General features: G+C 70.5%; 159 protein-coding genes and 8 pseudogenes (1 of these 167 only partly in view). 97 read left to right on the top strand and 70 right to left on the bottom strand.

Going from position 1 to position 199,671, the window contains the following annotated elements; all coding sequences use genetic code 11:
• Positions 1-290: 290 nt before the first annotated feature.
• From IG08_RS0124245 to IG08_RS0124230, 4 genes and pseudogenes are all read right to left on the bottom strand, one after another.
• The gene (locus IG08_RS0124245) at positions 291-1,220 is read right to left on the bottom strand and encodes a DUF2637 domain-containing protein (RefSeq protein ID WP_043455014.1); all 930 of its coding nucleotides are present in this window, start codon (positions 1,218-1,220) and stop codon (positions 291-293) included.
• A gap of 315 nt (positions 1,221-1,535) precedes the next feature.
• Positions 1,536-2,174, bottom strand: a complete 639-nt coding sequence (locus IG08_RS0124240) for a hypothetical protein (RefSeq protein WP_052424856.1) — start codon at positions 2,172-2,174, stop codon at positions 1,536-1,538.
• Between the two features lie 179 nt (positions 2,175-2,353).
• Positions 2,354-3,039 (bottom strand): annotated as a pseudogene (locus IG08_RS54420) (zinc finger domain-containing protein).
• A gap of 23 nt (positions 3,040-3,062) precedes the next feature.
• Complete coding sequence (locus tag IG08_RS0124230) at positions 3,063-3,890, bottom strand: hypothetical protein (protein WP_030606061.1); 828 nt, start codon at positions 3,888-3,890, stop codon at positions 3,063-3,065.
• A gap of 542 nt (positions 3,891-4,432) precedes the next feature.
• Here IG08_RS0124230 and IG08_RS61510 point away from each other — a divergent pair.
• The 5 genes and pseudogenes from IG08_RS61510 to IG08_RS0124210 form a co-directional block, all read left to right on the top strand.
• Positions 4,433-4,673: pseudogene (locus tag IG08_RS61510) on the top strand (helix-turn-helix domain-containing protein); the annotation flags it as partial.
• 551 nt (positions 4,674-5,224) lie between these two features.
• Positions 5,225-5,431 carry a helix-turn-helix domain-containing protein gene (locus tag IG08_RS0124225; RefSeq protein ID WP_030606059.1) on the top strand — a complete coding sequence of 69 codons (207 nt, stop codon included), beginning with the start codon at positions 5,225-5,227 and terminating at the stop codon, positions 5,429-5,431.
• Between the two features lie 166 nt (positions 5,432-5,597).
• Positions 5,598-6,584 (top strand): tyrosine-type recombinase/integrase, encoded by a 987-nt coding sequence (locus tag IG08_RS0124220; RefSeq protein WP_234342962.1) that lies wholly within the window; start codon positions 5,598-5,600, stop codon positions 6,582-6,584.
• Between the two features lie 356 nt (positions 6,585-6,940).
• The gene (locus IG08_RS0124215) at positions 6,941-8,773 is read left to right on the top strand and encodes a TerD family protein (RefSeq protein WP_030606056.1); all 1,833 of its coding nucleotides are present in this window, start codon (positions 6,941-6,943) and stop codon (positions 8,771-8,773) included.
• A 462-nt stretch (positions 8,774-9,235) separates the two neighbouring features.
• Entirely contained in the window at positions 9,236-10,225 is a 990-nt protein-coding gene (locus tag IG08_RS0124210; RefSeq protein ID WP_234342961.1) for a hypothetical protein, read from the top strand.
• 346 nt (positions 10,226-10,571) lie between these two features.
• On the opposite strand, the gene IG08_RS0124205 is transcribed toward IG08_RS0124210, so the two are convergent.
• The 7 genes from IG08_RS0124205 to IG08_RS63385 form a co-directional block, all read right to left on the bottom strand.
• Complete coding sequence (locus tag IG08_RS0124205) at positions 10,572-11,333, bottom strand: SDR family NAD(P)-dependent oxidoreductase (RefSeq protein WP_030606052.1); 762 nt, start codon at positions 11,331-11,333, stop codon at positions 10,572-10,574.
• Entirely contained in the window at positions 11,330-12,130 is an 801-nt protein-coding gene (locus IG08_RS0124200) for an SDR family NAD(P)-dependent oxidoreductase (RefSeq protein WP_052424855.1), read from the bottom strand. Before IG08_RS0124200 ends, IG08_RS0124205 begins: the two co-directional genes overlap by 4 nt.
• Before the next feature lie 35 nt (positions 12,131-12,165).
• Positions 12,166-13,665, bottom strand: coding sequence for a gamma-aminobutyraldehyde dehydrogenase (locus tag IG08_RS0124195; RefSeq protein ID WP_030606049.1), 1,500 nt, complete (start codon positions 13,663-13,665; stop codon positions 12,166-12,168).
• Entirely contained in the window at positions 13,665-14,738 is a 1,074-nt protein-coding gene (locus IG08_RS0124190; protein WP_030606047.1) for a proline racemase family protein, read from the bottom strand. The genes IG08_RS0124195 and IG08_RS0124190 overlap by 1 nt, the downstream gene beginning before the upstream one ends.
• Positions 14,738-15,655, bottom strand: coding sequence for a dihydrodipicolinate synthase family protein (locus IG08_RS0124185; RefSeq protein ID WP_030606046.1), 918 nt, complete (start codon positions 15,653-15,655; stop codon positions 14,738-14,740). Before IG08_RS0124185 ends, IG08_RS0124190 begins: the two co-directional genes overlap by 1 nt.
• Positions 15,656-15,717: 62 nt before the next feature.
• Positions 15,718-16,962: an NAD(P)/FAD-dependent oxidoreductase gene (locus IG08_RS0124180; RefSeq protein WP_030606044.1), complete on the bottom strand. Its 1,245-nt coding sequence runs from the start codon at positions 16,960-16,962 to the stop codon at positions 15,718-15,720.
• A 16-nt stretch (positions 16,963-16,978) separates the two neighbouring features.
• Positions 16,979-17,485, bottom strand: a complete 507-nt coding sequence (locus IG08_RS63385; protein ID WP_030606042.1) for a proline racemase family protein — start codon at positions 17,483-17,485, stop codon at positions 16,979-16,981.
• Between the two features lie 533 nt (positions 17,486-18,018).
• Between IG08_RS63385 and IG08_RS55935 the strand changes: the two genes are divergently transcribed.
• From IG08_RS55935 to IG08_RS0124150, 5 genes are all read left to right on the top strand, one after another.
• Entirely contained in the window at positions 18,019-18,891 is an 873-nt protein-coding gene (locus IG08_RS55935) for a transporter substrate-binding domain-containing protein (RefSeq protein WP_030606040.1), read from the top strand.
• A gap of 34 nt (positions 18,892-18,925) precedes the next feature.
• A complete protein-coding gene (locus tag IG08_RS0124165; RefSeq protein WP_078655713.1) occupies positions 18,926-19,741 on the top strand; it encodes an amino acid ABC transporter permease in 816 nt (271 codons plus the stop codon).
• A gap of 5 nt (positions 19,742-19,746) precedes the next feature.
• Complete coding sequence (locus IG08_RS0124160) at positions 19,747-20,553, top strand: amino acid ABC transporter ATP-binding protein (RefSeq protein WP_052424853.1); 807 nt, start codon at positions 19,747-19,749, stop codon at positions 20,551-20,553.
• 190 nt (positions 20,554-20,743) lie between these two features.
• Positions 20,744-21,133: a PPOX class F420-dependent oxidoreductase gene (locus tag IG08_RS0124155; RefSeq protein WP_030606036.1), complete on the top strand. Its 390-nt coding sequence runs from the start codon at positions 20,744-20,746 to the stop codon at positions 21,131-21,133.
• 48 nt (positions 21,134-21,181) lie between these two features.
• Positions 21,182-21,895 carry a GntR family transcriptional regulator gene (locus tag IG08_RS0124150; RefSeq protein ID WP_052424852.1) on the top strand — a complete coding sequence of 238 codons (714 nt, stop codon included), beginning with the start codon at positions 21,182-21,184 and terminating at the stop codon, positions 21,893-21,895.
• Between the two features lie 81 nt (positions 21,896-21,976).
• Here the strand turns inward: IG08_RS0124150 and IG08_RS63065 are convergent.
• A pseudogene (locus IG08_RS63065) lies at positions 21,977-22,081 on the bottom strand (LysR family transcriptional regulator); the annotation flags it as partial.
• A 409-nt stretch (positions 22,082-22,490) separates the two neighbouring features.
• On the opposite strand from IG08_RS63065, the gene IG08_RS0124145 reads away from it, so the two are divergent.
• On the top strand, positions 22,491-23,012 hold the full coding sequence (locus IG08_RS0124145; RefSeq protein WP_030606032.1) for a cupin domain-containing protein: 522 nt from the start codon (positions 22,491-22,493) through the stop codon (positions 23,010-23,012).
• Between the two features lie 51 nt (positions 23,013-23,063).
• On the opposite strand, the gene IG08_RS0124140 is transcribed toward IG08_RS0124145, so the two are convergent.
• Both IG08_RS0124140 and IG08_RS0124135 read right to left on the bottom strand, forming a co-directional pair.
• Positions 23,064-24,536, bottom strand: coding sequence for an APC family permease (locus IG08_RS0124140; RefSeq protein ID WP_030606031.1), 1,473 nt, complete (start codon positions 24,534-24,536; stop codon positions 23,064-23,066).
• 60 nt (positions 24,537-24,596) lie between these two features.
• The gene (locus IG08_RS0124135) at positions 24,597-25,331 is read right to left on the bottom strand and encodes a FadR/GntR family transcriptional regulator (protein ID WP_030606028.1); all 735 of its coding nucleotides are present in this window, start codon (positions 25,329-25,331) and stop codon (positions 24,597-24,599) included.
• A gap of 334 nt (positions 25,332-25,665) precedes the next feature.
• Here IG08_RS0124135 and IG08_RS0124130 point away from each other — a divergent pair, with 334 nt between their 5' ends.
• The gene (locus IG08_RS0124130; RefSeq protein WP_043455003.1) at positions 25,666-27,105 is read left to right on the top strand and encodes an amino acid permease; all 1,440 of its coding nucleotides are present in this window, start codon (positions 25,666-25,668) and stop codon (positions 27,103-27,105) included.
• Positions 27,106-27,504: 399 nt separating this feature from the next.
• On the opposite strand, the gene IG08_RS0124125 is transcribed toward IG08_RS0124130, so the two are convergent.
• Genes IG08_RS0124125 through IG08_RS0124115 form a run of 3 tightly spaced genes read right to left on the bottom strand, consistent with a single transcriptional unit; the run spans position 27,505 to position 29,529 of the window.
• On the bottom strand, positions 27,505-27,834 hold the full coding sequence (locus IG08_RS0124125; protein ID WP_030606024.1) for a TfoX/Sxy family protein: 330 nt from the start codon (positions 27,832-27,834) through the stop codon (positions 27,505-27,507).
• A 7-nt stretch (positions 27,835-27,841) separates the two neighbouring features.
• Positions 27,842-28,186, bottom strand: a complete 345-nt coding sequence (locus IG08_RS0124120; protein ID WP_030606022.1) for an SRPBCC family protein — start codon at positions 28,184-28,186, stop codon at positions 27,842-27,844.
• Between the two features lie 29 nt (positions 28,187-28,215).
• Positions 28,216-29,529, bottom strand: a complete 1,314-nt coding sequence (locus tag IG08_RS0124115; RefSeq protein WP_030606020.1) for a hypothetical protein — start codon at positions 29,527-29,529, stop codon at positions 28,216-28,218.
• Between the two features lie 65 nt (positions 29,530-29,594).
• On the opposite strand from IG08_RS0124115, the gene IG08_RS0124110 reads away from it, so the two are divergent.
• The gene (locus IG08_RS0124110; RefSeq protein ID WP_078655712.1) at positions 29,595-30,866 is read left to right on the top strand and encodes a molybdopterin-dependent oxidoreductase; all 1,272 of its coding nucleotides are present in this window, start codon (positions 29,595-29,597) and stop codon (positions 30,864-30,866) included.
• Between the two features lie 313 nt (positions 30,867-31,179).
• On the opposite strand, the gene IG08_RS0124105 is transcribed toward IG08_RS0124110, so the two are convergent.
• The 3 genes from IG08_RS0124105 to IG08_RS0124095 are packed head-to-tail and all read right to left on the bottom strand — an operon-like array spanning position 31,180 to position 33,199.
• Complete coding sequence (locus IG08_RS0124105; protein WP_030606016.1) at positions 31,180-31,920, bottom strand: class I SAM-dependent methyltransferase; 741 nt, start codon at positions 31,918-31,920, stop codon at positions 31,180-31,182.
• Positions 31,917-32,534, bottom strand: coding sequence for a TIGR04282 family arsenosugar biosynthesis glycosyltransferase (locus IG08_RS0124100; RefSeq protein WP_030606014.1), 618 nt, complete (start codon positions 32,532-32,534; stop codon positions 31,917-31,919). The genes IG08_RS0124105 and IG08_RS0124100 overlap by 4 nt, the downstream gene beginning before the upstream one ends.
• Positions 32,531-33,199, bottom strand: coding sequence for a glycosyltransferase family 2 protein (locus IG08_RS0124095; RefSeq protein WP_106981015.1), 669 nt, complete (start codon positions 33,197-33,199; stop codon positions 32,531-32,533). Before IG08_RS0124095 ends, IG08_RS0124100 begins: the two co-directional genes overlap by 4 nt.
• 124 nt (positions 33,200-33,323) lie before the next feature.
• Here IG08_RS0124095 and IG08_RS0124090 point away from each other — a divergent pair, with 124 nt between their 5' ends.
• Positions 33,324-34,046, top strand: a complete 723-nt coding sequence (locus IG08_RS0124090; RefSeq protein WP_030606010.1) for a response regulator transcription factor — start codon at positions 33,324-33,326, stop codon at positions 34,044-34,046.
• 2 nt (positions 34,047-34,048) lie between these two features.
• Complete coding sequence (locus IG08_RS0124085; protein ID WP_043454999.1) at positions 34,049-35,161, top strand: sensor histidine kinase; 1,113 nt, start codon at positions 34,049-34,051, stop codon at positions 35,159-35,161.
• A gap of 37 nt (positions 35,162-35,198) precedes the next feature.
• Here the strand turns inward: IG08_RS0124085 and IG08_RS0124080 are convergent, their stop codons facing one another.
• Entirely contained in the window at positions 35,199-36,200 is a 1,002-nt protein-coding gene (locus IG08_RS0124080) for an NAD-dependent epimerase/dehydratase family protein (RefSeq protein WP_030606006.1), read from the bottom strand.
• A 76-nt stretch (positions 36,201-36,276) separates the two neighbouring features.
• Here IG08_RS0124080 and IG08_RS0124075 point away from each other — a divergent pair, with 76 nt between their 5' ends.
• Positions 36,277-36,585 (top strand): hypothetical protein, encoded by a 309-nt coding sequence (locus IG08_RS0124075; RefSeq protein WP_052424851.1) that lies wholly within the window; start codon positions 36,277-36,279, stop codon positions 36,583-36,585.
• Positions 36,586-36,613: 28 nt separating this feature from the next.
• Here IG08_RS0124075 and IG08_RS54410 read toward each other — a convergent pair.
• Positions 36,614-37,115: pseudogene (locus tag IG08_RS54410) on the bottom strand (CBS domain-containing protein).
• 177 nt (positions 37,116-37,292) lie between these two features.
• Here IG08_RS54410 and IG08_RS0124065 point away from each other — a divergent pair.
• Complete coding sequence (locus IG08_RS0124065; RefSeq protein ID WP_234342960.1) at positions 37,293-37,850, top strand: Rv1733c family protein; 558 nt, start codon at positions 37,293-37,295, stop codon at positions 37,848-37,850.
• A 93-nt stretch (positions 37,851-37,943) separates the two neighbouring features.
• Here IG08_RS0124065 and IG08_RS61495 read toward each other — a convergent pair.
• Positions 37,944-38,081 (bottom strand): annotated as a pseudogene (locus IG08_RS61495) (cation:proton antiporter regulatory subunit); the annotation flags it as partial.
• Between the two features lie 214 nt (positions 38,082-38,295).
• Complete coding sequence (locus IG08_RS0124055) at positions 38,296-39,804, bottom strand: SulP family inorganic anion transporter (protein WP_030606001.1); 1,509 nt, start codon at positions 39,802-39,804, stop codon at positions 38,296-38,298.
• Between the two features lie 420 nt (positions 39,805-40,224).
• Here IG08_RS0124055 and IG08_RS0124050 point away from each other — a divergent pair, with 420 nt between their 5' ends.
• From IG08_RS0124050 to IG08_RS0124030, 5 genes are all read left to right on the top strand, one after another.
• Positions 40,225-40,629, top strand: a complete 405-nt coding sequence (locus IG08_RS0124050; protein WP_030605999.1) for a MerR family transcriptional regulator — start codon at positions 40,225-40,227, stop codon at positions 40,627-40,629.
• 261 nt (positions 40,630-40,890) lie between these two features.
• Complete coding sequence (locus IG08_RS0124045) at positions 40,891-42,033, top strand: hypothetical protein (protein ID WP_030605997.1); 1,143 nt, start codon at positions 40,891-40,893, stop codon at positions 42,031-42,033.
• Between the two features lie 244 nt (positions 42,034-42,277).
• Entirely contained in the window at positions 42,278-47,788 is a 5,511-nt protein-coding gene (locus IG08_RS0124040; protein ID WP_030605995.1) for a glutamate synthase-related protein, read from the top strand.
• Positions 47,785-49,497 carry a diflavin oxidoreductase gene (locus IG08_RS0124035; RefSeq protein WP_030605993.1) on the top strand — a complete coding sequence of 571 codons (1,713 nt, stop codon included), beginning with the start codon at positions 47,785-47,787 and terminating at the stop codon, positions 49,495-49,497. The genes IG08_RS0124040 and IG08_RS0124035 overlap by 4 nt, the downstream gene beginning before the upstream one ends.
• Positions 49,498-49,556: 59 nt before the next feature.
• Positions 49,557-50,393, top strand: coding sequence for a ChuX/HutX family heme-like substrate-binding protein (locus IG08_RS0124030; protein ID WP_030605991.1), 837 nt, complete (start codon positions 49,557-49,559; stop codon positions 50,391-50,393).
• 46 nt (positions 50,394-50,439) lie between these two features.
• On the opposite strand, the gene IG08_RS0124025 is transcribed toward IG08_RS0124030, so the two are convergent.
• The 3 genes from IG08_RS0124025 to IG08_RS0124015 all read right to left on the bottom strand — a co-directional run bounded on the left by IG08_RS0124025 (position 50,440) and on the right by IG08_RS0124015 (position 53,892).
• A complete protein-coding gene (locus tag IG08_RS0124025) occupies positions 50,440-50,997 on the bottom strand; it encodes a GtrA family protein (protein ID WP_234342959.1) in 558 nt (185 codons plus the stop codon).
• A 210-nt stretch (positions 50,998-51,207) separates the two neighbouring features.
• Complete coding sequence (gene katG, locus IG08_RS0124020; protein ID WP_030605987.1) at positions 51,208-53,424, bottom strand: catalase/peroxidase HPI; 2,217 nt, start codon at positions 53,422-53,424, stop codon at positions 51,208-51,210.
• Between the two features lie 21 nt (positions 53,425-53,445).
• The gene (locus tag IG08_RS0124015) at positions 53,446-53,892 is read right to left on the bottom strand and encodes a Fur family transcriptional regulator (RefSeq protein ID WP_030605985.1); all 447 of its coding nucleotides are present in this window, start codon (positions 53,890-53,892) and stop codon (positions 53,446-53,448) included.
• 287 nt (positions 53,893-54,179) lie between these two features.
• On the opposite strand from IG08_RS0124015, the gene IG08_RS0124010 reads away from it, so the two are divergent.
• From IG08_RS0124010 to IG08_RS0123990, 5 genes are all read left to right on the top strand, one after another.
• Entirely contained in the window at positions 54,180-58,250 is a 4,071-nt protein-coding gene (locus IG08_RS0124010; protein ID WP_234342965.1) for a bifunctional nitrate reductase/sulfite reductase flavoprotein subunit alpha, read from the top strand.
• A gap of 48 nt (positions 58,251-58,298) precedes the next feature.
• On the top strand, positions 58,299-58,892 hold the full coding sequence (locus tag IG08_RS0124005) for a hypothetical protein (protein WP_030605981.1): 594 nt from the start codon (positions 58,299-58,301) through the stop codon (positions 58,890-58,892).
• 38 nt (positions 58,893-58,930) lie between these two features.
• Positions 58,931-59,641 carry a YcnI family copper-binding membrane protein gene (locus tag IG08_RS0124000; protein WP_030605979.1) on the top strand — a complete coding sequence of 237 codons (711 nt, stop codon included), beginning with the start codon at positions 58,931-58,933 and terminating at the stop codon, positions 59,639-59,641.
• Positions 59,642-59,731: 90 nt separating this feature from the next.
• Positions 59,732-60,361, top strand: a complete 630-nt coding sequence (locus IG08_RS0123995; RefSeq protein ID WP_030605977.1) for a hypothetical protein — start codon at positions 59,732-59,734, stop codon at positions 60,359-60,361.
• A 152-nt stretch (positions 60,362-60,513) separates the two neighbouring features.
• Entirely contained in the window at positions 60,514-61,161 is a 648-nt protein-coding gene (locus tag IG08_RS0123990; protein WP_030605975.1) for a sigma-70 family RNA polymerase sigma factor, read from the top strand.
• A gap of 201 nt (positions 61,162-61,362) precedes the next feature.
• Here IG08_RS0123990 and IG08_RS0123985 read toward each other — a convergent pair whose 3' ends face one another.
• Positions 61,363-61,842, bottom strand: a complete 480-nt coding sequence (locus IG08_RS0123985; RefSeq protein WP_030605966.1) for a MarR family winged helix-turn-helix transcriptional regulator — start codon at positions 61,840-61,842, stop codon at positions 61,363-61,365.
• Between the two features lie 88 nt (positions 61,843-61,930).
• On the opposite strand from IG08_RS0123985, the gene IG08_RS0123980 reads away from it, so the two are divergent.
• Entirely contained in the window at positions 61,931-62,446 is a 516-nt protein-coding gene (locus tag IG08_RS0123980) for a YceI family protein (protein ID WP_030605963.1), read from the top strand.
• On the opposite strand, the gene IG08_RS0123975 is transcribed toward IG08_RS0123980, so the two are convergent.
• On the bottom strand, positions 62,409-64,097 hold the full coding sequence (locus tag IG08_RS0123975; RefSeq protein WP_199820897.1) for a hypothetical protein: 1,689 nt from the start codon (positions 64,095-64,097) through the stop codon (positions 62,409-62,411). The genes IG08_RS0123980 and IG08_RS0123975 overlap by 38 nt on opposite strands.
• A gap of 269 nt (positions 64,098-64,366) precedes the next feature.
• Here IG08_RS0123975 and IG08_RS0123970 point away from each other — a divergent pair, with 269 nt between their 5' ends.
• The 4 genes from IG08_RS0123970 to IG08_RS0123955 all read left to right on the top strand — a co-directional run bounded on the left by IG08_RS0123970 (position 64,367) and on the right by IG08_RS0123955 (position 67,129).
• Positions 64,367-64,756, top strand: coding sequence for a cell division protein SepF (locus tag IG08_RS0123970; protein ID WP_030605958.1), 390 nt, complete (start codon positions 64,367-64,369; stop codon positions 64,754-64,756).
• A 77-nt stretch (positions 64,757-64,833) separates the two neighbouring features.
• Positions 64,834-66,144: an AAA family ATPase gene (locus IG08_RS0123965; protein WP_234342958.1), complete on the top strand. Its 1,311-nt coding sequence runs from the start codon at positions 64,834-64,836 to the stop codon at positions 66,142-66,144.
• Positions 66,141-66,467 carry a nucleotide pyrophosphohydrolase gene (locus IG08_RS0123960; RefSeq protein ID WP_030605955.1) on the top strand — a complete coding sequence of 109 codons (327 nt, stop codon included), beginning with the start codon at positions 66,141-66,143 and terminating at the stop codon, positions 66,465-66,467. Before IG08_RS0123965 ends, IG08_RS0123960 begins: the two co-directional genes overlap by 4 nt.
• Before the next feature lie 191 nt (positions 66,468-66,658).
• On the top strand, positions 66,659-67,129 hold the full coding sequence (locus IG08_RS0123955; RefSeq protein ID WP_030605954.1) for a DUF6099 family protein: 471 nt from the start codon (positions 66,659-66,661) through the stop codon (positions 67,127-67,129).
• 66 nt (positions 67,130-67,195) lie between these two features.
• Here IG08_RS0123955 and IG08_RS62530 read toward each other — a convergent pair whose 3' ends face one another.
• The 6 genes from IG08_RS62530 to IG08_RS0123930 form a co-directional block, all read right to left on the bottom strand.
• A complete protein-coding gene (locus IG08_RS62530; RefSeq protein ID WP_030605953.1) occupies positions 67,196-67,450 on the bottom strand; it encodes a low temperature requirement protein A in 255 nt (84 codons plus the stop codon).
• Positions 67,422-67,589 (bottom strand): hypothetical protein, encoded by a 168-nt coding sequence (locus tag IG08_RS63060; RefSeq protein WP_420823290.1) that lies wholly within the window; start codon positions 67,587-67,589, stop codon positions 67,422-67,424. The genes IG08_RS62530 and IG08_RS63060 overlap by 29 nt, the downstream gene beginning before the upstream one ends.
• 74 nt (positions 67,590-67,663) lie before the next feature.
• A complete protein-coding gene (locus IG08_RS0123945) occupies positions 67,664-68,473 on the bottom strand; it encodes an SDR family oxidoreductase (protein ID WP_030605952.1) in 810 nt (269 codons plus the stop codon).
• A 176-nt stretch (positions 68,474-68,649) separates the two neighbouring features.
• Positions 68,650-69,720 carry an NAD(P)-dependent alcohol dehydrogenase gene (locus tag IG08_RS0123940; protein ID WP_030605951.1) on the bottom strand — a complete coding sequence of 357 codons (1,071 nt, stop codon included), beginning with the start codon at positions 69,718-69,720 and terminating at the stop codon, positions 68,650-68,652.
• 29 nt (positions 69,721-69,749) lie between these two features.
• Positions 69,750-70,634 carry an aldo/keto reductase gene (locus IG08_RS0123935; RefSeq protein WP_030605950.1) on the bottom strand — a complete coding sequence of 295 codons (885 nt, stop codon included), beginning with the start codon at positions 70,632-70,634 and terminating at the stop codon, positions 69,750-69,752.
• Entirely contained in the window at positions 70,634-72,112 is a 1,479-nt protein-coding gene (locus IG08_RS0123930; protein ID WP_106981008.1) for an MFS transporter, read from the bottom strand. Before IG08_RS0123930 ends, IG08_RS0123935 begins: the two co-directional genes overlap by 1 nt.
• A gap of 242 nt (positions 72,113-72,354) precedes the next feature.
• Between IG08_RS0123930 and IG08_RS0123925 the strand changes: the two genes are divergently transcribed.
• Both IG08_RS0123925 and IG08_RS0123920 read left to right on the top strand, forming a co-directional pair.
• A complete protein-coding gene (locus tag IG08_RS0123925; RefSeq protein ID WP_030605946.1) occupies positions 72,355-73,251 on the top strand; it encodes a helix-turn-helix transcriptional regulator in 897 nt (298 codons plus the stop codon).
• A gap of 23 nt (positions 73,252-73,274) precedes the next feature.
• Positions 73,275-74,294 carry an aldo/keto reductase gene (locus IG08_RS0123920; protein ID WP_030605944.1) on the top strand — a complete coding sequence of 340 codons (1,020 nt, stop codon included), beginning with the start codon at positions 73,275-73,277 and terminating at the stop codon, positions 74,292-74,294.
• A 162-nt stretch (positions 74,295-74,456) separates the two neighbouring features.
• On the opposite strand, the gene IG08_RS0123915 is transcribed toward IG08_RS0123920, so the two are convergent.
• Positions 74,457-75,326, bottom strand: coding sequence for a helix-turn-helix domain-containing protein (locus tag IG08_RS0123915; RefSeq protein WP_030605943.1), 870 nt, complete (start codon positions 75,324-75,326; stop codon positions 74,457-74,459).
• A 167-nt stretch (positions 75,327-75,493) separates the two neighbouring features.
• Between IG08_RS0123915 and IG08_RS0123910 the strand changes: the two genes are divergently transcribed.
• The 5 genes and pseudogenes from IG08_RS0123910 to IG08_RS61485 form a co-directional block, all read left to right on the top strand.
• A complete protein-coding gene (locus tag IG08_RS0123910) occupies positions 75,494-75,832 on the top strand; it encodes a carboxymuconolactone decarboxylase family protein (protein ID WP_030605941.1) in 339 nt (112 codons plus the stop codon).
• 38 nt (positions 75,833-75,870) lie between these two features.
• Entirely contained in the window at positions 75,871-76,713 is an 843-nt protein-coding gene (locus IG08_RS0123905; protein ID WP_030605939.1) for an SDR family oxidoreductase, read from the top strand.
• 44 nt (positions 76,714-76,757) lie between these two features.
• On the top strand, positions 76,758-77,180 hold the full coding sequence (locus IG08_RS0123900) for a (R)-mandelonitrile lyase (protein WP_030605937.1): 423 nt from the start codon (positions 76,758-76,760) through the stop codon (positions 77,178-77,180).
• 30 nt (positions 77,181-77,210) lie between these two features.
• Complete coding sequence (locus IG08_RS61490; protein WP_234342957.1) at positions 77,211-77,813, top strand: quinone oxidoreductase family protein; 603 nt, start codon at positions 77,211-77,213, stop codon at positions 77,811-77,813.
• Positions 77,814-77,831: 18 nt separating this feature from the next.
• A pseudogene (locus IG08_RS61485) lies at positions 77,832-78,197 on the top strand (zinc-binding dehydrogenase); the annotation flags it as partial.
• Positions 78,198-78,428: 231 nt separating this feature from the next.
• Here the strand turns inward: IG08_RS61485 and IG08_RS60730 are convergent.
• A complete protein-coding gene (locus IG08_RS60730) occupies positions 78,429-78,605 on the bottom strand; it encodes a hypothetical protein (protein ID WP_199820896.1) in 177 nt (58 codons plus the stop codon).
• 258 nt (positions 78,606-78,863) lie between these two features.
• Between IG08_RS60730 and IG08_RS0123885 the strand changes: the two genes are divergently transcribed.
• Positions 78,864-79,787 (top strand): LLM class F420-dependent oxidoreductase, encoded by a 924-nt coding sequence (locus tag IG08_RS0123885; RefSeq protein ID WP_030605936.1) that lies wholly within the window; start codon positions 78,864-78,866, stop codon positions 79,785-79,787.
• Positions 79,788-79,827: 40 nt separating this feature from the next.
• On the opposite strand, the gene IG08_RS0123880 is transcribed toward IG08_RS0123885, so the two are convergent.
• Positions 79,828-80,934, bottom strand: a complete 1,107-nt coding sequence (locus IG08_RS0123880) for an acyltransferase family protein (RefSeq protein ID WP_030605934.1) — start codon at positions 80,932-80,934, stop codon at positions 79,828-79,830.
• A gap of 198 nt (positions 80,935-81,132) precedes the next feature.
• On the opposite strand from IG08_RS0123880, the gene IG08_RS60725 reads away from it, so the two are divergent.
• Complete coding sequence (locus IG08_RS60725) at positions 81,133-81,480, top strand: hypothetical protein (protein ID WP_030605932.1); 348 nt, start codon at positions 81,133-81,135, stop codon at positions 81,478-81,480.
• On the opposite strand, the gene IG08_RS0123870 is transcribed toward IG08_RS60725, so the two are convergent.
• Positions 81,470-82,423 (bottom strand): hypothetical protein, encoded by a 954-nt coding sequence (locus IG08_RS0123870; RefSeq protein WP_030605930.1) that lies wholly within the window; start codon positions 82,421-82,423, stop codon positions 81,470-81,472. The genes IG08_RS60725 and IG08_RS0123870 overlap by 11 nt on opposite strands.
• Before the next feature lie 208 nt (positions 82,424-82,631).
• Here IG08_RS0123870 and IG08_RS0123865 point away from each other — a divergent pair, with 208 nt between their 5' ends.
• Both IG08_RS0123865 and IG08_RS0123860 read left to right on the top strand, forming a co-directional pair.
• On the top strand, positions 82,632-84,104 hold the full coding sequence (locus IG08_RS0123865; protein ID WP_030605928.1) for a 3' terminal RNA ribose 2'-O-methyltransferase Hen1: 1,473 nt from the start codon (positions 82,632-82,634) through the stop codon (positions 84,102-84,104).
• On the top strand, positions 84,101-86,647 hold the full coding sequence (locus tag IG08_RS0123860) for a polynucleotide kinase-phosphatase (protein ID WP_030605926.1): 2,547 nt from the start codon (positions 84,101-84,103) through the stop codon (positions 86,645-86,647). Before IG08_RS0123865 ends, IG08_RS0123860 begins: the two co-directional genes overlap by 4 nt.
• Before the next feature lie 37 nt (positions 86,648-86,684).
• Here IG08_RS0123860 and IG08_RS0123855 read toward each other — a convergent pair whose 3' ends face one another.
• Together IG08_RS0123855 and IG08_RS0123850 are read right to left on the bottom strand one after the other, a co-directional pair.
• Positions 86,685-87,578 carry an NAD(+)/NADH kinase gene (locus IG08_RS0123855; protein WP_030605924.1) on the bottom strand — a complete coding sequence of 298 codons (894 nt, stop codon included), beginning with the start codon at positions 87,576-87,578 and terminating at the stop codon, positions 86,685-86,687.
• Positions 87,575-88,573 (bottom strand): SPFH domain-containing protein, encoded by a 999-nt coding sequence (locus IG08_RS0123850; RefSeq protein WP_030605923.1) that lies wholly within the window; start codon positions 88,571-88,573, stop codon positions 87,575-87,577. The genes IG08_RS0123855 and IG08_RS0123850 overlap by 4 nt, the downstream gene beginning before the upstream one ends.
• Positions 88,574-88,703: 130 nt before the next feature.
• Here IG08_RS0123850 and IG08_RS0123845 point away from each other — a divergent pair, with 130 nt between their 5' ends.
• The 3 genes from IG08_RS0123845 to IG08_RS0123835 all read left to right on the top strand — a co-directional run bounded on the left by IG08_RS0123845 (position 88,704) and on the right by IG08_RS0123835 (position 92,540).
• Positions 88,704-89,927: an arginine deiminase gene (locus IG08_RS0123845; protein ID WP_030605921.1), complete on the top strand. Its 1,224-nt coding sequence runs from the start codon at positions 88,704-88,706 to the stop codon at positions 89,925-89,927.
• A 76-nt stretch (positions 89,928-90,003) separates the two neighbouring features.
• Positions 90,004-91,011 carry an ornithine carbamoyltransferase gene (gene argF, locus IG08_RS0123840; RefSeq protein WP_030605919.1) on the top strand — a complete coding sequence of 336 codons (1,008 nt, stop codon included), beginning with the start codon at positions 90,004-90,006 and terminating at the stop codon, positions 91,009-91,011.
• 95 nt (positions 91,012-91,106) lie between these two features.
• Positions 91,107-92,540, top strand: coding sequence for an amino acid permease (locus IG08_RS0123835; RefSeq protein WP_030605917.1), 1,434 nt, complete (start codon positions 91,107-91,109; stop codon positions 92,538-92,540).
• Here IG08_RS0123835 and IG08_RS0123830 read toward each other — a convergent pair.
• Positions 92,500-92,952 (bottom strand): ATP-binding protein, encoded by a 453-nt coding sequence (locus tag IG08_RS0123830; protein WP_030605916.1) that lies wholly within the window; start codon positions 92,950-92,952, stop codon positions 92,500-92,502. The two genes, IG08_RS0123835 and IG08_RS0123830, sit on opposite strands and share 41 nt — an antisense overlap.
• Positions 92,953-93,272: 320 nt before the next feature.
• Between IG08_RS0123830 and IG08_RS0123825 the strand changes: the two genes are divergently transcribed.
• The gene (locus IG08_RS0123825; RefSeq protein ID WP_030605914.1) at positions 93,273-94,100 is read left to right on the top strand and encodes an enoyl-CoA hydratase family protein; all 828 of its coding nucleotides are present in this window, start codon (positions 93,273-93,275) and stop codon (positions 94,098-94,100) included.
• 2 nt (positions 94,101-94,102) lie between these two features.
• Positions 94,103-96,469: a bifunctional salicylyl-CoA 5-hydroxylase/oxidoreductase gene (locus IG08_RS0123820; RefSeq protein WP_030605912.1), complete on the top strand. Its 2,367-nt coding sequence runs from the start codon at positions 94,103-94,105 to the stop codon at positions 96,467-96,469.
• 27 nt (positions 96,470-96,496) lie between these two features.
• On the opposite strand, the gene IG08_RS0123815 is transcribed toward IG08_RS0123820, so the two are convergent.
• The 5 genes and pseudogenes from IG08_RS0123815 to IG08_RS0123795 form a co-directional block, all read right to left on the bottom strand.
• Positions 96,497-97,726 carry a sulfate adenylyltransferase subunit 1 gene (locus tag IG08_RS0123815; RefSeq protein ID WP_030605910.1) on the bottom strand — a complete coding sequence of 410 codons (1,230 nt, stop codon included), beginning with the start codon at positions 97,724-97,726 and terminating at the stop codon, positions 96,497-96,499.
• Between the two features lie 2 nt (positions 97,727-97,728).
• Positions 97,729-98,584 (bottom strand): annotated as a pseudogene (cysD, locus tag IG08_RS54400) (sulfate adenylyltransferase subunit CysD).
• Positions 98,581-99,171 (bottom strand): annotated as a pseudogene (gene cysC / locus IG08_RS0123805) (adenylyl-sulfate kinase); the annotation flags it as partial. The pseudogenes cysC and cysD, both read right to left, overlap by 4 nt.
• A 75-nt stretch (positions 99,172-99,246) precedes the next feature.
• Positions 99,247-100,059, bottom strand: a complete 813-nt coding sequence (locus IG08_RS0123800) for a PaaX family transcriptional regulator (protein ID WP_030605906.1) — start codon at positions 100,057-100,059, stop codon at positions 99,247-99,249.
• A 15-nt stretch (positions 100,060-100,074) separates the two neighbouring features.
• The gene (locus IG08_RS0123795) at positions 100,075-101,667 is read right to left on the bottom strand and encodes an AMP-binding protein (RefSeq protein WP_030605904.1); all 1,593 of its coding nucleotides are present in this window, start codon (positions 101,665-101,667) and stop codon (positions 100,075-100,077) included.
• 125 nt (positions 101,668-101,792) lie between these two features.
• On the opposite strand from IG08_RS0123795, the gene IG08_RS0123790 reads away from it, so the two are divergent.
• The 3 genes from IG08_RS0123790 to IG08_RS54395 all read left to right on the top strand — a co-directional run bounded on the left by IG08_RS0123790 (position 101,793) and on the right by IG08_RS54395 (position 104,190).
• A complete protein-coding gene (locus IG08_RS0123790) occupies positions 101,793-102,923 on the top strand; it encodes an acyl-CoA dehydrogenase family protein (protein ID WP_030605903.1) in 1,131 nt (376 codons plus the stop codon).
• Positions 102,920-103,318 carry a RidA family protein gene (locus IG08_RS0123785; RefSeq protein WP_030605901.1) on the top strand — a complete coding sequence of 133 codons (399 nt, stop codon included), beginning with the start codon at positions 102,920-102,922 and terminating at the stop codon, positions 103,316-103,318. The genes IG08_RS0123790 and IG08_RS0123785 overlap by 4 nt, the downstream gene beginning before the upstream one ends.
• Positions 103,319-103,482: 164 nt before the next feature.
• Positions 103,483-104,190 carry an alpha/beta fold hydrolase gene (locus IG08_RS54395; RefSeq protein WP_390898512.1) on the top strand — a complete coding sequence of 236 codons (708 nt, stop codon included), beginning with the start codon at positions 103,483-103,485 and terminating at the stop codon, positions 104,188-104,190.
• Here IG08_RS54395 and IG08_RS0123775 read toward each other — a convergent pair whose 3' ends face one another.
• Positions 104,191-104,385: a DUF5999 family protein gene (locus IG08_RS0123775; RefSeq protein ID WP_030605900.1), complete on the bottom strand. Its 195-nt coding sequence runs from the start codon at positions 104,383-104,385 to the stop codon at positions 104,191-104,193. It abuts the gene before it with no gap.
• A gap of 235 nt (positions 104,386-104,620) precedes the next feature.
• Between IG08_RS0123775 and IG08_RS0123770 the strand changes: the two genes are divergently transcribed.
• From IG08_RS0123770 to IG08_RS0123700, 15 genes are all read left to right on the top strand, one after another.
• Positions 104,621-105,049 (top strand): DUF6299 family protein, encoded by a 429-nt coding sequence (locus IG08_RS0123770; RefSeq protein WP_030605898.1) that lies wholly within the window; start codon positions 104,621-104,623, stop codon positions 105,047-105,049.
• A gap of 140 nt (positions 105,050-105,189) precedes the next feature.
• Positions 105,190-105,468, top strand: a complete 279-nt coding sequence (locus IG08_RS0123765) for a hypothetical protein (RefSeq protein WP_030605896.1) — start codon at positions 105,190-105,192, stop codon at positions 105,466-105,468.
• Between the two features lie 128 nt (positions 105,469-105,596).
• Complete coding sequence (locus tag IG08_RS0123760) at positions 105,597-106,139, top strand: hypothetical protein (RefSeq protein WP_030605894.1); 543 nt, start codon at positions 105,597-105,599, stop codon at positions 106,137-106,139.
• A gap of 95 nt (positions 106,140-106,234) precedes the next feature.
• Complete coding sequence (locus IG08_RS0123755) at positions 106,235-109,624, top strand: CHAT domain-containing protein (RefSeq protein WP_106981007.1); 3,390 nt, start codon at positions 106,235-106,237, stop codon at positions 109,622-109,624.
• Positions 109,621-110,286 carry a hypothetical protein gene (locus IG08_RS0123750; protein ID WP_030605890.1) on the top strand — a complete coding sequence of 222 codons (666 nt, stop codon included), beginning with the start codon at positions 109,621-109,623 and terminating at the stop codon, positions 110,284-110,286. Before IG08_RS0123755 ends, IG08_RS0123750 begins: the two co-directional genes overlap by 4 nt.
• Positions 110,286-110,963 carry an RES family NAD+ phosphorylase gene (locus tag IG08_RS0123745; protein WP_030605888.1) on the top strand — a complete coding sequence of 226 codons (678 nt, stop codon included), beginning with the start codon at positions 110,286-110,288 and terminating at the stop codon, positions 110,961-110,963. Before IG08_RS0123750 ends, IG08_RS0123745 begins: the two co-directional genes overlap by 1 nt.
• A 58-nt stretch (positions 110,964-111,021) precedes the next feature.
• The gene (locus IG08_RS0123740; protein ID WP_043454980.1) at positions 111,022-112,101 is read left to right on the top strand and encodes a macro domain-containing protein; all 1,080 of its coding nucleotides are present in this window, start codon (positions 111,022-111,024) and stop codon (positions 112,099-112,101) included.
• A gap of 959 nt (positions 112,102-113,060) precedes the next feature.
• Positions 113,061-114,437 (top strand): hypothetical protein, encoded by a 1,377-nt coding sequence (locus IG08_RS0123735; RefSeq protein ID WP_234342956.1) that lies wholly within the window; start codon positions 113,061-113,063, stop codon positions 114,435-114,437.
• Positions 114,438-114,486: 49 nt separating this feature from the next.
• Complete coding sequence (locus tag IG08_RS0123730; RefSeq protein WP_030605883.1) at positions 114,487-115,686, top strand: hypothetical protein; 1,200 nt, start codon at positions 114,487-114,489, stop codon at positions 115,684-115,686.
• Complete coding sequence (locus tag IG08_RS0123725; RefSeq protein WP_030605881.1) at positions 115,683-118,181, top strand: hypothetical protein; 2,499 nt, start codon at positions 115,683-115,685, stop codon at positions 118,179-118,181. Before IG08_RS0123730 ends, IG08_RS0123725 begins: the two co-directional genes overlap by 4 nt.
• Complete coding sequence (locus tag IG08_RS0123720; RefSeq protein ID WP_052424849.1) at positions 118,178-119,596, top strand: hypothetical protein; 1,419 nt, start codon at positions 118,178-118,180, stop codon at positions 119,594-119,596. The genes IG08_RS0123725 and IG08_RS0123720 overlap by 4 nt, the downstream gene beginning before the upstream one ends.
• Positions 119,593-121,179 (top strand): vWA domain-containing protein, encoded by a 1,587-nt coding sequence (locus tag IG08_RS0123715; RefSeq protein ID WP_052424848.1) that lies wholly within the window; start codon positions 119,593-119,595, stop codon positions 121,177-121,179. Before IG08_RS0123720 ends, IG08_RS0123715 begins: the two co-directional genes overlap by 4 nt.
• The gene (locus IG08_RS0123710; RefSeq protein WP_030605876.1) at positions 121,179-121,853 is read left to right on the top strand and encodes a 4Fe-4S single cluster domain-containing protein; all 675 of its coding nucleotides are present in this window, start codon (positions 121,179-121,181) and stop codon (positions 121,851-121,853) included. Before IG08_RS0123715 ends, IG08_RS0123710 begins: the two co-directional genes overlap by 1 nt.
• Before the next feature lie 44 nt (positions 121,854-121,897).
• Positions 121,898-123,196, top strand: a complete 1,299-nt coding sequence (locus IG08_RS0123705; RefSeq protein ID WP_052424847.1) for a coiled-coil domain-containing protein — start codon at positions 121,898-121,900, stop codon at positions 123,194-123,196.
• Positions 123,193-125,781, top strand: coding sequence for an AAA family ATPase (locus IG08_RS0123700; protein ID WP_030605872.1), 2,589 nt, complete (start codon positions 123,193-123,195; stop codon positions 125,779-125,781). Before IG08_RS0123705 ends, IG08_RS0123700 begins: the two co-directional genes overlap by 4 nt.
• Here IG08_RS0123700 and IG08_RS60220 read toward each other — a convergent pair.
• A complete protein-coding gene (locus IG08_RS60220) occupies positions 125,772-126,758 on the bottom strand; it encodes a hypothetical protein (RefSeq protein WP_030605870.1) in 987 nt (328 codons plus the stop codon). The genes IG08_RS0123700 and IG08_RS60220 overlap by 10 nt on opposite strands.
• Positions 126,759-126,974: 216 nt before the next feature.
• Between IG08_RS60220 and IG08_RS0123690 the strand changes: the two genes are divergently transcribed.
• Entirely contained in the window at positions 126,975-130,730 is a 3,756-nt protein-coding gene (locus tag IG08_RS0123690; protein ID WP_043454977.1) for a CHAT domain-containing protein, read from the top strand.
• A gap of 107 nt (positions 130,731-130,837) precedes the next feature.
• On the opposite strand, the gene IG08_RS0123685 is transcribed toward IG08_RS0123690, so the two are convergent.
• On the bottom strand, positions 130,838-132,367 hold the full coding sequence (locus tag IG08_RS0123685) for a helix-turn-helix domain-containing protein (RefSeq protein ID WP_030605866.1): 1,530 nt from the start codon (positions 132,365-132,367) through the stop codon (positions 130,838-130,840).
• An 84-nt stretch (positions 132,368-132,451) separates the two neighbouring features.
• Positions 132,452-132,649: a DUF4236 domain-containing protein gene (locus IG08_RS57340; RefSeq protein ID WP_078655709.1), complete on the bottom strand. Its 198-nt coding sequence runs from the start codon at positions 132,647-132,649 to the stop codon at positions 132,452-132,454.
• Positions 132,650-133,020: 371 nt separating this feature from the next.
• On the opposite strand from IG08_RS57340, the gene acnA reads away from it, so the two are divergent.
• The 7 genes from acnA to IG08_RS0123645 all read left to right on the top strand — a co-directional run bounded on the left by acnA (position 133,021) and on the right by IG08_RS0123645 (position 144,089).
• On the top strand, positions 133,021-135,735 hold the full coding sequence (gene acnA, locus IG08_RS0123675) for an aconitate hydratase AcnA (RefSeq protein ID WP_030605864.1): 2,715 nt from the start codon (positions 133,021-133,023) through the stop codon (positions 135,733-135,735).
• A 193-nt stretch (positions 135,736-135,928) separates the two neighbouring features.
• Complete coding sequence (locus tag IG08_RS0123670) at positions 135,929-136,654, top strand: response regulator transcription factor (RefSeq protein ID WP_030605862.1); 726 nt, start codon at positions 135,929-135,931, stop codon at positions 136,652-136,654.
• Positions 136,651-138,168 carry a sensor histidine kinase gene (locus IG08_RS0123665; protein ID WP_030605860.1) on the top strand — a complete coding sequence of 506 codons (1,518 nt, stop codon included), beginning with the start codon at positions 136,651-136,653 and terminating at the stop codon, positions 138,166-138,168. Before IG08_RS0123670 ends, IG08_RS0123665 begins: the two co-directional genes overlap by 4 nt.
• A 25-nt stretch (positions 138,169-138,193) precedes the next feature.
• Complete coding sequence (locus IG08_RS0123660; protein WP_052424846.1) at positions 138,194-138,796, top strand: HD domain-containing protein; 603 nt, start codon at positions 138,194-138,196, stop codon at positions 138,794-138,796.
• A gap of 125 nt (positions 138,797-138,921) precedes the next feature.
• Positions 138,922-139,200: a DUF3500 domain-containing protein gene (locus IG08_RS60215; RefSeq protein WP_158812272.1), complete on the top strand. Its 279-nt coding sequence runs from the start codon at positions 138,922-138,924 to the stop codon at positions 139,198-139,200.
• A 190-nt stretch (positions 139,201-139,390) separates the two neighbouring features.
• Positions 139,391-140,479 carry a lytic polysaccharide monooxygenase auxiliary activity family 9 protein gene (locus IG08_RS0123650; RefSeq protein WP_030605856.1) on the top strand — a complete coding sequence of 363 codons (1,089 nt, stop codon included), beginning with the start codon at positions 139,391-139,393 and terminating at the stop codon, positions 140,477-140,479.
• A gap of 343 nt (positions 140,480-140,822) precedes the next feature.
• On the top strand, positions 140,823-144,089 hold the full coding sequence (locus IG08_RS0123645) for a GH92 family glycosyl hydrolase (protein WP_030605855.1): 3,267 nt from the start codon (positions 140,823-140,825) through the stop codon (positions 144,087-144,089).
• Here the strand turns inward: IG08_RS0123645 and IG08_RS0123640 are convergent.
• On the bottom strand, positions 144,070-145,068 hold the full coding sequence (locus tag IG08_RS0123640) for an acetylxylan esterase (protein ID WP_030605853.1): 999 nt from the start codon (positions 145,066-145,068) through the stop codon (positions 144,070-144,072). The genes IG08_RS0123645 and IG08_RS0123640 overlap by 20 nt on opposite strands.
• Before the next feature lie 227 nt (positions 145,069-145,295).
• On the opposite strand from IG08_RS0123640, the gene IG08_RS0123635 reads away from it, so the two are divergent.
• The 6 genes from IG08_RS0123635 to IG08_RS0123610 are packed head-to-tail and all read left to right on the top strand — an operon-like array spanning position 145,296 to position 153,032.
• On the top strand, positions 145,296-146,288 hold the full coding sequence (locus tag IG08_RS0123635) for an ABC transporter permease (protein ID WP_030605851.1): 993 nt from the start codon (positions 145,296-145,298) through the stop codon (positions 146,286-146,288).
• On the top strand, positions 146,282-147,154 hold the full coding sequence (locus tag IG08_RS0123630; RefSeq protein ID WP_030605849.1) for a carbohydrate ABC transporter permease: 873 nt from the start codon (positions 146,282-146,284) through the stop codon (positions 147,152-147,154). The genes IG08_RS0123635 and IG08_RS0123630 overlap by 7 nt, the downstream gene beginning before the upstream one ends.
• Positions 147,155-147,191: 37 nt before the next feature.
• Positions 147,192-148,847, top strand: a complete 1,656-nt coding sequence (locus IG08_RS0123625) for an ABC transporter substrate-binding protein (RefSeq protein WP_030605847.1) — start codon at positions 147,192-147,194, stop codon at positions 148,845-148,847.
• Positions 148,844-150,355 carry a GH39 family glycosyl hydrolase gene (locus IG08_RS0123620; RefSeq protein ID WP_030605846.1) on the top strand — a complete coding sequence of 504 codons (1,512 nt, stop codon included), beginning with the start codon at positions 148,844-148,846 and terminating at the stop codon, positions 150,353-150,355. Before IG08_RS0123625 ends, IG08_RS0123620 begins: the two co-directional genes overlap by 4 nt.
• Positions 150,352-151,029 (top strand): YesL family protein, encoded by a 678-nt coding sequence (locus IG08_RS0123615; RefSeq protein WP_030605843.1) that lies wholly within the window; start codon positions 150,352-150,354, stop codon positions 151,027-151,029. The genes IG08_RS0123620 and IG08_RS0123615 overlap by 4 nt, the downstream gene beginning before the upstream one ends.
• Complete coding sequence (locus tag IG08_RS0123610) at positions 151,026-153,032, top strand: beta-galactosidase (protein ID WP_030605841.1); 2,007 nt, start codon at positions 151,026-151,028, stop codon at positions 153,030-153,032. The genes IG08_RS0123615 and IG08_RS0123610 overlap by 4 nt, the downstream gene beginning before the upstream one ends.
• Here the strand turns inward: IG08_RS0123610 and IG08_RS0123605 are convergent.
• Entirely contained in the window at positions 153,026-154,978 is a 1,953-nt protein-coding gene (locus IG08_RS0123605) for an alpha-glucuronidase (protein WP_030605840.1), read from the bottom strand. The genes IG08_RS0123610 and IG08_RS0123605 overlap by 7 nt on opposite strands.
• A 20-nt stretch (positions 154,979-154,998) precedes the next feature.
• The gene (locus IG08_RS0123600; protein WP_030605838.1) at positions 154,999-158,742 is read right to left on the bottom strand and encodes a GH92 family glycosyl hydrolase; all 3,744 of its coding nucleotides are present in this window, start codon (positions 158,740-158,742) and stop codon (positions 154,999-155,001) included.
• Between the two features lie 463 nt (positions 158,743-159,205).
• Here IG08_RS0123600 and ngcE point away from each other — a divergent pair, with 463 nt between their 5' ends.
• The 9 genes from ngcE (at position 159,206) to IG08_RS0123555 (ending at position 171,371) form a co-directional block, all read left to right on the top strand.
• The gene (ngcE, locus tag IG08_RS0123595) at positions 159,206-160,657 is read left to right on the top strand and encodes an N-acetylglucosamine/diacetylchitobiose ABC transporter substrate-binding protein (RefSeq protein WP_030605836.1); all 1,452 of its coding nucleotides are present in this window, start codon (positions 159,206-159,208) and stop codon (positions 160,655-160,657) included.
• Positions 160,658-160,702: 45 nt separating this feature from the next.
• On the top strand, positions 160,703-161,626 hold the full coding sequence (locus IG08_RS0123590) for a carbohydrate ABC transporter permease (protein ID WP_030605835.1): 924 nt from the start codon (positions 160,703-160,705) through the stop codon (positions 161,624-161,626).
• Between the two features lie 14 nt (positions 161,627-161,640).
• Positions 161,641-162,594 carry a carbohydrate ABC transporter permease gene (locus IG08_RS0123585; RefSeq protein ID WP_234342954.1) on the top strand — a complete coding sequence of 318 codons (954 nt, stop codon included), beginning with the start codon at positions 161,641-161,643 and terminating at the stop codon, positions 162,592-162,594.
• Positions 162,595-162,771: 177 nt separating this feature from the next.
• Positions 162,772-163,971, top strand: coding sequence for an ROK family transcriptional regulator (locus IG08_RS0123580; RefSeq protein WP_030605830.1), 1,200 nt, complete (start codon positions 162,772-162,774; stop codon positions 163,969-163,971).
• Positions 163,972-164,104: 133 nt separating this feature from the next.
• Complete coding sequence (locus tag IG08_RS0123575) at positions 164,105-165,190, top strand: sugar ABC transporter substrate-binding protein (protein WP_030605828.1); 1,086 nt, start codon at positions 164,105-164,107, stop codon at positions 165,188-165,190.
• 215 nt (positions 165,191-165,405) lie between these two features.
• Positions 165,406-166,197, top strand: a complete 792-nt coding sequence (locus IG08_RS0123570) for an ATP-binding cassette domain-containing protein (RefSeq protein ID WP_030605826.1) — start codon at positions 165,406-165,408, stop codon at positions 166,195-166,197.
• Entirely contained in the window at positions 166,194-167,513 is a 1,320-nt protein-coding gene (locus tag IG08_RS0123565) for a sugar ABC transporter permease (protein ID WP_030605824.1), read from the top strand. The genes IG08_RS0123570 and IG08_RS0123565 overlap by 4 nt, the downstream gene beginning before the upstream one ends.
• Before the next feature lie 256 nt (positions 167,514-167,769).
• Positions 167,770-169,689 carry a 1-deoxy-D-xylulose-5-phosphate synthase gene (gene dxs, locus IG08_RS0123560; RefSeq protein WP_030605816.1) on the top strand — a complete coding sequence of 640 codons (1,920 nt, stop codon included), beginning with the start codon at positions 167,770-167,772 and terminating at the stop codon, positions 169,687-169,689.
• A gap of 158 nt (positions 169,690-169,847) precedes the next feature.
• Positions 169,848-171,371, top strand: coding sequence for an amino acid permease (locus IG08_RS0123555; RefSeq protein ID WP_030605814.1), 1,524 nt, complete (start codon positions 169,848-169,850; stop codon positions 171,369-171,371).
• Positions 171,372-171,540: 169 nt separating this feature from the next.
• Here the strand turns inward: IG08_RS0123555 and IG08_RS0123550 are convergent, their stop codons facing one another.
• Positions 171,541-171,915 (bottom strand): hypothetical protein, encoded by a 375-nt coding sequence (locus IG08_RS0123550; RefSeq protein ID WP_030605812.1) that lies wholly within the window; start codon positions 171,913-171,915, stop codon positions 171,541-171,543.
• Positions 171,916-172,002: 87 nt separating this feature from the next.
• Between IG08_RS0123550 and IG08_RS0123545 the strand changes: the two genes are divergently transcribed.
• On the top strand, positions 172,003-173,019 hold the full coding sequence (locus IG08_RS0123545) for a PLL family lectin (protein WP_030605811.1): 1,017 nt from the start codon (positions 172,003-172,005) through the stop codon (positions 173,017-173,019).
• Positions 173,020-173,032: 13 nt separating this feature from the next.
• Here IG08_RS0123545 and IG08_RS0123540 read toward each other — a convergent pair whose 3' ends face one another.
• The 5 genes from IG08_RS0123540 to IG08_RS0123520 form a co-directional block, all read right to left on the bottom strand.
• Positions 173,033-174,076, bottom strand: a complete 1,044-nt coding sequence (locus tag IG08_RS0123540) for an LCP family protein (protein WP_390898513.1) — start codon at positions 174,074-174,076, stop codon at positions 173,033-173,035.
• Positions 174,077-174,187: 111 nt separating this feature from the next.
• The gene (locus IG08_RS0123535; RefSeq protein WP_030605807.1) at positions 174,188-176,314 is read right to left on the bottom strand and encodes a 3-hydroxyacyl-CoA dehydrogenase NAD-binding domain-containing protein; all 2,127 of its coding nucleotides are present in this window, start codon (positions 176,312-176,314) and stop codon (positions 174,188-174,190) included.
• Positions 176,311-177,537 (bottom strand): thiolase family protein, encoded by a 1,227-nt coding sequence (locus IG08_RS0123530; protein WP_030605805.1) that lies wholly within the window; start codon positions 177,535-177,537, stop codon positions 176,311-176,313. Before IG08_RS0123530 ends, IG08_RS0123535 begins: the two co-directional genes overlap by 4 nt.
• 213 nt (positions 177,538-177,750) lie before the next feature.
• Complete coding sequence (locus tag IG08_RS0123525) at positions 177,751-178,779, bottom strand: LacI family DNA-binding transcriptional regulator (protein ID WP_030605803.1); 1,029 nt, start codon at positions 178,777-178,779, stop codon at positions 177,751-177,753.
• The gene (locus IG08_RS0123520) at positions 178,776-181,145 is read right to left on the bottom strand and encodes a glycoside hydrolase family 2 protein (RefSeq protein WP_030605800.1); all 2,370 of its coding nucleotides are present in this window, start codon (positions 181,143-181,145) and stop codon (positions 178,776-178,778) included. The genes IG08_RS0123525 and IG08_RS0123520 overlap by 4 nt, the downstream gene beginning before the upstream one ends.
• A 151-nt stretch (positions 181,146-181,296) precedes the next feature.
• On the opposite strand from IG08_RS0123520, the gene IG08_RS0123515 reads away from it, so the two are divergent.
• Genes IG08_RS0123515 through IG08_RS0123505 form a run of 3 tightly spaced genes read left to right on the top strand, consistent with a single transcriptional unit; the run spans position 181,297 to position 184,387 of the window.
• Positions 181,297-182,610 (top strand): ABC transporter substrate-binding protein, encoded by a 1,314-nt coding sequence (locus tag IG08_RS0123515; protein WP_030605798.1) that lies wholly within the window; start codon positions 181,297-181,299, stop codon positions 182,608-182,610.
• Entirely contained in the window at positions 182,610-183,560 is a 951-nt protein-coding gene (locus tag IG08_RS0123510) for a carbohydrate ABC transporter permease (protein ID WP_030605797.1), read from the top strand. The genes IG08_RS0123515 and IG08_RS0123510 overlap by 1 nt, the downstream gene beginning before the upstream one ends.
• Complete coding sequence (locus tag IG08_RS0123505) at positions 183,557-184,387, top strand: carbohydrate ABC transporter permease (RefSeq protein WP_030605796.1); 831 nt, start codon at positions 183,557-183,559, stop codon at positions 184,385-184,387. The genes IG08_RS0123510 and IG08_RS0123505 overlap by 4 nt, the downstream gene beginning before the upstream one ends.
• A 19-nt stretch (positions 184,388-184,406) precedes the next feature.
• Here IG08_RS0123505 and IG08_RS0123500 read toward each other — a convergent pair whose 3' ends face one another.
• The 3 genes from IG08_RS0123500 to IG08_RS0123490 form a co-directional block, all read right to left on the bottom strand.
• Positions 184,407-185,687, bottom strand: a complete 1,281-nt coding sequence (locus IG08_RS0123500) for a ribonuclease D (protein ID WP_030605795.1) — start codon at positions 185,685-185,687, stop codon at positions 184,407-184,409.
• Positions 185,688-185,842: 155 nt separating this feature from the next.
• The gene (locus IG08_RS0123495; RefSeq protein ID WP_030605794.1) at positions 185,843-186,505 is read right to left on the bottom strand and encodes a response regulator transcription factor; all 663 of its coding nucleotides are present in this window, start codon (positions 186,503-186,505) and stop codon (positions 185,843-185,845) included.
• Positions 186,506-186,747: 242 nt separating this feature from the next.
• A complete protein-coding gene (locus IG08_RS0123490) occupies positions 186,748-187,416 on the bottom strand; it encodes a DUF3000 domain-containing protein (RefSeq protein ID WP_078655707.1) in 669 nt (222 codons plus the stop codon).
• Between the two features lie 99 nt (positions 187,417-187,515).
• On the opposite strand from IG08_RS0123490, the gene hemE reads away from it, so the two are divergent.
• Entirely contained in the window at positions 187,516-188,583 is a 1,068-nt protein-coding gene (hemE, locus tag IG08_RS0123485) for a uroporphyrinogen decarboxylase (protein ID WP_030605789.1), read from the top strand.
• A 7-nt stretch (positions 188,584-188,590) separates the two neighbouring features.
• Here the strand turns inward: hemE and IG08_RS0123480 are convergent, their stop codons facing one another.
• Positions 188,591-189,418, bottom strand: a complete 828-nt coding sequence (locus tag IG08_RS0123480) for a rhomboid family intramembrane serine protease (protein ID WP_030605787.1) — start codon at positions 189,416-189,418, stop codon at positions 188,591-188,593.
• Positions 189,419-189,543: 125 nt separating this feature from the next.
• Here IG08_RS0123480 and IG08_RS61480 point away from each other — a divergent pair, with 125 nt between their 5' ends.
• Complete coding sequence (locus IG08_RS61480; RefSeq protein WP_030605785.1) at positions 189,544-189,867, top strand: hypothetical protein; 324 nt, start codon at positions 189,544-189,546, stop codon at positions 189,865-189,867.
• Between the two features lie 54 nt (positions 189,868-189,921).
• On the opposite strand, the gene IG08_RS0123470 is transcribed toward IG08_RS61480, so the two are convergent.
• Complete coding sequence (locus IG08_RS0123470) at positions 189,922-191,328, bottom strand: FAD-dependent oxidoreductase (protein WP_030605783.1); 1,407 nt, start codon at positions 191,326-191,328, stop codon at positions 189,922-189,924.
• Positions 191,329-191,405: 77 nt separating this feature from the next.
• Positions 191,406-192,392, bottom strand: coding sequence for a DUF4349 domain-containing protein (locus tag IG08_RS0123465; protein WP_030605781.1), 987 nt, complete (start codon positions 192,390-192,392; stop codon positions 191,406-191,408).
• Positions 192,393-192,551: 159 nt separating this feature from the next.
• Between IG08_RS0123465 and hemG the strand changes: the two genes are divergently transcribed.
• Positions 192,552-194,012: a protoporphyrinogen oxidase gene (gene hemG / locus IG08_RS0123460; RefSeq protein WP_030605779.1), complete on the top strand. Its 1,461-nt coding sequence runs from the start codon at positions 192,552-192,554 to the stop codon at positions 194,010-194,012.
• A 5-nt stretch (positions 194,013-194,017) separates the two neighbouring features.
• A complete protein-coding gene (hemQ, locus tag IG08_RS0123455; RefSeq protein ID WP_030605776.1) occupies positions 194,018-194,749 on the top strand; it encodes a hydrogen peroxide-dependent heme synthase in 732 nt (243 codons plus the stop codon).
• A gap of 106 nt (positions 194,750-194,855) precedes the next feature.
• Here hemQ and IG08_RS0123450 read toward each other — a convergent pair whose 3' ends face one another.
• The 4 genes from IG08_RS0123450 to IG08_RS0123435 form a co-directional block, all read right to left on the bottom strand.
• Positions 194,856-196,439, bottom strand: a complete 1,584-nt coding sequence (locus IG08_RS0123450; protein WP_030605774.1) for an alpha/beta hydrolase — start codon at positions 196,437-196,439, stop codon at positions 194,856-194,858.
• 113 nt (positions 196,440-196,552) lie between these two features.
• On the bottom strand, positions 196,553-197,359 hold the full coding sequence (locus IG08_RS0123445; RefSeq protein ID WP_043454974.1) for a TIGR04222 domain-containing membrane protein: 807 nt from the start codon (positions 197,357-197,359) through the stop codon (positions 196,553-196,555).
• A 94-nt stretch (positions 197,360-197,453) separates the two neighbouring features.
• Complete coding sequence (locus IG08_RS0123440; protein ID WP_030605769.1) at positions 197,454-198,248, bottom strand: DUF4142 domain-containing protein; 795 nt, start codon at positions 198,246-198,248, stop codon at positions 197,454-197,456.
• Positions 198,249-198,549: 301 nt separating this feature from the next.
• Positions 198,550-199,671: the 3' portion of an MbnB/TglH/ChrH family RiPP precursor modification enzyme gene (locus IG08_RS0123435; protein WP_030605768.1), read on the bottom strand. The gene runs 198 nt beyond the window's last position; 1,122 of the gene's 1,320 nt are visible here — the last part of the coding sequence; its start codon lies off the right edge, out of view; its stop codon occupies positions 198,550-198,552.

Raw genomic sequence — 199,671 nt, 5'->3', positions numbered from 1 at the left:
CAGTGAAGCCCTGGCGGCTTGCTTGAGCCGGATGCGTTGAAAGGCGCACGTCCGGTTCTGAGGGGGCCGGGGCCCAGAGATGGGCCCCGGCTACCCGACGTGCCGTTCAGGCCGGTGATCATCTCCTGCTGGGGGGTGGGGAGTTCGTGGCGACGTGGGTCGTGCATGGGTGGTTCTCCGTGGGGTGCTGGTTTCGGGTGCTTCGCTGTGCGGGGCCCCATGTCCCGGGCTTGTCTGCCCGGGGCACGGGGTGAGCAGGAAGGGTGGGGCGATCGGCGGGTTTGCGGGGGTCAGGCGGTGCCGACGGGGGCTGTGTCGAGTTCCCTCTGCCCCTGGGAGGCGGCTTCGTCGAGTCCGCCTTGAGGCTCGGCCTCGAAGCCGTCGTACGCGACGGGCTCGGCCTGGCCGGTGCGTTCGGCCTGCAGCTGGTCGCGCAGGGCGCGGGCGCGGCTCTGGCCGATCCGTAGTTCGCTGCGCAGGCGCTCGGCGGTCAGCCGGTCGTCGCTCCAGTCAGCGGTCAGGAGTCGGGCCTCGTCGAGGACTTCGGCGTCGGTGCGGGTGCGGTCGGCGGTCGACTTGGCGGTGGCGGGGACCCGACTGGTCGCCCGACGCGGGGCGGCTTTGGTCGAATCCACTGCGGCGGCCGACCGGGGTGGTCGGGTAGAGGGGGCCGACTCGGCGGCCTCGGTCGGCCTCGTCACGGGCGTCTCGGCGGCCTTCATGGGGGCTGACGCGGTCGGCTGCTCGGGGGCCGATTGGGCCTGGTCAGAGTTCGACCATGCGGCATGCTCGTCGGCTTGCCGATCAACTGCTTCGGCAGAGTCAGCCGACTCGGGGTTGTAGTGCAGGACCTTCGCCACGAGGTCCGACCCGAAGTAGATCGACCCGACCGGGAGCGAGGTCGCCAGCAGCACAAGGGCCCAGTTCGCCGGGTCCCAGTCGGTCAGTCGGCCCCATCGGGTCGGCATAGTGTGCAGGGCTGGGGTGAGGCCGTGCACGTAGTTCAGCAGGAGGCTGGCGATCGTGTAGGTCGCCAGGACCCGCAGCGCGAACTTCCGGTCGGTATCGGGCAACACGAGTGTGGCGATCAGCGCGAGGGCCATCAGCCCGTCGACAACGATCGGGTAGAACAGGGCGGCGGTGGTGTCGGCGCCGATGGCGCGGGCCACGTCGGACAAGGCGTTCCACGAGACCCGGAAGGCCATGAGGACCACAGCCATCAGGCCGACGACGAGGGTGAAGCGTGCACTGCGGTTCGCGCGATGGCTCCCAGCGTGTACGGCTGCGCTGCGGCCGAGGCGAGCGCGGAGCCGGGTGATGCGGAAGCGGAAGCTGCGGTCGCCGGCGACGGCGGCCGGGGCTATCGGGGTGGGGGAGGGCAAGTCAGATATCTCCAAGGTGGGGAGTACGAACCGAGAGCAGCGAGGTTGGGCTGGTCGAAATGGCCTGAGCGGCAGCCAGTTCTCCGGCGCAATGAGCGGCTGCGCGTGTGCTCACCACGTCGTGTGCACGGTGTGGGCGCCGGTGCGGATGCCTCACTCAGGCCGATGGATGCCAGCTGGTGGGCCCGAGGGGGTGGACAACGGCGCGGTGGTGGGCTCCTGGCTCGTCTTCGGGCTCTGTTCGACGATGCCGAGGCGAGCCAGGAGCAGTGCGCGGATGTCGCGTCCCGCGGCGTCGGGGCTGTGGCGAGGCTGGTCGAGGCCCAGGGCCTGGCGCCACAACGCCGCGGCCATCACCGGGCCGAAGAAGGCGCCCACGGTGCCGCCGACGGGGCCGTACTCGGCGTAGGCAGAAATGCTCAGCACGGCTGCGAACACCCAGACCAGGACACCGGCCGCACCGGCCTCCCGTCGTGGTCCGCGCAGGTTCTGGCGGGCGATCAGCGCGGAGGCGATCAGGGCGAGCTCGCCGGTGGCGAAGAACACGGTGCGCTCGACCGTGTCGTGCATCCCGAGGTAGTCGCCGCCGAACCGCCAACTGGTGACCGCGCTGCACGCGGTGCACGCCACGGCCGCAATCACCGACACGACCATCGTCATCGAGGTGCGCCGGGGGCGCTCAGACGATCCGAGTCGGCTGCGCCAGAACAGCATCACCACGATCGCGACCTCGACAGCCGCCAGAGCGGTGACCGCCAGGAAGCCGGCGTCCATGTGCGGGAACGTGGGCATCAACGGGAGCCTCTGAGCATCAGGGCAGGGGACATCAGGGCGTAGGTGGGCATGGGAAAGGTCTCCAAGGAAGCCGTCCGGACATGGCGTTGGCGCTGCCGACGGGCGGTGAAGGTGGGCATTGGGGGATGGTGGAGGGGCCGCTGGTCAGGCGTCGGCGCCGATACGAAGGCCGCGGGTCACGCGGCTTGTTGCCGGGCTAGCTCCGCCACAGCGAGCTCCACGCGCGTGGGGTGCGGGGTCGTGCGGGTGCGTTGCCCCGGGCGCGGCCGTCGAGCCCTAGGCGCCTGCTGCGGCAGGGCTCACCCTCTCCGGCGTGGCACCACCGGCACGGGACGCTGAGAGCGTCGGGCTGACCGGTGGCTACGGCAGCTTCGCGGGCGGCGCGCGCGGGTCGGTAGGGGGCGAGTGCCGCGCGGACGGCCGGTGGGATGGATGATCCGATGGCGGCGAGGCGGGCCTCGACGTCCGGGTGCGGGCCGCCGGTGAGCTGTCGGTGCGTGGAGGGTGCGGCTGTGCCGGTGGCGACGGCGTGCCGTGTGCCGAGCAGTTCGGTGCGCCAGGCGGCAGGGTTGTCCGGGTCAGCGATCGGAGTGGGATCGGTGTGCCGGGCCAGGCGGTCGCGTCGGTAGGCGCGCCACTTGCGGGCGACGTCCACCGGGAGGATCGGGTACGGGGATTCCAGGACGTGGGTCCGTATCGTCTCGCGGACGTCCCAGCCGTGGGCGGTGGTGAAGGGCACGTCGTGAAGCAGCTCGTGCCACTGAGCGATCTGGTCACGGGCCTCGCCCGTGCCGGGGCGGGCGGTGCGTGGATCGAGGCGGCCGATGTAGGCCAGGACGGCGGCGATTTCGTTTCGTTCCAGGGTGGTTGCTCCGTTTCGGTCGGTCAGTCGAGGGCGGCGAGGAGAGCGGCCATGTGCGCCTCGGCACGGGTCATGCCGGATGCGGGGGCCGGGGTGCCGCCAGGCAAGGCGTACAGGTTCGGGCGGCCAGGGGTGGGGGTGTGCTCCCGGGCGATCCACGCGCGCCAGTCGGCCGCCCAGGCGGTGGCGGGGCGCGGCGGTGACATCGCTCGGTACGAGCGCCACTTCTCGTCGGCGGCGTGCAGGGCGTTCTCGCCGAGTCGGTCGAGGTGGCCGTGCTGCTGCAGCCAGGCCCGGGTGGCGTCGTCGATCCCCCACTCGGTCGCGGAGATGAGGGGGACAGAGCTGCTGCTGCTCTTACCGTTCACCTTCGGTTCCCTACTGTTCTGGGGGTCGGAATCCGAGCCTCCTGAGTGCCGGATTCCGGTACCCCCCAGGGTCGGATTCCGTTCCCCGGGGTCGGAATTCTGTCCCCCTTCCAAGGGGTCGAGAGGGCCGGATTCCGGCCCCCGAAGGGTCGGAATCTGATCCCCGAGAGGGGCCGGATTCCGGTCCCCTTCGGCGGCCCGTTCGGCGAGGAATCGGGCGGCGGCCGGGAGGCGGTAGTACGTCTCTCCGCGCGGTCCCTTGCGGCCGACAAGCTGCTCCAGCTCGCTGCTGGTGATCAGCTTGCCGAGGGCGTCGCGCACGGCGGTGCGGGAGGCGTTCGCGCGCTTCATGAGGGTGGGCAGGGACGCGTACGCGATGCATTGACGGTCGGGGCACCGGTCGGCGATCAGCGAGAGGACCATGCGGGCGGTGCCCTTGCTGTGGCTGTGGTTCCACACCCATTCGCGGGCGTCGTGGCTCATTGGGTGGCGGCTCCTGGGGCAGGTCGAGGGTGCGGAGAGCCCTCGTCGGGCAGTGTGCGGGGGAGGGAGCGCAGTCCCCGGCGCTCGAACGTGTCGAGGGGGGCGCGCAGGTGGATTCCTTGGCTTCGGCATTGACATGCCGGGGTTTCCCAAGCACCGCAGGGGCAGCGTCCCGAGGTGCGTAGCCAAGACAGCCACATCAATGCCGCACAAGTCCAGCATTCTGCCGGGAAATCAGACAGCTGACGGCGAACGCACATTGCGCGGCATACGTAAAACAGTAAACCCGGATTGGCCGTTGCCGAAATCGGCTGCCTGCCGGACCGAGCCAGAAGGATCACATCGGGAAGCTGTTGACCGCTGCTGCGGCCCAAGCTACAACACAACACCCCACGTCAGAGCGCATCTACGGTCTGGTGCAGCCAACACATGACGGGTGTCCGGAACCTTTCCCGGCGGCAATTCCCGGTCACGCGCCGGGCGCAACATAGACGACGATCGCCGGTTAACCAAACCGGCGAATGGGAGCTACAACTGAAGTCATGGCAGCACGACCCCCGGGAATCGGTCCGACCGGAATACGGACCGCCCACACCATCGAAAATCTCCGTACCGAACGCGGCCTCGTCCGGCGTCAGTTGGCCGATCGCGTGCCCCTTCAGCCACCCGATGTCCAACACGAAGCTCTCCCACATCGAACGCGCCCAGCGCCGCTGCGACGTCGACGACCTCGTCGCCCTCGCCCAGGCACTCCGCGTCTTTCCCCTTGCCCTGCTCCGGGGGGGGCGACCCCCTTCGCGAGGTCGAGAAGCGGGGGCGTCGCGGGTCCGTTCCCGCAGTGCCGCCGCTCTTGAGCGGATCCCGCTGGGGCTTGTAGCACCCATTCCCCGGTTACCGAAACCGGTGATTCTCCAGATGGTTGAGGTGTCCATCGGGGCCTGCCCCTCTGCCCCACACACCCATCCGCACCTCAGCCAAAGGAAGAACGGGAAGTGCCTGCTGTCCATCACCCGCCCCATCGCAAGACCGACCGCCGACAGGTTCGGCTCCGCCTTCGGCTTCCTCGGATCGCCCGTTCTGGTTCGTCCTGAATCCTCCGAGCGGTGAGCTCAGTCCGGGGCTCCGCTTGAAGCACGGAGTGGGCTGCCACCCGCTAGCTCCGTGCAACACCGGCCTTCGTGCCGACGATGCAGTCACTCCGTCGCGTTGTGACGCCTCACTTCTCTGACAAGGCCCGTCGGCTTTCCCCTCGACCGGCCGACAGCCCGCCTGCCCACACACGGCGCTGCTTCCGGGCGCTTATCCCTCCTCAATTGCACCGTCAAGGACTCCCCATGCCTGCCCGCCTGCTGTCCATTCCCGCCGTCGCCTCCGCCCTGGACGTCGACCGCCGAACCGTCTACCGCTTCATCGCCGCCGGCGACTTGCCGGTCGTCGATCTCCGTACCGGCCCCGGACGTTCCCGCGTACGTGTCCCCGCCGCCGGACTCGAAGAGTTCATCAGCAGCAGGACCGTCACCCCGCCCATGGCCCGCCGCTGACCCCGCGCCCGTTTCCGCATCCCTCGGCAGCTGAACAAGGAGTAGATCCACGTACCTCCGGAAACTGGCATCCGGCAACTGGCAGGCGACCGTACGCAACCGGGCGGGAGACCGGTTCAGCGAGTCGTTCCCCCTCAAGGCGCAGGCCCGCGCCTGGGGCGCCGATATGGAGACCCAGTTCGCTCGCGGCGCCCTGCGCGACCCGCGAGCGGGCGAGATCTCCTTCAGCGACTGGCACGACCGGTGGTGGAACGCCCGCGTCGTCGAGCCCCACACCCTGCGAGGCGACGCCTCCTCCATCAAGAACCATGTCCTGCCCTACTGGGACGGCTGGGAGATGCGGGCCATCACCCGCATGGACATCCAAAGCTGGATCCGCGCCCTGGTGGAGAAGGGCGCGGGAGCCTCCGCGATCAAGAGGGCGTACAACCTGACGTCCTCGATGATGCGCGCGGCCGTCGACGACGACATCCTCGCGGTGAGCCCCTGCCGCAACATCGATCTGCCGGCCATCGCGGTCAAACCGCCGCAGTGGTTCACCCTCGACCAGGCCCAGAGCATCCTGGACGAACTGCCCACCGCATGGCGGACGATGTGCCTGCTCGGCTTCTACACCGGACTGCGCTGGGGCGAACTCTCCGGCCTGCACCGCCACCGCATCGATCAGCGGCGCTCGCGGCTGTTCGTCGTGGAGGTCAACACCCAGAGCGGTATCAAGGAGTACCCCAAGAGCTCCAGGAGCCGCCGGGAGGTCCCGCTCCCGCCCCACGTCCTGGAGGCCCTCGAACGCCACATCCACCGGCTCGACCGTGACGCCGTGGTCTTCACCACCATCACCAAGGGCCGCTCCGGGCGCCTCCTCGCCGACAGTAACTGGCGCACGCAGACTTGGTGGCCCGCCGTCGAAGCCGCCCACTACTTCGACACCGACGGCGAGCAGCACCTCGTCCCGCACTACCCGCCGCACTCCATGCGCCACACCTGCGCCTCGTGGCTGGTCCAGAAGGGAGTCTCGCTCTACGAGGTCCAACACCTCTTGGGCCACGAGAGCTTCCAGACCACCCAGCGCTACGCCCACCTGCAGCCGGACGCCCACAAGGCCGTCCTCGGTGCTTGGGAACGTCTGGACGCTCCGCTGACCATTGCTGCATAAACGTTCCTTCGCCCCGTCCTCCATGGACGGGGCGAAGGAACGTCCATAGGCGGGGACGCGGCCGGGCCTACGGGCACCGGCGGTCGTCGGCGCGTGGGTAGCGGCAACGGTCCCAGTCAAAGTCTGTTTCCTGAGTGAACAGTGCGAGTGTTCACTGGGTGGACACGGCTTCCGTTCACTCAGGAAACGGCCGGCACCGAGGCCAACTCCACAGAGCACCGGCTGTCCGCCTTTGGGATGGCTCTCCGTTACAGATCCACCACGAACGGCGCCCGGTGCGTGCGAAAATCCCACTGGTCGATCATCACCGTGGAGAGGGTGTGCTGCCCGCCGCACCCGGGGGAGGGGAGCCTCGTATGGTCCTGCTGTCGTCGAGCGCGAAGTGGCCCACCCTGCCTGACTACTTCCACGACTGGGCGCTGGTGGACGTGGAGACCTCCGGGCTGAGACCCGGCCGGGACCGTGTCCTGTCGCTTGCGATCCTCACGCTGGATGCACACGGCAACCAGACAGGGGAGTTCTCCACCCTCCTCGACCCGGGCTGTGACCCCGGGCCGGTGCACATCCATGGCCTCACCCGCGACCGTCTCGCCGGTGCTCCCACCTTCGAGGAGATCGCGCCGCAGGTGGGGGCACTGCTCAGCAGCCGTGTCCTGGTCGCGCACAACGCGCAGTTCGACTACGACTTCCTGGCCCATGAGTTCGCCCATGGCCGTTCCTGGGTGCCGGTGAGCAGGCGGTTGTGCACGCTGGCTCTCAACCGCCTGGTCGGGCCCGCGACCCCCGATCTCAAGCTGGGCACGCTCGCCGCGCACTACGGCGTGCGTCAGGAGAGGGCCCATGACGCGCAGGACGACGTACGGGTGCTCTCCGGCATCCTGCGCGGCTCGCTGGACGCGGCCGAGCAGTTGGGCCTGTCCCTGCCGCTCCTCGACTGCCCGCCCCCCCAGGACTACAAGCCGTACGTCCCCAAGACGCCCTGCGCGTACCGCAATCCGGGCCGCCTCACGTCGGGTGGGCCGCTGGTGCAGGGCATGAAGGTCGCCATCACCGGGGACACCCGGGTCTCCCGTGAGGAACTGGTTGCCCGCTCGGTTGCGGCCGGGCTGAACATGATGACCTCGGTCAGCGGCCAGACCAGCGTCGTTGTCACCAACGACCCCGGCGCGGCATCCGGGAAACTGCGTCGCGCCGCGACCGAGGACGTCCCGCTCGTGGACGAGTCGACATATCTGCGACTGCTGGAGAGTGTGCAACCGGGCCAGGCCAAGGGGATCGCTCGGCAGCGTCGTGCGGCGGAGACACCTACGGGCGCACCCGCTGCACCGCCTGCACCGACGATGAGTGTCCCGGCACAGCGGGCTGCTGCACCGACCGTGTCCACTGTTACGGCGGACCAGTCGCTCGCCGGGCGCAGAGTCCTGGTCCTGGGCGGCACCCACGACGAGGCCGCCGAGGCACGTGCTCGTGCCGTCGCCCTTGGTGCCTCCGCGGCGGTCAACCTTTCGGCCAGCGTGTCCGACGTCGTGGTGCTGCCCGGCGGCGAGACCGACCGGCGCATGACTCGCATTGCCACCCTCGCGCTCTGTGTCCACGACGCCGACTGGCTCCTCGTGCCCGCCCTCGTGCCAGCGCGGAGCGCGGCCGGGGACCAGCGGGACACGGCAGAGGTGCTGGTCCGAGGCGCCGTCATCGACCTGTCCGAGACCGTCACGGCCTGGACGGTGGCCGCTGCATGGCGTCAGCAGACCGTCTGCGACGTGGACGTCGTCGCCTTCGCGGTCGACGCACAGGAACAGGTAGCAGGAGACGAGGACTTCGTCTTCTACAGCGCCCCTGAGCACCCCGACGGCACCGTGCGCCTCGCCACGGACGGCCCAACTGAACAGGCCGTTACCGTCGACCTGGAGCGATTGCCCCTGGAGATCCAGAGGGTCGTCATCGCCGCCGCGATCGACGGTGCCGCGACCTTCTCCGACGTCGGAGCCATCGAGATCACCGCCACCTGCGGAATCGGCGCGGCCCCGACCGCCCGGGCCACCCTCGACGCCGCCACCACCGAGCGCACCATGATCCTCGCCGAGCTCTACCGCCGAGGAGAGGGCTGGCGACTGCGTGCCGTCGGGCAGGGCTACGACCACGGCCTGGCCGACCTCGCTCGCGGCTACGGCGTCGACGCCGTCGAATGACCGACGGGTTTCCTTGAGCAGGGCCGGGCCCTCAAGGAGCTTTCACCCGTACGTGTCATTGCAAGGGGCCATGGAGCGGTGTGGGCTGCTCCCATGCATCGCTGGTCCCCCTTGAACGAACGGCAGTGCGCACTACTTGGCCGAATAGCCGACGGCGAGGATCCCGGAGGCTGGGCACCGGGTGAGTGGCGGTCGGCCTACGCGTTGCGTGACCGGGGGCTGTTGACGGTCAGGCGCGGCGAAGACGGAACGCGTATACAGGTCACCGAGGCAGGGACGTTCTATCTCCGGAACGGCCATCACCCGGACCATCCCGCGCGAGTCAGCAGTCCGACAGAGGACGCGCCAGGTGGAAAGCCATCGACTGCTCCGACGCCGTACAGCGAGCGCCCTGTCGCGCGTGCGCGACGTGCGAAGGCGACCGAACTCGTCGAACGACTCGTGGCCGAAGGGCGCGTCATCGTGAGCGATCCCGATGAGGACGAGGTCACGGAGTGGCGTCGCGTCATCAACTATGCGAAGCGGCACGGTCTGGAGCCCCAGGGCAAGCGCATCGAGAAGACGAGCTTCGGCCGGAGCGGACTGGAGATGTACTTGGCGACGGGCCCGCACGTCAACTCGCGGGGGCAGGCGCCGAACAACGCGCCGCAGGTCCGGGTCCCGGCGCAACTACGCTCGCCGCACCCGGTGGTCATGGCACTCCGGGACAACGAGCGGCTCACGATGCCGTCCGCACTTCGCCGGCGCACGCTCCTTCTCCTCCAGGGCCTGGTCGGCGAGGCCGTGCGACGTGGATACAAGGTGAAGGACAGTCCGGCCCGCTCATGGCGAGCGGGCGAAGTGGATGTGGTCGTCGACGGCTTCACCTGCACGGTCACGATTCAGCAGGAGTTCCCCCAGTCCGAAAATCCGGAACGCTGCGGAAAGCTCGTGATCGAGCTCCCCTACAACCGGTCAGGTCGCCAGCGCCGCTGGGGCGATCGAAATCGGTGGGTCGTGGAGGACGCGCTGGGTGCGGTCCTCAAGGAGATCGAGGCCCGGGCTGTGGAGGATGCACAACGCAAGGTGGACGAGGAGCGGGCCAAGGCGGACCGTGAGGTTCGGTGGAAAGCGGCCATGGTGGAGGCAAGGGAGCAGGCCGTACAGGCTCAGTTCGCCGAAGTGCTCCGTGAGCAGGCCGGGGACTGGCACGAGGCGACGCTGCTGCGCGCGTACTGCGACGCACTGGAGCGCCGACTCGTGAACGTCGAAGACGCGGACCGGTCCGACACGGGCGCGTCGAGGCTGTGGCTGGACTGGGCTCGACAGTACGTTCAGGCCCTTGACCCGCTCAGCCGGCTACCGGTCATGCCGAACCTCCGCGAGCCGACACCGGACGATCTCAAGCCGTACCTGAAGGGCTGGAGCCCTTACGGCGCTGAGCCGCGCCGCTTCGGCTGGGATTCTCGGTGAGAGCGCCCGTTCGGCCGGCCGCTGCTCTGGCTGGTCGTGACGCTCGTTTGACGCTCCAGGCACCCCAGGGGCCTTCGAATCGCGCCAGAAACTGCCCCTGACCTGCTGTGATGCCCGGCCCCACGCCTGCTGACATGATTCCGATGACGCATCACATGGAGTGTGTGGCGATTCTGGAGCCTGCTGCAAAGGGCTCTTGACCTGTGATTTCGTCGATGGCTGGGCGGTTGGACCCGAACGAGCATCACGACGGCGCTGCGCCGGACCCCGAACAGCTGGCAGACCGATCCCCGGCGCAGTCGTACGGTGGGTCCCTCCACTCCACGCCGCTACCACAGGCCACGTCTCAGCGGATGTAGTCCGCGCCGGTGATGTCGATCGTGGCGCCCGTCGTATGGCGCGAACGGCCGGACGCCAGGAACACGATCATCTCGGCCACGTCCTGCGGCGGGGTGACCTCGCCCAGTGGCACGCTCGCAGCGTCTGCTGCACCTGCCTCGGCGAGGTCCGTCGCTACCCACCCGGGTGCCACGGAATAGGCGAGGACACCGTCGGCCGCGAAGCCCCGGGCGATGCCCTTCGTCAGGGCCAGCAAGCCTGCCTTGGCGGCGCCGTAGGCCAGGTGTTCCGCGTCGTCCCCGCGGTGTGCGGAACGGCTGGACACGCTGATGACGATGCCTCCGCCGCGCTCACGGAAGTGCAGCACCGCGTTGCGGCTGAGGTCTGCCGGGCCGGTGAGGTTGAGGGCCAGGTTGTCGGCCCATCCCTGGCGCCACCCGGTCGGGTCTTCGAGCGGCGATCCGAGCCAGGCTCCCGCGTTGTTGACCAGGACGTCGATGCGGCCGCGCCAGGCCAGGGCCTCCTGCCACAGGGTCTCCGTCTCGCCCGGGTCCCGAAGATCGGCGCGGACCAGGGATCCGCGGTCTCCCAGGCGGCGTTGGAGGTCGTGGGCGGCCTGGTCACTGCTGGCCCAGTGCGCTACGACGTAGGCGCCTTCGCGATGAGCGGCGAGTGCGGTCGCCCGGCCGATGCCGCGCGACGCACCGGTGACGAGGACCGTCTTTCCGGCAAGGAGGAGGCCGGCGGGGGAAGTTGTTCCGCTGCTCATGCGACCGCCTGCGCTCCGGTGATCTCGACGACGGATCCGCACATGTACGGCGCCTCGTCCGAGGCGAGGAACGCGACCAGCGCCGCGACCTCCTCCGGTGTCCCGACGCGGCCGAACGGCACCAGGGAGTCGAGGTCGGCGACGGTGCGTCCGGTCCGGGCGAGATGCGCCTCCACCATCGGTGTCAGGATCTCTCCCGGGCACACGGCGTTGACCCGGACGCCCTGGTGGGCGTGGTCCCGGGCGAGGCTGCGGGTGAAGGCGACGACGGCGGCCTTGGTCACGTTGTACGCGATGTGTCCCGGCGCCGGCTGAAGGCTCCACTGCGAGGCGGTGTTGACGATGGCACCACCGCCACGGGAGGCCATGTGCGGCAGCGCCGCCCGGCACAGGTGGAACAGCGGGTGCACGTTGATGGCGAAGCTCGTCTCCCAGTCCTCGGCGGAGAGGGCGAGGAGATCGCCGCGCCGGTTGACGCCGGCGTTGTTCACCAGCACGTCGAGGTGTCCGTGCCGGGCGACCACGTCGTCGACGGCCTGGTGGCATGCGCTCGCGTCGGCGAGGTCGAACTGTGCGACCTCGGCCGTCCCGCCCTCTCCCGTGATCTCCGAGGCGACTGTGTCCGCCGTGGCGCCGTCGACGTCGCAGACCACGACGGTGGCCCCCTCGCGCGCCAGACGCCGGGCGATCGCGGATCCGATACCACCGCCCGCGCCGGTGACGACACAGACCTTCTCCCGGAAGCGGGAAGCCGTCGAAGCCGTCGAAGTGGCCGCAGCAGTCGGCGAGTCGGTCATGACACTCCCCTTCGGGGGTTCAGTCCTTCGGGGGTTCAGTGGCTGGTGAAGATCGTGTCGTGCCAGCCCTTGTGCGAGGCACCGGTGATGTCCGAGATGACGTGCTTGACGTTGGTGTACTCGTCGAAGGAGTAGGCGGACATGTCCTTGCCGAAGCCGGAGGTCTTGTAGCCACCGTGCGGCATCTCGCTGATGATCGGGATGTGGTCGTTGATCCAGACGCAGCCCGCCTGGATCTCCCGGCTCGCGCGCCCGGCGCGGTAGACGTTGGTCGTCCAGGCGGACGCGGCAAGCCCGTACGGCGTGTCGTTGGCGAGGCGGAGCGCCTCGTCGTCGCCGTCGAAGGGCAGACAGACGAGGACCGGGCCGAAGATCTCCTGCTGCACGATGGCGGAGTCCTGTGCGGCGTCGGTGATGAGGGTGGGCTCGTAGTAGGCGGCCCGGCCGAACGGCCCGTCGGGGATCTTCCCGCCGCGTACGACAGTGGCACCGGAACGCCGGGCGTCCTCCACCATGCCCGCGACCTTGTCGCGCTGCCGGAGGGAGATCAGGGAGCCCATGTCGGTGGCCGGGTCGTCGACCGGGCCCAGGCGTACGGCGTCCATCAGTTCCGCGACGCGGGCCACGAACCCCTCGTACAGCGGCCGTTGGACATACGCGCGCGTGGCCGCCGTACAGTCCTGGCCGGCGTTGATGAGCGCCCCCGCCACCGCACCGCGGGCCGCGGCCTCCAGGTCGGCGTCGTCGAAGACGACGAAGGGGGCCTTGCCGCCGAGTTCGAGGTGGACGCGCTTGACCAACCCGGCTGCCTGCGCGGCGACTTGACGGCCGACCGCGGTGGAGCCGGTGAAGGAGACCATGGCGACGTCGGGGTGTGTGATCAGCGCCTGCCCGGCGACGGGGCCGGTGCCGGTGACGATGTTGATGACACCGTCGGGGATGCCCGCCTCCTGGGCCGCCTCAGCGAACATCACCGAGGTGAGCGGGGTGAGTTCGGACGGCTTCAGCACGATCGTGTTGCCCGCGGCGACGGCGGGCAGCACCTTCCACGCCGCCATCTGCAACGGGTAGTTCCAGGGTGCGATCGAGCCGACGACGCCGATGGGTTCGCGGCGGATCGTGGAGGTGTGGTCGCCGGAGTACTCGCCGGAGGCGCGGCCCTCCAGGTTGCGGGCCGCACCGGCGAAGAACCGGACGTTGTCGATGGTGCCGGGGATGTCGAAGCCGGTGGTCAGCCTGATCGGCTTGCCGCCGATACGGCTCTCGACCGCGGCGAACTCCTCGGCGCGCTCCTGGAGTTGATCCGCCCAGCGCAGGAGCGCCTCGGAGCGTTCGGCGGGCGTGGTGCGCGACCAGTCCGCGAAGGCCTCGCGGGCGGCGGCGACCGCCTCTTCCACGTCCTCGACGCCGGCCAGGGTGTCGGTCGCCAGGACCTCCCCGGTGGCCGGGTTGGTCACCGAGAACTCCTCGCCGGACGTGCCGGGGCGGCGCTTGCCCGCGATGTACTGCGTTCCGGTGGTGTCGGGGGTCTCCATCAACGCTCCTGTTCGGCGGCGCCCCACAGGTCGCCAAGGGTGTAGCCGTGCGGGAAGGGGTCGGTGTCGTCCAGGACGTACTGGTTGAATCCGGTGATCCAGCCGCGTCCGCTGATCGTCGGCAACACCGCCTCGTACGGCCCGACTTGGGTGGTGTCGAGCAGCGTGCCCGTGAAGGTGGTGCCGATGATCGACTCGTGGACGAAGGGGGTGTCCAGGGCGAGTTCGCCCCGTGCGTGCAGGGCGGCCATGCGGGCGCAGGTGCCGGTGCCGCAGGGGGAGCGGTCCAGGGAGCCGGTCCAGGTGGCCGGGTCGGCCAGGTCCACCTCGCCGTTGGGCAGGACGACGGTGTTGCGGCCGGAGACGCCGGGTGTGGGCGAGGGGCCGTGGATCATCGTCAGGGCGATCTGGGCGATGCCGGGGTTGAGCGGATGACTGACCGGGAACTGCTGCTGGGCCGCCGTACGCAACACCGCTCCGGCGCGGGTGAGTTGCTGGGCCGAGGACCGTTCCAGGGTGACGCCGAGGTCGGCGGCGCGGGCCTGCACGAAGAACTGGCCGCCGAAGACGATGTCGACCGGGACACGGCCGTACTCGGGCAGGTCCAGTTCGTGGTCGAGGGCCACCACGAAGGCGGGCACGTTGGCGAAGGTGACCCGGGTGGCCTTGCCGCCGGACACCTCGGCGCGGACCCGGACCAGCCCGACCGCGGTGTCCACGGTGAGTTCCGTGACCGGCTCGCTCACCGGCACCGCGCCCGTCTCCACCAGCGCGGTGACCGCGCAGATGAGGTTGGAGCCGGACATGGGGCGGAAGCCGCCCTGCTCCAGCACCACCAGGCCGAAGTCGGCGGCCGGGTCGGCCGGGGGCAGCACCAGGGCGCCGCACAGGGCCGGGTAGCCGCGCGGCTCCTGGAGCAGCAGCCGGCGCAGGTCGTCGAGGTGCTTCTCGCAGTAGTGCAGCCGCTCGGCCATCGTGGCGCCCTTGACGCGCAGATGGCTGCCGATCAGCACGCGGCCGGGCTCGCCCTCGGCGTGGACGTCGATGGCGTGGACACGGCCGTACGAAGGCATCAGGCGGCCACCCTTTCGTTCGCCACGGCGACTCCGGCGGCGATCAGCAGGTCGCGGAACTCCTCGACGTACTGCGGGGCCAGCGGCAGCACCGGCCGGCGGGTCGGGCCCGCGCTCGCGCCGACCAGGTCGAGGCCCGTCTTGATGCCGCAGGCGTAGTTGTGGGACTCCAGGAACTGGCAGATCGGGAAGATCTTCGCCCACAGTTCGCGCCCGGCGACGAGGTCTCCGCGGACGGCGAGGGCGTCGTACAGGTCGGCGCACAGCCGGGGGATCACACTGGCGGTGCCCCATACGCCCGCCTTGGCCCCGCTCGCGAGCGCGGCGAAGGTGAGGGTGTCCCAGCCGTTGAGGGCGGTGATGTCCTGTGCGTGCTGCTGCTGGACGGCGGTGAACCAGGTGAAGTCGCCGCCGGTGTCCTTGTAGGAGGTCACCGCGGTCTCCCGGGCCAGCTTCGCCAGCTCCTCGGGCGTGAGGCTGACGCCGGTGGCCGACGGGATGTTGTAGTACATGATCGGGATGTCGATGGCGTCGGACACCGTGCCGAAGAAGCCCAGCATCTCGTCGAAGGTGGGGGCGTCGTAGAACGGCGGCACGATCATCACGGCGGACGCGCCCGCCTTCTCCGCGTGCACGCTCAGCTCCACGGTGTCCGCCGTGCTGAGCGCGCCCGTCCCGGCCACGACCGGGACACGTCCGGCGGCGGCCTCGACGTACACCTCGGTGACCCGCTTGCGCTCGTCGAGGCTCAGCGTGGTGAACTCGCCGGTGCTGCCGCCGGGCACGAGGCCGTGGATGCCGCCGCCGATGATGTGCTCGGCCTGGCGCCGGATGCCCTCGGCGTCGACGGCGGAACCGTCCGCGGTCAGCGGGGTGACGACGGCGGCGAGGATGCCGGTGAACTGGGGGGCGCTCATGAAGGGACTCCTGAGATCAGTATGGGGGAATCAGTCGGAAGGCAGCCGGAGACAGCGGCCGGTCACCGGCGGGCGAAGCGGCGCGGTGAGACGGCGTCGGCGACGGACGGCAGGCGGCCCGTGGTGATGGCCTCGGTGATGATCTCGGCGGTGGCCGGAGCGAGGGTGAGCCCGAGCATGCCGTGGCCCGAGGCGACGTAGACGTTGGGCAGGGGATCGAGGCGGCCGATGATCGGCAGGCCGTCCGGGGTCATCGGGCGCAGTCCGGCCCACGGACTCGCTTCTCCCGGCGGGTTGCCCCAACCGGTGAGCGAGTCGGCGGCCGCCTGCTTGATCGCGGCGATGCGCCGGGGGTTGATGTTCTCCTCCAGGCCGCCGAACTCCATGGTGCCCGCGAGCCGCAGGAAGCCGTTCAGCGGCGTCACCGCGACCCGGGCGTCCTCCAGCGTGAGGGGCGTGCGCAGCGGCACCGGGGAGGGGGAGTAGTCGACGCTGTAGCCCTTGCCCGGCCGGATCGGCAGCGGGACACCGAGCTGGGCGGCCATCTTGGCGGTCCACACGCCGCCGGCCAGCAGCAGGGTGTCGCCCGTGTACTCGCCCTTGTCGGTGAGCACGCCGGTGACGGTGTCGCCCTGGCGCAGGAAGCGGCGTACGGGGGTGTGTTCGTGGATCTCGACGCCGAGTTCGCTGCACCGCTTGAGCAGGCCCTGGGTGAGGGAGTCGGGCTCGACCTGGCGGTCGTCCGGGAAGAACAGACCGTGCTTGATACGGCTGTTCAGCACCGGTTCCCTGGCCTGTACGGCGTCCCCGTGCAGGTGCTCGGCGACCATGCCGAAGCTCTCGAAGACGTCGAGGGAGGCGAGCTGCTCCTCGTAGCGTTCCCGCGTCTCGAAGGCCAGCAGGACGCCCGCCTTGTGCATCTCGAAGGCGATGCCGTCCCGGGTCCAGTCGTCGAGGAGGTCCATGGTGCCCTCGGCGAGGCGCAGGGTCGTCTGCAGACCCTGGCGGAAGTCGCGCGCGGTGCAGTGCCGGGCCATGGTCAGCATGAACTTCACGAAGGCGGGGTTGAGCGAGGGCTTGACGTAGAGCGGGCTGTCCGGCTTCAGCATCCACTTCAGGGACTGCAGGATCACGCCCGGCGCCGGCACCGGGCCGCTCTCCGCCAGGGCGATCTTGGCCGCGTTGCCGTGCGAGGCGGCGGAGCCCGCGCTCCGGGCGTCGAGAACGGTCACCTCGCAGCCGCTCCTGGCCAGCCGGTAGGCGGCGGCCAGGCCGACGGCGCCGGCTCCCACAACGATGGTCCGCATGGGGTCGTGTACCTCCTTACAAGGCTTCGAATGATCCGGGGCACGGGTTTCGCCCCGACGCGGTCAGACCTCGGGCTCCCAGGGACGTCCCACCACGAAGCCGTTCCGGAACGGATCTGTCGGATCGAGGACCAGCTGGTCGAAGGAGGTGATCCAGGCGCGCCCGGAGACGCCTGGTACGACGGCGTCGTACGGCCCGACCACGGACGGTGAGGCGGGCGGAGGTGCCCGTGCCGCACGGGGAGCGGTCGATCCGGCCGGCGAACACCGTGTTCGTGATGCCGGGGATCAGCGGGTTCTCCGGGTGGCTCACCCGGCCGAGACCGGGAACGTCCAGGTCCGCGGACTCGTGGTGGACGAAGGAGGGCTGGTGGACCAGCTTCACCCGCCGCACCTTGCCGTCGGCGCACTCGCACCCGAAGACGCTCTCCCCGGGGACCGGCCCGACCCCACCCACGACTACCTTGCCGGACTCGCCCTCGGCCCGCGCGTCCACGACGTTCACGGCACGGCTGAACCTCATGGGCCTTCCTTTCGAGATCGCAGATTGTCAAACAATCGGCGGCTGGGCTGACGCTAGACCGGGCCACCCGGCGCGGTCAATGCCCGGAAGTGAATGAATCGACCGGCCCGGCGCGGTCGTAGACCCATTTCGTGGTCCGTTCGTGCGGGCCGAGTGTCGTGGCGCCCGACGTCGGCAGCGGCTTCGGAATCACGCTTTACGGCCAGGTCAAGGCCCTGTTCGTGTCATGGGCGCCTGCTGTCGCGGGCCGCGGTGCCGATTGATCGCCGCATCGGAACATCACGATTTCGGCTATTGACACGGCGCAGCGGCGTTCCTAACCTTCCGGCACATCTTGCTGCGTGTCTGACAATCTACGGCGCGACTTCCTACCGGGAGCGCTCCGTCTCAAGGGGCATCGCCTGCGGCGGCGCCTTCCTCGTCACCTGAGCCGTCGGCTCACCCACCGCCGAGCACAACGCCGCGCGCCCCGGACCGACGGAATCCCCTGCCGCACCCTGCACCACTCAGCCTCTAGCACTGGAGCACGAGCCATGGCCCTCACCAAGCAGAGCAGGTACACGTTCTACGTGGTCGGAGTACTCATCCTGGCCTGGCTGGCCGGCTACTTCGGCGGGAAGGCCGGCTCGGACGGCGGCTCGACCGAGACCGTCGCCAGTTCGGGTGACTCCGCCAAGGCCGCCTGGGTCGACAAGATCAAGAAGGCGGGCGTGCTGCGGGTCGGCTGCGCCGACGCCCCGCCGACCATCGTCGTCAAGACGGACGGCACGTGCACCGGACCCGACCTGATCCCCCTGCAGAACTTCGCGGACGGCATCGGTGTGAAGGTCAAGACGGTGGCGACCACCTGGCAGAACATCGTCGCCGGACTCCAGGCGGACAAGTACGACGTCGCCGCCGACCTCGACCAGACCGTCGAGCGCAGCCTCGCGATCCGGTTCACCCACGGCTCATGGTCCTACCCGGGCGTGTTCCTGGCGCAGCGTGACAGCGACTACGGCACCAGCAAGCAGATCCTCGACGCGAACAAGCCCATCGCCACCACGCAGGGCTCCGCGCTGGACGCGGCGCTGCAGCAGGCGGGCGCCAAGGAACTGCGGGTGGACACCTACCAGAACGCGGCCGCCGGTGTGAAGGCGGGCAAGGCCATCGCCATCTTCGCCGACCTCGGCACCGCCGTCGACATGGCCACCAAGGACAAGTCCCTCGGCATCGTCGTCCCCAACCCGGCGATCTTCGTGCACCACGTGGCCTACGGCGTCCCCGCCGGCATCGACGCCCGCTCCATGGACATCCTCAACGTCGCGATCGACAACTCGGTGGCCAGCGGCGAGATCGACCGCGCCTTCGCCGAGGCCGGCTACCGCGACATCGACGCCCTCGGTGACCTCGAGATCAAGTCCTGACCGGGTCTCGCCGACCTCCCGGAGGTAGTCCGCGATGAATTCAGTGAATCTCGCCTACGAATTCGACCTGAGCGTCATCGGTCCCTCGCTGCCCACCCTGCTGGACGGGCTGTGGCTGACTCTGAAGATCTCGACGGTCGTGATCCTCGCGAGTGCCGTCCTCGGGTTCCCCCTCGCCGTGGCCCGCATGTCGAAGATCGAGGTCATCCGCTGGCCGGCGCAGCTGTACATCGAGGTGTTCCGATGTACGCCGCTGCTGATCCAGCTGCTCTGGGTGTTCTACGCCCTTCCCGCACTCCTCGACATCAACCTGCCCGGCGAGCTCTCGATCATCATCGCGCTCACCGCACACCTGACCGCGTTCATGTCCGAGACCTACCGCGCGGGCATGCAGTCGGTGCCCGTCGAGCAGATCGAGGCGGCGCACATGCTGCGCCTGAACCGGGTGCAGATCCTGCGGCACATCATCGTGCCGCAGGCCTTCCGCCAGCAGATTCCCACGATCCTGTCCCTGAACGTGAGCATGTTCAAGGACACCTCGCTGGTCTCCGCGCTGGGCCTGGCCGACCTGACCTTCCAGGGCAACATCCTCTCCAGTCAGACCTACCGGCCCATGGAGATCTTCACCATGGTCGCCGTCATCTACTTCGTGATCGCCTTCCCCGCGACCCTGTTCACCAGCTACATCGAGCGGCGCCTGCTCACCAGCGGTTCGCGTGGTGCCCAGCCGCCCACGTCGGGGCTGCGCGGCACGCTCGCACGGCTGCGCCCCGGACAGCGGCCACCCGCCGTGCCCGACCTGGCCCTCAAGTCCGTATCCAAGTCCGCACTCAAGCCGGAAGGTGTCTGATCACGATGACAGAGACCAACCCGACCCTCGACAAGACACCGGACACCGGTGCGGACGCGGAGCTCGACGGCGCGTTCGTGCGTACCCGCGGTGTGAGCAAGTCCTTCCACGGCCGCCCCGTCCTCAAGGAGGCCGACTTCCGGATCGGCAGCGGTGAGATCGCCGTCCTCATCGGCAAGAGCGGTTCCGGCAAGAGCACCCTGCTGCGGGTGATCGCCGGTCTCGAGGAGCCGGACGCCGGGGACATCGACCTCGCCGGCCAGGCCGTCGTACGCGACGGCGAGTACACGGAGGAGTGGAAGGAACTCCGGGGCCAGATCGGAATGATCTTCCAGAGCTACACCCTGTGGCCCCACATGAACGTCCTCGACAACCTCACCATCGCGCCCCGCCTCGCTCTCGGCGAGTCCAAGGCCCAGCTGCTGGAGCGGGCCGAACGGGCCCTGACCGAGGTGGGCATGGCACAGCACCTGCGCAGCCGCTGCACCCAGCTGTCCGGTGGCGAGCGTCAACGGGTGGCCATCGCGCGGGCGTTGATGATGCGGCCCCGTCTGCTGCTGTGCGACGAGATCACCTCCGCGCTCGACCCGCCGGTGGCGGCCGAGGTCCTCGGCGTACTCACCAAGCTGAAGGAGGAAGAAGGCATCGCCTGCGGGATCGTCACCCACGACATGGCCTTCGCGGCCCACGCCGCCGACCGTATCTGCTTCTTCGAGGACGGTCTGATCAAGGAGGACGTGCCACCGGACCGGGCCTTCAACGATCCGCAGACACCCGGACTCCAGGCATTCATCGACGCCGTCCGCTTCTGAGCGTCCCCGGCGGCTGATCCGGATCGGCGGCTCCGCCCACCGCACCGGGCCGGTCCGGACTCCGCTGCGCCGGCCCGGGCGGGGCCGTGCGCGGTGGCAGGCCCCCGTACACCCCTCCCCCCGGGGCCTGCCACCACCCCTCCCGGAAACTCTCCCGGACACTTCGTCTCCTACCGAAAAGGTCACCGACATGCCCCAACTCACCGAGCTGGCACGGAAACTGGCCGCCACGCCCAACTTCGCGACACTCGCCACGATCGGCAAGGACGGTCTGCCCCAGCAGACCACGGTCTGGGTGAAGGCCACCGGCGACGGGATCGCCTTCTCCACCGTCGAGGGCCGTGTGAAACACCTCAACCTGCTGCGCGACCCCCGCGCCAGCATCCTGATCACCGACCGCGACAACCCCTACACCTACGCCGTGATCCGCGGAGCGGTCACCATCACCCGGGACGGCGGGCCGGAACTGATCGACGAGCTCTCCCACAAGTACGAGGGCAAGCCCTGGCAGGAGACCGCGACAACGCCCAGAGTGGTCGTCACCGTCAGCGCCGAGCGCGTCACCGAGTACGGCGGCTGATCACCCGCCCGGCGGCTACTATGTGGTCTGACAATCTGCGGAGGACCCATGAGCGACCACGCCCCCCAACCGGCCACCGGGCCCCGGCCGGTCAGCAACCAGACCCGCCGCGATGCCGTGGTGAACGAGTTGCGGAGGGCCATCCTGGCCGGAGAGCTGGGACCGGGGCAACGGCTCCGGGAGGTCCAGATCTCCCAGCAGATGGGAGTCAGCCGTCCCACCCTGCGTGAGGCCGTCTACCAGCTGACCCACGAAGGACTTCTCGAACAGCAGCCCTACCGCGGAGTCGTCGTCACCGACATCGACGAGAAGTTCATCACCGACGTGGCCGCGGTCCGGGTCGCCCTGGAAAAACTGGCCGCCAGGGCCCTGGCCGACGATCCCGACGGCTCCCGGAAGGCGACGCTCCGGCGCAGCTGGGAGGAGTACCAGGCGGCCCACGCCGCCCAGGACCCGGACCGCCTCCACCAGGCCCACGTCAACCTGCACTGGACGGTGTGGACCGCCTCCGAGAACACCATGCTCGAACGCCTGTGGCCCACCGTGGAAGCCCAGATCAACATCGCCATCATGGTCGACGAGAGCACCCGTTCGGATCCCGACCGCGCCCTGCACGTCCATGAGCGGCTCATCGAGGCGATCCTCGACGGCGACCCGGACACCATCGATGCCGAGGTGGAACGCCACACCATGGCGAGCGCCGGCGAACTCATCGAGATGCTCGCCGAACGGAAGAAGCACACCCACGGCCCTGTCGCCTGAGAGGCAACCGGGCTCGGCGCAGCACACCTCCCGATACGCACCGCCTCCCGCGGGCTTCCGGGCCATCCATGACACATGACGCGTGTGTCGTGTCACCGCATTTACACGCAGGTCGTATTCCAGACCGGAGACCGCCGTGAACACCGCGGACGGGGTGGTGTGCAGCCGCTCGGCGGCCGCGGTCATGGAGCGGCCTCCGCGAGGACGACGCGACGCCCGGCGGACCGGCACAGCGACTGCGGGCCCCGGACGAGTTCACCCTCGCCGTTGACTCCGCATCCGTCGTCCATGGTGTGGAGAACCCCGGCATTCCAGCAACTCGGGTGGGCAGGTCGGAGTTTCGCTGAGACTCGACTTGGATGTGTCTTTCAGCGTAGTGCGGGTTCGTGCCGCGTCATGCGGTCGATCCTCGTCCCGTCCTAACCTTCCCTCATGCCCGCTGCTTCGGACAGCTGGCACCGGGAGGAGGACTCGGCAGGGGAACGCGAAGCGGAGATGCACGCGGGCGTTTCCTGCGCGCGGTCTGCCGGTGTCGCGCACAACCTCGTCAGCAGGCCAACAGGACGTGATTCCTCCGACCCCAAGGATGATCCCGATGACCTCGCAACCCTCGTCGCCGACTTCGCCCGACGGCTTCCACCCGGACCTGACCGGTGCTTCGAGCGGCCCGCTGCCCGAGGCGCGCACGCGGGTGCACCACGTCCGTGCCGACGACCTGGACGGCGGCACCGCGCAGACCGACGGCATGCGTCGCTTCGCCGCGATCAGCGGCGCCTGGGTCGGCTCGGAGCGGATGTGGATGGGGCAGACCACGGTGGCGCCCGCGACCACCTCGGCCGACCACCACCACGGCGATTCCGAGACGGGCATCTACGTCGTCAGCGGCCACCCCGAGTTCGTCTTCCTCGCCGATCCCACCGAGCGTGGGGCGGAGCCCGAGGAAGTGCGGTTGCGCACCGGGCCGGGCGACTACATCTTCGTGCCGCCTTTCGTGCCGCACCGCGAGGAGAACCCGGACCCGGACGAAGAGGCCGTCGTCGTGATCGCCCGCAGTACCCAGGAGGCCGTGGTCGTCAACCTGCCGAGCCTGTATGTGCTCCGGTCCGGGCAGGAGTAGCACCCCGTCCGCCGCCAAGTCCCGTTACATGCCAGGGTCGGTGCCCGCGGCTCACTCCGCGTCGGCGACGACCGAACCCACCCGCTCGGCCAGGCCGGGGTCACGGCGGACCAGGAGGGTCGCGTAGCCCACGGCCGCGACCAGGGTGGCCAGGGCCGCGTAGGGGAACCAGCTGTACGGGGCGGGCTGGCCGGGCTTGGCGAGGTAGTAGAGCGGAACCAGGATGGCGAGGGCGCCGATCGCGGGCAGCACGAGGTGCCGGACGGTGCGGAACTCCTGCGGGCGGTATCTGCGGTAGTACAGCGGCAGGGCGACGTTCGACGCGAGATAGACCAGCAGGATCAGGATGGCGCCCAGGCTCGAGGACTCCGTGAAGAAGACCACGGGGTTCATCGAACCGCCGTCGGACCCGAGCAGATGGCCCAGGCCCCAGCCTCCGATGATCAGCAGCGCGGTGGCGGTGAAGGTGATGATCGCGTTGTTCGGCGTACGACGGGTGGGGTGGACGTAGCCGAAGAAGGACGGCAGCAGTCCCTCGCGTCCGGCGTTGAACACCAGGCGGGCCTGGGAGTTGATGCCCGCGATCAGTACGCCCAGGGTGGAGGTCAGGCCGCCGATGTAGGCGAGGAGCGCCAGCGCGCCGAGCGTGTGGTGGGCGACGTCGATGAAGGGGATCCGGGAGGCGCCGAGCCGCTCCACGTCGTAGCCGAAGCCGGTCACCGTGGCGTAGGAGAAGAGGATGTAGCTGACCGTCATGATCGCGACGGAGGAGAAGACGGCGCGGCCGACGTTGCGCCGTGGGTTCTCCGTCTCCTCCGCGAGGGCCGCCGAGTTCTCCCAGCCGATGAACAGGTACACCGCCAGCGGGAAGCCGGCCGCCAGCCCCTTGAGTCCGTGGGTGAGGTGGTCAGGCAGGAATGGCGCGGCGGAGAGGTCGCCGCGGTGCTCGACGATCGTCGCGACCGACACCACGACGAGCACCAGCATCTCCACACCGAAGAAGTAGCCGGCCCACTTGGTGGAGACCACGATCCCGCGCAGCATCAGCACCACGGACAGTCCGGTCAGCAGCAGCGTCCAGATGATCCACGGCAGGTCCACGCCCGTGTAGTGGTACAGGGTGATCTGCACGAAGCCGCCCGAGATCGCGATCACCGAGGCCATCGCGATGATGTAGCCGAGTCCGGCCAGCAGGGCCGTGGTCACCGCGCTGACCGGCCCGAAGGTCTTGCCGACGAAGGTGATGAAGCTGCCTGCGGAGGGGTGTGCCCGGGAGAACTCGGCGAGCGTGTTGCCGAGCAGCGCGACCGCCACCCCCGCCGTCACGATGGTCAGCGGAGACGCGACCCCGGCGGTGGTGGCCAGGAAGGCGAAGCCGAAGAAGAAGCTCATCGCCGGGCCGACGTTGGCCATCGTGGCGGCGGCGATGTCCGCCATGCCGAGGACGCCGCCGCGCAGCCGCTGGGGCGCGCCGGCGACGGGGCCCGACGTCGACGACGGGCCGACAACTCCGGGGTCCGGCATGGCGACAGCTCCTTCTGCGGGGTGGCGACACAGGGAAGGGAGAGGGAGGGAGAGAAGGGATCAGTTCAGGCCGGCGCGCCGGTGCGCCTTCACCGCGTGTACCGCCGGGTCCATCGCGCCGCGGGTGAGTTCGTCGAGCAGGTCGGCGTGGCAACGGTTGCGAGCCCGTACGACCGCGGGGTCCGGAGCGGGCCCCAGCAGGCACTGCCGACCGAGCAGGTCGGCGGCGAACTCGCGGATCCCGGCGCCGCCGAGAGCCTCCGCGAGGTCGAGGTGGAAGCGGGTCTCCAGTTCCAGGAGCCGGGCCGGGTCCTCGACCAGGTCCAACTCCTCGACCAGTGCCCGCAGTCCGTCGAGCCGCCCGTCCGGGACCTCGCCCGTGCTGTGCGCCACGAGACCGCATTCGAGCAGCAGATGGAAGGAGTCCAGCGCGGCCGCCTCGTCGGCGTCGTGCAGCACGGCGACGACCGCGTCCCAGTCGGCGGCGACGAAGGTCCCGCCCGCCCGGCCCCGACGGCGGTCGAGCAGGCCGTCCTGGCACATGGCCTCCAGCGCGCGGCGCACGGTGATCTCACTGATCCCCAGTTCCTCGGCGAGGACGCCCGCGTCCGGCAGCCGGTCTCCCGGCGCCACGGACCTCAGACGCACCCGCAGGGCGATCCTGGACTTGACGAGCTCCGCTCCCGTGGGGCCCCGGCCGGCCAGGACGCGGGTGTCCCATGCCCCGCCGACCGGCACGGACCGCGCGGGCACCGGCTGGTTGTAGGGACCGAACTTGCCCGCTGCATTCACCACGACGCCACCCTAACGGCCTGTCGAGCGCGGGCAGGGCCCACGGCGACGGCATCCGCACGGAGGGTTCTCGCGACCATGCCGCGGTGTGGTGCATGGGGGCTCCCCAGGGGACCGGAACACGGGGACGACACGGGGACGACACGGGGACGACACACGGGGGCGACACGGAGACGACACGGTGGCAGCCACAGGGGCGGCAACGGGGGACGGAAGACGCCGTACGCGCTGCACGAAAAATAGAGCAAGGTGAACAGTTAAACAAGTCTTGTTCTTTTAGATCGTACTGAACTAATTTCCAGGGGCCCTGGTCCGCACTCCCTCCATGGATGTCGAGATGACCACAACCGTCCCCAAAAGCCCTCCCACGGAGCCCGATTCCGGCCTCCAGGCCGGACTCAAGAACCGCCACCTGTCGATGATCGCGATCGGCGGTGTCATCGGCGCCGGCCTGTTCGTCGGCTCCGGCTCCGGCATCGCCGCCGCCGGCCCCGGCATCCTGATCTCGTACGCTCTCGTCGGCGTCCTGGTCGTCCTCGTGATGCGCATGCTCGGCGAGATGGCCGCGGCCAACCCCACCTCCGGCTCGTTCTCCGCCTACGCCGACCGCGCGATGGGCCGGTGGGCCGGCTTCACCATCGGCTGGCTGTACTGGTTCTTCTGGGTCGTGGTGCTCGCCGTCGAGGCGACCGCCGGGGCCAAGATCCTGGCCGGCTGGATACCGGCGGTCCCGCAGTGGGGCTGGGCCCTGATCGTCATGGTCGTCCTCACCGCCACCAACCTGGTCTCGGTCAGCTCCTACGGCGAGTTCGAGTTCTGGTTCGCCGGCATCAAGGTCGTCGCGATCACCGGGTTCATCGTGGTCGGCGGCCTCGCCATCTTCGGCCTGCTGCCCGGCTCGGACCATCCGGCGAGCGGCTTCTCCAACCTCACCGCGCACGGCGGCTTCCTGCCGAACGGACCCGGAGCGATCCTCACCGGCGTCCTGATGGTCGTCTTCTCCTTCATGGGCAGCGAGATCGTCACGCTGGCGGCGGGCGAGACCGCGAACCCGCGGGCCGCCGTCACCAAGGCCACCAACAGCGTGATCTGGCGGATCGCGGTGTTCTACCTGGGCTCGATCCTGATCGTGGTCTCGCTGGTGGGCTGGGACGACCCGGCCATCCTCAAGGACGGCTCGTACGTCGCCGCCCTGAGCTCCGTCGGCATCCCGCACGCCGGCGAGATCATGAACGCCATCGTGCTGACCTCGGTACTGTCCTGCCTCAACTCCGGCCTGTACACGGCCTCCCGCATGGCCTTCTCCCTCGGCCGCCGCAGTGACGCCCCGGCCGCGTTCGGCCGGACGACGGACCGTGGCGTCCCGCGCTCGGCCATCCTCGCCTCGGTGGTCTTCGGCTTCGTCGCGGTCGCCTTCAACTACCTGTGGCCGGACACCGTCTTCCAGTTCCTGCTCAACTCCTCCGGTGCGATCGCCCTGTTCGTCTGGCTGGTGATCTGCTTCTCCCAGCTGCGGATGCGCAAGATCATCGAGCGGGAGTCGCCGGAGAAGCTGGTCGTCCGGATGTGGCTCTACCCGTACCTGACCTGGGCCACCATCGCCCTCATCACCTTCGTCCTGGGCTACATGCTCACCGACACGGCCGACGGCGGCGGCCGCGACCAGGTCGTCCTGTCCACCCTGGTGGCCCTGGCCGTGGTGGTCTTCGCCGTGGTCCGCCAGCGCAGGGCAGTCCGGAACGGGACGCACACGCCGGACCGCGTCACGGTGTCGTAGGGGGTCGCTTCCGTCCCTCCCGCGGTGGTGGCATGGGCCTCTCCGGCCATGCCACCACCGCGGCGTCGCTTCTTGCGACTCGCCGGCGTCGCCGTGCCGGGTCCGGAGTCCTTCGTAGGCTCCTAGCAGGCCGGGGGGGCTGCTGGTGGGGAGGGATCTGCTGTCCTGGTGGCGCGGCGGAGGGCGGTGCTGGCTGATCGGGCCGAGCTGCTGCGCAAGGAACTCGCCGGGATCGGCAGCGGGCAAGCCACCGCAGGCGGTGGCCGTGACGCTCATTTGACGCTCTGGGCACCTGAAGGTCCGTTCAGCGGGCCGAAAAAACGCTCCGGAACTGCAGGTTCTCTCACCCTCGCTGAAGAGTTGCCGGCTCGAAGGGTGCTGCCCCGGGAGACGCCCTTCTCACTTGGGCGGCAGGCTCGCGGCGAAGTCTCGTCCCTCGGCGACCCAGTCGCCGAGCGCTTCGTCCTGCGCGACCGCGGCGCCGTCGACCACGACCCAGCCGCGCATCGGGCGGCCGGTCATGTCGAAGATCCGGGTCCCCGGCCGGGCGAGCGCCGCGTCCGTGGCCTCCGGGCCGACCCGCACCATGAGGTCGTCGCCGGTGACGCCCACGGCCGTGTTGCCGTGCAGCAGGAACGCGGTCCCGCCGAACATCCGCTTCTCCGTGATCTCCGGATCCGCGCCCAGCCGTTCGCGGATCCGCTCCGCCAGCCGCTCGTCGTACGCCATCGTCATCTCACCCTTGTTCCACGAGCCGTGCTTCCAGGTCCCGCAGGTCCTTGACGAGGTCGGCCCGTACCTGGCGGGCGAGCAGCGGTCCCGCCACCGAGACCATGTCCAGCAGCCGGGGCGGCTCGTACCCGGCGACGCGCAGCACATAGTCGATGCGGCGGCCCAGGAAGTACGCCGTACGGGTGACTTCGGCGCCGACGCCGAAGCCCCCTCCGTCCGCCTCCCGGGTCAGTTCCGCCCTGCGGACGCCCTGGGTCCACTCGGCGTCGTGCCGCCGGTCCATGGCGTAGGCGGCCACCCGCTCAGGCGACAGCGGGACGACCCGCTCGGCCGTGACGTCGATCGGCATGACCCCAGCTTCCGCGCCCCGCCTCGGTGTCACCACCCGGTGCGCAGCAGATGGTTGAGGAGCAGCGCGAGTACCGCCTGGGCGGCGAGCCAGGCGCGGGGGTGGGTCAGGAAGGCGCAGGACGGGAGCAGCCACATCGCGAACGGGAGCCAGATGCGTTCCGTTTCGGCCTTGCTCATGCCGGACAGGTCGGCGGTCAGCAGGGCGAGAAGTGCGGCGGCCACGAGGACGGCGAGGCCGACGGCGTCGCCGTGTCTGCGGATGAGTGCTACGGCGGTCCGGCGCAGGCCCGCCGCCGTCGCCAACCCTGTGATCAGCACGGCGCACGCCAGATTGGCCCACACCCAGTAGCCGTACGGCCTTACGCCGCCCGCGCCCTGGCGGTAACGCGTGACCAGCAGCCGGTACGCCTCCCACCAGTCGAACCCGACGAGTGTGAACACGGTCGGCACCACGGCCAGCCCGGCGAGGAACGCCAGGAGGAGGGCCGGCCGTTCCCGGACGCGGCGCCGCCCCAGCCACAGCACCGCCGCGCCGATCAGGGCGAAGAGCGTGAGGCCGTAGGAGAGATAGCAGGTCAGTCCGAAGAGGAGTCCGGAGCCCGCGGCCCACCACACCGACCGCCCCGTGACGGCCAGTGCCAGCAGCGCCACCGCCCATGCCGCCACTGCCGCGAAGTACGCGTCGGCCGACGTCCCCATCCACACCGCGGCCGGGGCCAGGACCAGGAACGGCGCCGCCCGCCTCGCGAGCCCCTCCCCGGCCAGCGCTCGCGCCGTCACCAGCACGGCCACGCACGCCGTTGCGCCGACCGTGATGCACCAGATCCCGGCCCAGCCGCCGCCCCGCAGCCCGGCCCGGTCGAGCAGGACGAAGGTGAGCGTGGCGGCCGGCGGGTGGCCGGCGACATGGGCGGGCCAGTTGTCGGGGGAGTCGAGAAGGATGTGCTGGGTGAAGTCCCGCAGGGTGGCCGGGATGTCGTGGAAGCGGTCGATGACCTGGAGGTACTCGTGGCGGGTGGTGAGCCGGTTCGCGATGCCCCGCTGCCATCCGTCGATCAGGGCGAGGGAGAGCATCCAGGCCGTCGACGTGCCCCAGGCCGTCGCCAGCAGGGCCCGCCAGGACAGGCGGGCGGCCAGGACGGGGCCGTACGCCACCACGGCCGCCGCCACCAGCAGTGCGGCCGGGGTGCCGGGGCCGATGTGAGGGCCCCAGGCGGCCAGCAGCGGGGGCCAGTGCACCAGCAGCGTGTCCTGGAGGGGGCGGCCGACCAGCACGGCAACGACGACGAGCAGGACGGCGGCCACCACGGCGCACAGATCACGGAGCAGATCGCGGGTCACACCGGCACGCTAGGCCGGGTGGCCGCGCCCGACCCGTCACCCCGGCCGGACGTCAGCGTTTCGTCATGGGTCGTGGACCCGTCCACGGGGTGGTCCGGACCTACGGTCGAGCCATGACCTGGTCTCCCTTCTCGCCCGGCTTCTGGCGCAGCCCGCTGCGCGGCCCCCGGTTCACCTCGGCGCTCGGCCTCGTCCTGCTCGTCGGCATCACCGTGCTGTTCCTGACCGGCCTGGTCTCCTACGCCGCCTACAACCCGGACCTGTCGCCGGTGAACGACAAGACCCCGGACAAGGGGATCCTCGGCTTCTACCTCTTCGCCTGGCCGACCGACCCGCACTGGCTGTACCGCCTCAACCAGGGCGTCCACGTGACGTTGGGGATCACTCTGATCCCGGTGCTGCTGGCCAAGCTCTGGTCGGTCGTACCGAGGCTGTTCACACTGCCGCCGGCCCGCTCCCTCGCTCACGCCCTGGAGCGGATCTCGCTGCTGTTGCTGGTCGGCGGCGCGCTGTTCGAGTTCGTGACCGGTGTCCTCAACGTCCAGCTCGACTACGTCTTCCCGGGCTCCTTCTACCCGCTCCACTTCTACGGCGCCTGGGTGTTCTTCGCCGCGTTCGTCGCCCACGCCGCTCTGAAAACCCCGGCGGCCGTGCGGAACCTGCGCCGGCTGCGGCAGGAGGAGTCCTCCGACCTGGTCGCCCCGCGGCCGGATCCTCCGACCGTCTCCCGGCGCGGTGCCCTGTGGTTCGTCGGGGGCGGCTCACTGCTGCTGTTCGCCACGACGGCGGGGCAGAACTTCGACGGACCACTGCGGCGCACCGCCCTCCTCGCCCCGCACGGCGGCGCAGAGCCCGGCAGCGGCCCGAACGGCTTCCAGATCAACAAGACGGCCGGGTACGCCGGGATCGTCGCGGCGGAGACGGGCGAGGACGCCTGGCGTCTCGTCGTGACTGGACGTACCGGTACCCTCCGGCTCAGCCGCGCCCAGCTGGCCCGACTGCCCCTGCACAGTGCGGCGTTGCCCATCGCCTGCGTCGAGGGCTGGTCGACGTCCGACCAGTGGTGGCGCGGCGTGCGGCTGAGCGACCTGGCCGCGCTCGTGGGCCACGACGACCCGGCGGACGTCTTCGTCGAGTCCCTCCAACGGCGCGGCGCCTTCCGCCGCGCAGCCCTGCGCGGCAACCAGGTCGCCGACCCGCGCTCCCTGCTCGCCCTGTACGTCAACGGCGAGGATCTGTCCTTCGACCACGGTCACCCGGCACGCGTCATCGTGCCCGCCGCGCCCGGTGTGCTGAACACCAAGTGGGTGGCCCGTCTGACCTTCGGAGAGCTGTGATGCGACCGCGGATCCCTGTCGGCAGCCCCTTCCAACTCCTCCTGCTCGCCGCCTCGTTCGCGCTTGCCGCCTATGCGGGTGTGCGTCTCCTCGCCGACGACTGGTTCGGCGTGGCGCTGTGGTTCGTGGGGGCCGCGCTGCTGCACGACCTCGTCCTGCTGCCCCTGTACGCGGTGGCGGACCGGGCCGTCGTACGGGGGCTGGGTGCGGCCGGGCACCGCGAGTGGGTGCTGTACGTCCGCGTCCCGGCCGCCCTCTCCGGTCTGCTCCTGCTGGTGTGGTTCCCGCTGATCAGCGGGACGGTGGACCGGCGCTACCGGTCGGCGACGGGGCTGTCGCCGGACGGCTTCCTCGCCCGCTGGCTGCTGATCACCGCCGTGTTGTCCGGCGCCTCGGCACTGCTGCTGGCGCTGCGGCTGCGCAGGGCGAGGAAGCGGCGGCCGCCGGTCGCCCACTGATCGACGGCACGCCACCTCGTCCGGTCCGCGTACCGCAGCAGGGCCGGGGTGCCGAGCCGCGCCCAGGGGAAGGCGCCGCTCGGCGTGAGGGTGATGTCGACGACCTGCACCTCGGCACGCTCATCGACGTCCACCGGCGAGGTCTCGGCAATCAACAGGCCGCCGGGGGCGAGGACTTGTGCCGCGCGGTCCAGCAGGGCGCACGGATCGCCGCCGATGCCGACGTTGCCGTCCATGAGCAGGACCGTGCCCCAGCGGCCCTCGCCGGGCAGCGGCTCGAAGACCGAGCGCCGCAGTGCCGGGCCGCCGAGCCGCACGGTGCGGTCGACGGCGGTCGCGCTGACGTCGATGCCCAGGACGGTCCGGCTCCGGGCGGCGAGTTCCGCGACCAGCCGCCCCGGTCCGCAGCCGACGTCCAGTACGGCGCCCTCGCAGCGGTCCAGTACGTCCAGGTCGACCCGGTCGGCCCGGGCGCACCAGCGTTCCACCTCCAGCGGCAGCAGCCAGCCGTCGGCGCGGCGCAGGAACAGCGGGCCGCGGCCGGCGCGCAAGGCGGTGGTGTAGGGGTCGGCGGTGGCCCACGTGGCCGTGCTCATCGGTGCGTCGCCGCCGTGCACCGGGCGAGCTGCGCGGCGAATCGCCCGTGGGGGGCCAGTGCGGCGACGGCATGGGCGTCGGCAGCGATGTCGACGTCCCGCAGCCGGGGCAGGTCCCGCACCCGCAGCCCCGCGCCGACGAGCCGCTCCCGCTGCACGGCCCCGGTGACCGGCGTCGACATGGGAACGCCCCGCAGCAGGGCGGGGTCCGGATCGGCCAGCCCGAGGGCCCAGAAGCCGCCGTCCTCGGCGGGCCCGAAGTACGCGTCGCAGTCGGCGAAGTCCACGGTGAGCAGCTGAGGCGTCACCTGCGGGGTGTCCATGCCGATCAGCAGGGCCGGCCCGACGCACGCGGCGAAGGCGTCCGCGAGCCGTGCGTCGAGACCGCCCGCGCACTGTCGTACGACGTCGAAGCCGGGCGGGAGCCAGGGGCCGGGGGTGCCGTCCAGCACGAGGACGCGGCGGGTCGCGGGGGTGGCCGCCACGGCGAGCAGGCTGTCCGTGAGGGCGGCCTCCGCCAGCGCCGCGGCTTCCCGCGGGGTGAACGGTGGGGTGAGCCGCGTCTTGACCCGGCCCGGCAGCGGTTCCTTGGCAATGACGAGCAGCGTGGTCACCGTACGGTCCCCCCGTCGGCCAGTACGCGGCTCATGTCCCGCACCGCCTGCCAGGTACCGCGCCAGGTGCCCGTCACCTTGGAAGCGCCCGCCCGGGGCAGGTAGGGGACGTCGCGCTCGGTGATCCGCCAGCCCGCGTCGGCGGCGCGGACCACCATCTGCAGGGGGTAGCCGCTGCGCCGGTCGGTGAGGCCGAGGGCGAGCAAGGGCTCGCGGCGGGCGGCACGCAGGGGGCCGAGGTCGTGCAGGCGCAGGCCGGTGCGGCGGCGCAGCAGCCGGGCGAGCGCGAGGTTGCCGGCGCGGGCATGCGCGGGCCACGTACCGCGACCGCTCGGCCGCCTTCGCCCGAGTACGAGGTCGGCGGCGCCCTCTCGCACTTCCCGTACGAAGGGCACGAGCAGGGCCGGGTCGAGGGAGGCGTCGCAGTCGCAGAAGCAGACGACGTCGGCGGTGGCCGCGGTGAGCCCGGCGTGGCAGGCGGCGCCGAAACCCCGGCGGGGCTCGTGCACGACCGTCGCGCCGAGTGTGCGGGCGATGTCCGCGGAGCCGTCGATGGAGCCGTTGTCGACGACGAGGGCACGCCAGCCGGCCGGGATGCGGGCCAGGACCCAGGGGAGGGCCTCGGCCTCGTCGAGGCAGGGGAGCACGACATCCACTGTGTTCATGTCGGTGGTCACGACTGTCACCCTACGAACGCGAACGGGATATACCGGACTCCAGCTCCTTACGAAACAGGGACGTCGAGGGCCGTGGGGGCCACCGCGGGCAGCGCGGTGCGACGCTGGACGCATGCAGCAGCCGTACGAGTCCTCCGAGTCCTCGCAGGCCGGAGCCGCCCGGGTCCTGGTCGTCGACGACGACCCCACGGTCGCGGAGGTCGTCGCCGGATACCTGGACCGGGCCGGATACACCGTCGACCGGGCCGACGACGGCCCCACGGCCCTGACCAGGGCCGCCGTGCACTGGCCGGACCTGGTGGTGCTGGACCTGATGCTGCCCGGCATGGACGGCCTGGAGGTGTGCCGCCGGATGCGCGACCACGGACCGGTCCCGGTCATCATGCTCACCGCGCGCGGCGACGAGGACGACCGCATCCTCGGCCTGGAGGTCGGGGCCGACGACTACGTCACCAAGCCCTTCAGCCCGCGCGAACTCGTCCTGCGGGTGGAGTCGGTGCTGCGCCGCACCGGGCCCGCCACCGGCACCCGCCTGCTGAGCGCGGCCGGTCTGGCCGTGGATCCCGTTGCCCGCCGTGCCACCAAGAACGGCACGGAACTCGCCCTCACCCTCCGCGAGTTCGACCTGCTCGCCTTCTTCCTGCGGAACCCGGGACGGGTGTACGGCCGCGAGGACCTGATGCACCAGGTGTGGGGCTGGGACTTCGGCGACCTGTCCACCGTCACCGTCCACGTGCGCCGGCTGCGCGGCAAGGTCGAGGACGATCCGGCCCGGCCGCGCCTGATCCAGACGGTGTGGGGCGTGGGCTACCGCTTCGGTCCGGGAGGGGAGTGAAGGTGCGCGACACCCTGCTCATCGCCCTGTTCGCCTTCCTCGGCGCGGTCGCGGCCGGACTCCTCGGGGCCGCCGCACTGTGGCTGCTGCGCCGCCGCTCGCTCACCGTGTCCCTGACCGTGGTGGCCGCGGTCGCTGTCACCGCGATGCTCGCCGGCACGCTGGCCGTGGCGCAGGCGATGTTCCTGTCCGGACACGACCTGAGTGTCGTGACGACGGTCGTCGCGATGGCCGCCGTGGTCTCCCTGGCCATCGCACTGCTGCTGGGCCGCTGGGTCGTCGCCCGCAGCCGCGAACTCGCCGTCGCCGCCCGCTCGTTCGGCGACGGAGGCGCTTTCACGGCCCCCGACGGCCCGGCCACCGCCGAACTGCAGGCGCTCAGCGACGAGTTGGCGGCCACCAGCGCGAAGCTCGCCGAATCCCGCGACCGCGAACGCGCGTTGGAGACCTCCCGTCGCGAACTCGTCGCCTGGATCTCCCACGACCTGCGCACCCCGCTCGCCGGTCTGCGCGCCATGTCCGAGGCGCTGGAGGACGGCGTCGCCACCGACCCCGACCGCTACCTCAGGCAGATCCGCACCGAGGTCGAGCGCCTCAACGACATGGTCGGAGACCTCTTCGAGCTCTCCCGCATCCACGCGGGAACCCTGCCCCTGAGCTGCACCCGGATCTCGCTGTACGACCTGATCGGCGACGCGCTCGCGGGCGTCGACCCGCTCGCCCGCGAGTACGGTGTGCGGCTGGTCGGCGACCGGGTGGCGGCGGTCCCGGTCGAGGTCGACGGCAAGGAGATGAGCCGGGTCCTCGGAAACCTGCTGGTCAACGCGATCCGCCGGACCCCCGCCGACGGCACGGTCGCGGTCGCCGCCGAGCGCTCGCCGGAGGGCGTGGTGGTGTCGGTGACGGACGGCTGCGGCGGCATTCCCGAAGAGGACCTGCCGCGCGTCTTCGACACCGGCTGGCGCGGCACCCACGCCCGGACACCACCGGCAGGCGCGGGGCTGGGCCTCGCCATCGTGCGGGGGATCGTGGAGGCCCACCACGGGCGGGCCACCGTACGCAACATCCCCGGCGGTTGCCGCTTCGAGGTGGTGCTGCCCGCCGCCGCTTCCTGAAGGCGGGCAACACCACCGGTCCGGTCCCCCCGGGGCCCTATGCGCCCTGGATTCCGGCCCGCGCGAATTCCGCCATGCCCTCCTCGAAACCGACCTGCGGCTTCCAGCCCAGCTCGGCCCGCAGCCGTGCGGAGTCCGCGGTGATGTGCCGGACGTCGCCCAGCCGGTACTCGCCGGTGACGAGGGGCTCGGGCCCGCCGTGCGCGGCGGCCAGCGCGCGGGCCATCTCGCCGACGGTGTGCGGTTCACCGCTGCCGGTGTTGTAGGCCGTCAGCGCACCACCACGTGTCCCGGCCTCCAGCGCGGTCACGTTGGCGGCGGCCACGTCCCGTACGTGGACGAAGTCCCGCCGCTGCCGCCCGTCCTCGAAGACCCGCGGGGCCTCGCCCCGGGCCAGCGCGGAGCGGAAGAAGGAGGCGACGCCGGCGTACGGGGTGTCGCGGGGCATCCGGGGTCCGTACACGTTGTGGTAGCGCAGCGACACGGCCTGCCCGTCCGTCACCCTGGCCCAGGCGGCCGCCAGGTGCTCCTGCGCGAGCTTGGTCGTGGCGTACACGTTGCGGGGATCGGCGGGAGCGTCCTCGCCGACCAGCCCGGGGGAGAGCTCCGTCCCGCACACCGGGCAGGCCGGTTCGAACCGGCCCGCGTCCAGATCCGCGACGTCCCGGGGCCCCGGCCGCACCACCCCGTGCCGCGGACACTCGTACCGGCCCTCCCCGTACACGACCATCGACCCGGCCAGGACGAGCCGCCGTACGCCCGCTTCGGCCATGGCGGCCAGCAGAACGGCGGTGCCGAGGTCGTTGCGGGAGACGTACTCCGCCGCGTCGGCGACCCCGTCGCCGAGCCCGACCATCGCCGCCTGGTGACAGACGGCGTCGACGCCGGCCAGCGCTCGGGCGACGGCCACGGGGTCGCGCACGTCGGCGGCCGGGTTCTCCCGTACGTCGTACACGACGGGTTCGTGCCCGTGAGCCTGCAACGCGTCGACGACATGGGACCCGATGAACCCGGCACCGCCGGTGACCAGTACACGCATACCGCCACGCTAGGTCCGCGACCGTGCCGGACCCCGTGACCCGCCCGGCACGTCATCACTCCGTAAGACGTCGAGGGTGAGCGCGGCCGACGGCGGGCTCGACGCTCGCGGGCTGCTGACCCAACGCGGGGTGCGGACCGACCGTCTGGTTGCCGTGCGGATGGCCGAGGGGGCCGCGCAGCGGCTGGTGCTGAGCGACACGTCCGGCGGCCGGGTGGAGCTGGACCCGCGGGTCCTGGCCGCCGATCCCCTGCTGTGGCACCGTCTCGAACAGGGGGCCCGGCGGTCCTGCGGTACGGCATGCCGGTACTGGAGAGCCTGGGCCGACGGATCGACAGCGAGTCGTGCCGCGCGCGGGATCCTTCGGGCTTCCGGCCCGGGGTAGCCCCTGCACGCGCGGCGCCGGCAGCCGGTCAGGCCGGATTCGACGGCCCCGTGGCACCGAGCAGCTCATGCAGCTGGTGCGAGGTGGTGATCACGCCGAGCAGGTGTGTGCGCCCTTTCTCCCGCCCTCCCGGCCCGGACTTGTCCTTCTGCGCCGGCGCCACCAGCGGGCTGCGGACCCGGGCCATCAGCGCGGCCACCTCCAGCGCGGTGTCGTCGGGGTCGGCGATCGGCGGGGGCTCGGCCTTGCCGGGCAGGCAGTCCCCCACGCTGCGGCCCGCCGGCGCCTCGCACAGCCGGTCGGCGTGCTTCTCGTCGACGACCGCGGCAAGCGTCGGGTCCTCGACGAGGTACGCGGGCACCAGCACCTTGACCATCTGGGAAGCGGGCAGGATCGCCTTCGGCTTACCCCGTTTCGTCCGGCACGAGCCAGCCCGGCGACCGGTGCTCGGCCATCAGCCGGGCCGCGTCCAGCGCATCGCTGTCGACGCTCACCGTCTCGTATCCGACCGCCAGGTCACGGGCGCGCACGGCGGGCTCCTCGGCTGCGGGAAACGTACCTGTGGCCGGCGTCGTACCCGCGAGGGCCGAGGCCCAGAACGTCGACGCGAACCATACGCGGCGCGTTCCGCCGGGAGCACACTGGAAGGTGTGCTCCCGGTGCTCACTAGGGGGTGTCGGCCGATGGCGGCGTCACAGTGTCGGAGGGTGCGCCTGTGGCGGTGGCGGAGCAATCCGCTGCGGCGGCGCAGCGACCTCGTCGAGGCGTGGATCGTCCTCGCCGGGTGGGTGTTCGCTCTGGTCGGCGGCCTGCTCGTGGGCCTGGCGACGGCGGACGCGGTCGAGGCGGCGGCCGAGCGGCAGCGGGCGCAGGTGCATGAGGTCTCGGCTGTGCGCGTCGAGGACGACAAGGACCGCGTGCCCGCGCGTGCGACGACCGATTACCGGATGTGGGCCACGGTGCGCTGGACTGAGCCGGACGGTTCGACGTACACGGACGAAGCCAGGGTGCCGTCCGGGACCCGGGCCGGGAGCACGGTCACCGTGTGGGCGGACGCGAACGGCCACATCACGGCGGAGCCCCTGACCGACGGGGAGACCCGGCTGCACGCGGTCGCAGGTGGCGTGCTGGCGGCGGTGGGTGCGGGTGGGGCGGTGCTGGGCGCCGGCTGGGTCGTACGGCTGAGGCTGGAACAGCGGCGTCTGGCGCAGTGGGCTGCGGAGTGGGAGCGGATCGACACCCGGCGGGGGTGGAGGACGGGCTGAGTCAGCGGGTGGACTCGAGGCCGTCGGCCCAACTGCTCCCGCCCCGCGCCTCGTCGAGGCGCCGGGCCTGCATGGCCTGGCGGCAGAACCACTCGCCGAGTTCGGAGCCGCACGAGAGCACGCGTCCGGGCCGTCCTTGCGGTAGGCGCTGATCGTCCGCTGGCCGTCGCGATGGGCGACCACGGACAGGCGGCGGTTCTCCCGCGTCGTCAGGTCGTGGCGGACCCCGATTCCCGGCGTCCGTCGAGATCACCGGCCTGAACCGCCTGGCGGCCGCATTCGCCGACTTGCTGCGTCGGGCGTAGAGCGACGGCGAACTCTCTGCGGTTCCGGCGGTAGCACATGGAGCTTGCGCTCCACGGGGTCCGGCGGGATCCGGTGCGGGAAGGGGAGAGGGCCGCGGGGAGTGGTGTCTCCGCGGCCCTAGGTCGTGCGTGTACGCCGGTCAGTGGCCGCCGGCGAGTTCGCCGCTGAGCGTCTCGTGGATCCGGGCGCTGGGCTGGTTCAGGCCGATGATCTCGACGGTCCTGCCGCGCTGGGCGTACTTGGTCTCGATGGCGTCCAGAGCGGCGACCGAGGAGGCGTCCCAGATATGGGCGGCGGACAGGTCGATGACGACCTTGTCGGGGTCGGTGGCGTAGCTGAACTGGCCGACGAGGTCGTTGGAGGAGGCGAAGAACAGCTCGCCCGTGACCCGGTAGACGACCGTGGTGCCGTCGGGGTCGGTGACGGCGGTGACCTCGGCGAGGTGGGCGACGCGCTTGGCGAAGATGACCATCGCGGTGATCGAGCCGACGACGACTCCGATGGCGAGGTTGTGGGTGGCGACCACACACGCGACGGTGATCACCATGACGGTGATCTCCCCGGCCGGCATCCGCTTCAGCGTCTTCGGGGCGATGGAATGCCAGTCGAAGGTCGCGAACGACACCATGACCATCACCGCGACCAGGGCGGCCATGGGGATGTCGGAGACGACCGGCCCGAAGACGATGCACAGCACCATCAGGAGCGCGCCCGCCAGGAACGTCGACAGGCGGGTGCGGGCCCCGGAGACCCGTACGTTGATCATCGTCTGGCCGATCATGGCGCAGCCGCCCATGCCGCCGAAGAAGCCGGTGACGATGTTGGCGACGCCCTGGCCGACGGATTCGCGGGTCTTGGAGGAGTGGGTGTCGGTGATCTCGTCGACCAGCTTGGCCGTCATCAGCGACTCCATCAGACCGACCAGGGCCATGGCGAGCGCGTACGGGGCGATGGTGGTGAGGGTGTCCAGGGTGAACGGTACGTCCGGCAGGCCCGGCACGGGCAGCGCGGACGGCAGGTCACCCTTGTCGCCCACGGTCGGGACCGCGATGCCGGCCGCGAGGGTGATGACGGTGAGGATGACGATGGACACCAGCGGCGCCGGGATCACCTTGGTGACCCTCGGGAAGAACACCATCAGTGCCAGACCTGCGGCGATCATCGGATACACCGGCCAGGGCACGTCCGTCATCTCCGGTACCTGCGCCATGAAGATGAGGATGGCGAGGGAGTTGACGAAGCCGACCATCACGCTGCGCGGCACGAACCGCATCAGCTTGGCCACCCCGAGCGCGCCGAGGACGATCTGGAACACGCCGGCCAGGATCACGGCCGCGACCAGGTAGCCGAAGCCGTGCTCGCGATTCAGCGGGGCGATGACCAGGGCGACGGCACCGGTGGCCGCGGAGATCATGGCCGGGCGGCCGCCGACGATCGCGATGGTGACGGCCATCGTGAACGAGGCGAACAGGCCGATGGCCGGGTCGACGCCGGCGATGATCGAGAACGAGATCGCCTCAGGGATCAGGGCGAGGGCGACCACGAGGCCGGCCAGCACCTCGGTGCGCAGCACCTTCGGGTCGGACAGCCAGGACGGGCGTCGGGAGCCGCGCAGCCAGGCGGCCGGGGACAGTGCGGAGGAGGACAAGGCGAGAGGAACCTGTCGTGCTCGGGCCCACCCGGCATCACGGCGGGCGCGCAGGAAGGAACAGAGGGCCGGGGCGGCCATCCATGAGGTCCGCGACCGGCGCGGACCGAAGTCAGGGGGCGGCAGCCGGGCGACCCGCGAGGGAATCGGACGCTGCTCGGGGGCGAAGGGTCACGGCGGACAGGCAGCGGCGCCGGGCATCACGGACATGCGCACGCTCTCTCCTGCGGACCACGGTCTTCGCCGGGGGCTTCGTCGGCCCCGACACGGCTGTCGGTCACGGGACGGCATCCCGCACCATGGGAACGGGCGCGACAGGGCAGCCTGTCCAACACCGACGTAACTCTACCCTAACGTTAGAGTAGAGATCGGCACGCCGGCCGCCCGCGGCCGCAGCGAGAGATGAGGAAGGCACCCCGCGTGAGCAGCGAGCACATGCAGATCGGCGAGGTCGCCGCACGGACCGAGCTGTCGCTGCGCACCATCCGGCACTACGAGGACACCGGCCTCGTCATCCCCTCCGCCCGCTCGCAGGGCGGTTTCCGCCTCTACACCGAGTCCGACGTCGCCCGCCTGATGGTCATCCGCCGTATGAAGCCGCTCGGCTTCACCCTCGACGAGATGCGCGCCCTGCTCGACACCACCGACCGGCTCGACTCCGGTGAGGAACTGCCGCCCGACGAACGCGAGGAACTGCTGGAGCGGATCCGCGGCTTCGAACAGGCCGTCCAGCAGCGGGTCGAGGATCTGCGTACCCAGCTGGCCCGGGCCGAGGAGTTCGCGGCCACGCTGGCGGAGCGCCTGATCAGGACTCCCACCCCCTGACCCGGCAGCACGCGCCCGACGCGCTGGTCACAGACCTCCGCCCGGCCCGGCGTTCCGGCCCGGAGGTCGCGATCGCCACCGCCCCCACACCGCAACCGGCGGCAGGCCACCCGTCACCAGGTCGACCAACGTCCCTGAGCAGTGCACCCGGCAGCAGCCGACCTCGCGCTCCGGGCCCTTGAAGGTCCACAGGTCAAACCCTCTTTACGGACACGTCCGTTCTGTGGCGCGGGGTGGGTCCTTCCTGTCAGGCTCGGACGCGTGACGTACGTAGTGACTGTGGACACCTGCATCCCGGAGGGCACTCCGGAGATGGACCCGCTTCAGCGCGCCGGGGCCGTGGCGCTCATCGAGGACGGATTCGACTCCGTCCGGGCCGTCGAGGGACCCGACGGTGTGGAAGTCGGTCTTCTGGACACCATCGTGGCCGTCCACCCGGGCGGAGCGCTTCTGAAGGTCATCGTGGACGCTCCGGCACTGGAGTTCGCCGAGGACTCGGTACGGGCGCTCGTGGACGAACTGCTGGAGCGATCCGAGCTGCTGGCCGACTGGACGATCGAGCGGTGCGAGGTCGAGCTGCACCAGGATCTGGCCAAGAGGAGCCTCGACGCGGCCGAAGGCCCGGATGTCCCGCCCGATGATCCTGCTGCCCGGAAGGCCAGGCACGCCGAGAGCCCAGCGCCGGAAGACACCGAAGAGGGTTACGGCGCCGAGGCGAAAGCCGCGGCTGTGCGCCGTCAGATGCTGGGGTTGGCGGCTGAACTGCGCTCTTTCCCCCTGGCCAAGTTCGGCGTGCTCGGCGACGGGGACGACGAGAGGGGAGACGGCGACGACGAGTTCGCCGTCTCGCCGGAAAGCGCCAGACTCGCCGCCGGCGCCTTGGTCTACGCGACCGACATCCTGGTGGACGAGCTCTTCGAAGACGTGCAGGTTCTGACCCAGGAGGACGCCAGCGTCGCGGAATGCGAGGGTCCCCTGTGGCACTTGGAGCGCCTTCCCGACCGGTACGCACTCCGGTACGACGCCCACTTCGCCCGCCGCTTCCTGGTGACGGTGATCGCCATGACCACCCGCTTCACCGACGGGAGCTTCCAGCAGCTCAGCTGCGTCGCCGAAGAACTCGCCCTGAGGTTCCTCCTGAGCCAGGCGACCATGACCCTGGAGCTGTACGAGCTTCTCGACGACGAGGTGTCGGCCGCCCTCGACGCGTTCGCCGACAGCGTCTATGAGGACATGGACCACGAGTGGCTCTACGACGACTCGACGGACGGGATCGACGAAGCCTCCGCGGGTGCCGCGCTCGGGGTCGCACCCATCGCCTTCAGTTCGTGGTTCACCCCGTTCAACGAGGGCAGATACGTCCACCCGTCCGCGGCGGACGAACCCGAAGCGGCAGCGCAGTGAAGCGTTCCGCAGTAGACGCCCGAGGACGCTTCTCCAACTGTGGCGGGGCGCATACGTGCAGGCCACATACTTGCGGGGAAGTTAGGTAACCCTTACCGTGCATACTTGAACCACTCAGGGCCTCGGCCGTCACACCGGTCCGCCCGCGGCGAGCGCTTCACCGACGCAGCCTGGCCGTTCCTCCCCCAGTGCCTCAAGGGCCTGGGAGGTACCCCCAGCCGGAACCCGCTCACAGGACCCGCACTTGAATCAGAGCACCAACGGTCTGTACGACCCTGCCCGCGACCACAGTGACTGCGGCGTCGGCTTCATCACCCGCCTCGACGGGGCACCGAGCCACGACGTCATCCGCAAGGGCGACGAAGCGCTCCGCACCATCCCGCACCGAGGCGGCAAGTCCGCCGAGGGTGTCGGCGACGGCGCCGGCGTGAGCGTCGACCTGTCGGTGGAGTTCTTCGCCGCGATCACCGGCGAGGAGCTGCGCGCCGGGCACTTCGGCGTCGCCAACTGCTTCGTGCCGACCGACGCCGGGCGCCGCGACGGCGCTGTGGACCTCGTCGGCCGTAGCATCGCCGAGCAGGGCTTCGACGCCGTGCTGGTCCGTGACGTTCCCGTGGACCACTCCGTCGCCCGGCCCGCTGCCCAGCCGTATCAACTGCCCATCGTGCAGTGGGTGTTCCGGGCCCCGGAGGGGTGGGAGCGCCACGAGGTCGACTCGGCCGCCAACCGGGCGCTCCTCGCGATCGAAGCCGTCGCCTACGCCGACGACGACGCGTACGCCGGGCTGTACCCGCTGTCGCTGAGCGCGCGGACGCAGGTGCTCAAGGGGCGGCTCAACTCCGGGGAGGTCATCGGGTACTTCCGTGATCTCTGCGATCCCCGGCACTCCGTGCGGTCGCTCTACTTCCACACCCGGTTCTCCACGAACACCGAGCCGCACCCGACCATGGCGCAGCCGTTCCGCCTCATGGCCCACAACGGCGAGCTGAACACGGACCGCAAGAACCGGCTGAGCGACGAGGCGCTCGCGCGGGCCCGGACCCGGAGCATCGTGCGCCCGCCCGGGCAGTCCGACTCCAGCCGGCTCGACCAGACGCTGCAGAGCCGGGTGTTCGACGACGGCCTGGACATCGTCGAGTCGGTCGTGTCGCTCATGCCGCCCGCCTGGGAGAACGACCGCACCCTGCCCGTCGCCGTCCGCGACATGCTGGAGTACTTCTCGCTGTACGAGGAGAAGAACGACGGTCCGGCGGCCGTCGTCTTCAGCGACGGGGACGTCATCGGCGCCCGGCTCGACCGGCTCGGGCTGCGCCCGCTGCGCACCGTCGAGACCGCCGAGTACCTCATGGTGGCGTCGGAGGCCGGCCAGGTCGCGTTCCCCGATGAGGACGTCGTGCACCGGGGCCGTATCGAGGTCGGCGGCATGCTCGTCGTCGACCACCGCACCGGACGCCGGATGCGGACACGTGAGGTGCTCGACTCCCTCGCCGCGCGTCGGCCGTACAGCGAACTGCTCGTCGCGGCCCGCGTGAACCTCGACGACCTGCCCGCCCCGGACTACTACCGCGGCACGACGACGCTCGGGTACGACGGCGACCTGACCCTCGCCGGGCGGTACGTGGCGTACGCGCTGAACCAGGAGAGCTTCCGGTTCATGCTCGACCCGATGCTCGCCGACGGGTCGGAGCGGATCTCGGCGATGGGCTACGGCAACGCCATCAACGCGCTCAGCGACACCGAGGGCGGCATGGCGAAGTACTTCTCGCAGCGCTTCGCCCAGGTGACGAACCCGCCGCTGGACAGCATCCGCGAGGCCGACGGCATGAGCATGCGGGTCGCCCTCGGCCCGAAGCCCGACGGGACCGGGAGCACGGGCGGCCGGCAGCTGGTCGTGTCCTCGCCCGTGCTCGGGCACCTGGACATGGTCCGGCTGCGCGACCAGCGGATCGTGCCGCTGGAGCGGTTCGCCATGCTCTACGAGCCGGTGGTCGGGGACGAGACCGCCAATGCCGACGCGCTCCGGTCCGCGCTCGCGCGGCTCTGCGACGACGTCGAGCGGTTCGCCGCCGAGGGGGGCGGCATCGCGGTCCTCACCGACCGGGCGATCTCCTCGACACGCGCGCCGCTGCCGGTGATCCTCGCCGTCGCGGCGGTGAACCAGCGCCTCATCGAGACCGGGCTGCGCCTGCGCGTCTCGATCGTCGCGGAGAGCGGTCAGTTGGCTTCCTCGCACCACGTCGCGACCGCCCTCGGCTTCGGCGCCGCCGCCGTCTACAGCCTCAGCGCGCGCCTGCGGGCCGAGGAGAGGTACCCGAGCGCACCGGCCCCCGCGGGCCACATCACCGAGACCGACCGGGCGCTGGCGAAGTTCCGCAAGGCGGCCGAGAAGTCCCTTGCGAAGACCATGGGCCGCGTCGGGCTGTGCACCGCCGAGAGCTACATCGGCGGCGAGTTCTTCGAACCGAACTACCTCGACACCCGCGACGACGTGTTCGCGCGGACCTTCCCGCACATGGAAGCCCCGGTCGGCGGCGTCGGGTTCGCCCGCATCGCGCAGGCCACGACGGACTGGCACGAGCGGGCCCGTACGGTGGAGAGCGAGCAACAGATCCCGCTGCTCGGCCTGTTCAAGGAGCGGTCGGACGGTGCTGGGCACTCGTTCGGTGTCACGGCCGTGCGCGGCTTCGGTGACATGGTGGAGGAGCGGCCGGAGTTCGGCCGGTCCAGCGACCCGGACGCGCTCCGGTTGCTCACCCTCGGCCAGCTCGACGACGCCTTCGGCATCACCGACGCCGCGTACCGGAACACGGGGTACGACGCGCTCAGCGACGCCGAGATCGACGCGTTCCGGATCACGCCCGGGTACCGCGCCTTTCTGCGGACGACGCACGAGGAGCGGTCGCGCCGCCCGGCCGCGCTGCGTGACGTGCTCGCGCTGCCCGCGGATGTGACGGGGCTGCGTACGGCGGAGGACTTCGCGCGGGAGCTGGGACGGTTCTCGACGACCGGCAACGCGAGTGTCACGGTCCGCGGGGTCGTCGCCTCCGCCACTGAGCAGGGCACCGTCCACCTGCGTCTCACCGCACCCGGACCCGACGCCGCCGAGCGCCACGCCGCCCTCGCCGAAGGGCTCGCGCACCTGGGCGAGTCCAAGACCCTCGCCGTGCGCGCCGACGGCGTCGAAGTCACCGCCAACGGCACCGCCGCCCACCTCCTCAACCTCCTCGACAACGCCCCCGACAGCGTCCCCCTCGACGACGTCCAGCCCGCCCATGAGATCACCCGTGCCCTCGCCTCCGGCGCGATGAGCCACGGCGCGCTCGTGGCGACCGCGCACGAGGCCGTCGCGCACGGCACGAACATGGTCGGCGGCATGTCGAACAGCGGGGAGGGCGGCGAGCACCACACCCGCTACGGCACCATCCGCGGCTCCCGGATCAAGCAGTTCGCGTCCGGCCGGTTCGGCATCTGGGCGGGCTACCTCGCCGACCCGATGCTCCAGGAGCTGGAGATCAAGATCGGCCAGGGCGCGAAGCCCGGTGAGGGCGGTCAGCTGCCCGCGCCGAAGGTCACCGTCGACATCGCGGCCGCGCGCGGCGGGACCCCGGGCATCGAGCTCATCTCACCGCCGCCGCACCACGACACGTACTCCATCGAGGACCTCGCGCAGCTCATCCACGACTGCAAGGCGGCGCGGGTCCGGGTGATCGTGAAGCTGGTGTCCTCGGAGGGCATCGGCACCATCGCGGTCGGTGTCGCCAAGGCCGGCGCGGACGTCATCAACGTCGCCGGGAACACCGGCGGCACGGGCGCCGCGGCCGTCACGAGCCTCAAGTACGCCGGGCGGTCGGCGGAGATCGGTGTCGCCGAGGTGCATCAGGCGCTCGTCGCGAACGGGCTCCGGCAGAAGGTCGTCCTGCGTTGTTCCGGCGCGCACCAGACCGGCGGCGACGTCGTCACCTCGGCACTGCTCGGGGGCGACAGCTTCGAGTTCGGTACGACCGCGCTCATGATGCTCGGCTGCGTCATGGCGAAGAACTGCAACGTGAAGTGCCCCGCCGGGCTCACCACCAACCCCGAGGCCTTCGAGGGCGACCCGCGCGCGTTGGCGCAGTATCTGCTCAACATCGCGCACGACGTCCGGCAGATCCTCGCCCGCCTCGGCCTGCGGTCGCTGCGCGAGGCCCGGGGCCGCACGGACCTGCTGCAACTCCTCGACCACCCGGCGAGCGTCGGCCGCCTCGACGTCCGGCGCCTCCTCGCGCGCGTGCCCGAGAAGGCCGTAGAAGACCCGGAGTACCTGGAGAAGGACTTCACCACCGACGACGCCCTCATCGAACGCGTCCGTGCCGCGCTCGTCGACCGGCGCGAGCCGTCCCTGCTCGTCGAGGGCATCCACCTCGGCAACAGCGACAAGTCGGTGGGCGGGCAGCTCTCGATCGACGTCGAGCGGTTGCTCAACCACCAACTCGCCGTCGATGCCCCCGCGATCACCACCGACGACCGCGGCCGTCGCCGCCTCGTCGACGGCGCCGTCCGCATCCGTACCACCGGCTCCGCCGGACAGTCGTACGGCGTCTTCTGCAACGACGGCATCGCCCTCGAACACACCGGCACCGCGAACGACGGCGTCGGCAAGAGCCAGAGCGGCGGCCGGATCGTGGTCCGCGCCCCGGGCGGCGGCAGTGCCGAACGCGGTGGCAACGTGCTCGTCGGGAACTTCGCGCTGTTCGGCGCGACCGGCGGCCGGACGTTCGTGCAGGGCGAGGCCGGTGACCGGTTCGCCGTGCGGAACTCCGGTGCGACCGCGGTCGTCGAGGGCCTCGGCGACTTCGGCTGCGAATACATGACCGGCGGTACGGTCCTCAACCTCGGCGGCTTCGGCAAGGGTCTCGGGAACGGCATGAGCGGCGGGTTCCTGTATCAGTACGACCCGTCGGGCGAGCTGGCCGGCCGGGTGAGCGCCGACTCGCTGCTCGTGTTCCCGGTGACGGACACCGGGCACGGCGCCTTCCACGAGGAGGCCGTACGGCTGCTGCTGGCATGGCACTTGGAGGCCACCGGCTCCGAGCTGGCCGCCCGGCTGCTCCACGACTGGGACACCGAGCGGCAGCACGTGTACTGCGGAATGCCCCGCGCGCTGCTGCTCTACCAGGACGCCGGCGAGATCCTCGGCGCCGCGACCCGGAGCGAGCTGCTGGACGAGCTGGCGACCTCGATCGCGACGGACAAGCTCCGCGCGTTCAAGGTCGACTACCGCGACCGGCGGACCGTGCTCGGCGGCCGTGCCCCGGCCTTCGGCGACCAGGGCAGTGACGACATGTTCTCGCTGCTGTCGTCGTACACGGTGCTCGGCGTCGCACAGGACCTGGCGCTGAAGCGGGTGCCGGGCGCGACCGGCCCGGACGACCCTCGGGTCGCCGAGGCCGTCCGCAACCTCGTGCTCACCGAGGACTTCTTCGTCAAGCAGCGGGTCGTGAAGTATCTGCGCGGCACGCTGGAGCGGTTCGACGACGACGAACTCGCCACACTCATCGCGATCAAGCGCCTCGACGACTACAAGCGCGCGCTGAAGCAGCGCAACAACCTCAGCGTGGACGCCCCCGGCACCTACGGCTGGATCATCCACCAGACCACCAAGAACGCCGGCCGCGTCCGCGCCGCCCGGTTCGACGAGCTGCTTGCGAACGCTGCGCTGGAGGACATCGCCTCCCGCCGTGCCCCGCAGGCCCCGACCGAGACGGTGACCGCATGACCGTCATGCCCCCGACCGGGTCCCTCATCCCGGCCGACGCGCCCTTCTCCGCCCAACAGGAGTCCTGGCTTGCCGGGTTCATCGCCGGTATCGCGGCCGCAGGACGCCGGGACAGTGCCGGCGCCGACGCGCCCGCGGCGACGATCGACGTGCTGATCGGCACCCAGACCGGCAACGCCGAACTCGTGGCCGACGACGTCGTCGCCGGTGCCCGCGCCCGCGGCCTCGGCGGCCGGGCCACCGCCCTCGACGACGTCACCCCCGAGGCACTCGCCGCGATGTCCCACGTCATCGTCGTCACCTCGACGTACGGCGAGGGCGAGATGCCCGACAACGCCGGGCTGTTCTGGGAGGCGTTGCAGTCCGACACCGCACCCCGGCTGGAGGGCCTGCAGTACGCGGTCCTCGGGCTCGGCGACCGTGGCTACGACGACTTCTGCCAGGCCGCGAAGCTCATCGACACCCGCCTGGAACAGCTCGGGGCGACCCGGTTGCACGAACGCGTCGACTGCGACGTCGACTTCGAGGAGCCTGCGGGGGAGTGGACGGCGGCGGTGCTGGAGCGTCTCGCCGCCGAGACCGGTGCGAAGGGGACGGGTGCCGCGGAGGCACCGAAGAAGCCCCGCTCCCAGTGGAACAAGCGCACCCCCTACCCGTCCCGGCTCGCCACCAACCGGCTCCTGTCCGCCCCGCACAGCGCGAAGGAGATCCGCCACTACGAGTTCGACCTCGGCGACAGCGGCATCACGTACGAGGCGGGCGACGCGCTGGCCGTCGTACCGGTGAACGACGACGGTCTGGTCGGAGCGCTGCTGGAGCACCTGGGTTCGAGCGGCGACCAGGAGACCGCCGAACTCCTGCGCACGGAACGGGAGATCCGCACGCCGTCGAAGGAGCTGATCGCCGACCTCGTCGAGCGGGCGCCCGCAAGCGAGTTGGCCGCGGTCGTCGCGCACGGCGACCGCGGCGACCTCGACTCCTGGCTCTGGGGCCGGGACCTGCTCGACCTGCTCCGGGACGCCGGGTCCAGGGCACCGTCGACGGCCGAACTCCTGCCGTTTCTCCGGCCGTTGCAGGCACGCCAGTACTCGATCTCGTCGAGCCCGCTGGCCCACCCGGGCAGCATCCACCTCACCGTCGCGTCCGTGCGGTACGACAGGTACGAGGGCGTGGCATCGACGTACCTGGCGGATCGGGTCGGTGCGGACTCGACCGTGGGCATCTACCTCCAGCCGAACGCTTCCTTCAGCGTCCCGGCCGACGACGCCCCCATGGTCATGATCGGCCCCGGCACGGGCATCGCCCCCTTCCGCGGCTTCCTGCACGAGCGGGCCGCGCGGGGTGCCTCCGGGCGCAACTGGCTGTTCTTCGGCGACCAGCACCGCGAGACGGACTTCGTGTACGAGGACGAGCTGACCGCGCTGCGGGAGCGGGGCGTGCTCACCGAACTCGACCTGGCGTTCTCGCGGGACCAGGCCGAGAAGGTCTACGTGCAGACCCGGATGCGGGAGCGGTCGCGCGAGCTGTACGCGTGGCTGGAGGACGGGGCGCACGTGTACGTCTGCGGGGACGCCTCCCGCATGGCGAAGGACGTCGAGGCGGCCCTGCTGGGCGTCATCGCCGAGCAGCGCGGACGCGGGGAGGACGACGCGGCGGAGTACCTCGCGGATCTGCGGCGGGCGAAGCGCTACGTACGGGACGTGTACTGAGCATGACGGACCATCACGGTTGCGGGTTCGAGGGGTGCTGCCCCAGGCGGAACGGCAGCGTGCGGCTGATCGACCCACGCATGCCGGAGCTGGCGCGGTGCCTGACGCTCTTCCAGTACGTCCAGGCGGTCACCGGGGGGTCGGTCGCGCGGATCGACCAGGCCGGCAGTTACGCGGTGCCGAGCCTGCGCGGCGACGCGTTCGCCGTCCACCCGGGATCGATCGCGCTCCGCCTCGACGCCGAGGGGATCGAGGCGGCCGTGGTCGCGCGGGACGAGAGCACGGTCTCCGTGCGCCTTCTCGACGCGGAGGGCCGGACCGTCCACCAGGGACGGCTGCTCTCCGAGGGGGACCGGCTGCTGGCCGGGCTCGCCGGCACGGTCGAGGCCGGGGCGCGGGCCGACGGACCGTCCACGCCCCCCGAGGTGCCCGCGTGGGAGAACGGCGACCAGCTCGCGCAGCTCGACGCGGTCCTCGCGGACGGCGGGGCCGCCCGGCGCCGGGCGTTCGACCGGTACCGCGGCGAGCACCGGGAGATCGAGGCCGGCGTCGTGTCCGCTGTCCTCGACCACGTCTGCTCCGTCGGGCTGCCGATCGGCGTCGCGGTGTTCGCCCCGGCGGCCATGCAGGCGTGCGGCGGCCCCGTGCATGTCACCGACCGGACCGTCGGCGGGCGGGTGTTCGCGGCGATCGCGGAGAGCTCGGTGGAGATCGACCTCGCGGGCGTCCGGGCGTGCCACCTGGTCCGGTCCACGGCGGCGCACGGCCCGACCTCGGCGATCGAGCTCGACGACGAGGACGGGCGCTGCGTCGCGGTCATCACGCAGTTCGGGATGGTCGGGGAGGACGTGCACGCGGCGTGGGAGCACCTCGCGGCGTCGCTGCCCGACGCCTAGCCGGCGGCCAGGAGCTCCCGACGCTTCTCGAGCCCGGCGGAGTCGGTCAGGCGGTCGAGGCGAGCAGGAAGTCGGTGCTGCGGACCTGGGGCCGGGTGATCGCCTGGACCGGGGTGGGGAGGGTCCAGGTGACCGTGCCGCTGTTCCGCCGGACCTGGGCCGGGGTCTTCGTGGAGCGGTTGCCGGCGAAGACGAACACGCGCAGTACCAGGAAGCGGCCTATGCCCGCGAGCCCGGAGGCGCCGAGGTAGACGATCTGCTCGGTCAGCGTCCCGGGGGAGGACTGCACCGCGTGCAGGAGGAACATCGCGAGGCAGGTCACCACGTACGCGGCGGTGGCCGAGCCCGCGGACTGCCAGTGCTGTCGCCATCCGGCGCGCTGCCCGGTCCCGAAGGTGAAGCGGGAGTGGAGCTCGGTGCACAGGAGGGTGGAGGCGACGGTGATCACGGCGTTCGCCACGGCCCAGGGCATCAGCCCGGCCAGCGGCGAGATCGCGAAGCTGGACAGGACCCCGATGCCGCCGCCGCACAGCACGAAGCGGGCGAAGGAGGCGAGGGGGCCGGGGGCCGCGGTGGTGGCGGTGATGCGGGGTGCGGCGTCCATAGCGATATCCGTCCTGCGCGCCGTGAAGTTGCTTGACTAACTCAACTATAGCGTATTGCTTGAGTTACGCAAGTTAATTTCGCGCGGGGTGCTGACGGACGGAAACGCGGGTGCCGGCGGCACAGAAACGCGGGTGCTCACGGCACACAAAAACGTCCAGGCCGGCCCCTGCGGGCCGGCCTGGACGTCAGTGATCTGACGAGGTCGGGATCAGACCAGGTCGAACCGGTCCAGGTTCGAGACCTTGACCCACGCGTCGACGAAGTCCTTCACGAACTTCTCCTTCGCGTCGTCGCTCGCGTAGACCTCCGCGAGGGCGCGCAGCTCGGAGTTCGAGCCGAAGACGAGGTCGGCACGGGTGCCGGTCCACTTCAGCTCGCCCGTGGCGGCGTCGCGGCCCTCGAAGGTGGCCTGGTCCGAGGAGGTCGACTTCCATGCCGTGCCCAGGTCGAGCAGGTTGACGAAGAAGTCGTTGGTCAGCGTGCCCGGGGTGTCGGTGAACACGCCGTGCGACGAGCCGCCCTGGTTGGCGCCGAGGACGCGCAGGCCGCCGACGAGGACGGTCAGCTCGGGGGCGCTCAGGGTGAGCAGGTTGGCGCGGTCGAGCAGCAGGTACTCGGCCGGCAGGCGGTTGCCCTTGCCGAGGTAGTTGCGGAAGCCGTCCGAGGTGGGCTCCAGCGCAGCGAAGGACTCCGCGTCGGTGTGCTCCTCGGTCGCGTCCACGCGGCCCGGCGTGAAGGGGACCTCCACGTCGTAGCCGGCGTCCTTGGCGGCCTTCTGGACCGCCGCGGCACCGCCGAGGACGATCAGGTCGGCCAGGGAGACCTTCTTGGCACCGGAGTTGAACTCCGACTGGACGCCCTCCAGGACACGCAGGACCTGGGCGAGCTCGTCCGGGTTGTTGACCTCCCAGCCGCGCTGCGGCTCCAGGCGGATACGGGCGCCGTTGGCACCGCCGCGCTTGTCGCTGCCACGGAACGTCGAGGCCGACGCCCACGCGGTGGAGACGAGCTGCGAGACCGTCAGGCCCGAGTCGAGGAGCTTGGCCTTCAGGGCCGCGACGTCGGCGCCGTCGATGGCCTCGCCCTCCGCCTGCGGCAGCGGGTCCTGCCACAGCAGGGTCTCCGCCGGGATCTCCGGGCCGAGGTACAGGGACTTCGGGCCCAGGTCACGGTGGGTCAGCTTGTACCAGGCGCGGGCGAAGGCGTCCGCGAACTCGGCCGGGTTCTCGTGGAAGCGGCGCGAGATCGGACCGTAGATCGGGTCGAAGCGCAGCGAGAGGTCGGTGGTGAGCATCGTGGGCAGACGCTTCTTCGACGAGTCGTGGGCGTCGGGGATGATCGCCTCGGCGTCCTTGGCCACCCACTGGTTGGCGCCGGCGGGGGACTGGGTCAGCTCCCACTCGTAGCCGAAGAGGATGTCGAAGAAGTCGTTGCTCCACTGGGTGGGCTTGGAGGTCCAGGTGACCTCGAGACCGGAGGTGATGGCGTCGCCGCCCTTGCCGGTGCCGTAGGTGGACTTCCAGCCCAGGCCCTGCTCCTCCATGGTGGCGGCCTCGGGGTCGTTGCCGACGCTCTCCGCCGGGCCCGCGCCGTGGGTCTTGCCGAAGGTGTGACCACCGGCGATGAGGGCGACGGTCTCCTCGTCGTTCATCGCCATACGGCGGAAGGTCTCGCGGATGTCGCGGGCCGCCGCCAGCGGGTCCGGGTTGCCGTTGGGGCCCTCCGGGTTGACGTAGATCAGGCCCATCTGGACGGCGCCGAGCGGGTTCTCCAGCTCACGGTCGCCGGTGTAGCGCTGGTCGTCGAGCCAGGTGGTCTCGGGGCCCCAGTACACGTCCTCGTCGGCCTCCCAGACGTCGGCGCGGCCGCCGCCGAAGCCGAAGGTCTCGAAGCCCATCTGCTCCAGGGCGACGTTGCCGGTGAGGATCATGAGGTCGGCCCAGGAGATGGACTGGCCGTACTTCTTCTTGACGGGCCACAGCAGACGGCGGGCCTTGTCGAGGTTGCCGTTGTCCGGCCAGCTGTTCAGCGGCGCGAAGCGCTGCTGGCCGCGGCCGCCACCGCCGCGGCCGTCGCTGATGCGGTAGGTGCCCGCGCTGTGCCAGGCCATACGGATCATCAGCGGGCCGTAGTTGCCGAAGTCGGCGGGCCACCAGTCCTGCGAGGTGGTCAGTACCTCGGCGATGTCCTGTTTCACGGCCGCCAGGTCGAGGGCCTGGAACGCCTCGGCGTAGTCGAAGTCCCCGCCGAGCGGGTTCGCGACCACAGGGTCCTTGGCGAGGATCTTCAGGTTGAGCCGCTCCGGCCACCACTGGCGGTTGCCGCCGCCCTGGGTCGGGTGCGCGGCGCGCGTGTGCGCGACCGGGCAGCCGCCGGTGCCCTCAGTCTTGGCGTCGGTGACGATTGCGTCGGGGTTCTCAGACATGGGAGTCCTTCCGAGGGTGGATCACGGTGCTGAAGTAGTGGCTTGGGGGGAACAGTCGGGACACAGGCCCCAGTAGATGACCTCGGCCTCGTCGATCGCGAAGCCGCGGTCGTCGGCCGCGGTGAGGCAGGGGGCGTGGCCGACCGCGCAGTCGACGTCGACGACGACACCGCACGAGCGGCACACGAGATGGTGGTGGTTGTCCCCGACGCGTCCCTCGAACCGGGCCGGGCTGCCCGGCGGCTCGAGGCGACGGACGAGTCCCGCCGTGCTGAGGGCGTGGAGTGCCTCGTACACGGCTTGAAGCGATATGTGGCCCACGCGATCACGCACACCGGAGGCGATCGCTTCGACGCCGAGGTGATCACCGTCCCGGACGGTCTCGAGCAGTGCGACGCGGGCGGCCGTCACCCGCAGGCCGGCACCGCGCAGCTCATCGGCGGTGTTCGGGGTCTGGGGCTCGGTCATGGCGACCAACCTAGCGCCCTAAACACGAATGATTCAAGTAAACGAATGTCCCAAGTTTTGTATGCCTGGTATGTTCATCTTTAGCCCATTTGGACCGCTCACATCGTCGGCCCCGCCGGTGTGCGCCCGGCGTAACCCCTGACGACCGGCCCGGGAGACATCCGTGTAATGGGCATTTCGTACCGTCACGGGAGATCGAAGTAGCCAAGTCTCAGGAGGAGTGCGTGGCCGTGCCCGACTCGCCGAAGGTGCGGACCGTCTGCTCGTACTGCGGTGTGGGCTGCGGCATGCTCCTCGACATCGGAGTCGGACCGGACGGACGGCGTACGGTCCTGAAGGCCTCCGGCGACAAGGAGCACCCCGCGAACTTCGGCCGCCTGTGCACCAAGGGCGCCACCACCGCCGACATGCTCGCCGCCCCCGGACGGCTCGCGAACGCACTCGTGCGGCCCGAGCGCGGCGAGGAGCCCGCCCCGGCCCCCGCCGCCGAGGCGATCAGCCGGACCGCGCGCCGGCTGCGGGCCGTCATCGACGAGCACGGACCGGACGCGGTCGCCCTCTACGTGTCCGGGCAGATGAGCCTGGAAGCCCAGTACCTGGCGAACAAGCTGGCCAAGGGGTTCGTCCGCACCAACCAGATCGAGTCCAACTCCCGGCTGTGCATGGCCAGCGCGGGCACCGGCTACAAGCTGTCGCTCGGCGCCGACGGCCCGCCCGGCTCGTACCAGGACCTCGACAAGGCCGACGTCTTCTTCGTCATCGGCTCCAACATGGCCGACTGCCACCCGATCCTGTTCCTGCGCATGATGGAGCGGGTCAAGGCGGGCGCGAAGCTGATCGTCGTGGACCCGCGCCGCAGCGCCACCGCCGCCAAGGCCGACCTGTTCCTCCAGATCAAGCCCGGCACGGACCTCGCGCTGCTGAACGGCCTGCTGCACCTCCTGCACGAGAACGGCCACACCGACCCCGACTTCGTCGCCGCGCACACCGAGGGCTGGGAGGCGATACCGGAGTTCCTCGCCGACTACCCGCCGGACGTGGTCGCCGAGATCACGGGCCTCGCCGAGGACGACATCCGGGAGGCCGCGTGGCTGATTGGCTCAGCCGGTGAGTGGATGAGCCTGTGGACCATGGGCCTCAACCAGTCCACACACGGCACCTGGAACACCAACGCCCTGGTCAACCTCCACCTCGCCACGGGCGCCATCTGCCGCCCCGGCAGCGGCCCCTTCTCCCTCACCGGCCAGCCCAACGCCATGGGCGGCCGCGAGATGGGCTACATGGGTCCGGGCCTGCCCGGCCAGCGGTCCGTGCTCGTCGACGACGAGCGGGCCTTCGTAGAGGAGTTGTGGGAGCTGCCGTCCGGCACCCTCCGCGCCGACGGCGTCGGCAAGGGCACGATCGAGATGTTCCAGAAGATGGCCGACGGCGAGATCAAGGCCTGCTGGATCATCTGCACCAACCCGGTCGCCTCCGTCGCCAACCGGCGCACGGTCATCGAGGGCCTGGAGGCCGCCGAGTTCGTCGTCACACAGGACGTCTTCGCCGACACCGAGACCAACGCGTACGCCGACGTCGTGCTGCCCGCCGCCCTGTGGACCGAGACCGAGGGCGTCCTCATCAACAGCGAGCGCAACCTCACGCTCGCGCAGCCCGCCGCCGACCCGCCCGGCGAGGCGATGGCCGACTGGCGGATCATCGCGGCCGTGGCCTGCGAGATGGGGTACGAGGAGGGGTTCTCGTACGACAGTGCCGAGGAGGTCTTCGAGGAGATCAAGCGGGCCTGGAACCCGAAGACCGGCTGGGACCTGCGCGGGGCGACCTACGAGCGGCTGCGCGAGACGCCCGTGCAGTGGCCGGCCGCGAGCACGGACGGGCCCGACCGCAACCCCATCCGGTACGTCGGTGAGGACGGCGCGCTCGCCTTCCCCACCGCGAGCGGCCGTGCCGTCTTCTTCGCCCGCCCGCACATCCCGGCGGCCGAGATGCCGGACGACGACTACCCGTTCGTCCTGAACACCGGACGGCTCCAGCACCAGTGGCACACGCTGACCAAGACGGCGAAGGTGCCCAAGCTGAACAAGCTCGACCCCGGGCCGTTCGTGGAGCTGCATCCGCAGGACGCCGTGGCTCTCGGTGTGGTTGACGGCGACTCCGTGGAAGTGGCCTCGCGACGCGGGCGGGCCGTGCTGCCCGCCGTCGTCACCGACCGGGTGCGGCAGGGGTGTTGCTTCGCGCCGTTCCACTGGAACGACCTGTTCGGGGAGTACCTGAGCGTCAACGCCGTGACCAGCGACGCCGTGGACCCGCTGTCCTTCCAGCCCGAGTTCAAGGTGTGCGCGGTGTCGTTGACGAAGGCGCCGACGCCGGTGACGGTGCGGACGCCGGAGATGGTGCGGGCGCCGGAGGTGGCGACAGCAACTCCGGCTCTTGTGGCGGACGTTGCTCCCGTCACCCCCTCCGCCGCGAGTGTCTTCGGGCTCGAACCCACCCCGCCGCCCGTCCTCACCGACCACGAACGCCAGTACCTGGTCGGCTTCCTCGCCGGCATCCCCGCCGGCGCGCCCGGCGTGCCGGTCCTCCCGCCCGACGCGCCCTTCAGCCCCGCGCACGCCCTGTGGGTGAACGGCACGCTCGCCGGGATGTACTCCAGGACTACCGCCGCACAGCCCTCAACCACCGTGCTGCGCCGCGAGGTTGTCATCCTGTGGGCCTCGCAGACCGGCAACGCCGAGGACTTCGCAGTCGCCACCGCCGACCGGCTCGCCACGAGCGGACACGCGACGTCCCTGGTCGGCATGGACGAGGCCGATCTGGCGGCCCTGCCGTCCGGCGCCGACCTGCTGCTGATCACCAGCACCTTCGGCGACGGCGACGCCCCCGACAACGGCAGCGGCTTCTGGGAGACCCTGGCCGCGCCCGACACCCCTCGCCTGGAGGGCCGCCGCTACGCCGTCCTCGCGTTCGGCGACTCGTCGTACGACGACTTCTGCGGCCACGGCCGCCGCCTCGACCAGCGCCTGGACGAGCTCGGCGCGCTGCGGCTGGCCCCGCGCATGGACTGCGAACCGGACTACGAGGACGTGGCCCACGGCTGGCTGGACCAGGTCCTCACGGCACTGTCCGGCACACCGGGAACGGCACTGTCCGGCACGTCGGAAGCAGCCCCCGCGGCGGCTCTCACCACGCCGGCTCTCCCCGCGCCGGCCCTCCCCGCCGCGCCCCCGCGTCCGAAGAAGCCCGCCCCCGTCATCGCCCGTCTCACCGGCAACCGCCTGCTCAGCCTGCCCGGCGCGGGCAAGGAGGTCCGCCGCTTCACCTTCGACACCCGGGACAGCGACACCCCGCTCGTGTACGAGGCCGGCGACGCCCTCGGTATCCGCCCGCTCAACTCCACGGACCTCGTCGAGGAGTGGCTGACGGTCAGCGCCCTCGACGCCGAGGCCGCGGTGGACGTGAACGGCGTAGGGGAAGTGGCCCTCGGCGAGGCCCTGCTCCGGCACCTGGACATCACCCGGATCAGCTCCGGCCTGCTCCGGTTCGTCGCCGAACGCACCCGCGACCCACGGGAGTTGAAGAAGCTCCTGCGTCCGGACAACAAGGACGAGCTGGCCAAGTGGACCTGGGGCCGGCAGGCCGTGGACGTCATCACGGAGTACGGCGTGAAGGCCGACCCGCAGGAGTGGGTGGAGACCCTGGGGCGCCTGCAGCCGCGCCTGTACTCCATATCGTCCAGCCCCCTGACCGACCCCGACCTCGTCTCGCTGACGGTCTCCGTCGTGCGCTACGAGAACCTGCACGGCAGGCCGCGCCACGGCGTCTGCTCGCCCTTCCTCGCCGACGCCGCCGCGGGTACCCCCGTCCCGGTCCATGTGCAGCGCTCCCCGCACTTCCGCCCGCCCGCCGACTCGGCCACGCCCATGGTCATGGTCGGTCCCGGTACCGGAGTCGCCCCCTTCGTCGGCTTCCTTCAGGAGCGCCGGGCCCGCGGCGACCGCGGCCCGAACTGGCTGTTCTTCGGCGAACAGCACCGGGCCACCGACTTCTACTACGAGGACGAGCTGACCGGCCTCCTCGCCGACGGCACCCTCGCCCGTCTGGACACGGCCTTCTCCCGGGACCAGCGCGCCAAGGTCTACGTCCAGGACCGTATGCGCGAACACGGCCCCCTGCTGTGGTCCTGGCTCCAGGACGGCGCCCACTTCTACGTCTGCGGCGACGCCTCCCGCATGGCCAAGGACGTGGACGAGGCGCTGCGGGACATCGCGGTCGTCCACGGCGGTCTGGACGCGGCCGGGGCGGCGGCGTACGTGAAGCAACTCGCCACCGACAAGCGCTATGTGCGCGACATCTACTGACCGGATCCCGGGGCGGGCCCCCGGCCTCGCGTGGGAGTATCGGTCGCCATGAGGGCGTCCCCTGCGGTACGGAGCCTGCGCGCGGCGGTGTTCGCCGCGCTGTGCGTGCTGCTCGCCGCCGGGGGACACGCGCTGGCGACCGGCATGGCGCCGCCGGTGTGGACACAGGTGGCCGGCTTCGCGCCGGTCTTCACGGCCGGCTGGCTGCTCGGCGGCCGGGAGCGGTCCCTGGCGTCCATCGGCGGCGCGACGCTCACGGCCCAGGGCGGGCTGCACGTCGCGTTCGGGGCAGTACGGCCGCACACTATGACGGTCATGCACGGCATGCGCATGATGCATGCGGCGGCGCACCCGCACGCCCTGACCCCCCACGCCACCACGGCCCACATCTCGGCCGCCGTCCTGCTGACCTGGTGGCTGCGGCGCGGCGAGGCCGCGCTGTGGTCGCTGCTGCGCCGGGCCGCCACGCTCGTACCGGGGCTCGCCGCCTGGTGGCAGGTACTGAGGGGAGCGCGGGCCGTTCCGGCCGCGCCCGGGTTCGTACGACCGTCCGCGGACGGCCCGCGAGCACTCCGCGGCCTCCTGCTGCGGCACGCGGTCCAGCGGCGCGGTCCGCCCACGGGGATTCCGTACGCGATCTGACCCCGACCCCCCTCTTCAGTACGGAGATCCACCCACCCATGTCTTCCGCACGCACCACCCTGTGCCGCGCCGGTGTCGTCACCGCACTGGCCGCCATCGGCGTCCTGACCGCCGCGGGCGTCGCTTCCTCGCACGTCACCGTCCACCCCGAGAGCTACGCCAAGGGCGCCACCGACGGCGCCCTGACCTTCCGCGTCCCCAGCGAGAGCGACACCGCGAGCACCACGAAGGTGCAGCTCTTCCTGCCCACCGACCACCCCCTCCTCGGCGTGCTCGTCTCCCCGCACGACGGCTGGACCGCCAAGGTGACGGACACGAAGCTCAAGACGCCGGTCAAGACGGACGACGGCACGATCACCGACGCCGTCTCCGAGATCACCTGGACCGGCGGCAAGGTCGGCCCGGGCCAGTACGAGGACTTCGACGTCGCCTTCGGCCAGCTCCCCGACGACACCGCGCAGCTCACCTTCAAGACCCTGCAGACCTACTCCGACGGCAAGGTCGTCCGCTGGATCGAGGAGGCCGCGCAGGGCGACGAGGAGCCGGAGAACCCGGCACCGGTCCTCAAGCTGACGGCGAGCGGCAGCTCGGCGGCCGCCGCGTCCACGACCTCCAAGGGCTCCGCGGAGTCGGCGGACTCCGCGAGCGACTCGACCGCGCGCGGCCTCGGCATCGGCGGGCTGGTCGTGGGGGCGCTGGGCCTCGCGGCGGCGGCCTTCGCCGTCGTACGCAGCCGCACCTCGCGGTGAGCGGAGACGGAGACGGGGACAGGGGCGGGGACATGAGAATTTTCCTCATCGACACGTGATCGCCGATGCCGGATGGGAGGATGTGGCGCCATGACAGCAGGGTGGTGTTCCCGCACGCTACGGGCCGCGGTGTTCGCCGCCGTCTGTGTGCTGCTCGCCGCCCTGGGCCACGTCCTGATGTCCGGCCGTCACGTCCCCGGCTGGACACTGGCCGCGGGCCTGGTCGTGACCGGGTCCGCGGGCTGGTGTCTGGCCGGCCGTGAGCGCGGACTTCCGCTGATCGTCGCCGTCGTGGTCACCGTCCAGACGCTGCTCCACTCGGCGTTCTCCCTCGCGCAACCCGCGCCCGCAGCCCCTGACATGGGCGCGATGCACATGGAGTCCATGCACAGGAGTGGCATGGGCTCCATGGACATGTCCCACATGGGGACCTCGGCGGGGGACGGCACCTCCTCGTCCGGCATGCTCGCCGCCCACCTGCTGGCCGCACTGCTGTGCGGCCTGTGGCTGGCGCACGGCGAGCGGGCGGCGTTCCGCATCCTGCGGGCCGTCGCCGGATGGCTGGCGGCGCCGCTACGGCTGCTGCTCGCGCTGCCCGCCATCCCGCACCGCCCGCGCCTCCGCGCGCGTCGACGTCGCTCGGACCGGGCGCCGCGCCTTCTCCTTCTCGTCCACGCGATCACCCTTCGCGGTCCGCCCCTGGGGACGGCTGTCGCCTGACGACAGCCCGTATCCCGGGGCTGCCCCTGCGCGCTCCGGGCCTCGGCCGTACGCCCACACCGTCGTCGTACGGCCGTATCGCCTCACCGGACCGCCGCGCCTTCGTGCGCCGGAGCGGCCCGGATCCCGGATGACCCGAGAAGGACACCAAGGTGATCACTTCCGCCCTGCCCGCCTCGACCGACTCCCGGACGAAACGGGAGTCCGCCGATGCCTCCGCCACCGCCTGGGCGCTCGCCGCCCGCACCGGCGACCCGGCCGCCGTGGACCACTTCGTGCGCGCGCTCCACCGCGACGTGCTGCGTTACGTCTCCCATCTGTGCGCCGATCCGCAGGCCGTGGACGACCTGGCACAGGACACGTTCCTGCGGGCGCTCGGCAGCCTCCACCTCTTCGAGGGCCGCTGCTCGGCCCGTGTCTGGCTGCTGTCCATCGCCCGCCGCGCGGTGATCGACGCCTTCCGGCACGCCGCGGCCCGGCCCCGTCTGTACGACGCCCCGGACTGGCAGCTCGTCGTCGAGCGGGCCCAGCCGCAGGACCTGCCCGGCTTCGACGACGGCGTCGCCCTGCTCGACCTGCTGGCCGCACTGCCCGCCGAGCGCCGTGAGGCCTTCGTCCTCACCCAGCTCCTGGGCCTGCCCTACGAGGAGGCGGCCGCGGTGAGCGACTGCCCGGTGGGGACGGTGCGTTCGAGGGTGGCCCGGGCTCGCGCGACCCTCATAGCGCTGGTGACCGATGGGGGCACCTCTCACGCCCTTGAGGCAGTGGGGGAGGACCGGCCGGCCGCTCTGGCGGCCTGAGCCGGCAGCCCGATTTGTTCCGGACCGGCCTGGCCGCCGCACCGAGCGCGGCGGGCCGGTAAGGCCGGTCCCGGCCCGAGCGCCTCGGGTGGGCGGGCCCGGCGCGCGCGGTGACGCCGTACGCGCGGCCAGGAGTGTCGGGCGGCGCTGAGGCCGACATTCGGCGCAGGCGCCGCCCGGGTACCCGCAAGCGACGGGGAGCTACTCCGCTGTGGACCCCTCGACGAGGTCCGGCAGCAGCCCCCGCACCGCCGCGCACTGCTCCGGCCCCACGACGTGTGCCAGCGCCTCCTTGACCGTCTCGGCGAGGGCCGCGGAGGCCTCCTTCAGCAGGCGGCGGGCCTTGTCGGTGAGGGCGACCTCGACGCCGCGCTTGTCGCCGCAGACCGACTTGCGGGTGACGAGCCCGGCGTGCTGGAGGCAGGCGATCTGGTAGGTGAGGCGGGTCTTGGGGCGGCCCAGGAGCTCCGCGATCTGCGTCATGCGCAGGCCTGCCCCGGGCTGCCCGGCCAGCAGGCACAGGACGAGGAACTCGTCGTGCGAGACGTCCAGCCGCTCCTTGACGACGGAGCGCAGCTGCTGCTCGACGGCGCCCGTCGCGGCGAGCAGCAGCATCCAGGCGTGCAACTCGGGCGGCAGGAGTTCGCCGGACATGGAGGGACATTCGGGCAGGTCGGCCATGGATTCGAGTCTATCTGTTGTCCAATTTTGGATTATTGGCTAGCGTACCCTCCGTCATCCAAATTTGGACTAACTGGAGTGAGAGATCATGACCGTCGCCGTCGAAACCGGAACCTGGCAGCTCGACACCACCGCCACCACCGTCGCCCTGGCCCACAAGACGATGTGGGGCCTGGTCACCGTGAAGGGCACCTTCGCGGGCGTCGGCGGACAGGGAGAGGTGCGTCCCGACGGGTCCGCCGTCGGCACCCTGACCCTCGACGCCGCCTCCCTGGACACCAAGAACGCCAAGCGCGACATCCACCTCAAGGGCGCCGACTTCTTCGACGCCGACAACCACCCCGAGATCACCTTCGCGGTGCGCAGCGCCGAACTCCGCGACGGCGACGCGGTGCATGTCGTCGGTCAGCTGACCGTGCGCGGCATCAGCCGCCCCCAGTCCTTCACCGCGAAGCTCTCCGACGCGAGCGCCGAGGCGCTCACCCTGAACGCCGAATTCTCCGTGGACCGCGCCGAGTTCGGCCTGGGCTGGAACCAGATGGGCATGATCCGCGGCCTGACCACGGTCACCGCCGCACTCCGCTTCGTGCGCTCGGCAGCGTGACATAGGCGCTCGACAGCGTCTGCGGCGAGGCCGTGAACACGCGCAGCCGGATCCGCTGGCCCTGGTGCGGCAGGGCGTACGTCCCCTCGGGAGGCCGGAGTTCGTACGTCGCCGTCGCCTGGGCGGCCAGTGTGGCCGGGCCCCGCAGCACCGACCAGTACGGGTACATGCCCTGGCCCCGGGTGAGCGTGAAGTGCGGGGTGAGCGCGTCGTCGTCCGTGTTGGTGACCCGGAGCGTCAGCCGCGAGAGGGTGTGGGCCCCGGCCCGCACCGAGATGACCCGCATCCGCAGGGGCGGTGAGCCGGTGGCCGCCAGCGCCGCGCTCGCCAGGGCAGGGGCCAGCAGCAGGACGGCCGCGGCGATCCGTACCGGACGACGGTGCGGACCGGACAGCAGGCGGGGGCGCGGCTGCCAGGCCCCGGCGAACTCGGACAGGGGCGCGGTGACCGCCGCCGCCAGCCACAGCGGCGTCATCATCAGGTAGTAGCCGTCCTGGGACCGGGTCGCCAGATAGAAGGCGAGCCACGGCAGGACGGTCGCCGCCGGTCCCAGCCGCCGTACGAACAGCACGAACACCGCCAGCAGTCCGCCGAGCAGCAGCAGGCTCGCGTGGGAGTACCAGTCGAGCCGGTCGCTGCCGTTCGTGAGATACAGCGACACGTCCACCAGGCCCTGCCCGTGCAGCACCGCACCCTGGGTGATCGGCAGCGCGACGCCTTCGATCCAGGCACCCGGCTCGCTCACGATGAAGTACGTGTTGATGAGCAGCCATACGGTGGCGGCGGCCCCGCAGATCCGCAGCACCACCAGCGCCGCCGCCCGCGCGCCCAGCTCCCCGCGCCGTACGGCATAGATGCCGGCCAGCAGGAACGGCGTGAGGAACCACGGCAGTTGCTGCGCCGCGCACGCCGCACCCAGACACGCGGCCTGCGCCACCCCGGCCGGTCCGAGCCGCCCGCCCCGTCCGATCCGCGGCCAGCGCACCACCACCGGAACCAGCAGCGCCAGCGCCAGGATCGCCGGGTAGCCGAGGCGGCCGTACATGGGAAGCATCGCGAAACCCAGGCACGCCATGGTCGCCGCCGACCGCCACGGCACGGGCAGCAGCCGCCACAGCACGACCGTGCCGACGACGAGCGCGCCCGTGCTCACCGCGGTCGCCGGGGTGCCGCCGTGTCCCAGCCACAGCAGGGGCGCGGTGAGCAGCGGGGCGAGGGGCGGATAGCCGTACGTGAAGTCGTAGCCGCCCGTGACGGTCGGGGTGAGGGCGATGCCGCTCCGGCCGAACAGCCAGGGCCACGGGTTGCCGTAGACGGCGTGCCCGGCGGCCAGTTCGCGGGCGGCCTGGGCGGTGAGGACCGCCTCGTCGGAGCCGCGGTGGTACAGGACCCACGCGCACAGCACGAGCGTCACCCCGGTCACCAGCACGCACAGGTCCACACGCGCCAGCGACCGCTCCCGGCGCACCACCAGGGCCAGCACCCCGCACAGCAGGATCGAGGCGTAGCACCCGGAGATGACGGCGGCGACGCCCAGCCGGTGCGTGGCCGCCTGCGTCCACACCTCGCGCGTGCCGATGAAGAGGCTGACGTCGGCGAGCAGGGTCAGGACGCGATGCCACTGCGCGGGGGGTTCGGGGGTGGCGGACACCGCCGGCTGTGTCCGCCGGCCGCGTGCCGACAGCTGTGAATCTGCCAAGAGCACGGCACCGGACGGTAATCGGGGCCGGTGAGCGGGGTGCCGTTGGAGGTGAAGAGTCCGGTGTGAGGGCGGTAAGACCCCATTTCGCCGGGGTGAAGAGTGGCGGGAAGCGGCCGCCGGGCCGGTCGCGGACCGTGTCGCTGTTGGGCCGAACGGGTGACTTGGCGTAAGAATTGGCTGGTGCAGGCAATGAAGGCGAGTCGGATCGGGGGGAGCCGGTGAACAGGTACGACGTCACCGATGAACAGTGGGAGGGGCTCGCCCAGGTCGTTCCGTTGCGCGGCCGGGACGCCTGGCCGTCCGCGGTCGACCACCGGACCGTCCCGGAGGCCGAGACCGAGGCGCGGCGTCGCTTCGTCGTCCTGCGGATCAGCATCTTCGCGGACGCCCGCGAGGTCGCCGAGACGCTGATGGCGGGCATCCCCGTGCTGCTCGACCTGACCAGCGCGGAGACCGAGGTCGCCAAGCGGGTCCTGGACTTCAGCACGGGCGTGGTCTTCGGCCTGGCGAGCGGCATGCACCGCGTGGACCGCAACGTGTTCCTGCTGACACCGGCGGGGACCGAGGTCACCGGGCTGATGGAGGGGGTGGGGGTGCGCGGAGAGTGAGGGCGCCGTTCGCCCGATCGTAGGAAGGTCGCCGGGGCGGAACGGTTCGCCTGGTGGCGGAGTCCTACGGTCCGGATATGACCGTGTCCCCCACGTCTCCCATGTCCCGTACGACCGTGTCCAGCGCGTCCGTGTCCGGTACGTCCGTGTCCGGTGCGTCCGTCTCGGGTGCGTCCGTCTCCGGTACGTCCGTCTCCGGTACGTCGCCCCGCGTGCCGTCCGCGCGGTCCGCGCCGGCATCGGTGTTACCCGGGGGCGGTGCGGGCGAGGACCGTTCCGGCCGGCCGCGCCTCACCGAACTGCGGCTGTCCGCCTTCGCCGCACACCGCAGCGCCGGATTCCCGCTCGGCCCGCTCACCCTCTTCGCCGGTCCCAGCGGCCACGGCAAGACGAGCGCGCTGCGGGCGTACGAGGCACTCGCCCGGCTCGGCGGCGGGGCCGCGCTCGACGAGGTGTTCACCGACCCGGTCGCCTGCGTGCCCGACCGGGCCCGCCCCGACGCACAACGCCGCCGCGGCTTCCGTATCGGCTGTACGGCCGACGGACCCGAGGGGCCGGTCCGGCTCGACGTCGCCGTGCAGGCCGAGCCCGAACTGCGCATCGTGGGGGAGCGGTTGACGGCGGGCGGGCTCGTCCTGCTGGAGACCGCCCTGCGCGACCCCTCCCGCCGGGCCGTACAGGCCGCCTGGCACACCGCGGGCGCGGCGCCCGTCACCCGCGCCCCGCTGCCCGACGACCGGCTCGGCACCGCACTCCTCCCGCTGCGCGTGGCCGGCAAGACGGACGGGCAGCGGCGCGTCCTCGCCGCCGCCGAGCAGATGGTGGTCGCCCTGCGCTCCGTCTTCGCCTGCGATCCCCGGCCCGGACGGATGCGCACCCCCGTCCCGACCGGCTCCGGACGGCTGCTCGGCGGCTGCGACAACCTCGCCGACGTCCTGTGGCGTACCCGCGCGGAGTGCGGACGGCGGCACTCCCAACTCGTCGCCGCGGTACGGGCCGGGTGCGCGGGCCCCGTCGCCGACGTGCTCGCCGAGCCGCTGGCCGACGGGACGGTGCGGGCGCTCCTCGACCGGGGCGACGGCAGCCGGACCGCGCTCGGGCGGCTGGGCGACGGGGAGTTGAGGTACCTCGCGCTCGCGCTGGTGCTGCTCACCGGGCCCGGGGTGCTCGAGGTCGACCCGGTCGGCGAGGTGCCCGCGGCGATGCAGACGCTCACCGTGCTCGCCGACAACCTCGACCGGGGACTGGACGTACGGCAGCGCGGCGAACTGCTGCGGCTCGCGGCGCGGATGTGCGAGCGCGGGCACATCCGCCTGGTCGGCGCGGTGAGCGACGCGTCGTGGGCCGCCGGGGCGGACGGCGTCACGGTGGTACACCTGGACGCGTGACAGAACCTCTCGACGTGGCGAAACTGCAGCGCAGGCTGGCCGAGTTCGCGGCCACGCGCAACTGGCAGCCGTACCACACCCCCAAGAACCTCGTCGCCGCGCTCAGCGTGGAGGCATCCGAACTGGTCGAGATCTTCCAGTGGTTGACGCCGGACGAGTCGGTGCGCGTCATGGACGACCCCGACACCGCGCACCGCGTCACCGACGAGGTGGCCGACGTGCTCGCGTATCTGCTCCAGCTGTGCGAGGTGCTCGGCATCGATCCGCTGGCGGCACTGGACGCGAAGATCGACCGGAACGAGCGGAGGTTTCCGGCGCCGTAAGGAGTCGCTGAGGAGCCGTTCAGTCCGTTATCACTCTACGAAGTCAAAACTCCGCACGAAACCGATTCGTTGTCCGCAGATTTCCGCCTTCCTCTGGCTTTTCACCCCGTCGGCCCTCACTCTGGGTAGTGGACAACGGAGTTCGGGCGGCGGACGTGCCGAGAGTGCGTCGTGACAGACGGGGACAGCTCATGGACGCGGTGCGGCTCATCGTGACGAGCAGGCGTGCCCTGGCGGGGAGCGGTGAGGCGCCCCAGGTCATGACGGAGGTGTGGCAGGCGCAGGCCCTGGCCCAGGCGATCGGCAGCCGCCTCGCGGTCTTCGGCCCGCCCGAACTGCGCGGCGAGGCACTGGGGTTGACCGAACTGGCGGGCCGGGGCTGCGGCGTCCTGGACCGGCCGGACATCGACACCGAGCACCTGCGCGCCGCCCAGCTCACCGAACTGGGCGACGCCCGCCAGGCCCTGCTGTGCCTGGGCGGTCTCCTCGGCGAGGTCGGCATCGCCCTCGTCGGCCTCGCCTGCGCCGCCGACGACGAAACCACGTACTGGCAGTGCATGGAGGCCATCGACGCGGCGGACGAATCGAGGGACCGGGTGCTGCAGATGCTGCGAAGACTGGCGGACCGGGGTGAGGGGTTACCGGAGCGGGAGGCGGGGTGAGGGGCCGGTCGGTCCGCGGGCGGCGTTCGTACCGAAGTCGACTGAAGTCAGCCGGCCCAGCACTCCTCACCGACTGCGTGCCCCGTACCTGAGGGGTGGATCCGCATACATCATCGCCATCCCGCCGCACAGCGCACCGGCGTAGAAGCCGCCGAGTCCCTTGCCGCTGTCGGCGTGCGCCACGACTCCCTCGACGCCGAGCGCGGTCAGCACGATGCCCGCGACGATGGGGAAGTGACCGTAGCCGAAGGCGTTGACGGCCGGCGCCAGGCGTCTCCGGCCGCGGGCCTCGTCAAGGCGGTGCTCCACCAGCAGGCTCACTACGTCGAAGTGGAGCCACCACAGTCCGTCGGCGGCGGCGACACCCGAGGACGGCGGCTGCCGGCAACGGTGTGCTGAGCGGATGGTCCGTGGCTCCCAGGCCCATGGCGATGAGTGATTCGCCGATCGCGATGATCACGAAAAGCTGGTGGCGCTCGGTGCAGTAGGCGGCGCTGTGGATACGCCAACTGCCGTGGCGGGCCTGGGCTGTCGTCAGGCTGCGGCGCGTGCCCGGACGGCGTCGAGGTCGTCGCGGACCCGCTGCGGCTCGGTGTCGAGCGGCATGTTGGCCTCGTCCCGTACCGCGTCCAGGGAGCCGGTCGGGTCTTGGTCCAGCACCGCGAACAACGGCCCCAAGTCACTCGGTGCGGCTCCCTGTTCGGCCACCAGCTCGAAGGTGCGGCCGGCCGCCTCGGGCGCGGTGAGGGCCGCCACCAGGACCCGTGCGATGTCGGAGCGCGCGACCCTGCCGTCGGCGGGGCCGCCGGAGCGGCGGCGGTCGCCCTGGAGGAACACCAGGCGCTGCTCGTCGGGTCCGTTCATGTCGAACCAGCCCGGCCGCACGATGGTGTAGGTGAGGCCGCTGGCTCGTACCAGACGTTCCGAGCGGCGCTTCCACTCCAGGAGGTGGCCGTAACTGCTGCTGCGGGTGGTGGCCCCGATGGAGGTCATCAGCGCCACGCGGGGCCGTGCGCCGTCCAGGGAGGCCAGGGAGGCCAGGGCGGTCAGGACGTTGCGTACGCCTGCGTAGTCCACCGCCTCCGGCGAGGAGGCGCCGGTGCCGAAGGAGCCGAGGGTGAGCACGATGGCGTCGGCGCCGGCCACCGCCTCGTGCAGGGTCTCGGGCCGGGTGACATCGCCGACGACAAGTTCGGCGTCGGCGGGGAGCCGCTGGGCGCCCTTCGCGCGGTCACGCACCAGGGCCCGGACGGTGTGCCCGCGGGCGATCGCCTCGGCCACCACGAGCCGTCCGATGCTGCCGGTGGCGCCGATCACCAGCACGGTCAGGGGGTGGGTTGCCATGTTCGTTTCCTCCTCGCCAGGGCACGGGGGGATGAGCGCCCATGCCGTCAGTCTCACTCGGGCGTCGCGATCACGCGCCCTGTGCGTCAAGTCCCCCTGCGGGTGGTGTTGCCACAGGTCACTCCCGTACGAGGGCGATTCTCAGCGCCCTCGTACAGCGTCCACGTGGGGGGCGGTCATGCCTGCTTCGGCTTCGCGAAGGTCGCGCCGTCGATCACGAACCGGTAGCGGACGTCGGAGGCGTGGATCCGCTCGTAGGCGGTGTTGATGTCCTGTGCGTCGATCAGCTCGATGTCGGCGGTGACGCTGTGCTCGGCCGCGAAGTCGAGCATCTCCTGCGTCTCGGCGATGCCGCCGAACAGCGATCCCACGAAGGACCGGCCGTTCTGGAGGAGGGCGAAGACCTCCATCGGCATCGGCTCGGTCGTCACACCGACGTTCACCATGGTGCCGTGCAGGCGCAGCGTCCCGAGGTAGTCGGGGAGGGACACAGGCGCGCTGACGGTGTTCAGGATGATGTCGAAGGTGTTGGCCAGCTCGGTGAACGCCGAGCCGTCACCGGTCACGGCGTAGTGGTCGGCGCCGAGGGCCGCGGCGGCCTCGCGTTTGCTGCTGGACTGCGACAGGACGGTCACGTCGGCGCCCATGGCCTTGGCCATCTTCACGCCGAGGTGGCCGAGCCCGCCGAGGCCGACCACCGCGACCTTGGTGCCGGGCCCGGCACCGAACCGCTCGAGCGGGGAGTAGACGGTGATGCCGGCGCACAGCAGCGGAGCGGCGGCGGCCGGGTCGAGAGTCTCGGGAACACGGACGACGAAGTCCTCCGGGGCGACGATCGCCTCGGAGTAGCCGCCCTGGGTGTGGGCGCCGGGCTCGGCAGGGTCGGGGGCCCCGAAGACAAGGGTGTTTCCCTGGAGGCAGTACTGCTCCTGACCTGCCCGGCAGTTCTCGCACGCGCGGCAGGAGTTGACCATGCAGCCGATGCCGACCAGGTCGCCGACCTGGTGGCGGGTGACGTCGGGGCCGATCTCGGTGACCCGGCCGACGATCTCGTGGCCGGGGACGAGCGGGCTGATGGCCAGCGGGCCGAACGTCCCGTCGACGTAGTTCATGTCGGAATGGCAGATCCCGCAGTACAGGATGTCGAGTTTGACGTCGTGCGGGCCGACGTCGCGGCGCTCGATGGTGACGGGAACGAGCGGCTTGCCTGCTTCGTGGGTGCCGAACGCGTTGACGGTGATGGGCATGGTGATTCCTTTGCGGGTACGAGGTGGTGTCAGGCTTCGGGGATGGCGCGTCCGTAGGCCGCGAGGGTGACGTTCGTGGGCTCGGGGCCACCGCGTCGGCCGGTCTCCAGGGCGTCGAGGGCCTTCAACTCGTCCGTGGTCAGGGTGAAGTCGAAGACGTCGATGTTCTCGGCGATGCGGTGGCGCTTGGTCGACTTGGGGATCACCGAGCGGCCCTGCTGGATGCCCCAGCGCAGCAGCACCTGGGCCGGGCTCTTGCCGTGCACCTCGGCGATCGCGGTGACGGCCGGGTCCTCAAGGACGCTCCTGCGGTCCTCGCCGTATCCGGGGTAGAAGGTGATGCCGCCGATGGGAGACCACGCCTGGTTGAGGATGCCGTGCTCGTCGTCGAAGTCGAGGACCGCGCGCTGCTGGAAGTACGGGTGGATCTCCAGCTGGTTGACGGCCGGCACGACGGAGGTCGCGTCGAGCAGCGTGGTCAGGTGGTCGACCATGAAGTTGCTGACGCCGATCGCCCGGACCTTGCCGTCTGCCAGGAGCTGTTCCAGGGCCCGGTAGGCCGCGAGGGTCTTGTCGAAGTCCGACGGCAGCGCCTGGTGCAGGAGCAGCAGGTCGATCTGGTCCACGCCGAGCTTGGCGGCGCTTTTGTCGAAGCCGTGCAGGGTCTCGTCGTAGCCGTAGTCGCTGACCCAGATCTTCGTCTCGATGAAGATGTCGTCGCGGGGCACGGCGGAGGCGCGGATGGCCTGGCCGACCTCGCGTTCGTTGCCGTACGCGGCGGCGGTGTCGATGTGGCGGTAGCCGAGTTCGAGCGCGGCCGTGACGGCGGCCCGGGTCTCGTCCGGCGGGGTCTGGAAGACACCGAGTCCGAGGGCGGGCATCCCGACGCCGTTGTTGAGAGTGAGGGTCTGCATCACAGGGACCTTTCGTGCGGGCGGGTACGTGCGGGGACGATGAGGGTGAGGGTGGCCGCGAGAGCCAGGGCGAGCAGGACGGCGGACCCGGTCAGCGCGGCACCCGAGCGGGCTGCGAGGTCGGCGGCCTCGTGTCCGGTGGAGACGGAGGCGGCCACAGCGGTCAGGATGCTCAGGCTCAGCGCGCTGCCGATCTGGTGCACGGTGTTGACCAGGCCCGAGGCGGCTCCCGCGTCCGCGGGGGCGACCCCGTCCACGCCGCTGGAAGTCAGCGGGGCCAGCACCAGGCCCTGGCCGGCGCCGATGAGCACCATCGGCAACGCCACTCCCGTCAGGTAGGGCGTGTGCAGGTCGAGGCGGCTGAGCCACACCATGCCCACCATGGTCAGGGCGAGCCCGGTGGTGAGCACCCGCGGCCTGCTCGCCCGCTCAAGGAGCCGCGGCACCTGGACGGCGAAGACGAAGTTGACCAGCGTCATCGGCAGGAAGGCGAGACCGGCCTGCAGCGGCGTCCAGTGGTAGACGCTCTGTACGAACTGCGCGGTGAAGAAGAAGAACCCGATCATCGCGCCCATGTAGAGCATCCGGGTGACGTAGGCGCCGCTGCGCTCCCGGCTGGCGAACAGCCGCAGCGGCACGATCGGCTGCGCGGCCCGCCGCTCCACCAGGACGAACAGGGCCAGCATCACCAGTCCCGCCACCAGTGGAATCAGGGTGGCCGGAGCGGTCCAGCCGACGTCGGTGGCGTCCACGATGCCGAAGACCACAGCGGTGGAGCCCGCAGTCGCCAGGAGCGCCCCGGCGACGTCGAAGCGGCCGCCCTGGCGCTCGGTCTCGGGCAGGAACCGCACGGCCAGCGCCATCATCGCGATGCCGACCGGGACGTTGAGGAAGAACCCGGCCCGCCACGAGATCAGGTCGGCGACCAGGCCGCCCACCACCAGACCGAGAGCCGCGCCGAGCCCGGCCACCGCGCTGTAGGCGGCCATCGCCCGGTTACGGGCCCGGCCCTCGGCGAAGCTGCGGGTGAGCAGGGACAGGGCGGACGGGGCCAGGACCGCCGCCCCGACGCCCTGCAGCGCCCGAGCTCCGATCAGCCACCACTGATTCTGTGCGGCGCCGACCAGAAGTGAGGTCAGTGCGAAGACGACCAGGGAGAACAGGAACACCCTGCGGTGTCCGAACAGGTCACCGGCCCGGGCCCCCAACAGCAGCAGGCCGCCGAAGACCAGGACGTAGGCGTTGGTGATCCAGGACAGGCCGGTCTCGGAGAACCCCATGTCGGAGCGGATCTGCGGCAGACCGGTGAAGACGATCGAGTTGTCGAGGATGACCATGAAGTAGCTGACGCAGATGATCGTGAGGATCAGCGTCGCCCGGACCGGGGCGGCAGGGGCCGGCGCACGCACCGCCATGGGCGGCGTGGGTTCCGCTGTGGCGACGTCGCCGGTCCCGTCGTACTTGGGTGCTGCGCGCACGGTGTGTCCTTCGCTTTCAGGGTGAGGGCCCGGTGTCGGACTCCTGGTCCTCGGTGCTCTCCAAGAGAACCCCGCGCGGGCACAGGGGTGGGAGTCACTGGTCTTCCAGGTACTGGCAGTACCTCGCAGGTCCTCGCGGACGGACCTACGGTGAAGGTCAAGGCAGGACCGTCGTAGGTCGGGCCGGACCGTCCCGCCGGGGCGCGATCACCGGCGGCGGAGCTATTTCAGGGATCTGGACGATGGCAGACAGAGACAAGAAGAGCGTGGCCGCCGAGGTCCGCGAGTTCCTGAGCACCCGGCGTGCCCGGATCACCCCCGAGCAGGCCGGACTGCCGGTCTACGGCGGCAACCGGCGCGTTGCGGGCCTGCGCCGGGAGGAGGTCGCGCTGCTCGCGGGCATGAGCGTCGACTACTACGTCCGCCTGGAGCGCGGGAACCTCTCCGGCGCCTCGGACTCGGTACTGGAATCCCTCGCGCACGCGCTGCAGCTGGACGAGGCCGAGCGCACGCACCTCTACGACCTGGCCCACGCGGCGACCCCGTCGGGCCGGCGCCCCACGGCGACCGCGTCCCGGGTGCGGCCCACGATCCTGCGCCTGCTCGACTCGATGGCCGATGTGCCGGCGTACGTGCGCAACGCGCGCTTCGACATCCTGGCCGCGAACACGCTGGGGCGGGCGCTGTACGCACCCCTCTTCGACTCACCGCTGTTCGCCCAGCGCGGCCCGGTCAACAGCGCCCGCTTCCTGTTCCTGGACCCCGCGAGCAAGGACTTCTGGGTCGACTGGGACAAGGGCGCTGACGACGCGGTCGCGTTCCTGCGCATCGAGACGGGCCGGGCGCCCCACGACAAGGCGCTGACCGACCTGATCGGGGAGCTGACGACCAAGAGCGGCGGCTTCGCCCGCCGGTGGGCCCGCCACGACGTGAAGTTCCACCGTTCCGGAATGAAGAACCTGCACCACCCCCTGGTCGGTGATCTCGCCCTGCCCTACGAGGCGATGGAGTTGCCGTCCGACCCAGGTCTTCGCCTCAACTTCTACACGCCCGAACCGCACTCCCCGGCAAGCCAGGCCCTGGGCCTGCTGGCCAGTTGGGCAAACACCACAACGGTCGTCCCGACCGCGAACGACTGAGTACATCCGAGGAGAACCCCTTCATGCAGTACCGACCGCTCGGCCGCACCGGTGTCCAGGTCAGCCCGCTCTGCCTGGGCGCGATGATGTTCGGCCCCTGGGGCAACGAGGACGAGGCCGACTCGATCCGGATCATCCACCGTGCCCTGGACGCGGGCATCAACTTCGTCGACACCGCGGACGTGTACTCCGCCGGGGCCTCGGAGGAGATCGTCGGCAAGGCGCTCAAGGATCGCCGCGAGGACGTGTTCCTCGCGACCAAGTTCTTCATGCCGATGGACCAGGACGACCCCAACCAGCGCGGCGGCAGCCGCCGTTGGATCATCCGCGAGGTCGAGAACTCGCTGCGGCGCCTCGGTACCGACCACATCGACCTCTACCAGGTCCACCGCCCCAGCCCCGACACCGACGTCGCTGAGACCCTCGGCGCCCTCTCCGACCTCGTGCACCAGGGCAAGATCCGCTACATCGGCTCCTCGTCCTACTCCGGCTCCCAGATCGTCGAGGCCCAGTGGACCTCGCGGGAGCGCCACCTGGAGCGGTTCGTGACCGAGCAGCCGCCGTACTCGATCCTGGTCCGCGGCATCGAGGAGGACGTCCTGCCCACCGCGCGCCGCCACGGCATGGGCACCCTCACCTACAGCCCGCTCGCCGGCGGCTGGCTCTCAGGCCGCTACCGCAAGAACGCCACCGAGGGCCCCGCCTCCGCGGCACGCCCCCAGGCCCGCTTCGACATGAGCACCCCCGCCAACCAGCGCAAGCTCGACGCCGTCGAACAGCTCGCGCTCCTGGCGGAGAAGGCGGGCCTCACCCTGATCGAACTGGCCGTCGCCTTCGTCATCAATCACCCCGGCGTCACCTCGGCGATCATCGGACCGCGCACCATGGACCAGCTGGAGGCGTTCCTGCCCGCCGCCGACGTCACGCTGCCCTCCGACGTACTCGACGCCATCGACGAGATCGTCCCGCCCGGCGTCACGGTCAACCCGGTCGACAACAGCTACGGCGACTTCGAACTGCGCGCCGACCAGCGACGCCGCTGACGCGTCCCGGGCTGGCCGGTCACGTCGGCCAGCCGCACCGACCTCCCCGCGACCACGCAAGGCGCACCGCTGTCGAAGGCCGCAGACTTTGCTCGGCTCCGGGGCCGGGCCGATCACCGGTGTACGGCCGGTACGTGGGACGGCATGCCCCGGTGGGTGGCCTCACTCGGCCGGTTGTGCGGTGGCCTGGTACTGATCGGCGGCCCAGGAGGCGAGGATGCGGAGGCCGTCGTGGGTGGGGGAACCCACTTCGGCGGTCCATACGACGAGCTGCTGATCGGGGTCGGTGCTGGCAGTCAGGGTGTCCCAGTCCAGGGAGAGTTCGCCGGCGACCGGGTGCTGGAGGACCTTCGTTCCCACGCTGAGAGTGGAGACATGGTGGGCGGCCCACCACTGGCGGAAGTCCTCGTCCTGAACGGACAACTCGCCGACCAGAGCGGTCAGTCGGGGGTCGTCGGGATACTTCGTCGCCTGCATGCGCAATTGCGCGACCACGGTACGGGCGACGCCTTCCCAATCGGCATACAGGGTGCGCATCGCCGGGTCGGTGAAAAGAATGCGTACGTAATTGCGGTGCTTTTCCGGGACGGCGGCGAAGTCGGTGACGAGCGCCGCCGCCAGCGGGTTCCAGGCGATGACGTCCATTCGCCGGCCCATCACGATCGCGGGCGTGGAGGTGAGGTCGTCCAGGACCCTGCGCAACTGCGGCTGGACCTTCTGCCGGGCCCTGCGGCGCGGCCTCGCGGTCTCTTTCCCGGCCAGGCCGAACAGGTAGCGCCGCTGGTCGTCATCCAGATGCAGGGCCTGGGCCACGGCTTCCAGCACCGGCGCCGACGGAGGCAGGCGGCCCTGCTCCAGGCGCGTGTAGTAGTCCGTGGAGATCGACGCGAGGTGGGCGACCTCTTCCCTGCGCAACCCGGCGACCCGGCGCGGGCTCGCGCTGTCGGGCAGGCCCACGGCGCGGGGGCTCAGCTCGGCCCGGCGGGCCTTGAGGAACTCGCCCAGCTCGTTCAGGTGCGGTGTGGGACTCATGCCCCCCCAGTGTGGCAGTGGAAGCGCCGGCCGTGAGGGGGAGGGATTCTTCCCAGGATGTTTCTTTCCCAGGAACAAATCCTCCTCTGCACGGGCGCATACATGGGTGCAAACCTGGAATTGCGCCGGACCGGACAACGGACCGGGCAATGGAAGGAAAGAGCATCGTGCCGGAAAAGGAATCCGCAGCACAGCAGGCCATCGGCGACGTCGCCCCCAAGCTCGCCGACCTCACCGACCAGGTGCTGTTCGGCGACGTCTGGGAACGCGAGGGTCTCTCCCCGCGGGATCGCAGCCTGGTCACCGTCACCGCGCTGATCGCCCTGTACCGCTCCGACCAGCTCGGCTTCCACCTCAAGCTGGCTCTGGAGAACGGGCTGAGCAAGGGGGAGCTGAGCGAGGCCATCACCCACCTGGCGTTCTACGCGGGCTGGCCCAACGCCATGGGCGCCGCCGGACAGCTGAAGGCGATCCTGGCGCCCGCCGACGCCGCCCAGGATCACTGACACCCCTCTCTTTTTCACACAGGAGCGTTCCCTCTCTCATGAGCAAGGTCATCTTCGTCACCGGTGCCGGCCGCGGCCTGGGCACCGACATCGCCCGCCAGGCCCTGGCCGCCGGCCACCAGGTCGTCGCCACCGGCCGCCGCCCCGAAAACGTCCTCAAGGCACTCGGCGGCGAACAGGACAACCTGCTGGTCACCGCACTCGACATCACCAGCACCGACGCCGCCCAGGAGGCCGTCGACGCCGCCGTGACCCGGTTCGGCCGCGTCGACGTACTGATCAACGACGCCGCCACGTTCCAGGCCGGCTACTTCGAGGAGATCTCGGACGCGCAGATGCGGACGCAGTTCGAGACGAACCTGTTCGGCCCGATGAACATCACCCGCGCCGTACTCCCGGTCATGCGCGCCCAGCGCTCCGGGCACATCGTCACGATCTCCTCCATCGCCGGTCTGGTCGGCCAGGAGTTCTGCGTCGCCTACGCCGCGTCCAAGTTCGGCGTCGAGGGCTGGATGGAGTCTCTGCGCCACGACGTCGAGCCGTACGGCATCCGCACCACCATCGTCGAACCCGGCTTCTTCCGCACCGAGCTGCTCGTGGACGCCTCCACCAGCTGGGCCGAGCTGTCCATCGACGACTACGCCGAGCGCACCCGCACCACCAAGGCGATGTGGCAGTCGATGAACGGGCAGCAGGCCGGCGACCCCGCCAAGCTCGCCGACGCCCTCCTGCGGCTCACCGACCTGGACGAGCCGCCGCTGCGCTTCGTCGCCGGTGACGACGCGATTCCCACCGCCGAGGCGAAGGGCAAGGAGATCACCGACCAGGCGACCGCCTCGCGCACCCTGGGCAGCGGCCTCGCCCACGCCGACGCCGCCTGACCGCCGCCCGCCCCAGCCACCCGATCCGCACCAAGGAACACGTCATGGAATTCGTCAAGCCGCAGCCCACCGGCAAGGGCCCCGCCGACTGGTTCGACGGAGACGTCTGGTTCGACGTCATCCACGCCGGCCAGGAACCCTCCCGCATCCGCGCCAACATGGTCCGCTTCGCCCCCGGCGCCCGCACCGCCTGGCACCACCACGCCGTCGGCCAGACCCTCCACGTCGTCGCCGGCGTCGCCCTGGTCGGCACCCGCGACGGCTCCGTCTTCGAGGCTCACCCCGGCCAGACCATCACCTGTCCGCCCGGCGAGGAGCACTGGCACGGCGCCACCGAGGACCGGTTCATGCAGCACCTCGCACTGTGGGACGCCACCGCCCCCGGCGATGACCGCCCGGAGACCACCTGGCTGGAGCACGTCACCGACGCCCAGTACCAGGCCCCCCGCACCCGCAACAGCCACTGACCCCATCCCCACGACGAGGAGCATCCGATCATGACCGCGACGATGACCGCCCTCTTCGGCGGCACCGGACCCCACTGGACCCCGCGCCAGGTCCCTGTCCCCCAGCCGGGCCCCGGTCAGATCGTGGTGCGCGCACACGCCGTGGCACTCAACAACGCCGACGCCGCCATGCTGGAAGCTGCCGACCCCACCGCGGGCGGCAGCGGCAAGGAGTACCAGGCGGGCTACGAGTTCGCGGGACAAGTCACCGCTGTCGGCGACGGCGTCGACACCATCGCTGTGGGCCGGCGCGTGATGGGCACCGCCCCCGCGAGCTTCGCCCAGGACGTGCCGGCCGACCACCGGCACGTCCTGCCCATCCCCGACGGCCTCGACGACACCGAAGCCTGCGCGCTGCCCACCGGCCTGCTCACCGAGCACGGTGCCCTCATGACCGGCGGCTTCCGCCCTGGCCAGTCGGTGCTGATCACCGGCGCCACTTCCAGCATCGGCCTCATCGGCCTGCAGATCGTCCGCGCCCTGGGCACAGGCCAGATCATCGCCACCACCCGCAGCGCCGCCAAGCGTGACCTGCTCAAGCAGGCCGGAGCCGACACCGTCATCATCACCGGCGAACACGACCTCTCCCAGTAGGTACTCGACGCCACCGCCGGCAAGGGCGTCGACCTGACACTGGATCACGTCGGCGGCCAGACCTTCGCCGCCTGCCTGCCCGCCACCGCGGTGGACGGCGCCGTGGTCAACATCGGTCGCCTCGACCAGGCGGCCACCACCATCGACCTCGACGCCCTGTCCTACCGCCACCTGCGCGTGCACGGCGTGTCCTTCGGGTTCACCCGCGCCACAGAGCTCGGCGCCGTCATTGCAGCCGCCGGCCAAGATCTGCTGCCCCCGGTCTCCGACGGACGCGTACGCCCCCTGATCGACAGCATCCTGAGCTTCGACACCGTCGACCAAGCCGTCACTCGGCTCCGCTCCCACCGAGCCCTCGGCAAGATCGTCCTCACCGTCCCCTGACCCGAAACGAACAGCGTCGGACCGACACACAGTCTCGAAGATCTGGCCACACCGTCCGGGCCCCGGCCACGACGGTCACGACGAACGCGAGTCAGCCGGGTGTGAACTTGAGCCAGTCGTCCCGCCAGTTGGTTTCGGCGGCGGTCTTGACTGCGGCAGCGATGAGCATGACGGAATTCCGCCGATCAGTGGTCGACGGGCCACTTCGGCGCCTGCATTACAAATATGTGGCTACTCTGACCTGGTTTGATCCGCCTTGGATTCCATGGGCGAAAAACCCGCTTCCATTTGGAGGTCGGACAGATCCGCGTTCAACGCCGCCATCAGCTCCTCCATCTGCTGCAGCAGCCCCTTCGGCTGGCCGGTGCCAGCACCGGCGCCCTGCTGCGGCACGGTTTCTTCGGACATGACGGCCTCCTCGGCCCAAGGCCCCCGAGGGGAGGCCGACGCGGGTGACAGGTGACGCCCCGGCGACGACCGGCCGGCGCGGGCGCCGGTCGCTCCGGCTCCGCCCGAGCCAACGATCACCATCGGGCCCGGTCACTGGCACGGTCACCCCTCGCGCGCACCGTTGACGGATTTTCACCCGACCGGGGACGGGCGGGGACAGGCGGGGCCGGAGGGACCGGTGAGGCTCCTGGCCACCGGAGCGTGCAGGATGGAGGCATGGATCTTCGCATCTTCACCGAGCCCCAGCAGGGGGCCACCTACGACACCCTTCTCTCTGTCGCCAAGGCCACCGAAGACCTCGGCTTCGACGCGTTCTTCCGCTCCGACCACTACCTCAAGATGGGCTCCGGGGACGGACTCCCCGGCCCCACCGACGCCTGGATCACCCTTGCCGGCCTGGCTCGCGAGACCAAACGCATCCGGCTCGGCACGCTCATGACCGCCGGCACCTTCCGGCTGCCCGGCGTGCTCGCCATCCAGGTCGCGCAGGTCGACCAGATGTCGGGTGGCCGGGTCGAACTGGGCCTGGGCGCGGGCTGGTTCGAGGAGGAGCACACGGCGTACGGCATCCCGTTCCCGAAGGAGAAGTTCCCCCGCCTCGAGGAGCAACTGGAGATCGTCACGGGCCTGTGGAAGACGAAGGCCGGCGACACCTTCGACTTCCACGGCAAGTTCTACGACCTCACGGACTCGCCCGCGCTGCCCAAGCCCGCCCAGGACAAGATCCCCGTCCTCATCGGCGGCCACGGAGCGGCCCGCACCCCACGGCTGGCCGCCCGGTACGCCGACGAGTTCAACATGCCGTTCGCCTCGGTCGAGGACAGCGAGCGTCAGTTCGGCCGGGTCCTTGCGGCCGCCGAGGAGGCCGGCCGCAAGGGCGACGACCTCACCTACTCCAACGCCCTTGTCGTCTGTGTCGGCAAGGACGACGACGAGGTAGCCCGCCGGGCCGCCGCGATCGGCCGCGAGGTCGAGGAACTCAAGGCCAACGGCCTGGCCGGCACCCCGGCCGAGGTCGTCGACAAGATCGGCCGCTACGCCGAGATCGGCTCCCGCCGCTTCTACCTCCAGCTCCTCGACCTCCACGACCTGGACCACCTCGACCTGATCTCGTCCCAGGTCCAGTCGCAGCTGTCGTAGGGGTGGGATACGGCCGGGAGCGGACCGCTTCCGGCCGTATCTACCGGCGATTCCCGGTGAAGGTCCTGAAGGCCCACCCCAGGTCCGGTTCCGTCACGCACCGGAAGGCGCGCCGGACGGGCGGGGCGCACAGGGCGGTCACGATCGCGGCGGCCACGACACTGACGACGATCTCGCCCAGCGGCCCACCGATCCACTCGGGGTCGTACCAGCCCCAGAACTTGGCGCCCTGGGCGAAGAAGCCGTGCAGCAGATAGCCGTAGAGCGTGCCCGCACCCAGTGCGGTGAACCAGGTCCGGCGCCCGGGCACCCAGGCCAGGAAGCAGACGACCAGAAGCAGCGAGCAGCCGAAGAGGACCAGGGTCATCACGGGCCCGTACCAGTAGGGCGCGCCCAGTTCCCCGGCGCCGTCGCGCTGGAAGAACCAGGCGCCGCTCCTGCGTGGGACCGCCCAGTACGCCACGGCGAGCGCGCACACGAAGAGCGGCACCGCCAGGACGCGCACCTCCCTGCGGCGCACCAGCCGGAAGTGCTCCGGTTTGAGACACAGGCCCAGCACGAAGTACGGCAAGAACTGCAGGGCGCGCTGCAGAGCGAGGTCGTTGCCGATGGCCGGCGAGACCGTCGCGGGCACCGCGAGGGCCAGCGCGAGCGGCAGCGGCCACCGCACGCGTCGCCACAACGGAGTCGTCAGTCTCCAGAGGAACAGCGCCGCCAGGAACCACGTCAGGTACAGCGGGTTCAGCAGGCTGATCGGCCGCTCCGGCACCTGGTCGGTCCAGCGGGTGTAGAGGGTGTACGCCGTCTCGAAGACGACATAGGGGACGGCGACCCCGGTGATCAGCCGCCTGATCTTCTCCGGGCTGCCGTCGAAGCCGCGCGAGAAGTAGCCGGAGATGACGATGAACGCCGGCATGTGGAAGGCGTAGACGAGGATGTAGGCCGCGGTGACCGCCCGGCTGCCCGGGCGCAGCGGCTCCCATGCGTGCGCCACCGCCACCAGCACGATCGCCAGGTACTTGGCGTTGTCGAAGAAGGCGTCGCGCTGCTTCGGGTTCTCGTGCTGCTTCGGGGCTTCCGGTGAACCCGAGCGGTCGTCTGGTGCAGGTCCGGCCGGAGTGACAGCTGTGGCATGGCGTTGCGGCATCCCACGCGCCTCACCGGTTCAGGCCGACGTAAACGCGTCCATTGGTGCACCGGAACATGGCCGAAGCCAGTGTGTCGGGTGAGGTGTGGAACGTTCAATAATCCGGTACGGCGCTGCCGCGCAGCGTCGGACCACCGTTTCGAGGCACCCCCACTCCGGAGCCGCCCGGGCATCCGGAGCCGAGAATCCGGAGTCTTCATGCGTCTTCGTCCCGCTCTCCGCCGTACCCGCGTCTCCGCCCTGGCCGCGGGGCTCGCCGTGGCAGGTGCACTGGCCGTCGCGACACCCGCGTCGGCCGCGGCCCAGGCCGATGTCACGGGCACCCTGCGCGTCACCATCACCGACGGCGACTCGGTCATGACCCAGACCGCAGGCGTCTACACCTGTCACGACGGCTTCACCGTCGGTGAGGCGAAGGACATCTCCGTCACCGTGCCCGCCGGCCAGTGGGTGCAGGTCTTCAGCAGCCACGGCTGCTACGACGCTCTCAGGATCAGCGGCGCCTACATCGAGACGGACGGACAGGTCATCCCCTTCACCCTGTGACCCCTGTGATTCCTGTGGCCTCTGTGATTCCTGCGGCCGGGGGCTCCTTGTAGTAGCAACCGCCGATCGCGCCGCGCTCGTTGACGTCTCCGGGCACGGTGCGGTCGGCGCCGGGAAAGGCGACCGGCGTGACCGGGCCGCCCGGGCCCTGGGTCAGCAGGAAGCCGCGCACCTGCGTCTGGTCCGCGTTGACGGTGGCACCCACGATCCGGCCACGGTCGTTGATCCCGAACGCCAGGGTGTACCGGGTCCCACGCGGGTCGATCGTGGTGACGTGCCCCTTGTCCAGCAGGAAGCCCAGCGCCCTCCCGGACCTGTCGAGGTAGTCGCCCACCATCTGGCCCCGGTCGTTGACGTCGAGGATCTCGGTCCCGGCGGCGCCGGGGACGTCGATCGTGGTGAAACGCCCCCGCTCCCAACGGAAGCCGTGCCCGGTGCCCTTGGCGTCGACGTAGACGCCGACCACCTGTCCGCGGTTGTTCAGCCCCTGCGGCAGTGTGTACGCCGCACCGGGCATGTCGATCGTGGCGAAGGCGCCCCGGCTGTTCCGCAGGAAGCCGTGGGGCTTGGCCGAGTCGTTCACCAAGCCGGTGTCGGTGCTGTAGTGGCCCACCACCTCACCACGGTCGTTGATCTTGATGGCCTCGGTTCCCTTCGCCCCGGGGACGTCGAACACGGTGACCTCACCGGACGGGTCGCGCACGAAACCGGACTCGTCAGTGGCTCGCTCGTACTCGCCGGAGACACGGCCGCGGTGGTCGATGCCGAAGGCGCACAACTGCGCCGCCGGATCCGGCGAATCGGCGCTGGTGTAACGGCCCTTGTCCAGCACGAACGCGTGGTACCCGGGCGTGGGGGCGGCCTGCGCGGCGCCGCTCGTGCCGGTCACGGAGGCCGCGCAGACGGCCGTAGCGACGATGGTCCTGCGAACTGCCGAGATCATTCGCTCCTCCTCCCTGAGCGGGTGTCTCTCACGGTTCGCACGGGAGGCGGCGCCGGATTGCATTCCTCCGGCTGAGCGAAGGGCCGAGCGGACGGCCGGGCGCCTGGACGGGTGGAAAATCCCGGGTGTGAGCAGCGGTTTTCGCTGTACGTTACAGACGCGTTCTTCCCTTGCCGGGATCCATCGGCATCTTCGAGGTGTAACCACATTGTTCCTGACGATCAGTACCACCGGCACTCCAGAGAGCCCCGCCACCGACCTCGGCTTCCTGCTGCACAAGCATCCCGAGAAGGCGCAGGCGTTCTCCACGTCCTACGGCACGGCGCACGTCCTCTACCCCGAGGCGGATGCCGGGCGCTGCACGGCGGCGCTGTTGCTGGAGGTCGACGCGGTGGCGCTGGTGCGGCGGGGCAAGGGCAAGGGGCGCGGAGGTGCCCCGGACGCGGCGCTCGCGCAGTACGTCAACGACCGGCCGTACGCCGCCTCCTCGCTGCTCGCCGTGGCGCTGAGCGGCGTGTTCTCCAGCGCGATGCGGGGTGTGTGCAGCGCGCGCCCCGAACTCCCGGCGCAGGCAAGGCCGTTGCGCATCGAGGTGCCCGCGCTGCCGGCCCGCGGCGGCCCGGACCTCGTACGGAATCTGTTCGAGCCGCTCGGCTGGACGGTCACCGCCGAGCCCGTGGCGCTGGATGCCGAGTTCCCGGAGTGGGGCGACTCGCGGTACGTGCGTCTCGAACTGGAGTCCGCGCGACTCACCGTCGCCGAGGCCCTGCGTCACCTCTATGTCCTGCTCCCCGTCCTCGACGACGCCAAGCACTACTGGGTGTCGTCCGACGAGGTCGACAAGCTGCTCAGGGCCGGTGAGGGCTGGCTGCCCGACCACCCCGAGCAGAAGCTGATCACCAGCCGGTACCTGTCCCGCCGTTGGTCGCTGACCCGCGAGGCGATGGAACGCCTTGAGCTGGTGCGGCTGGCCGAGGCGGACGACAGCGAGGTCGAGGAGATCGACAACGCCGTCGAGGCGGAGACCGAGGCCGAGGAGCGGCCGACCCCGCTCGCCGTGCAGCGTCGGGACGCGATCATCGAGGCGCTGCGTACGTCCGGAGCCTCTCGTGTCCTCGATCTCGGGTGCGGGCAGGGCCAGTTGGTGCAGGCGCTGCTGAAGGACGTGCGGTTCACCGAGATCGTCGGCGTCGACGTGTCGATGCGCGCGCTCACCATCGCCTCCCGGCGGCTGAAGCTGGACCGCATGGGGGAGCGGCAGGCCTCGCGCGTCCAGCTCTTCCAGGGCTCGCTGGCGTACACCGACAACCGGCTCAAGGGGTACGACGCCGCCGTGCTCAGCGAGGTCGTCGAGCACCTCGACCTGCCGCGGCTGCCCGCCCTGGAGTACGCGGTGTTCGGCTCGGCCCGCCCGAGGACCGTCCTCGTGACCACCCCGAACGTCGAGTACAACGTCCGCTGGGAGAGCCTCCCGGCCGGACACGTCCGGCACGGCGACCACCGCTTCGAGTGGACGCGCGCGGAGTTCCGGGCCTGGGCGGACGCGGTGGCCGAACGGCACGGCTACGGCGTGGAGTTCGTGCCCGTCGGTCCGGACGACCCGGAGGTGGGGCCGCCCACGCAGATGGCTGTGTTTGAGATCAAGAGCAACGTGAACGAGAAGGAGGCGAAGGCAGCATGACCGAGACAACTGAGCGCAAGGGGCGGGTCCTGCCCGTCACCGACCTCTCCCTCGTCGTCCTCGTCGGCGCCTCCGGCTCCGGCAAGTCCACCTTCGCCCGCCGGCACTTCAAGCCGACCGAGGTGATCTCGTCCGACTTCTGCCGCGGCCTGGTCGCCGACGACGAGAACGACCAGAGCGCGAGCCGCGACGCCTTCGACGTCCTGCACTACATCGCGGGCAAGCGCCTCGCCGCGGGCCGCCGTACCGTCGTGGACGCGACCAACGTGCAGCAGGACAGCAGGCGTCAGCTGATCGACCTGGCGAGGAAGTACGACGTGCTGCCCATCGCGATCGTGCTCGACGTGCCCGAGGAGGTGTGTGCCGAGCGCAACGCGTCCCGCACCGACCGGGCCGACATGCCGCGCCGCGTCATCCAGCGCCACATCCGCGAACTCCGCCGTTCCGTACGGCACTTGGAGCGCGAGGGCTTCCGCAAGGTGCACATCCTGCGGGGCGTGGAGGACGCCGAGAACGCCACCGTCGTCACCGAGAAGCGCTTCAACGACCTGACCCACCTCACCGGCCCCTTCGACATCGTCGGCGACATCCACGGCTGCGCCTCCGAACTGGAGTCGCTCCTCGGCAAGTTGGGCTATGTCGACGGCGTCCACCCGGACGGCCGCACCGCGGTCTTCGTCGGCGACCTCGTCGACCGGGGCCCCGACAGCCCGGGCGTCCTGCGCCGCGTGATGTCGATGGTGGGCTCGGGCAACGCCCTGTGCGTCCCCGGCAACCACGAGAACAAGTACGGCCGTCACCTCAAGGGCCGCAAGGTCCAGCACACCCACGGCCTCGCCGAGACCATCGAGCAGATGGAGGGCGAGAGCGATGAGTTCCGCGCGCAGGTACGGGAGTTCATCGACGGGCTCGTCAGCCACTACGTCCTCGACGGCGGCCGCCTGGTCGTCTGCCACGCCGGCCTGCCGGAGAAGTACCACGGCCGCACCTCCGGCCGGGTCCGCTCGCACGCGCTGTACGGCGACACGACCGGCGAGACCGACGAGTTCGGGCTGCCGGTGCGCTACCCGTGGGCGGAGGACTACCGAGGCCGGGCCGCCGTGGTCTACGGCCACACCCCGGTCCCGGAGGCCACCTGGCTCAACAACACGATCTGCCTGGACACCGGCGCCGTCTTCGGCGGCAAGCTGACCGCGCTGCGCTGGCCGGAGCGGGAGCTGGTCGACGTACCGGCGGAGAAGGTCTGGTACGAGCCGGCGAAGCCGCTGCGGACCGAGGCCCCCGGCGGCCACGACGGCCGGCCGCTCGACCTGGCCGACGTGTATGGCCGCCGGGCGGTCGAGACCCGGCACGCGGGCCGCGTCGCGGTCCGTGAGGAGAACGCGGCCGCGGCCCTGGAGGTCATGAGCCGTTTCGCGGTGGACCCGCGCCTGCTGCCGTACCTCCCGCCGACGATGGCTCCGACGGCGACTTCGCACATCGAGGGCTACTTGGAGCACCCGGCGGAGGCCTTCGCGCAGTACGCGCAGGACGGTGTCGGCCGGGTCGTGTGCGAGGAGAAGCACATGGGCTCGCGGGCGGTGGCCCTGGTGTGCCGGGACGCGGAAACGGCGAGGAAGCGCTTCGGCGTCGACGGGCCGACGGGCTCGCTGTACACCCGCACGGGCCGCCCGTTCTTCGATGACGAGTCGGTGACGGAGGAGATCCTCGGACGGCTCCGAACCGCGATCGGCGAGGCAGGCCTGTGGGCCGAACTCGACACGGACTGGCTCCTGTTGGACGCCGAGCTGATGCCGTGGTCGCTGAAGGCCGCCGGCCTGCTGCGATCGCAGTACGCGGCCGTCGGCGCCGCCTCCGGAGCGGTGTTCCCGGGCACGCTGGCCGCGCTGCAGGGCGCGGCGGACCGAGGGGTCGACGTGTCGGACCTGCTGGCCCGCCAGCGTGAACGGGCCGACACCGCCTCGAAGTTCACCGACGCCTACCGCCGCTACTGCTGGACCACGGACGGCCTCGAGGGCGTCCGCCTGGCACCGTTCCAGATCCTCGCGGTCCAGGGCCGCAGCCTCGCCGGCCTCCCGCACGACGAGCAACTGGCCCTGCTGGACCGCCTGGTGGAGCACGACGGCACCGGTCTCCTGCAGACCACCCGCCGCCTGTACGTCGACACGGCCGACCCCGAGTCGGTCCAGGCGGGCGTCGACTGGTGGCTGGAGATGACCGGCCGGGGCGGCGAGGGCATGGTCGTCAAGCCGGTCGGTGCCGTGGTGCGCAGTGCGGAGGGCCGCCTGGTGCAGCCCGGTATCAAGTGCCGCGGCCGCGAGTACCTCCGGATCATCTACGGCCCGGAGTACACCCGCCCGGAGAACCTCGCCCGCCTCCGCAAGAGGTTCCTCAACCACAAGCGCTCGCTCGCGACCCGCGAATACGCGCTGGGCCTGGAGGCCCTGGACCGCCTCGCCGAGGGCGAGCCGCTGTGGCGGGTGCACGAGGCGGTGTTCGGGGTGCTGGCGCTGGAGTCGGAGCCGGTGGACCCGCGGCTGTGACGGTTGACTGACCGGCCGGCCGAATCACGTCGGCCGGTCAGCCGACCAACCGCAGCCGCTCTCCGCACACCCCCACCCGGACGCTCTGCCCCCAGGTCAGTTCCAGGGCGTCCGTCTCCACGCCGTCGCCGAAGGCGATCAGCCGTTCGGACTCGACGGTGAGGTGCAGGGATGCTCGTGCCGGGAGTTCGCCGGCCACCAGTGACGTGCCGGTGGCCGGTGAGGGCCAGGCCTCGCGGACGAACCACAGCAGGCGGTCCTCGGTGGGGCGGGGGAGGGGCAGGGTGCTGCCCCGCTCCTGCCAGACGGACCGGAGCCACCCGGTCGCTCCGGTCCCCGTCCCCACCAGTACCCCGGAGGATGCCTGGGCCTCGACGACACCCCCGTCGCCCTCCAGACCCAGGCGGTATCTGGCCGTCTGGTGTCCGACGGCTCCGAGATAGATCTCGTTGAGCGCGACCAGTCGCTGTGTGTCGTCGGCGACGGCCTCGACCATGGTGAGTTCGTCCACGTGGCTCGTGAGGGCCGCCGGCAGCAGTGCCGTCGCGTCGGCGGGCCGGTGCCGTACCAGCACGCCGGGGTTGCGTCCCGGATCCGTGTCGATGCCCAACACCGGTTGTCCCGCCAGGTACTTGGCCACGTTCGCCACCAGCCCGTCCTGCCCGACCACGACCACCACGTCCTCGGGGGCGAACAGGAAACGGTCCAAGTCGGCTCGTTCCACCCGGGCCTGACGCCAGGTCAGTGGAATCGTGGAGGTGACCTCCGCCAGTGCCCGCCTGGTCCGGCGGTGGCGTTCGGCGACCTCCTCGATGTCCCGGCCCCGGGAGGACAGGAAGAAGGCGGCCTGGCCGTGCGTGCCGTGCCGGGCCACCAACTCCTCGTACTCCGTGGTGCGGTGGACGAGGACGACTCGCGGGGCAAGAGTCACTCCGGCGCTCCCAGTCTGGAGAGCAGACCCGTCAGCACATCCGGCGACACCGTCACGCTGTCGATGTGCGGCAGGTTCTCCGCGAGCCGTGTCCCGGTGAGCGCGTGCAGTGTCGCCACGTCCACGTCGGCGTGCACCTGCAGCCACGCGGCCTGTGCCTGAGCCCGCGCCTCACCGACCTCGCGTGCCCCTTCGGCCTCGGCACGAGCCAGCCGTACCGAACGCACCGCCTCCGCCTCCGCCCGTACCGCATCCGCCGCCGCATGCTCCTCCGCCTCGCGGCGGGCGTTCGTGCCGCGCTGATCGACCAACTGCTCCTCGCGCCGGGCGAGTTCGATCTGGCTGTCCAGCTCGTTCTCGGCGATGGCCCGCTCCCGCTCGACGGCCACGGCCCGCCGTTCGTACGTCGCCCGGTCGGCCTCCTGCTGGATCTGCTCGCGGGCGGGGGTGCGCAACGCCCGCTCCACCTCCGGCTCGGGGCGCAGCGCCATCACGCGGACGGCCACCACCTCGATGCCCGTGTCCGGCAGCCGGGGTTCCGCGCCCAGTCCCGCCGCGATCCGCTCGCGCACCGCCACCACGCCGTCGACCAGCGCGGACGACAGCGGCGTACGGGCGAGCACGTCGAGTGCGTGCTGCTGGGCCGTCTCCGTCAGCAGCGTCCCGAGCTGTTCCAGAGGCGCGCCCCGCCACGCCCCCGTGTCGGGGTCGATCGAGAAGTCGAGGCGTGCGGCGGCGACGGCCGGGTCGCCGATCCGGTAGGTGACCGTCGCCTGCACCGACACGTCCTGGAAGTCGGACGTACGGGCGTGGAAGGTCATGGCCAACTCCCGGTCGTCGACCGGCACTTCGGAGAGCGCGGCGGTCAGTGCGCGGAACCAGAAGCTCAGCCCGGGCCCTTCGTGCAGCAGCTGTCCGCCGCGGTGGTGCCGGATGTGTGCCGTGGGTGCGCCGCGCAGGTGGCGCCAGCCCAGGCGCCGGGTGATGTCGGCCACGAGGCTCCTCCTTGTCGTCGTATCGACGATAAGCCGTTGAGGTGCTTATCGTCAAGAGGACGAAAATAAGAAGGCTCAAGAAACGGGCGAGGGGAGCGTCAAGACGCTCCCCGATGGTCAGGATGGAGTCATGGGATTCCATGTCGACTCCGAGTTCGGGCGGCTGCGCCGCGTCATCCTGCACCGGCCGGATCTCGAGCTCAAAAGGCTCACGCCCAGCAACAAGGACGCGTTGCTCTTCGATGACGTGCTGTGGGTGCGCCGGGCGCGTGCCGAGCACGACGGGTTCGCCGACGTGCTGCGCGACCGTGGCGTCACCGTCCACCTCTTCGGTGACCTGCTCACCGAGGCCCTGGAGGTCCCGGCGGCCCGCGCGCTCGTCCTGGACCGGGTCTTCGACGAGAAGGAGTACGGTCCGCTCGCCACCGACCACCTCCGGGCCGCCTTCGAGACGCTGCCCGCCGGGGAGCTGGCCGAGGCCCTCGTCGGCGGGATGACCAAGCGGGAGTTCCTGGACGCGCACCCGGAGCCGGCCTCCGTGCGCTTCCATGTCATGGACCTCGACGACTTCCTGCTCGGCCCGCTGCCCAACCACCTCTTCACCCGCGACACCTCGGCCTGGATCTACGACGGCGTCTCCATCAACGCCATGCGCTGGCCGGCCCGGCAGCGGGAGACCGTGCACTTCGAGGCGATCTACCGGCATCACCCGCAGTTCCGTGACGAAACGTTCCACGTCTGGTCCGAGGGGCAGGCCGACTACCCCTCCACCATCGAGGGCGGGGACGTGCTCGTCATCGGCAACGGCGCCGTGCTCATCGGCATGAGCGAGCGGACCACCCCCCAGGCCGTCGAGATGCTTGCGCACAAGCTGTTCGCCGCGGGCTCCGCACAGACGATCGTGGCCCTCGACATGCCGAAACGGCGCGCCTTCATGCACCTCGACACCGTGATGACGATGGTCGACGGTGACACCTTCACCCAGTACGCCGGGCTCGGCATGCTCCGCTCGTACACCATCGAACCCGGCGTCGGCGACAAGGAGTTGAAGGTCACCGACCATCCGCCGGAGCACATGCACCGCGCGATCGCCGCCGCCCTCGGGCTGGACCAGATCCGCGTGCTGACCGCGACCCAGGACGTGCACGCGGCCGAGCGTGAGCAGTGGGACGACGGCTGCAACGTGCTCGCCGTCGAGCCCGGCGTCGTCGTCGCCTATGAGCGGAACGCCACCACCAACACGCATCTGCGCAAGCAGGGCATCGAGGTGATCGAGATCCCGGGCAGCGAGCTGGGCCGGGGGAGGGGCGGACCGCGCTGCATGAGCTGTCCGGTGGAGAGGGGGGCGGTATAGAAAGGCAGACTGTATAGAAATGCTGAATGTCGTATAGACTTCCAGAGTCCTGTTCTCGTCCCTCTGGAGCGTCCCCATGGCGACTGTCCCGACCGCCCTCGCCGGGCGCCACTTCCTCAAGGAGCTCGACTTCACCGGGCAGGAGTTCCTCGGTCTGATCGAGCTGGCCGCGGAACTCAAGGCCGCGAAGAAGGCCGGGACCGAGGCACGGCATCTCCAGGGCAGGAACATCGCGCTGATCTTCGAGAAGACCTCGACGCGCACGCGCTGCGCGTTCGAGGTCGCGGCCGCCGACCAGGGCGCCTCGACGACGTACCTGGACCCGTCGGGCTCGCAGATCGGGCACAAGGAGTCCGTGAAGGACACCGCGCGTGTGCTGGGCCGGATGTACGACGGGATCGAGTACCGCGGGGACAGCCAGCAGAAGGTGGAGGAGCTGGCCGCGTTCGCCGGCGTCCCCGTCTACAACGGCCTCACCGACGACTGGCACCCCACCCAGATGCTCGCCGACGTGCTCACCATGACCGAGCACAGCGCCAAGCCCCTGACGGACATCGCCTTCGCCTACCTGGGCGACGCCCGCTTCAACATGGGCAACTCCTACCTGATCACCGGCGCCCTGCTCGGCATGGACGTCCGCGTCGTCGCCCCGAAGTCCTACTGGCCCGCCCAGGACATCGTCGACCGGGCCCAGGAGCTCGCCGAGACCAGCGGCGCCCGCGTCACGCTCACCGAGTCCGTGGCCGAGGGCGTCGCGGGTGCCGACTTCGTCGCCACCGATGTCTGGGTCTCCATGGGTGAGCCCAAGGAGGTCTGGGACGAGCGGATCGCCGCCCTCGGCCCGTACGCCGTGACCATGGACGTCCTGCGCGCCACCGGCAACCCGGACGTCAAGTTCCTGCACTGCCTGCCGGCCTTCCACGACCTGGGCACGAAGGTCGGCCAGGACATATACGAGAGCCACGGCCTCGACTCCCTGGAAGTCACCGACGAGGTCTTCGAGTCGGCGCACTCGGTCGTCTTCGACGAGGCCGAGAACCGCCTGCACACCATCAAGGCCGTCATGGTCGCGACCCTCGCCTGAACAGGCCTTATGCTGTCCGGCGGCCCGGAGCCACCCCTTCCGCGGCCGCCGCCCGCGACCACCCGTCGCACCACTGAGAAACGAGCACCACCCGCATGCCCCGCAGAAAGTCCCCCGCCCTCCTCGTCGCCGAATCCGGCACCGACCGCGAGGGCCACGGTCTCCGTCGCACGATGGGCCTCTTCCAGCTGATCTGCTTCGGCCTCGGCGCGATCGTCGGCACCGGCATCTTCGTCGGACTCTCCGATTCGGTCGCCCAGGCTGGCCCGGCCGTCATCGTCTCCTTCGTCCTCGCCGCGATCACCTGCGTGTTCACCGCGTTCGCCTTCGCCGAGCTGGGCGGCGCGATCCCGGTCTCCGGATCGTCGTACTCCTTCGCCTACGCCGGACTCGGCGAGACCACGGCCTTCCTGGTCGGCTGGTGTCTGCTCCTCGAGTACGGCGTCTCCGTGTCGGCCGTCGCGGTCGGCTGGAGCCAGTACGTCAACGAGCTCCTCGACAGCCTCGTCGGGCTGCACCTGCCCGAAGCCCTCTCGGCCGGACCCGGCGACGGCGGAGTGATCAACCTCCCCGCCGTGATCGTCATCGCCATGGCCGCCGTACTCCTGGTCCGCGGAGTGCGCGAGAGCGCCCGCGCGACGGCCGCGATGGCGGTGTTGAAGCTCGCGATCCTGGTCGCCTTCTGCGCGATCGGGTTCACCGCCTTCAGGGACGGCAACCTCACGCCGTTCTCCCCGGCCGGCCTCGGCGGCATCGGCGCGGGCACCACGGCCGCGTTCTTCTCGTACATCGGCTTCGACGCGATCACCACGGCCGGCGAGGAGGCGAAGAACCCGCGTCGGGACATCCCCGTCGCGATCCTCGTCTGCATCGGCCTGGTCACCCTGCTGTACTGCGCGGTCGCCGTCGCCGCGATCGGCGCCATCGGCGGCGACGAGGTCGGCGGCCGGCCCGCCGCGCTGTCGTACGTCGTCAACGAGGTCACCGGCTCTTCGGTGGGCGGAGGCGTCATCGCGTTCGGCGCGGTCGTCGCCATCGCCTCGGTGGTGCTGGCCGTGATGTACGGCCAGACCCGCATCCTCATGTCCATGTCCCGGGACGGACTGATCCCGCGTGTCTTCGAGAAGGTCTCGCCGAAGACCTCGACGCCGGTCGCCGGCACCCTGATCGTCGCGGTCGTCTTCGCGGTCCCGGCCGCCTTCGCGTCGCTGGACTCGGTGGTCAACCTCTGCACCATCGGCACGCTCGCCGTGATGGCCGTCGTCAACATCGCGGTGATCGCGCTACGACGCCGGGAGCCGGGCCTCGCCCGTACCTTCCGGGTGCCGCTGTACCCCGTGACACCGTTGCTCGGCGTCGGCTTCTGTCTCTACCTGATGTACGAGACGGGCGGGACGACCTGGCTCCAGTTCGCGGTGTTCCTGGCCGTCGGATTCCTGGTCTACGTCGGCTACGGGCGCCGGAACTCCCGGCTCACCCAGGCCCCGGTCACGCCGGACGCCACTGCCGCGGAACCACTGGCAGTCTGAACCAGACCGCCTTGCCGGACTCGGTGGGGCGGTGCCCGCAGGACGAGCTGAGGGCGCGGATCAGCAGCAGGCCGCGCCCGTGCTCCTGCCAGGGGTCGGGCTCGGTGTCCACCGGACGGGTGAGGTTGCCGGGCGGCGCCGGGTCCGGGTCGTGCACCTCGACCTGGCAGCCGCCGGGCAGCAGCTCGACGACCAGCTCTATGGGGCTGTCCCCGGTGGTGTGCTCCACGGCGTTCGCGACCAGCTCGGCCGTCAGCAGTTCCGCGGTGTCGCAGTCCGCCCCGTGCTCCAGCTCTGCCAGCGCGGTGCGCACGAGAGCGCGGGCCACGGGCACGGCCGCGGCGGAGTGCGGCAGTGCGATGCGCCAGGAGGCGGAGGCGGAAGGGCGATCTTGCAAGGCGGGTCCGTTCATGAGCAGGCTGTCCTGCTTTCAACCTTATGAATGGTACGGCGCCGCCCGGCAGAGGCGTCCGACGGTCACCGTACGGGACCTTCGGCCCCGTTACCGGGCGGCTTACCCGTAGCAACGGCTTGCCTCGCACGGCTTCTCCCGTCGTTACCGGGCTATCGACGACTCGTGACGGACGGGACGTGTTCAGGTCGTGTTCAGGTCATACGAGGACAGGGCTATCGCGCACTCGTGACGACAGTCAAAGATGGGTGATAGCTTCGAAGGGTAGAGCGCACCTCATGCAGGGATAGAGCGCACCTCATGCGAGGAGGCCGCACGACATGAGTCCCTTCACCGGTTCCGCCGCCCGGACCGCCCGCTGGGAGCACCTGCGCGTGGACCTCGCGGACGGCGTCGCTACCGTCACCCTCGCCCGCCCCGACAAACTCAACGCGCTCACCTTCGGCGCCTACGCCGACCTGCGCGACCTGCTCGCCGAGCTGTCCCGGGAGCGGACCGTACGGGCCCTGGTGCTGGCCGGCGAGGGCCGCGGCTTCTGCTCCGGCGGCGACGTCGACGAGATCATCGGCGCGACCCTGTCGATGGACACCGCCCAACTGCTCGACTTCAACCGGATGACCGGGCAGGTCGTGCGGGCCGTACGGGAGTGCCCGTTCCCGGTGATCGCGGCGGTGCACGGGGTGGCGGCGGGCGCGGGGTCGGTGCTGGCCCTGGCCGCGGACTTCCGGGTGGCGGATCCCTCGGCGCGCTTCGCGTTCCTGTTCACCCGCGTCGGCCTGTCCGGCGGCGACATGGGCGCGGCCTATCTGTTGCCCCGGGTGGTCGGCCTCGGCCACGCGACCCGCCTGCTGATGCTGGGCGAGCCGGTCCGCGCCTCCGAGGCCGAGCGCATCGGCCTGATCAGCGAACTGACGGACGAGGGCCGGGCGGACGAGGCCGCGCAGGCACTCGCCCGCCGCCTGGCCGAGGGCCCGGCATTGGCGTACGCCCAGACGAAGGCCTTGCTGACGGCCGAGCTGGACATGCCCCTGGCGGCCAGCGTCGAGCTGGACGCCTCGACGCAGGCCCTGTTGATGCACGGCGAGGATTACGCCGAGTTCCACGCGTCCTTCAAGGAAAAGCGCCCTCCGAAGTGGCAGGGGCGGTGACGATGTCACCCTCAGGGGCGCGGGGCTGTATTGAATCTGCGGCTACCGCCGCGTGGGCGCGACCAGCCACAACGGACCCGCAGCCGCCGACGACGATCAGCCACCCCCAACGCATCGCGATCATCGGCGGCGGCCCCGGTGGCCTCTACGCCGCCGCCCTGCTGAAACGTCTCCGCCCCGACCGCGAGGTCACCGTCTGGGAACGCAACGCCCCCGACGACACCTTCGGCTTCGGAGTTGTCCTCTCCGACGAAACCCTGGGCGGCATAGAACACGCCGACCCCAAGGTCTACGCAGCCCTCCAGCAGCACTTCACCCGCTGGGACGACATCGACATCGTCCACCGCAACACCCGCCACACCTCCGGAGGACACGGCTTCGCCGCCCTGGGCAGGAAACGCCTCCTGGAGATCCTGCACGACCGCTGCCGCGCCTTGAGCGTAGAGCTCCGCTTCCGCTCCGAGGCCCCGGCTCACCTCCCGGAGACGTACGACCTCGTCATCGCAGCCGACGGAGTCAACAGCACCACCCGCGAGGCCCACGCCCATGTGTTCCGCCCCCATGTGACCACCCACCGCTGCCGCTACATCTGGCTCGCCGCGGACTTCGCCTTCGACGCCTTCCGCTTCGAGATCGCCGAGACCGAGCACGGCGTGATGCAGCTGCACGGCTACCCGTACGCACCCGACGCCTCGACCGTCATCGTCGAGATGCACGAGGACGTCTGGCGGGCAGCAGGTTTCGAGGAACTGGACGAGACGGAGTCCGTGGAACACTGCGCCAAGATCTTCGCGGAAGCGCTCGGCGGGCGCTCCCTCCGCTCCAACAAGTCCGCGTGGACCACGTTCCGCACGGTCGTGAACGAACACTGGTCCCACGGCAACATCGTCCTGCTCGGCGACGCCGCCCACACCGCCCACTTCTCCATCGGCTCGGGGACCAAACTGGCCGTCGAGGACGCCCTCGCGCTGGCCGCTTGCCTGGAGGAACAGCCTTCCTTGGAAAGGGCGTTGGCGGCCTACGAAGAGGAGCGCAAACCCGTCGTCGCCTCCACCCAGCGCGCCGCCCGCGCCAGCCTGGAGTGGTTCGAGAACCTCGGTCTCTACCTCGACCAGCCGCCCCGCCAGTTCGCCTTCAACCTCCTCACCCGCAGTCGCCGGGTCACCCACGACAACCTGCGCCTGCGCGACTCCCACTTCACCTCGGCCGTGGAGCGCGAGTTCGGCTGTCCGCCCGGCACACCCCCGATGTTCACTCCGTTCCGGCTGCGTGAGCTGACCCTGCGCAACCGGGTCGTCGTGTCGCCCATGGACATGTACTCGGCCACCGACGGACTCCCCGGCGACTTCCACCTCGTCCACCTGGGGGCCAGGGCCCTCGGCGGGGCGGGCCTCGTGATGACCGAGATGGTGTGCGTCAGCGAGGAGGGCCGGATCACGCCCGGCTGCACCGGCCTCTACAACGGAAGGCAGGCCGAGGCCTGGACCCGGATCGCCGACTTCGTGCACACCCAGGCCCCGGGTACCGCGCTCGGCGTGCAGCTCGGCCACAGCGGGCGCAAGGGCTCGACCAAGCTGATGTGGGAGGGCATCGACGAGCCTCTCCCCGACGGCAACTGGCCCCTCGTGGCCGCCTCCCCGATCCCGTACAAACCCTTCAGCCAGACCCCACGCGAGCTGACCCGCGCCCAACTCGCCGACATCCGCGAGCAGTTCATGGCCGCCGCTTGGCGTGCCGCCCGCGCCGGCTTCGACCTCCTCGAACTCCACTGCGCCCACGGCTACTTGCTCTCCGGCTTCCTCTCCCCGCTGACCAACCGCCGCACCGACGCCTACGGCGGCTCGCTCGCGAAACGGCTCCGCTTCCCGCTGGAGGTCTTCGACGCCGTACGTGGCGTGTGGCCACAGGATCGGCCCGTGACTGTCCGTATCTCCGCCACCGACTGGGCCGAGGAGGGGACTTCGGCCGAGGACGCCGTCGAGATCGCCCGCGCCTTCGCCGCGCATGGTGCCGACGCGATCGACGTGTCCACCGGGCAGGTCGTGGCCGAGGAGCAGCCGGAGTACGGACGGTCGTACCAGACGCCGTTCGCGGACCGTATCCGCCACGAGACCGGCGTCCCGGTGATCGCGGTCGGCGCGATCTCCTCCTGGGACGACGTCAACTCCCTGATCCTGGCCGGGCGTACAGACCTCTGCGCGCTGGCCCGCCCCCACCTCTACGACCCGCACTGGACGCTGCACGCGGCGGCCGAGCAGGGTTATGACGGTCCGGGTGTCGGCTGGCCGGCCCCGTACCGGGCGGGCAGTCGCCGCCCCCAGAGCGGACGCACGGACGCCCCCAAGCCCCGGCTGACGCTGGGGACTTGAGGGCGTCTCGGTAACGGATTCAGCGGATTACGACAGTTCGACCATGCCCGCCGTCAGCGTCGCCCCGTCCGCCGGGTCGATCAGGATGAACGCGCCGGTGCGCCGGGAGACCGCGTAGTCGTCGAGCGCGAGCGGCTCGGCGGTGCGCAGGGTGACCCGGCCCAGGTCGTTCGCGGACAGCTCGGTCGCGCCGGCCAGGTCCTTGACGATCGCCTTGACGGTCCGGGTGGTGTGCCGGACCAGGACCCGGTCGCCGACCCGCAGCGGACGGTCGGCCAGGTGGCAGACGGATGCCTGCACATCCCGCGTGAGCGCCGGGACGTCGACCCCGGCGGTGATCATGTCGCCGCGCGAGACGTCCCGCTGGTCGGCGAGCCGGACGCTGACCGACTGCGGCGCGTAGGCCACCTCCTGAGCGGTCCCGAGCACGTCGATGCCGGTGATCTCGGAGGTCTCGCCGGACGGATGCACGGTGACGCGGTCGCCGACCCGCAGCGTGCCCGACACCAACTGGCCCGCGTAGTAGCGGACTTCGCCATCCCGGATCACGTACTGCACCGGGAAGCGGGCCGGGGCGTCGGCGGCCTCGGTACCGACCGGGACGTTCTCCAGGAACTCCAGGAGGGCCGGACCGTCGTACCAGTCCATGTGCGCCGAGCGGTCCACGACGTTGTCGCCGACGAGCGCGGAGACCGGGATCGGCGTGAAGCCGGGCAGGCCCAGCTCGGCCGCGTGGCCCGCGAAGTCCTCGACGATCCGGTCGAACTCCTTCTCCTCGTACCCGACCAGGTCCATCTTGTTGACGGCCAGGACCACGTTCGGGACGCGGAGCATGGCGGCCACGGCGGCATGGCGTCGGGTCTGCTCGACCACGCCGTTGCGGGCGTCGATCAGGATGATCGCCAGCTCGGCGGTGGAGGCGCCGGTGACCATGTTGCGGGTGTACTGCACGTGGCCGGGGGTGTCGGCGAGGATGAACCGGCGGCGCGGGGTGGCGAAGTAGCGGTAGGCCACGTCGATGGTGATGCCCTGCTCGCGCTCGGCACGCAGACCGTCCGTGAGAAGGGCCAGGTCGGGGGTCTCCTGGCCACGGTTGCGGGAGGCGTGCTCCACGGCCTCCAGCTGGTCGGCGAGCACCGACTTGGAGTCGTGCAGCAGCCGGCCGACAAGCGTGGACTTGCCGTCGTCGACGGAACCGGCCGTGGCGAAACGGAGGGTGTCGATAGTCGTGGCGGTCATGTCAGTGGTGGCGGTCATGCTTAGAAGTACCCCTCGCGCTTACGGTCTTCCATCGCGGCCTCGGACATCTTGTCGTCGGCGCGGGTCGCACCGCGCTCGGTGAGCCGGGAGGCGGCGATCTCGGCGATCACCTTCTCGATGGTGTCGGCGTCGGAGTCGACGGCGCCGGTGCAGGACATGTCGCCGACCGTGCGGTACCGGACCTGCCTCTTCTCGACGGTCTCGCCGGCCTTGGGGCCGCCCCACTCGCCGGCGGTCAGCCACATCCCGGCCCGCTGGAACACCTCGCGGCCGTGGGCGTAGTAGATCTCCGGGAGCTCTATCTCCTCGCGGGCGATGTACTGCCAGACGTCGAGTTCGGTCCAGTTGCTGGAGGTTCCACAGCTCGGGCCGCTGGCGGCGCGGGTCCCACTGCGAGAACTCGTCGCGCAGGGAGAACACCCGCTCCTTGGCCCGGGCCTTCTCCTCGTCTCGCCGACCACCGCCGAACACGGCGTCGAAGCGCTCGGACTGGATCTTCTCGGTGAGCGGCAGGGTCTGCAGCGGGTTGCGCGTCCCGTCGGGACGTTCGCGCAGCACGCCGCGGTCGATGTAGTCCTGTACGGAGGCCACATGGAGGCGCAGCCCATGTGTGGCGGCCACACGGTCGCGGTACTCCAGGACCTCGGGGAAGTTGTGCCCCGTGTCGACGTGCAGCAGCGAGAAGGGGATCGCCGCGGGGGCGAAGGCCTTCAGCGCCAGGTGCAGCATGACGATGGAGTCCTTGCCGCCGGAGAACAGGATCACCGGCCGCTCGAACTCGCCCGCCACCTCGCGGAAGATGTGGACGGCCTCGGACTCGAGTGCGTCCAGGTGGGAGAGGGTGAAGTCGCTCATACCAGCCCCCGCTCGGCCAGCAGCGCGTACACGGTGTCGGCCGACTCCCGCGGCGACTGCACTTGCGTCGGCAGCACGAGCGCGGGGTCCACCGGCGGCTCGTACGGGTCGTCGATACCGGTCAGCCCGGACAGCTCGCCCGCCGCCTGCCTGGCGTACAGCCCCTTCACGTCCCGCTCGCTGCAGACCTCGACCGGGGTCGCGACATGCACCTCGATGTACGGCGTCGCGCTCGCCTCGTGCCGCTTGCGCACGGCCTCGCGGCTGTCGGCGTACGGCGCGATCACCGGGACGACGGACAGGACGCCGTTGCGCGCGAGCACCTCGGAGACGAGCCCGATGCGCTGCACGTTCGTGTTGCGGTCCTCCCGGGAGAAGCCCAGGCCCGCGGAGAGGAAGCGGCGGATCTCGTCGCCGTCGAGGACCTCCACGCGGTGTCCCTCGGCCTTCAGCCGGTCACCGAGGAGACGGGCGATGGTCGTCTTGCCCGCGCTCGGCAGCCCGGTGAGCCAGACGGTGGCTCCCTGAGCCCTTGCCGTGGTGGTCATGCGCAACAGTCCTCTTCCCTCTTCCTTACGACCCGAGGGACAGTAGGTAAGAAACTTGAGAAGAGGGACAGAGGAACCTGAGCGTTCCCTTAGGGGCCTGTGATGTGCCTGAGGTCACACACCCGCGAACACGGCTCCCGCGTCCCGCAGCCGCCGGTGCAGCCCCCGGAACACCGCCGCCGACCGGGCGCCCGGCCAGTCCTCGGGAAGCAGGTGGGCGGGCAGGCCGGGGTCGGTGTAGGGGAGGTGCCGCCAGGAGTCCAGGGCGAGGAGGTAGTCGCGGTAGGCCTCCTCCGGCGGGGTGTCCTCGCGCTGCTCCCAGTCGTGCAGCACGCGCGCGTGGCGGTCGAGGAACGCCTCGTGCTCCTTGGCGATCGCGGCCAGGTCCCACCAACGGGCCACGGCCTCGGCGGTCGGTGCGAAGCCGAGGTGCTCGCCGCGGAAGAAGTCGACGTACGGGTCCAGCCGCAGCCGCTGGAGGGTGTGCCGGGCCTCCTCGTACAGCCGCGCCGGGGCGATCCACACCCCGGGGGTCGCGGTCCCGAAGCCGAGACCGGCCAGCCGCGAACGCAGCACGTGCCGCTTCTGCCGCTCCGACTCCGGCACGGAGAACACGGCGAGCACCCAGCCCTCGTCCGCGGGCGGCACGGTGGCGTAGATGCGCCGGTCGCCGTCATCGAGCAACTGGCGGGCGTCCGGCGACGGCTCGTACCCGGCCGCGCCCTGCGCCGTACGGGCGGGCACGAGCAGCCCGCGCCGTTTGAGCCGGGACACGGACGAGCGTACGGAGGGGGCGTCCACGCCGACCGCGGCCAGCAGCCGGATCAGCTCGGCGACCGGCACCGGGCCGGGCACGAAGCGTCCGTACGCGCCGTAGAGCGTGACGATGAGAGACCGTGGGGCATGCTGGTCGGACACGTTGATCATCTTAGGTCGTCGGCATCAAGGCTGGTCACCTTCGGTGCGCAGCCTGAACCGCTGGAGCTTGCCGGTGGCGGTGCGCGGCAGCGCGTCCAGGAACACGATCTCGCGCGGACACTTGTACGGCGCCAGCTCGGCCTTCACGAAGGCGCGCAGCGTCTCGGCGTCCCGCGCGGCGCTCTCCCTGAGGACCACATGGGCGACGACCACCTGCCCGCGCGCCTCGTCCGTCCGCCCCACGACCGCCGCCTCGACCACGTCCGGGTGACGCAGCAACGCGTCCTCGACCTCGGGGCCGGCGATGTTGTACCCGGCGGAGATGATCATGTCGTCCGCGCGGGCGACATAGCGGAAGTAGCCGTCGCTCTCGCGGACGTAGGTGTCGCCGGTGATGTTCCAGCCGCCCCGTACGTAGTCGCGCTGGCGCGGATCGGCGAGGTAGCGGCAGCCGACGGGCCCGCGCACGGCGAGCAGCCCGGGCTCCCCGTCGGGCTTCTCCGCGCCGTCGTCGTCGACCACGCGCGCGTGCCAGCCCGGTACGGGAACCCCGGTCGTCCCGGGCCGTATCCGCTCGTCGGCGGCGGAGATGAAGATGTGCAGCAGTTCGGTCGCGCCGATGCCGTTGATGACGCCCAGCCCGGTCCGCCCGTGCCAGGCCTCCCAGGTGGCGGCGGGCAGGTTCTCGCCGGCGGAGACACAGCGGCGCAGGGACGAGGTGTCGTACGCGTCCAGCTCGTCGAGCATCGCGCGGTAGGCGGTGGGGGCGGTGAACAGTACGGAGACCTGGTGTTCCGCGATCGCCGGCAGTAGCTGCCGGGGACCGGCCTGTTCGAGGAGGAGGGCGCTCGCTCCCGCCCGCATCGGGAAGACCACGAGACCGCCGAGACCGAAGGTGAAGCCGAGCGGGGGACTCCCGGCGAAGACGTCGTCCACATGGGGGCGCAACACATGCTTCGAGAAGGTGTCGGCTATGGCGAGCACATCCCGGTGGAAGTGCATGCACCCCTTGGGGCGCCCGGTGGTGCCGGAGGTGAAGGCGATCAGTGCCACGTCGTCGGCCGCGGTGTCCACGGCGGGGTACGGCGTCTTCGGCGCGGTCCGGTTCAGCAGGTCGTCGGGGGCGTCACCGCCGTACGTCGTGATCCTGAGCCCCGGTATCTCGGCCTTGGCGAGGTCGTCGACGGCCCGGATGTCGCACAGCGCGTGCTCTATGCGCGCGATCTCGCACATCGTGGCCAGCTCGTGCGGCCGCTGCTGCGCCAGCGCGGTCACGGCGACCGCGCCCGCCTTCAGAACCGCCAGCCAGCAGGCGGCCAGCCACGGGGTGGTGGGGCCGCGCAGCAGCACCCGGTTGCCGGGCACGATGCCGAGCTCGCCGGTGAGGAGATGCGCGAGCCGGTCGACGCGGGCGCGCAGTGTGCCGTACGTCCATGTGTCCCCGGCGGGGGTGTGGAACACCGGCCGGTCCTCGTCGGGGCCCGTCAGCAGATCGACGGCACAGTTCAGCCGATCGGGGTAACGCAGCTCCGGCAGGTCGAAGCGGAGCTCGGGCCACTGGTCGGGGGGCGGGAGGTGGTCGCGCGCGAAGGTGTCGACGTGGGCCGAGACGTTCATGGCGGTAGGCCCCCTTGCCTTGTGGGCGTCGGTGGTGGGCTCGCATGAGGAGCGTATCGTGTTGGTGACGACAGTCAACGGTGCGCGATACCGTCGTGGGGTCCAGTGGAGAGAGGGGACCGGCAATGCCCGCATTCTCGCTCGAACCAGCACAGACCGCCTGGTGCAGGGAGCTGCGCACCCTCGCCGCCGACCGGCTGCGCCCGCTCGCGGAGAAGGGCGAACCCGGGCACGTCAACCGTCCGCTCGTCGCCGAGCTCGGTCAACTAGGGCTGCTGTCACGCCTGTTCACCTCGGGCGCCCTCGATCTCTGCCTGATGCGGGAGTCCCTCGCGTACGCCTGCACGGAGGCCGAGACCGCCCTCGCGCTCCAGGGTCTGGGCGCCCACCCGGTCCACGCGCACGGCACGCCGTCCCAGCGCGAGCGCTGGCTGCCCCGGGTGGCGGACGGCATCGCGGTGGCCGCCTTCGCGCTGAGCGAGCCCGGGGCGGGGTCGGACGCGGCGGCGCTGTCCCTGACCGCCGATCCCGACGGCCCGTCCCGCTGGCGGCTCACCGGCGAGAAGTGCTGGATCTCCAACGCCCCCGAGGCCGACTTCTGCACCGTCTTCGCCCGCACCACGCCCGGCGCCGGTGCCCGTGGAGTCACCGCCTTCCTGGTCCCCGCGGACCGCCCCGGCCTCACCGGCACCGCCCTCGACATGCTCTCCCCGCACCCCATCGGCAGCCTCGCCTTCGACGCCGTACCGGTGACGGGCGACGACGTCCTCGGCGAGGTCGACCGAGGCTTCCGGGTCGCCATGGGCACCCTCAACCTCTTCCGCCCCAGCGTCGGCGCCTTCGCGGTCGGCATGGCGCAGGCGGCACTGGACGCGACCCTCGCCCACACGGCCCAACGGGACGCGTTCGGCGGCAAGTTGAAGGACCTCCAGACGGTCGCCCACCAGGTCGCCGAGATGGCACTGCGTACGGAGGCGGCCCGGCTCATGGTCTACAGGGCGGCGACGGCGTACGACGAAGGCGCCGCGGACGTCCCCAAGCGCGCCGCGATGGCGAAACTGCTCGCCACCGAGACCGCGCAGTACGTCGTCGACACGGCCGTCCAACTGCACGGCGCCCGCGCCCTGCGTCGCGGCCATCTCCTCGAACACCTCTACCGCGAAGTGCGCGCCCCACGCATCTACGAGGGGGCCAGCGAGGTCCAACGCGGCATCATCGCCAAGGAGTTGTACGCGAACGTGGAGGCCGCCCAGTGACCGCCGAGCGCATCAACCCGCCGGACCTCTCCCCGCCCACCGGCTTCTCGCACGCGGTCGTCGCCACGGGGACCCGTCTGGTGTTCCTCGCGGGCCAGACCGCCCTCGACATCGACGGCAAGGTCGTCGGCGCCACGCTCCCCCTGCAGTTCGAGAAGGCCCTCACGAATCTGTTGGCCGCGCTGAGGTCGGCCGGTGCCACCCCCGCCGACCTCGCCCGCGTCACCGTCTACGCCACGGACATCGCCGCGTACCGCATTCACGCCCCCGAACTCGGCCGTATCTGGCGGAGGTTGGCCGGACGGGACTACCCGGCGATGGCCGTCGTGGAGGTCGTACGCCTGTGGGACGAACAGGCGATGGTGGAGCTCGACGGCTTCGCGGTGCTGCCCTAGCATCGCCGATATGCCCGAAATCGAGCTCAGTGCGGGAGTCGTCGAGTACGAGGACACGGGCGGCGACGGCCCGGTCGTGGTCCTGCTCCACGGCCTGGTCCTCCCCCACTCTCGGCTTCGCTCGAGCGGGCGGTGCCCCCATCGCGACCGTCTGGCGCAAGGTCGTGGCCGATCTGCGCGGCGACCACCGGGTGATCGCCCCGACCCTGCCGTACGGCTCCCACCGCAGACCGATGAGCCGGCCGCCCACGCCGGATGTGGTCAACGAGCTGGTCGTGGAGTTTCTTGAGCGTCTCGACCAGCGGGAGGTCACGCTGGTCGAGAGCGACTGCGGGCGGGCCCAGACGGTGGCGGCCCGGTATCCGGAGCGGCTGGCCCGGCTGGTGCTGATCTCCTGCGAGGCCTTCGACAACTATCCGCCGGGTCTGCCCGGGAAGCTGATCGGCGTGGCCTGCAGGGTGCCCGGCGGGGTGGCCTTCCTGGTCCGCGTCCTGGGGCTGAAGCCGCTGCGCCGGCTGCCCGTCGGCATCGGCTCGCTCGCCAAGCGTCCGGTGCCGGACGAGATCGTCGACGGCTGGCTGCGGCCGCTGCGGACGGATGCCGCGATCCGGCGGGACTTCCGTCACTACGGGACGCACATCCGGAAGACCGAACTGCTCGAAGCCGCCGAGGGGTTGCGGTCGTTGGACAAGCCCGCGCTCGTCGTGTGGGCGACCGAGGACCTGATGATGCCCCGCGCCCACGGCCGCCGCCTGGCCGAACTCCTCCCGCAGGGGCGGCTGTTGGAGATCGAGGACTCACGGACGCTGATCGCCGAGGACCAGCCGGAGCAACTCGCCTCCGCGCTGCGGGAGTTCATCGCAGGTAAGTGATCAGGCGGCGATCGTCAGCAGTGCGGCGGGCACCCGGTGCGGGGCCACGATCCGGCCGTCGGGCAGCAGCTCGCCGGTGTCGTCGAAGACGATCGCGCCGTCGCACAGGAGGTTCCAGCCCTGCTCGGGGTGGGCGGCGACGATGTGCGGGGCGTTGCGGTCGGACGAAGCACCCGAAGTCTGGTGGGAACACATGGTGCACCTCCACGTCGGTAGGACCGTCGGTATGGGGTCCGTATGAATAGACCATGCTCCCGTCCCGAACTCATCGGAACAGCGCGCCGTGAAGCGTGACAACACCCGGACAACACTCGGACGGTTCCACGACGGTCGGTGCGGACTCGCCACCGAATGAGTGACGATCACCGTCGTGAGCACGCGTGCCCGGTACCAGTGGAAGCCCTCATTCCACTCATCCGGGAGGTACCCCGTGTCCGTACGCCCCGCTCTCGCCGCCGCCATCGGTACCGCACTGTTCCTGCTGGCCGCGCCCGCGACCCTCGCGACCGCCGACCCGTACGAGACCGTCACCGTCGACCCCGTCGGCCGTATCGCCGAGGACGGCACCGTCACGCTCTCCGGCACCTACCGCTGCGCCGGTGGCACCGGCCCGGTGTTCGTGAGCTCCTCCGTGGGGAAGCGCTCCGCGTCGGTCCGCCACGGCATCGGCGGTACCCGCGCCGTGTGCGACGGCACGGAACACCGCTGGGAGAACACCGGCAAGCCCTCCCCGAGCACCCTCGAACCGGGCGAGGCCCACGTGGAGGCCACGCTCATGGAACTCCACGCCCAGGGCGGCCTGCCCCTGCCCCGCTTCCACGCGGCCGAGCAGCAGGACATCACCCTGACCGAGGGCTGAGGCCGGAGAGCCGGTTGCCCCCCGCCGAGGGGTCGTTCGCGATACCTCGCCGAAACCCCCTGGTCCATGGCGTGAGAGCCCCCTTCAGAAGCGGAGCATGACATGCAGGGTGCTCACGGCCACGAGGGCTCGGACAGCAGGTGGACCCGTCGTGCGGGGCGGGGGAGGAGACTGGCTTCCTCCCTCGCCGGGGCGACGGTCATCTCCTCCTCGCCGCTCTCGGCGGCGCGGCCGGGGTGGCGATGGGCGTCCTCGCCACCACGGTCTACGCGGAGGTCAAGGGCTGGGCCACGGTGGTCCCGGCACTGGCCTGGGGCGGGGGCCTGGGCGCGGCCGTCGCGATCGGCGCCGTCGCCGGTCTGCTCCCCTCGCTCCGCGCGGCCCGGATGCAGCCGACCGAGGCGCTCCGGGCGACCTGAGCGACACCGCCGGCTCCCCCGACTGGTCGGTGGTGGGCCGAACTTCGGGCGATCCTCGGGTGGGGTGTTCACACGACGAGAGGTCCGCTGCTTCGCTGGCGATGTGCCGGAACACGGAGGGAGGCCGCGTGGACGTCGGTGGCGCGACCGCCCTCCTGGTCGCGGTCGCAGGAGTCGTCGGGACGCTGCTGTCCGCGCTGTTGACCCAGCGCGCGGCGGACCGCAGTCGGCAGCGCGAGCAGGAGCGGGCCGAACAGTTGCGGAAGCGGCGCAGCGAGGCCCAGGAGCTGCGGTCGTGCTACGTGGCGCTCAACACCTCGGCTCGGCAGTACCTTTCCGCGCTCACCGACCACTTGCACGCGCTGGGCCGCGACGAGGATCTGCGGTCCGTGCGGCAGCGGCTGACCGAGGCACGTGACCAGCACCGGGACGCGTACGCGGAGGCCCAGATGCGCGTGCCGGAGCGCGTGCTCGAACTCGCGGGCGGCCTCAGCCATGGCCTGGGTGCGGTGTACGGCATGGTCCGGCGTCTGGACGATGGTGTGCCGCGAGCGGGGGACTCGCCCGCCGCCGTACAGGCGGGTATCGACGCGCTGTGGGGCGGGCTGCGGGCTATGCGCCGCGCGCTGCGGGCCGATCTGGGCGCGTCCCGGGCGGATTTGGGGCGTTGAGGAGGAGAAGCGCGGGATCTTGTCGCCATCCGTCCGGCCGATCGGCATAGTGGCCTTGATTCCAAGGGCTGTCGAGATCTCGGGGGAGAGCCAGGATGTCGGTGAGTGACGAGGAGAGCGGCGGCGTAACGGGGCTTCGAACCTGGGCGGCGGACGCCGCGGAGCGGGTGAAGCGGCTGACCCCCGCCATGGGCGCGAGAGATGTGCCTCCTCGGGCGTACGACGCGTCGATCGCCGAACTCGGCCAGCTGGCAGGGCTGCTGGACCACGACCCCGCTCTCCGCAGCGCGGTGAGCGTGTGGCTGGGTGGTGCGCTGGCCATGCGGTACTCCGCCGGGGGTGGTGAACCCGCGGACCAGGAGCGCGCGGAGCGGCTGCTGCGGGAGGCCCGGGACCGCGGGACGGCGCTGGGAGCCGCGGCGGGAGAGGAAGACCGGCGCTGGGCGGCCCTGTTCCTGGTGTCGGTCATTACGCCGATACGGTCGCAGCAGGGCGGGTACGGGGAGGTACCCGACCTCTCCGCCTTCGTCGGCTGGTTCGCACAGGCGGGACTCGCCGGGACGGCGGCCTTCAACACGGAGCTCGAGGAGCTGACCGCGGAGGCGCTGGAGCTGCCGTTGCCCCCGGAGTTCCTGGCGGAGTTGCGGCGGATGCGGGGGATCTTCTCGACTCCCCCGGGGGCCGAGTTCACCGACCTGCTGACCAGCATGATGCCCGCCGGGGATCCCCACACGGACCAGCTGCGGCGGATGATGGACCAGTTGTTCGGCATGGCAGGCGGTCCTGCCGGCGGTCCTGCGGGCGGGCGGGCGGGCGCCTCGGGACCCGATGCCTCAGGACCTCGTAGGAGCCCTGCTGCCGAGCCGTCCCCGGAGCCCGACCCCAAGCCCACGCTCACCCCCGACGACTTCCGTCGGCTCGCCGCCGGCTTGGACGCCATGAACGCCGCCACACACGGCCTCGACGACGTGCTGAACAGTGGCGATCCCGAGGCACTCAACGACGTTCTCCGCCGACTGGGCTCCGTACAGAAGAACCCGCCCCCCGGGCCGGACCCGACCGCCGGGCTGGAGGCCATGCGGGCGCTTCTGCTCAACATCAGTTCCGTCGCCGGCGGCGCGAGGCAGGACCAAGCGGCCGGCCGGGCCAACCTGCAGAAGATCGTCGACCACTTCGCGACGCTCGAAGGGGCGCTGCCTCCGGGCGTGGCGGATCCTGCCGTCCTGGGGCGGGCGATGGCGCTGTACACCAGGGTCCTCGACGCGGGCGAGTCGGAGGACGTCGAGGCGCTCCGGGACCTGGTGGACGAGGCGGAAGCGCTGGAGAAGTCCGTCCCCGAGGGCCATCAGTTCCGCTCCATGGTCCTCTCGGCGCTGGGCGCGGCCTACTGCCGGCTCGGCATCGTCACCGGGGACAGGGAGATGATGCTGCGTGCCCTGCCGTACATGGAGAAAGGGATGTCCGGAATCAGGGAGAGCGGTCTCCCGTTCGTCGACGAGATGTCCCTGCCGCACATCCCGGACTTCGATCTGCTGCGCGCCGGCCTCGCCGGCGACCCGGTGCCGGCGAACGAGCCCGTTCGCCTCCCCTCGGACGCCTCGACGGAGGATCTCCACCGCTCCGCGCACGCTGTCGCCGTGTACTACTCCCTCAACCATGACCCGGCCGTCCTGGACAGGCTCATCGACGAACTGGAGCGGATCCGCGACCGCGTCCGGGAGGGGAGGGCGCCGCGGACCGCCGCTGACGCGCTGTGGGAGCTGGCCATGGCGTACCGCGAGCGCGACGTTCTCAACCAGGACGTGAAGAACATCAGGGCCCTGGAAGCCGCCAACGAGGCGCTGACGAGGCTCGCCGCCGACGTCCTTCTCCAGTCCGGTGCGGAGCACGGACTGCTGGCGGCCCGTTCCGGGGCGAGCAGGGGTGTGGAGGCCGCTCTGTGGGCGGGCTCGCAGGGGCGGCTGCACGAGGCCGTGGCCGCTCTGGAACTGGGCCGGGCCCTGGTGCTGCACGCGGCGTCCACCTCGTCCGCCGTACCCGAACTCCTCGACGCGGGCGGACACCACGATCTCGCCGAGGCATGGCGGGCGGCCGATTCGGGCCAGGGACCCGCGGCCGCTGCCGACGACGGCGTCCCGGACGAACTGCCTGGCACGCTGCGCCGCCAGGCCCTCGAAGCCCTCGGCTACCGGGAGGGCGGCCTGCTCGGCGCGCCCACCCTGAGCGAACTCGCGGACGGGGTCGAGGAGAGCGGCGCCGACGCGCTTGTCTATCTGGTCCCCTGCGAGGACGGAGACGCCGGCGTGGCGATCGCGGTGAGTCCGGTGCTCGGAGCCGGGCTCTCGGTACGGTCGCAGCTGGCCGGCGCCGAGAGCGGCCCGCTGGAGCGCTACCTCGACGCCACCGCCGTACGTGATGCGGCGGCACGCGACGGCAGCGGATGCGGCGACCCGTCCGCCGAACAGGCCTGGGAGGAGGCCATCAAGGAGCTCTGCGACTGGGCCTTCCAGGTGCTCGGCCCCGTGCTCGCCGACGTGGACAAGGGGCTCGGGGCCGACGGCCGGCCGCTCAGGATCGTCCTGGTGCCCTGCGGCCGACTCGGCCTCGTCCCCTGGCACGCCGCGCGCTACCCGGACGACGCGCCTCACCGCTACCTCTGCGAGACCGACGTGATCAGCTACGCGGCGTCCGGCAGTCAGTTCCTGCATACGGTGAGACGCGCGCCGCGGGATCCGGCGGCCGCCCCCGTCCTGCTGGCCGACCCGACCCTGGACCTGACGCATGCCGAGGTCGAGGTCATGGCCCTGAGGGACGCCTTCTACCGGCAGGCCCGGATGGTCGGGGGGATCTTCGAGGTGCCCGAGGAGGAGCTGGTCCCCGGTACTCCCGACGACGTCCTCTCGTTCCTCGCCGACGGGGCCTCGCTGCTCCACGTGGCCTCGCACGGATCGGCGGGCACGCGTCCCACGGTCTCGGCCCTGCATCTCGCCGCCCCGGAGCCGAGGGGCTGCACGCCCGCCGAACCGGATCCGGGCATGCTGACGGTGACCCGGCTGCTCGATCGGTCGGTCCCTCAACGGGCCGCCGAGGACGGGCCGTTGGTCGTGCTGAGTGCCTGTCAGACCGATCTGAGCACCCGCGACCACGACGAGGCGCTGACCCTCACCACGGCGTTCGTCTCGGGCGGAGCACGGGACGTCGTCGGATCACGGTGGACGACCAACGACAGCGCGTCGGCGCTGCTGATGGCGGTGTTCCACCACTACCTGACCATCGACGGGCTCAGCCCCGTCGACGCGCTCAGGGCCGCGCAGCGGTGGATGCTCGACCCGCACCGTGAGAACCCCGGCTCGCTCAGTGGCGAGCTGCTGCGGCAGATGCGGCGACCGGACCTCGACCGGATCTCGCTCTGGGCCGCGTTCATTCATCAGGGGCATCCGGGGCCGGGGAGAAACGAAGACGGGAAAGGGAGGGGGAACGGATGAACGACGGCCGTGAGAGTTCGGCCGGCTGGCTGCTCGCCCTGATCGGGGAGCACCGGGCCACCATCCGCGAGGCGCTCGACGACGAGCAGCACACGCTGCTGCTCGCCAGGCTCGGCGCCCTCGCCGAAGTGGCGCCCGACGACGACAGGGCGGTCCGCAGGGCACTTCAGGGCGTCCGTCTCGCTCTGCTGCCCCTGCCGCTCGACCATCCGGTGCGCGTCGCGCTGGATTCCGTGCGGCTGGTTGCCGCGTCACCCGGGCCGGTCACCGTAGCGGCAGCGCAGGAACTGATGGCCTCGCTGTCGAGCCCGCCGCCTCAAGCCGCCGCACCGGACCAACTGCTTCTGGCGCAGGCCCTCTCGGCAGAGGAGGCGCGGGCGCGGTGCGGCGACACGGCACCGCCTCCCGAGCTGATCAGGCTGCCGGATCCCCAAGGCGACGACCGCTACCCAGAGTTCCAGTTCACCGCAGGCGGCGGCACCCCGTACGAGGTCGTCCTCGAGGTCAACCGTCTTCTCCTCGCGGACGTCGACCCCTGGGGCGCCGCGTCCTGGTGGCTCAGCGGGAACACCTGGCTGGGCGGAACCCCCGTGTCGCTCCTCGGCCGACTGCCCGACCAGCAACTGCTCGGCGCGGCCACCGCACTGGTGGAGGGGGACTGATGACCGGCCTCTTCCCCATGACCCCGTTGGAATTTCGCCCCGTCCGCCATGTGATCCCGGCCGGCACGGAGCTGTGGCGGGTGCACAACACCAAGTACAGGCCGCACGAGTTCAACCCGAACCTCGCGGACCCTTTCGAGTTCAAGAACGGCAACCGTTTCGACGGCACGCCGCTCGATCCGTATCACTGCCTGTACCTGGCGGACAGCCCGACCACGGCCCTCGCGGAGAGTGTGCTGCGCTCCAGGCCCTTCGAACCGTCGGCCGGCATGCGGGTCATCCCCTACGCCACGGTCTGGCGCCGGTCGCTGAGCGTGCTGCGCACCAGGTGCGAACTGACCCTGGTCTCCCTGATAGAGGCGCCCGACCTGGCCGCCGTCTGCCAGGACTCCACACTCTTGGAGGACGAGCGGAACTATGTACAGGCAAGGCGCTGGGCGAGCGAGATCCGGGCGCAGGCGCCCGATGTCATGGGGCTGATCTGGCAGTCCCGGCACAACCGGCCCAAGCGCGCCCTGGTGCTCTTCCATGACCGGTTCGACCACTGCGAGGGCGGGCCGCTGGAGGTGCTGCCGGAGGAGGGCATTCCGGAACTCGACTCCGACGCCGGCATCGATGAGGCGAACCAGCTTCTCGCACCGCTGCGGTCGAAGATCTCGCAGCCGAGAAGGGAGTGACGTCCTGAGGTCGCTGGGCCCGCTTGTCCACAGGTGAAGCATGAGCCATCGTGAACGCATGGCATCGCCCCTTCCTGACCATGCGTCACTTCTCGCCGAACTCCAGGAAGTCAGACGCGCGGGGCTGGTCCGGTTGCGCGGGCGCGCACTGCCGGCGCTGGAGTCGGCCGCGGAAGCGGTGACCGAGACGACCGCGGCCCGGAGCCCGGGCGCGGCCGTCGAGGCGCTGTTGCGGCAAGCCGTGTCGCACCTGGACGCGGGCACGCTGCGCACCGCCGCCGAGTACACCCTGGGCCTGGCGCAGGGCACCCGGGACTGGCCGGCGTCCTCGCGTCGCCGCAGCGCGGCCTCGGTGTACGGCGTGAGCGTCGAGCGGTTCCGCAAGGACCAGGAGGTGATGGTCCTCGGGGAGGTCGCCGAGTACATCCTGCGGCTGGTGTCGCAGGAGGGCGGGGCGCCCGGCGCCGGAGCGGACGAGTGGAGCGTCGGCACCCACCGGTCCGTCCAGGTCCGGGCCGGCGACCGGCAGGTGGGGCTCACCGTGCATGTGCACCCGGTGGACCTGTTGCGGGACGTGGACGTGGTCGTCTCCCCGGTCAACGTCCATCTCGCGCTGCCCGAGCCGTACAAGTCGTCGGTCGCCGCGTCGCTCCGCCGGGCGGCCTCGGTGCGTGGTGTGACCGGGGACGTGCTGGACGACCCGCTCCACGACGAACTGCGCAAGTGGGCCGCGCGGCACGGGACCGCGGGACGCGCGGTGCTGCCCGGCACGGTGGCCGCCACCGGCTCGGGCGCCTTGGCCGGACAGGGAGTGCGGCGGATATACCACGCCGCGATCGCCGTTCCCCGGGCGGGAACCAACGACTACGACGTGCTGCCCGCCGACGTCACCCGGGCGGTGTCCCGGGCCCTCGCGCTGCTGGCCGAGGAGGGCGACCGGCACACGCCGCCGCTGCGCTCGGTGTGCTTCCCGCTGCTCGGCTCGGGGCGCGGCGGGCTGCCGTACGGCGTCAGCCTGGCCGCCGTATGGGCCGCCGTGGAGGCGGAGTTGGCGCGCGGGGCGCAGTGGGACGTCCACTTCGTGGTGCGCGCCCCCGAGGCGGCGGCGCTCGTCGAGCGCATCCCGGCCGGGATGTGACCGGTCCGCGACCGGAGTTCGCCCGGCTCACCCGGTGAAATGGAAGGAGTCCCGCCGCTCCGCATGAGGAGAAGCCGGGGGGGCTACGGGGATGCGGAGCGGCGGGACGGATGAGCGGGTTCATGGACTGCGATGCCTGGGTGGGCTCGGGGCCGGGCGGCCGACGGATTGACGTATGTAATCCGCTTCCCTGTGCGGTGAATTGGCGACGGGAATCGGAGTATGGAGTTCCGGCAGGTGAATCCGGACGGGAATGTCAACGGATTGTCGGCGATCTGTGGAATCCGGGAATTGATCATGCCGTCGTGCCATCATGATGCGTTCCTGGTACGGGTGTTGCGTCAGGTGGTCGTCCGCGACTGCCGGGGCGGGGCAGGACTCGGACCGAGACGGGGGATCGGGGGAGTGAACAGATGACGGAAGTCTGTGATCTTCAGGCTGCCTGCCCGGTGTGTGCGACCCCGGATCAGCGGAGCGACTTCTGTGCGGTGTGCGAATGGCGTCTCCAAAGCGACCTGGTACTGGGGGAGTTGACCGCCCGGGAGGTGGAGGTCGCCGGGGCTGCGCTCCTAGCGGCCGAGCATGTCTGGGACGTCGGGGCGGCGGCGCTGTCGGCCCGGGGTCCGGAGGGTGCCGGGCGCGTCGCGGAGGTGACCAGGGGAGGTCCGCCGAGGCGGGAGGAGGAGAAGTCGCCCGCAACCGGTTCGGCCGGCCTCGGGATTGTGTCCGGGCGCGGCGCTCTCCTCGACGAACTCCACCGCGGCCGCTTCAAGGAATTGTCGTTCGTGGAATTCACGGCCGACGGTCTCCACGTGATCAGGGTGACCGTTGGGGAGGCCGGAATCCCGCTGCAGAACGACACGGAAAGCGCGGCATGGCGTTTTGTCGTACCAACGTTCGATTCCGATGAGGATGTGTGTCGATTCCAGCTCGCGGGAGGAATAGGCACCCTGCCGCCCGTGGACCGTCGGGAATTCGACACCGCCGTGCTGGAATGGCTCAAAGCATGCCTGCCCGCGGTTCCCGACCCTCCGGTCGTCCTGCTGTCGCCCCCGGCCGGGTGGAAGCTGCTGGAGCGCGCGGCCGCCGTGGTGCGGGAGGTCTGCGCTCCTCGGGTGGAACTGCGCGCGGGCAGTGCGGAGTCGGCGCGCCGTACGACCGCGGACGCGGTTCGGCGTCTTGTACGAACCCTGCCGCTCCTGGCCGACCACACGCTGCTGCTGGCCAGGCTCGACCGTGACACCGGCGCCGTGCAGGCCCACAGTCATGTGCTCTTTCCCGCGGGCTCCCGGCTCGGCCTCGGTGAGACGGACACCGCCGAGGTCACCGTGTACGGCGGACCGACCGACTGCGACGCCCTGTACCTTCCGGTGCTGGCCGGTGCGCCGGCCGCCGACGGGACCGGTGCGCCACATGTGAGCACGCATCAGATCGAGGTCGGGGCACTGGAACCGGTGCGGCTGACCTTCGTACTCCGCGGACCGGGGGAGGTGGACCTCGTCGCACCGCCCGGTGCCCGCAGGGTCGATCCGGCCGCCGTCGACATGCCGTGTCTGCTCTCTCCCCTGCCGCGGCGGATCACGCCGCCGCCGCGGCTGGAGCTGTACTTCACCGTCGAGCTCAGCGGCGCCGATCCGGCCGAGACCGAGGAACGCCTCACCTTCGTGCGGGACGTCGTGGGCCTGCTGGCCCGGCGGGATCGCGCCGGCACCGCGATCCGTGTCGGAGCCGTCGGCCACTACGACCACACCGTCTACGAGGGCATCGGGGCCAAGGTGGGCATCCTGCTGGCGGCCCCCGTGTCCGCGCGGCCGCCCGCCGAGTTGACGGCCGCCCTGGGGGGATGGGCGCACGCCCGGCGGCGGCAGGACCTCGTGTCGTCCCTGGAGGACGCGCTGCGGGAAGTGGCTCAGCTCGTTCCCGAGGACGAGCTGCGGGGAGTGGCCCGGCCTGCCGCCAAGGACCCGGGCGCCACCGACGTGCAAAGGGTGGTTCTGATCGTCGCCCGCCGTCCGCCCGCGCCGGCCCGCCAGCACGGCGTCGTCCCGGCCTGTCCGCACAGCGTGGACTGGCGGACGGCCCTCGACCGGCTGCGCTCCCACCGTTTCCGGGTGATGACCCGGGCCGACCCCGCAGCCGGGCCGCCACCTCCGGACCGTCCGGGCCAGGACGCCCGGCGCTACGCCGACGAGGCCTGGAAGGACCTCGGCGCCGACGGTGTCTTCCGTCCAGGCGCCGACCCGGCGGCAGCGGTGGCCCGGATCCTTGCCCCGCCCTGGCGGGTGGAGGGCCCGGACTGCCGTCTCGGTCTCGCCTTTTCCGCCCCGCTCATGTGACACCAACCGCGTCTCCGCCGCCCCAGCGTCCCCGGTACGAGGAGAGTCCATGCCCGACCTGTACGACCCGAACAAGAAGGAGTCCGGCGGCCCGCCCCCGGACCCCGCGAGCGCGTCGTCCGGGGGCGGTCTCCCGCCGGGCACACCGCCGAGGCCGCCCGTGAACGGAGCAGGCGGTGCCCCGGAACCCGGGCCTGCACCGGATCCCAGGCCGGTACCAGAGCCCGGGCCGGTACCGGACCTTGTGCCGTCCTCGGACCCCGAGCGGATCCCGTCCGCCGGCCAGGTGAACGGGACGGCCGAGGACCGTATAAGAATCGGACTGTGGGGCGCGCCCCGCTCGGGCAAGACGACCTATCTGACCGCCCTGCCGATCGCCGCGATGCAGTATCAGCGGCACAACGAGGGCAGCTGGCACATCTCCGGCATGACGCAGGAGGCCAACGCCTTCCTTGCCCGGGGCGTGGACCTGCTGACCCGGCAGCGGGCCTTCCCTCCGGCCAGCATGGGTGTCCAGGGCATGGCCTGGTCCGTCCAGGGGCCGGAGAAGAGGGAGAAACTCCGGACCAGGCGGCCCGACTTCGTGCTGGAGATCCAGGACGCGGCCGGTGAGGTGTTCCTGCACGGACATCCCCAGCAGCCCCAACTCGTCGCCCATCTCGCGCGGTCCCAGGGGCTGATCTATCTCTTCGACCCGATCGGTGACGCCGAGGAGGCCACCGAGGCCTTCACCTATCTTCAGGCGACGCTGACCCAGCTGACCGCGAAGGTCCGCGACCGGGGCGGGCTCGTCAAAGGCAGGCTTCCGCACCATGTGTCCGTCTGCATAGCCAAGTTCGACCACCCGGACGTCTTCCGGCCCGCGGTCGATGCGGGCTGGGTCGTTCAGGACACGGTGGGCTCCCAGCTTCCCAGCGTGCCCGGGGACCGGAGCGAGAAGTACTTCCAGTGGATGTGCGAGGAATTCCGAGGCGCCAACGCCCGCCTGGTACGCGACGCCCTGTACGCCTACTTCGCCCCCGAGCGCATCTCCTTCTACGCGACCTCCGCCGTCGGCTTCCGGCTGAACCCGCAGCACGTGTTCGACTACGGGGACTACGTCCAGCCGGTCTCGGTGGACGGGACACCACGCATCCGTACCTCCCCCGTGCCGATCAACGTCATGGAGCCGCTGATCGACCTGGAGAGCCGGATCCATCAGGACCGCACCCGCGGCTGGGGTGGATGGCCCGGGGGGAAGCGGCGGTGAACGAGGGCCTCGGAGAGGAACGACTGACCGCCCACTGGGCGGTGCTGGGCAAGCATCCGGGGCAGACCATGGGCTACGAGGTGCTGCGGAGCAGCCTTCCCGGCGACCGGGCCGGCACCTACCTCTGGAAGGCCTCCGCCACCGGTGCACCCGGCGACCGCGACCCGGAGGGCGAACTGCCGTGGAGGGTGTTCCTCGGCAGAACGGACACGCACCCGGAACCCGTCTGCGCCTCCGTCGAGACCACGTGGGACGGGTCGACCGACGGTACCGGCGCCCCCAGTTACACCTGGAGGCTGACCCTGCTGGAGTGGGCGGAGGCGGGCCGGGCCGCCCTGACCTGGTCCGGGATCGACCGTGCGCTGCTGTCGGACCCGCCGGCCCTGCCCGGTGACGCGGTCCCGATGACTGTTGCCGTGCCGCGGACGCCTCCCACTGAACTCGCCCAACTGGTCGACCAGTTGGGCTTCGAGTGGGTGGCCGGCGTGGCCGCGCTGCTGCTGGACAACCGACAGGTGGCGATCACACCGGGACCGGGTGAGGCACTGCCCGGTGTCTCCGACCGCGTCCGCGTGCTCGACGCGGTCTGCTCCCTCCTGCCGTACGCGTGCCGGGCCTGGCTCAGCGCCGCGACCTGGACCGGCCAGGCGCAGCACGACCTGAGACTGTTCTTCGCGCCCGCGGCACGGACGGGTCAGATCGCGGCCGTGCTCGGCGCAAGCCCGCCGGACGAGCCGCGGGACGAGAACGCCCGGACCTATCTGCACAGGCTCCGCAGGCTGCGGGCGAAGACCGGCGACACCACGGAGATCGTGGAGTATCTGCTGACCGTCGTGGAACCGGCCACGGTCCCACGCCCCGGGGCGGCGCTCCGGGTCCTGCGCGAGGCCGACCTGCTGGACACGGTGGTCGAGGAGATCCGGTCCGGCGGAGGCGAGGTCGAGGACGTCGGCCGGGTCCTGGACCGGTATCCGGCCGCCTCCTTGGACGACCGTCGGCTGGCTGTGCTGACCTTCTTCCTGGTCCGGAGCGCGAGCCAGGGCAGCCAGGTCGCCGGGAGCCTGCTGGCGGAGCACTGGACCGAGCGCACCGGACCCCTGCTCGTCCGAGAGGTCCTGGCTGCCGGAACTTCGGCCGAGTCCTTCGAACGGGCCAAGCGGTATCTGGGCGTCATCCACGATGCCGTCGAGACGCATCGTGGCGGCAGCTTCGACGAACTCTTCAACGCTCTGGTCGAGACCCCGGAACCGACGCGCGAATGGACCGGGGCGCTCATCTACATGGCCGAGGCCGAGTGGAAGCGCAGCACGGACGACGCCGACCGCCTCCTCGTTCGCGAGTCGGCCGTCGGGAAGACCTGGCTCAAGTACCTGCTGAAGCACAAGGACCGCAGTCTTGCACCGCTCCACCGCCTGGTGCGGCGGGTGCGGGACGACATGGCCGTCGATGACACCCCCGGCTGGCTGCGCTTCGCGGCCGTGCTGCTGGGCGACTTCCGGGCCCCGGCCACCTCCACGGATGCCGCCGACTTCGCCGAGGCCGTCGAGGGAGGCTGGCGGACCACCCTGGAGATCGCCCGGTTGGAGAGGCGGCCGGAGGTGCTCGGTCTGATGTGGCCGCGGCTGTGGAGGGTCGCCCGCACAGACCGGGGACTGGGGGAAGCCGTGGAGCGGCTGGTCCCTGTCGAGGAGCCGCAGACCTCCGGGGGCGTGGCAGCCGACGCCGACCTCTTCTGCACGGCTGTCCGGGCCGGAGCCCGGCCGGGTATGCCCCGGCTGGAGCGGCTCACCGAGGAGGGGGAGCTGCGGGACTACGCGGCTGCTCTGACCGGCCGGATCGAATCCGACGGAGAACTCAGGAGACTGGCGGTCCAGGCACTTCTGGAAGGGGAGTTGGGCCAGGGCACATGGTGGGTGATCGAGCGGCTGAGCCGCGATCTGCCGGACAGCTTCCTGCATCAGCTCTGCGACGAACTGCACGGGCGGCTCACCGGACGGGGCCGACCCCTCAACGATCTGGAAGTGCGCGACTGGCTCATGGAGGAGCTGGCGAAGCGGTACGACCTGGGTTGGCTTCGCCCGGTCCATGCCTTCCGGAAGGCGGTGAAGGCACGGGCACCGTACCGGGAGTTGGCCCGGATCATTCTGGAGTCCCATGGACAGCGGGGTCTCCCCGCACCGCTGCTGGACGCGATCGCTGTGTGGACGCTCGACGTGGGGCCGTACAGCCTGGAGCAGGTCGCCCTGCACATGGACGGCCTGGCGACGGGCTTGCCGGGGCTGGAACTGCAGGTGAACGTCGTACGCGGAGACAGGCACGGAGAGCTGCGTGACCGGCTGGTGCAGTACAGCGAGGCCCGGCGGGCTCGGCACGAATGGATCCTGGAGGAACTCCAGCGCCCGCCGGAACCGTCGGGCACGGCGTCCGGGACCGGGGCGGAACGCCGGGGCGTCTTCAGGAAGATGCGCGGGTGGTTCCCGGGGGGATCCGGATGACGACTCCCCCCGCGCCCGCCATCGCCATCGACCTCGGCTTCCGCTTCCTTCGCGTCGCCCGGACCAGTGCGGAAGGGACGCCGGAGTTGGTGGACCTGTCCGGAACGGTGCGCGGAGAAGGGCTGCCCACCCCTGCCGAGATCCGTGGTAACCGCGAGGCGGCGCTGAGCCTGGCGTACTCGAAGTACTGCGAACGCTTCGGTACGCCCGGTCAGGTGGTGCTGGTCGTCCCGCCGGGGGGACAGGCCGTAGCGCCCGAGGTCGCCGGGATGCCGCGGCCCCGGCTGCTGGACACCCCGCACGCGGTGCTGGCCCTGCTGCGGCATGCGGGCACTCCGATCGCGCGCCGCCTGCTGGTGTGCGACCTGGGCGCCTCGGCGGCCGGGGTCACGGAGTGCGCCGTCGTCGGCGGGGCCGTGGCCGTGGCCCCGGCCGCTCCGTCCCCAGGCGCCGACGGCGGCTACGGTGCCGCGTTCGACAAGGCCGTGCTGGAGGGGGTGGGGCTGCCGCACGACGACCCCGACGTGCTGCGGGAACTCGGCGAGGGCAGGGCGCAGAACGCCCGGCGCATCGAGGTCACTCTCGACCGGATGGCGGCCCACCCCGACCGGGCCGCGGACACGGTGCTCCACGAGCTGGCCGGCCAGGAGATCACCGCGGAGCTGGTGTTCCGGGCGCTGGGCCGGCTCACGGACGGTTTCGACCAGGCCCTGGAAGGTCTGCCGGGAGCTCCGGCCACCGGCCCGGATCCGTCCCGCACACCGGTGATCGCGGTGGGGGGTGTGGCCCGGTCCCGGGCGCTCCTACGGCACCTGACCGGCCGTCTGGGCCGGCCGGTCCCGCTGCCCCACGGGACGGACCCCGCGCTGGCCGCGGTGTTCGGGGCCGCCCTGGTCGCCGGCGGACACATCGATCCGGCTGACCGCTATCCGCATGCCGTGGCCGTGTGCGTGCACCGGACTGTGGTGGGCCGGCCGCGAGACGAAGAACTCCTGATCAGCCCGCCCGGCACGCTGGAGCCGGGGGGAGCCACCGTGTTCGCCGAGGCCGACGGGGAACGGCTGCGGGTCCGGACCGGACCCGCCGACGGGACCGGCGGACGCGAGGTCCGGATCCTGGTCCGCGCGGCCGGGACCGGCACCGCCGCCCCGGTCGGCGTGGTCACCATCCCCCCGTCCGGCGACGGTGCGCGCTTCTACGTCGGCGTGCGCCTCGCCACCGACGGGACGGCCCGCCTCGTCCTGGAACCGCTCGACGAACCGCTCGACCGCGGCCGGCCCGACGCGCACACGGCCGGGAACCGCCGGCCCGTGCAGCCCCCGCCCACGGAGTTCCCGCTGGGCGTCCTGCCGGCCGATCCCCAGCCCGAGGCTCGATCCGCCCCCCCGCCCGACACTCAGGGAGCCCGTACGTGAAGCGATCCGCCTGGTCACCGCGCGCGGTGACCGTGCTGCGGCGCGGGGCCGCCGTGGCCGCCGCAGCCCTGCTCGCCGTCCTGCCCGCGACCGCCGTGCCGGCCACCGCCGCCGGAACGGCACCGACCCGGGACGAGATCTACCGGGAACTCGGCGTTGCCGATCAGCCGGTCGACTACGTCGTCCTGGTGGACACCTCCGGTTCGATGGCCGCCAAAGGCCGCTACAGCACCGTGCGTTCCACCCTGCGCACCTTTCTGGGCGGGCTGTCGTCCGCCGACCATGTCGCCCTCATCACCTTCGACGACCGCCCCGAGGAGCGCTACATCGGATCGGCCGGCGACGCGGCGAAGATCGTCTCCCGGCTGCCCAAGGCACCCAACCCGTCCGGCGGGACCGACATCGGGGCGGCTCTGAACCAGGCCCTGCGCGAACTCGAACGGTCGGACGCCGCGGACATCGCCTCCGTGGTCCTGCTGACCGACGGCAAACACGATCCGCCACGGGGGTCCGACTACCCCAAGTCGTCCGGCGCCTCCTGGGACAAGCTGCGCAAGCGGGCCGAGGCCCTCGGCGAGCGCACCGAACTCGCCGGATACGCGCTGCCGTTGGGCAGCGGTGCGACCGGCGCGAACCTGCTCGGGAAGGTCGTGGAGGACACGCTCGTCCTGCGCCCGGACAGCATCCAGGACCTCAGCGCCTATCTGGAGCGGGCCGGGGACAGCACCCGGGCCCGGTCGGCGGCGCAATTGCTCGCCACGGACAAGGGGAAGGGCGTCGCGATGTCCTGGACGGACACTGGTGTCCGCGACCTCACCGACGGCTCCGCCACCGCTTCCGTCACCTTCCGGTCGGCCACCCGGTATGTGCCGCTGACGGTGAGCGGGGTACGGGTCTCGGCGGACGGTGTCCCGCTCGACGTGACCGGTGTGCCGGGCCGACTGACCCTGAAACCGGGCGAGTCCCGCAAGTACACCGTCCGGCTGGACGGGGGCCCTCGGGCGGGCGGACTGCCCTACCGCCGGACCGAGGACGGCGAGGCCGCGTTGCGGGTGTCCGGTGAGGTGTCCGCGTCGTGGCAGCGGGCGCTCGCCCCCGACGTGGACCTGAGGACTCCGGACGCGGTCGACGTCACCGGCGGCCCCCTGGCGGTGCGGGCGGAGGTTGGCTCGGCGTACTTCCTGCCGGCCGTGTTCTCGGCGCTGGCGGCGGCCCTGGTGCTCGGATGGCTGTGGTGGCGCAGTGTCAACCGGCCTCCGCTGCAAGGGGTGTTGACGGCCGTTCCGGTGTTCGGCGTGGAGATCCCGGACCGGATCGCGCTGTCCGGCAGGAGGGTGGGGTTCCGGCCACGCGGCGGTGGACAGGGCACGGTGCACGGCCGACGCCGCCGGACGGCCGACGGGCCCCGGGTCGATCTGCTGATCCGCTACACGCCGGACGGCGCCTCCGGAAGGCCGGACCAGGTGACCTGCGGGCCGGGGAGCAAGGCCGTTCTCGGCGGCTTGTCGTTCACCCATCTCCCGCCCGAGCCGGCCACCGGTCCCGGAGCCGATGCCGTCGTGCCGGGCAGCGGGCGGCCCTGATGACCGCTCAGCCGCTGCTCAACGTGGCGGCCACCCATGTCGGCACCCGGGCGCTCGGGCCCGGCGTCCGGTCGGTGGTGTGGGTACAGGGATGCCCGTTCCACTGCGCCGGGTGCGTCGCCCCGGAGTGGATTCCCGACCGCCCCGCGCGGCAGGCCGGTCCCGGGGAGCTGGCGGCCGAACTGCTCGCCGACCCTCGGGTCACCGGTCTGACCCTGTCGGGAGGCGAGCCGATGCAGCAGGCGACCGGGCTGGCCGCACTGGTCCGGCAGGTGCGGGAGGTCCGGGACGTCTCCGTGATCTGCTTCACCGGTCATCGACTGGAACGGCTGATGGCCAGGCCTCCGTCGGCGGGCGTACCGGACCTGCTCGCCGTCGTCGACGTGCTGATCGACGGGGTGTACGTGGCCGGGCTGAACGACGGGCGCGGCCTGCGCGGCAGCACCAACCAGCGGGTCCACCACCTCACCCGGCGGCTGGCGCACAGCGGATACGACTTCGCGCACCGGGCCCGCGACGCGGAGATCGTCGTCAACGGCCCGGAGACGCTGCTCGTCGGAGTGGCGCCGAAAGGGTTCCCCGCGGTGTTCGACACCGCGGTCGACACGGTGCGCGCCCGTATGCGGGGAGCGGACACCAACAGCCCGGGTCCAGGAGAGGAAGGGTCGTCATGAGCTGCAGGAAACGCATTCAGGTAGACCAGTCGGAGTGGTACCGCATGCAACAGAGGGCGCGGCAGCTGCGGGAGGTCAAGCGGGACATCCCACGGCTGTTCGCCGATGTGCGGGCACGGACCCAGGCCGACATCGACCGGGCATTCAACTCCGTGGCGGAACGGCAACGCCGCCAGCAGGAGGCGGTCGACAAGCTGAGCGACCAGACCCGCGCACTGGAGGCCGACACCACTCGCAGGCTTCGGGAGCAGGCCGACAGCCTGCGCCAGGAACTTCGGGAGACGGCCGGCCGGATCGAGCAGGACACCCGGCAACGGCTGGAAGAGCAGCGGAAGGAGACCGAGCGCGCCATCGCCGTCGAGCGGGACAGGATAGGCGTGCTGGAACAGGACCGGGCGCGTGCCGAGATCACCGCACAGACCTGGCTGGCGGACGCCCGCACCATGGCCGACCTGATCGACGGGGAGCTGCCTCACGACCGGTACGCGCCCGGCCAGCTGGACAGGCTGCGCCGCCGTATCGCCACGGCCGAGCAGACCACCGCGGACGGCCGCTTCGACGCCGCTCTGGCCGGGGCACAGGAGGCCTTCCACGGGCTGAGCGAGCTGCGGGTGGACGTCGAGCAGCGGGAGTTCGAGCGCTGCCTGGCACAGAAGGAGGCGATCGAGGCACTGGTGCAGGTCGAGGCCCTGACCGAGGAGAACCGGGAGCGTCCGGTCGTCGGACCGGACGCCGAGGTCATCGCCGGTTACGTGCTCGATGTCGTGCACTGGTCCGAGGGCGAGTACGACCGGGTACGGCAGGACACCGCTCAGGCACTTGCCCGGGCCCGTGACCCGCAGACGGGTGTGGAGGACCTGCGCAGCCTGCGCGAGGACGAGGCGCCCCGGCTCGAACAGAGCCTGGGCGAGACCGTCGAGCGGGCCGGGATGCGCCAGCTCACCTCGCAGATGAGGGTGAACCTGGCCGACGTCGTGGCCGACAGACTCGCCGAGATCGGCTTCTTCGACCTCGTGGAGAAGGAGTCCGGGTACGTCGACGGCGATTTCCGGAAGGCCTTCCGGGCCCGGCTCCGGAACGAGGCCAGCGGCAACGAGATCACGGTCGAGATCGAGCAGGCCGACAAGGACTCGGACCAGTGTGTGATCCGCGTGGTGTCCCACGACTACGACGTCACTGCCGAGGCCGAACTCCGGGACCGGAGCGACGCGGTGTACGAGGTGCTGCGGGAGCAGGGCGCGCCCATCGGGCTGGTCGCGGCGGCGCCCGTCGCGGAGCCTCATCCGCTCCCCGGTACCGGTGAGCAATCGGGTTCTTCGGGCCGGGAAACCCCCGGCACATGAACAGGACCATGACGAAGGACAGCCCTCCTCCCCACCCCCCGGGGACGGAGCGGCTGAACCCGGCCGCCGTCCGTACCGGCGAGCCTTTCACCGTCCTGCACGGGCCCGGTGTCGGCGACGTCTTCGTCGACAGCACCGGCCAGGTGTGCTCCATGGAGCAGGCGCTCTGGCGCATGCTGCGAGCGGCCGGCTTCGAGCGGATCGTCTTCAGCACCCTTCAACACCCGGTCTACTTCCGGGACAGGGCGTCACGGGATCTGTCCCGCCGACCGGCCGACCGCAATACGGCCCCGGCCGACCGCCGCGGTCCGCGCACCATGCGGCACACCGGTCTGCGCGGGCCGCTCGGCGGGACGCAGTTGCCGGGTGCCGCACCCCGGTCCGAGGCAGAACCCGCCGCGGACCAGGACCGGGGAGCCGGTGCGGCACGCGGGTCCGGGATCGCCGATCCGTTCGGCGTGATGACCCTCGCCGCTCATCTCCGCGACGCGGAACACCGTACGGCCGTGGTCTTCCCGCATGCGGAAGAGTTCCTGCTTCTCAACCGCGCCCCACGGCAGTTGGCCGGAGCCATGGCCGAGTGGGCGTCCGACACGGTCGCAGGGAACCAGTGGATCTTCGTGTTCCGCAGGCCCTCCTTGCCCGGAGTGGCCGAATTCCTGGCAGGGCTCAGAAGCTATCCGCAACTGGAGACCTTCGTGAACGAACGGGTGGCTGAGCCCGGCCGTGGTGGCACCTTCCGGGTCGAACTTCCTCAGGTGGCAGAACTGGAGCGCCTGGTGCATTCGGTACGGCTGCGGAAGGGACTGCGGGTCGAGTGGCAGGACCTGGACCGGGTGGTCCGGGCGATGGCCGGCCAGCCCGAGACCGCCCGGGTCTGGAGGGACCGCCTCGAACAACTACGGGCGCACAAGGCACCGTTGAGCCACCTCATGATTCGGCAGTGGGTGAGAGGAGCCGTGTCCGACGAACGGACGCCTTGGGAGCGACTTGCCGCGATGCCCGGCATGGAGCCTGTGCTGCGGTTTTTCGAGCGCAAGCGGGCCGAGACGGAGGCGGCCGAGGAGCTGCGCGCCCGCGGGCTGGCCACTGTCGGTGAACCGCCGGCCCGGCACATGGTGTTCACCGGCAACCCCGGGACCGGGAAGACGACCGTGGCCCGGCTGGTCGGCGAGATGTTCCGGGACCTGGGAGCGCTGAGCCGTGGCCACTGTGTGGAGGTGAAGGCCAGTGACCTGGTCGCTGGTTACATCGGGCAGACCGCCATCAAGACCAGCGCGGAGGTGGATCGGGCGCTGGACGGTGTGCTCTTCATCGACGAGGCGTACACGCTCAGCGACCAGAGCGACGGATTCGGACAAGAGGCCGTCCAGGAACTGCTCAAACGCATGGAGGACGACCGAGGCCGCCTGGTGGTCATCACGGCCGGCTACCCGGCGAAGATGGAGGAGTTCCTTGGGGCGAACGTCGGCCTCAGGAGCCGGTTCCCGCATGTCGTCGAGTTCCCCGACTACGATCCGGACACCCTGAACGAGATCCTGCTGAAACGCCTGGCTGAGCTCGGCCTGCGTCCCGGAGAGGAGGCGGCACAGGGGCTGCGGCAGATCGCCGAGGGCATGTACGACTCCAGGGACGAAAGCTTCGGCAACGCCCGGGAGATGCGTACCCTCGCCGACGCGCTCTTTACCCCGTGGGCCGTACGCGCCCGACGGGACGTCGAACAGCCCGTCATCGTCGACGACATCCCGGAGGAGTACCGGGACCACCTGCCGAAACCGGTGCCCGAGCTCGCCGAACTGCTCGCCGAACTCGACCGGTACGTCGGCCTCGGGGCGGTGCGCGGGGAGCTGGAAGGACTCGCGTACCGGCTGAGGATGCGCCAGGAGCGTGGCAAGAAGGCATTCGCCCCTCCCCACCTGCTGTTCACCGGCCCTCCGGGCACAGGCAAGACCACGGTGGCCCCGTTGGTCGGCGATCTGTTCCGCAGACTGGGGCTCCTGCGCAAGGGACATGTGGTGGAGGTGACCCGCACCGACCTGGTGGCCGAGTACGTGGGGCAGACCGCGCCCAGGGTCCGTGCGGCTGTCGAGCGGGCGCTGGACGGCGTGCTGTTCATCGATGAGGCCTACAGCCTGGTCCGGGACACAGGGGGCCAGGGTGGTTTCGGCGCGGAGGCCGTGGACACCCTGCTGCGTGAAATGGAGAAGTGGCGCGGCCGAGTGGTCGTGATCGCGGCCGGATATCCCCAGGAAATGAAGGAGCTTCTCGCCTTCAACCCAGGGCTGCCGGGACGGTTCACCACCACGGTGCCCTTCCCCGGCTACACCCCGGACGAGCTGACGGAGATCCTCCGTCGGATGGCTGCCGAGTCCGGCGACACCCTCGGCCCCGGGACCGCGGAACGTGCCACGCAATGGCTTGAGGAGATCCGACGGGCCCGTGGGGCCGCGTTCGGCAATGCCCGGGAGGTGCGCATACTGGTGGACCTCATGGAGGGCCGCAAGGGGGCACGCTGGAACAAGGGTGACAAGGGCTCGGAGTATCTGCCCGAGGACGTGCCGGATCCGTCCGCAGATCAGGGCTGAGCGCCGGTGATCTTCGTCCCGCCGTTCTCCTCCGGCCTTTGGCGGTCCGTCAGGACGCTGTTCAGGGCCTGGTCCGCGTCGATGAGCCGCTGCTCGATGGTCCGGGTGAAGTCCTCCACCTCCTCCAGGGTGAGGCCCTGTCCGGGCACGGGGCCGCTGGTGTCCGCACCGGCGGCCTCGCGCAGGGCCCGCGTCAGCTCCCGGTCGGCCTGGGCGTAGCGGGCCAACGACGTGAACACCTTGCCCTGTTCCGCCTGGATGCGTTCCAACCGGTCCTGGTCGGCGGCGAGTTGATGGGAGCCCTCACTGAGCTCGTACTCCGTGTTCGCCAGCGCCTCCTGCGCCGCCACGGCCCGCTCCAGCGCCTGCCGGGTCCGCGGCTCCAGCAAGGCGAGCTGCTCCTCGGTGAGTCGCAGCAGGTCGTCGGCCGCGGTGCGCAGCTCCTCGTCGACTGCCCCGAGGTTACGGCCGCGCAGCTCCCGCAACCGGGTGTCGACGGCTTCCCGCTGCGCCCGCAGCTCGTCCAGCTCCTTCGCCAGCTGTTCCAACCGCCGGAGCTCCTCGGCCTCTTGCCGCAGCTTCTCGTGTTCCGCCCGGCGGCGACGCAGCTCCTCCGCCTTCTTCAGGAGCTCGGCCAGCGCCGCCCGTTCGGACGCCACCCGCCCGGCCGCCGCGGTGAGTTCGTCCATCAGGTCCGTGGTGCGCCGCTCCATGCTCTTGCCCGCCCGGGCCGCCTCCAGCAGCCCGGGCAGCGCCTCGGCAAGGCCAGGGGTGTCCGTCAGCGCGTCGTCCAGTGCGAATACGGCGTTCAGGGCGTCGGCATCGTCCGGCGGGCCGCCGTCGGAGGCTTGGCCCAGCCGACCGAGGGTGTCGGCGGCCCACCCGACGGCGCTTCCCAGAATGCGGAGTACCGTATCCCGGTCGGTGCGCCCCGAGTCCGCCAGCGCGTCCGCGATCTCCTGCCTGTGGTCGCGCACGAATACCCCCTCGTCCTCGGCGGGGCCGCTCGGCGCCCCTGGCCGTCCCGGTCGACAGCGTATCGCCGTGGTGCAGCGCATGATGCGGATCGGCCCGGACAACCCCGGAACCACCGCGTCCATAGGCACGTTGAGAGAGTCTGTCGACGCACGCGGTGAGCCGGTGCGGGGCAGTTCTTGGAGAAACGGAACGAGGCAGACGTATCGGGGGAGCCGGTGGTCAGCGAGGTTCGACGGGACGACGACGGCGCCGGGTCGGCGGAGCTGCGGGAGGAGGCGTTCGACGCTCTTCGGGAGGCCCGACGACTCTTGGACTACCCGCACGGCTGGCCGCCCGTCGAGACGTTGGAGCCGGTGATCGAGCGGCTGACCCGCGTCGAGGCCGCGTTGGCGGAGAAGAACGAGTCGGATCTCTCCCAGGTCGTCTTCGTGGTCCTGGGCATCATGTTCGCCGTGCTCTGCCGGACCAGGAACGAGAGCGCATCGTCCGGTTCCAAGGAGCGGGCGGAAGCGCTACGGCGCCTACGGTGGGCGGACCGCAACGGGCCGCCGGCGGACCTCATCGTGGTACAGGCCCGCATGATGCTGGTCTTCCTGCTCGCGCCCTGGGCCCTGCCCCGCCCTGACGGCAGCCGCACCGCTCTCGGGGCGGCGCTGTTCGCAGCCGTGGACCGGCGGGTGCTGACCGAAGCGTTGCGCCGGGATCTCACCGAGGCCAAGAACGTGGTCGACCGTGTCGCCGAGGCCTCGCTCCCGCCGGAGATCCAGCAGACGACCGCGAGGATCCAAGGGGAGATCGAGCGGATGCTCGCCCCGGACTCCGCATCCCCTGCCCCCGAAGAGGCTCACGCTACCGATGAGGCCCACGCCTCCCAGGACGCCGAGGTCCTCGGTGAAGCCGGCACACCCGAGTCTGTGCTCCTCGACGTCGTCCGCGGTCTGCTGGCCCTGGCCGGCGCACGCAGTACGCCGCAGTTCACCCGCGTGCTGGTCTGGCTGACGGTCGAGTTGCAGTCCAAGGCCGAGAGGCCGACCGACCGCTCGCTGTACATAGTTGACCCGGAAGCCTCAGCGCTCCTGGGCCAGGCAGCCGTCGGCAGGGCAGCCGGCGCCGTCGACGGCATCCGGCGTGGCGCCGACCTGGCGCTGGACGCGCTGCGCGCCCTGCCGCTGGACGCGCCCGAGCAGGTCCGGGTCGCCAGGCTCCATGCCTACCTGCTGCTCACGGCGGAGTTCCTGGAGCCCGGATCGGTCGACTTCGGCACGGTGCGGCGGCCCACGCCGGAGCCGGACGACGGCAGCGGCGACCGCCTCGACGACTGGCCGATCAGCCTCCCCGTGGAGCCGGGCCTGGTTCCCCATCTCGACAGCTTTCTACGGGACTTCGTCGCCCACCTCGGCATGCGCGAGCGACGCATGGCCGCCTGGTACGACCGATTGCTGTCCTACCGAACCGGCGATCACGGCTATCTGGAGGACGCCGCCACGCTGCTCGGGGAGGCGCTGGAGGCGAGCGACGCGGACTCCTGGTGGGCTCTGGCCCTGCGCGTGGAGCTCACCGAGGTCCTTGAGCAGGCTGCCTCGCGGGGCGGCAGCCACCAGGACGCCGACGTCTCCCTGGCCGCCAGGCGAGAGCTGGGCGCCGCCCTGGAGAGTGACGGTTCACTGCCGCCCGACGCACCGCTGATCCTCGACCTCGCGCTCAGCGCCGCCGACGGCGAGCTGCGGCACGCGCAGCGCACCGGAGACCATGAGGAGCTCCCGCGCCTGATCGAGAAGCTACGCGCGCTGTACGCCGGCCTCCCGGCGGACAGCACCATGCGCGACAAGCTGGCGGAGCGGTTGAGCCGGCTCGAAAAGCTGCGCGCGGACGGGGAGCGAGTCACCGGGCGTGCGGCGCCCCAAGCGGTCGGACCGGCCGGACCGGTCGACACAGGAGAACCCGTCGCCGAGCGAGCGTCCCTGGACCGCGAAGTCGCCGAGTTGCGCCGCAAGTTCGACGAACCGGAGACGTACCACGAGCAGGAGTACGACCGGCGCGCCCACCTCGGCCTGCGGCTGCTTCTCGCCGTCGTGCGCGGTGACAAGGACCCGGCACTGCTAGACGAGGCCATCACCGAGCTGACCCGCGTCCGAGCGCTGATCGCCGAGGGGCGTGGCGTGGCACAGCGCGTGGACGTCCTGACGAAGCTGGCCGAGGCCCACGTCATCCGCGCCGCCCGGCGCGGCCCGCATGCCGACGCCGACAGGCGGGCATTCGTGGACATCACCCGCGAGGCGCTGGCCGAACTGGCCGCCGACGTCCTGCTCCAACTCGGCGCCGACCACGGCCTGTCGGCGGCCCTGAACGGAAGCCTGCTCGCGCGGCGGCTGGCGCTCGTCGACCACCGCATCGGCCGACCGGCCGACGCGGTGGCCGATCTGGAGAAAGGGCGAGCTCTGGTGCTCCAGGCCGCCTTCGCCTCCCTGAGCATCCCCGAGCTCCTCGACGCCGTCGGCCACCCCGAACTGGCCCGGCAGTGGCGCGCCCAGGTCCCGGCGAACCCGCTGCGGCCGACAGCCGAGGACGCATCGCCCCCTGCGGCCCACGGCACGCCGATCCCCAGCGCGCTGCGGCGCAGGGCGCTGGCCGCGCTGGGCGTCCGCCCCGGTGCCGGGGCGGGTCCGGGCATCCGGCATCTGGTGGGCGCCGCCGACGTGGCCCAACTGACGGCCGGCCTGGCTGCCACCGGCACCGAAGCGCTGGTCTACCTGGTGCCCGGGGCGCCCGTGGCCGATGCCTCGATGCCCGGCTACGCGCTGATCCTGCGCCCCGGTGCCGGTCGCCCCGCCTTCCTTCCCCTGCCGGAGCTGACCACCCCTGGCAGCGAGCCACTGGAGCGATACCTCGACGCCGCGGCGGAACGCTCCCGAGCGCTCACCGACCCGAACCTGCACGCATCCTGGCGGGCCGCCTGGGAGGCGCACTGGCAGGTCACGCTGGACGAACTGTGCGAGTGGGCCTGGAAGGCGGTGATGGGCCCCGTGCTCGCGGTCGTACGCCCGCTGCTCGCGGCCCAGGGACCGCTGGCCCGGCCACCGAGGGTCGTGCTCGTGCCGTGCGGCCCGCTCGGCGTCGTCCCGTGGCACGCCGCGCGCATCCGGGGTCTGGGCGCGCACGGCCACCGGTACGCCTGCCAGGAGGCCGTCCTCAGCTACGCCCCCTCCGGCACCCAGTTCCTGGCCGCTGCCGCCCGGCGTCGGATGTCTCCCGCCGACGGGCGGCAAGTGCTCGTCGCCGACCCGCAACTGACCCTCCCGTGGGCCGAGATGGAGGCGGCCGCGCTGCGCGCCGGCTGCTACCCCGACGCGCTCCGGTACGGCGAGTTCGTCACCACCGGTGTGGTACCCGACGCCGCCGGCACACCGGCGGAGCTGCTCGCCGTCCTGCCCGGCGGCGCGTCGCCGGCCTCCGTGGTGCACCTGTCCTGCCACGCCCTTGCCGCGCCGCGCCCCACCGGCTCCGCGCTGTGGCTGGCCGCCCCGCCCGGCGCGGGCCCGGACGCCGGCCGGCTCACCGTGGCCGACATCTTCGACGGCGCCACCGGTCGACGGCCGGACGCCGGCCCACTGGTGGTGCTCAGCGGCTGCGAGACCGACCTGAGCACTCGCCATCACGACGAGGCGTTGACCCTCGCCACCGTGCTGGTCGCGGGCGGTGCCGCCGATGTCGTGGGGTCCCGCTGGGCGGTGCGTGATGGTCCGACCGCCGTGATGATGGCCGTCTTCCACCACCATCTCACCGTCGGCGGTCTGGCCCCGCCCGACGCCCTGCGCGCCGCTCAGTTGTGGATGCTCAACCCTTACCGAGAACTCCCGCCCACCCTCGACGGCCCCCTCCGCCACGAAGCCACCCGCCCCGACCTCCACCGCATTCATCATTGGGCTGCCTTCACCCACCAGGGCAACCCGGCGTCGGCTGCGACCGGTTGAGGCGTAGATCCACCGCCTCAACCGGTAGTGGTGCCCCCCGGTGGCCGGCCCCTGGCAAGGCCTCCTTGCCAGGGGTCCTCTGCAGCTCAGCAGAGAGTGATGTTCTGTCAGATGTCCCGGAAGATCTCGATCTGCGCCCCGACGGAGTTGAGCCGCTCGGCGAGATCCTCGTACCCGCGGTTGATGACGTACACGTTGCGCAGCACGGACGTGCCATCCGCCGCCATCATCGCCAGCAGGACGACCACGGCGGGCCGGAGCGCGGGCGGGCACATCATCTCGGCGGCGCGCCAGCGGGTCGGGCCCTCCACCAACACGCGGTGCGGGTCGAGGAGTTGGAGGCGTCCGCCGAGGCGGTTGAGGTCCGTCAGGTAGATCGCGCGGTTGTCGTAGACCCAGTCGTGGATCAGCGTCTGGCCCTGGGCGACGGCGGCGATGGCCGCGAAGAACGGGACGTTGTCGATGTTCAGTCCGGGGAACGGCATGGGGTGGATCTTGTCGATCGGCGCCTCCAGCTTGGAGGGCCGGACGGTGAGGTCCACCAGTCGCGTACGGCCGTTGTCGGCGAAGTACTCCGGCGTACGGTCGTGGTCGAGCCCCATCTCCTCCAGGACGGCGAGCTCGATCTCCAGGAACTCGATGGGAACGCGACGCACCGTCAGTTCCGACTCCGTCACCACCGCGGCGGCCAGCAGGCTCATCGCCTCGACCGGGTCCTCGGAGGGGGAGTAGTCCACGTCGACGTCGATGGTCGGCACGCCGTGCACGGTGAGGGTGGTGGTGCCGATGCCCTCGACCCTGACGCCGAGCGCCTCCAGGAAGAAGCAGAGGTCCTGGACCATGTAGTTGGAGGACGCGTTGCGGATGACGGTGACGCCGTCGTGCCGCGAGGCCGCGAGCAGCGCGTTCTCGGTGACCGTGTCCCCGCGCTCGGTCAGCACGATCGGCCGGTCCGGGCGGACCGACGGGTCGACCTGGGCGTGGTACTGCCCCTCGGTGGCGGCGATGTCGAGCCCGAACCGCCGCAGGGCGATCATGTGCGGCTCGATGGTCCGGGTGCCGAGGTCGCAGCCGCCGGCGTACGGCAGCTTGAAGCGGTCCATGACGTGCAGCAGCGGACCGAGGAACATGATGATGGACCGCGTCCGTACGGCGGCCTCGGCGTCGATCGCCGCCATGTCCAGCGCGGCCGGCGGCACGAGCTCCAGGTCGACGCCGCCGTTGATCCAGCGGGTGCGGACACCGATGGAGTTCAGCACCTCCAGGAGGCGGTAGACCTCCTCGATACGGGCGACCCGGCGCAGCACCGTGCGCCCCTTGTTGAGCAGCGAGGCGCACAGCAGGGCCACACACGCGTTCTTGCTCGTCTTGACGTCGATCGCGCCGGACAGCCGACGACCGCCGACCACGCGCAGGTGCATCGGGCCCGCGTAGCCCAGAGAGACGATTTCGCTGTCCAGGGCTTCACCGATTCGAGCGATCATCTCAAGGCTGATGTTCTGGTTGCCGCGCTCGATGCGGTTGACCGCGCTCTGACTGGTGCCGAGCGCCTCGGCAAGCTGCGACTGTGTCCAGCCCCGATGCTGCCGGGCGACACGGATGAGCTTGCCGATGCGTACGAGGTAGTCGTCTGCCATGAGGTTGAGGCTATCTCAGATATGAGATGGCACATCTCGAGGGGGCCATTCGGGTGACGGACCTGAGGTGGATCTGAGGGTTCGTCAACGCCGCTTGGCGGTACGGGTGCGGCGCCATCCGAAAGGTCCGGGCAAATCCATTGATGTCGTACGACGTCCCGTGCTGCTGTGGGTCCGCCGCGGTCCGTGCTTGCCGCCGCTGGTGATGGACCAGGAGCGCCGGTTGATGTTCAGGCGCACCCCGGGAAGGATCCGGAAACTCTTGCGGAACGTGAGGGGCATGTCTGTCTCCCGTCGAAGTCGTGGAACGTATCTGTCGGTTACCCCGACTTCGCGTACTGATGGCAGGCCCGGTCCCTGTGTTGCGGCACGCAGCCCGCGCCGAAGGTGCCGTTCGGCCGGATAATCACCTGGCGGGCCCGGACGTGCGGGGTCGTGCAGGACGTCACAACCCCGAGCCCGGGCATGACCATCCCGGCCTCATGTACTAGAGTTATCTCGACATCGAGATATCTGCCGAGGCGCACCGCGGCCGCACGCCATCATCGGCATGGCAGTAAGGCATACCTAACTTAGCCTGACCTTAGCGGAAAGGCCAAGACGGTGTGGCGGCAGGATGCGGTGGTAAGCGCACAAAAATGAAGGAGACTGTCGTGTCGGCGAACAGCTTCGACGCCCGCAGCACGCTGCAGGTGGGCGACGAGTCGTACGAGATCTTCCGGCTGGACAAGGTGGAAGGCTCGGCTCGCCTTCCGTACAGCCTGAAGGTGCTGCTGGAGAACCTGCTCCGCACCGAGGACGGCGCGAACATCACCGCCGACCACATCCGTGCGCTGGGCGGCTGGGACTCGCAGGCGCAGCCGAGCCAGGAGATCCAGTTCACGCCGGCCCGCGTGATCATGCAGGACTTCACCGGCGTGCCCTGTGTCGTCGACCTCGCCACCATGCGCGAGGCCGTCAAGGAGCTCGGCGGCGACCCGGCGAAGATCAACCCGCTGGCCCCGGCCGAGCTGGTCATCGACCACTCCGTCATCGCCGACAAGTTCGGCACCAACGAGGCCTTCGCGCAGAACGTCGAGCTGGAGTACGGCCGCAACCGCGAGCGCTACCAGTTCCTGCGCTGGGGCCAGACCGCCTTCGACGAGTTCAAGGTCGTCCCGCCCGGCACCGGCATCGTCCACCAGGTGAACATCGAGCACCTCGCTCGGACCATCATGGTGCGCAACGGCCAGGCCTACCCCGACACCCTCGTCGGCACCGACTCGCACACCACCATGGTCAACGGCCTCGGCGTCCTCGGCTGGGGCGTCGGCGGCATCGAGGCCGAGGCCGCGATGCTCGGCCAGCCGGTCTCGATGCTCATCCCGCGCGTCGTCGGCTTCAAGCTCACCGGTGAGCTCACGCCCGGCACCACCGCCACCGACCTCGTGCTGACCATCACCGAGATGCTCCGCAAGCACGGCGTCGTCGGCAAGTTCGTCGAGTTCTACGGCGAGGGTGTGGCCGCTACCTCCCTGGCCAACCGCGCCACCATCGGCAACATGTCGCCGGAGTTCGGCTCCACCGCCGCGATCTTCCCGATCGACGACGAGACCATCAAGTACCTGAAGCTGACCGGCCGCGACGCGCAGCAGCTCGCGCTCGTCGAGGCGTACGCCAAGCAGCAGGGCCTCTGGCTGGACCCGAAGGCCGAGCCCGACTTCTCCGAGAAGCTCGAGCTGGACCTGTCGACCGTCGTCCCGTCGATCGCCGGCCCGAAGCGCCCGCAGGACCGCATCGTCCTCGCCAACGCCTCGCAGCAGTTCGCGCAGGACGTCCGCAACTACGTCGCCGAGGACGACGAGGCGGGCAAGGAGTCCTTCCCGGCCTCCGACTCCCCGGCCTCCTCCAACGGCGTACCGACCCGCCCGACCACGGTCACGGCCCCCGACGGCTCGACCTACGAGATCGACCACGGTGCGGTGACGGTCGCGGCCATCACCTCCTGCACCAACACCTCGAACCCGTACGTCATGGTCGCCGCCGCGCTCGTCGCGAAGAAGGCCGTGGAGAAGGGCCTGACCCGCAAGCCGTGGGTCAAGACCACCCTCGCCCCGGGCTCGAAGGTCGTCACCGACTACTTCGACAAGGCGGGGCTCACCCCCTACCTCGACAAGGTCGGCTTCAACCTCGTCGGTTACGGCTGCACCACCTGCATCGGCAACTCCGGCCCGCTGCCGGAGGAGGTCTCCAAGGCCGTCAACGAGCACGACCTCGCGGTCACCTCGGTCCTCTCCGGCAACCGGAACTTCGAGGGCCGTATCAACCCCGACGTCAAGATGAACTACCTGGCGTCCCCGCCGCTGGTCGTCGCGTACGCCCTGGCCGGCTCCATGAAGGTGGACATCACCAAGGACGCGCTCGGCACGGACCAGGAAGGCAAGCCGGTCTTCCTGGCCGACATCTGGCCCTCCGAGGCCGAGGTCAACGACGTCGTGGCGAACGCCATCGGCGAGGACATGTTCAACAAGTCCTACCAGGACGTCTTCGCGGGCGACGCCCAGTGGCAGGCGCTGCCGATCCCGACCGGCAACACCTTCGAGTGGGACGCGGAGTCGACGTACGTCCGCAAGCCCCCGTACTTCGAGGGCATGACGATGGAGACCACCCCGGTCTCCGACATCGCCGGCGCCCGCGTCCTCGCCAAGCTGGGCGACTCGGTGACGACGGACCACATCTCGCCCGCCGGTGCGATCAAGGCCGACACCCCGGCCGGCAAGTACCTCACCGAGCACGGTGTGGAGCGTCGTGACTTCAACTCCTACGGCTCGCGCCGAGGCAACCACGAGGTCATGATCCGCGGCACGTTCGCCAACATCCGCCTGCGCAACCAGGTCGCGCCGGGCACCGAGGGCGGCTACACCCGCGACTTCACGCAGGCCGACGCGCCGGTGTCGTTCATCTACGACGCCTCGCGCAACTACATCGAGCAGGGCATCCCGCTGGTCATCCTGGCCGGCAAGGAGTACGGCTCGGGTTCGTCCCGCGACTGGGCGGCCAAGGGCACCGCGCTGCTCGGCGTCAAGGCCGTCATCGCCGAGTCCTACGAGCGCATCCACCGCTCCAACCTCATCGGCATGGGTGTCATCCCGCTGCAGTACCCGGCGGGCCAGTCCGCCGAGTCCCTCGGCCTGACCGGCGAGGAGGCCTTCTCCATCGCCGGCATCACCGAGCTGAACGACGGCACCACCCCCGGTACGGTCAAGGTCACCACCGACAGCGGTGTGGAGTTCGACGCGGTCGTCCGCATCGACACCCCCGGTGAGGCGGACTACTACCGCAACGGCGGCATCCTGCAGTACGTGCTGCGCAGCCTGATCACCAAGTAAGCGGTCAAGTACGCGGTACGACAGGGCAGTTGAGGGCCGCATCCCCGGCGAGGGGGTGCGGCCCTCCGCCATGTCCGGAACCGTGCGGGCGGCCGTCTGCGAGCCGCCGCCTGTGGGTCACAAAGCCCCAGGTCATCACCCACCCTCAGGTGGAACACAGGGTTCCCTAAGCGGACGGGGACAGGATCGAGACATGAATGGCACCTCCGGGTCCCGAACCGGCCGCGTCCGAGTGCTCATCGTCGATGACGAGCCGGCACTCAACGAAGTGCTGTCCGTCGCCGTCACCGAGGCGGGCTGGCGGCCCTATCCGGCGTTGGACGGGCAGAGCGCGCTGAAGACCGCCCGCGGCTGCGCGCCGCACGCCGTCGTGCTCGACGGGATGCTGCCCGACCTGGACGGCCTGCAGGTGCTGCGCCGGCTGCGGTACGAGAGCCCGAAGCTGCCCGTGCTCATGCTCACCGCCCGCGATGCGCTGGAGCATCGCCTCGACGGCCTCGAGGCCGGCGCCGACGACTACGTCACCAAGCCGTTCTCCCTGGAGGAGGTCGTGCTGCGGCTGCGCGGACTGCTGCGCCGGGCCGGGTCCGAGCACGGCCGCGGCGACGACTCCGTACGCGTGCTCGGCGACCTGGTGCTGGCCGAGGACACCCGCGAGGTGCGCCGGGCGGGCGTGCCGGTCCAGCTCACCCCCAAGGAGTTCGACCTGCTCACCCTGCTGCTCGGCCACCCGCGCCAGGTGCTGAGCAAGGCACAGATCCTCGACCACGTCTGGAGCAGCTCCTTCGACGGCGGCGGCAACCTCGTCGAGGTCTACATCTCCGGCCTGCGCCGGAAGATCGACAAGGGGCGGGCGCCGATGATCCACACCGTGCGGGGCCTGGGCTACGCCATCAGGGCCGCGGAGGACGGGAGATGACCGCCCGCCCGAGGCCGCGCACCCGCTCGATGCGCACGCGGCTGCTCCTCTTCATCAGCGCCACCCTCGTCGTCGTGTGCGCCGCGATGGCACTCACCACCGTCTTCGCCCAACGCTCCTATCTGCTGGGCAACCTGGACGACCGCGTCACCAACGCCGCCGAGCGCAGCCTGGGCGGGGCCTCACTCCACCCGGATCTCGACAAGGACCTCACGTTCCTCCACGAGAGCGGTCACCCCGCCGGCATGCTCGCCGCCCGGCTCGACGCCGACGGTTCGATCGTCGCCGCGGCGCTCGTCGGCCAGGACGCGGAGCCGCAGACCCTCACCGCGGCCCAGCGCACCGCCCTGGCGGGCATCACGGCCGACGGCTCGAAGCACACCCGGACGGTCCCCGGCCTCGGCACCTACCGGGTCACCGCGCTGAACAACAACGGAGTCCGTGTCCTCACCGGCCTCCCGATGGACGACGTACAGGACATGATCAGCGGACTGGTCGTGATCGAGGCGGGCGTGGCGGCCGCCGGCCTGACCGTCGCGGGCTGCGTCTGCGCGGTGGTCATACGACGGCAACTGCGCCCCCTCGGCCGGGTCGCCGCCACCGCCGCCGAGGTCTCCCGCGCACCGCTCGGCCACGGCGAGGTCGCCGGCCTCACCCGGGTGCCGGACCGCGACACGGACCCGGACAGCGAGGCCGGCCAGGTCGGCGCCGCGCTCAACCTCATGATCGACCACGTCGAGTCCTCACTGGCCGAACGGCAGCGCAGCGAGGAGCAGATGCGGCGCAGCGAGGAACGCATGCGGCGCTTCCTCGCCGACGCCAGCCACGAACTCCGTACGCCGCTCGCCTCGATCGCCGGATACGCCGAGTTGATGAACCGTGGCACCGACCGGGTCGAGCCGGTGCTGGCCTGGCGCCGGGTCTCCGCCGAGTCGGCGCGCATGACGGGCCTGGTGGAGGACCTGCTCCTGCTGGCCCGGTTGGACGAGGGGCGTCCGCTGCAGTCGTCCGAAGTGGACCTGGCGGCCCTGGTGGCCGAGGCGGTGTGGGACGCCCGGGCCGCGGGCGGCGGCCACGACTGGCAGCTCGAACTCCGCCTCGACGCCCCGGCGTTGGTCTTCGGCGACGAGGCCCGCCTCCACCAGGTGGTGGCCAACCTGTTGGCCAACGCCCGTATGCACACACCTGTCGGCACCCGGGTGGTGGCCTCCGTCGAGTCGACCGACTCCCGCTGCGTCATCCGCGTCCGCGACGACGGGCCGGGTATCCCGCCCAGCCTTCTCCCCACGGTCTTCGAACGCTTCACTCGAGCGGATACGTCCCGCGCTCGTGCGGATGCGAAGTCGGGCGGCTCGGGCCTCGGACTGGCGATCGCGTCGGCGATCACGGGGGCGCACGGGGGGCGGATCGGGGTGGAGAGCGTCCCGGGTCGTACGGAGTTCACGATCGAGCTTCCGGTGGTGGGCGAGGTCAACGAACTCCCTGCGGTTCTGCCGCGGCCGGCGTCCGTCTAGGAGCCCGGGCCCCTACCCTGACCGCGTGACGCCCACCGACCTCCTCCTGAACGCCCTCCACGACCCCGGCGACCCACCCCTGCACCTCCTGCCGGACCGAGCGGCACAGCTGCTGCGGGAACTCGACGCGCCGCCACGCCTCGCGGCCCACCTGCGAGCGGTGCACGACGTGGCGTATCAACTCGTCGACTGGATGGCGCGGAGGCACCCGGCGACACCGCTCGCCCGCGAAGCCGTCCTCTTCGGCGCCGCCACGCACGACATAGGGAAGACCGCCCACGTCACCGAACTCGCCGGCCCGGGTTCGGCGCACGAGGAGACCGGCCGCCGGCTGCTGCTGGCCCACGGCGTCGACGCCCGTCTGGCCCGCTTCGCCGCCACCCACGCGACCTGGACCCTCCCGGACCTCGGCATCGAGGACCTGCTGGTCAGCCTGGCCGACAAGATCTGGAAGAACAAACGCGTCCCTGACCTGGAGGACCGGATCGTCAGAAGGCTGGCCGAGGCGAGCGGCCGTACGGTCTGGGAGGAGTTCCTGGACCTGGACGACCTCCTGTCGGCCGTAGGGGAGGGCGCCGACGCACGGCTGGCCTTCCAGGCGTCCTATCCGGTGGGCCGGAGTCGCTGACCCCCGATCCGCCTATCTCGCCCCTGTCCCAAGCCGCTTCAGGATTCCCTCAGGTTGCGCCCCCAGTGTCGTCCGTGCCAGGCCGTCCGCCATGGACGTGCCGACGACGAAGGGAGCCGGCGAGGATGGCCGACCCCACGACCGAGCAGCCGCAGAGACCTACTTCGCCTGGATGGGCGGCACCGCCGGCGACGCGGCCTTCTACTGCCGTATCCCAGAGCCCCGTCATCTGGATCGAGGTGAACTGCCAGTCACCGTTCGCCTTCGGGTCGTTGTCCGGCGAGACCAACGGCGGCGACCCCACCCAGCAGCACCTGCACTGCGTCGTCCGCACCCCCAACGGCAACGACTACGGCAAGGAACTGCTGCGCCGGCACCTGCTGACATCGCCGCACCACCACTGAGCCGCAGGGGCCGCACCCACCCGGGTGCGGCCCTTGTGCGCCAAGCGTTTACAACCGCTTCCCGTGGCGCTAGCTTCCGAAGGAAGTGTGGTGGGAGCGCTCCCACACCGGTGGACCGGAACCTGCCCGAGGGTCGCTCCCACCCCACGCATCCGCACGGCCCGTACCTCAAGGAACGGACTGGACTGTCATGATCCTGACAAGAAAAGAGGCGTCCCCGGGTCGCCGATTAACACCCCCCACCCGAACCAGCGCCCTCTTCCTCGTTCTTCTCTCCCTGCTCGCCACGATCCCGGCCCTGAGCCTCGTCATCACGGCCGGCGGTGACGCGGAGGCCCACGGCACCCCCATGAAGCCCGCGAGTCGCACCTTCCTGTGCTGGCAGGACGGGCTGACCGACACCGGTGAGATCAAGCCGGTCAACCCGGCCTGCAAGAACGCACAGGCGGTCAGCGGCACCACGCCGTTCTACAACTGGTTCTCCGTGCTGCGCTCGGACGGCGCCGGCCGCACCCGCGGCTTCGTGCCGGACGGCGAACTGTGCAGCGGCGGCAACACCAACTTCACGGGCTTCAACGCGGCCCGCGACGACTGGCCGCTCACCCATCTCACCTCGGGCGCGACGGTCGACTTCTCGTACAACGCCTGGGCCGCGCACCCGGGTTGGTTCTACGTCTACGTGACCAAGGACGGCTTCGACCCGACCCAGACCCTCACCTGGGACGACATGGAGGACTCGCCGTTCCTGAGCGTCGACCACCCGCCGCTCAACGGCAGCCCGGGCACGGTCGAGGCCAACTACTCCTGGACCGGCCAGCTTCCGGCGAACAAGTCGGGGCGCCACATCATCTACATGGTCTGGCAGCGCTCGGACAGTGCGGAGACCTTCTACTCCTGCTCCGACGTCACCTTCGACGGCGGCAACGGCGAGGTCACCGGCATCCACGACCCGGGCGACCCGACCGACCCGGTACCGGGCACCTGCGCGGCCACCCGTAAGACGACGGGCAGTTGGAGCGGCGGCTACCAGTCCGAGGTGACCGTCACCAACTCCGGCGACGTCCCGATGCTGGGCTGGATGGTCAACTGGACACTGCCGAGCGGCCAGAAGGTCGACAGTCTCTGGAGCGGCAACGCGACCTACAGCGGCCAGGACGTGATGGTCCACAACGCCGACTGGAACGGCTCGCTGGATCCGGGCGAGAGTGCGACCTTCGGCTACGTCGTCACGGGCGACGGAGGTGACACGGCCACGACGCTTCCCTGCCAGGTCGGCTGAACCGTCACCTGAACCCTCCGCTCTGGGCGGACCCGGTGGGTAGTGAGCCACCGGGTCCGCGAGCCGGGTCGGCGAGGGGGGGTGTTGCCGACCCGGATGGTGCGTGGCTTGGTGCGACCAGTCGGCGCGACAACGTTGTCGAGTGGTCTACACAAGACTCTACCGCGTCAACGGACAACGATGTCAAATCAGTTGGGGGAGCCGACTGCCCCACCCGGGTGACCCGCCCGCGCGCCCCCACCGCCGCACGCGCCCTTCCGTGGTACCGGTGGCGCACGTTACTGTCCCTGCGGCTTGTGCGACCTGTGGTGCGCGACCCGTCCGAAGGAGGAGGGGCCGCGTCATGCGTTTCCGTCCTACGTCCCTGCTGCTGGCCGCCGTTCTGGCGCTCGCCGGCGCCACTCCCGCCCTCGCGGCACCGCCGCCGGACCTGGTCGGCGATCCCACCGCGTACGTCGACCCGCTCATCGGCACCAAGAACGGCGGCAACGTCTTCCCGGGCGCCGTCGCCCCGTTCGGCATGTTCTCCTTCAGCCCCGAGAACACCCGCGGTGACGCCACCCGTACCGCCGCCCCCGGCGGCTACCAGTACGACGCCACCCGCATCCGCGGTTTCAGCCTCACCCACATGTCCGGCACGGGCTGCGGGGGCGGCAGCGGCGACATCCCGTTCTTCCCGTACGCGGGCGAGGTCACCTCGTCCCCCGCGAGCGACACCAAGGACGCGGTCTACGCCGCCGACTTCAGCCACGCCGACGAGACCGCGGAGCCCGGCCACTACAAGGTGGGCCTCGCGACCGGGGTCACGGCCGACCTCACGGCCACCGCCCGCACGGGCTCGGCCCGCTTCACCTTCCCGGCCGACAAGCCCGCCTCGCTCCTGGTCCGCACCGCCAACTCCGAGGTGGGCTCGACCGATTCGGCGATCGACATCGACCCGGCGACCCGCACGATCTCCGGCTCCGTCACCTCCGGCAACTTCTGCGGCTACCTCGATCCCGAGGGCCAACGCGCCTACTACACCCTGCACTTCACGGCTCACTTCGACCGCCCCTTCAAGGAGGCTGGGACCTGGCAGGACGACCGCCTCGATCCCGGATCTCTGAAGTCCAGTGGCGGCACGGGGGGTTTCGCGGCCGGCGGTCGTCCCGTCGCCGGCAAGGGGGCGGGCGGATACGTCGAGTTCGCGCCCGGCACGGAACAGGTCGGCGTCAAGGTCGGCATCTCGTACGTCAGCAGAGCCGGCGCCGAGGCCAACCTCGCCGCCGAGAACCCACCCGGGCGTTCCTTCGACTCCGTGCGGGACGCGGCCCACCGCGCCTGGCGCGACCAGCTGGACGCGATCAGGGTCGGCGGCGGCACGGACGACGAACGCACCACCTTCTACACCGCGCTCTACCACTCCCTCCTCCACCCCAACGTCATCAGCGACGCCGACCGCAGATACCGCGGAAGCGACGACGAGGTGCACACCGTCACCCGCGGCCACCGGGCCCAGTACGGCACCTTCTCCGGCTGGGACGTCTACCGCGACCAGGTCCAGCTGCTGACCCTGCTGAACCCCCGCACCGGCTCCGACATCGCCCAGTCGCTGTACGAACTGGCCGAGCAGAACGGCGGCATCTGGGACCGCTGGCTGCATGGCGCGAGCGGCACCCACGTCATGAACGGCGACCCCTCACCCATCGCCCTGGCCGGCATCCGCGCCTTCGGCGGCGCGGACTTCGACCTGCGCGGCGCACTGGCCTCGCTGACCAAGGCGGCCACGGTCCCCACCGAACAGGACCTCTCACCCGCCGGAAAGCCGGTGCTGTCCGTCGGTCAACGCCCCTCCCTCGACAAGTACTTGAAGCTGCACTACATGCCGTCCGTCTCCAACGCCTGGGGCGGCGCCGCCGAGACGCTGGAGATGTCCGGCGCCGACTTCGCACTCTCCCAACTGGCCGCAGAGGCAGGGGAGAAGAGCACCGCGGACACGTTCGCCGCCCGCTCCCAGTGGTGGCAGAACAACTTCAACATCGCCGCCGATGCGACAGGCGGCTACATCGCCAACCGCAAGGCCGACGGCAGCTGGGTCACCGGCTTCACCCCGGCCACCGGCAACGGCTTCGTCGAGGGTACGGCGGCCCAGTACACCTGGATGGTCCAGCACAACCCCGCCGGTCTGTTCGCCGCGATGGGTGGCCGGGACAAGGCGCTGGCCCGCCTCGACTCCTTCTTCCACGACGCCGACGGCGGCTGGGCCTTCACCGGCAGCGGCGGCGAGAAGTCCGAGCTGGACAACGAGCCGTCGATCAACGTGCCCTACCTGTACGACTACGCGGGCGCCCCCTACAAGACGCAGGAGACGGTCCGGGCGGCGATGCGCGAGCTTTGGTCCCCACAGCCCGGCGGCATCCCCGGCAACGACGACCTCGGCGCGATGTCCTCCTGGTACGTCTTCTCCGCGCTCGGCATGTACCCCCAGGTGCCCTCCCGCGCCGAACTCGCCCTCGCCTCCCCGCTGTTCCCCCGGATCGAGATCGACCGCCCCCACGGCAACGACATCTCCGTCCACGCGGAGGGCGCGGCGGCGGTCGCGCCGTACATCAACTCGTTGAAGGTCAACGGCCGTACCAGCGACCGCCCTTGGCTCCCCGCCTCCTTCGTCCGGGACGGCGGCACCCTGGACTACACGCTCTCCGGCACCCCGGACAAGGGCTGGGGGAGTGCGACGGCCGACGCCCCGCCGTCCTTCCGTGAGGGCGAGCAGCGGTACCAGATCGGTGTCGGCCCGACCACGGCGACGATCGCACCGGGCGGCAGCACGAAGGTCGGCATCCGCGCCCTGTCACTGAGCGGCGGGGCGGGTCCGGAGATCCGCTTCCGTGTCGAGGCGCCCGACGGCGTCGAAGCAACTCCCGCCGGGGGAACGGTCGTCGACGGCAGCCAGGAGATCACGCTGAGCTCCACCCGGGACACCGAGCAGGGCTTCTACGACGTCAAGGTCACGGTCACCTCGGACGGCACCTCGTACGAGCAGCCGGTGTCCCTGACCGTCGCCGCGCCCGGCACCCTCCTCGCCGCGTACGACAACACCGGGATCTCGGACGACTCCGGCGACCACGACGAGGCCGACTACGACGGCGGCGGCTGGAACTACTCCCGCCAGGCGCTGGCCGCGGCCGGGCTGGCACCGGGGAAGCAGGGCACGGCCGCCGGTCTCGCCTTCACCTGGCCGGACTCGCCCAGCGGACGCCCCGACAACGCCTCGGCGAACGGTCAGACCATCCAACTGGACGAGCCAGTCAGTCAGTTGTCCTTCCTCGGCAGCGCGGTCAACGGCAACCAGCAGGCCCAGGCCACCGTCACCTACACCGACGGCAGCACGGACACGATCGGCCTCGCCCTCACCGACTGGACCGTCGGCGGAGGCGGCGGCACCGTCCAGTACGGCAACGAGGTCGTCGCCCGGGCCGCGTACCGGAACGTGGCGGGTGCGGACCGGGACCCGGTCGCCACGTACGTCTTCGCCACGAAGCCGTTCACGGCGCCGGAAGGGAAGAGCATCGCGAGCGTGAAACTGCCCGACGACGCGGACCTGCACGTGTTCACGCTGGCTCAGGGCTGAACACCTGGTCCAACCAGTCGAGTTGGCGGCGTACGTGCAAGGCGTCGCCGCCCTCGTGGCCGTTGTACGGATAGGCGTGGATCTCCTTGCGTGGGTCCGCGCCGGTCAACTCCCCGTAGCGGTTGAAGGCCGCGTACGCCCCGCTCGGCGGGCACACGGTGTCGCGCAGGCCCACCCCGAAGTGGGCCGGGGCCTGCGCGCGCCGGGCGAACGAGATGCCCTCCATGTAGGAGAGGGTCCGGTAGGCGGCCTGCTCGGAGCCGCGGTGGACCGACAGGTACGCGGTGATCTCGCCGTAGGGACTCGCGTCGGTGAGGTCCAGTGCGCGCCGGATGCCGCACAGGAAAGGGGCGGTGACCAGGACCGCCGCCAGGTCCGGGACCAGCCCGGCGACGGCCAGGGCGAGGCCGCCGCCCTGGCTGTTGCCGACGGCGGTGGTGCGGGACACGTCCACGCCGGGCAGCGCGCGCACCGCCGTCACCGCGCGCACCGCGTCCGTGATCAGCCGTCGGTAGTGGTGGTCGCGCGGGTCGAGCAGGCCGCGTGCCGCCGGGCCCGGGCCACCCGGCGCCGTCGCGTGCGGGTCGGGCGTGGCGCCGCCGTTGCCGTACTGGTCGCCCTGGCCGCGGTTGTCCATCAGCAGATGCGCGTACCCGGCGTTCACCCAGGTCAGCCGCTCGTGGGGAAGGCCGCGACCGCGGCCGTAGCCGACGTACTCGACGACCGCCGGCAGTGGCTCGCGCACTCCGGCGGGCCTGCTGTACCAGGCGCGTACCGGATCCCCGGCGAAACCCCGGAAGGTCACGTCCCAGGTCTCCGTCAGCCGTAGCCCGCTCTCCGCGGGGCGCACCGAGACCAACGGGTCCCACTGGGCGGCCTCTTTCAGAGTGTCACGCCAGAACTCGTCGAATTCCGGGGGTTCTTCGACATCGGGACGGTAGTCCGCCAGCTCCCTCGTCGGCAGGTCGAACGCAGGCACAGGGCACCTCGCATGAGTCGGTCAAAGTAGTGAAACTTGCGGAGGGGACCGGGATTTGGTTTCCCTGTTCTACCCCGCCCACGCCGGTTCCAATGCCTCACGTTCGTCCCGGGAATCTCCTGCGTGACCCATTGACAGCGCTTTCTGGGTGCCTCTAAGTTGCCGCGAAGTTACCGGTAAGAGCTCGAAAGTTTCGGTTCCGCGCGCCCCGCCCGGGAGGCCCGAGCATGAGCACCCCCACCACATCGGCTCCGCCGCCCGGCACCCAGGAGCCACCGCCGCCCAAGACGGGAGACCGCCCCGCACGTCCCGCCAAGCGCCCCACCTGGCGCCGGGCCCTGCGCCGCGACTGGCAGCTGTACTCGCTGGCGCTCCTGCCGCTGCTGTTCTTCCTGCTCTTCCGCTATCTGCCGATGATCGGCAACGTGATCGCCTTCCGGCGCTTCGAACCGGGCGGCTCGATGTTCGGTGAGGACTGGGTGGGCCTGCGCTATGTGCGCATGTTCCTCAGCGATCCCACCTTCTGGCAGGTGTTCCGCAACACCCTGTGGCTCGGCGGGCTCACGCTCGTCTTCTGCTTCCCGATCCCGATCGTGCTGGCGCTGTTGCTGAACGAGGTGCGCAGACACTCGCTGAAACGGTTCGTCCAGTCGGTGTCGTACCTTCCGCACTTCCTGTCGATGGTGATCGTCGCGGGGATCACGATGCAGATGCTGGCCAGCGACGGCCCGGTCAACCATGTCCTCGGCTGGTTCGGCCACGACCCGATCCGCTTCATCCAGGAACCCGAGTGGTTCCGCACGCTCTACGTCGGCTCGGAGATCTGGCAGACCGCCGGCTGGGGCACGATCCTCTACCTCGCCGCGTTCACCACGATCGACGAGGACCTGTACGAGGCCGCACGCATCGACGGTGCCAACCGCTGGCAGCAGATCTGGCACGTCACCCTGCCCGGCATCCGCCCCACCATGATCACGCTGTTGATCCTCAACATCGGCACGTTCATGGCGGTCGGCTTCGAGAAGGTCCTGCTGCTGTACAACCCGCTGACGTATCCGACCGCCGACGTGATCTCGACGTACGTCTACCGGGCCGGTGTGGAGTCCAGCAGCTTCAGCTACGCCGCCGCCATCGGGCTGTTCGAGTCGATCATCGGCCTGGTCCTCATCACGTCCGCCAACACGCTCTCGCGTCGCACAGTGGGGACCAGCCTGTGGTGAAGCCGAGTCGTTCCTACCGGGTCTTCCAGGGTGTCAACGGGGTCGTCCTCACCTTCGTCGTGCTGGTGACCCTGTACCCCTTCGTCAACATCATCGCGAGGTCCTTCAGCGGGGAACGGCAGATCCGTGCCGGTGAAGTGACCCTGTGGCCCAAGGGGTTCAACCTCACCACGTACAAAATCGTCTTCCAGGACTCGATGTTCTGGCGCAACTACGGCAACACCGTGCTCTACACGGTCGTAGGGACCGTCGTGGCCATGGTTCTGACGACCTGTTACGCCTACGTCCTGTCGAAGAGGCACCTCAGGGGGCGCACCGCGCTGGTCGGTGTCGCCGTGTTCACCATGCTCTTCACTGGCGGTCTGATCCCCAACTACGTGCTGGTCACCAGCCTCGGCCTGAAGAACAGCGTCTGGGCGATCGCGCTGCCCAACGCGATCAGCGTGTTCAACCTCCTGGTCATGAAGGCCTTCTTCGAGAGCCTGCCGTCCGAGCTGGAGGAGGCAGCGCAGATCGACGGCCTGAGCACCTACGGCATCCTGCTCAGGATCGTGCTGCCGCTGTCCAAAGCGGTCGTCGCGACGATGGTGCTCTTCTACTCGGTGTCCTTCTGGAACTCCTGGTTCAGCGCGTTCCTCTACATGGACAGCAGCGACCTGATGCCGGTCACCGTCTACCTGCGCAACCTCATCGCGGGCGCCACCGGCGGCGGCAACGCAGGCGCCGGCACGGAACAGCTCAGCCAGGTCGGCGCCAACATCCAGGCCGTCACCATCGTCCTCACCGCCCTCCCGATCCTCGCGGTGTACCCGTTCGTCCAGCGCTACTTCGTCTCGGGCGTGATGCTCGGCGCGGTCAAGGGCTGACAGTCCGTCAATTCACTTACGGAACAAAGGAGTATCCGTGGAGAACTCAGGACAGCTGTCACGGCGTCAGATCCTGGCCGCCGCAGGCTTCATCGGCCTCGCCACGCTCACCGGCTGCAGCAGCGGAGACGACGGCGGGGACACCAAGGACCTGTCGAAGAAGCAGGACGGCGCGATGAAGGAGTACCGCGCCGGGCAGCAGTTCAAGGCGGCCAAGGCGCTGTCCTTCTCGATGCTGCACAACGACAACCCGGTCTACCCGCTGAAGAACAACTGGCTGTTCTGGAAGGAGGTCACCAAGCGCACCGGGATCACGCTCAAGCCCGTCGACGTCCCGCTGGCCGACTACGAGAAGAAGCGCGGCGTCCTCATCGGCGCGGGCGACGCCCCCTTCATCATCCCCAAGACGTACCACCCCTCCGAGGTGGCCTTCGTGTCCTCGGGCGCGATCCTCCCGGTGAGCGAGTACGTCGACCTGATGCCCAACTTCCGGGACAAGGTGAAGAAGTGGAGCCTGGAGCCCGAGCTCGACTCCATCCGCCAGTCCGACGGCGAGTACTACCTGCTGCCCGGCCTGCACGAGAAGCCCAAGGCCGGCTACTCGCTGTCCTTCCGCACGGACATCCTCGACAAGCACGGGCTGACTCTGCCGACCAGCTGGGACGAGGTGTACGACGTCCTCAAGGCGCTCAAGGAGGAGTACCCCGACAAGTACCCCTGGACCGACCGCTGGAGCACCAACACCCCGTTCCCGTGCGGTGCGTTGTTCAGCTACCTCGGCCAGGCGTACGGGGTCAAGGCGGGCTGGACGTACGACAACATCAGCTTCGACACCAAGGCGCAGAAGTTCGTCTTCACCGCCGCGACGGACGCCTACCGCCAGATGGTCGAGTACCTGAGAAAGATTGTCGCCGAGAAGCTCCTTGACCCGGAGAGCTTCACCCAGCAGGACGACCAGGCCGTGCAGAAGCTGCTGGCGGAGAAGTCCTATGTGATCAGCGCCAATCCGCAGGAGCTGGTGCAGAACTACCGCTACAACCTGGAGAAGCAGGTCAAGGGCGCGAAGATCGAGATGGTGCCGGTGCCCCTCGGACCGGCCGGCCCGATCGTCCTGAGCGGCATCCGGCTGGAGAACGGCGTCATGATCTCCAGCAAGGCCCTCAAGAGCGACACCTTCGTCGCGATGATGCAGTTCGTGGACTGGCTGTGGTACTCGGACGAGGGCCAGGTGCTGTGCAAGTGGGGTGTCAAGGGCGTCACGTACACCGAGTCCGCCGGCGCCTACAAGCTGGAGCCCGGCATCTCCCTCATGGGCTCCGACCCGGACGCCCCGAAGGACCTTCAGAAGGACTTCGGCTTCTTCAACGGCGTCTTCACCTACGGCGGCAGCTGGAAGCTGGTCTCCTCCTCCTTCAGCCCGGACGAGAAGAAGTTCCAGGACGTGATGTCCCAGCGTGAGGAACTGCCCGTCGACCCGGCCCACCCGCTCCAGTCCTTCGAGCAGGAACAGGCGACGCTCTGGGACACCCCGCTGAAGGACCACGCCATCCAGAACACGCTCCAGTTCGTCCTCGGCAAGCGCCCGATCTCCGAATGGGACGCGTACGTCTCCGAGTTGAAGGCGAAGAACATGCAGCAGCTCGTCGACCTGCACAACAAGGCGTACGAGCGCTTCAAGAAGGCGAACGGGTGATCCTCGTCCCCGCCGAGCCGTCCGGCCGGCTCTCCGACGCCTGGCGCCACTGCGTCGGCACCGGCCGGATCGAACTCGCCCTGCGCCGCGACTACCAGGACTCGCTCGCCCTGCTCCAGCGCGAGATCGGGTTCCGGTACATCCGCGGGCACGGGCTGCTCAGCGACGGAATGGGTGTGCACCGGCCGTACGAGTGGCAGGGCGCCCGACGCGTCCATCACTCCTTCACCTACGTCGACCAGGTCGTCGACGCCTATCTGGAACTCGGTATCCGCCCCTTCCTCGAACTCGGCTTCATGCCTGCCGAGTTGGCCTCGGGCCGGCAGACCGTGTTCTGGTGGCACGGCAATGTCACTCCGCCCCGGGACGCGAAGGAGTGGGCCGGACTGGTCCGGGCCACCCTCGCCCACCTCGTCGACCGCTACGGCCTCGACGAGGTGCGCACCTGGCCCATCGAGGTGTGGAACGAGCCCAACCTGCCCGACTTCTGGGAGGGTGCGGACGAGGCGGCGTACCACCGGCTGTACGAGGTGACGGCGGGTGCGGTGAAGGACGTGGACGCGGAGTTGCAGGTGGGCGGCCCCGCCGTCTCACCCGGTGCGGACGAGTGGCTGGACCGCTTCGCCGAGTTCGCCGAGTACCACGACGTCCCCGTCGACTTCGTGTCGAAGCACGCCTACACGTCGGGCCCCGCCCAGCACGTGCCGTTCGGCGTCCACCAGACCCTCGCGCCGGCCCAGGGCCTCCTGGACCAGTTCGCCACTCCGCGAGAGCGACTGAAGGGCACCCGGCTCGCCGAACTCCCCCTCCACATCACGGAGTTCAACTCCTCCTACCGCCCCGACAACCCGGTCCACGACACCGCCTTCCACGCCGCGTACCTGGCGCCCGTCCTCGCCCGCGGCGGCGACCACGTCGACTCCTTCTCGTACTGGACCTTCAGCGACATGTTCGAGGAGACCGGCGTGCCGACCGCGCTCTTCCACGGCGGCTTCGGCCTGCTCGCCCACCGACAGGTGAAGAAACCGACGTACCACCTGTACGCCTTCATGGCGCGGATGGGCCCCGAACTGCTCACCCGCGGCGACGACCACCTGGTCACACGGCACGCCGACGGCCGTGTGACCGTCCTCGCGTGGGCGCCGGTCGACGCGAGCGGGCAGCCCCCCGGACCCGAGCGGCACAGGCTGCGGCTGTCCGTGCCGGTACCGGGCTCGCGGGAGGCGTTCGTACGGCGGTCCGTGGTCGACGAGGAGTACGGCAATGCCCGCACCGCCTGGCAGCGGATGGGCAGCCCGCGCTCGCCCGGGCCCCACTGGCTCGACGTCCTGCACGAGGCCGCCGAGCCCGCCCGCCGCCACCTGCGCCTGCCGGTCGAGGACGGCCGGGTGGACCTGGACCTGACCCTTGCCCGCCACGAGGTCACCCTCGTCGAGGTCAGTGCCGTCGCGGACGAGACCCCGCCCTGGTCGGACGAGCGACGGCTGCTCGGAAGGGAGCCGCAGTGAGCACACCCGTCACCTTCGGGGAGGGCGCCCTCTCCCGCGCCGCCGCGCTGGTCCACACCCTCGTCACCGTCGAGGCCCTGCTGCTCGTCGCCGCTTCCCCGGGCCTGGCCGCGCTCCTGCTGGTGGGCCCCGACCCGTCCAACCTCCCGCTCGCCGCCGTATGCCTACTGCCCCTCGGCCCGGCCCTCTCCGCCGCCCTGTACGCCCTCCACCACCGCGACCGCGACCTCACCGACCTCCACCCGGCCCGCGCCTACTGGCGGGGCTGGCGGCTGAACGCCGTACCGGCCCTGAAACTGTGGGCGCCCCTGCTGGCCTGGCTCACCGTGATCGCGTTCACCCTGACCCACTTCTCCGCGACCGGCCTGCCCGGCTGGTGGGCCGTGCTGCTGGCGGTCATCGGGCCGGCGTCCCTCCTCTGGGGCGCGCACGCGCTCGTCCTCACCTCCCTCTTCGCCTTCCGCGGCCGGGACACCGCACGCCTCGCCGGGTACTTCCTGTTCCGGCACGGCCGCGCCACCCTCGGTGCCGCCTCGCTGCTCGTCCTGACCGCCGCGGGGACCGTCCTGCTGACCGAGGCCCTGCCCGCGCTGCTGGCCGCCCCGCTGCTCCTGTCCCTGCTGCACAGCAGCCGCCCGGTGATCGCCGAGACCCAGGAGGACTTCACCGAATGACGCACAAGATCCGGTACGGCGGCGACTACAACCCCGAGCAGTGGCCCGAGGAGGTCTGGGACGAGGACCACCGCCTCTTCACGCGGGCCGGCATCGACACCCTCACGGTCGGTGTCTTCTCCTGGTCCCTCACCCAACCCGCCGAGGACACCTACGACTTCACGGTCCTGGACCGCATCCTCGACCGGGCGGCGGCCGAGGGCCGACAGGTCTGTCTGGCCACCGGAACGGCCGCCCTGCCGCCCTGGCTGGCCAAGGCGCACCCCGAGGTCAACCGCACCGACTTCGAGGGCCGCCGCCACCGCTACGGCCAGCGCCACAACTTCTGCCCCAGCTCACCGGCGTACCGCCGCCACGCCACGGCGATGGCCGGATGTCTCGCCGAACGGTACGCGGACCACCCGGCGTTGCTGGCCTGGCACATCAACAACGAGTACGGCGGGGTCTGTTACTGCGACGTGTGCGCCGACGCGTTCCGGGAGTGGCTGCGGAACAAGTACGTCACCCTGGACGCCCTCAACGACGCCTGGTGGACGACCTTCTGGTCGCACCGCTTCACCGACTGGGCCGAGATCGAGCCCCCGAACGCCCTCACCGAGCACTGGCGCGGCCCCGACCACACCGCCTTCCAGGGCATCACCCTCGACTACTTCCGCTTCACCACCGACGCACTGCTCGGCTGCTTCCTCGCCGAGAAGGAGGTGATCCGCGCCCATGACCCGGACACGCCCGTCACCACCAACTTCATGGGCATGTTTCGCCCCCTCGACTACCACCGCTGGGCACCCCACCTCGACTTCGCCTCCTGGGACAGCTACCCGCCCCTCGACGCCCCGCCGACCTGGCCCGCCCTGGCCCACGACCTGATGCGCGGCCTCAAGGACGGCGCCCCCTTCTGGCTGATGGAACAGACCCCGTCCACCACGGCCTGCCGTGACGTCAACCCATTGCGCAGACCGGGGGAGTTGCGCCTCGCGACCTTCCAGGCTGTCGCCCACGGCGCCGACGCGGCCCTCTACTTCCAGATGCGCGCCTCCCGCGGAGCCTGCGAGAAGTACCACGGCGCGGTCATCGGCCACGCCGGCCGCGACGACACCCGCGTCTTCCGCGAAGTGGCGGAACTGGGGCGGGAATTGGAGCTGCTGGGCGACGCCTCGCTGGGCGCCCGCACTCCCGCCCGCACCGCCCTGATCTTCGACTGGGACAGCTGGTGGGCCCTGGAGATCTCCGACGGCCCCTCCCGGCTGGTCAAGTACCAGGAGGTGCTCCACGCCTACTACCGGGCCGCCCGCGAGGCCGGCGCCGACGTGGACGTCGTCCCGCACACCGCCGACCTCACCCCGTACGACGTGGTCCTCGCGCCCGTCCTGCACATGGTCAAGGGCGACCTTGCCGCCCGCCTCGAAGCGGTGGCAGCCCGCGGCGGCACGGTTCTCACCACCTTCCTCTCCGGGCGAGTCGACGAGCACGACCGCGCCTTCCCGACCGACGTCCCCGGCCCGCTCGCGCCCCTCATGGGCATCCGCGTCGACGAGTGGGACTCGCGCCCGCAGGACGTCGTACAGCCGGTAGAACTGGGGGAGTTCGAGGCAGAGGCCCGGCTCCTCTTCGAGATCGTGCAGCCGCGGGGCGCCGAGCCCGTCGGGACGTACGGCGCCGACTTCTACGCGGGGACCCCGGCCGTGACGCGGCACGCATACGGCCAGGGCGAGGGCTGGTACGTGGCCACCGCCCTCGACCAGCCCGGCGTCGACTGGGTGATCCGCCGCATCCTGACCCGCCACAGCCTCCTCGGCCCGTACGCCCACCAGCCCGCCGTGGAGACGGCAACCCGCGTGGCCCCCGACGGAAGCCGCCTCCTCTTCCTCCTCAACCACACGGCCGACCCGGCCCACCTGACCGCCCATGCCGCCGCCACCGACCTCCTGACCGGCAAGCGGGTCGGGGAGGGCGAGCCCCTGACCCTCGACCCGCGGGGCACAGCGATCCTGCGGATTCAGTAGATGCGCCGCCCATGTGCGTCGGGCACACCAGACTTCCGCAGGAAGTAGCTGTTGATCTGGTCGCGCCACTCGCGGGCGCTGCGGAGCTGCTCCTCGTACCGCTCCGCGACCCGTGCGTGGCGCGCGGGATCGACGAGGTCCGTGAGCGAGGCCCACACCTCCCGGGCCTCCTCCACCTCCGCCACGCCCTCGAAGTGCGTGTCGTAGATGTGCTGGATCACCGTCTTCCCGCTCTTCAGGACGTGCCCGTACGGCACATGGTGGAAGAACAGCAGCAGTTCGTCCGGGCAGGTTTCAGACGACTCGTACACCTCGGCCCACGGCTTGGCGTACTGCCCCGCGTACCCGGTCCCGCTCGCCACGCTCCGGTCGACGCCGATGCCGTCCCGGTCGGCGAAGTGGTAGGTGCCCCACGGGCTGTACTCGTACCCGTCCACGCTCGGCCCGTAGTGGTGCCCCGGCTGCACCATGAAGCCCACGCCGAGGGGAGCGGTGTACTTCTCGTACGTCGCCCAGGAGCCGTGGAGTACGGCGTGCAGCCCGGTGATGAGCCGCTGTGGGGCGTCCGGGAAGGTGAGCCGGATCCACTCGTCGAGAACGGCGTCCGGATCCGCGTCCGGCTGCCAGGCCAGCCGCCCGAAGGTGTACAGGTTCGCCTGGGCCAGCGGATGCCCGGTCCAGAACGGATCGTCGCCGACGTTGGAGACGGCCACCAGGCCGCCGCGCGCCAACTCGCCCACAGGTGAGCCCTCTTCGGGCCGGAACCGCAGTGCCCCGCTCCACATCGGCCCCAGCCAACAGACGTGCCGCTGCTGCCCGGTGTACTCCTGCGTCGCCTGCAGCTCCACCGTCAGCCGGGTCCGGGGCATCGCCCCGATCAGAGGTGAGACCGGCTCCCGGACCTGGAAGTCCATCGGCCCGTGCTTCACCTGGAGAACGGCGTTGCTGGCGAACTCCCCGTCCAGCGGCACGAAATGGTCGTACGCGGCCCGCGCCCGGTCCGTCCTCCGGTCCCGCCAGTCCTGGCGGTGGTTGTAGATGAAGGCCCGCCAGTGCACGATGCCGCCGTGCGGAGCGAGGGCGGCGGCCAGGGCGTTCGCCCCGTCGGCATGGCTGCGGCCGTACGCGAACGGCCCCGGCTGCCCCTCGGAGTCGGCCTTCACCACGTACCCGCCGAAGTCGGGGATCGCCTCGTACACCCGGGCGGTCGCCTCGGCCCACCACTCCCGTACGCCCGCGTCGAGCGGGTCGGCCGTCTCCAGGCCGCCGAGCACCACCGGGGCGGCGAAGGTGACCGACAGATGGGCCCGGATCCCGTAAGGCCTCAACGCCCCCGCGATGTCCGCCACTTCACCGATCCGGTCCGTGAGCAGACGGGCCTCGGTCCCGTGCACGTTGACGTTGTTCACCGCCACGGCATTGATCCCGCAGGCCGCGAGCAGCCGGCCGTACGCCCGCACGCGCTCCAGGTCCCCCCGGGTCCGCCCGTCCTGCCAGAACAGGGACCCGCCGGCATAGCCCCGCTCGACCTGGCCCATCACCGGGTGCACGGCCACGTTGTCCCAGTGGTCGAGCATGCGCAGGGCCAGCTCCGGTCGGTGCTCCTCACGTTCGTACGAGCCCCGGAACGCCGCCTTCCCGAGCCGTACGACGTGGAACAGGCCGTACAGCAGCCCGGGCCCATCGGACGCGGTGACGGTCGTACAGCCGTCACCGCGCTCGAAGGTGAACGCCTCGGAGGAGCCGTCGCCGGTCAGCTCCAGCACCAGGTCGTACGGCCCGGCGGGCCCGTCGAATGAGACGCTTCCTCCGAACCGTACGCAGGCCTGGGTCACTTCCCCGTGCACCGTCTCCACCAGCGGCCCCGATCCACGGATCAGCGTCCGCCGGGTGCCGATCGGCCGGTACGCCTCGTCCGGCAGCCAGGCCGGATCGACACCCTGCATGAGACCCCCAATGCACCTGCTCAGGCGAGCAGTTCGACTTCCGACACGACGGACTCGCCGTCGAGGACCAGGCGGTACTTCCCGTACGTACCCGGAGACCCCACCGTGAACGCCCGTGTCTGGCTGTCCCACGCGAAGGACTCGCCCGATCGCTGGTCGAGCGTCTTCCACTCGGTCCCGTCGTCCGAACCCTGGAGGGTCCAGCCGGTCGGTGCCTTCGTGTGGTCCGAGGATGAAGTCACCGTGTACTGGAGCCCCTTGACCGGCCCGGTCACCGGAAGGTCCACCGACGTCACCGTCGCGTCCGTCACCGACGTGTTGTCGAACAGGGCCCCCTCGCCCTTCAGCACGTCCGCCCGAGGCGTCGGCACCTTGTCGTCCTGGGTGATGGAGACGGGAGCCGCGTCCTTGCCCGTGCCCCACGACGACGGCCGCGACCCCATGTCGAAGTCCAGCGTCCCACCCTTCGCGAGTAACGAGTGGGGGAGCGAAGTCGACGTCCACGTACGCCCGTTGACCCGCAGCCCCTGCACGTACACGTTCCGCGCGCTGTTCCTCGGCGCCCTGACCACCAGGTCCCGGCCGTTCTCCAGATGGACCGTGGCCTTCGTGAACAACGGTGATCCGACGGCGTATTCGCCGCTTCCCATCACCAGCGGGTAGAAGCCCAGCGCGGAGAACAGGTACCAGGCCGACTGCTCGCCGTTGTCCTCGTCACCGTGGTACCCCTGGCCGATCTCGCTGCCGGTGTACAGCCGCGACAGCACCTCACGGACGTTCCGCTGTGTCTTCCACGGCTGACCGGCCGCGTCGTACATGTAGTTGACGTGGTGGGCGACCTGGTTGGAGTGGCCGTACATGCCCATCCGGACGTCCCGCGCCTCCGTCATCTCGTGGATGACCCCGCCGTAGGAACCGACGAAGTCCGGCGAGGCCGTCTCGGGGGTGGCGAAGTACTCGTCGAGCTTCTCGGCGAGCCCGCTGCGGCCGCCGTAGAGGTTGGCGAGGCCCCGGCTGTCCTGCGGGGCGGTGAAGGCGTAGCCCCAGCCGTTGGTCTCGGTGTAGTCGTAGCCCCATACGCGCGGGTCGTAGGCGGAGGACTCGACGCGCCAGTCCCCGTCGACATCGCGGCCTTGGAAGAAGCCGGCCTTCGTGTCGAACAGGTTCACGTAGTCCCGGGCCCGGTTGAGGAAGTACTCCGACTCCTCCGCGTACCGCTTCTCGCCCGTCTTCCGGTACAGCGCCTGGCCCATCCGCGCGATGCCGTAGTCGTTGAGACAGCCCTCCAGCGCCCACGACAGGCCCTCGTGCGTGTCGGTGCTCGTGTAGCCGAGGAAGGGCGAGGTCGCCATCCCCTTGCGGCCCACGCCCGAGGAGGGCGGCACGACGGTGGCGTTCTTCAGGGCCGCCTCGTACGCCGGCTTGGCGTCGAAGTCGACACCCTTGACGTACGCGTCCGCGAAGGCGACGTCCGAGGAGGTGCCGGTCATCAGGTCCGCGTACCCGGGGGAGGACCAGCGTGAGGTCCAGCCGCCGTCCTTGTACTGCTGGACGAACCCGTCGACCATCTCGCCCGCCTGAGTGGGCGTCAGGAGTGAGTACGCCGGCCAGGTCGTCCGATAGGTGTCCCAGAAGCCGTTGTTGACGTACACCTTGCCGTCCACGATCTTCGCGCCGGTGTGCGTCGGGGTGTCGGGCCCGGGCATCGGCGAGAACGGGGAGGCGTACTGGTACTTCGAACCGACCTTCTCGAAGCCGGAGTTGGGGTACAGGTACAGCCGGTAGAGGCTGGAGTACAGCGTGGTCAGCTGGTCCGGTGTCGCGCCCTCGACCTCGACCTTGCCGAGGATCCGGTCCCACTGCCGCTGGGCACGTGACGTGACCTTCTCGAAGGAGGTGCCGTCCGGGATCTCCTGGCGCAGGTTGTCCTTGGCCTGGTCGAGGCTGATGAGCGAGGTCGCCAGCCGTAGCGTGACCGTCCGGTCGTCACCGGCGTCGAAGCGCAGATAGCCCTTGACCCCGCCGGAGTCCCCGTCGGTCACCGGCTTGTCGAACACGCCGTACACGAAGAGCCGGGTGGCCCCCGTCGACAGCCCCGACTTCACGTCCGAGTACCCGGTGACGACACCCGCGTCCTTGTCGAGCGTCAGCCCGGCCTGGTCCGTCACGTTGTCGAAGAGGACGCTCGTGTCGTCGCCGGGGTAGGTGAAGCGGAGCGCCGCCGCGTGGTCGGTCGGGGCCATCTCCGCCTTCAGCCCGTTCTCGAACTCCACCCCGTAGTAGTACGGCCGCGCGGTCTCGTTCTCGTGCCGGAAGGCCAGCTCCCGTGCCTCACGGCCCGTCTCCGGGGTGCCGGAGGCGGCGGACGGCATCACCTGGAAGGTCTGCCGGTCGCCCATCCAGGGGCTCGGCTCATGGCTCGCGCTGAACGCCTGGATCGTCGGCAGGTTGTCGTCGTTGTTGGCGCGGGCGTAGTCGTACAGCCAGCTCAGCGAGGACGCGTTCGTCACCGGGGTCCAGAAGTTGAAGCCGTGCGGGACCGCCGTGGCCGGGAAGTTGTTGCCGCGCGAGAAGCCGCCGCTGGAGTTGGTGCCGCGGGTGGTGAGCGCGTAGTCGGACAGATGGGCCTTGGGCCGCTCGGGCCGGACGGGCTCGATCGCCAGGTCGTCCAGCCAGCCGCGGAACTTGGCCGGGCCCTTGGGGGAGTCGTACGCGACCAGGATCCGGTCGACGGTCTTCCCGGCCGCGACCGACCCGATCCCCGAGGCCACGTTGTTCCACTGGTTGACGTAGAGCACCTTGGCGGCGCCCTGCCCCTGAGGACTGAGTCCGAACCCGTGCTGGTCCGTCGCGTTGAGCTCGCTCAGATACGTGCCGTCGGTGAAGGCCAGGTCCACCGCCACGTTCGTAGCGTCGTAGTCCCGGTCGCCGTCCGCCATCGACGGGTAGATCCGGTACGACAGCCGCGTGTCCGGGCGAACCCGCAGGTTCACGTCGAAGACCTTGTTGTACGAGTACGCCCGCCCGTCCGCCGTGTGCCGGCCGGCGTACCGCAGCGCCCGTTTGCCGGTGAAGCCCGCGCCCGCCTTCGCGGTGGGCGAGCCGCTCGGGCCGCGGTCGACCAGGGAGAGCATGTCCTGCGGGACGGGGCCGTTGCCGCCGCCCGTGGAGAACTGGACGTCGGCGAGCTGGAGGATGCCGGGGGCGCCGTTGTTCGCCGTGATGTCGAGGCGGAAGTGCTGGTATTCGGCCGGATCGGTGAGGTCGTACGACTTTGTCTGGAACCGTTCGGCGAAGGACTCCCCGGAGCGCGTGTCGAGGGTCTTCCAGTCCTTGCCGTCCGTCGAGCCCTGGAGCGTCCAGTCCTTCGGGTCGCGTTCGGCGAAGTCGTTGGCCGAGGTGAGGGCGTAGGTGACGACCTTGACCGGCTTGTCGAGGTCGAACTCGGCCCAGCCGATGGGCTCGAAGGTCAGCCACTTGGTGCCGGGCTCGCCGTCGACGAGGTTCTCCTTCACCTCGCCGCCGCCGGTGTTCTCGCCGCTCGCCCGCACGTCCGTGACGTGGTCGGTGACGTTGCCGGGGATGCCGGTGCTGTAGCCGCCGTCGACGCCCGAGGCCCGCGGGGAGCCGTCCGGCGCGGTGTCGACGGTGTTGAGCCAGTCGGGGGTAGGGTCACCCGCCTCGAAGGAGGAGGCGAAGGACCGGTCGGCCGCGGCGGCCGCCTCCGGTAGCGCGACCGCCGCCCCCTGCGAGCCCACCGTCATGACAAAGGCGGTCGTGATCACGACCGCCGTACCCCGCCGTCTGAGTCGAGTTCTGTACCACCGCATTCGCGAGTACCCTCCCTGCACGAGGCCGGACAACGTTGTCAGCATTTCCGTGCAAGGATCAGTTGTGGCTCAAGTGGACAGTGATGTCAAGGGTGTTGGCTGTGGCATTCGGGGTCTATGTCGCGGATTTTTCCGGCAAGCGGTACACGGGCCGCTCATATTTCCGCGAGGTCTCAACTCGGAAAAGACCGTTGGCCAACCTTGCATTCGATCTTGCTCAGCTGGCAAGAAGTGGACTATACCTGTCGGCGATTCACACGATCCGCCGTCGATGATCCACAGTCCATGATCCGTACGTCATGATCAGCACGTCCAGCACGACCCTGCTTGACCTGACCGCGGTGCCCGGGAGGATCCGGTTCACCGCCTGAGTCCTGGAGAAGGCGAGGACTTGAGCATGGGATCCACTTCCGCCGAGAACAACGGCGCCGCAGGTGTCGGCCGCCGCGAATTGATCAAGCGGTCGGCCGCACTCGGTCTGATCTCCGTACCCACGATGAGCTTCCTGTCCGCGTGTGCCACCGGCGGTGGCGGCGACGAGAAGGAGACCAAGGCCCCCGAAGGGGCGAAGTCGGCCGCGAACCCCCTCGGCGTCAAGAAGGGCCTCGCCCTCGACGCGTTCATCTTCAAGGGCGGCCTCGGCGACCAGTACGCCAAGGACGCGGAGGCCGACTACAAGACGAAGTACGCCGCCACGGTCAAGCACACCGGCACCCAGCAGGTCGGCCCCAAGCTCACCCCGCGCTTCGCGGGGGGCAACCCGCCGGACGTCATCGACAACTCCGGCGCCGACCACCTCGACATGAACAAGCTGTCCACGCAAGGGCAGCTCCAGGACCTCCAGGCGCTGCTCGACGCGCCCTCCATGGACGACGCGAGCAAGAAGATCTCGGACGTCATCCACCCGAGCACCATCGAGAAGGGCAAGCACGGAGACGTCTTCGACGTGCTCTACTACGCCTTCACGATCTACGGCACCTGGTACTCGCAGAAGGTCCTCGACGACAACGGCTGGGAGTACCCGAAGACCCTGCAGGACATGGTCACGCTGTCCGGTGAGATCAAGAAGAAGGGCATCGCGCCCTGGACGTACGCCGGAAAGTACCCGTACTACGTCCACTTCAACCTGTTCGCCGAGATCGCCAAGATCGGCGGCATGGACGGCTGGATCGCGATCGACAACCTGGAGCCCAAGGCCTGGACCTCCAACGACGCGGTGAAGGAGGTCGTCGAGTTCTACGAGGAGCTGGCCGCCAAGAAGTACTTCCTGGAGGGCAGCCAGGGCCTGACCCACATCCAGTCGCAGACCGCCTGGACCAAGGGCAAGGCCGTCTTCATCCCGAACGGCTCCTGGGTGGAGAACGAGGCAGCCCCGACCACGCCCAAGGACTTCGCGATGTCCGTCGGCGCGCTCTTCGACGGCACCGGCGACAAGATGCCCAACGGCACCCTGCGCGCCGAGCCCAGCGAGCCGTACATCGTCGCCGCCAAGGGCAAGAACCCGGTCGGCGGCATGGAGTTGCTGCGCATCATGCTCTCCAAGAAGCACGCGCAGAACTTCGCCAAGCTCGTGAAGTCGCTGACCTGTGTGCTCGACGCGACCGAGGGCATGACTCTCTCGCCGGGTCTGACCTCGGCGAGCGCGGCCTTCAAGGCGGCCGGCGACAACATCATCAGCCTCCAGCTCCAGGAGTGGTACCCCGCGCTCACCGACGAGAAGATCGGCGGTCTCACCGGGCAGCTGCTCACGGGTGACCTGAAGGCGGCCGACTGGATCAAGAAGACCCAGGCATACGCCGACGCCGTGGCCAAGGACGACTCGGTCGAGAAGTTCAAGCGCGAAAAGTAGGGTCCGGGCAGGCGGTATTCGAGGGGAAGGGCCGGGAAGCACACCATGCAACACGGCAAATACCGATTCATCGTGGGCTTCCTGGCCCTACCCGTGCTGGTCTACGCGATCTTCGTGATCTCGCCGTTCGTCCAGGCGTTCCAGATCTCGCTGACCGACTGGTCGGGGCTGGTCGGCACGGCGAAGTTCGTCGGACTCGAGAACTTCGAAAAGCTGTGGAACAACGAGGACTTCTGGAACGCGCTGCGCCACAACGTCTACATGCTGATCTTCGTCCCGATCATCACGCTGGGGCTCGGCCTGTTCTTCGCCTTCATGCTCAACGTCGGCGGAAAACGCCGTAAGAACGAAGTGATCACCGGCGTCGCCGGCTCGAAGTTCTACCGCTTCGTGTTCTTCTTCCCGCAGGTCATCTCCATCACCATCGTCGCCGTCATCTGGTTCAACATCTACAACCCGGACCCCGACGACGGCATGCTCAACTCCCTGCTGGGTGCGGTGGGGTTGGACAGCTGGCAGAACGCCTGGCTGGGCGAGAAGAGCATCGCCCTGCTGTGCATCATGGCGGTGATGATCTGGTCGCACGTCGGTTTCTACGTAGTGCTGTTCTCAGCGGCGATGGCCTCCATCCCACGGGACATCTACGAGGCGGCGCTGCTCGACGGCGCGGGGCGCTTCCACACCTTCTTCCGGATCACCCTCCCGCTGCTGTGGGACACCGTGCAGACCGGCTGGGTGTACATGGGCATCATCGCCCTGGACGGCTTCGCCCTGGTGCAGATCATGTCGGTCAACATGGGCGGCCCCGACGGCGCCACGGACGTCATGCCGCTGCGCCTGTACCTGACGGCCTTCCGCGACAGCCAGTTCGGCTACGCGTCCGCGATGGGCGTCGCGATGCTCATCGTCACCATGACGTTCGCAGTGCTCACGATGCGCTTCGCGCGGCGTGAGCGGATCGAGTTCTAGGGGTGCGGGGCGACATGACGACGGGCGACATGACGACGGACACGAACGCGATCACGGACGCGGTGAGCAAGACCGACGAACCCCGTCCCGGCGGCATCACGAAGAAGCTCGGCCCGACCGACGGCCGCAGCTCCGAGGGCGGCATCCTGCACGTCTTCTCGCACGGCATGCTCGTCGTGTGGGCGCTGATGGTCGGCGTTCCGCTGCTGTGGGTGCTGTGGAGCTCCTTCAAGACCAGCAACGGCATCCTGTCCGACCCGTGGGGCCTGCCGACCACGTTCCACTTCGAGAACTGGGCCAACGCCTGGAACCAGGCGAACATGGGCCGGTACTTCGTCAACACCGCGATCGTGGTGGGCGGTTCGGTGATCGGCACGATGGTGCTCGGCTCCATGGCCGCGTACGTCCTGGCCCGCTTCACCTTCCCCGGCAACCGCTTCATCTACTACCTGTTCGTGGCCGGCATGTCCTTCCCGGTGTTCATGCTGGTCATCCCGCTGTTCTTCGTGCTGCGGGACTTCCCGGGCAGCTCGCTCCTCGCGACGTACCAGGGCCTGATCCTCGTCTACATCGCGTATTCGCTGCCGTTCACGGTCTTCTTCATGACGGCCTTCTTCCGCACGCTGCCCACCTCGATCGCGGAGGCCGCGCTGATCGACGGGGCGTCGCACACGCGAACGTTCTTCCAGGTGATGCTGCCGATGGCCAAGCCGGGCCTGATCAGTATCGGGATCTTCAACTTCCTGGGACAGTGGAACCAGTACCTGCTGCCCATGGTGCTCAACCAGAACGAGGACAAGTACGTGCTCACCCAGGGCCTCGCGATGATCGCCCTGCAGCAGGGCTACGAGAACGACTGGGGCGCGCTGATGGCCGGCATGATGATCGCGATGCTTCCGGTGTTGATCGTTTACTTCATTTTCCAGAGGCAGGTTCAGGCGGGTCTCACGGCGGGTGCGTTGAAGTAACGGCCCTACGGCCGTAAGGGCGCCGGTCCCGCGGGGGTGGGGCCGCCGCGCTGTGTCCAAGAACCCGGATCCGGTTCAACCTCTTGACGGGAGGCGACCCGAACGGCTCAGCTTAGAGTTCACTAGTTGGACATAGACGGGGCCTCATCGGTGCGGTCCCGCGCGCAGGAGGTCGTCGTGGAGACTCCGGGGTCGCAGTCGTCGCTGCACAGAGCCAACCTGGAACGGGTCGTACGGGCCGTACGCCTTGCCGGGTCGCTCACGCAGGCGGAGATCGCGCGGACGACGGGTCTGTCCGCGGCGACCGTCTCCAACATCGTGCGCGAGCTCAAGGACGGCGGAACGGTCGAGGTCACCCCCACTTCGGCGGGTGGCCGCAGGGCCCGCAGCGTCTCCCTGAGCGGCGACGCCGGCATCGTCATCGGCGTCGACTTCGGGCACACACACCTGCGCGTCGCGGTCGGGAACCTCGCCCACCAGGTACTGGCCGAGGAGTCCGAGCCCCTCGACGTGGACGCCTCCTCGACGCAGGGCTTCGACCGGGCGGAACAGCTGGTCAATCGCCTGATCGCAGCAACGGGCGTCGACCGTTCGAAGATCGCCGGCGTGGGCCTGGGCGTGCCCGGCCCGATCGACGTGGAATCCGGCACCCTCGGCTCCTCCGCCATCCTGCCGGGCTGGATCGGCACCAAGCCCGCCGAGGAGCTCGGCGGCCGCCTGGGCGTGCCCGTGCACGTGGACAACGACGCCAACCTCGGCGCCCTCGGCGAGCTCGTCTGGGGCAGCGGCAGGGGCGTCAGGGACCTGGCGTACATCAAGGTCGCGAGCGGTGTCGGCGCCGGCCTGGTCATCAACGGCCAGATCTACCGGGGCCCGGGTGGCACAGCGGGAGAAATCGGGCATATTACTCTTGATGAGTCCGGTCCCGTCTGCCGCTGTGGCAACCGGGGCTGCCTGGAGACCTTCGCGGCCGCGCGCTATGTGCTTCCGCTGCTCCAGTCCAGCCATGGCACCGACCTGACGATGGAAGGCGTCGTACGACTGGCCCGGGACGGAGACCCAGGCTGCCGTCGGGTGATTGCCGACGTCGGCCGCCACATCGGCAGTGGAGTCGCCAATCTCTGCAATCTGCTGAACCCGAGCAGGGTGGTCCTCGGCGGTGATCTCGCCGAGGCCGGTGAGCTGGTGCTCGGGCCGATCAGGGAGTCCGTCGGCCGCTATGCGATCCCCAGTGCGGCACGCCAACTGTCCGTGCTTCCCGGGGCACTTGGAGGTCGCGCGGAGGTGCTCGGAGCACTCGCTCTCGCCCTCAGCGAGATGGGTGATTCGACCCTTTTGGACAGCACGCTGCATGCAGCAACTCCTGCGTTCACTTAGAGAACGCAGGACGCCGTTGCCATCTCGTTAAGTATTTACTTCTTGACGTCGCACGTGTGGCCGAGTTGACTTCCAGCCACCTCGGCCGCAACGACGCGGCCTCGTCAGGGAGGTTTCTGAAGTGAATACGCGTATGCGTCGTGCAGCCGTTGCCGTCACGATCTCGGCCCTCGCCATCACGGCCACCGCTTGCGGCAAGGCCGGCGACGACGACTCCGACAGCGGCAGCAGCTCGTCGGGCGACAAGTCGATCGGCCTGCTCCTGCCCGACAGCGTCACCACCCGGTACGCCAAGTTCGACAAGCCGTACTTCGACGCGAAGGTCAAGGAGCTCTGCTCCGACTGCAAGCTTGAGTACGCCAATGCCGCAGGCAGCGCGGCCACCCAGGCCCAGCAGGTCAGCAGCATGATCACCAAGGGCGTCAAGGTCATCGCGATCAGCGCCGTGGACTCCGCCGCCATCAAGTCCTCCATCCAGGCCGCCGTCGACAAGGGCATCAAGGTCGTCGCCTACGACCGCCTCGCCCAGGGCCCGGTCTCCGCGTACATCTCCTTCGACAACGAGAAGGTCGGCGAGCTCCAGGGCCAGTCCCTGCTCGACGCCATGGGCTCCAAGGCCACCCCCTCGGCCAACGTCGTCATGATCAACGGCCTGGCCTCCGACCCGAACGCCGCGCTGTTCAAGAAGGGCGCCCACAGCGTCCTCGACGGCAAGGTCAAGATCGCCTACGAGCAGTCCGGCGACTGGGACGACAAGGTCGCCGCCCAGAAGATGTCCGCCGCCATCACGCAGCTCGGCGCCAAGAAGATCGCGGGCGTCTACTCCGCCAACGACGGCATGGCAGGCGGTATCGCCACCGTCCTCAAGGGCGCCGGCATCAGCACCGTCCCGCTGACCGGTCAGGACGCGGAGCTCAGCAGCATCCAGCGGATCCTCGCCGGCACCCAGGCCAGCACGATCTACAAGGCGTACAAGCCGGAGGCCGACGCCGCCGCCGAGCTCTCCGTGAACCTGCTGGAGGGCAAGAGCATCGACTCCCTGGCCACCACGACCCAGACCAGCGGCTCGGGCGACAAGGTGCCCTCGCAGCTGCTGACCCCGGTCGCGCTCACGAAGGACAACATCGAGAGCACGGTGATCAAGGACAAGCTGTACACCGTCGCCGAGATCTGCACCGCGGACTTCGCCGCCGCGTGCAAGAAGGCCGGTCTGCAGTAAGCAGCCGCCGCTCCTTGCGGCAGTAGACCTGTCCGGTGTCCGCCCCACCTTCAGACCCCGCTGTGGGGCGGGCGCCGGACGGAAGCATGGCGAACGCAGCCGTTGCCAAAGGGCATCGGCCGCGTGCATGTTCATCTTGTAAATCTGTGCATTCAGCACAACCCTCCGCGCCCTATCCCAAGCGCGGCATCCCCGCCGGTCAGGCGGCGAAGGAGATGGTTCACGTGTCCGCTACGCCCGTGCTGGCGTTGCGCGGAGTCTCCAAGCGATTCGGTGCGGTGCAGGCACTCACCGACGTCGAACTGGAGGTCCACGCCGGAGAAGTGGTCGCCCTGGTGGGCGACAACGGCGCAGGAAAGTCCACGCTCGTAAAGACGGTCGCCGGTGTGCATCCCATCGATGAGGGCGTCATCGAGTGGGACGGCAAGCCGGTCAGCATCAACAAGCCGCACGACGCCCAGGGACTCGGCGTCGCGACGGTCTACCAGGACCTCGCCCTGTGCGACAACCTCGACGTGGTCGGCAACCTCTACCTCGGACGCGAGCTGCTGCGCCGAGGTGTGATCGACGAAGTCACGATGGAGAAGAACGCCCGAGAGCTGCTGAGCACGCTCTCCATCCGCATCCCGAGCGTCCGCATCCCGATCGCGAGCCTCTCCGGTGGCCAGCGCCAGGTCGTCGCCATCGCGCGCGCCCTGATCGGTGACCCCAAGGTCGTCATCCTCGACGAGCCCACCGCCGCCCTCGGCGTCGAGCAGACCGCGCAGGTCCTCGACCTGGTCGAGCGGCTGCGTGAGCGCAACCTCGCCGTCATCCTCATCAGTCACAACATGGCCGACGTGAAGGCGGTCGCCGACACTGTCGCCGTGCTGCGCCTCGGCAAGAACAACGGCTCCTTCTCCGTGAAGGACACCAGCCACGAAGAGATCATCGCCGCGATCACGGGTGCCACGGAGAACGCCGTCACCCGTCGTGCGGGGCGTCGCAGTGCGGAGGCGGCAAAGTGAGCGACACGTCGAAGGTGGACAAGACGGACGGCGTGGTCGAGGGACAGACCACGGTCGCTCCGGCCGACGACCCGACGGCGGCAGCCGTCTCCGTCGTCGACCCGCGCCTGCTGGTCCGTGAAGAGGGCCTCAAGGGCTACTGGACCGAGTTCAAGCGCAAGGTGAAGGGCGGCGAGATCGGCTCCCTGCCGGTCGTCCTCGGCCTGATCGTCATCTGGACGATCTTCCAGCTGAAGAACGACCGGTTCCTCAGCGCCGAGAACCTGTCCAACATCAGCTTCTACCTGTCGGCCACCGGCATGATCGCCATCGGCCTGGTGTTCGTGCTGCTGCTCGGTGAGATCGACCTGTCGGTCGGCTCCGTCAGCGGCCTCGCCTCCGCGCTGTTCGCGGTGTTCGTGGTCAACCACTCCATGAACCCCTGGCTCGGCCTGATCCTCACCGTGCTGATCGGTGTCGGCATCGGCATGTTCCACGGCTGGTTCTTCGCGAAGATCGGCGTACCGGCCTTCGTCGTGACCCTGGCCGGCTTCCTCGGCTGGCTCGGCCTGATGCTCTGGCTGCTCGGCTCGACCGGCACCATCAACATCCCGGACACCGGTCCGGTGCACCTCCTCAGCCAGCGTTCCTTCTTCATGGACCAGGCCATCATCGGCGCCTACCTGCTGGCCGCTCTTGGTGTCGCCTCCCTGCTCGTCGGCTCGCTCATCGAGCAGCGCCGCCGCAAGGCCGCGGGGGTGCCCTTCCGGACCAACGGTGAGATCGCGCTGCGCGTCGGTCTGCTCGCGGTGGCCGCGTTCGTCGCCGCGTACGTGCTGAACTCCTCCAACGGTGTGTCCAACGCCCTGGTGATCTTCCTCGTGTGCCTGGTGATCGTGGACTTCGTGCTGCGGCGTACGCCGTTCGGCCGCAAGGTGTTCGCGGTCGGCGGCGGGATCGAGGCGGCGCGGCGTGCGGGTATCAACGTGTCGCTGGTGCGGATCTCCGTCTTCGCCATCGCGGGTGGCTTCGCGGCGGTCGGCGGCATGTTCTTCGCCGGGCAGACGCAGAGCGCTTCGCTGACGTCGGGTGGCGGTAACACGCTGATGCTGGCGATTGCGGCCGCTGTCATTGGCGGTACGAGCCTCTTCGGTGGTCGCGGTTCTGTCTGGTCCGCGCTGCTCGGCATGCTGGTCATCCAGTCGATCCAGACCGGTCTTGACCTGCTGAACATGAACACGTCGATCCAGTACATGATCACCGGTGCGGTGCTGTTGGGTGCGGTTGTCATCGACTCCGTCTCCCGTAAGAGTCAGAAGGCGGCGGGGCGTGCATAACGCCTTTGCGCCGTAGGGGTGCGGGTCGTGCTGCGAGTGCCGGTCCGTTGTGGCTGGTCGCGCAGTTCCCCGCGCCCCTAGGTGGGTCATGTTGCCCGGTGCCTATTTGGTGCCGGGCAACTGTCATGTCGTAGGAACGGCCGATCTTGGGTACAGCCGATCGCGTGACGTATGACGCACCTCCCGGGCGCCGTCCGCAAAGGCGGAACATTAGACTCGACAAGCCCGGCAACAGCTCTACTGCAAGGAGGCACGGGTGCCGCTGCTGACCCGCATCAGGGGACCGCGCGATCTGGACCGGCTCAGCCTGGAGCAGCTGGACCAGCTGGCAGAGGAGATCCGGACCTTCCTCGTCGACGCCGTCTCCAAGACCGGCGGCCACCTGGGCCCTAACCTCGGTGTGGTCGAGCTGACCATCGCTCTGCACCGGGTCTTCGACTCGCCGAAGGACAGGGTGCTCTTCGACACCGGTCACCAGGCCTACGTGCACAAGCTCCTCACCGGCCGGCAGGACTTCGCGAAGCTGCGCAGCAAGGGCGGCCTGTCCGGCTACCCCTCGCGCGCCGAGTCCGAGCACGACGTCATCGAGAACTCGCACGCCTCCACGGTCCTCGGCTGGGCCGACGGCCTGGCGAAGGCGAACCAGGTCCTCGAGCGCGACGACCACGTCGTCGCCGTCATCGGTGACGGTGCCCTCACCGGCGGTATGGCCTGGGAGGCGCTCAACAACATCGCCGACGCCAAGGACCGCCCGCTGGTCATCGTCGTCAACGACAACGAGCGGTCGTACGCACCGACCATCGGCGGCCTCGCCAACCATCTGGCGACCCTGCGGACGACCGACGGCTACGAGCGCTTCCTGGCCCGCGGCAAGGACCTCCTGGAGCGCACCCCGGTCGTCGGGAAGCCCCTCTACGAGACCCTGCACGGGGCGAAGAAGGGGCTGAAGGACTTCATCGCCCCCCAGGGCATGTTCGAGGACCTCGGCCTGAAGTACGTCGGCCCCATCGACGGGCACGACATCGACGCGCTGGAGTCGGCGCTGGCCCGCGCCAAGCGGTTCGGCGGGCCGGTCATCGTGCACTGCCTCACCGAGAAGGGGCGCGGCTACAAACCCGCCGAGCAGGACGAGGCCGACCGCTTCCACGGCATCGGCCCCATCCACCCCGACACCGGCCTGCCGGTCAAGGCCTCCGCCGCCAGCTGGACCTCGGTCTTCGGCGACGAGATGGTCAAGCTCGGCCGGGAGCGCAAGGACGTCGTGGCCATCACGGCCGCCATGCTCCAGCCGGTCGGCCTGAAGAAGTTCGCCGAGGCCTTCCCCGAGCGCATCTACGACGTCGGCATCGCCGAGCAGCATGCCGCCGTCTCCGCGGCCGGCCTGGCCACCGGCGGCGTACACCCCGTCTTCGCGGTGTACGCGACCTTCCTCAACCGCGCCTTCGACCAGGTCCTCATGGACGTCGCCCTGCACAAGTGCGGCGTGACCTTCGTGCTCGACCGGGCCGGCGTCACCGGCGACGACGGCGCCTCGCACAACGGCATGTGGGACATGTCGATGCTCCAGGTCGTGCCGGGCCTCAGACTCGCCGCCCCGCGCGACGCCGAGCAGTTGCGCGCCCAGCTGCGTGAGGCCGTCGACGTCGACGACGCGCCGACCGTGCTGCGCTACTCCAAGGGCGTCGTCGGCCCCGCCGTACCCGCCGTCGGCACCGTCGGTGGCATGGACGTCCTGCGCGAGCCGGGCACGGACACCCCCGACGTGCTCCTCGTCTCCATCGGCGCTCTGGCCCCGATGTGCCTGGAGATCGCCTCCCTGCTGAACAAGCAGGGCATCTCCACCACGGTCGTCGACCCGCGCTGGGTCAAGCCCGTCGACGAGGCCATGGCTCCCCTCGCGGAGCGCCACCGGGTGGTCGTCACCGTCGAGGACAACAGCCGCGTCGGCGGCGTCGGTTCGGCGATCGCGCAGGCTCTGCGCGACGCCGGCGTCGACGTCCCGCTGCGCGACTTCGGCATCCCGCCGCGCTTCCTCGACCATGCCTCCCGCGCCGAGGTCATGGCGGAGATCGGCCTCACGGCCCCGGACATCGCCCGCCAGGTCACCGGCCTGGTCTCCAAGCTGGACGGCCGCTACAGCGACAGCGCGGCCGAGGTGGAGCCAGCCCGCGACTGACCCGCGGCCGACCCGCGAACGGCACGCCCGAATGGGCCGCTCCCACCACTGCGAAGAGTGGTGGGAGCGGCCCATTTGCGTGAATCCCCACGCGCCGGGGCATACGCAGTACGCCCCCTCTCGATCATGTCGAGGACGACACAGCGTGGGAGGTACCCGTGAGCAGCACCCTCTTCCGGACGAAGAAGGTCGAGCAGTCCATCCTCGATACCGAGGAGCCAGAGCACGCGCTCAAGAAATCCTTGTCCGCGCTGGATCTGACCGTCTTCGGCGTCGGCGTCATCATCGGCACCGGCATCTTCGTCCTGACCGGCACGGTCGCCAAGAACAACGCCGGCCCCGCCGTCGCCCTGGCCTTCGTCGTGGCCGGCGTCGTCTGCGGACTCGCCGCGCTCTGCTACGCCGAGTTCGCCTCCACGGTCCCGGTGGCGGGCTCCGCGTACACCTTCTCGTACGCCTCGCTCGGTGAACTGCCCGCCTGGATCATCGGCTGGGACCTGGTCCTGGAGTTCGCGCTCGGTACGGCGGTGGTCGCGGTCGGCTGGTCCGGCTACATCGCCTCGCTCCTCGACAACGCGGGCTGGCACCTGCCGGAGGCGCTCAGCGGCAGAGACGGGGCCGACGGCTTCGGCTTCGACATCCTCGCCGCCGCGCTCGTCCTGGTGCTCACCGGCATCCTCGTGCTCGGCACGAAGCTCTCCGCGCGCGTCACCTCGCTCGTCGTCGCCATCAAGGTGACCGTCGTCCTGACCGTGATCATCGCGGGCGCCTTCTTCATCAAGAGCGACAACTACGACCCGTTCATCCCGAAGGCGCAGACCGTGGAGGCCGGCGGAGACCTCCAAGCGCCGCTCATCCAGCTGATGTTCGGCTGGGCTCCCTCCAACTTCGGCGTGATGGGCATCTTCACCGCCGCCTCGGTCGTCTTCTTCGCCTTCATCGGCTTCGACGTCGTCGCCACGGCCGCCGAGGAGACCAAGAACCCGCAACGGGACATGCCCCGCGGCATCCTCGGCTCCCTCGTCATCTGCACGGTCCTCTACGTCGCCGTGTCGATCGTCGTGACCGGTATGCAGCACTACACCGAGCTGTCCATCACCGCGCCGCTCGCCGACGCCTTCAAGGCCACAGGGCACCCCTGGTTCGCGGGCTTCATCAGCTTCGGCGCGGCGGTCGGCCTGACGACGGTCTGCATGATCCTGCTCCTCGGACAGACCCGCGTCTTCTTCGCGATGAGCCGCGACGGACTGCTGCCCCGCTTCTTCTCCCACGTCCACCCGCGGTTCAGGACCCCGCACCGCCCGACCATCCTCCTCGGTGTGGTCATCGCGATCGTCGCGGGCTTCACGCCCCTGAGCGAACTCGCCGAACTGGTCAACATCGGCACGCTGTTCGCCTTCGTGGTGGTCGCGATCGGCGTGATCATCCTCCGCAAGTCCCGCCCCGACCTGCACCGGGCCTTCCGCACCCCGTGGGTGCCGGCCCTGCCCATCCTGTCGGTGTGCGCCTCCCTGTGGCTGATGCTCAACCTGCCCACCGAGACCTGGCTGCGATTCGCCATCTGGATGGTCCTCGGCTTCGCCGTGTACTTCCTCTACGGCCGCTCCCACAGCCGTCTCGGACGGCAGGAGGAGACGACGGTCGGTCAGGTCCTGAAGCCGCCGGGTGGCGGCGCGGAGTAGCCGACCGCGCCCTGACACACGGGCCCCGTGCCTCCGGCTCCGGCAAGAGGCACGGGGCCTCTTGGCGCCCCAAAGGGGCGCGAGGCAGTATCGATATGCGGCTCCGCCGCGTGGGCGCGACCAGCCCCCACCGGCCCGCGGCAAACGAACCGCACAACCAGCGGAGCGCTCAGCCCGGCCTGACAGTCCGCGGCCCCGCCACCTCCGCGCCCAACTCCGTGACCCTCCGCCGTAGCTCCCGGTCCGCCGTGACGACCAGCACCGGGCGCTCACCGGCCCGCGCCACCAGCTCGACCATGCGATCGTCCCCGCTGCCCGGCGCGGCCTCCACCAGGACGCCGGGCACCGACTCCACTCCCCGGGCCGCCCCCTCGACCACGAGGACGATCTCCACGGGACCGGACCGCCCCGGCACCCCGTCCGCCGCCAGCCGGTCCCGGAGCCGTTCCGCGGCCCCTCGCCGGTCCCGCCACCATCCGTCGGGCACCGACCCGACGACGTTCGCGGCGTCCACGATCACGAGCAGGGGGTCGTTGTCGTCCATCCGGCCAGGGTGCCACGCTCACCGCACCGAGCCTGTATGCCGGGGGTGACCAGGCAGGGAGCGAAGGGGGCCGCTTAGAGTGAACCGGTGAACGGCGACTGGCTCATACGCGGCCGCGACGGCCGGCTCAGTGTCTATCTGCCCTCGGGCGACGCCGTACTGTGCCGGGCGGAGCGCGGCCCCGGCGGACCCTGGGAACCCGCCCGTCGCGTGGGCGGCGACCAGAAGGTGCACCCCGTGCTCGCGCTCGGTCAGGGCGCCGACGGCTACGCCCATCTCGTCTCCTGGCGGCCCACCCGGTCCGGCGAGTCCGGCCTCGTGCACTCCACGCACTTCCGGCCCCGGCTCGCCGCCCTCGACTGGGCCCCGATCGGGCACCCGGACAAGAAGGGCGACCGCACCGGCACACCCGCCGTCGCGGTGGACGACCGGGGACGCGCCCATGTCTTCGTACGCAACTCCGCGGGCGGGGTCGGCATGGTCGCCCAGAAGGAGAAGGGCGGCTGGGACCCGTGGCGCGACCTCAAGGGACGTGAGATCCACGAGGAGTTGGCGGCCGTGACGGGGGAGTCCGGACGCGTCGAGGTGTACGCGGCGGCCCCGGGCGGCATCCTGCACTGGCGGCAGGAGGAGCCGGGCCGCCCGCCGGTCCTGGAGGAGGCGATCGAGGCCCCGGTCCGCCCGGGCACCCTGAACGCCCTCGCCACCTCCCCGGACGACACCACGCTCTTCTACACCGACACCTCCGGCGACCTGTGCGCCTGGCGCCCCGGTGGCAAGCCGGTCACCCTCCTCGCCTCGGCCGGCCCCGGCCCGGTCTCCGCCGTCCGCTGCGAACTCGACGGCCACGACTGCACGTTGCTCGCCCAGCGCTCGGCGAGCGGTCGCGTCGCCTTCGCCGCCTACCCGACCGAGCAGGAGACGGCGGGCGCGTGGTGGACGGAGTCGGGACCTCAACTCCCCGCGGACGCCGTGGTGTCACTGGCGACGGACGAGAACGGCGGGGTCGTGGCAGCGACGTTGTCCCCGTCGAGCGGCCAACTCCTGCTCGCGCGGCGGAAGGACGAGCCGGGACTGGCCCTGACGGCCTGGCAGGAGGCCTGAGGCCCCGGTGCCGTCAGGATGTTCCGCCGGTCGCCGGTGACTTCTTCGCCGACTCCGGGATCTGCTGGTCCTCGCGCAGGGCCTGCCACAGCCGGCCGGCCTGCGGCTGGGCGGCGACCACGCGGTTGGGGTCCTGGGTGTCGTACTTCACCGGCAGCATGAGCGTCTCCATCGTGGACGGATCGATGCCGTTCATGCTGCGGCCGAAGTCGGCGAGTTCGGTGAGGGAGTCGAGGCCCGAGTCGGTGGTGAGGGACTCGGTGAGGCTGTCGGCGATCCGGTACGCCTTGGTGGGGCTCCCGAGCAGATCCTGCTTCTTGATCTCGCTCAGCAGGGCGATCAGGAACTGCTGTTGCAGGCCGATGCGGCCCAGGTCGCTGCCGTCGCCGTAGCCGTACCGGGTGCGGACGAAGCGCAGGGACTGCGTACCGTCGAGCTTGTGTGTGCCGGAGGTCAGGTTCAGCGGCTCGATGTCCTGGTCGATCGTGACGGTGACCCCGCCTATCGCGTCGACCAGCCTCTTGAATCCCGCGAAGTCGACCTCCACGAGATGGTCCATCCGCACCCCGGACATCTTCTCGACCGTCTTGACCACACAGGCCGGACCGGCGAGCGAGTAGACGGAGTTGAACATCACGCGCTGGGCCGAGGGCAGTGTGGAGCCGTTCCGCGTGGTGCACTCGGGGCGTGTCACCAGGGTGTCGCGCGGGATGCTCACGGCGACGGCCTTCGTGCGGCCCTCGGGTATGTGGATCACCAGCGCGGTGTCGGAGCGTGCCCCCGCGACCTTGCTGCCTCCGTCCAGCGCCGAGTTGGCGCCGGCGCGTGAGTCGGAGCCCAGCACCAGGAGGTTCCGGCCCGTGGTGGGCAGCTTCTCGGGCCGGTCGTCACCGATCGCCTTGTCGAGGTCGACGCCCCTGATGTTGCCGTTCAGGTCGCTGTAGAGCCAGTAGCCGGTACCGGCGACGGCCACCACGAGCACGGCCAGGCCGATGAGGATGTTGCGAGTTGTCCGACGTCTCATCCTGGTCCGGATCCTCTCGATCCCGCACTGCAAGACGATGATCGGACGATCATGCACAAGAAGTGGTGATTTTGTAAACAAGAAGCGAAGAACGAAAAAAGGGGGCCTCCGCGATTTGCGGAAGCCCCCTTCAGTGCTTGGAAGTTACGCCGGAACCGACGCCACGCCCGGAGCCAGGAACTTCTTGCCGTTCACGCGCTCGGAGACGCCCTCGCGGTCCAGGTACGGCGTGATGCCGCCCAGGTGGAAGGGCCAGCCGGCGCCCGTGATGAGGCAGAGGTCGATGTCCTGGGCCTCGGCGACGACGCCCTCGTCGAGCATGAGCCCGATCTCCTGCGCCACCGCGTCCAGGACGCGCTCGCGGACCTGCTCCTCGGTCAGGACGACATCGCCCTGCTTGAGGATCGCGGCGACCTCCGGGTCCAGCTCCGGCTTCCCGGAGTCGTAGACGTAGAAGCCGCGCTTGCCGGCCTTGACGACGGCCGCGAGGTTCGGGGAGACCGTGAAGCGCTCCGGGAATGACCGGTTGAGGGTCTCGGAGACGTGCAGACCGATCGCGGGACCGACCAGCTCCAGGAGGACGAGAGGAGACATCGGCAGGCCGAGGGGCTCCACCGCCTTCTCCGCGACCTCGACCGACGTGCCCTCGTCGATGACGTTCTGGATCTCGCCCATGAAGCGGGTGAGGATGCGGTTCACGACGAACGCCGGGGCGTCCTTCACCAGAACCGCCGTCTTCTTCAGCTTCTTGGCGACACCGAAGGCCGTGGCCAGCGAGGCGTCGTCCGTCTGCTCACCGCGGACGATCTCAAGGAGCGGGAGGATCGCGACCGGGTTGAAGAAGTGGAAGCCCACGACCCGCTCGGGGTTCTTGAGCTTCGACGCCATCTCGGTCACCGACAGCGAGGAGGTGTTGGTGGCGAGGATCGCGTGCGCCGGAGCGACCGCCTCGACCTCCGCGAACACCTGCTGCTTGACGCCGATCTCCTCGAAGACGGCCTCGATGATGAAGTCCGCGTCGGAGAAGCCCTCGGCCTTGTCCAGCACACCGGAGACCAGGGCCTTGAGGCGGTTGGCCTTGTCCTGGTTGATACGGCCCTTGCCGAGCAGCTTCTCGATCTCGGCGTGGACGTAGCCCACACCCTTGTCGACGCGCTCCTGGTCGATGTCGGTCAGCACGACCGGCACCTCCAGGCGGCGCAGGAAGAGCAGGGCGAGCTGCGAGGCCATCAGGCCCGCGCCCACGACGCCCACCTTGGTGACCGGACGCGCCAGGGACTTGTCCGGCGCACCCGCCGGGCGCTTGCCGCGCTTCTGCACCAGGTTGAACGCGTAGATACCGGAGCGCAGTTCGCCACCCATGATCAGGTCGGCGAGGGCGACATCCTCGGCGTCGTAGCCCTGCTGCAGGTCGCCGTTCTTGGCGGCGGCGATGATGTCGAGGGCGCGGTAGGCGGCCGGGGCCGCACCGTGCACCTTGGAGTCGGCGACGAACCGGCCGCGCGCGACGGCCTGGTCCCAGGCCTCACCGCGGTCGATCACCGGGCGCTCGACCTCGACGTCGCCCTTCAGCACCTGGGCGGTCCAGATCAGCGACTGCTCCAGGAAGTCGGCACCCTCGAAGAGGGCGTCGGCGATGCCCAGGTCGAGGACCTGCTGGCCCTTGAGCTGCTTGTTCTGGTTGAGGCTGTTCTCGATGATCACCGAGACGGCCTTGTCGGCACCGATCAGGTTCGGCAGGATCGTGCAGCCGCCCCAGCCGGGGACCAGGCCGAGGAAGACCTCGGGGAGCGAGAAGGCCGCGATGGCCTTCGAGACGGTCCGGTACTCGCAGTGCAGACCGACCTCGACACCGCCGCCCATCGCCGCGCCGTTGTAGTACGCGAAGGTCGGGACCCCGATGCCGGACAGACGCTTGAAGACCTCGTGGCCGCCCTTGCCGATGGCCAGCGCGTCCTTGTGCTCCTTGAGGAGCTCGACGCCCTTGAGGTCGGCGCCGACCGCGAAGATGAACGGCTTGCCGGTGATGCCGACACCGACGATCTCGCCGGCCGCGGCCTCCTTCGAGACCTGGTCGATGGCGGCGTCGAGGTTCGCCAGCGAGGCCGGGCCGAAGGTGGTCGGCTTGGTGTGGTCGAAGCCGTTGTCGAGGGTGATGAGCGCGAAGCGCCCGGCACCGAACGGCAGGTCGAGGTGGCGTACGTGCGCGGACGTGACGACCTCGTCGGGGAACAGCTCGGCCGCTCCCTTGAGGAGTTCAGCGGTGCTCACTTGTCGCCTCCGGCGTCCTTGTGGTGCGGGTTCTCCCAGATGACCGTGGCGCCCATGCCGAAGCCGACGCACATGGTGGTCAGGCCGTAACGGACCTCCGGCTGCTCCTCGAACTGGCGGGCCAGCTGCGTCATCAGACGCACGCCGGAGGAGGCCAGCGGGTGACCGTAGGCGATGGCGCCGCCGTACTGGTTGACGCGCGCGTCGTCGTCGGCGATGCCGTAGTGCTCCAGGAAGGCGAGCACCTGGACCGCGAAGGCCTCGTTGATCTCGAAGAGGTTGATGTCCTCGATCGACAGGCCCGCCTTGGCGAGGGCCTTCTCGGTGGCCGGGATCGGGCCGTAGCCCATGACCTCCGGCTCGACGCCCGCGAAGGCGTACGAGACCAGGCGCATCTTGACCGGCAGGTTGTTCTCGCGGGCGAAGTCCTCGCTCGCGATGATCGACGCGGTGGCACCGTCGTTCAGACCGGCCGCGTTACCGGCGGTGACCCGGCCGTGCACCCGGAACGGCGTCTTCAGACCGGCCAGGCTCTCCAGGCTGGTGCCCGGGCGCATCGGCTCGTCGGCGGTGACCAGGCCCCAGCCCGTCTCACCGGCCTCCGGGTTCGTCCGGCGTACGGAGACCGGCACCAGGTCCTGCTGGATCTTGCCGTTGGCGTACGCCTTGGCGGCCTTCTCCTGCGAGCGCACGGCGTACTCGTCGGCGCGCTGCTTGGTGATCGTCGGGTAGCGGTCGTGCAGGTTCTCCGCGGTCATGCCCATGAACAGGGCGGACTCGTCGACCAGCTTCTCGCTCACGAAGCGCGGGTTCGGGTCCACGCCCTCGCCCATGGGGTGGCGGCCCATGTGCTCGACACCACCGGCGATGACGGCGTCGTAGGCACCGAAGGCGATGGAGCCCGCGACGGAGGTGACGGCGGTCAGCGCGCCGGCGCACATGCGGTCGATCGAGTAGCCGGGGACCGACTGAGGGAGACCGGCGAGGATGCCCGCGGTGCGGCCGAGGGTCAGGCCCTGGTCGCCGATCTGCGTGGTCGCGGCGATGGCGACCTCGTCGATCTGCTTGGGTTCGAGACCCGGGTTGCGGCGCAGCAGCTCCCGGATCGCCTTCACGACGAGGTCGTCGGCACGGGTCTCGTGGTAGATGCCCTTCGGGCCCGCCTTGCCGAACGGGGTGCGGACGCCGTCGACGAAGACGACGTCCCTGACGGTACGAGGCACGATGGCTCTCCTCCAGATGCGGGATGGCACTGCTGCACGGCGCAAGCGCTGAGCGCGCGCTCAGGCCCATGCTACTTATCGGTAACGTAGCTGCACACCCCTGGAGGGTGGAGCGGCGAAGGTCACATCGAAGAGGGCAGTGCTGGAGCGCCCCTCAAGGGGTGCGGGGAACTGCGCGACCAGCCACAACGGACCCGCGGCCACAAACGGCGATTACCGAGACGGCGGCGCCGTGGACCCCCGAGGCGTCAGCACCGGAGTAGGCACCGGATGCGACCCCGGCCCCTCTCCCGAGAGCACCCCGAACAGCGTCCGAGCCGCCTCCACACCAAATCCATGCACGTCATGACTCATCGCGGACAACGTCGGATGCGTCAGCCGACACAGCTGAGAGTCGTCCCACGCCAGCAGAGACACATCCCCCGGCACCGACAACCCCATCTCCGCGGCCACGGACAGCCCGGCCACCGCCATGATGTCGTTGTCGTACACGATCGCCGTAGGCCGGTCCGCCGCCGCAGCGCTGAGCAGCGACCGGGTGGCCCGCGCCCCCGCCTCGCCCGAGTAGTCGGTGGTGAGCTGCCGGGCTCCGGCCAGTTCCAACGTCCGCGCCGCCTCGTCGAAGGCGGCTGTACGCATCGCGGTGTGCCCGAGGGCCGCCGCCCCGCCGACCCGGGCGACCCGCCGGTGCCCGAGCGCGGCCAGATACCGCACGGCCTCCGTCACGGCGGTGGCATCGTCCGTCCACACGGACGTGAGGCCGCCGGTCAGGGTCGGATGTCCTACGGCGACCACGGGCATCCCGAGCCGTTCGGCGGCCGCCACCCGCGGGTCGTCCGGGCGGAAGTCGACGAGGATCGATCCGCCGATCTGCCGGCCCCGCCACCACGACTCCTGTATCCCGACCTCCTCCTCCACACTCCGTACGAGCCTCAGCAGCAGCGAGCAGGAGTGCTCGGTCAGGACGCTCTCCACGCCGGAGATGAACTCCATGTAGAAGGGTTCGAGCCCGAGCAGCCGGGCGGGCCGGCAGATCGCGAGGCCCACCACGTCCACCCGAGAGCCGGCCAGCGTCCGGGCGGTCAGGCTCGGCGCCCAGCCGAGCTCCTGCGCGGCCTGGAAGATCCGCTCCCGGGTCGCCTCCGACAGCCCCGGCTTGTGGTTGAACGCGAGGGACACGGCACCCTTGGACACACCGGCACGCGCGGCGACGTCCTTGATGGTGACGCGGGAGGTGGTCATCGGCCGGCCTCCAGGCAGTACAGGGCCGCTCGGGCGGCCTCGGCGTCAGGAGTCTCCCAGCCCCGTATGCCGATGGTCACCTGCTCACCGGGCAGCAGCGTGACGAGCCCGGTGTCCGCCCGCGCGTCCGGGTCCAGCCGGTCGGCCTGCAGCAGCAGATCCCGTACGAGGGTCCGGGCCGTCACCGTGATCCCGCCCGGCACGAGCGTGACGTCGAACTCCGGCCGCAGATACGGCACTTCACGATCCGGCGCCGGAAAGCGCACGGCCCGCAGCCCGTCCGCGTCCGCGACCAGGAACTCCTTGGCGCCGACCGGCTCCAGCTCATGCGGGACACCGAGATCGGCCACCGACCGCGCCTCGGCCCTGAGATCGAGTGAGGTCTCGGTGATCATGCCCCCCTCGACGGACATCCGACGCAACCGCACAGGGCCCGTCCACGCCCCCGGGGCCTGGTTGACGGCGGCCAACACCAGCCCCTGCTCCCGCACTTGGAACGTGAGCAGCCGGTCCGCGTACAGCCGCCGCAGCTCGTGGTAGAGCGGCTTCTCCCGCCCGTCCCCGTCGATCGCCGCCCAAGAAGTCACCGGCCAGCAGTCGTTGAGCTGCCATACGACCGTTCCCGCGCACACCGGCCAGTGCGACCGCCAGTGCTCGATCCCGGCGGCCACGGCCCGCGCCTGGTTGACCTGCATGAGGTAGTGCCAGCGGTCGAAGTCCCCCTCCGGCAGGGCGAAATGACGCGCGAGCCCGCGCTCCAGCTTGCCGTTGCCGTCGTCGGCCTTCTGATGGTGCAGCATGCCGGGGGAGTCGGATGCGAGCTCCTCACCCGGCAGCGCGCGCCGCAGGGTGGCGTACGCGGGCGGTGCCTGCCACCCGAACTCGGCGACGAAACGAGGCACGTCGGCGCGGTACTCCGCGTAGTCCTCCCGGTTCCACACCTCCCACGAGTGGTGCGTCCCGTGCGCCGGATCGTTCGGATGCCGGTCCCACGACCCCGACCACGGACTGCCCGCCGTGTACGGCCGCGTAGGGTCCAACTCGGCCACCACACGCGGCAGTACGCCGAGGTAGTACCCCTCGCCCCAGGACTCCCCGGCGAGCCGCGGTTCCCATCCCCAGTCCCGGAACCCCCACAGGTTCTCGTTGTTCCCGTTCCACAGCACCAGGGACGGATGCGGCATCAGCCGTACGACGTTCTCGCGGGCCTCCGCCTCCACCTCGCCCCGCAGCGGCTGCTCCTCAGGGTAGGCCGCGCACGCGAACGGGAAGTCCTGCCAGACCAGCAGCCCGAACTCGTCGCAGGCGTCGTAGAAGTCCTCGCTCTCATAGATCCCGCCGCCCCAGACACGTACGAGGTCCACGCCGGCGTCGGCGGCCTGGCGCAGCCGCTCCCGGTACCGGTCCCGGCTGATGCGCGACGGGAACGGGTCGTCCGGGATCCAGTTCACGCCCCGCGCGAAGAGCCGCTCGCCGTTGACGACGAAGGCGAACCCGGTGCCGTGCTCATCGGACCGGCGGTCCAGCTCGACGGTCCGGAAGCCGATCCGCCGCCGCCACACGTCCAGCGCGCGATCCTCGTGCAGCAGCGTCAACTCGACGTCGTACAGCGGCTGTTCGCCGTACCCGCGCGGCCACCACAGCCGCACGTCCGGCACCTCCAGCCGTACGATCCCCGCCGTCCCGTCGAGCTCCGCACGGGCCCGCACGCCGCCCACCGTCGCCTCGACGGCGAGCGGTGCCTCGACCCTGCTCCGCTCGACCTCGACGGCCAACTCGACGCGCCCCAGCCCGTCTTCGACGGTCACCAGCGGTCGGACCCGGGCGATCCGGGCCGTGGACCACTGCTCCAGCCGCACCGGCCGCCAGATCCCGGCGGTCACCAGGGTCGGCCCCCAGTCCCAGCCGAAGGAGCAGGCCATCTTGCGGATGTACTGGTACGGCTCGGTGTAGGCGGCGGGTCGCTCGCCCAGTTTCCCGCGCACGGCCTCGGCTTCGGCGTAGGCGGACGCGAACCGCACGGACAGCCGGCCCGCCATGCCGGTCACGTCGAAGCGGTACGAGCGGTGCATGTTCCTTGTCCGGCCGAGGAGTTGGCCGTCGAGAAGGATTTCGGCCGCGGTGTCCAGACCGTCGAAGACGAGGTCGGTCTGCTCGTGTCCGTTGGTGGCCTGCAGTTCGGTCTCGTAGGTCCAGTCCCGCCGCCCCACCCAGGCGACCTCGGTCTCGTTCCGGCCGAGAAAGGGATCCGGGACGGCCCCGGCCGCCAGCAGGTCGGTGTGCACGCATCCCGGTACGACGGCCGGGAGTTCAGCCCCCTCATGCCGCAGGATCCATCCCCCGGCAAGTGGTGTGTCCTGAAGCATGCGCACTCCCTAAACCGATCGAGTTCAGCACTGGGGAACGTTTGAGCATCGTTGGCGGGATAGGGACTTTACCGGTTAAGAAAACGTTGTCAGAGTTCGGAACCAGCCAACCCGCACGTGCTCGTCCGTCCCGAGAACGGAGCTGATGCACATGAACCGCCGTACAGTCCTGGCCGTGGTCGTGGGAGCCGCCCTGCTGGTACCGGGGTGCACCGGCACCGGAGGATCCTCGAAGGGCGCCGACGCCAAGGCGCCCACCGACCCGTCGAAGGTCACCGGGACCATCAAGGTCCTCACCGTCCGTACCGACCTCGTACAGGACGGCACGCTGAAGAAGTACGCCGCCGAGTTCAACAAGACCTATCCGAAGGTCAAGGTCGAGTTCGAGGGCCTCACGGACTACGAGGCCGAGGTCAAGATCCGCATGAACACCGAGAACTACGGTGATGTGCTGCTGATCCCGGCCGTCATCAAGAAGGCCGACTACCCGAGGTTCTTCGCCTCGCTGGGCACCCAGGAGGAGCGCGGCAAGAAGTACCGCTTCACCGACTACACCACCGTGGACGGCAAGGTCTACGGGCAGAGCCCGGTCGCCGTGAGCCCCGGCTTCATCTACAACAAGCGGATCTGGAAAGAGGCCGGGGTCACCGAATGGCCCACCACACCAGCCGAGTTCATCGAGGACCTCAAGGCCATCAAGACCAAGACGGACGCGATCCCGTACTACACCAACTTCGCGGCCGGCTGGACGCTCACCTCGTGGACGTACGTCGACGGCGCGGTCACCTGTGACCCGCAGGCGACCGACAAGCTGGCCGAGGGCGACCCGTGGGCGAAGGGCGCGGACCTGCGCACCGGTGACCAGCTGCTCTACGACATCGTGCACTCCGATCTGATCGAGAAGGACCCGACCACCAGTAACTGGGAGGAGTCCAAACCCAGGACGGCGAAGGGCGAGATCGCCACGCAGTGGCTCGGCACGTGGGCGATCGTGCAGTTCCAGGACGCCGCCAAGAAGGCCGGCGTGAACCCCGACGACATCGGCTTCATGCCCTTCCCGTCCCAGACGGACGGCAAGTTCTGCGCGACCATCGCCCCCGACTACAACCAGGGCATCAACGTCCACTCCAAGCACAAGGCCGCGGCCCGTGCCTGGATCGACTGGTTCACCGACAAGTCCACCTACGCCGAGGACAACCTCGCCATCTCCCCGCTCAAGGACGCCCCGCTGCCCGCCGTGATGAAGCCGTACGAGGACGAGGGCGTGAAGTTCATCGAGGTGGACGACGCCCAGGGCGCGCGGGTCAAGCAGCTGGACAGCGACTCGGAGGTCGGCATCTACGCCCCCGAGTACCGCCAGAACCTTGTGGACCTCGCCCGCGGCGCCCGCAAGGGCAGCCTCGACGGCTTCCTCGCCGACCTCAGCAAGCGGTGGACGGACGCCCAGAAGAACCTGGGGTCCTGATGACGGACACGACTCAGAAGGCGGCCGTGGAGGTGATCCCGGCCGCCCCCGTCCCGGCTCCCGCCCCGCGCAGGACCCGCCTCTGGCGAGGTGTCACCCCCTGGTTCTTCCTCGTCGCCCCGCTCGCCCTGCTGATCACCTTCACCTACGCGCCGATCGCCAACATGGTCGCGTACAGCTTCACCGACTGGGACGGCGTCAGCCCCGTACTGCATTACACGGGCGCCGAGAACTACGAGGAGATCTTCACCCGCCCGGAACTCTTCGAGGTGTTCTGGGTCAGCGGCTACTACCTCGCCGCCTCCGTCGTCCAGATCGTCGCCGCCCTCTACTTCGCGACGATCCTGAGCTTCAACGTCCGCTTCCGGAACTTCTTCAAGGGCGTGCTCTTCTTCCCGTACCTGATCAACGGGGTCGCGATCGGCTTCGTGTTCCTCTACTTCTTCCAGGACGGCGGCACTCTCGACTCGGTGCTGAGTCTGTTCGGCGTGAAAACCGACCACGCCTGGCTGGGCACGCCGGTCTCCGCGAACACTTCGCTCGCCGGTGTCTCGGTCTGGCGTTACCTGGGCCTGAACTTCGTCCTGTTCCTGGGCGCGATCCAGTCGATCCCGGGGGAGCTGTACGAGGCGGCCGAACTGGACGGCGCGAACCGCTGGCACCAGTTCCGCTACATCATCGCGCCGGGCATCAAGCCGGTCCTGACCCTGACGGTGATCCTCTCGATCTCCGGCTCGCTCTCGGTCTTCGAGATCCCGTACATCATGACCGGCGGGGCGACCGGCACCGAGACCTTCGTGATCCAGTCGGTGAACCTGGCCTTCCGCTTCAACAAGACGGGCCTGGCCTCGGCGACCGCCATCGTCCTCCTGCTGATCATCCTGCTGGTGACCTGGGTGCAGCGGCGCCTGGTACCCGGCTCCGACGAAAAGGGGGTGGACCTCGTATGACGCGCCGCACGGTGGCCCGCACCCTCGTGTACCTGTCGCTGATCGGCGCGACCCTGGTGGTCCTGCTCCCGCTCCTCGTCGTTCTCCTGACTTCTCTCAAGTCCGAGAAGGAGATGGCGAACACGAGCGGCGCACTCGAACTCCCCCACGACCTGCTGAACTTCCACAACTACGTGACGGCGTTCCAGGACGGCGAGATGCTCTCCGCGTTCACCAACACGGCGATCATCCTGCTGGTCTCGATCGGCGGCACGGTCCTCATCGGCTCGATGACGGCGTACGCCATCGACCGCTTCGCCTTCCGCTTCAAGAAGCTGGTGGTCGGGCTCTTCCTGGTCGCCGCACTGGTCCCCGGCGTCACCACCCAGGTGGCGACCTTCCAGATCGTCGACAGCTTCGGCATGTTCGACAGCCTGTGGGCGCCGATCGCGCTCTACATGGGCACGGACATCGTCTCGATCTACATCTTCCTGCAGTTCGTACGGTCCATCCCGATCTCCCTGGACGAGTCCGCCCGCCTCGAAGGCGCCAACGCCTTCACGATCTACCGAAAGATCATCTTCCCGCTCCTGAAGCCGGCGATAGCGACGGTGGTGATAGTGAAGGGGATCACCGTCTACAACGACTTCTACATCCCCTTCCTCTACATGCCCTCCGAGGATCTTGGCGTGATCTCGACGTCCCTGTTCCGCTTCCGCGGCCCCTACGCAGCCCACTGGGAGGTGATCTCGGCCGGAGCGGTGCTGGTGATCCTGCCGACGCTGATCGTGTTCCTGTCGTTGCAGCGCTTCATCTACAACGGCTTCATGAGAGGAGCGACCAGGTGAGCCGCCTTCTCCGGAGCGGCTAGGCGGACGCGGACGCGGACAGCGCAGCCACCAGCACAGGAGTCACCTGCTCCACCTGCCAGGGCCGGGCCCCGTACCCCGCGAGCGCGGCGCCCACGGACTCGGCGTCCACATCCTTGGGCGGCTCCCAACACACACGCCGCACCGTGTCCGGCGTGATCAGATTCTCCTGAGGCATGTTGACCTGCTCGGCCAGCGCGGACACCGCGGAGCGCGCCGCGGACAACCGAGCCGCAGCGACAGGATCCTTGTCGGCCCAGGCGCGCGGGGGCGGAGGCCCCGTCACCGGCTGCCCCGGCTGCGGCAGCTGCGCGTCGGGAAGGGCCTTGGCCCGATCCACCGCACCCTGCCACTGCTCCAGCTGCCGCCGCCCCATCCGATGCCCGAACCCGTTCAACGCGGCCAGCGCCTGCACGTTGACCGGAAGGGAGAGCGAGGCCTCCACGATGGCCGCGTCCGACAGCACCTTGCCCGGCGACACGTCCCGCCGCTGGGCGATCCGGTCCCGCGTCTGCCACAGCTCCCGTACGACGGCCAGCTGTCGGCGCCGCCGCACCTTGTGCATCCCGGAGGTCCGCCGCCAGGGATCCTTACGGGGCTCGGGCGGCGGAGCCGAGGCGATCGCGTCGAACTCCTGCAGGGCCCACTCCAGCTTGCCGTGCCGGTCCAGCTCCTTCTCCAGCGCGTCCCGCAGGTCGACGAGGAGCTCCACGTCCAGCGCGGCGTAGCGCAGCCAGGGCTCGGGGAGCGGGCGGGTCGACCAGTCGACGGCCGAGTGCCCCTTCTCCAGTACGAAGCCCAGCACGCCCTCGACCATCGCGCCGAGGCCGACCCGGGGGAACCCGGCGAGCCGCCCGGCCAGCTCGGTGTCGAACAGGCGCGTGGGCACCATGCCTATCTCGCGGAGACAGGGAAGATCCTGAGTGGCGGCGTGCAGCACCCACTCCACTCCGGAGAGGGCCTCGCCGAGGCCGGAGAGGTCGGGGCAGCCGACGGGGTCGATCAGCGCGGTCCCCGCGCCTTCGCGGCGCAGCTGGACCAGGTAGGCGCGCTGGCCGTAGCGGTAGCCGGACGCGCGCTCGGCGTCGACGGCGACCGGGCCGGAGCCCGCGGCGAACGCGGCGATCACCTGGGCGAGGGAGTCCTCGTCGGCGATTACGGGAGGAATGCCCTCGCGGGGCTCGAGCAAAGGGATCGGCGCCGGTTCGACGTCGTCCGGAGGGGCGCCTCCGGTGGTTCGCAGTGAGCTGTCTGCTGCGGTCTCTTGGGCGTCGGTCACATGTCAAGGGTATCTGTGTATGGACGGCGCCCGCCGACGGAACGTTCCGTCGACGGGCGTCTGAGGGTCGTAAACCAGTCAGGTCAGTGAAAGATCCGGTTCACGGTGCGGGGAGGGTGCGGCTGAGGATCGGCGGGGACGTGCCGGGGACAGGGTCAGTGGATGATTCCGGTGCGCAGGGCCACCGCCACCATGCCGGCGCGGTCACCCGTGCCGAGCTTGCGGGCGATGCGGGCGAGGTGGCTCTTGACGGTCAGGGCGGACAGGCCCATTGAGACGCCGATCGCCTTGTTCGACTGGCCCTCCGCGACCAGTCGCAGCACCTCGACCTCACGGCCGGACAGTTCTCGGTAGCCGCCCGGGTGGCTCGGGGAACCCGGGGGGCGGCGGTGCATACGGGCGGCGGCGGAGCCGATGGGGGCGGCGCCCGGCCGGGTGGGGAGCCCGACGTTGGTACGGGTGCCGGTGACGACGTAGCCCTTGACTCCGCCCGCGAGGGCGTTGCGTACGGCACCGATGTCGTCGGCGGCGGACAGGGCCAGGCCGTTGGGCCAGCCCGCGGCGCGGGTCTCGGACAGCAGGGTGAGGCCCGAGCCGTCGGGCAGGTGGACGTCGGCGACGCAGATGTCGCGGGGGTTGCCGATGCGGGGACGAGCCTCCGCGACGGACGAGGCCTCGATGACGTCGCGCACACCGAGCGCCCACAGGTGGCGGGTGACGGTGGAGCGGACGCGGGGGTCGGCCACGACCACCATGGCGGTCGGCTTGTTCGGGCGGTAGGCGACCAGGCTTGCGGGCTGCTCGAGGAGAACGGACACCAGGCCTCCTGGGGTGCGGGACGGCTTTGAAGGTCACAGACGTCTTCGGCACCAAACCTGGGATCCTTTAGAGAAAGATCACGATCTAGTGAGTAACAATTCGTGCAATTCGGACAGGCGGTCGATCGTTCGGCGAACGAATCGGTTCGTTCGAGGATCCGGTCCTGACTGAAAGTGGCCGTATCGACAAAGTGACCGCCAAACGCCCGCCGTCGGTGTGCCCGCAGTCGGTGAGGCTGCCGTCAGCGTGACTGGGGCCCGCGCCGCTGCGGCAGGGTCACCACGGACGCGTCGCCCGGACCGGCCGGCGGCAGGCCGGCGACCTGGGCGAGCAGATCGCACCAGGCGGCCAGGTGTGCGGCCGTGTCCGGCACGCCGCCCAGGCCCTCGCGGGGCGTCCAGGAGGCGCGGATCTCGATCTGCGAGGCGGCCGGACGTTCGGACAGGCCGCCGAAGTAGTGGGAGCTCGCGCGCGTGACGGTGCCGCTCGGCTCGCCGAACGCCAGTCCGCGCGCCGTGAGCGCACCGGTCAGCCACGACCAGCACACGTCGGGCAGCAGCGGGTCGGCGGCCATCTCGGGCTCCAGTTCGGCGCGCACCAGCGTCACCAGCCGGAAGGTGCCCCGCCAGGCCTCGTGCCCGTCCGGGTCGTGCAGCAGCACCAGCCGGCCGTCGGCCAGGTCCTGGTCGCCGTCGACGACCGCGGCCTCCAGTGCGTACGCGTGCGGGGCGAGCCGCTGTGGCGCCCGCGTCGGCTCGACCTCGATCTGCGGCCGCAGCCGCGCGGTCCTCAGTGCGTCGACGGCAGCCCGGAAGGGCAGCGGAGCATCACTGCTCGCATTTCGGTCCCCCTCCTTCGCGTCGTCCATTCCGCCAGTGCCGTCCGACAGTCGTCCCTGAGCCGCAGCCATGCGGGGAAGATTAAGGGGAACGGGGCCTCAGCGCAGGGAGGGACACCCCTGTAGGGGTGCGCGGCCTTGTCGGTTCGGCGGCGTGCGAGACTTTCCGTCGTGAGCGCGAACGAGGGCCCCGAGGGCCGGCAGCCGACAGCGACGTACGATTCCGCCTTCCTCAAGGCGTGCAGGCGCGAGCCCGTGCCGCACACCCCGGTGTGGTTCATGCGGCAGGCCGGGCGCTCACTGCCGGAGTACCGCAAGGTCCGCGAGGGCATCCCGATGCTCGAGTCCTGCATGCGTCCCGAGCTGGTCACCGAGATCACGCTGCAGCCGGTCCGCCGGCACAACGTCGACGCGGCGATCTACTTCAGCGACATCGTCGTCCCGCTCAAGGCCATCGGCATCGACCTCGACATCAAGCCCGGCGTCGGCCCGGTCGTCGAGAAGCCGATCCGCACCCGCGCCGACCTGGCCCAGCTCCGTGACCTCACCCCCGAGGACGTCTCCTACGTCACCGAGGCCATCGGCCTGCTGACCCGCGAGCTCGGTTCCACCCCGCTCATCGGTTTCGCGGGTGCGCCTTTCACCCTCGCGAGCTACCTCGTCGAGGGCGGTCCGTCGCGCACGTACGAGAACGCCAAGGCGATGATGTACGGCGACCCCGAGCTGTGGGCCGACCTGCTCGACCGCCTCGCGGAGATCACGGCCGCGTTCCTGAAGGTGCAGATCGAGGCGGGCGCCTCGGCGGTCCAGCTCTTCGACTCCTGGGCCGGCGCCCTCGCCCCGGCCGACTACCGCCGCTCGGTGCTGCCCGCCTCCGTCAAGGTCTTCGAGGCCGTCGCCGGGTACGGCGTCCCGCGCATCCACTTCGGCGTCGGCACCGGTGAACTGCTCGGCCTCATGGGCGAGGCCGGCGCGGACGTCGTCGGCGTCGACTGGCGCGTCCGGCTCGACGAGGCCGTCCGCCGGGTCGGCCCCGGCAAGGCGCTCCAGGGCAACCTCGACCCGACGGTCCTGTTCGCCGGCCCGGAGGCCGTCGAGGCCAAGGCCCGTGAGGTCCTCGACTCGGCCGCGGGCCTGGAGGGCCACGTCTTCAACCTCGGCCACGGTGTCATGCCGTCCACGGACCCGGACGCGCTGACCCGGCTCGTGGAGTACGTCCACGCGCAGACGGCTCGATAAGAAGCGCTCACCACGTGTGCCGGGGCCGGGCCTGCCTGCCGAACAGCAGGCGGCGCGGTTCCGGAGGCGGGGGTGTGCCCGGCTTGAGCGGCCAGGCGAGCAGCATGCCCGCGAGGAAGCCCACGACGTGCGCCGCGTACGCCACCGTGCCGACGTCCGAGACGCCCTCGCCGGACGAGTAGAACGCCTGCAGCACGAACCAGAAGCCGAGCACCAGCCAGGCCGGCAGCCGCAGCGGCAGGAAGACCAGGAACGGCACGAGCACCCAGACCCTGGCCTTCGGATACAGCACCAGATAGGCGCCCAGGACCCCGGCGATGGCTCCCGAGGCGCCGATCAGCGGGTCGCCCGAGTCGTCGTTGAGAAGCGCGAAGCCGTACGACGCCGCATAGCCGCAGACGGCGTAGAAGAGCGTGAACCGCACATGTCCCATGCGGTCCTCGATGTTGTTGCCGAAGATCAGCAGGAAGAGCATGTTGCCCAGCAGGTGCAGCCAACTGCCGTGCAGGAACATCGCCGTGAGGACGGACAGCGCGGGGGACTTGTCGTAGTCCGGAGGGCCCACCAGACAGCCCGGCGTCCCCCCTTGGCTCACTCCGACGTCGCCCGTGGGCACGAGCCGTGGCATCTGATGGTGGATCAACTCCTGCGGCACGGCCGCGTACTGATCCAGGAAGGCCTGTAGATGGCAGAGCTGGGACAGGCTGCTGTCGCCCGCCACGGAACCGGCGAGGCCGGGTGTGAACAGGAAGACGAGGACGTTCGCGGCGATCAGTGCGTATGTCACCCAGGGGGTGCTGCGCACCGGGTTCACGTCATGGACGGGGATGACCACAAGGAATGTCTGCCCCCGATGGACCGGACGAATCGGTGAACACCGGCACGCGCGCGTACGTATGACTCCTCAACTGCCCGCGGCACGGGGAAGGCGGGTCGCGGGGACTACGTGAGGAACAGGCGATGAACGACCGAGTTACTCCTCCGATGCAAGCTCTTCCCGACGGTGAAGCAGAGATCTCGCTGGTGCTGCGTCTGCCCTGGGAAGACGTGGCGAGGCTGGGCCAGGAGGCCGGGCGGCTGGCCTCCCAGATGCAGCGGCCGGTGACACTGGACGAGGCGGTGAGCAGCCGGCTGCGGTCCACGCGGGCCGCGGCTTCGCATGCGAAACCGGCGGGGGAGCAGCCCGCTGCGGTGCCGAGCAGTGCGTCTGTGTCGTCGTTGCCGCCGCGGCCTCCGGCGGATCAGGCACGGCAAGCTATTGAGCGGATCAATGGGAGCGCGTAGGGCCGTCTGCGGGGTGCATGCCGTATGTGGCTGGTCGCGCAGTTCCCCGCGCCCCTAAGGGTGCTGTCCTACCGTCTTCGCTGCTTTGCGGGCGGCGACCAGCACTGGGTCCCAAACCGGTGAGAACGGTGGTGCGTAGCCCAGGTCCAGGGCCGTCATCTGTTCCACCGTCATCCCGGCCGTCAGGGCCACCGCCGCGACGTCCACCCTCTTGCCCGCGCCCTCCCTGCCGACGATCTGCACGCCGAGCAGCCGCCCTGTGCGGCGCTCGGCGAGCATCTTCACCGTCATGAGGGAGGCGCCGGGGTAGTACCCGGCGCGGCTGGTCGACTCGATGGTGACCGTCTCGAACTGGAGGCCCACCCTGCGCGCGTCCTTCTCGCGCAGGCCGGTGCGGGCGATCTCCAGGTCGCAGACCTTGCTCACCGCGGTGCCGACGACGCCGGGGAAGGTGGCGTAGCCGCCGCCGACGTTGGAGCCGATCACCTGGCCGTGCTTGTTGGCGTGGGTGCCGAGGGCGATGTGGCGCTCCTGGCCGGAGACCAGGTCGAGGACCTCGACACAGTCGCCGCCGGCCCAGATGTTCTCGTGCCCGCGCACCCGCATCGCGAGGTCGGTCAGCAGCCCGCCGTGCTTGCCGAGCGGCAGTCCCGCGGCCTTGGCGAGCGTCGTCTCGGGACGTACGCCGATGCCGAGCACGACCACGTCCGCCGGATACTCGCCGTCCTCCGTGGCCACCGCCCGCACCCACCCGTCCTCGCCGGTGAGCAGTTTGGTCACCTCGGCGTCGTTGACCATGGTGATGCCCATGCCCTCCATGGCCTCGTGCACCAGACGGCCCATGTCCGGGTCCAGCGTGGACATGGGCTCGCTGCCACGGTTGACGACCGTCACCTCGTAGCCCCGGTTGATGAGCGCCTCGGCCATCTCCACGCCGATGTACCCGGCACCGACGACCACCGCACGCCGGCCACGCGTGCGTGCCAGCGTGTCGAGGAGTGCCTGGCCGTCGTCGAGGTTCTGCACGCCGTGCACACCCGGGGCGTCGGCGCCCGGCATGTCCGGGCGGATCGGGCGGGCGCCGGTCGCGATCACGAGTTTGTCGTACGACGTCCAGGACTCGGCCCCGGAATCGAGGTCACGCGCGCGTACGCGGCCCCGGTCCACGTCGATCTCCGTGACCTCCGTCCGCATGCGCAGGTCGATGTCCCGGGCGCGGTGCTCCTCGGGCGTACGGGCGATCAACTGGTCCCGCTCGGGGACGTCGCCGCCCACCCAGTACGGGATGCCGCACGCCGAGAAGGAGGTGAAGTGGCCGCGCTCGAAGGCCACGACCTCCAGCTCGCCGGGGCCCTTCAGACGGCGTGCCTGCGACGCCGCGGACATTCCCGCGGCGTCGCCGCCGATCACGACCAGACGCTCTGTCCCACGGTTCGTAGCGCTCGTACGGCTCATGCTCATGCGAACACGCTACGGGGGCAGGGCAGGGGGTCCGGGGGTATCCCCCGGGAAAACACAGTAGGCCTGCTCAGGCTGGTTCAGTTCTCCTCGCCGCCCTCCTGCGGGCGGGTGGGCTCCGGTGCCGTCCGGGCCGTCGGCATCGGGCCCAGCGCGGTCATCACGGAGGCGGTGGCCGGCCGGCGCGGCAGCCGGGGGCGGATCAGACGCAGCCACACCAGCACGATCAGCGCGAGCACCGCCGCGAACGGCAGCACCGCCGCCAGCGCCACGACGATCCAGCGCAGCATCGTCACGAAGGCGCTCCAGCCGCCCGCCAGGGCGTCGACGATCCCCGGGTCGTCGTCCTCGGCGGCCGCCTTCACCGGGGACTCGGCCAGGGACAGGGTGATGGTGGCCATGGTGGTGCGGTCCTTCAGGGACGCCTGTCGGGCGAGCAGCGACTCCAGTTCGGCCTGGCGGGAGCTCAGCTCGCCCTCCAGCGTCACCACGTCGCTCAACTTGGTGGCCTGGTCCATCAGTTCGCGGATCCGCGCCACGCTCGCGCGCTGCGTGGTGATGCGGCTCTCCACGTCCACGACCTGGTCGGTGACGTCCTGCGCTTTCGCGGTGCGCTCGAGCAGCTTGCCCGCGCCCTCCAGGTCGGCGAGGACCTCGTCGTACTGGTCGACGGGCACGCGCAGCACGACGTCGGTCTGCTCCTCGCCCTCCTCGTCCCGGAAGGTGGACTCCTTGCCGACGTAGCCGCCCGCGGTCTCGATGGTCGTCCGGGCCGCGTCGAGCGCCTTCGGTACGTCCTTGACCTGCACGGTCAGAGTGGCGGTGCGGATGATGTGGTTCGTGGCGACCTGGGGTGCCGTGGTCGCCTTGGCGCCGCCGGCGTCGCTGTCCGCGGCGCCGGCCGCGCCCTTCTCGTCGCCCTGCGAGGCGGCCTCGTCCTGGGCGAGGCTGCCCGCGCCGGAGTCGCTGCTGTCGGCGCCGCCGCTGCAGCCGGTCAGGGCGAGGGCCGCGGCCAGCAGGATCCCGGCCAGGGCCTGGACGGGTCGTACGGAACGTCGTGTGCGCATGTGGGCGTACCCCCCGAGGGTTGTGACGACTGACGCTTCTTCGACGCCGGGGCGGGCCCGGACGTTGGCCTTCGAGGGTCCCGATGAGGTCACGGTCAGGACTCGTGAAGGACACCGGGGCGCGGACGGTCTGTCAGTGGGGTCTGAGAGGCTGGGGACATGCGCGAAGAGCAGAGTCGTACGGGCACGGGGCAGGTCGTCGTCATCGGAGCCGGCATCGCGGGGCTGGCCGCCGCTCACCGGCTGGTGCAGCGCGGCGCGCGCGTGACCGTGCTGGAGGCGTCGGACCGGGTCGGCGGCAAGCTGCTGCCCGGCGAGATCGCGGGCGCCCGCGTCGACTTCGGCGCCGAGTCGATGCTGGCCCGCCGCCCGGAGGCCGTGGCCCTCGCCCGCGAGGTCGGCCTGACCGACCGCCTGCAGCCGCCCGCCACCGCGACCGCCTCCCTCTGGACCCGTGGCGCCCTGCGTCCCATGCCCAAGGGCCATGTGATGGGCGTCCCCGGCACCGCGTCCGCCCTGACCGGCGTGCTCTCCGACGAGGGCCTCGCCCGCATCGAGCGCGACGCCGACCTGCCCCGCACGGAGGTCGGCGACGACGTGGCCGTCGGGGAGTACGTGGCGGCGCGGCTGGGCCGGGAGGTCGTGGACCGCCTCGTCGAACCGCTGCTCGGTGGTGTGTACGCGGGCGACGCCTACCGCATCTCGATGCGCTCGGCGGTCCCGCAGCTGTACCAGGCCGCACTGACCCACGACTCCCTGACGGAGGCGGTCCGCGAGATCCAGGCGAAGATGGCCGCCAACCAGCAGACCGGGCCGGTGTTCATGGGCATCGAGGGCGGCGTGGGCAGCCTCCCGCTCGCGGTCGCGGAGTCGGTGCGCGCGGGGGGCGGCGAGATCGTCACCGGGGCGTCCGTGACGGAGCTGCGCCGCGAGGCCGCCGGCGGATGGCGGGCCGTCGCCGGCGACCGCGTTCTGCACGCCGACGCCGTCGTGGTCGCCGTACCCGCCCCGGTCGCCGCCGGCCTCCTGCGTGCCGAGGCCCCCGCGGCCGCCACCGAACTCGCCGCCGTCGAGTACGCCTCGATGGCCCTGGTCAGCCTCGCCTACCGCCGCGCCGACGTCACGCTCCCCGAGGGCAGCGGCTTCCTGGTCCCGCCCGTCGACGGTCGCACCATCAAGGCGTCCACCTTCGCCTCCCAGAAGTGGGGCTGGATCGCCGAGGAGAACCCGGACCTGCTCGTCCTGCGCACCTCCGTGGGGCGGTACGGCGAGACGGAGATCCTCGGGCGCGACGACGCCGGCCTGGTGGACGTCTCCCGGCAGGACCTCGAAGCGGCCACCGGCCTGGACGCCACCCCCGTCGAGACCCGCGTCACCCGCTGGACCGACGGCCTGCCCCAGTACCCCGTCGGCCACCACGCGCGCGTGGCCCGCATCCGCGAGCATGTCGCCAAGCTTTCGGGACTGGCCGTGTGCGGCGCGCAGTACGACGGAGTCGGCATTCCGGCGTGCATCGCGAGCGCGTACGCGGCCGTGGACCGGATCCAAGGTGACCTTCGAGGTGTGGAGGAGCTCACCGCCAACCCGGTGCAGAGTCTGCACGGCGGAGCAGGAGAATAGGGACCATGAGCAACGACGCCCCCACCCCCGAGGCCGGCCGGATCCCGAACAAGGGCAAGCTGGCCAAGGACCTCAACGAGGTCATCCGCTACACGCTCTGGTCCGTCTTCAAGCTGAAGGACGTGCTCCCCGAGGACCGCGCGGGCTACGCCGACGAGGTCCAGGAGCTGTTCGACCAGCTCGCCGCGAAGGACGTGACGATCCGCGGCACGTACGACGTGTCGGGCCTGCGCGCCGACGCCGACCTCATGATCTGGTGGCACGCCGAGACCGCCGACCAGCTGCAGGAGGCGTACAACCTCTTCCGCCGCACGAAGCTGGGCCGCGCGCTTGAGCCGGTCTGGTCGAACATGGCGCTGCACCGCCCCGCCGAGTTCAACCGCTCGCACATCCCGGCGTTCCTCGCCGACGAGACACCGCGGAACTACGTCAGCGTGTACCCCTTCGTGCGCAGTTACGACTGGTACCTGCTGCCCGACGAGGACCGCCGCCGCATGCTCGCCGACCACGGCAAGATGGCCCGCGGCTACCCGGACGTCCGCGCCAACACGGTCGCCTCCTTCTCCCTCGGCGACTACGAGTGGCTCCTGGCCTTCGAGGCCGACGAGCTCTACCGCATCGTCGACCTCATGCGCCACCTGCGCGCGTCGGAGGCCCGCATGCACGTCCGCGAGGAGGTCCCGTTCTACACGGGCCGTCGAAAGTCGGTCGCGGACTTGGTTGCTGGACTGGCCTGACTATTCAATGCCGGTGGGGACCCGTGCCGCCAGGGGCGCGGGGCTGTATCAATTTGCGGCTACCGCCGCGTGGGCGCGACCAGCCACAACGCGCCCGCAGACGGCATCACCGCGCAGCCCGTGGTTTCGGCTCCGGATGCGGCGCACAAGCAGCGCGCCGCACCGGAAGCCGCCCCTCCAGCAGATACGCATCAAGGTGCCCGTTGACGCACCGGTTGGGCCCGCCGCCGATGCCATGCGTCCCCGCATCCCGCTCGGTCACCAGCACCGACCCCGACAACCGCCGATGCAACTCCAGCGCCCCGTCATAGGGCGCGGCCGCATCCCGCTCCGCGGCAAGGATCAACGTGGCCGGCAACTCACCGGCACCGGTCCGCACATCACGAGCCTGCTGTCGCGGCGCGGGCCAGTACGCGCAAGGCAGGTTCGTCCACACGTTGTCCCACGTCTCGAACGGCGCCACACGCGCGAGCCGCGTGTTGTCCCGGTCCCAGACCTTCCAGTCCGTCGGCCACGACGCGTCGTTGCACTCCACCGCCGTGTAGACCGAGCTGGCGTTCTCCGCCTCGGCGGCCGCCTCCGGATGCGGTCCGGCCTGCTGGATCAGCTGCTTCGGGTCGCCCTTGAGATAGGCCGACAGCGCCTGCGCGCGGTGCGGCCAGTAGTCGTCGTAGTACCCGGCCGTCAGGAACGAACCCTGCAGCTGCCCGGGCCCGACCTTCCCGCCGGCCGGCTCGACGGCCAGTTGTGCCGCCGCCTTGTCGTAGCTGCGCTGCACCTTCTCCGCCGTGTCGCCGAGCCCGTACACGCGGTCGTGCTTGGCGATCCACTCCCGGAAGTCCGCCCAGCGGCTCTCGAACGCGGCCGACTGGTCGAGGTTGTTGCGGTACCAGATCTGCGCGGGGTCCGGGTTCACCGCCGAGTCGAACACCATCCGCCGTACGTGCGAGGGGAACAGGGTCGCGTACAGCGCGCCGAAGTAGGTGCCGTACGAGGCGCCCATGAACGTCAGCTTCGCCTCGCCCAGCGCGGCCCGCAGGACGTCCAGGTCGCGGGCGTTGTTGAGGGAGTTGTAGTGCGGCAGCGCTCTGCCCGCACTCCGGGCGCAGCCGCGCGCGTAGGCCTTCGCCCGCGCGATGCGCTCCTTCTTGTACGACTCCGAGGGGTACGTCGGTGCCTGGGAGGGTGCCTTGAAGAACTTCTTGGGGTCCTGGCAGGACAGGGGAGCGGAACGGCCGACCCCGCGGGGGGCGTAGCCGACGAGGTCGTACGCGGCTGCCAGGCGCTTCCACTCGGGGACCACGCCGATCAGCGGGAAGTACATGCCGGAGGCGCCCGGCCCGCCCGGGTTGTAGACCAGGGCGCCCTGCCGGGGCACCCGGCGCTTGCTGTTGTGCGGGTCCTTCTGGGTGGCCCGCACCCGGCTGACGGTCAGCTTGATCTGCTTGCCGTCGGGTCGCGCGTAGTCGAGGGGCACGGACACCGTGCCGCACTCCACGTTCGCCGGCAGGTCCTCCTGCGCGGCGCACTTGCCGAAGGCGATGCCGGCGACCTCGGCGCGCGCGGCGGCGAGCGCGGTTCCGTGCAGCTCGGCGGCGCCCGGGACGGCCGGAGCACCACCTGCCGGGGCGACGGTGAGCGTGGTCAGGAGCAAGGACCCGGCGGCGGTGTAGAGGGCGGGAGCTCTCATCGCGTATCCCTTCGGTGCGCGGCTGCGACAAAAGGGATGTTTCGTTCGGCTGTCGGTGAAGGCAAGCAGCCCCGCCGGTGTCGGCGCCAATGCCTCCGTACGCCCCCGGCGTGTTATGCGCGCCAGTGCCCGGCGCGGTGTCCCTCGCGATGCTGCTCGCGGTGCTCGAAGGCCGCGCGCAGACCGGGTTCGCCGATCGCGCTGATGCCGCGTACGGCGACGGAGGTGAGGTACGTACGGTCGTCGGTGCCGGCGGAGTGCCGGGCCAGGGTGCCGAGCAGTCGTTGGCCGGCCGGTGAGGCCCAGCGCGAGTACGGGTGGACCTCCACCCGCGCGATGGCCAGGCAGCTCAGGGTGAGCGCGAGCGGGAGCGCGAACCAGAGGGCGACCAGGTGTCGCGGCATGTCCGACTGGGCGGGCATCAGCAGCGCGGTCGCGCCCAGGGCGAGGACGGCCACCGCGGCGCACTGCACCTGGCGGACCGCCGCGGCGATACCGGACCGGGCGCCGTCGGGCACGGCCAGGCCCGCGCTGACGAGCCGGTCGGCGAGGCTGCGCACCGCGTCCGCAGAGGCCGCGTCCGCCCGCACCGGCGCGATACGGGACTGGCCCTCCGGCCCGATGGCGCCTATGACCGATCGCTCGATGTCGTCCCGCCCGCGCGGGTCGACGACGGTCGCCCAGCCGGTGTGGGCGAGCAGCAGCCGGTGCTGGCGTGCCATCGAGACGAGCGTCAGATCGGCGACCCGCCGGGGGCCGCCGGACAGGAACGCGGCCTCGTACAGCGTCAGATCGTGCACCCGGCCCGTGGTCGCGAAGTCGGTGTCCACGGCCGCCGTGCGGACGGCGGCCAGGCACAGTCGCGTGCACGTGGTGCCGGCGGCGGCCCAGGCCAGCAGCAGGAGAAGGACCCAGAACATGGCATTTTTCTATGCGACCGGGTCAGGTCGGCGCCATGCCCTGTTCACAATCCGGACGGAGCGTTGCCTGTATGTGACGTTCCGGATGTGCGGGTCAGTTCTCCGACTCGGCCGGTTCCGGCGGGGGCGCGCTGGTCGTGGCCGGTGGGAGCGGGTAGGTCGGGGACGGTGACGGCGACATCGGGACCGCCGGGCTCGGATCGGCCGTCGGGCCGGGCGCGGCCGGGGAGTTGGTGATCGGCGGGGTGCTGCCGGCGGCCATGTCCCGCGCCAGGGCGTCGAAGTCGACGTACCCGGTGGCCTCCAGGATCTTGATGTGGTCCAGCACGGTCGTGTTGGCATCGTCGGCGAGGGCGCGGACGAGGGAGTTGCGGGTGCTGGCGCGGACCTGGGCGACGACCGAGAACACCTTGCCGTGGGCCAGCCGCAGGATGTTGGCGAAGTCCCGGTCGTAGTCGACGCCCTGCGCCGAGGTCAGGGTCGTGAGCCACTGCTTCTGCTGGTCGTTCGGCTCGTTGGGCAGCTCCAGACCGAGCTTGGCGGCGACGTCCCTGACCCGCTCGTCCAGGAACGTGTGACCCTCGACGAGGTGCTGTCCCGCCGTCCGTACGGCCTGTGTGGTGCCCTTCTGCTCCGCCTGCTGGCCTGCGGGCAGCTCCCACAGGCCGGCCAGCCGGACCTTCGTCACGAACTCCCGGTCCAGGGCGGACAGTGGCCCGTACTTCGTCGACACGGTCCCGGCGTTGAGCACGTCCAGGCCGGTGCCGGACCGGTCGCCGTACGACCAGATCGGGAAGATCAGCGCCAAGAGGGTCGCGGTCAGGCCCGTGATGATGAGGCCGGTGCCGGTGAAGATGCCTCTGCCGTTGATGGGGGGTCGGGGTCGCATGGTGCCTCCTGCTTGCGGCACCGCACGCTAGTGCGTTTCGGGTGCGGGGTTGGCATATTACTGCGGGCGCTACGCCAACTGCCGTACGGGAGCGAATGGTTGCATCGGGGGTGGGGCGGGGCGAATGGGGGAGAGTGAAGTAGCCGTATACAGGGGCAAAGGGGATGAATCAGGTGCGGTGGCTTTGCCTCGCGGATGGGGTGTTAACCCTGGCACACCTGGGAGTGGACGGGGGTGGGGCGGGCGCCTAGGGGGAGCGTGGAGGGTGGCGTAGGGCGTGCCCGCAGCCTGACGGACGGACTCAACGCCGCAGCAGCACGCGCCGCGTGGCCCGGGCCAGCCGTACCGTCGGCTTGAGGGACCGCGGTGCCGGACCCGACCGCTCCAGCCACCACTCCCGCAACTCCCCCCGTATCGCCGCCTCTTCAGGGCGCCCGGCGAGCAGCAGGTGCTCGGCGAAGTCCAGGGCGTCACGGCGGTAGCCGTCCGTCATCGGGTGGCCGTGGGCGTAGGCGAGGAAGGCGGGGCGGTAGGCGGTGCCCAGGATCTCCGGGAGCTCGGGGGCCACCTTCGCCACCACGTCCGCCCGCTTGCTCGCGAGGGCCCGCGCCTGGACGCCCAGCCGTACGCGGTCGAACCCCTCCGGTACCGGTGTTCCGGCGACGAGCGCGGACAGCAGTGCCGTCTCGGCGAGGGCGAGGGCGAGGCGCTGGCGGGTGGGGTCGCCGGCCGGAGCCTGGGCCTGCGCTGAAGGGGTGCCGGTGGCCGGGATCCCCGAGGGTACGGCTGCCTTGGCGCCACCCTTCTCCAGGGCCTCCCGAATCGCCCCCAGCTCCCCTTCCAGCTCCGCCGGTTCGGGGAAGTTCTCGTCCCGCTCCAGCAGTACCCCCGGCGGGGACACCCGGGACGCGAGGTCGGTCAGGATGTCGAGGACCGGGCGGGGGATCGGGTGGGCGTGGCTGTCGTGCCAGACGCCGTCGCGTTCGAAGCCGCCCGCGACATGGACGTAGGCGATGGCTTCCAGGGGGAGTTCGGCCAGCGCCTCGGCCGGGTCCTCGCCGCGGTTGACGTGGTTGGTGTGCAGGTTGGCCACGTCGATGAGAAGGCGAACCCCGGTGCGGTCGGCCAGTTCGTACAGGAACTGCCCCTCGGTCATCTCCTCACCCGGCCAGGAGATCAACGCGGCGATGTTCTCGACGGCGAGCGGCACCGGCAGCGCGTCCTGCGCGATACGGACGTTCTCGCACAGGACGTCGAGGGCGTCGCGGGTGCGGGGCACGGGCAGCAGGTGGCCCGCCTCCAGCCGGGGCGACGCCGTGAGCGGCCCGCCCGCCCGTACGAACGCGATGTGCTCGGTGACCAGCGGCGACCCCAGCGCCTGGGCGCGCTCGGCGAGGGCGTGCAGCCGGGCCTCGTCGGGCCG

The sequence above is a fragment of the Streptomyces fulvoviolaceus genome, from assembly GCF_000718165.1.
Taxonomy (GTDB): domain Bacteria; phylum Actinomycetota; class Actinomycetes; order Streptomycetales; family Streptomycetaceae; genus Streptomyces; species Streptomyces fulvoviolaceus.
Note: the sequence above shows the minus strand (reverse complement) of the source record. Positions and strands in the feature narration are given on the sequence as shown.

Coding starts and splice junctions, on each gene's coding strand:
- IG08_RS0124245 (WP_043455014.1), bottom strand. CDS start 1,220: ATGGCTGTGGTCCTCATGGCCTTCCGGGTCTCGTGGAACGCCTTGTCC.
- IG08_RS0124240 (WP_052424856.1), bottom strand. CDS start 2,174: ATGCCCACGTTCCCGCACATGGACGCCGGCTTCCTGGCGGTCACCGCT.
- IG08_RS0124230 (WP_030606061.1), bottom strand. CDS start 3,890: ATGAGCCACGACGCCCGCGAATGGGTGTGGAACCACAGCCACAGCAAG.
- IG08_RS0124225 (WP_030606059.1), top strand. CDS start 5,225: ATGCCTGCCCGCCTGCTGTCCATTCCCGCCGTCGCCTCCGCCCTGGAC.
- IG08_RS0124220 (WP_234342962.1), top strand. CDS start 5,598: ATGGAGACCCAGTTCGCTCGCGGCGCCCTGCGCGACCCGCGAGCGGGC.
- IG08_RS0124215 (WP_030606056.1), top strand. CDS start 6,941: ATGGTCCTGCTGTCGTCGAGCGCGAAGTGGCCCACCCTGCCTGACTAC.
- IG08_RS0124205 (WP_030606052.1), bottom strand. CDS start 11,333: ATGAGCAGCGGAACAACTTCCCCCGCCGGCCTCCTCCTTGCCGGAAAG.
- IG08_RS0124200 (WP_052424855.1), bottom strand. CDS start 12,130: ATGACCGACTCGCCGACTGCTGCGGCCACTTCGACGGCTTCGACGGCT.
- IG08_RS0124195 (WP_030606049.1), bottom strand. CDS start 13,665: ATGGAGACCCCCGACACCACCGGAACGCAGTACATCGCGGGCAAGCGC.
- IG08_RS0124190 (WP_030606047.1), bottom strand. CDS start 14,738: ATGCCTTCGTACGGCCGTGTCCACGCCATCGACGTCCACGCCGAGGGC.
- IG08_RS0124185 (WP_030606046.1), bottom strand. CDS start 15,655: ATGAGCGCCCCCCAGTTCACCGGCATCCTCGCCGCCGTCGTCACCCCG.
- IG08_RS0124180 (WP_030606044.1), bottom strand. CDS start 16,962: ATGCGGACCATCGTTGTGGGAGCCGGCGCCGTCGGCCTGGCCGCCGCC.
- IG08_RS63385 (WP_030606042.1), bottom strand. CDS start 17,485: ATGAGGTTCAGCCGTGCCGTGAACGTCGTGGACGCGCGGGCCGAGGGC.
- IG08_RS55935 (WP_030606040.1), top strand. CDS start 18,019: ATGGCCCTCACCAAGCAGAGCAGGTACACGTTCTACGTGGTCGGAGTA.
- IG08_RS0124165 (WP_078655713.1), top strand. CDS start 18,926: ATGAATTCAGTGAATCTCGCCTACGAATTCGACCTGAGCGTCATCGGT.
- IG08_RS0124160 (WP_052424853.1), top strand. CDS start 19,747: ATGACAGAGACCAACCCGACCCTCGACAAGACACCGGACACCGGTGCG.
- IG08_RS0124155 (WP_030606036.1), top strand. CDS start 20,744: ATGCCCCAACTCACCGAGCTGGCACGGAAACTGGCCGCCACGCCCAAC.
- IG08_RS0124150 (WP_052424852.1), top strand. CDS start 21,182: ATGAGCGACCACGCCCCCCAACCGGCCACCGGGCCCCGGCCGGTCAGC.
- IG08_RS0124145 (WP_030606032.1), top strand. CDS start 22,491: ATGACCTCGCAACCCTCGTCGCCGACTTCGCCCGACGGCTTCCACCCG.
- IG08_RS0124140 (WP_030606031.1), bottom strand. CDS start 24,536: ATGCCGGACCCCGGAGTTGTCGGCCCGTCGTCGACGTCGGGCCCCGTC.
- IG08_RS0124130 (WP_043455003.1), top strand. CDS start 25,666: ATGACCACAACCGTCCCCAAAAGCCCTCCCACGGAGCCCGATTCCGGC.
- IG08_RS0124125 (WP_030606024.1), bottom strand. CDS start 27,834: ATGGCGTACGACGAGCGGCTGGCGGAGCGGATCCGCGAACGGCTGGGC.
- IG08_RS0124120 (WP_030606022.1), bottom strand. CDS start 28,186: ATGCCGATCGACGTCACGGCCGAGCGGGTCGTCCCGCTGTCGCCTGAG.
- IG08_RS0124110 (WP_078655712.1), top strand. CDS start 29,595: ATGGGTCGTGGACCCGTCCACGGGGTGGTCCGGACCTACGGTCGAGCC.
- IG08_RS0124105 (WP_030606016.1), bottom strand. CDS start 31,920: ATGAGCACGGCCACGTGGGCCACCGCCGACCCCTACACCACCGCCTTG.
- IG08_RS0124095 (WP_106981015.1), bottom strand. CDS start 33,199: ATGAACACAGTGGATGTCGTGCTCCCCTGCCTCGACGAGGCCGAGGCC.
- IG08_RS0124090 (WP_030606010.1), top strand. CDS start 33,324: ATGCAGCAGCCGTACGAGTCCTCCGAGTCCTCGCAGGCCGGAGCCGCC.
- IG08_RS0124080 (WP_030606006.1), bottom strand. CDS start 36,200: ATGCGTGTACTGGTCACCGGCGGTGCCGGGTTCATCGGGTCCCATGTC.
- IG08_RS0124035 (WP_030605993.1), top strand. CDS start 47,785: ATGACCGTCATGCCCCCGACCGGGTCCCTCATCCCGGCCGACGCGCCC.
- IG08_RS0124025 (WP_234342959.1), bottom strand. CDS start 50,997: ATGGACGCCGCACCCCGCATCACCGCCACCACCGCGGCCCCCGGCCCC.
- katG (WP_030605987.1), bottom strand. CDS start 53,424: ATGTCTGAGAACCCCGACGCAATCGTCACCGACGCCAAGACTGAGGGC.
- IG08_RS0124015 (WP_030605985.1), bottom strand. CDS start 53,892: ATGACCGAGCCCCAGACCCCGAACACCGCCGATGAGCTGCGCGGTGCC.
- IG08_RS0124010 (WP_234342965.1), top strand. CDS start 54,180: ATGCTCCTCGACATCGGAGTCGGACCGGACGGACGGCGTACGGTCCTG.
- IG08_RS0124005 (WP_030605981.1), top strand. CDS start 58,299: ATGAGGGCGTCCCCTGCGGTACGGAGCCTGCGCGCGGCGGTGTTCGCC.
- IG08_RS0124000 (WP_030605979.1), top strand. CDS start 58,931: ATGTCTTCCGCACGCACCACCCTGTGCCGCGCCGGTGTCGTCACCGCA.
- IG08_RS0123995 (WP_030605977.1), top strand. CDS start 59,732: ATGACAGCAGGGTGGTGTTCCCGCACGCTACGGGCCGCGGTGTTCGCC.
- IG08_RS0123985 (WP_030605966.1), bottom strand. CDS start 61,842: ATGGCCGACCTGCCCGAATGTCCCTCCATGTCCGGCGAACTCCTGCCG.
- IG08_RS0123980 (WP_030605963.1), top strand. CDS start 61,931: ATGACCGTCGCCGTCGAAACCGGAACCTGGCAGCTCGACACCACCGCC.
- IG08_RS0123965 (WP_234342958.1), top strand. CDS start 64,834: ATGACCGTGTCCCCCACGTCTCCCATGTCCCGTACGACCGTGTCCAGC.
- IG08_RS0123955 (WP_030605954.1), top strand. CDS start 66,659: ATGGACGCGGTGCGGCTCATCGTGACGAGCAGGCGTGCCCTGGCGGGG.
- IG08_RS0123945 (WP_030605952.1), bottom strand. CDS start 68,473: ATGGCAACCCACCCCCTGACCGTGCTGGTGATCGGCGCCACCGGCAGC.
- IG08_RS0123940 (WP_030605951.1), bottom strand. CDS start 69,720: ATGCCCATCACCGTCAACGCGTTCGGCACCCACGAAGCAGGCAAGCCG.
- IG08_RS0123935 (WP_030605950.1), bottom strand. CDS start 70,634: ATGCAGACCCTCACTCTCAACAACGGCGTCGGGATGCCCGCCCTCGGA.
- IG08_RS0123925 (WP_030605946.1), top strand. CDS start 72,355: ATGGCAGACAGAGACAAGAAGAGCGTGGCCGCCGAGGTCCGCGAGTTC.
- IG08_RS0123920 (WP_030605944.1), top strand. CDS start 73,275: ATGCAGTACCGACCGCTCGGCCGCACCGGTGTCCAGGTCAGCCCGCTC.
- IG08_RS0123915 (WP_030605943.1), bottom strand. CDS start 75,326: ATGAGTCCCACACCGCACCTGAACGAGCTGGGCGAGTTCCTCAAGGCC.
- IG08_RS0123905 (WP_030605939.1), top strand. CDS start 75,871: ATGAGCAAGGTCATCTTCGTCACCGGTGCCGGCCGCGGCCTGGGCACC.
- IG08_RS0123900 (WP_030605937.1), top strand. CDS start 76,758: ATGGAATTCGTCAAGCCGCAGCCCACCGGCAAGGGCCCCGCCGACTGG.
- IG08_RS61490 (WP_234342957.1), top strand. CDS start 77,211: ATGACCGCGACGATGACCGCCCTCTTCGGCGGCACCGGACCCCACTGG.
- IG08_RS60730 (WP_199820896.1), bottom strand. CDS start 78,605: ATGTCCGAAGAAACCGTGCCGCAGCAGGGCGCCGGTGCTGGCACCGGC.
- IG08_RS0123885 (WP_030605936.1), top strand. CDS start 78,864: ATGGATCTTCGCATCTTCACCGAGCCCCAGCAGGGGGCCACCTACGAC.
- IG08_RS0123880 (WP_030605934.1), bottom strand. CDS start 80,934: ATGCCGCAACGCCATGCCACAGCTGTCACTCCGGCCGGACCTGCACCA.
- IG08_RS60725 (WP_030605932.1), top strand. CDS start 81,133: ATGCGTCTTCGTCCCGCTCTCCGCCGTACCCGCGTCTCCGCCCTGGCC.
- IG08_RS0123870 (WP_030605930.1), bottom strand. CDS start 82,423: ATGATCTCGGCAGTTCGCAGGACCATCGTCGCTACGGCCGTCTGCGCG.
- IG08_RS0123860 (WP_030605926.1), top strand. CDS start 84,101: ATGACCGAGACAACTGAGCGCAAGGGGCGGGTCCTGCCCGTCACCGAC.
- IG08_RS0123845 (WP_030605921.1), top strand. CDS start 88,704: ATGGGATTCCATGTCGACTCCGAGTTCGGGCGGCTGCGCCGCGTCATC.
- argF (WP_030605919.1), top strand. CDS start 90,004: ATGGCGACTGTCCCGACCGCCCTCGCCGGGCGCCACTTCCTCAAGGAG.
- IG08_RS0123835 (WP_030605917.1), top strand. CDS start 91,107: ATGCCCCGCAGAAAGTCCCCCGCCCTCCTCGTCGCCGAATCCGGCACC.
- IG08_RS0123830 (WP_030605916.1), bottom strand. CDS start 92,952: ATGAACGGACCCGCCTTGCAAGATCGCCCTTCCGCCTCCGCCTCCTGG.
- IG08_RS0123825 (WP_030605914.1), top strand. CDS start 93,273: ATGAGTCCCTTCACCGGTTCCGCCGCCCGGACCGCCCGCTGGGAGCAC.
- IG08_RS0123820 (WP_030605912.1), top strand. CDS start 94,103: ATGTCACCCTCAGGGGCGCGGGGCTGTATTGAATCTGCGGCTACCGCC.
- IG08_RS0123815 (WP_030605910.1), bottom strand. CDS start 97,726: ATGACCGCCACCACTGACATGACCGCCACGACTATCGACACCCTCCGT.
- IG08_RS0123800 (WP_030605906.1), bottom strand. CDS start 100,059: ATGATCAACGTGTCCGACCAGCATGCCCCACGGTCTCTCATCGTCACG.
- IG08_RS0123795 (WP_030605904.1), bottom strand. CDS start 101,667: ATGAACGTCTCGGCCCACGTCGACACCTTCGCGCGCGACCACCTCCCG.
- IG08_RS0123790 (WP_030605903.1), top strand. CDS start 101,793: ATGCCCGCATTCTCGCTCGAACCAGCACAGACCGCCTGGTGCAGGGAG.
- IG08_RS0123775 (WP_030605900.1), bottom strand. CDS start 104,385: ATGTGTTCCCACCAGACTTCGGGTGCTTCGTCCGACCGCAACGCCCCG.
- IG08_RS0123755 (WP_106981007.1), top strand. CDS start 106,235: ATGTCGGTGAGTGACGAGGAGAGCGGCGGCGTAACGGGGCTTCGAACC.
- IG08_RS0123750 (WP_030605890.1), top strand. CDS start 109,621: ATGAACGACGGCCGTGAGAGTTCGGCCGGCTGGCTGCTCGCCCTGATC.
- IG08_RS0123745 (WP_030605888.1), top strand. CDS start 110,286: ATGACCGGCCTCTTCCCCATGACCCCGTTGGAATTTCGCCCCGTCCGC.
- IG08_RS0123740 (WP_043454980.1), top strand. CDS start 111,022: ATGGCATCGCCCCTTCCTGACCATGCGTCACTTCTCGCCGAACTCCAG.
- IG08_RS0123730 (WP_030605883.1), top strand. CDS start 114,487: ATGCCCGACCTGTACGACCCGAACAAGAAGGAGTCCGGCGGCCCGCCC.
- IG08_RS0123720 (WP_052424849.1), top strand. CDS start 118,178: ATGACGACTCCCCCCGCGCCCGCCATCGCCATCGACCTCGGCTTCCGC.
- IG08_RS0123710 (WP_030605876.1), top strand. CDS start 121,179: ATGACCGCTCAGCCGCTGCTCAACGTGGCGGCCACCCATGTCGGCACC.
- IG08_RS0123705 (WP_052424847.1), top strand. CDS start 121,898: ATGCAACAGAGGGCGCGGCAGCTGCGGGAGGTCAAGCGGGACATCCCA.
- IG08_RS0123700 (WP_030605872.1), top strand. CDS start 123,193: ATGAACAGGACCATGACGAAGGACAGCCCTCCTCCCCACCCCCCGGGG.
- IG08_RS0123685 (WP_030605866.1), bottom strand. CDS start 132,367: ATGGCAGACGACTACCTCGTACGCATCGGCAAGCTCATCCGTGTCGCC.
- IG08_RS57340 (WP_078655709.1), bottom strand. CDS start 132,649: ATGCCCCTCACGTTCCGCAAGAGTTTCCGGATCCTTCCCGGGGTGCGC.
- IG08_RS0123670 (WP_030605862.1), top strand. CDS start 135,929: ATGAATGGCACCTCCGGGTCCCGAACCGGCCGCGTCCGAGTGCTCATC.
- IG08_RS0123665 (WP_030605860.1), top strand. CDS start 136,651: ATGACCGCCCGCCCGAGGCCGCGCACCCGCTCGATGCGCACGCGGCTG.
- IG08_RS60215 (WP_158812272.1), top strand. CDS start 138,922: ATGGCCGACCCCACGACCGAGCAGCCGCAGAGACCTACTTCGCCTGGA.
- IG08_RS0123650 (WP_030605856.1), top strand. CDS start 139,391: ATGATCCTGACAAGAAAAGAGGCGTCCCCGGGTCGCCGATTAACACCC.
- IG08_RS0123645 (WP_030605855.1), top strand. CDS start 140,823: ATGCGTTTCCGTCCTACGTCCCTGCTGCTGGCCGCCGTTCTGGCGCTC.
- IG08_RS0123635 (WP_030605851.1), top strand. CDS start 145,296: ATGAGCACCCCCACCACATCGGCTCCGCCGCCCGGCACCCAGGAGCCA.
- IG08_RS0123610 (WP_030605841.1), top strand. CDS start 151,026: ATGACGCACAAGATCCGGTACGGCGGCGACTACAACCCCGAGCAGTGG.
- IG08_RS0123605 (WP_030605840.1), bottom strand. CDS start 154,978: ATGCAGGGTGTCGATCCGGCCTGGCTGCCGGACGAGGCGTACCGGCCG.
- IG08_RS0123600 (WP_030605838.1), bottom strand. CDS start 158,742: ATGACGGTGGGCTCGCAGGGGGCGGCGGTCGCGCTACCGGAGGCGGCC.
- ngcE (WP_030605836.1), top strand. CDS start 159,206: ATGGGATCCACTTCCGCCGAGAACAACGGCGCCGCAGGTGTCGGCCGC.
- IG08_RS0123590 (WP_030605835.1), top strand. CDS start 160,703: ATGCAACACGGCAAATACCGATTCATCGTGGGCTTCCTGGCCCTACCC.
- IG08_RS0123585 (WP_234342954.1), top strand. CDS start 161,641: ATGACGACGGGCGACATGACGACGGACACGAACGCGATCACGGACGCG.
- IG08_RS0123575 (WP_030605828.1), top strand. CDS start 164,105: ATGCGTCGTGCAGCCGTTGCCGTCACGATCTCGGCCCTCGCCATCACG.
- IG08_RS0123570 (WP_030605826.1), top strand. CDS start 165,406: ATGGTTCACGTGTCCGCTACGCCCGTGCTGGCGTTGCGCGGAGTCTCC.
- IG08_RS0123550 (WP_030605812.1), bottom strand. CDS start 171,915: ATGGACGACAACGACCCCCTGCTCGTGATCGTGGACGCCGCGAACGTC.
- IG08_RS0123525 (WP_030605803.1), bottom strand. CDS start 178,779: ATGACCACCTCCCGCGTCACCATCAAGGACGTCGCCGCGCGTGCCGGT.
- IG08_RS0123520 (WP_030605800.1), bottom strand. CDS start 181,145: ATGCTTCAGGACACACCACTTGCCGGGGGATGGATCCTGCGGCATGAG.
- IG08_RS0123515 (WP_030605798.1), top strand. CDS start 181,297: ATGAACCGCCGTACAGTCCTGGCCGTGGTCGTGGGAGCCGCCCTGCTG.
- IG08_RS0123510 (WP_030605797.1), top strand. CDS start 182,610: ATGACGGACACGACTCAGAAGGCGGCCGTGGAGGTGATCCCGGCCGCC.
- IG08_RS0123505 (WP_030605796.1), top strand. CDS start 183,557: ATGACGCGCCGCACGGTGGCCCGCACCCTCGTGTACCTGTCGCTGATC.
- IG08_RS0123490 (WP_078655707.1), bottom strand. CDS start 187,416: ATGGCTGCGGCTCAGGGACGACTGTCGGACGGCACTGGCGGAATGGAC.
- IG08_RS61480 (WP_030605785.1), top strand. CDS start 189,544: ATGAACGACCGAGTTACTCCTCCGATGCAAGCTCTTCCCGACGGTGAA.
- IG08_RS0123470 (WP_030605783.1), bottom strand. CDS start 191,328: ATGAGCATGAGCCGTACGAGCGCTACGAACCGTGGGACAGAGCGTCTG.
- IG08_RS0123465 (WP_030605781.1), bottom strand. CDS start 192,392: ATGCGCACACGACGTTCCGTACGACCCGTCCAGGCCCTGGCCGGGATC.
- hemG (WP_030605779.1), top strand. CDS start 192,552: ATGCGCGAAGAGCAGAGTCGTACGGGCACGGGGCAGGTCGTCGTCATC.
- hemQ (WP_030605776.1), top strand. CDS start 194,018: ATGAGCAACGACGCCCCCACCCCCGAGGCCGGCCGGATCCCGAACAAG.
- IG08_RS0123450 (WP_030605774.1), bottom strand. CDS start 196,439: ATGAGAGCTCCCGCCCTCTACACCGCCGCCGGGTCCTTGCTCCTGACC.
- IG08_RS0123445 (WP_043454974.1), bottom strand. CDS start 197,359: ATGTTCTGGGTCCTTCTCCTGCTGCTGGCCTGGGCCGCCGCCGGCACC.
- IG08_RS0123440 (WP_030605769.1), bottom strand. CDS start 198,248: ATGCGACCCCGACCCCCCATCAACGGCAGAGGCATCTTCACCGGCACC.